This window comes from Tropicimonas sp. IMCC34011 (assembly GCF_003390865.1).
Lineage (GTDB): Bacteria > Pseudomonadota > Alphaproteobacteria > Rhodobacterales > Rhodobacteraceae > Tropicimonas_B.
Genome location: NZ_QMEJ01000001.1, coordinates 112,221 through 332,605, shown reverse-complemented (window position 1 = coordinate 332,605; position 220,385 = coordinate 112,221). Strand labels below are relative to the sequence as shown.

Below are 220,385 nucleotides of genomic sequence, written 5' to 3'. Positions count from 1 at the left end.
ACATGGAGCTGCGGCTTCAGAAGGCGCGGAACCTGCTCATGCAGACTGACATGAGCGTGATCAACGTGGCCCTCGTCTGCGGCTTTACCTCGCCGTCGCACTTTTCCAAGTGCTACCGCGCGCAATACCAGACGACGCCCTATCGCGAGCGCGGCGCCCGGTCGAGCCGAAGCGGGACCGAGTAGCCCTCAGAACTTCGACAGGATTGTGTCCGGTACGCTGTTGAGCGCAAAGCTGACGACGACGAGCCCGTCCTCCTTCCGGTGCAGCAGCGCGTAGAAGAAGGCGTAGCTCTCGTCGGTCCAGAAGGCCCGCGCCTCCTGGACGAACCCGCCTTCCATCTCTTCGGTCTTCAGGAGCGACATTCCCGTGAAGTCCTCCGGAAAGCTCGCCCGAAGCTGGGCAACCGCCTCCTCGAGCTGGCCCGGCGCGTAATCGTCTGCCCCGTCGAGCCGCCGCGTGAGGCCCTCGAAATCCCGCGTCGCGATGGCCGCCTCGACGAAGGCGGCATAGGCCGCGTGATCCGCGAAGACGCCGGGCTCCTCGGCGGCGGCCGCAAGCGGGACGGCACAGGCACCGGCGATCAGGAATGCTCGGGTCATGTCGGATTCCCCCGTAGGACACTCCCCCAAGACTGCCACGGAGCTCCTGCGCCTTGATAGACGATTCGCCGAAGGGCCCGGACGAGACGTCGAACGGTCTCCCGGTACTCTGCCCCAGCACGGGACTTCCCATCCTCGATCAATCGGTTAGGCTGTGGCGGAATAACGCAAGACCAGGGAGAGAAACCATCATGCGTCTTCTGATGACCACGGCCATCGCGAGCCTCGCCTTCGCCGGCGCCGCCGCCGCCCAGGACAACGAGGTCAAGCTCGGCATCCTCTTCGGCTTCACCGGGCCCATCGAATCGCTGACGCCGAACATGGCGGCCGGCGCCGAGCTTGCCATGTCGGAAGTGACCGAGGCCGGCACCTTCATGGACGGCGCCACCGTCACCCCCGTGCGCGCCGATTCCACCTGCATCGACAGTGCCGCCGCCACGGCCGCAGCCGAGCGCATGATCACCTCGGACGGCATCTCCGGCCTCGTCGGGGCGGACTGCTCCGGCGTCACTGGCGCTGTGCTCTCGAACGTCGCGGTGCCGAACGGCATGGTGATGATCTCCCCCTCGGCCACGTCGCCGGCCCTGTCCGACACCGAGGATGACGGCCTGTTCTTCCGGACCGCGCCCTCCGACGCGCGTCAGGGTCAGATCATGTCCGACATCCTAATGGAGAACGATATCTCCACCGTCGCGCTGACCTACACCAACAACGATTACGGCAAGGGTCTCGCCGACAGCTTCCAGGCCGCCTACGAGGCCGCCGGCGGCACCGTGAGCACCTCCGCCCCCCACGAGGACGGCAAGGGTGACTACTCCGCCGAGATCGGGACGCTGGCCGCCGCGGGCGGCGATGCGCTCGTCGTTGCGGGCTACGTTGACCAGGGCGGCGCCGGCATCGTCCGCGCCGCGCTCGACCAGGGCGCCTTCGACACGTTCCACTTCCCCGACGGGATGATCGGCGATTCGCTCACCGACCAGTTCGGCGACGAGATCGAAGGCTCCCGCGGCCAGCGCGCCGGCAATGACAGCCCCGGCGGTGAGCAGTTCGTGGAACTCGTGGGCGATGCATTCGACGGCACTTCGACCTATGCCGGCGAGAGCTACGACGCCGCCGCGCTGATCCTGCTCGCGATGCAGGCCGCCGGCTCCAGCGATCCCGCCGATTACAAGGGCGAGATCGAGAACATCGCGAACGCGCCGGGTGAAATGATCTACCCGGGCGATCTCGGCCGCGCGATGGAGCTTCTCGCCGCCGGCGAGGAGATCGACTACGTCGGCGCCACCGCGGTGGAGCTGATCGAGGGCGGCGAGAGCGCCGGCAACTTCGAGGAGCTGATCGTCGAAGGCGGCGAGCTCACCACGGTCGGCTACCGCTGATCTGCATCTGAAACGGACGGGGGCGGCCGCCACACGCCGCCCCCTTCCCACTGGACGGCACGCACGCGGCGGGGCAAGACACCGTCCGCAGACGCAAGCCGCAAGGGGCGCCCGAGAGATGTCATCCAAGACCGACCGGCCGATGATCGAGGTCAGGGACCTCCACCGCCATTTCGGAGGCTTTCACGCCGTCGACGGCGCCTCCCTGTCGATCCGCAAGGGCACGATCACCGGACTGATCGGCCCGAACGGCGCCGGCAAGTCGACCCTCTTCAACGTGATCGCCGGGGTACTGCCACCGACCTCCGGACAGGTCCTGATGGAGGGCGAGGAGATCACCGGCCTCAAGCCGCACGAGCTGTTCGACAGAGGCCTTCTGCGCACCTTCCAGATTGCCCATGAATTTCACTCGATGACCGTGCGCGAGAACCTGATGATGGTGCCTGCCGGTCAGACCGGTGAGACCCTCTGGAACACGTGGTTCTCCCGCAATCAGATCGCCGCCGAGGAGGCCGCGCTTCGCGACAAGGCGGACGAGGTGCTCGATTTCCTGACCATCTCCCACCTCGCGGACGAGCGGGCCGGCAACCTCTCCGGTGGCCAGAAGAAGCTTCTGGAACTGGGGCGGACGATGATGGTCGACGCGCGCGTGGTCTTTCTCGACGAGGTCGGCGCGGGGGTGAACCGGACGCTTCTGGGTACGATCGGGGACGCCATCGTGCGCCTCAACGAGGAGCGCGGCTACACCTTCTGCCTGATCGAGCACGACATGGATTTCATCGGCCGGCTGTGCGACCCCGTCATCGTCATGGCCGAGGGGCATGTCCTTGCCGAGGGAAGCGCCGAGGAGGTCATGGCCAACGAGCAGGTGATCGAGGCCTACCTCGGCACCGGTCTCAAGAACAAGGGTGCGGCATGAGCAGGACGGCAGAGGCACAGGTCGCGGAGGTGGCGCAGGATCCCGTTCTCATCGGGGAAGGCATGACCGGCGGCTATGGCCGCGGGGCCGATATCCTGCACGGCTGCACCATCGCCGTGGAGCGCGGAAAGATCGCCGTGATCGTCGGCCCAAACGGCGCCGGCAAGTCGACCGCGATGAAGGCCGTCTTCGGCATGCTGAACATCCGCGAAGGCTCCGTGCGTCTCGGCGGGACGGATATCACCGCCCTCTCCCCGCAGGCCCGCGTGGCACAGGGCATGGCCTTTGTTCCGCAGGTGCGGAACATCTTCCCCTCGCTGTCGGTCGAGGAGAACCTGGACATGGGCGCCTTCCTTCGCCGGGACGATATCTCGGAGACCAAGGCCCAGATCTTCGACCTCTTTCCCATCCTCAAGGACAAGCGCCGGCAGGCCGCCGGGGAACTGTCCGGCGGGCAGCGGCAGCAGGTGGCGGTCGGACGCGCGCTGATGACGCGTCCCGATGTCCTGATGCTCGACGAGCCCACGGCCGGCGTCTCCCCCATCGTGATGGACGAGCTCTTCGACCGGATCATCGAGGTCGCCCGCACCGGCATCTCGATCCTCATGGTCGAGCAGAACGCGCGGCAGGCTCTCGAGATCGCCGATGTGGGCTACGTTCTCGTTCAGGGCGCCAATGCCCATACCGGTACGGGCGCCGAACTGCTGTCCGATCCCGTGGTCAGGCGGAGTTTCCTCGGAGGGTAGTCATGGTTCGCGCCGCGTTCGTCTGTGTCCTGTTCGGTTTGGCCACCCCGTCCGGTCCGCTGCAGGCGCTCGATCTCGACTGTACCACCATCGGATCCTGCAACGACGACCTCACGTGCCGCGAATCGGCCGACCCGTTCAGCCTGCGGCAGACCGAAGACGGCCACGAGTTCTGGTTCGTCGACACCTCCCGCTTTCCGGCCACTGAAACCGTCAAGGAAGGCCTGCGCATCTTCACCTCGGATGCCCGGCCCGAAAGCCAGCAGCGCCTGACGATCGCCGAGAATCTCATGGCCAGTTACTCGGTCGTCTATTATGGATACGGTCGACTTTATTCGACGCAGACCGCCCTCAACTGCCGGAAGGTGGACCCGTGACCCGTCTTGTTGCAGCCCTGTTTCTGATGATGGCCGCCCTCCCCGTCGCCGCGGAGGATATCTCCTGCACGCTGAGCCGCGCCTGCGTGGCCGGCGAGGGATGCGGGCAGCCTGATGCGCGCGGGTTTACCGTTGCGGGGTGGGACGGCGCTTCTCCCGCGATCAACGTTGGCGGCGACACGCTGCCCGCCAGTGTCTCACGTCAGGGTGGCGCCATCGTGGCCAGTGCCGGCGGCGCCGAGGCTCGGGTGGAGGCGAACGGTATGCTCCTCTTTCGCCGCATCACGACCCGCGATGGAGCGCGCACCGTGACCGATTATACCGGTCGCTGCGACCGCTGATCGTCGCCCGCGCGAGGGTGGTGTCGTTCTCGATCTGTCGCCTGAGGCCCCGTTCGCGGCCGAAATTGCGCAAATGATGACCTGTTTCGCAATATCCCTGCGCGGCGGGAGGTGCGGCGCACGCTGTTAAGCACATCTTTGGACGTTGGCGGCAATACTCTCCCTATGACACCGGGCCGGATGAACCGGCGGTGCAGCAAGGGGTAGAACGGCCATGATCCTTTCGACTTTCCTCGCCTTTTTCCTGTCTCCCTTCACCATGAGCGACGGCCTCGAGGCCCGCTGCGTCTTTCCGGGCACCCATCCCGAGATGGCGCCCGTCATGGTGAGTGTGGAAGCCTCCACCGCCCGCTGGAGCCAGTCCCTGACGCCCACGCTCCACATCGCCCTGCCGGACGGCACGCGCGTCCGCGGCCGCGCACAGCAACTGGCCGCAACGAAGACCCCGGACATGGTGATCCGCGCGAAGGGGCCCCGCAACATGCGCCTGACGATGTCCCTCTCCGCGTCCGGCCGCGCACTGCTTCTGCGACGCTGGGGAGACGATGCGGCCGAAGAGACGCTGATCACCGACAATCGCCCGGGCCGGTGCACCGGCCATGCCCAGCTTCTCTCGGAGATCCTGCGCGGCTGACACCTGATGCATCGCTCCCACACCCGCGCGCCTTGACGTCGTGCGCGGGCCTGCGCAAGAACGCTGAAAGCCGTACACGAAGCGGCGGGACCGGCGGAGACGGCGCCGGGGGGACAAGGGAGCGACATGGATCTTGTGAACGCGCTGGTCGCGCTGACCAATTTCGTGCTCATACCGGGCGCGGCCTACGGAGCGCAGCTCGCGCTCGGGGCGCTCGGGGTGACGCTGATCTACGGCATCCTCCGCTTCTCCAACTTCGCCCACGGGGACACGATGGCGTTCGGCACCATGGTCACCATCGGGGTGACATGGTGGCTCCAGTCCGTTGGCGTTTCGCTCGGCCCCCTGCCGACGGCGCTTCTGGCCATGCCCGTCGGCATCGTCGCCACGGTCCTGCTTCTCCTGGCCACCGACCGCGTCGTCTACCGTTTCTACCGCAAGCAGCGCGCGGCGCCGGTGATCCTCGTCATCGTCTCGATCGGCGTGATGTTCATCCTCAACGGCGTCGTCCGGATCTTCATCGGCACGGACAATCAGGTCTTTGCCGACGGCGCCCGCTTCGTGATCTCCGCGCGGGACTTCCGAGACGCGACCGGCTTGGAGGAAGGCCTGGCGTTGAGGGTGAGCCAGGTCATCACCCTCGTCACCGCGATCGTCACCGTCGCCGCACTCTTCTGGTTCCTGACGAAGACGCGGACCGGCACCTCCATGCGGGCCTATTCGGATAACGAAGACCTCGCGCTCCTCTCCGGCATTTCGCCCGAGCGTGTCGTCATCATCGCATGGGCCCTTGCCGGCACTCTCGCGACCATCGCCGGCGTTCTCTACGGGCTCGACAAGTCCTTCATGCCATTCACCTATTTCCAGCTGCTCCTGCCGATCTTCGCCGCCGCCATCGTCGGTGGCCTCGGATCGCCCATAGGCGCCATCGCCGGGGGCTTCGTCATCGCGTTCTCTGAGGTCACGCTGACCTATGCCTGGCTCAAGGTGCAGGAGTATCTCCTGCCCTCCTGGCAGCCGGACGGTCTTCTCCAGCTGCTCGCGACCGAGTACAAGTTCGCGGTCAGCTTCGCGATCCTCGTCACTGTTCTGATCTTTCGGCCGACGGGCCTTTTCCGGGGGAAATCGGCATGAGGGCGGGTCTTCTCTTCGCGCTGGTCGCGCTGCTCTACATCGCCACCGGGGTTCTGCAGAGCTGGTCCCTGGCGCTCACGATCTTCAACATGGGCCTCGTCTCGGCGATCATGGCGCTCGGGGTGAACATCCAGTGGGGCTACGCCGGCCTCTTCAACGTCGGCGTGATGGGCTTCGTCGCGCTCGGCGGCCTTGGCGCGGTGCTCGTCGGCATGCCGCCCGTTCCGGACGCGTGGAGCGCGGGCGGCGTGCGCATCCTCGCCGCTTTGGCCGTCGGTGCGGCCGTCCTCGTCGCGGCGGTCCTGGCATGGACGCGGATGAGCCGCGGATGGGTCCGCACGCTGGTCACGTTGGCGATCCTCGTCGTGGGCTTCTACGTCTACCGCGCGATCTTCGACCCCGCGCGGGACGCGATCGAGGCGGTGAATCCCGCAGCCACCGGCTATCTCGGCGGCCTCGGTCTTCCAATTCTCCTGGCCTGGCCCGTGGGCGCGCTGATCGCCGCCGGTGCGGCCTGGCTCATCGGCAAGACGGCCCTTGGCCTGCGGTCGGACTACCTCGCCATCGCGACGCTCGGCATCGCCGAGATCATCATCGCGGTTCTGAAGAACGAGGACTGGCTCGCCCGCGGCGTGAAGAATGTCTCCGGCCTGCCCCGTCCGGTGCCCTTCGAGGTTGATCTGCAGCAGGATCCGGACTTCCTCGCCCGCATCGGCTCGCTCGATCCCGTCACGGCCTCGTCCATCGCGGTCAAGCTTGCCTATACCGCGCTCTTCCTCGTCGTTCTCGCGCTCGTGCTCTGGCTGTCGCAGGCCGCCCTCGCCTCCCCCTGGGGCCGCATGATGCGCGCGATCCGGGACAACGAGACCGCCGCCGAGGCGATGGGCAAGAACGTCGTGCGCCGTCATCTGCAGGTCTTCGTCATCGGCTCGGCGATCTGCGGTCTCGCCGGCGCCATGATGACGACGCTCGACGGCCAGCTTACCCCGGGCACCTACCAGCCACTGCGTTACACCTTCCTGATCTGGGTCATGGTGATCGTCGGCGGGTCCGGAAACAACTGGGGCGCTGTCCTCGGCGGGTTCCTCGTCTGGTGGCTCTGGACGCAGGTCGAGCCGATGGGCGCTTTCATGATGTCCGTGCTGACCTCCCCCCTGCCCGAAACCTCCCCGCTCCGGCTGCACCTGATGGACAGTGTGCAGTACACGCGGGTGCTGCTGATGGGGGTGGTTCTGCTGCTCGTCTTGCGGTTCAGCCCGCGCGGTCTCGTACCGGAGAAATAGCAATCGGGGCGCCCCTGGCGCCCCGTCGCGGTCAGACCCCGTAGAGCGCGCCGAACTTCTCTTCGAGATAGGCGAGGAGCGGCTCCTCGCTGACCAGTGCGCCCGTCGCGCGCTCGATCAGGTCCCGCGGCGCATAAAGCCCGCCATGGCGCCGCACCTTCTCGGCCAGCCACTCCGTCGCCGGAGCCGCGCTGCCCGCGGCGAGCGCCTCGTCGAGATCCGGCAGATCACGTCGCATCGCAGCGTGAAGGCATCCGGCATAGACGTTGCCGAGTGTGTAGGTCGGGAAATAGCCGAAGAGCCCGAGGGACCAGTGAACGTCCTGCAGGACGCCCTGCGCATCCGAGTGGACCTCCAGACCGAAATCGCGGGCGAAGCGGGAATTCCACGCCTCGGGCAGATCGGTGACGGCGAGCCGCCCCGCGATCAACTCCCGCTCCAGGTCGAAGCGCATCAGGATATGGAGGTTGTAGTGAACCTCGTCCGCCTCGGTGCGGATATGCCCCGGCGCCACGCGGTTCGCGGCGGCGTAGAACGCCCGGGCATCTGCAAGGCCGCCCGTGCCGGACAGGTCCTCCAGACGTCCGAATAGCCAGGACGTGAAGGCCGCCGAGCGACCGAGCTGGTTTTCGCAAAGACGGCTCTGGCTCTCGTGAACGCCCATGGAGGCACCGCCGCCGAGCGGGGTCAGGAGGTAGGCGGGATCGACCTGCTGTTCATAGGCGGCGTGGCCGACCTCGTGGATCGTCGAGTAGATCGACTCGAGCGGCGCATCCGGACTGATCCGGGTGGTGATCCGGACGTCGAGACCGGAGCCCGAACTGAACGGGTGCACGGACCGGTCAATCCGCCCGCGCGTCATGTCGTAGCCGAAGGCCGCCGCAGCCTCGGCGGTCAGCGTCATCTGGACGTCCTCGGGAACGCCGCACTCCATCACCGGCGCCCGCCTCTCCGATCCGATGATCCTGTCCCTCAGCGCGACGAGCCGCGGCCTGAGCGCGCCGAACATCTCGTCCAGCTGCCCTGCCGTGGCGCCCGGCTCGTAGAGATCGAGCAGCGCGTCGTAGGGATCGCCGCCATCTGCGAGCGCCTCGGCCTCCTCCCGGCGCAGGGCCACAACTTTCTCAAGAGTTGGCGCGAAGGCATTGAAATCGTTGGAATCCCGCGCTTCCGCCCAGATGCCCTGGGAGAGCGACGTGACACGCGCGAGCTCTGCGGAGAGGGCCGCGGGGACCTTCGTCGCTTGGTCCAAGTCGCGCCGGATCTGCCTGATCTGCGCCTCCTGTACGTCGTCCTCGGGGACCGCCTCTGCCAGCCAGTCCGCCAGCCGGGGATCGCTGCGACGGGCGTGGAGGACGGACTCCATCGCTGCCATTTCCTCCGCGCGCTGCGCCGCGGCGCCCCGCGGCATCATGGTTTCCTGATCCCACCCCAGTCGTCCCTGCACCTCGGAGAGTGCTCGGGTCTCCCGGACGAACGCCATCATCGCGTCATAGCTCATGCCGGCGCGCCCCGGAGCGAGGTTGCCGCCGGATAGCCCGCGAGGAACCGCAGCCGCAGGATCGAAACGAAGAAGGCGACAGCGCAAAGCTGGTGCAGGATCGCCAGCTGCCACGGCGCGCCGTAGATCACGGTGAGAATGCCGAGGAGCACCTGCAGCGCCATGACGCCGGCCATCAGCCCTCCGGCTCCGCGGGTCCTGGGGTGCGGAGATCGGCGGGCCCGGAGCCAGACCACCACGGCGAAGGCGGCGACGAGATAGCCGACCATGCGATGGATGAACTGCACGAGGCCGGGATTCTCGAGGAAATTCCGCCAGACCGGTTCGAGATCCAAGGGATATGGCGGGAAGAATCCGCCGGCCATCAGCGGCCAGTTGGTATAGGTCCGGCCCGCATCGATTCCCGCGACGAGGGCGCCGATCAGGATTTGTACGAAAGCGAGGTGCATCAGGCCGGTGGACATGCCCCAGAGCTTGCGCTCGCGTGCACGGCGCGCCTGCAACAGGTCCGTCCTCCGCCGCCCGAGCCGCAGGACGAACCAGGCGATCGTGCCGAGGATGCCGAAGGCGAGGCCGAGATGGACCGCCAGCCGGTAGGACGCAACGCTCAGCGCCTCTCCGCCAAGCCCGGAGGACACCATCCACCAGCCGATGGCGCCCTGCAGACCGCCGAGGGCGCCGATCCCGATGAGGCGTCCGGTCCAGCCCGGAGGGATGTTCCGCGTCAGAAGGAAACCGAAGAAGCCGAGCGCCCAGACGAGACCGATAAGCCGCCCGAGCTGCCGGTGACCCCACTCCCACCAGTAGATCGACTTGAACTCGGAGAGGGTCATTCCCTCGTTCATCAGCTCGTATTGCGGGATTTGTCGGTAGAGCTCGAACTCTGCCTCCCAATCCTCTGTATTCATGGGAGGAATCGCGCCCGTAACGGGCTTCCATTCGGTGATCGAGAGACCTGAATCGGTCAGTCTGGTCATCCCGCCGATGGTGATCATCAGCGTCACGAGCAGGAACAGGAGGAGCAGCCAGATCCGGATCCCGCGCGGCGCGCCGGGTCGGGCGCGGTCGATGAGCGAGCCGGGCGCGGTCGCCGCAACCTCGTCCTTCCGACCGACTTCTTCGAAGATGCTACGCTTTACAGCCATACCGGCCCCCCGCTTCTCATCCGCCCAGAGCTATTCCGCGCCGCCATCTTCATCAATGCCGCGCCGCCGGGCCAGTTGACGCAGCATCCCGTGGAACAGCTGAACGTCCCCTTTGGTCAATGCCAGGCGCGAGAGCATGTTTCGCAGGTTCATCTTCATATGCGGCGCCTTGGCCGGCGGAAAGAAGAAGCCGGCACCATCGAGCTTCTCCTCGAAATGATCCCCGAGCCGCTCGACATCGACCCCTTCGGCGCGGTCCGGAGTGTCGATCGCGGGCGTCTCGCCGGTTTGCCGTCGCCATTCGTAGGCCATGAGAAGCACGCATTGAGCAAGGTTCAGCGAGAAGAACTCGGGGTTCACCGGCACGGTCACGATATGGCTTGCGCGCGAGACATCCGCGTTCTCGAGGCCCGCTCGTTCAGGACCGAAGAGAAAGGCGACCCTGGCCCCCTCGCCCGTCAGGCGCCGCGCCTCGGTCATCGCGGCCTCGGGTGTCAGGACCGGTTTGGACAGGTCCCGTCCCCGCGCGGTCGTCGCGAAGACATGGGTCCGGTCCGCGATGGCGCCGGGAAGATCGTCGTAGAGGCCGGCCTCGTCGAGCAGGCGGCCAGCGCCCGAGGCGAGCGCCACGGCACGCGAGTTGGGCCAGCCGTCCCTTGGATCGACGAGGCGCATGCGGTCGAGCCCGAAGTTCCACATCGCCCGCGCGGCGCCGCCGATATTCTCGCCCATCTGCGGGCGGACGAGGACGAAGATGGGCTGTGACGGCGTGTCGGTCATGACGGAGCTCCGGCGGGCAAGGCGCGGGAGGGATAGGCTGCAGACGCCCGGCCGGCAAGCCCGTGCGCCGTCAGAGCAGGATCGTGAGCGAAGTGTCCGTCGCCTCCGTCTTCGCGGCGCGCCTCGTTTCGGCAAGCGCGGCCGCGGCCATCGGAAACTGCACCCGGTCCGCTCCGAGGTCCGGCGGCATCGGCGCGCCGTCCAGAAGGGACCAGCTCTCGCGCTCCATGGTGACCCGTTTTCCCGCTGCGGTCAGTCGATACCCGCTTCTGGTGGGCTCGACGGTTGCGGTTCCGCCGACGGGAAACGCGGTCTCGACGCACAGCAGCATGAGAAAGACGAGGCGCGCCATGGGCCGCAGCAGCGGATCGCGGATCTGCCAGCGGACGCAGAACCGCCCGCCGTTCCACATCCCGCCGAGGATCGCCGCCGCCTCCCCGGCCCCGAGCGCAGGCCCGCCGGCATGGGTTGGACCGAAGGCGATGCGGAAGAACCTGAGCCGTGCCTCCGCGCTGGCGACGGAGGCGGTGATCAGGTCGATCTCCGCGGTCGCCTCATTCTCCATGGTGAAAAGCTCCATGCCGTTGGCGATGGCCCCCACGGGAGAAATCAGATCGTGGCAGAGGCGGGAGCCGATCAGGCCAGCGAGCCGCGTCGCCTCTGGATTCGCGTCAGACATGCGCCATCTCCTCCGGCATGAGCAGCGATCTTCTCGACATCTTCGAACCCGGCATGTTCGTGACCAATCCAAGCGAGCCGGATTGGGGGCTCGGGCAGGTGCAATCCCGCATCGGCCACAGGATCACGGTAAATTTCGAGCAGATCGGGAAGGTTGTCATCGATGGCAGGCTCGTCTCCCTGGTGCCCGTCTGGGAGTAGGACGGGGCCCCCGGAGGATGATCGCCGACGAAAGTTAACCAAAGCTTAAGGCCGGCGCGACAATCCGCTTCACCGTTTCTGTTGCCAAGTGCGGCCCGCGCGGGGTACGCGACAGCACCATGACGCGGTCCTATCGATCCCTGGTTCCGGGCGAGATGCCCTTCACGACCCGCCTCGCGACAAGCGAATCGGATCTCCTCGGTGCGCAGCGGCTGCGCTACCGCGTCTTCGTCGAGGAACTTGGCGGCGACGGCGACCTCGTCGATCATGCCGGCCGGTTCGAGCGCGACGCTTTCGATCCCTATTACGATCACATGGTCTTAATCGACCCCCGGCGGGACGAAGCGACTCTCGATCACGTGATCGGCGTCTACCGGCTGCTGCCCGGCGATCGGCGGGCCCGGATGGGTCGCTTCTACTGCGAGAGCGAGTACGATCTGTCGCCGCTCGAGGCGTCCGGCCGCAAGCTGCTCGAACTCGGCCGCTCCTGCGTCGAGCCGGCCAATCGCGGCGGCGCGGCCCTGTTCCAACTCTGGCAGGGCCTTGGCGCGTATGTCACCGAGCGCCAGATCGAGGTGCTCTTCGGAGTGGCCAGCTTCCACGGCACCGATATCGACGCCCTTCGCGCCCCGTTGTCGCTGCTGCACCATCGCCACCTGGCGCCGGAAGAGCTTCGCGTTCGCGCCATCGGGGATGGCGCCGTCGCGCTCGACCTCATGCCGGAGGCGGAGATCGACCGGCCCGCGGCGATGCGGACCGTCCCGGCGCTGATCAAGTCCTACCTGCGGCTCGGCGGATGCATCGGCGAAGGGGCCTATGTCGACCGGGCGTTCAACACGACGGACATCTGCCTCGTGATGGATGTCTCGCATATCGGTGAGAAACAGCGCTCCGTCTATGCCGGCGCACCGGCCGGGCGGCCGGCTTGAGCGGACCGACCTGGGAGGGCGACGGACCTGGCGCGGTACCCACGGGGCCTCGCGGGATCGCCGGGTGGCTCCGGGTCCTCCTGCGGGGCAGTGCCCTCGGGCTCGTGACCTTCGGTGGCCTGGCCGTGCTGCTTCTCGTCCGTCTCGTCGAACGCCCGCTCTGCGGCCTGCGCCGGCCCGTGACGCCCCATATCACCCAAGCTGTCTGCCGCGCCGCCATTGTGATCCTCGGCCTGAGGCGAACGCAGTCGGGGCAGCCCATGCCGGGGCCCGGCGCGATCGTGGCCAACCACGCGAGCTGGCTGGACATCTTCGCGCTGAATGCGGGACAGCGCGTCTATTTCGTGTCCAAGTCCGAGGTCGCCGCATGGCCCGGGATCGGCTGGCTCGCGCGGGCGACGGGAACGCTCTTCATCAAGCGCGACAGGCGCGAGGCGAGAGCGCAGGCGGATCTTTTCGCGGAGCGACTGGCCGCCGGGCACCTCCTTCTGTTCTTTCCCGAGGGGACGAGCACGGACGGGCGCCGCGTCCTGCCCTTCAAGACGACCCTGTTCCAGGCCTTCCTGTCGGACGCGATCCCGGGCGACATGGCGATCCAGCCCGTCACGCTGAGTTATCACGCCCCGGTTGGAGAAGATGCCCGCTTCTACGGCTGGTGGGGGGACATGGAATTTGGAGCGCATCTTTTGCAGACGCTGGCCGCGCGCAGGCAGGGACGCATCCATGTCACCTACCATCCGCCCGTCCGCGCCGCCGATCATGCTAACCGCAAGGATCTCGCTCGGAGCTGCGAGACGGCCGTACGGGGGCCTGTCACCGCGCTCGTGAATGGCGCGTCCAACGCGGACCAAGGCTGAGGCAGGCTGCCGGATAGTCCGCGCTGAGGTGTCGGTTCTCCTAGAAGAGTTCGACACGGCCCTGGTCCCTCGGCCGGGGTGGCGGCGCCTTGATGGGGACCGGCTCGCTGATGCGCTTTTGCTGCAGCTTTCCCGTGACCGGCCAGAAGCGGAGACGCCGGCCGGACGTTCCGCCGGTACAGGAGGACCGGCAGATGATCCCCTCCCTTGCGAGAAATTCCGTGGCGAATGCGACGTTTCGCTCCCCAATGTCGCTCAGCCCGGCCACCATCCTGGCGCCGCCAAAGAGCTTTGCCTCGAGCCGGTGCTTCGCGGCGCCTTTTCGGAGAAGGGCATTGATCAGAACCTCCATCATGCAGGCCCCGATGCGCGCCCCGTCATCGCCCTGCTGCTCGGGCAGCAGGATGTGGTTCAGCCCTCCGACCCCGGCGAGCGGATCGTGCAGGCACGTGGCAACGCAGGATCCGAGGACCGTCGTGATGATCGCGCCCGGATCGGAGGACACGGCATGCCCGCCCTGCACCACCGTGATGAGCCGGCCCGGCGACACGGCGAGACTCATGTGAGGCTTCGGCGAGGCTGGGCGGGCCCGGACGCGGTGGCGTTGCCGGTCAGGTCCATGAGGCGCTTCGGGATGCGGTCGAGAGGCAGCTCTTCGGTGGCCGCACCGAGGGCCATGGCGGCGCCGGGCATGCCCGCCACGACGCAGGTGCTCGCGCTCTGCGCGATGGTGTGGGCGCCTGCCCGGCGCAGCCTGGCCATACCTTCGGCCCCGTCCCTGCCCATGCCGGTCAAGAGCGTTGCGACGACACTCGGAGCGTACGGCTCGGCGGAGTTGAAGAGAACGTCCACCGAGGGGCGGTGGCCTGACGTCTTCCCCCCCGCCCTGAGATCCAGCGTCAGCACGCCGCCGGCCTGCCCGGCAATGGCGAGATGATGTGCCCCGCCGGGTGCGATCCAGACATGGCCGCGGCGAAGCTCGGCCCCCGGATGGGCGAGAGCGACGCGCATGGCACTCATCGCGCTCAGCCGCTGAGCGAAATTCTCCAGGAAGGGCTTCGGCATATGCTGCACGATGGCGATCGGGGGGGCATCTGGCGGAAGCGGTGCGAGAAGCTGCTCGATCGCTCTGACGCCGCCCGTCGAGGCGCCGATCAGGATCGCACGACCATCCCATCCCCTGCCGCGCCCGAGCGAGGGCTGGTCCGCCAGCGGCAGGGCATGGAGCTGCGCTGACGCAGCGGCATGGATTCGCGAGGCCAGCCGCGTCCGGCCGATATCATGCGTGATCGACCTCTTGTCGATGCAATCGACGGCGCCAAGGGAAAGCGCTTCAACCGCCGCGCGACTTCCCGGCACCGTCAGACTGGATAGCATGACGACGGGCATTGGTCGCAGGGACATCAGCTTGCGGAGGAACGAGATCCCGTCCATCCGCGGCATCTCGACATCGAGGGTCAGGACGTCGGGAGAGGTGGCCCGGATGACCTCCCGCGCCTCGAAGGGATCGCCCGCCTCCCCCACGACATCGAAGCGGCCGTCGCGCTCGAGCTCAAGGCGCAGGATCTGTCGCATCGCGACCGAATCTTCCACGATCACGACGCGGACGCGCGGCTCTGCCGGAAGAGGGGATGGTCTTTCAATCATGCGCACCCGGATCGGATCTGGCGTTCGCCTACCGGTCTCGCAGAGGGCCATGAAGAAGTCGTAAACCGGCTCAAGCCAAGCTCATCTCCTCGTGAGGAAACTTTTCCCTAGGAGGAGATGTTGTAAGGGCAGCTTGGGGAAGCACACCCAGATTGAAGAGGCATTGATGCAGACCAGACGCCAGTTCGCCGCCATGATGGCCGCGATCCCCGCCGCAGCGCTTCTGCCGGCCGCCGCGCGCGCCGCGGAAGGCCAGCAGGTTGCGCCCGAATTCATGCCGCGCTCCGTGCGCGTCTCCGGCGACATCGCTCCGGGACAGATCGTCGTCGCGCCGCAACAGCACTATCTTTACCACGTTACCCAGCCCGGTCAGGCCACGCGGTACGGCGTCGGCGTCGGCCGTGCGGGACTTGCGTTCCATGGCGACGCGGTGGTTGGCCGGAAGGCGGAATGGCCGTCCTGGCGCCCCACGGACGAGATGATCGAGCGGGAACCGCAGCAATATGCGCAGTTTGCGGATGGCGTGCCCGGCGGGCCGGACAATCCACTCGGCGCGCGTGCGCTCTATCTCTATCAGGACGGCGTGGATACGTACTTCCGCATTCATGGCACCACCGATCCCGGCTCCATCGGGCGGTCCGTGTCGAATGGCTGCATCCGGATGCTGAACGATCACGTCAAGGCGCTCTACGAACAGGTCGCCGTCGGAACTCGAGTCACCGTTCTCTGAACCTGCGGCTTCACGACTGCTTCAGAAGCGCCGGCGGATCTGTCTCCGCCGGCGCTTTTGTTATATCGCCGGAAGCGATGCGGATCCTCATGAGCCTCACGCGTGTCATCGCCTCGACCGTCCTTCTCGCAGGGCTGGCCGGACCTGCGATTGCAGCAGAGACGGATGCGATCGAAGGCGATGGCGCCTCCATCCGGCTGATCACGGCGGAGGACGGTGTCGCGCCGGGAGCAACCACCCTCTCGGCCGGTCTCGATGTTGTCCTGAATGAGGGCTGGAAGACGTACTGGCGCTCTCCCGGCGAGGTCGGATTGCCGCCGGAGATCGACTGGTCCGCGTCCGAGAACGTCTCGGACGTCGAAATGCTGTGGCCCGCGCCGCATCGCTTCCGCGCCTTCGGGATCGAGAATTACGGCTACGACGAGCGGGTCGTCTTTCCCTTGCGCGTGACGCTCGAGGACCCCGGTGCGCCTGCGCGACTCGAGGGCCACGGAAGCCTTCTCGTCTGCTCGGACGTCTGCATCCCGCAGGACGTCTCCGTCGCGCTCGCCATCGATGAGGGCACCGGGATCGACGATGCATCCGCGGCCCTCATCGCCGATCATGCCGCCCGCGTACCGCTGGAGGGGGATGCATCCCCCTGGAGGATCGGCGCGGCCGCCTTGTCAGCGGATGGAACAGAATTCGTGATCACGGCGACCGGCCCAGGGGGCTTCGCGGCGCCGGAGGTCTTCCCGGAATGGGACGGCGCCTACCCCGCATCCTTCGGGGCACCGGATCTGCGGCTGACGGAGAACGGGCTGTGGGCCGCGTTTCCGGTCCTCTCCCCTGGCGATCCGGGCGGGCCGATCCGGGTCACGCTGACGGATGGAACGGCCGCGGCGGAATTCGCGCCGAGCTGGGATGCCGCGGCGCCGCCGGGCCCCGATGGCGCGGCCAGCGCCGGAACGGACTGGACCGAGCTGGCCGTCTTCGCTGGAATCGCGCTTCTGGGCGGGCTCTTGATGAACGTCATGCCCTGCGTCCTGCCGGTTCTGTCGATCAAGCTCGGTCACGCGATGAAGGCGCGGGGCCACGGTCCGGCGCGGGTAAGGCGGGGGTTCCTCGTCTCCGCGGCCGGTGTCATCTCCTTCTTCATCGCGCTTGCGGCCGTGACCCTTACGGCGCGGGGTGCGGGACTGTCCTTGGGCTGGGGCCTGCAGTTCCAGAGCCCGGCCTTCCTTGCGGTCCTGATCGTCTGCCTCGCGGCACTCGCGGCGAACCTCGCGGGGCTCTTCGAGATCGGCCTGCCGTCAGCCTGGCAGACGCGGCTGGCGCGGGCCGACGGTGCGCCCGGCTATGGCGGAGATTTCGCGACCGGCGCCTTGGCGGCGGTTCTTGCGACACCCTGCACAGCGCCCTTTCTTGGCACGGCAGTGGCCTTCGCGCTCGCGGGAAGCGCGGTGGATGTCATTGTCGTCTTCGTCGCGCTCGGCATCGGTCTGGCGTCCCCCTACCTTGCCCTTGCCGCAGCGCCCGGTCTTCTGACGCGGCTGCCGAGGCCGGGACGCTGGATGCTTCTCGTCAAGGTCGCCCTCGGTGCTGCACTGGCACTGACGGTGATCTGGCTTCTGGCCGTTCTTTCGGCGGTGGCCGGACCGGCAGCGGCAGCACTCGTTGCCGCCCTCGCAGCGCTCCTCGTCGTCCTGCTCTGGAGGGGATCACGGATCCTTCCGCCATCCGCGATCGCCCTTTGCCTTGCAGCGATTCTCGGAGCAGGCGTCGTCCTTCCCCCGCGGCTCGTAACGGCCGCTCAAGGGTCAGAGATCGCCTCCGGCATCTGGACCGAGTTCGACCGGGGGAAGATCGCGCGGCGGGTTTCGGAGGGAGACGTGGTCTTCGTGGACGTCACGGCCGACTGGTGCCTGACCTGCCAGGCGAACAAGCGACTTGTCCTGGACCGGGCGGAAATGGTCGAGGCGCTGACGGCGGAGGGCATCGTCGCGATGCGCGCCGACTGGACGCGGCCGGATCCCGCCATCTCGCAATATCTCGAGACGTTCGGCAGATACGGAATACCGTTCAATGCCGTCTATGGCCCCGGTGCGCCGGAGGGGATCGCCCTGCCGGAACTCCTGACGCGGGACGCCGTCCTGTCAGCGCTTGATGCAGCGTCGGGCGGGCGAACGCAGGCGTCGAACTAGAGCGCGGCGCGGATCAGCTCGGGCAGGTCGGCCTCCAGCCTGTCCCAGCCGCCGGGCCGCCAGCCGAGATCGCAGAGGCGGGAACAGTCGGCTTCCGAAACGCGGCTCCTGTCGGCCTCATCCGGAAGCGGCCCGTCGATCCCTGTCAGCTCCGACACCCGCCTCAGGAGGTATCGCCTGTCGAGGACGAGGTCCGAGACGTTGAGCGGACCGGTCGCGCGCAGGCTCAGACAGGTGAGAACGGCAGCGGCGAGATCCTCCCCATGAACTTCGCTTGCGACGCGCGGCGAGATATGCGCCCCGGCCGCGAAGTCCCTGAAAAGCCACGTCCACTTGTGATCGAGGCCCGGCCCGGCGGGACCGTAGACGCCCGTTGCGCGAAGGCTCGCCCCGCCCTGCCCCAGCGCCTCCTCGGCGGCGAGCTTCACCTTGCCGTAGAGCGTATCGGGCCGCGGCGGCAGGTCCTCGGTCAGGCGGGTGCCGGGGGCGTAATCGCCGTAGACGGCGCGGGTGGAGAGGAAGGCGACATGCGCCCCGGCGCGTTCAGCCGCCTCCCAGAGAAGGAGCGTGCCGTCCAGGTTGGCCCGCGAGAACCCCTCGGGATCGTCTCCCTCCCCGCCGCGATAGCGGCCCGGTTCGTGACGGAAGGCGGCATGGATCAGGGCGTCGGCGCCGGCAAGGTCGGGACGCTCGCCGAGCTGCCATGGCATGTGCCGCGCCTCGGGAAACAGGCTCCCGGGCGGCGTGCGACCGAGGAGCACCACGTCGTGCCCTGCTCGCGTCGCCGCACGCGTAATGAAACGTCCGACGAGGCCGGTTCCTCCCGTGATCGCGATCCGCATCAGCGAGCGGGGTTCGGCAGGGTCGCGATGTCCGGGATCTGGGTCCCGTCCGCGAAGCGTGCCCAAAGGTCGATCAGCGGGCGGAGCCGGTCCGCCTTGGCATGATCCTGCCACGGCTTTTCGTACTGGAAGTGCAGGATGCGGATCGCGCGCCAGTCCCAGAGCTCGGGCATTGCGAACCAGACATATTGCAACATGTTCCAGAAGACCGGCAGGCCGTGCCAGTCGGGAAAGTAGCTTTCGAGGAACGTCTGGTCCGTGCGCCGCCAGAATGCGCCCGGCGCATCGAGCGCGCTCAGCATCGCCTCGAAGGTCGCGGGGTTGGGCCTGGCCGTGAAGACGCCGCTGTTCATGCGATGGAAGTCGGCGATGCTTTCGTAGACATTGGGCGCGGCGCAGAACTCGGGGTAACCGAAGAGCTTGTCGCAGGGCGCCAGCATCAGCGTATCGGCATCGATGAAGACCGCGCGCTCGTAGTCGAGTTGCCAGAGCCGAAGCTTGGCGAAATTGTCGAGCGGTGTGTGGAAGGGCGGCTTCTCCCCCTTCGTGAACGGCGCGGCGCCGTGGAGCTTTGCCTTGGCGTGGGCCGCGTTGAAGGCGTCCGACGTGGGCAGCAGATCCGCCTGGACGAGCCGGGCGCCGAGGGACGTCAGCTCGGACAGATCTCCCGCCTGACCGGTATGAAGGACGACGAGATCGGCCTCCGTGCCGGCATGCCGGATGGAGCGCAGAAGCGCCTTCGCGCCAAGCGCGTAATCGGGATTCGTGACGAGGGTGACGAAGGCGCAGGATGCCCGCGCCTTCCCATCCGCAATCAGACCTTCGGGCAGGCTCACGAGACCGAGCGGATCCGGTTGCCCTCGGGGTCCTTCTCGGCCCGCGCGGCGAGGTCCTTCGTCCAGCCGGACACGGCCGGGATGCGCTTGCGGTCGATCCGGTGCTCGTAGCGCTTCGCGACCTCGACGACCTCCTCGAGGAGCCCCTCGGCCAGCGTGGTCGGCTCCAGACCGAGCGCCAGGAACTGCTTGTTGTCGACGATCAGGTCGTTCTCGGCGGCTTCCTTGCGGGGGTTCGGCAGGTAGGCGATCTCCGCGCCCGACAGCTTCGCCACCAGCTCGGCCAGATCGCGAACCCGGCGCGTCTCGGTCATCTGATTGAAGATGCGAACCCGGTCTCCCCGCTCCGGCGCGTCTCCGAGCGCCAGCTCGATGCAGCGCACGGTGTCCTGGATGTGGATGAAGGCGCGGGTCTGCCCGCCCGTGCCGTGGACGGTGAGCGGATAGCCGATCGCCGCCTGGATCAGGAAGCGGTTGAGAACGGTGCCGTAGTCGCCGTCGTAGTCGAAGCGATTGATGAGCTGTTCATGGCGCTTGGTCTGCTCGGTATGCGTGCCCCACACGATGCCCTGGTGCAGATCCGTGATCCGAAGCCCGTCATTCTGGGCGTAGAACTGGAAGAGGATCTGATCGAGGGACTTGGTCATATGATAGACCGAGCCGGGTTTCGTCGGGTACAGAATTTCCTGCCCCTTCTTCCCGGATGGCGTGTCGATCTCGACGTCGAGATAGCCTTCCGGAATCGGCGCGCCGACGGAGGAATAGCCGTAGACGCCCATCGTCCCGAGATGCACCAGATGCGCGTCGATCCCGGTTTCAGCCATGGCGGCCAGGAGGTTGTGCGTGCCGCTGACGTTGTTGTCGACCGTGTAGACCTTGTGGGAATCGGACTTCATCGAATAGGGCGCGGCGCGCTGCTCCGCGAAGTGGATGATCGCGTCCGGCGTCTCCTCGCTGAGCCAGAGCCGCAGGCGGTCGTACTGCTTGGCGAGGTCGATCTTGTGGAATGTGATGGTGCGGCCCGTGACCTTCTTCCAGATCCGGACCCGCTCCTGAATGCTGTCCATCGGCGTCAGGGATTGCACGCCAAGCTCGGCGTCGATCCAGCGGCGGGACAGGTTGTCTATGACATGCACATCATGCCCCTGATCGGACAAATGCAGGGCCGTCGGCCATCCGCAGAATCCGTCTCCGCCTAGAACAGCGATTTTCATGAGCGAAACTCCTCAACTCTCATCCGGCACCAGCCGGCAGGGTCACCGCCTATGACGACGCGGTGACGATCATGTGACAGCCGCCGAGCCGGCTCAGGAAACGCCCAGTTTCTTCAGACGGGCATCGCGCAGGCGGGCGAAATCGTCGCCGGCATGATAGGACGAGCGCGTCAGCGGCGTGGCGGAGACCATGAGGAACCCCTTGCCATAGGCCGACCGCTCGTAGGACGCGAATTCGTCCGGCGTGATGAAGCGGTCCACACCGTGGTGCTTGGGCGACGGCTGGAGATACTGGCCGATGGTCAGGAAATCGATATCCGCCGCGCGCATGTCGTCCATCACCTGCCGAACCTGCTCACCGGTCTCGCCGAGGCCGACCATGATGCCCGACTTGGTGAACATCGTCGGATCGAGCTCCTTCACCCGCTGCAGGAGGCGCAGCGAATGAAAGTAGCGCGCGCCGGGGCGCACCGACGGGTAGAGGCCCGGCACGGTCTCGAGATTGTGGTTGAAGACGTCGGGCTTCGCCGCAACGACGACCTCGAGCGCCTCGGGGGCGCATTTGAGGAAGTCCGGCGTCAGGATCTCGATCGTGGTTTCGGGGGAGCGCCGGCGGACGGCGCGGATCGTCTGGGCAAAATGCTCCGCCCCGCCATCCTCGACGTCGTCCCGATCCACAGAGGTGATGACGACGTGGGACAGACCGAGCTTCTGAACCGCATCGGCGACCCGGCCGGGTTCGAACACGTCGAGCGCGTCGGGACGGCCGGTGGCAACGTTGCAGAAAGTGCAGCCGCGGGTGCAGATCTCGCCCATGATCATCATGGTGGCGTGACCCTGGCTCCAGCATTCGCCGACATTCGGGCAGCCGGCCTCCTCGCACACGGTGGAGAGCCGATGCGTGCGCATGATGTCACGGGTCTTCCTGTAGCCCTCGCCCGTGGGGGCCTTGACCCGGATCCAGTCAGGCTTCTTGGGTTGCGCGTTGTCCGCGCGGTGCGCCTTTTCGGGATGGCGCTCTCCGGGGATCTTGAGATCGCGTGGCATCGGTGCCCTCTTCGGTTTCCCTCCACATAGGGGCTTTCGGACGGATTGTCCAAAGGCGTTCGCAGCTTACGGCGGGCGCCTGCCGTGCGCTGCGTGCATGGCCCGCGCGCGACGGTGCCGGATCGCATCGTTGCGATGAGCGCCCCGTCGCGCGCGCTTGAAGGCGAGGCGGAGGAGCCGCATAAGTCTCTCGGTATTTTCTGGACCGGACATCATGACCGAGACCGCCCCTCCCCTTCTCGACGCCGCCTTCTGGATCACGGCGTCCGCCATCCTGGTGCTGCTGATCTGCTCGGCCTTCTTCTCGGGATCCGAGACCGCGCTCACGGCCGCCTCCCGCGGCAAGCTGCGCTCGATGTCCGACAAGGGCTCCGCCGGCGCGGGCCGGGCCCTTGCGCTGAAGGAAGACGACGAGCGCCTGATCGGCGGCATCCTACTTGGCAACAACCTTGCCAACATCCTCGCGACCTCGCTCGCGACGGCACTCTTTACCCGCCTTCTCGGCGATGGCGGCGTGGCATTGGCAACGCTGGTTATGACGGCGCTCGTGCTGATCTTCGCCGAGGTGCTGCCCAAGACCTACGCGATCACCGACCCCGAATCCGCAGCGTCCAAGACCGCGCCGATGATCCGCATCGTCATTCTGGTCCTGTCTCCGGCTGTCTCCGCGGTGCGAGCGATCGTGCGCGGCGTGCTGCGAATCTTCGGCCTCAGGATCGACCCGGATCTCGCCTTGCTGTCTGTGCGGGAAGAAATCGTCGGTGCGCTTCAGATCGGGCATTCCGAGGGCGTCGTCGAAAAGGAGGACAGGGACCGGCTCCTCGGCGCGCTCGATCTGGGCGACCGAACGGTGGAGGAGATCATGCTCCACCGCTCCAAGATCGAGATGATCGACGCGGATGACGAGCCCTCTGCGATCCTCTCGCAGTCCCTCGCCTCGCCGCATACCCGCCTGCCCGTCTATCGCGGCGATCACGAGAACATCGTCGGCGTCGTCCATGCCAAGGACCTGCTGCGCGCCATGCACAAGCTGACCACGTCGGAAGCCGGCGCCGAGGCGCTTGCGAAGTTCCGCGTGCTCGACGTGGCGATGAAGCCCTACTTCGTGCCAGAGACCACCACGCTGGATGACCAGATGCGGGAATTCCTGCGCCGCCACACGCACTTCGCCCTCGTGGTGGACGAGTACGGTGCGCTGCAGGGGCTGATCACGCTGGAGGACATCCTCGAGGAAATCGTCGGCGAGATCACCGACGAGTTCGACGTGTCCGGCGAGCGCCCGATGAGGCGCACGGAGACGGGCGACTGGCTGGTGGACGGAGCGATGACGATCCGCGATCTCAACCGCGCGCGGGACTGGAACCTGCCCGACGAGGAAGCCAACACCGTCGCGGGCCTCGTCATCCACGAGGCGCAGACGATCCCAACGCAGGGCCAGGTGTTCTCGTTTCACGGCTTCCGCTTCGAAGTGCTGGCGCGGAAGGACAACCGCATCACGCGGCTGAAGATCAGGCAGCTCTAGCGTCGCAGGATCCGTGCGAGGCGCCTTGATTTTGGCGCCCGTTCGGATGCAGGCTTCCGGGGCGCCGTAACGTCAAGCGGCCGGTCGCCGGAAGAATGCGATGCCCGAAGGCTCCAGCAGCAGCCCCGCGAAGACGCCCACGGAAGCGCCGGAGGCGGTGAGACTCGTTCCGCTTCAGCGTCTGACCCATGGCGGGCGGTGGCGGTCCGAGGCGATGCGCTCTATTCGAGAGCCGCTGCTTCTCTGGGTCACGCGCGGGCAAGGTCGGATCACGGTCGCGGGCACGACGCGGGGCTACGGCGCACATAACGCGATCTACATCCCGGCCCGCACCATGCACGGCATCGAGGTCACCGCGCCGACCTTCGGCTCCGCCCTCCGGTTCGGGGCAGGTCTGGCGTCCCTGCCCGAGGCTCCGCATCATCTGAGGATCAGGGATGCCGGCGCGCAGGGCGAGATGACGAGCCTGATCGAGGCCCTGCAACGCGAGATCGACGCCGGCCGCCCGGCACGGGAGCGCGCCATCGGGCTCCATGGCAGTCTCGTCGCTCTCTGGCTGGAACGGCAGATCATGGCGGACCGCAGCGAGGCGCGAGACGGCACTCATGAGAAGGCCTCTGCCCTCGCCCGGGCCTTCACCGCCCTTGTCGAGGACAAGCTCTATACCGGCCAGACCATTGCCGATTACGCAACGAAGCTCGGCGTCAGCGCGGACGAGTTGACCCGAACCTGCCTCGAGACATGCGGACACACGGCGGAAGACATCCTGGCCGACCGCACCGCCTTCGAGGCCCGCCGGCTGCTTGTGCAGACCGCGCTGCCGCCCGATCACATCGCGCTCATGTTGGGCTTCGGGAGCCGGGATGACTTCGCCGACGCCTTTCGGGCCCGAGCCGGGATCGGACCGTCGGAATTCCGCGACAGCAGCCGGAACCGGCCCCTCTCGTCCGAGTGGTAAGCCCCACGCGTCATTCAAGGGAACGTGAACCGACCCGCGCGCATTGGTCCGCCAGATAATTTTGAACGACGGGCAGGACAGACGCTATGTCACACAGCGATTTTTCATGGGCCATTCCGGTCATGCGAGCCGGATACAGTGGCCGGGGGCTGATCTACACGGTCGTCGGCGGCTACTCGGCCTACGCCATCTGGCGCGGGGGCAACGCGCAGGGAACGAGCGAGGCGCTGGCCCAGCTCGAGACGACAACTTGGGGCGGCATTGTCCTCGCGCTGATCGCGATCGGCATGATCTGCTACGCCGCCTGGCGCGTGGTCGACTGCATCTGGGACCTCGAGGATTACGGCTCGGACGGCAAGGGAATGATCGCCCGCACCGGCATGATCGTGACCGGCGTCATTCACCTCGCCTTCGCCTTCGTCGCGATTTCGCTCCTGTTCACCGGCGGGACCGGAGGTGGCTCCGGCGGCGACAGCGGTAGCGGCTCAGGCAGCGGCGGCGGTTCCAGCATCGTCGAATGGGTCGGCAAGATCATGGAGGCGCCCGCGGGCCGCTGGATCGTCGGAATCGGCGGCGTGATCGTCATCGGCGCCGGGCTCTACTATCTCGTCAAGGCCTGGAAGGAGAAGTACCGCGAGCACCTGATGGCCAACAAGTTCACCACGAACTACAACTGGCTTCTGAAGGCCGGTGTCGCGGCGCAGGGCGTCGTCGTGACGGTGATCGGCGGGCTTCTTGTCAACGCCGCGATCTCCGCCAATCCGAGCGAGGCGGGCGGCATGGAAGCGGCCTTCGGCTGGCTGTCCCAGCAGGCCTATGGCCGTGTCCTGGTCACGGCGCTGGCCCTCGGCCTTCTGTGCTTCGCGTTCTTCTGCTTCGTGAACGCCGCCTACCGGATCGTGCCGAAAGCGGCCGGCCCGAACATCACCTCGCTTGCACGGCAGGCCGAGTTGAAGGCGAAGTCCTACACCTGAGCAGTCGGGTCCGGAACGAGATAGGGCGCGGGGAGCATATGCCTCCCGCGCCCTTTTATTCATGTCTGCCCCGAAGGATCAGGCCGCGTTGCTGCTCCGACCCCGGCGACGATTGCGCTTCGGCTTGGCCGCGGTGACGCCGGGCTTGCCCCTGGCACCCTGGCCATGGCCCTGACCGCGACCGCCGCCACCACCGGGCTTCCCACCGCCGCCGCCGCCGCGACGGCCACGCCCGCCGCCATCGGCCTTCTTGGGCGCGGGACCGGTCGGACGCTCACCGCCCGCAACCTCGATCGGCAGCTTCGTGGTCTTCTCGATATCCCTCAGCAGGTCGATCTCTTCGGGCGAGCAGAATGCCACGGCCCGTCCGGACGCTCCGGCGCGCGCCGTACGGCCGATGCGGTGGACATAGGCGTCTGGCACGTTCGGAAGATCATAGTTGTAGACGTGACGCACGTCCGGAATGTCGAGGCCGCGCGCGGCAACGTCGGTTGCGACCAGGACGCGGATATCCCCATCGCGGAACCCGTCGAGCGCCCGAAGGCGCTGACCCTGGCTCTTGTTGCCATGGATCGACGCGGCCGCGAAACCGGACTTGTCGAGACCCTTCATGAGCCGCTCCGCGCCGTGCTTGGTCCGGGCGAAGACGAGCGCGCGCTCATCGCGGTGCTCGTCCAGCAGATCGGCCAGCAGCGCCGGCTTCTCCGACTGGTCGAGGAAGTGGATGTACTGCGCGATCTTGTCCGCGGGACGACCCGGGGGAGACACCTCGACGCGTACGGGATTGCGCAGGTAGGTGTTGGCCAGCTCGTTCATCTGCTTCGGCATCGTGGCCGAGAAGAGCATGGTCTGCCGATCCTCGGGCAGGAGCCGGGCGATCTTGCGCAGGGCATGGATGAAGCCGAGATCCAGCATCTGGTCAGCTTCGTCCAGCACGAGGAACGGTGTGCCGGCGAGGTTGACGGCGCCCTGCTCCAGAAGGTCGATCAAACGGCCGGGCGTGGCGACGAGGACGTCGCAGCCCTTTTCCATCTTGCGGATCTGCGGCCCCGGCGAGACGCCGCCGGTGATCGTCTGGATCCGGATCTGGGTGCCTTGCGTCATGTGCGAGAGCGTGTCGGCGATCTGCCGTACGAGCTCGCGCGTCGGCGCGAGGATCAGCGATTTGGGCTGCTTCGGCGTGGGACGGCCACCATGGGTGGTCATCAGCGCGTGAACGAGCGGCAGGCCGAAGGCGGCGGTCTTGCCGGTTCCGGTCTGCGCGAGCCCGAGCACGTCGCGGCCGTTCATCGCGTGGGGAATGGCCTGAGCCTGGATCGGCGTCGGTTCGGAGATGTTGGTGCGCTTCAGCGCATCCAGAAGACGGGGGTCGAGCCCCAGCATGTCGAAATCCAAGAAAATGTCCTTTCGCGGCGCTCGGGGCCTCTTAGGCCCGGCGCGGCACCAGAGCGGCGAGGGCCGCCCCGGAATGGGGTTCTCCGACGCGAGTCGCGGCGCCGGACCGTCTGTCCGGAGCTGCCTGCGGCGGCGCGTGTCCCCAATGCGTGATGTCGGAAACTCAAATCGTCCGCCGGCCCGGCGTCCCATGAAGATGGGGAACGTCTCACGCGGCCATGCTTGGCGGACATCGCAGGACATGCCCCCTCGCCCGCCCGAAGTCAAGGCCGGGCGGACCGGGGCGCGGGCGCTGCGGCGTGACCCGCGGCGCCGTCAGCTGCCCATGATCTTGACGACGTACAGCTTCGTTTCGGTGTAGGGCGGAATGCCGCCGTGCTTGTCCACCGCGCCGGGGCCGGCGTTGTAGGCGGCAAGCGCGAGACGCCAGTCGCGATACCGGTCGTACATCATGCGCAGGTAACGCGCCCCGCCCTCGAGGTTCTGCTGCGGATCATGCGGATCGACACGCAGCGTCGCCGCCGTGCCCGGCATCAGCTGGGCAAGACCGATGGCGCCCTTGTGGCTGAGCGCGTTCGAGTTCCAGCCGCTTTCCTGCTGAACAAGGCGCAGGAAGAGGTCCTCCGGCACGTTGTACTTCCGGGCGGCGCCGCGGGCGACCTCGACGAACTGTCCCTGGTAACGCCCCGAATAGCTCGGCCCCTCACTGTACTTGGACGGAGCGACGATGGAGGGCGGAGCGATGCCGACGGAGGCGCGGTACTGGACCGAGGCCCTGTCATCGAGAAACCGCGTCTGCGCCGCGAACTGCTTGGAGCGCGACTTCGAGGAAACGATGGTGTCGGCAATCGCTCCGGTCGGCACGATGAAAGCGGCAGCGAGGGCCGCGGCAATGATCCGCTGCATTGTGGTTGTCCTGACTGTCCCTGTCGTTTGGGCGCGATGCTAGACGATCGGACAATGGCTCGCTACCCCGCGAAAAGGGGAGGCGGGTGTCCGCTCAAGGGTAACGGGGCGGGAGCGCCCTGCCCGTCCGGTTTTGACTTTCCATGGCGCGCCGCAGGTGGTGTAACCGGCGGCATTCAACAACACCCGAAATCGGAGGGTCGCATGGCCGGATCGGTGAACAAGGTCATCCTGATCGGAAATCTGGGTCGGGACCCGGAAGTCAGGACCTTCCAGAACGGCGGAAAGGTCTGCAACCTGCGGATCGCGACCTCCGACACCTGGAAGGACAAGAATACGGGCGAGCGCCGCGAGAAGACCGAATGGCACTCCGTGGCAATCTTCTCGGAGCCGCTGGCGCGCGTCGCCGAGCAGTATCTGCGCAAGGGGTCCAAGGTCTATATCGAGGGTCAGCTCGAGACGCGGAAATACCAGGACCAGTCCGGCGCCGATCGCTATTCGACCGAGGTAGTGCTGCGGCCCTACACCTCGACGCTCACCATGCTCGACGGCCGCGGTGAAGGCGGCGGCGGTGGCGGCGGCAATTATGGCGGCGGATCCGGCGGTGGAAACTACGGCGGCGGATCAGGCGGCGGCTACGGTGGTGGCGGCGGCGGTTACGACGATCGCGGCACCGGTGGTTCCTCCGGCCCCGGCGGCAGCGATTTCGACGACGAGATCCCGTTCTAAAGGGTGCTTTGGGCGCGGGGCCCGTTTGCGCGAATGCGCACGGGTCCTGCGCCGGGGCGCCAGTATCGGTGCAGGCAAACTTCGATGTACTTCGATCGCAACGAAACACTGCATCGGAGCAGATAGCCCATGTCGACCGCCCTGACCGCCCACGCCCCCAAGATGCTCAGCGTCCTGCGCATCGTGTCCGCCCTCATCTTCCTGGCGCACGGAACGCAGAAACTGCTGAACTTCCCCGCCAGCGACATGAACCCCCCGCTCCTGTCCATGTTCGGCATTGCCGGCCTGATCGAGCTGGTGGGCGGCATCCTGCTCCTGATCGGTCTGTTCACCCGTCCCGTCGCTTTCATCTGTTCCGGCCTGATGGCCGCGGCGTACTTCATCGCCCACGCACCGCAGAGCGCGTTCCCGTCGCTGAACGGTGGCGACGCGGCGATCCTCTACTGCTTCGTGTTCCTGTACTTCGTGTTCTCCGGCCCCGGTGTCTGGAGCGTGGACGCCGCGCGCAGCAAGTCCACCCTCGCCTAAGCGGCCAGCGCGTCCTCAAGGAGGGCGCGCACCGCATCCGGCGGCACGTCCGACGTGACGAAGGCGTCCCCTATCCCGCGGGCCAGGATGAAACGCAGCCGACCGTCCACGACTTTCTTGTCCTGAGCCATCAGGGCAAGAAGCCCCTCCGCATCCGGCAGATCGCCGGGAATGTCCGAGAGCCGCATCCGCATCCCCATCCGGTCCAGATGCGCGCGCACGCGGCTCGGCTCCTCCTGCGAACACAGGTTCAGGCGCGCCGAGAGATCGAAGGCCAGCGCGCAGCCGATCGCGACGCCCTCACCATGCAGCAACCGGTCCGAGTACCCCGTCGCGGCCTCGAGCGCATGGCCGAAGGTATGGCCGAGATTGAGGAGCGCGCGGTCCCCCTGCTCGGTTTCGTCCCGCACCACGATATCCGCCTTCATCTGGACGGAGCGCCGCACCGCCTCCGCGCGGGCAGCCCCGTCGCCGCGCGCCAGCGCCGGGCCGTTCTTTTCGAGCCAGCCGAAGAAGCCTTCGTCCCCCAGAAGCCCGTATTTCACCACTTCCCCGTAGCCCGCGATGAAATCCCGCTCCGGGAGCGTCTCCAGCGCATCCACGTCGGCAAGCACGAGGCTCGGCTGGTGGAAGGCGCCGATGAGGTTCTTCCCAAGGGGGGAATTGATGCCGGTCTTGCCGCCGACGGAGCTGTCCACCTGCGCCAGGAGACTCGTCGGGATCTGCACGAGGCGCACGCCCCTGCGCAGGATCGCCGCCGCGAATCCCACAAGATCGCCGATCACGCCGCCACCGAGCGCCAGCACGACGTCGCGGCGCTCGACGCGTTCGGCAACCAGCCATTCCGTGACACGCTCCAGCTGGGACCAGCACTTCGTGCCCTCGCCCGGTGGCAGGATGAGCTGCGCGTACTCGATCCCGGCCGCCTCCAGCCCATCGCGAAGCGGCCCCAGATGCAGCGCGGCCACATTCTCCTCGGTCACGACCGCCACCCGGCGCCGCGCCAGAAGAGGTGCGATTTCCTCGCCGGCGCGGGCGATCAGGCCCCGGTCTATCCGCACGTCGTACGCACGGGATCCGAGGGGGACGTGGACGTCAGGCATGGGTCCTCTCCAGAATATCGGTTCGCGTGGCGAGAACGCGCGTCACTTCCTCGGCCATGTCGGCGACCGAATAGGACGGGTCCGCCTCGGCGGTGAGATCTGCCAGGGCATAGACGGGCTCGCGCTCGGACGCGATGCGCTCCAGCGTGGCGCGCGGATCGGCCGTGCGCAGGAGCGGACGCGTGTCCTTGTGGCGCACGCGGGACCAGAGCGTCGCGATATCCACCTTCAGCCAGACGGCGACTCCGTTGCGGGAGATGATCTCGCGATTCTCCGAGGCCAAGTACGCGCCGCCGCCGGTGGAGAGTATGGCGGGCTCGCCGGTGATCAGCCGCCGGAGGACCTGGCGCTCCTTGAGCCGGAAGAAGGGCTCGCCGTCACGCTCGAAGATCTCGGCAATCGACATGTTCGCCGCCTTCACGATCTCCGAATCACTGTCCACGAACGGCACGCCGAGGCGGCGGGCCAGGGCCTGTCCGACCGCGGTCTTCCCCGCTCCCATCATGCCGACGAGGGCGACGGGTTTCTTCAGGCGCGCGCGCATGGTGCTTCCCTTTTCGCGGGCGCGATCCCGCGCAAATTGTCGTGTCGGCCCCTGAATGGCGTGAAACCGCCGGCGATGCCATATATAGTTTTCACGGGCCGTCCGGAGAGGCGGCAAGGGACAGGCAAGGACGAGCGGAAAATGTGGCGATTGATCAAGCTGTTGTTCTTCCTCGCGGTGATCGGCGCCATCGGGCTCGTGGGCTTTGCCTATTTCGGTGACCTGACGCCGGAGCAGCAGGACGTGACCGAGCCCGTGACCCTTAATGTGGACTAGAACCGCTCTTCTCTGCCTCCCGCTCCTGACCGGGCTTGCAGGTCCGGCAGCGGCTCAGGCGCCACTCTCGGGCGTTGACTGGCTGTCCGACGTTCTCGCCGAGCCGGTCGTTCCGGATGAGCCGCCGGTATCGTCCGGTGCGGCTTTCCCGGAGGTGACCGTTCGGCCGCTGGACATGCCGATGCCAGACGCAATCGGGCTCGTGCCGCGCTCCCAGACGGGACTGCCGGCGGATCTCTGGGGCAATTCCTCCACGGAGGCACTGGCCCGGCGCATGACCGGCTTTCCCGCCTCCGCCCTGCCCGCCGCCCGGGATCTGCACCAGCTTCTGCTGACGGCGGAGGTGGACCCGCCGAAGGATGCGACGCCTGACGGGCGTCTTCTTCTGGCGCGGGTGGATGCGCTGCTCGCGCTCGGCGATCTGTCCTCCGCGGGGCAGCTTCTGAAAAAGGCGGGCGCAGGCGTGCCCGCCTTCTTCCGCCGAGGCTTCGATGTCGCCCTCCTGACCGGGCACGAGGATCGCGCCTGCGCCGATCTGCGGCGCACGCCCGGAATCGCCCCCTCAATTCCCGCCCGTGTCTTCTGCCTCGCCCGGACGGGCGACTGGCCCGCGGCCGCCCTGACGCTGGAAACGGCCGAGGCTCTGGGACAGCTCACACCCGACGAGGACGAGCTCCTCGCCCGCTTCCTCGATGCCGCGATCGCAGATGGCGCCGAACCGATGCCTCCCATCGAGAACCCGACCCCGCTCGATCTGAAGATGCGGGAGGCCATCGGGGAGCCGCTCCACGGGCCCACCCTGCCCGTCGCCTTCGCGCATTCGGATCTGCACGGACCGAATTCTTGGCGAACCCGTGTCGAGGCGGGCGAGCGGCTGACGCGGGCCGGCGTCTATTCCCCCCAGGATCTCGCGATGCTCTATGCCGAGCGGGAGGCCGCAGCCTCCGGCGGGGTCTGGGACCGCGTGGCGGCGATGCAGGCGTTCGAGGCGGCGATGGGAGACGGGCGCCCCCGCCCCGTGGCCGAACTTCTGCCGGGTACATGGAGCACCATGCGGTCCGCTGGGCTGGACCACGCCTTCGCCTCGCTTTACGGGACGCGCCTCGCAAAAATGGATCTGCCGCCGAGCGCCGCGGATCTGGCGCTTCGGATCGGACTCTTGACCCCGTCCTACGAGCGCATCGCTGCCTCGGCCGAACCGAAGGGCGCCGAGGCGATCTTTCTCGTCGCTCTCGCGCGCGGCATGCCCGGTGCCGCCACGGCCACCTCTCCGCTTGCGACCGCCATCGCCGATGCGTTCGCCGAGGATCCAGCCCCCGACCTTCCCGCCGCACTCGAGAGCCTGCGGAGCGAGGGTAAGCTCGGCGAGGCGCTCCTCGTTGCGGCGAACCGTATCGCGCGGGGCCGTGGCACGGATTACGGCACGATCACCGGCACACTGGCTTTCCTGCGGGATGTCGGTCTCGAGGACCGGGCGCGACGTATCGGCCTCGAACTGATGCTGCTGGAGCGCGGGGCATGAGCCCGCCCGCCCGCGCGGCGGGCTGGATTTCCGCCTTTCTCGATGCGCAGGCCGCTGAGCTCGACGCTTCCCGCAACACGTGCCTCGCCTATGGCCGTGACCTGAACGATTTCGCAGCCTGGGCAGAGCACAAGGGCCATGCGCTCGCCGATCTGGGGCGGGATGAGATCGAGGATTACCTCGTCCATTGTGACGCCCAGGGTCTCGCCACCTCCACACGGGCGCGGCGCCTCTCCTCGATCCGGCAGCTTTACCGGTTCGCCTATGACGAGGGGTGGCGCGCGGACAATCCGGCGCTCCGCCTCAAGGGGCCGGGCCGCACGGTGCGCCTTCCAAAGACGCTGAGCCACGACGAGGTGGACGCGCTACTCGCTGCCGCCGCCGAACAGGGCCGCACGGAGGCCGACCGCGCGCGGAACGGCTGCCTCATGCAGCTTCTCTATGCGACCGGGATGCGCGTGTCCGAACTCGTCTCCCTTCCCGTGAGCGCGGCGCGGGGCGATCCGCGGATGCTGCTGGTGCGCGGCAAGGGGGAGAAGGAGCGGCTCGTCCCTCTTTCCCCTCCCGCACGGGAGGCGCTTCTCGCCTGGCTGCACCATCGCGACGCGGCCGAGGATCTGGCGAGGACAGAGCGCGGCGCGGCGGCGTCCCGCTATCTCTTCGCCTCCTCGGGCTCGGCCGGGCACCTGACGCGCCATCGCTTCTATGCCCTCATCAAGGAGATCGCCGTCTCCGCTGGAGTTTCCCCCGCAAAGGTCACGCCGCATACCATGCGCCACGCCTTCGCGACCCACCTCCTCGCCGGTGGCGCGGACCTTCGCGCGATCCAGACGCTCCTTGGCCATGCCGATATCTCCACGACCGAGATCTACACCCACGTTCTCGACGAGCGGCTCCGGGAGCTGGTGACGACGCATCACCCCCTTGCGAAGGGCGCATGAGCGCAGGTGTCCCGCTCCTGATTCTTGCGGCCGGGGCCTCCCGCCGCATGGCCGGGCGGGACAAGCTGATCGAACCGGTGGACGGTGTGCCACTCCTGCGCCGGACCGCATCCGAGGCATTGGCCGCGTCCCGGGCAACCGGGTCGGGCCCGGTCACGGTCCTGCTGCCCGGCCTCGATCATCCCCGCGCGGAGGTGCTGGACAGGCTGGACGTGGCACGCATGGAGGTCCCGGACCACGCGGAGGGGATGGGCGCGACGATCCGGACGGGCGCGGCCGCCTTCCCCGACGCGCCCCGCCTGCTCATCCTCTTGGGGGATATGCCGGAGATCGGGCGGGAGGATATCGCGTCGGTCCTCTCGGCCCCCGGCGAGGCGCCGGACGCCCTCGTCTGGCGCGGGTCCACGGAAGACGGCAGACAAGGTCATCCGATCCTCTTCGACGCGTCGCTGATCCCGCACCTCCTGCGGCTGTCCGGCGATGACGGCGGGCGCGCGGCGGTGACCGCCGCCGGCGAGCGCCTCCACCTCGTTCACTTGCCCGGCCGCCGCGCGCGACGTGATCTCGACACGCCGGAGGATTGGTCAGCGTGGCGCAGGGAGACCGGCCGGTAGGAGACGTCGCCGTGATCAGGCGCGACATCGAAAAAAGGGCGGCCCCGACTCCCCGGGACCGCCCTTATTCTCGTCCAAGATCGCGCTCGGCCGCGCGACCGCGGTCCCGTTACATGACGAGGAGGCTTGCTTCCCGCTTTTTCAGGATCTTGCGCGCCGCGGCATAGTCCATCCGTCCCGCCGGGGTCTTCAGATCCGGGAAGATCGCGAAGATCTCCGCCCGCTGGGCTTCGTCGATGCCCTTGAGCGTGTAGTCTCCCGGCTGGAAGCTTTCCGTCCACGTTCCGTCCGACAGCACGACTTCGTGTTGCTCGAACATGAAGTGAATGTAGCTCGTGCCGAGGCAGTCCGCCTTGGAGATGCCGGGCGCACCGACGAGGTGCTTCGCGGCGACGAGAACCTCGTGCTCCTCGAAGTAGAGCGAGGTCATCTCGTTGGCGATCAGCATCCGGTGGTTGGGGCTGACGAGCATGTCCCGCTCCGGCAGACCGTGACCGAGACTGCCGGCCCGGATCAACACCGGGCGAAGCGACGGATCGGCCTGGAAACCGGCGAGGTCCATGTCCTTGCGGCCGGCCCAGGCGATCTCTTGGATGCCGTTGTCCCGCGTGATGACCTTGTCGCCGACGCGAAGCTCCTCGACAGGGCGCTCGCCCTGTGGCGTCGCGATCAGCGTGCCGGGGGTGAAGCAGGGAATGACGTTCTCGATCTCCTCGAACTTCATCGTGGAGCCGTCCTTGAACGTGACGGTCCCGTCCTCCCGGTCGTCGGAGGTGTAGGTGATGAAGTCCACGTCGGAACCGGTCAGGTCCAGCGTGTCGAAATCGTCGCCGCCCTCGCCGCCATCGACGAAGTCACCGCCATTGCCGCCGAAGAAGGTATCCCGGTCGTCGCCGCCGGAGAGGCGATCCGCGCCGTCACCGCCGGTGATCGTGTCGTTGCCCTTGCCGCCGTCGATGACGTCATCGCCGTCTTCGCCGTAGAGCTCGTCGTCGCCGTTCTCGCCGTAGATCGTATCGTTGTCGGCGCCGCCGTAGACGATGTCGTCACTGGCGCCGGCGCGGATCGTATCGTCCCCGTCGCCACCATAGATCGTGTCTTCGTTGTTGGCGCCGTTGATCGTGTCGTTGCCGCCTTCGCCGTAGATGACGTCGTCGCCGCCTTGGCCGTCGATGACGTCGTCTCCGTCACCGCCATGGATCTCGTCCGCACCGGCGCCACCGAGCAGCGTGTCGTTGCCGGCCCCGCCGTCGATATAGTCGCCGTCGCGGCCGCCCTGGATCCAGTCGTCGCCGTCGCCACCCGAGAGACGATCGTTGCCGCCCTGGCCGTAGATCACGTCGTTGCCGGAGCCGCCCTCGATGGTGTCGTCGTCCTGGTTGCCCTCGATGTAATCGTCACCAGCGCCGCCATCGATGGTGTCGTTGCCCTCGTTGCCATGGATGGTGTCGTTGCCATCGCCGCCGAAGATCAAGTCGTCGCCGGCACCGCCTCGGATCGTATCGTCGCCCTGGCCGCCGAGGAGCGTGTCGTTGCCCTCGCCGCCGTCGATGAAGTCGTTGTCGATCCCGCCATCGATGTAATCGTCGCCGGCATCGCCGTAGAGCTTGTCGGCATCGTCCTCGCCGAAGATCCGGTCGTTGCCGTCGCCGCCGTGAATGACATCCTTGCCGTTGTCGGTGACCTTGTCGCCCTGATCGTCGCGGACGTTGAGCTGGTCGAAGGGCACGGACGGGCCGAGCCCGCCGTAGATCGTGTCGTCACCGGCACCGCCATAGACCTCGTCGGAGCCCTCGCCGGCGATGATGGTGTCGTTGCCCTCGCCGCCATCGACATAGTCGTCGTCGAGGCCGGCATTGATCGTGTCGTCACCGGTGCCGCCGAAGATCACGTCATCATCGTCGCCGGTGATGATCGTATCGTTCCCGGCACCGCCTTCGACGTAATCCTTGTCATTGTCGGGGTCGGGATCGGACGGGAAGAGGCCCGGATATCCCCGGTCCGGGAGGGGCCTCGAACTCAGGGGAGCGGACGTGTCGATGTAATCGTCGCCATCATCGCCGAAAACGGTGTCGCTGCCGTCGCCGCCGGTGATCTTGTCGCCCATGGCGCCGCCATGGATCGTGTCGTCGCCAGCCCCGCCATCGATGACGTCGACGTTGTTTCCGCCGGTGATCGTGTCGTTGCCGTCCTCGCCGTAGATCACGTCATTGCCGCCGCCGCCGATGATCTCGTCATCGCCGCTGCCGCCGTAGAGCGTGTCGTCGCCGGATTTCCCGTCGATCTTGTCGTTGCCGGCGCCGCCGCGGATGATGTCGTTGTCCCGGCCGCCGATGATCGTGTCGTCGCCGTCGCCGCCGTCGATCTCGTCGTCGCCGCCCTGACCGAGGATGGTGTCGTTGCCGGCACCGCCCTGGATCACGTCCGCATCTTCGCCGCCTTCGATGTAATCGTTGCCGTCGCCGCCGTCGATGAAGTCGCCGCCGTCGCCGCCGCTGATCCGGTCGTTCCCGGCGCCGCCCTCGATATGGTCGGAGCCGTCGCCGCCACGGATGATGTCGTCACCCTCTCCGCCGTAGAGCGTGTCGTCGCCTGTGCCGCCGTCGATCGTGTCGTTGCCGGCCTCGCCGTAGATGACGTCATCGCCCTCTCCGCCGAAGAGGCGGTCGTCGCCCGGCTCGCCGGGGCCAGCGGGCAGGAACTCCGCCCCCGCCGTGAAGGCCACATCCGAGATGAAGATGCCCGAGGTGCCCGAACCTACGTTGTTGTGAATCACCTCGATCCGGCTGACCGGCCCGGTGATATTCACGATGACGGAGGCGTCGGGGTCCGTCTGGGTGTCGTTGTCGGTGCTGTCCGCGGTGAAGGTGTTCCCGTCCCGGAGCAACTCGTCGCCGGGGGTGAAGTCGATATCGACCGGATTGCCGTCCGCATCAAAGGCATTGATCGTGACGCTGCCCTTGTTCACATCGATATCGGTGACCGTGAAGGACACGCCCGTGACCGCTTCGGAGAAGCCGAACTCGTACGTCGCGGACTCACCTCTCTCGGCCATCGACTGAAGGGCGGAGTTGGAGTTTGCGTCGCCGGTGACGAAGATGCCTTCATTATCGAACTGGCTCTCGGCGCGGCCCCAGCCGGCATGCGGAATCTTGGCCGTAACTTTGACGGCGCCCGTATCCTGCTCGAAGATGTAGCCGTCGATATGCTCCCCGTCGTCGACGGTTCCGTGGCCATATCGGTCGGTATCCGGCAGCTTGCTCCATTCGAAGGATTCCGCCGTGCCGCCCGTGGGGCCGCCTGCGGTGTCGGTGCCGGGAGCGACGCTGTCGCCGTAGATCTCGTCGTTGCCCTGACCGCCATAGACGGTGTCGTTTCCGCCGCCGGCATAGACGATATCGTCGTTCGGGCCCTCGCCGGGAAGGATGGCATCGCCGTTGTCGATGCGGTCGCCCTCGGGATCGCCGGTGTAGTTCTCGTTGATCAGGTCGTCTCCGGCGGTGCCCTCGACATAACCGTCGAGGCCATCTGCGGGACCGCCCGGCGTGTCGTCGAACTCGGTATCGCCGATGGTGTAGCAGATATCGTCGATGGCGCCGGAGCCGTTCAGGGTGATCTCCATGCGGGAGACGTCCTCGACACCGAAATTGACCTGGCAGATGCCGCCGTCGCCGGTATGCGGCAGCTGCGCCGTCTTGATGAGGCTGCCGTCCGCGGCGAAGAACTTCACCGTGCCGCCTTCTTCGGTGTCGATCACCCGGAAGCTGTTGACCTCGGAGGGAGACGCGAAGTCCAGCGCGATGGTGCCGCCGCCGGAATTGTCGTCCGGATCGGAGCTGTCGCCATCCTCGGAAAGGATGAGGGCCTTGCCCTGGTACCACGTTCCCAGATCGTAGTCGCCGCCGGTCGGATGCGACGTGTCGAAGATCATCGGAGGATGGTTCGGATCGGCCGAACTGATGCGAACCCCGTACTCCTCGTACTGGTTCGAGACGAGATCCCCCTTGTGGAGGCTTTCGAAGACGATCCTGTAGGTGGTGTCGCCGGATGAATAGGTCATGTCCGCCTCCTCAAACTCACGTGGGCTGGCACAGGGCGGCGCCCGGCACGGGTTATGTCACAGGGACCGGGTGGTCCGTCGGGACCGAACAGACTTCCAAAAAATGATGGCATCATGGCACGTTTCGGCCCCGGGCATGTCTCGAACCCTTTGGGGGGCGAAGCACCGCGCGACAGCGGCCGGCACACGGACCGACGAGGCGCGGCGCGGGGGGTGGGACGCCGGCAAATACACGCCTGGCGATTTGCAGGAACCTGCGGAAGAAGGCCGAGGCCCCCGTCATGCAAGGCGCTCGATACACGCGAGCAACACACTTCCCATACCCCCCGCGATGCGCCGCATCGCGGTTCGAGTGCGGCCGCCCCCGCAGCCAGCAGACTTCGCCCCCCAGTCGGGCAAGACCGATATACGCGCCAAGCTGCGGGAATCGAAAGTGAAAAATGGCGCAATCATGGCGCGAGCGGAGCGTAAATAGGACGACAAAAAGGCGATGTTCGGGACACTTTACCGTACCCATGCGGCGAAAGTTTCCTATACGTAAACGCTCATCTTCGTACCTATGATGCGAAAATCATCTAGCTAACATAGGGTTAGGCCTCGCCGTGGCCTCTCGGGCGGTCAGAGAGCGCCTTGGACGGAGGCGCTACGCCAAATCCTAAAAATGGTTAAAACAAGGCGTCTAAAAGGTGCCGAGACCTATCCAAAAAGACAGGTCACGCGCGAGATGCTCTCGGGCAGCGCTTGATCAATCTTCAGGCTGATGCCCGATTGTTCTCGATTTCTCGCCGGCCGCACGCTGCTCCGCGAATCGTCCCCGGCACGATTGCCAGACGAAAGGCGTACCGGCATACTCCTACCAAAGCGTGTGCATGACGTTTAACCGGATCGGTTTGCCATGGGTCTTTACGAACAGTGGAGCGATCTGACGGTCGCGGAGAAGGCCTTTCTGGCCATGAACCCTCACCTTGCCCCCACGATCTACCGAAGCAAGGACATCGCCTACAACGAAACCACGGCCCGGTTCGGCTACAACGGGCGCAATGACAGCTCCGACGCGTTCCGGCACTGCTTCTGGTCGGCGTACCTGGCTCGGGAGATGGGCTATCTCAGGGCGTGGCAGTACACCTCGTCCCATGAATACGGCAGCCCGCACCCCTCGGAGTCCCGGATGGACCTGCACAACAATTCCATCGGCCTGACCATCGGCGGCGGGGATCTGCGCAACATCCTGCCCGACTGGACCGGCTTTCCCGACAGCAATTCGCAGCTGTCGAACGCTTGTTATTCCGCCCTGAGCGCGGGCAAGCTCCAGACCGCTCCGTGAAGGCGATGGCGCTCGGTATCCTGATCGCGATGTTGTCCGATTGCGACGTCGGTACGCAGGCCGACTGGTCAGTCCTTGGCACGACATCCTTCTCGCCGGATCGCTGGGCGTCCGCGGGGCCGGAGACGCGCGGCGCGATGGTGCACGAGTTTCTCGCCGGTCACGACGTGGTCGGGATGACGCGGGAGGAGGTCGTCGCGCTCCTCGGAGAGCCGACGACGTATTACGACCGGGACGAGAACCTCGGCTGGCTCGTCGGGCCGGCAACGGTCTCCTCTCCTTATGGGAGGGGCTACCTCCTCGGCATGCGGGTGAAAAAAGGCCGGGTGACCTCGGTCACGGCGATCCCGCAGCTCCCCCGGCAGTAGCCTCCGCCGCACCGCATCGTCACTGAACCGGCTTCCAACCGGGCGCGCCCTGCCCTACGGTCCGCGCGCACTTCAGGAGGACCCATTCCATGACCGACAAACCCCTCGGTTTCGACACGCTCGCGGTTCACGCCGGCGCCGAGCCGGACCCGGCAACCGGCGCACGCCAGATCCCGATCTACCAGAGCACCTCCTACGTCTTCAAAGACGCCGATCACGCCGCGCGGCTGTTCAACCTCGAAGAGGTCGGCTTCATCTACTCGCGCCTGACGAACCCCACGGTCATGGCGCTGGCCAATCGCGTCGTCGCGCTTGAAGGCGGCGCCGGCGGCATCGCCTGCTCCTCCGGCCATGCGGCGCAGATCATGGCGCTCTTCCCGCTGATGGGACCGGGCTGCAACATCGTCTCCTCCTCGCGCCTCTACGGCGGGACGATCACCCAGTTCAGCCAGACGATCCGCCGCTTCGGCTGGTCCGCCAGCTTCGTCGACACCGACGATCTCGACGCCGTCGAAGCCGCGATCGACGAGAATACCCGCGCGATCTTCTGCGAGACCATCGCCAACCCCGGCGGCTACGTGACCGACATCGCCGCGCTGGCCGAGATCGCGGACCGCAACGGCCTGCCGCTCATCGTCGACAACACCACCGCGACGCCGTGGCTCTGCAAGCCGATCGAGCATGGCGCGACGCTCGTGGTGCATTCGGCCACGAAGTACCTCACGGGCAATGGCACCGTGACGGGCGGGATCGTGGTGGATTCGGGCAAGTTCGACTGGAGCCGGAACGACAAGTTCCCCTCCCTCTCTCAGCCCGAACCCGCCTATCACGGCCTGACCTTCGCCTCGCTCGGCGAGATGGCCTTCACCTTCCACTCCATCGCCATCGGCCTGCGCGATCTGGGCATGACAATGAACCCGCAGGGCGCCCATTACACGCTGATGGGGATCGAGACCCTCGGCCTCAGGATGGAACGGCATGTGAAAAACGCCAAGCAGGTCGCGGAGTGGCTGGAGAAGGATCCGCGGATCGAGCGGGTGACCTATGCCGGCCTTGAATCCTCGCCCTATTACGAACGCGCCAAGACCGTCGTGCCGAAGGGCGCCGGTGCGCTGTTCACCGTCGCGGTGAAGGGTGGCTACGACGCCTGCGTGAAGCTGGTCGACAGTCTCAAGCTGCTCAGCCACGTCGCCAATCTCGGGGATACGCGCAGCCTGATCATCCACCCCGCCTCCACCACGCACCGCCAGCTCGAGGCGGAGCAGCAGGTGAAGGCCGGCGCCGAGCCGAACGTCGTACGCCTCTCGATCGGCATCGAAGAGGCGGAGGACATCATCGCCGATCTGGACAAGGCGCTGACGGCCGCCACCTCCTGACCGATGGCCCCCCGCCCGCCCCTACGGGATCGCGGGCGGGGGAGCTTCACGACCGCGTCAGCCTTCTTTCGCCGGGGTTGAGGCCGCTGACCGAGCCGGCACAGTGTGGTCCCTGTGATGTTCCCCGGCCCGGACCCAACCCCTCGATGATGACCCGCAGATCGGCCTGCGCCTCTCTCGGCGCCGTGGCACTGGCGCACGGAGCTTGGCCCGCGCGCGCCGACGTCTCTGCGTGGCAGACATGGAAAGCCGCGTTCCTCGCGGCCTCGGGGCGGGTGACGGACGACCTTCAGAACGGGATCAGCCATTCCGAAGGCCAGGGCTATGCCCTCCTTCTGGCGCAGGCCCATGGCGATCACGAGGCGTTCGATCGGATCGAGACCTGGACGCGGACGCATCTTGCGGTGCGGAGCGATGCGCTGATGGCCTGGCGCTGGCGGCCGGAGGCGGGGACGGCCGATCCCCAGACCGCGACGGATGGAGACCTCTTCCGCGCCTGGGCGCTTCTGCGCGCGGCGCGGGATTCCGGGCGGGAGGCGTACCGGCCTGAGGCCCTCCGGATTGCCCGTGACATCGCCGCGCTCTGTCTCGTTCCCGATCCCCGCGCCCCCTCGGAGCGTCTGCTCGCGCCGTTCGCCAACCCCGAGGGGGACGGAAGCGCGGTGCTCGTGAACCCGTCCTACTACATGTCCCGCGCGCTCAGGGAACTGGGCGAGGCGGCCGGCCTCCCGGACCTCATTCGCGCCGCCGATCACGGCGAACGGCTCCTGTCGGAGATCGGACACATGGACTGGCTGCCGGACTGGCTTGCCGTCACCACCGATGGCGAGGTTCCGGCCAGGGGCTATTTCGGCGGGCTGGGCTACGACGCGCTTCGAATTGCACTCTATCTCGTCTGGTCTGGGCGCGCGGACCACGAGGCGGCGGAGGCAGCCCGCCGGATCCTGGCGCGCGCCCTGCCCGGCCTGCCGCAGAACCACGTTCCCACGAGGGTCACCCGGGACGGGATCGTCGAGGACACCAGCGACTACCCCGGATACCGAGCGCTCTGGCAGCTCGTCGCCGCTCCCGCCGGAGCCCCGCGGCCCGATCTCGAGCCGCCCCGGAGCCGCCCCCAGCCCTACTACCCCGCGACGCTCGGTCTTCTTGCCGGCATCGCCGCGCGCGAAGGCGGGCCGTTCGGCTGAAAGGCGTACTCCGCGGGACTGCGGCATCGACGCCACGCCCTCCAAGCGATCGGATCGATGCCATTTTCGTGCCATTGCGATCTGTAATCCGAGGGGCAGAACCTACCTTATCTTTACTCGGAAAGCTGACACCATGCGCATCCTCCGTCTCGGCATCGGACTTCTCCTGATCATCGCGGCGATCTGGGTGATCATCGGGGAACAGCTATCCGGCGCCAGCGCCAATGCCTTCGTCAACACGCGGCTCGTGACCCTGCGCAGCCCGATCGCCGGAACCGTCACTCTGGAGCAGGAAACGCTCGGCGCCCGCCTGGAAAGCGCCGAGATGGTCGCCTCGGTGCAGGATCCGCAGGTGGATGTGGTCCGCCGGGATGACATCGCGATGGAGGTCGGCATCGCCGGCGCTGAGATTGCCCGGCTCGAGAAGGAACTGGTCGAGATCGCCTCTCACCGGGCCGATGCCGAGGCGCGCCTTGCGACCTATAAGGACGCCCGCATCCGCGAACTGGAAACCGAGCTGGAGCATGCGACCGATCGCTTGGAGATCCTGCGCGAGCGGGGCTCCCTCGACCCAGGTGATCAGCAGATTGCCGAGATCCTCGACGAGGACACCTCGCGCACCCGCGCCGAACCCACCGCCTACGCCTTGGCGCTGAACTACGCCGAGGAGCGCGTCGAGAAAGCGCAGATCGCACTCGACGCCCTCCGTCGCGACGGCGTCTTCCTCGGCGACGGCTATAACGATGCGCCTTACTCCGGCCAGCGCCTCGATTCGTTGCAGCAGGAGGAGGCCAGCCTGCGCCTGAGGCTGCAGGAAGCCCGCGCCAGCCGCCGGGCGCGGACGATCCGCCTGACCGAAGCGCGCGCCGTGACCAACGGGGCCACGAGCACGGAGCTCACCTCTCCGGTGCAGGGCTTGCTCTGGGAACTTCACGTCGCCGACGGCGAGACGATCCAGCGGGGGGACGCGGTGGCGACGCTGGCCGATTGCAGTTCGGTCATCCTGTCCCTCTCCGTGACCGAGAACGTCTACAACACGCTCCGCCTCGGCCAGTCCGCGACCTTCCGCCCCTCCGGCGTCAATCAAGTGTTCGAGGGGACCGTCTCCCGCCTTGCCGGCAGCGGCGCGAACACGATCTACCGCAATCTCGCCGTTCAGCCGGGACCCCGCCATCTCGAGCGCTATGACGTGACGCTCCTCATCCCGCGCCTGGCGGCGGATCCGCAACTGGCCTGCGCGATTGGCCGGACCGGCCGGGTCTTCTTCGATGCGCGTCCGCTCGACTGGCTGCGCCGCGATGGCGGGCGCGGATGAGCCTCTATCTCACACCCACGCAATCCGCCTGCATCCCGATTCTGTTGATCCTCGGGCTGGGCCTCGTTCTCAAGGGGTCCGTGTCCCGCACCCGGACATGGCAGCGCGTGGCGCTCTACGGCGTGTCGATCTTTCTGGCCTTGCGCTATATCTGGTGGCGCGGGACGGAGACCCTGGCACCGCCGGGTCTGACCGTGGACTTCATCGCCAGTGGCGCGCTCTACCTCATAGAACTCCTCGCGCTCGTGGGCTCGATCAGCGCCTTTGTCCTGATGTCCCGCACACGCGAGCGCAGCGACGAGGTGAACGCCAATTTGGACTGGTGGAAGAGCCGGAAACGAGCCCCCCGGATCGCCGTGCTCATCGCCACCTACAACGAGGATCTGGAGGTTCTCGAGCGTACGATCACCGGGGCTCGCGCCCTCGCTTACGAGCGCAAGGACATCTACGTACTCGATGACGGGCGGCGGGACTGGCTTCGGGACTACTGCGCCTCACACGACGTGCGCTGTCTTCGCCGCCCGGACAACAAGGGCTCCAAGGCCGGCAACCTCAACCACGCGCTCGGCGTCTTGAACGCCGAGGCCGAGCCGCCCGAGTTCTTCGCCGTGCTCGATGCCGATTTCGTGCCCCATCGCGGATTTCTCAGCCGGACCCTCGCGCTCTTTCACGATCCCACCGTCGGACTGGTGCAGACCCCGCAGCATTTCTTCAACGCCGATCCGATCCAGCACAATCTCGGTCTCTCGCGCTCCTATCCCGACGAGCAGCGATATTTCTTCGATCACATGCAGCCTGCGCGGGACGCCTGGGGCACGGCGATCTGCTGCGGAACGTCCTCGATGTCCCGGATGAGCGCGGTCAACGCCATCGGCGGCTTCCCGACCTCCAGCGTGACCGAGGATTTCATGCTGACGATGTCCCTTCAGGAGAAGGGGTTCAAGACGGTCTACCTCAACGAGGCCCTGACCGAGGGGCTCGCGCCCGAGGGTCTGAAGGAATACGTCACCCAGCGCGCGCGCTGGTGCCTCGGCCTCATGCAGATCGCGCGATCGGACCTCGGACCGCTCAGCCGCCGCAGGATGCGCCTGCGGGATCGATGGAGCGTCCTCGACTCCGCCTTCTACTGGCTCTTCTCGTTCGTCTTTCGCATCGCCGCCTTCATCTTTCCGCTGCTCTACTGGTTCTTCAACATCACCGTCGTGAACGCGGCGGTGCCGGACGTGATTTCCTATTTCGGCACCTACTACGCCTGGGTTCTCCTGACCTCGACGCTCCTCTCCCCCGGCATGGTCGTTCCGATCTTCCATGACGTGAGCCAGCTCATCGGCGCCTTCCCGATCTCTCGCGCCGCCATCACTGGGCTGCTGAAGCCCCATGGGCACCCGTTCAGCGTGACGGCCAAGGGCGGCGACCGATCACGGATCGTCGTGCAATGGGCGATCATGCGACCCTTCGCGATCCTGCTGGGCCTGACGGTGCTTGGTCTCACGCTCGGGATCTTCTTCGATACCTTCGCCTATTACGACGCCGGCGACGGCAAGAGCGTCGTGCTGTTCTGGACGATCTACAATCTCATCGTGCTGGTGATGACGGTCCTCGCCTGCGTCGAGCTGCCCCGGAGGGAGGTCCACATCGCCGACGCGCCGGAGCTGACGCAGGTCTCCCTTCCGGGTGGCGGGCGGCACAGCGTCTGGCTCAGCGAGCTGACACGGGATTCGGCGCGGCTCCGCGGCCACGATCTTCCGGCGGGCAGCGTCCTGAAGCTTCAGATCCGTGATGTCGGCGTGGTGGACGGCGTTGTCCTGGTGTCCCGGCCGGGAAGTGTTCTCGTCCGGCTCGAGCCGGATGAGGCGTTGCGCGAGGCCCTGATCATTCGCCTTCATGCCGAAGACGAGGTCACACCGGGCGTGCTGCGCTCCAATTACGGCGACCTGATCGGCGACTTCACCAAGCGTCTCTCGAAGATCGGGCCCTCTCGATAACCGGATCGGAGCCCGCACAGAGGGGCATCCCCGATATCCGTCCGTCCAGCCCGCCACTGTCCGCGCATGTTACGGCCCCATTATGCCCGCTCGCCATGGTCCTCCGCCCGGGACGCTGACCGACGGGGAGCCGCCCGAGGCTTCGCGACCGCAAAAAAAGAGAAGCGCCCCCGCAGATCCCCGCGGAGGCGCCTTGCACAGTCTGAAAACCCGGAGGTTTCCCTATTCGGCAGGAGTGATCGACTTGTCGAAGAGCCGGCTCTGGATCCTCACCAGCGCGGACGAGAGCGCCGCGCTTTCGCGGGAGGACGTGCGCTCCGGCGGGTAGCTCGCATCCCCGTCGGCAATCTTGCCTGCGACGCGGGACAGCTCTTCGATGGGCCGCAGGAAGTGCACCGTGTAGAACACCGTGGCGCAGCCGAGGGCGACAAAGAGCGCGGCGATGGACCAGCTGATCTTGCGCATGAACGCGGCAAGGCTCGCCTGACCCTGCAGCGCGGGCACGCGGACGACGAGGTCCCAGCCGAATTGGGGCAGATCGCCTTTGAGCATGTTCGGGAACACACCGAGGACATGGGCCGGCTGACCGCCCTGTCCGGGGATGAAGCGGGTCAGGTCGTGGCCGATCTCGGACAGCGCCATGACATCGGGGTCGAGCGGGCCCTGGATCTGCTCGTCAAGTTCGAGGACCGTCCGGCCCTCCTCGTCCCGAACCGCGATATCGAGGCCGAGCTCGCGCGCCGCTTCGGACATGTAGTCCGTCAGCCAGTCGATCCGCAGGCTGTAGACGACGACGCCGATGCTCCGGCCCATCTGGTCGAGCACGGGGGCGGACATGTTGATGAGGCCATTGCTGTCTTCACCGAGCGATGCATGGCGATAGACCGAGCTGACGCTGCCGCCCGCGCGGCCTTCGCGAAACCACCGTTCCTGGCTGGCATCGGATCCCACCTCGGTGCCGCCGGTGCCGGCAAGGATGCGCCCGTCTGCTGCGACGACTCCGGTCCAGGCGATGGCCGAGCTCGCGCGCGGGACGGCATCTGCGAAGTTCTGCAGGCCTCTCTGGTTGTTCATGTCGACCTGCGCCGCGACGGCTTCGAGGCTGCCCCATTCGCGTTCCATGGTCTTGGAGACGGCCAGTTGCAGGGCCCGACCGGCGCGCGTCACGCCTTCGGACTGTACGTTCCGTTCGAAGGCATTCACATGCGACCGGATCGGAAGCGTGACCACGAGGATCGCCAGCAGGAACGCCGCGATCGCCGAGCCGATGAGGGTAGTGGAAAGCTTGGGAAACTGGCTGAAGTTCATGGCACTGCAAGTCCGCTACATGGGTCTATCAAGACGGGCGCGATCTGCGCCCCACCTTCACTAGACGTTAACCAAGATTGAGGCGGATTTGGGGCCGCGCCGGTCACAGTGAGGATCAATGGAACTTGATGACACTCAAAGGCCCGATGTGGCGCGAACGGGATCAGTCGATCGTTCCGCCCTCCTTCTGAACGGGCGGACAGCGGAGCGCCGAGCGCCGGCAGATGGCGATCGAGCCCATGACGGCGATCGTGGGAATCGGTCCCTGACATCAGGAAGTGTCCCAGACCCGATCATCGCGGGACACCGTACCGGAAAATCGATATTTTTCAGTGATTTATTTGCAGGCATGGTACCCGAGGTCGGACTCGAACCGACACGCCGCGAGGCGGGGGATTTTGAAACCCGCGAGTTTTATTACCTATCAGAGATTTATCTCATCTGAACTCACACACGTTTCGGCTTTTAGCAGCCTAGAGTGAGAGGCGGCCGTGGCTACATCGTTTGGCTCGGCCGCCTGTCGTGTGCGGATAAATGCCAGACTTGGAGGGTGGCGCAAGGTGTAACCGGAAAGTCACTGCGTTTCGCATCACTCCGTGCAGAGGGACACCTGCGACCGCGCAGCTCCGTGCCCGGGGTCCGCTATAGTAGGTAGCGGACCATCTTGCGATCCGCCCCGGCAATCCCACACGCCCGCCGTTTCAAGAGCCCGAACAGGGTCTTCAGATGTGCGACCGCCTCTCGCTTTACGGCAGGCGTTACCACCTTTTTGAAACCAGCTCCTTCATCGCAGCCAGATCCAGCATCTGTTCCGCCAGCAGCTTCTTCAGCTTCGCGTTCTTGTCCTCGAGCGTCTTCAGCCGCTTGGCCTCGGAGACCGTCATGCCTCTGAACTTGGCCTTCCAGTTGTAGAAGGTGCCTTCCGACATGCCGTGCTTGCGGCACAGGTCAGCGCACTTCGTGCTCGCCAAGGATGCCGATGATCTGCTCGTCCGTGGATCTCGTGCGCTTCATTGTCCGTCCTAAAGTTAGGGCGGACTCTAGTTGGCGGTGGAGGAAAAATCCCTTGGCAGGTCAGCGGCTTGAATAACGGTCGAAACATGGCCGCCATTCTGAAATGGGTTCCACGCCAGCTTTCCAGCGGTGACCGGGCAATCCTGATGGGGCGGCCTCCCAACCTACGAATACACCTGCAAGATCCGTATGTAAGAACCGGATCGATTGATCCTCGATCCGGTCCTTCAAATGCCGGGATTGAACACGTAGCCGTCAGAGAGGCTGCGGATCTCTGTCCATCGAATACCGCACGTACCTTACCCCTTGCGACGGCATAGTGGCCACGTCCATCGTCCTCTCCTCGGGGTCCATAACGATCGACGCGACGGTCGCGGTCTGACCGCCGCTGAGGGCCTCACGAACCGGACGGCATATGGAATAAGGCGTTGCCCAGTCGTCCGCGAGGATCCGCTTTGCATCGTCAACGCTGATTTTCTCGCCGCTTTGTTCTAGCAGGCTGCGCATCCGGCTCGAGCGATAGTAGGTGTCGACTGCGTTGCGAAGGCCCATCTCGCGTACCTTTCCGAGCGCCACCGGGCTTTCGAAATGGTTGGCGTGGGTCAGCAGGTCGTCGACGGGCATCAAAGGAAAGCTTTCGTCAGGCACACATTCGAAATCGATCGCCCACCCCTTCTGCGTGAGGATCATGTTGCTCGAGCAGGACTTCGGCGACGCGGCCACGACCTGCATCGCAACCGCGAGATGCTCCTGTTCAAGCGCCTTGCGGCGGATGCAGCTCAGCGGGACGCCCGCCTGACAGTAATCGCGATCGCTGCTCAGGTAATTGCCAGTGAGCGTGACGCCTGCAGAGTTGAGACCGTATCGTGCCAGCCCGCCAGCTTCCACGAAGGTGAGGTAGGTCAGACCGGCCTCGGTCGTCTCGCGCAGGATGACCGTCGTTTCGCTGGCATCCGGTGTCCAGTCCCAGTTGTGGGCGTGGATGAGTGTCCCTGTTGCACTGCGGTTCGGCAGGATGACGGCGGTCGTGCATTCGCCCTCGGCCGGATCGATGATCTCCTGCCGCGCCAGTTGCCGGGCCTTGGCGATGACCTCGGTGCGGGCGTTGATGAGCACGATGTCGTCGATTGAAACACCGGCGCCTTGGGCAATGCCCTCGATCGCCGCGACCTGATCGGGATCGAACCGTGCGATCTCTTCTGCAGCTTCATTGATGAGAGTACGCTGACGCGCGTCATCGGCGCCGATCTTCTCCAGTTCCGACCGGTAATGTGCAGCACTGCGGGCGATCCGCTCCGGCACAGCCTGACCGTATTTATGGCCACGCGTGCGTACGTCTCCTTCGACGGAGACGAATGGGAAAGGCTTGTTCATGGAGTTCTCCTATACGTTCGCGGAGGTCGCGACCGTCTACAGGTTGAAGGAAAAGGCGTCCCCGTCGGGCAGGAGCTCTGTTCCCAGGTCGGACGATGCGGCGATGAGCAAGCCGCACTCTTCCGAGATGTCCGAAGTCGTGACAGGCAGGGTCTGGTTAAGAGCGTTGCGCTGGACGAAGCCCAAGCGACCACCCGTGAGTCGTGCGTCGGCGCCCTGCCCCTGCAAGTCCAGCGCGGCATGCATGCCAGTCCAGCCGACATGTGCCCTGCCTTTGTGTTCCTGTTTGAACGAGAAGTTGCCCAGCCCGTAAAAGACCGGCTTTCCCTTGTAGGTCTCGATCGGCAAAATCATGTGCGGGCCGTGACCGAAGACGATGTCGGCGCCGGCATCGATGGCGACATGCGCGTAATCGCGCTGATATTGCAGCACCTCCCGCCGGTAGCCCCAGTGAACCGAGATCAGAGCGATGTCGCAGGATGCCTTCAGCGCGGCGACATCTTCTCGGAACCGCTCAAGTGCCGTGTGGTCGGCCCATGTCATCACCTCGGGGGGGACGCCGGGGCGCGTCTGGGCGGATTGTTCTTCGAGCCGTGGCCGATAGGACGTGTGGCCACGGATAACGGCGACACCAGCACGATCTGCTTTCGCTTCGCCGTCCGGCCAAAAGACCGCGGTGCGCTGTAGAACCCCGATCCGCAGGCCAGAAACCTGAACAACCCGCGGAGCATAGGCACTTGCCGCGTCCGGGCCCGCGCCCACATGGGCGATGCCAACGGCATCAAGTTCGGAGAGTGACGAGGCGATGGCTTCTGCGCCAATGGTGACATTGTTGGCGTTGCCGACCATGTCGAGGCCCAGATCGCGCATCGCGGCGGCGGCGCCCGATGCCGGGGTCACGTAGAAACCGCGGGTCTCAAGCGCATCTTCGGGCTGATCGTAGAAGCAACATTCGAGGTTTGCGAAAGTGAAATCGGCCCCCGCCAGCGTATCGCGGATGCCAGTGAACAGGTCACTGGCATCCGTTTCGCCGCTGAAGTTCATATCACCCAACAGGCGAATCTTCACGGTCATCACTCCGCCTTGCTAACTTCCCAAAGCTGCGGCCCACCGAAGCTCGAGGATTCGTACCCGGTGATCGTGTCCCGGTAGGCGCCGGTGCTGAGAATGTTGAAGAGCGGAATGATCGGGACGAACTCTACCATCCGTCGGTGCAGGTCCTCGATAAGCGCCTGGCGCTTCTCTTCGTCGGGCTCGTTCATCGCCTGGATCAGAATTTCCTGCGACTCGGGGTCATCCCAGACCTTGCGCGGCTGCTCGTCCTTCGGGCCCATTACGGCCTCGTAGCTGAACACCGGGTCCATGCGAGCAGAGTAGCTGAAGGACATCAGCTGATAGTTCCCCGCCTGCCATTGGGAGGACTGCACGCCCCATTCCACGACCTCAACCTCGACGTTGATGCCGGCGGCCTGCAACATCGCCTGCGCGATTACCGCAGCGTCAAAGTTCGGCATGTTGCGCTTGTTGGTGGTGAGGACCAGCGTCTCGCCGTTGTAGCCTGCTTCCTCCAGAAGAGTGGCCGTACGAGCGGGGTCGTAGGTAAAGCCCTGCCGCGTGACGTCGCTGTAGAACGGCGAAGAGATCGGAACGAGCGAGGTGTTGGGCTCGGCCAGACCATAAGTCACTCCGGCCACGAGCTGATCGTAATCGATGGCAGAGGCGATTGCCTGGCGCATCTTCACATTCGACAGAAGCGGATCGGTGGTCTGCAAAGGCAGTGTCGCCGGGGAGAGCTGCGGCGAGATCGTGATCCCGATATTGTCGTGCGCTTCCAGCGTTTCCACCTCGGCGTAGGGTACGCGGGTGATGATGTCGATTGACCCGCTCACCAAGGCCGCATTGGCGGTGGCCGGGTCCGAGATCACGACAAAGCGAAGCTCGTCGACCAGTGGGCGCTTGCTCCCGACGTAGGCATTGGGTTCTTCGCCGCGGTTGGCGTAGTCCTCGTTCTTCACAAGGCTAATGTACTCGCGGTGGCGCCATTCGTTCAGCTTGAAGGGGCCGGTCCCGATCGGCTTGTTCCACGTCCCGTCTTCGTTGAGGGAATCCCTGTGCGTGATCGCGGTCATACCGCAATCCTTCCGCGCGAGAGAGCTCAGGAAGAGTGGATTGGGCGCGGCAAGACGAAAACGCACGGTCATGTCGTCTATGGCAGACGCGTCCTCGACCTTCAGGTTGATGCGGCCGTCAAAGCTCGACAGGCACCGCCAGCCGGTCTCGGGATCCATGAAGCGATCCCAGCTGAAGATCACGTCCTCGGCGGTCAGCGGCTCGCCATTGTGAAACCGCACGTCGTCGCGCAGGTGAAACGTGTATTCCAGGCCGTCATCGGACACATCGATGCTTTCGGCCAGCAGCGGTTGCGGACGGCCTTCCTTGTCATAGCCTACAAGGCCCTCGACCACGTGCAGGATGACATCGTCGGTGTTGCCGTCGCGGTTGACGCCCGGATCGGTGCTCCGGATGTCTGCATCCTGGTGAACGCGGATGGTCTGCGCCATGGCCGGACCGGCCAACGCCGTGGTCACCATCGCCGCGCCAAGCGCCGTTGCTACAAAAGTCTTCATGCAAACTCTCCTCTTGGGTTTTTTCGGTTTCAGGCGCGCACCGGTCCTCGGCCGTTCGACCGGGGCGAAGCGCGAACCTCCTCAGATGGCTATGCCTGGTCGAAGCGCCATTTCAGGCTGACCCCGCCATAGGCGTTGGTCGCCAGCAGCGGGATGGCCGACAGCAACCTCCGGGTGTAGGGTTCCCGCGGCGCATCAAAAATCTCGTCCCGGGTCCCCTGTTCGACGATGCGGCCATGTTCCATGACCACGACACGGTCCGACACCTGTTCGACGACGCTGAGGTCGTGACTGATGAACAGGCAGGAAAACCCGTTCTTCCTCTGGAGATCGGCAAACAGCCTGAGCACCTGCGCACGCACGGTCACATCCAGAGCGGAGACCGGCTCGTCCGCGATCACGAATTCGGGTTTGCGCACCAGCGCACGGGCGATTGCCACCCTCTGACGCTGACCACCCGACAATTCGTGGGGAAACCGCTCCGCATAGCCTGTGCCCAGCCCGACCTCGTCGAGCAGTTCCTGGACACGGTCCCTTTTCTTGACGGGCGTCATGTCATCGACATGGCGAAGCCCTTCGCCGATCAGATCGCCGATGCTCATCCGTGGATCGAGCGAACTATAGGGGTCCTGAAAGACCATCTGGCAGTTGAGCCTGTAGTTGCGCCGGTCTGCCCCGGGAGTCGCGATCGGCTTGCCGCGGAACTCGACAGTTCCTTCCGAGGGTTTCAGCAATCCCGCGATGACCCGCCCGAGGGTGGTCTTTCCGGACCCCGATCCCCCGACCACCGAGACGACCTCGCCCGGGTAGACGTCAAGGTCGATGCCGCGCAGTGCGTGTTTCGGCTTGGCTTTTCCGAACAAGCGGGCCCGGCCGGGATAGAGGACCTCGATGTCGCGCACCGAAACGATGGGCGACGTTTTGGCGATCTGGCGGGCGGGTTCGCGCCGTGGCATCGCGGCAAGTAGATCGCGAGTATAGTCGTGCTTCGGACGATCGAGAATATCGGCCGTGTCGCCCTGCTCGACGACCAGTCCCTGCCGCATAACCACCAGTTTCTCGGTGTAGCGCGCGACCATCGCCAGGTCGTGGCTGATCAGAAGGACCGCCGTGTTGTTCTCGGCGGTAAGCTCCACCATCAGTTCCAGAACATCCCGCTGAACCACCGCGTCCAGAGCGGTCGTCGGTTCGTCGGCGACCAGTAGCGACGGCTTGAGCAGCATCACCGCCGCAAGCATCATGCGCTGACGCATCCCGCCCGAAAACTCGTGCGGCCAGGCGCCGACCGCTTCCTGCGGGTCGGCGATGCCCACCCGGTCCAGCATCGACAGGATCATCCGGTGTCGCGCGTCCCGGCTCAGGTCGCGCCGGTGCAGCGCCAAACCTTCGTGCAGCTGCTCCCCGATCTTCATGGAGGGGTTGAGCGAGGTCATCGGCTCCTGAAAGACCATGCCGATTTCGGCGCCGCGTAGCTTCCGGATGGCGGACGAGGACGGATCCGGCAACGGCGTGCCCCGAAAGCTGATCTCGCCACCGGTTTTCACTATGGGATGTGGTGTCAGGCCAAGCACGGCACGCGCAACCTGCGTCTTGCCGCTGCCGGATTCGCCGACCACGCCCACCATCTGTCCCGGCGCCACATCGAAGGAGACGTTCCGCACGATGTTTCGTCCATCCTGACCAAGCGACAGCGTAAGGTTGTCGAGGCTCAGAAGGGTCTCCCCAGTCATTTTGCTAGTCATGTCAGTGCGAGCCTCTCATTCCGCGCATGCGTGGGTCGAAACGATCCCGCACTGCATCCCCCAACAAGTTGATCCCAAGGAGCGCGATCGAGATGCAAATGCCGGGGAAGATGCTGAGGAACGCGGCCTGATCCATGAACGGCCGGGCCGAGGCGAGCATGTTCCCCCAAGTCGGAGCGGGTGGCGGCACCCCCAGTCCCAGGAAGGACAGCGCGCTTTCTGCGAGGATCACCCATCCGAACATCGAGGTCGCAAGGACCGAAATCGGCGCGATGCAGTTCGGCAGGACGTGACGGAACATCGTGTAGAGCTCGGAATTCCCGAGCACGCGGGAGGATTCGATGAATTCCCGTTCGCGCAGGGAGAGTACTGTTCCCCGGACGATCCGGGCCACCGAGGGTGAGTAGGCAACTCCAAGGGCCAGTACGATCCCGTATTGGTTTGCGCCCACCACTGCCAGCAGACCGAGCGCCAGAAGGAGCCCCGGAAACGCCAGCATCGCGTTGTTCACCGCCATCAGTACGCGGTCGGTCCAGCCCCGCAAGAAGCCCGCGACGACGCCGATTGTGGTGCCGACGAGGACCGCGAACGTCACGGTCAGAATACTGATCCAGACGCTGGTCGAGGCGCCCGTCATCAGCCGGCTGAGGACGTCGCGTCCGAATTCGTCCGCGCCCAGCCAGTGCTCGGCGCCCGGCGACTGGAACCTCGACGTGAAATCCAGCTTGAGCGGATCGTAGGGCGTCCAAACGGCGCCGATCAGCGCGACAAGCACGATCGTTCCGACGATGAAGCCTCCGATCAGCGCATTCGTTGGGGGCAGCTGGGGCCGCGGACGGGCCTGCGACGCGGGGGACAGGTCAGCCTGTGTCATTCTGCGGTCACCTTCGGGTCGAAGAGGGGGTAAAGGAGATCGACCGCCAGGTTCACCAGAACGTAGGTCACTGCCACGAACAGCAGACATCCCTGGATCACCGGGTAATCGCGCTGATAAATCGAATCCACGAGAAGCCGGCCCAAGCCCGGGATGGTGAAGACGGTTTCGACAACCGCGATCCCACCCAGCAGGTTGCCCAGCACAAGGCCGATCAGCGTCCAGGTCGGGCCAAAGGAATTCCGAAACACGTGGCGCGTCAGCACGGCCCTTTCGCTCAAACCTTTGGCGCGGGCATGGGTCACGTAATCCAGACGAAGCACCTCGAGCGTGCTGGCCCGCGACATCCGGATCAGGATACCGATCTCGTGCAGGAAAAGCGTCGCGATCGGCATGAGCAGGTACAGCACCGCACCCATGGCATCCTGCGAGAACGGCACATATCCGACTACCGGCAGCCACGACAGCTTGACCCCGAAGAGAAGAAGCATCAGCAGGCCGAGCCAGAACGTGGGGATCGACACGAGAAGTGTGGCCGTCCCGATCAGAAACAGATCTGTCACACCGTTCTGCCGCCATGCCGCGATTATCCCCGCAGGCACCGCCACCAGCGCGGCGAAGAGAACCGCGGCGAGCACCACCTGAGCGCTGATCAGGAAGCGGCTGGACACGAGGGCTGTGACGTCCTGCCCGGTCGTGATCGAACTTCCTAGATCGCCAGTCAGAAGGTTTCCGAACCAGATGACGAACTGCTGGAAGACCGACTTGTCCAGCCCCATTCTCTGACGCATGTCCGCAAGGCTGTCCGGGTCGGCAAGATCACCCAGGAGCAACTGCGCCGGATCCCCCGGAATCATGCGCACCAGCACGAAAACTGCGATGGATACGAGCAGGAGGGTCGGGACGGCCATTCCGACCCTTGCAAAAACAAACCGCAACATCGTGGCGGGGCCTCCCATCTGGCTTTGCGCGGGCTGGCCTGTCGAAGCCGCCGCGCTTTGTGAAGGGAAGCTAAAGGCGCAGTAACAGGAAAGTAAAACTATAAAAATTTGACGTAGTTTTAAGTAATCTTTAACGATCGGGCATGAGCTCCCTTCGTGTTCTCAAGACCTTCCTGTGTGTGGCTCGTAGCGGCTCCATGTCCGCCGCGGCGGATGAGGTGGCCTTGACGCCCGCCGCGGTCAGCCTCCAGATCCGCTCCCTGGAAGATGACCTCGGCCAAGTCCTCTTCGATCGGGTCGGCCGGACGATCATCCTGACGGCAACTGGCCATCGGCTGCGCAGCCAGTGCGAACAGATCCTCGGCATTTACGAGCAAATGAAGGAAAGCAACGGCAGCGAAGTCCGCGGCGAGCTTTCGATCGGCGCAGTGGCCTCGACCGTCGGCCTGCTCGCCGTCGCAACGCTGGATCTGCGCAATCGCTACCCCGAACTGAAGATCACGCCCGACCTCAACTACTCCGGCGACCTCTCGATGCAGGTGATGGAGGGCGAGCTGGACGCGGCGCTCTCGATCAAGAGCCCCCGCCCCCTGCCCTCGGGGCTTCTCTGGACTCCGCTCTACACCGAGCCCCTCGCGTTCATCGCCAATCGCGCGTCCGCCAGCGACATCAGCAGGGACGAACTGATCGCAACACGCCTGCTACTCAGGCCCTCACGCAAGACCCACACCGGCACTCTTGTCGAACGCTACATTCGCGACCAGAAGACCCCGGTGAACGATTTCATTGAACTGAACTCGTTGCGGACGATCGTGGAGCTGGTGGAGGATGACGTCGGGATCAGCTTTCTGCCGCTGCAACGCCGAGCTTCATGGACCCGCAGCCCATCGCTGCGGATAGAAGTCATCGATGACTGTACCGCCATGCGGCAGGTCGGCTTCTACGAACTGGAATCGCGAAGCCGCTTGACGAGCATCGTCCGGGAGGCACTGAAGACCCTCGTCGCCACAGATCGTTCCGAAAGCTGATCCCAACTGCGCGAAACTCTGTCTTCGGATCGTCTGCACGCGTGCCATCCACTTATCCAATAGCGGCTTGGCGCAATTCCGGGAGATGTTTCTGCTGAGAGACTATGCACCGCCGCTGCAGCAACGTTGCGGAGCGCTCTTCAAAGCTGCCAGCCGACTATGCGCAGTTCCGTTCAGAGTTGGCTCGATCCGGTCATCCGCTGCGCCTCGCCTGAATGGCCGAAGCGCGGGGCTTTGCTGCCACCCAGATCTTATCATCCGCCCTTGGGCCTATAGATCCAGTATTGATTATGAGGGTGCCATACACTGCGGACGACTAAGACGCTTGAACGTGGCCCCATCCGCAGACCGAAACCGGTGAAGTGAAATGTCGCCCCAGCCGGTACGAATTTTCACTTCGGCCTAGAAAACTGGCCATTGTCGAGCTCGCTGAAGCCGGATGGTCCGATGCCGAGATCCAGGCCGCGACACATCAGAGCCCGGACACGGTGGCCTACTACCGACGCAAGGCGAACCGGCTGACACTGACGCGGTCCGCTCACGAAAGACGGAGGTGATTCACCACTCTATGGACCGGAACATGAACGGAACGGGAGAGTGGGCTCGGGGTGTGGGATGCATTGCGATCACCACACCCCGAGATCCGGCTAAGCCTTTGGTACCCGAGGTCGGATTCGAACCGACACGCCGCGAGGCGGGGGATTTTGAATCATGCCGATACCGCGCAGGGGCAAGCACTTAGCGCCACGCCAATCCCACGGACATGCCAAGAACGTACAGTGAAAGTGGGATATGCCCTTCCCGGCATGACCCCGATAAACAGGCGTGCATCCGCGCACCGTCAAGCCCTCATGACGTATCAGGAGTAACGAATATGCTACCGAAAAACGAAGTCCAAGTAGCCCCGGAGGATACTATACGTGAGAAGGAAGAGATCTGGCTGGTGCGCGAGGTATCGACAAGTGTTCAGCGCGTTGTCACCGGCTTAGCTGGCGCGCCTGTACACGCCTCCCTTCAGATTGATCCATCGACGAGGTCGTCCGACGCGTTTTGCGACATGGCTTGGGGGCATGCAGAAGTGCTTGAGCGTGAGGCGAGGAACATACGCGCCGCCATAGCAAAGTTTCAAGGCATGGACCGAGCCGCCGACTGACCTCCACCCCCTACCCCACCCGCCCCAGAGGCGACCGTTCGTGAGATATCAGGAGTAAGGAGGATGATGCGATGATACCAATGAGAGGAGCGAGGCGGGACAAACAAATAGCCGAAGGGCAGTCCCATAAAAACGCGCCGGACCTTCGAGAAAAAACGCACGACAATCATCCAAGGTGCCAAGCCATCATTTCCTATGGGCCGGCATGGGTGGCAGGCCGCAAGCAATGCTTGAACGCAGCGCGTAAAGGCGAAGCGTTTTGCGGAACACACCTGAGTAGATTCCAGCGGCACGGCGACTTGCTGACCCCCACCACCCCTAGGGGCACCCGTTCGTGAGATGAGGAGAGAGACGATGACCGTTCGATGGTCGACCCTAGGCAACCGGGATATGGTTGGGTATGGACGTTTTCGTCACAGGATTTGGCACGCGGCGGTCACGTCAGGATTCTACGCAAAATCTGGTCTAGACGTTCACGGCCCATATGAGACCTCGATAGAGGCTGCGTCTGAGTGTGAACGTTTAGACCAGATCCACCCCACCAGCGCAGCAGGCGCGTAGAAGGAGAGGCCGGATGCCTGACACTTCACGACCGATGAACGAAGCTCCTAGAGACGGGACGCCAATTCTTGCATTCATTGAATGGGAGGGAGAGTGCGACCACCGCGACCACTGGAGAGTGATGTTTTGGCACAAGGGTTTCTGGAAGTACCCAGGAGGCGGCGGACGTGTCGGGAAAAACATTTATCCGTTACGTTGGTGGCCTCTTTATTATCCTGACCCCGAGAACAGGCCTGATTGAGCCTAGCCCCCTTCCCAGCACATAGGAGAGACGAGGCCGATTCTCGTTGCTCAAGGTAGCGGAATCATAGAGCCGTCTGTGGCTCCATATTCAAGTGACTGCTTATTATAGGCGGCCATGGGGGATTCCACCGCGGCGGGGAATGCGGTAAGGTGGAGGCTCGGCAGGGCCGCGACTGCCCATCAACGCGGAACCGCTTTCTGGTGGCGCCTCCCCGCTACGCTGCATCGTAGCGCCATGCAGGGATAACGGGCCTCGGCTCGGAATGGGAGGGGCTTCCAGAGCGCGGATTGTCAGTCGGCGGGAGACTCGCCGCAGTAGTGGACTGGGCTACCCCGGTCGCCCGCGCTCGCCCTCCTGAGGCACCCCATGACCACCCTCGCCGCAATCCCCCACCATCACCTCGCTCTCGACTGCGCCTGCGGTCACTGGGCGCTTGTGCCGGTCCCCGCCCTTGCGGAGCGCTACGGTCCCGAGACAGACGTGGACGAGGTGCAGCGCCGCGCGCGGTGCGGAGAGTGCGGGAGGATCGGCGCAGAGGCTGTGCAGATCATCTGGAAGGGTGCGGACGATGCTATGGACGGAGCGGGCGTCAAGCCGACCGAGCCGCCCACCTGACCAGACGCCCCGGAGACCACGCCCAGGGGGCGGTCAGCCGCATTGCGTCCGCGATGACCTCCGAGCAGAACCACGCGCCAGGGGTGCCGAGATCATGGTCCCGGCGGAGAGGCGACAGGAGCGCGCCCCGGAGATCGTAGGGCCGGCCGGACCGCGCTGCGATCCGGGCGAAGGCATCCCCCGGCACGTCCACCGGGATCAGCCGCCATTTGTCGCCCAGCAGGATCTTCTTGGACCGGACGCCCCCGTCACGCGGCGAGGAGGACCAGCAGACGGCAACCTCTCCCGGATGCGCCTCGCCCTCCGCAAGCTCGACATGGCTGTAGGGGGACAGCGTGGCGAGCCTGATGGCGGTGTCCGTGGGCCAGCCGTGCCGCGCCCAACCGTGATAGGCGGCAAGGGTCGCGCGCATATCAGGGCCAGTGCCTATCTGCAGTATAGTCCTGTGGGATCGGTTCCATCCGCTTGAGCGCATCCCCCGCGAAAACGTGATCGCTTTCCCATGCGGCTGCAGCCTGACCAACCGCAAGCATGGTGGGCGCGTCCAGCTCTACTTGCGAGTTATCGGCGGTGATCCAGCGGAACGGGTCAGGATCGGGCTTTGCAGCCGTGCGGTGCCATTGGTAATCCCCCGCCTGCGCGCCAGCAATGAGGGCAAACCCGGCGAGTGTCGCTGCCCCGGCGATGCGGTCGCGGCTACGGTCATCGCACTGGAACGTATAGCCCACGCCGCCGACCTCGAACGGGAAGCCCATGGCAATGCGCCGCTGGTTCTCGATGTTGACGTCCAAGCTCTCGACCGCAGGAGGCAGAACTTCCCCCGCCCCGTCGTCAATATCCCCCGTTCGCACTCGCACGAGACCTTCGCGGGCCATAAGGCCAGACAGGCGATCGCTCACCCCATCCGGACCGAAGCGCGGGCCGTTGTCGATGGTGAGTGCAGCGTTTACGGCAGCGATCGTGTCAGGGTCCGCATCGGCCAGTGCCTCGGGCGGGGCGTCGCCGGACAGGATGCCCAACACCTCTGCCTCGAAGGCAGGCACCCAGACGGTCGAGAGATAGGCGTGGGTCGGCGTTTCGGAGTCCGGGCCAGCCTCGCCGGTGAAGCTCTGTGGTCCCTGCCCGAGCGCGTCCAGAAGAGTGTTGGCGGCCTCTCTCATTTCCAGTGTGACTAAGGCGGCGATGGATCTGGTATAAGCAGTCATCACAAACCTCCCATGTAACTGGACCACGCGGCGACCTGCTCGGTCATCAAAGCTTCTTGGCAGATAAGCATCTGGCGGATAGGCCCGTTCCAATGATCCCCCCGCGCGCCGGTAGCCTGATTGCGAAGGGCGCCGATGGCAGGAGTCATACCTTCTTGCACCGCACCGACTTGGCCTTTGTTAAGCAGTTCGGTTCCATTCCACCCGCCGCGGATGTTGGAGCCGTCCATGGTAAGCCAAATCACACCGGTCTGGCCCGTTGCATCGAAACCGGAAGTCAGGTCCGAGGTGTTTTCATTGCCGACCCCCCAGACCACCTCTCCGTTAGCGGTCCCAAGGTAGAACCGGTCAGACGAGCCCTGATTCACACCGAGCGCAAATTGCGTACTTCCGCTGCCCACAGTCACCATGACAAGGGCTGTCATCGCTGTCGATGTGGTTATTCCCGAAAGCAGGTACTGCACCGAACCATTGAAATCCAGCCCCGCGGCGCTGCGGATCGGTCGGGCGGCGGCGGTGGGCTGGGTGGCGTTATTGCCTCCTCGATTATCTACTGCGAGGCCGACCGGATCAGACACCCCGGCAAGAGTCTGACCGTTTGTGGTCAGGAACAGAGGGTCGCGCTGGAAGTCGTGATACTCGAAAGTTTGGGTGAGGCCCGAGATCAGGAATCCTAGCGGATCCGCCAATGACCCCAATATTGCGCTGTCGATCATCGCTTGGATATCTTCGGCGCGGGGCGTGTGGCGCGTTGCATCTCCGGCAGAGTTGGTGACGTAGACCTCAACGTAATCCGGGCTGCCCGCGGGCGCGACGAGGTAGATCGAGTTCCCCTGCAACGTGACCGGCAGGGCGGTTGTCTTGTGGACACGGTAGACGTCGGGCATGAGGGGGCTCCTTACCAGTCCGCCGTTGAAAGCGGGGGAAGGCCTACGTAGAGGCCGTTTCCGTCGTTGGTGATCTGGTTATCGGGCGCGGGGCTGATGCCGATCGAGTCCGCCGCAGTTTCAGCAGCGTTCTTTGCCGCAACAGCGTCATCGCGAGCAGTCTCCGCATCAGTGACAGCTTGCGCTGCATCGTCCGCCGCGCCTTGGGCGGCAATCTTTGCGGCAAGCGCGGCAGACGCCTCGCCATTGTCGGAAACGGTCAGGACAGTGGTCCCAACGCCAGACGGAAGGACATTGGTGAGACCCCGTATCTCCTGCACAATCCTAGTCGTCATGGGTCACGTCCTTTTCGACCTGTACGACGAAGGTTTCCGTGCTGTTGACAACGCCGCCCTCTTCGTACTCGATGTCACAGTTCCAAGGGCCAACGCGCCACTCTTCGGTGTCGACCGCGGGCGCCGTGATCAGGTAGGTGCCGGCGGCGGCATCCACGACCTGCACCGTGAGGTCGTAGCGCGTGCCGTCTGATGCGTGCCGCACCTGAGAGCGGATCGTGACATCTGCCAGTGGGCGCGGCGTCTCCTCCGCGTCATCCAGATAGGCGGTGCAGGCGAGCGTAAAGGTGTCGCCGCGGCGATGCTTGATGATGTTGCTCATTCTTGGCACCCCGCCGTCATCTTGCTCAGGAGGTTCGCCCCCGTCGTCCGGCTCTTCGGGCCACCATCGAAAACCAGCGCGCGGGCGTGGTCGGTGCGATCACTCCGCGTCCCGTCGCAGACAGCTGGCGGCGAGATCGGCTTCGAGGCACAGGCGCTCATCAGCAGCATCGAGGTCGTCAGGATCAATGCTCGCATCGTCCATCTCCTTTAGGGTGTCACGGTAGGCGGTGGCGGCAGTCTTGATGGCGTCCATCTCCGCCGCTTGATGCCCCTGCCAGCGACCGAGGCCGTAGCCGGCGGCGAGGCAGACTAGCGCTATGGCGGCAGGAGCGAGGATGCGGGAGATCACGACGCCCACCACGTCAGGCGGAAGTTGGGCGCCCGGCGCTCAAACCACGCCCAGGCAGCGAGGGCATACGGCAGGACCATCACGATGACTTCGGCCACTTCGGCCTGCGTCAGATCGCGCGCGACGAGCCACGCATCGAGATCCACGCCGAACACCTGGAGGAGCACCGCCAGCGCGGCGAGGGCGTTAAGCCACGTGGACCGGGCTTTCCACCAAGCGAGAGGCGGGAGGTTCTGATTGCTGCTCATGGGGTCGGCCCCTTTCCAATATCAGCGGTGATTGCGGCGATGCGGTCGTAGGCGGCGGCTTTCCGGGCGATGTCGTCCGGGATGGTGGCGTCAGGCTCAGGAGCGGGCGCAGGAGCGGCGGGAGGGACTTCACCCCACCCTGCGACTTCCAGCGCGGTCGCGAACGCCATGTGATAGGACTGCACGAGATCGTCCGACCCATCGATGCCGTTGACGATCCGGCGCGGGTCCGTCTTCGGCGGGTTGTCGAGGTCGGCCGGGAAGTCGAAATCGGCCAGCTTCTTGCCGGTGAAATGACCCTCGACCATGCCTTCAACCGCGATCCGCGCTGAGACATCCAGCTTGAGCGCATCGGCGTAGTTGGTGATCCCGAACTTGCGATAGTTGTGGTCGTGCGTGATCATGAGTTGGCCACGGCCGAAGGCGCCATTGCGCCAGTACGGTGTCCGGACCCACGTGAGCTGCCCCTTGGCAAAGGCACGATCGAGGCGCGAGATCACTGTCGCATCGCTGGGATTCTTGTCCTTGTGGTGCGGGAATACCGTCTCCTTGACCGGGTACATCCCGCCCCCGGTTTCCCGGTAGACGTTGGCGTTGATGTTCGCCATCCAGTGCAGCGGTAGCCCTTTGCCGGCGTCCAGCAGGGCCTCGGTGCCCTCGACTTGGCGCTGCGTGAGGGACGTGCCGAAGATGCCGTTGTCGCGCTCTCTCAGCGCAGCGAAGAACGCAGACCTGTCCATTGGCAGTGCCTTTCGGTCGGAGATGTCAAATGTGGGTGACGCAGTAGGTCAGGGCCGCGCAGAGGAGCGCGACCCACAGGATCCAGAACGGGTGCATGGGGTCAGCGGCGCCCGAGGATGCCCTTGATCTCGCCGAGCGTCTCGTGAAGCCATGGGTCGAGGCGGTCCAGCTTGTCGGCTGTGTCCGCCTGATGCGCGGTCAGCTTGCCGACCTCACGCTCGAGGCGGCGCATGTCATTCGAAAGGGTGACCATGCCCTTCGCGAGCTCGCTGATCCGCTTCTCGGTGGACGTGGCCTCGGCGTCATTGCCGCCGGCAAGCTCTCCGGTCGGGTGGCCTTTGCGCATCCCCTGGACGCCCCTGTAGACGGCCGCGATGATGGTGCCGAGAACAGTTCCGAGGATCACGGCATCTTCCGGACTCATATTCCCTAGCATTTATCCCGCCCATTGCAGCGACCGGCACACCCGGATGTCGGCACCGCTGCGATATGCGGCTTGTAGATCCGCCCATGCGAGCAGGGCGTAGACGGGAACTCCGGTGGACATCGGGAGCCCGAAAGACACTGTAAGTGGGTCTGTCGTAATCGAGATCGCCGCTATCCAGGGCCAGGCGAAACCGGCGGCGAGCCCCGCAAAAATCGCGGCGCCAACGATCGCCCCGATGAACCTCAGTATCGGAGAACGCCGCCAATGCCCGTTGCGCCAAAGGCCAAACAGCCGCTCTGCTGCAACGATCAAAAGCAGCACGATAAAGATCGTTTCGGTAAACCCCGCGGCAATAAAGCCAGAGTAGGACACCGACATCGAGAGCGTGTCGCCGGGCGTGGCAAGAGCCGCGGCAAGGCCCAGAAGGATCAGGCTGGTCAGCCACTCCAGCCCCCGGCCGTTGGCGACAACCGCGTGGCGCATGGTGCTCATGCGAACCGCCCCATGCCCCAGATACACACGCGACCGGAGGCGATGCTGCCGTTGTCGAAAAACAGACGGACGGCATTTACCGGCGTGGCGCTTTTCCTTCGCCCAGACATTCCGGCTTGGGAAAATTGGCCGCCCGGAAGGCCATAACCGCACTGTCCCGTCACCGTCATGTAGCCGCTCTCGGCCGAGAATATGTCTACGGTCCCAGAGAGGCCCGCACCCGCCGCGCTTCCGATTGTGTACGCGTGCAGCCAAATCTCATCGCTGTTCGCCAGTTTGAACTCGTCACCGCCCGTGTCACTACGTTGCGATCTCCCGGCAAAACTGTAATCCTCCGCACCTTCGTCGAACGAAACGCCTCCGTCAGAACTGGTCCGCAAGTATAGTTTTGCCCCGTCAACTGCCGGAGATGCATTGACAATCTCGACGCGAAAGGTTCGGTACGTCGCGATATCGAGGGCGATGTCTACCTGCGCTAGCCCGGCGGCCGATATGTCCTGCAACAGCGTCGGCGTGTTTGCGAAGTTGGCATCCACATTCCCGCGCGTCGGAAGGTTGCCTTGGTCCACCGACAGGTCATCGTCATCGGTGATCGGGGGGAGATCTTCTTTCGCCGCCCACGCGGTCCACGATGCGCCGGTATCCGACGACGTGCGGGAATAGACGATATCCCGGTCCTCGTTGATGGCGGTCTGCCAAATCCGTGTTCCCGACGATGTGACCTGACCTGTCAGGAGGCCAGCCACCGGGGCGTTCGCGGCGTCCCCATCGTCAAAGACGTAACCTGATCGCGTAGCGGCGTTCCAGTCGGCAATCGGCTCGGAACGCAGGATGTGGTTGTGAAGAGTCCCGACCAGCAGCTTGTAGGCATTGCCCGCCGCGCTCGCTGCGAACAGATCAACATCATCCGCAATCGACGGGATGTCCGCGAAGTCGAGCGGGAAATTGCGATCAGCCATGTCAGCCCCCGAACGCGCCGGACAGGCGCATGGAGGTCATGAAGTCTTCAACCTGGGTGAAATTGCAGCCGTAGCGATCCACCGGGTAGTCCGTCAGCTGCGTGCCGCCGTAGCCGCCGAGCGCGAAGATCAGCCGGTCCTGATCGTTGACGTCGCCATCGTTGTTCTTGGTGATCATCGTGATGGACCGTGAGCGGGGCGTGCGTGCCCAGTTGATCGGCAGACGCACGTCGCCGCGCGCGAAGTTCTTTCCGGAGTTCTGCACGTTCGTCGCATTCGCCGTCACGGTGTCCAGCAGGTTCGCCGCATTCCGCAGGTCCGTGATCGTCGGGATGTTCGACGCGTTCGTAGTGACCCGCGCGAACAGCAGGTCATCATAGGTGCCGTCAAACGCCGTGGCTGTCTCCGACAGGGCTCCGGGATTGTAGCTCGGGTCCGCAAGGCTCTTGAGAACGAACCCACCTGCCGCAGTCCACCGAAGGTGATAGGTCGAGTTGGCGGACGTGCCGAGGTCCGTCTGTGCCGTCGAGACGCGCACGATCCCGCGATGCACGAAGTCCACCCCACCGGGGACGCGCACGATCCCGGAGCCGGGGGACTGCACCCCAAGCTTGTTGTCTGCGGTCTCGACTTCAGCGTGGAACGGCAGGCGCGATTTGGCGATTGCCTCGGTCAAATAGCTGGACGGGTCGCCACCGCCGGTTGCCGCCTCGATCAGCGCGACGATGGAATCCCGCAGGAGGTTGTAATCGGCATCGCTGCCGGTCACGCCCGCCTCGGTCGCAACGGACTTGATCTCAGCTTGATACGTATGGATGAGGCCGTTGAACAACTCCCGATCAGACGGGCCGCAGGGGAACCCGAGCGACTGCTCTTCTGCGTTGGGACGACGGCGTTCGGGAGTGTTCGCCGCGAACGGCGTTGAGAAGTTCGACATGCGGGAAGCCCCTTAGCAGGTGGAGGTATCGACCGGGCAGAGCCAGTCGGAAACGCCGTCAATCGGACGGATGCGCAGGAGGACGTAATCGTCCCCCTCGTGAGTGATCAGATCGCCATCTTCATCGGCGAGACGGTCGGCGCCGGCACAGTCGGCGATATTGCCCCATCCCTCGCCGAAGCCCCAGACAGGCCGCGTCCCGAAATGGAACAAGAGCCGCACACCGAGCGCGACGGGGAGAATGCGCGGCCAGATCTGCAATAGCGGGTCGGTCACGTCGATCTCGTCATCCATCGGGGCTAGGACGATGCGTCCGCCGCCAGACGACAGCACCTCGGCATCCGGCCACACGATGCGCGCGGCCTCAAGCAGGCTGGTGATCTCGAACTGACCAAGGATCTGATAGATGCGGACGCGCAGCATTTGCCGGTAGATCTCGTCATCATCCACGACGAGAAGCCCGAAGCCGGACACGTTGCAGTCGGCCCATGAACTGAGCGGCTCGCAGAACCCGACAATGCCCGGATCGCCGGCCTCGGTGCAGTCAAACCCGAAGACGGGCGTCTCCGAGCAGATGCAGTGCGCTCTTGGCCACCCCAGACGGCGACCGATAAACGTCAGCTGCTCGCCTGTCGCCGTGTCGATATTGAAGGCGGTAAGGATGCCCTCGATCTGTTCCTTCGCGTCCAGCGCCTGCCCCAGCACCGCCTCAGCGACGGAGAGCAAGTTGGGGCTCTCCCTGTACTGCGTCAGCACCCGGTCAATGCGGCTTTGCACGAAGCCCGACATCAGGCGTCTCGCACGTCGATGTTGGCGAGGGCGAGGCTCGCGATCTCGGTAAAGGCGATCCGCGCCGGTTGGTTGACCCCGAGCGGCTCGACATCCGGGCGCTCGCCTTCAACAGTGACCACCTCGACGCTGGGATAAAGCGCCTCCACGATAGACCGGATGGTGTAGAAGGACACGTCCCGGCCGTTCTGGCGGCTGACGGCCCACCCCTCTGCAATCGCTTGCTGGATCGCGGCAAGCGACGGCGCGGGGCAGTCGGCCCGGTCTCGACGCGCATTGACCGTGACCACGATGGATACCGGCACGTCCACGGGGCGCACGACGGGGTAGCTCTGGCAATATCCGCCGGTCAGGGAGTTGATGTAGGTGTTGCCGAAGATGGACACGCCGGGGGCGATGTAGAGCCGCATGGCGTCCGCGATCTCCTCGTCATCCCCGCCGATCACAGCAACGGCGATGCGCCCGGCCGGGAGACCGTTGTCGTCCTCTTGGTCGCCGTAGTTCACAAAGACGCGGCTGTAGGTCACGCCCGTGATCCGGGCGACGGCAGCGTTGATGTCCTGCACATCGACGGACCCGCGCCCCTCGTTCGTGATGGCGGCGCGAAGGGCTTCGTCGGGGCGCCCGTTGCGGTACAGGTTGCGCAGGCGGGCCAGCGTGTCGAGCGCAGCGCCTTCCGCCTGATCGGGGTCGTGCGCCTGATAGACGGCCTCGGAAACCTCGTCCACCTCGGTGACCGCATCGGCGAACAGCCCAATCAACTGCCCGGCAGGGGATTGCGGCGACAGGATGATGTCCGCCCCGAACACCTGCCGGAACGACCGCTCCAGTTCAGCCTTGCGGACGGCAAGCGGCTTCCGGGCATAGCCTTCCGGGGTGACGCCATATTCAGCCATTCGGCACCTCGTCGTAAATAGTGGACACGGCGAAGTCATGCAGTGACATGCCCCGCGTCGTGCGGTCGAAGGTCACGGACATGGCCTCGATCTCGGTCACGCCATCGGTGTCGGCGATCTCTGCCTTGACCAATGCCTCCGCTAGCTCGGCGTCGAACTGGCGCCCCAGGAGCCGAGCGAACCACGGCAGGCCGGCGGTCGTGTCAAGAAACCATTCCCCTTCATGCGTGAGGAGCCGCTGGCGGACGTGCTGCCCGACGGCCTCGGCATCCCGAGCCATCGCAAGGTTGCCAGTCGCATCGAGCGCGAGGTCGTTGGTCGCCGGGTCGATGTAAAATCCCAGGTGCATTAGAGGGCCATCCCATCCAATAGGTCAGCGATCCCGAGCACGGTCGCCTTCTGATCGTGGCTCCAAGCGCCGGAAGATGACCCGCTGCCTACGATGGTCTGCGCATTGGCGAGGCTTCGGAGGGCCGCGGCGATCAAGGTGTAGACGTTGCCCTGCGCCCCCTCGATGGCGATCTTGCCGTCCGCGCTTCCCCGGATGCCGTAATCTCCGGTCGGCCCGAAGCGCAGGTGCAGGTTCTTGGTGTCCACATTTGCCAGCGGCTCGGTGAGCGGATCGCCCCCGGAGATGGAGGCCCGGACGTCGCTGAGGTTGAAGCTGCGCGGGTCATCAATCTCGTCGTCCGTGTCGAAGCTCTCCGTCGAGCGCATCGCCGGGGTCAGCGTCACCCGATCCCCCGCCGTGATCGGGAACGTCATGGCTCCCGCCGCACCGCGGGGCATGTCCACCGGCACGTCCATCAGGTCCGGGATCGGCAGGCGGGTGCCGTCATATCGCCGCTTCGATATCAGCGGACGCACGTCCACTGTCCCGCGCTCGGGGTGCCACGCCGTAACCTCGGCGGGAAACGGTCCCCATTGGTCTTCTCGCTCCCCCTGCGCATAGGCGCCTACGCTGTCCCGGAAGGTGTTCGTGTATCTTCCAAGATAACCCATGTCACACCTCTTACCTAAGGTGAGCCCATGTCACCCCATTCTTAATGTCTTTAATTGCCCCGTGGCTAACGTTCAGGTGCCGAGCAATTGCTCGACCGGACATGCTGCCGAACATTGACCGCGCCCATTTCACTTGATCTTCGGTCAACTTAGATTGGCCGCTGCTTTCTCCGTGCGGCATGGTCCCATGCCCCCACCGGTCCAGCGAGTTTTCTGTCGGAGTGGCCCATCTCAAATGGTTTGGGTTCACACAGCCCTCTCTGCCACGCCCGCAGTTGTGTGCCGCCTGATGCGACGGACTCGGTGGCTCGCCATTGGACAATCGGCAAACTACTCGCGCGGCGTACTGCATCCTACCTTCATAGTGGACCTTGGCCCTGCCATCTCGGATACGAATGAAAGGCCAGATGATGCACGCTTCGTCGGTAGAGCCGATCAGTGACTTAAGATACTCCTGTGCTTCACCGCGGGGTCTAAGCGTTCTAGAACCCCCTAACGGGTCGCCGTGCGCTCTCCACATTTGATAGTGTGCGCTGCACCACCCGCGGGCCAGTGCCGGCTTGCTGCACTCTTCGATTGAGCATAAGGGCTTCTCAGCCATGCGTTCCTCCGATCAGAAACGTTTGGTTAGGGCGTGGAGGCGTGTCACCGTCTCCATGCCCGATATTAACACTCTGATTCGACGGAGTGAATCTCTACCTTTCTCCCTCGTCCACCTTGCCGCCTGAAACGGCCTCGCCTTCGATCCGAGCGATGAAGTTGCCGTCCCGGTTGTCCCCCGCGAAGGTGACGGCCGAGACGCGCACGATGTTGTCCTCGCCGGGCACCTCGCAGTGCTCCGACACGATCTGCACCCGGCGGCCGGGCCGGATCTCCGGGTTCAAGAGCACTTCCGCGCTCACGCCGTTGTCCGTAATCGTCGGCACCCCGATTAGCCCCGTCGCCGCGTCGAAGCGCAGGATCGTCCCGATGTAGCCGTCACCGGGGATCATCTCGAAGGTGCCGTTTTGCAGTGACCAGTAGGACCGCGTTGCGCGCCCGAGCCGGTCCATCTCCCGCCGGGCCGGGCCGGCCATGCTGTAGGGCCGGGCGAAGGCCCCACGCGCCTTGTCTGACAGCACCACCTCGCCCGTGGTCACGCCATACTCCTCGAATCGCCCGCGCACGTAGTCGATCACGTCCTGGACTGGAGTGCCGGCCGGGAAGGTCTTCGAGACGTCTGCGCGCCGCAAAGCCCGGTCCCCGTCGCCGCAATCGAGCGTGGTTATGATGTCGCCGTCCTGCTTTTCGTGACGGACTTCCCGGATCTGGCCTGCGAAGATGACGCCCGTCTGATCATCCCCGTCCGGCGGCAGATACCCCGCTTCGAGCCGCACGTCTTCCAGTTCCCGACCCATTGCGTTCCGGTGCCCCTCGCTGAGGTTCCAGATCTGGATCGAGGCGTCATTCGCGGAGGAGGATAGGGATCGCGACACGCTAAACCCGATCTTGAGGTCTTCGCCGCCCCCTTGCCCCGCGTTGATGACCAGCCCGGACGAACCCACCGCCGTGAGCCGAACCTTGCGCAGGTATTGCAGGCTCATGCCTGATAAAGCTCCACGTCACCGGCCGGCAGGGCCGTGCGGTCTGGCTCTGACAGAGGCCCGGTGCGCGCCGCGAAGATCATGCCGATGCCAAATCCGAAAGGCTTGAGCAGATCAACACCGGTCACGATGCGCCGCCCGCGCAAGACCCACCCGTCATCGATCGCGAGGTCGAAGGACCACCGGTCAATCGTCGGGTTGTGCCGCAGCCGCATGGTGATCCGTCGTCCCGCGATGATCATGCTGAATTGCTGGTCCGGATGATCAGAAACGGTGATGCGCTTCATTGCAGGATCCCCGCCAGGATGGACCGATGCCGCTTGGCCTCCGGCGACGGGCCTTCCGTCACCGCATCTTGAAGCGGCGTGTCGCCCCTATGGACCGTGGATGCCGTGCGCGACTGCGTGGGCGTGTCGCTGGCGGCCTTCTCGGCGCTTGGGGTGGATGCCCCGCCAGCCGTCGAAGGCGCCGCTCCTGTGCCCCCCTGAACGGCAAACCGGGATGTCTCGACAAGCAGCGCCTCCTGCAACTGGATCGAGGCGGCGAGGATCAGCGCCGAGCCGGGGTCGCGTGTGACGGACACGTCCTTGATCAGCATCGAGCGATAGACGTCCAGCCCGGTCACGAGCGTGAAGGGCCGGCGGTCCTGCTGGATGCGCTTGATCACCTGCCATGTCGCTTGAGGGAGCGGCAGTGCGCTGTCCAGCGTGATCTTGCGCGGCTTGCGGTAAGCGTGGTCCACCATTGAGGCGCCGGTCTCGACTGGGTTCTCCGTCATCTCCAGCGTGGAGACGTGCTGCTCCGAAACCGTCACCGGGATCGGCAGCACGGCGACGGGGGAGACGATGATTGCGCTCAATTCGCTCCCTCCGATTGGATGCGAGCGGCGGTGCCAACGGCTGACCCGACGGCCTGACCTGTTGCCTCCGCCGCAGCGCGCGGCGCATCTGTCGCCTGGTTGATGGTCTGCTGGATCGTGATCGGCGCCGAGACGTTGTTATTCGTGACTCGGTGATCGTTCATGGTCGACTGGACAGAGCCTGCCCCGAGTTGGTGATTGATCTCTCCGACGCGCTCTTCAAACGCATTGGGCTCCGTGATCTCGATACTGGTGGGGCCTCCACCCTTGCCGCCGCCGTATTTCTTCTTGGACCACTCTACCACCATTAGGTCGAGCTTCTTGCGCATGGCCTCGACATCAAACTCGGGTTGCTGCGGCTTGCTGAGAAGGCCGATGTTGGGGAGAAGATCGAGCGACCTGAAGCGATCTTCCCACCCCTTCGTTGAGTCAAAGAACCCAGTGAGAGACTTCAGCTTCTCACCGAGGCCGTCGGCCGCGGCGTTGATGCCCTCAAGAGCGGCGCGCATGGCCTCTAGAACTTTGTTGGCATTCGCGCCATCCGTTTCGACCAGTCCAGTCCAGCGTTTGAACCAGTCCAAGAATCTACCGAGGACGCTGTCATCGCCGTTCATGTAGGACAGGAAATCCTCAATTGCGGCGAGCACAAAGCTGAGGACTGCCATGGATCGGATGAACGGCGAGAACCAGATAGCTAGGGCCGCGAATGCGCCGGCAAAAGCCTGAAGGCGTGGCCCCCACTCATCATCCGCGAACAAGTCGCGCAGCGTCCCCATGTGCCGCGCCAGCCGCTCGACTGTATCCCGGCCGATATTCACGACTGTGGTGAAGGCGTCCGAGAACCCTTGCGCCCACCGGTCCAGATTGCCCTGCTCGTCCATGCGCTGGATCCAGCCCAGCAGGCTATCGAGTTGCCCCGTGACCACATCGAAGAACCCGGCGTCTGCGATCCGACGCTGAAAGTCCGTCCACGAATCCTGAATGTTGGACACCATGCCGGAGAACGTTCGGCTTTGCTTGTCCATCGCGCCGGAGAAGCGTTCGCCAAAGTTGTCCAGCAGGAAGCGCCGAACGTCCTCACCGTTCTTCTTCACGACCTCCTGGAGTTGCTCGCCGTTCCGCGTATAACTGAACGTCACCTCGTCGCCGGCTTGTTGTGCCGTGATGCCGAACTCTCTCAGGCGCTCGAACTGGAAGGTCGACGCATCCGTAAACGCCTCCACCGCCTGCATGAGCGGCTTGTTCATGGCCGACGCCGTGTCGCCAAGGGTCCGCATGGCGTCGTCAGCAACAGGGTCGATGCCTTGCGACTTGAGGCGCACGAACGCATCAGTCAGGCCCGCGATCTCGTATGGCGTCGTGCGGGCAAACTCCGAGATCCAGTCCATCGACTGTTCTGCCTTCGCCGCGGACCCCTCGATAGTCTCCAGCTGGACGGCAAACCCTTCGAATTGCGCTGCCGTGTTGACCACGGAGCGGCCCATGAAGCCTAGACCGGTCGCTACCGCAGCACCGGCCACAGCCACAGCCCGTCCCGCGACAGTGGCAAAAGTGTTCATCTTTCGGTTAAGGTTGTCCAAACTGGCTTCAAACCGCCGCCGATCTGCTTCGCCGCGCATGTCGTAACCAATAATGGCGATCAGCTCGTCAACGATCATAAGGAGACACCCATGGCTTTAATGAGAACAGCGACCATTGCCGCTTTTTCCTCGTGCATCTTCGGCGCCGCTGCCGCGCAAAACGTTGAAGACTGGCGCACTGAAGCAACCCGTCTTTTCCTCGAAGACAACACGACCTCGGTCGTTGAAGCGATGTTCACGGCAGACCGCAGTTTCTGGATCTCGATGCGGGACAACGGCAGCCGCCGAGATGGCTTTGCAGAGTATGCCTGCATAGCTCTGCACGACTTCGGAATGCCCTACGGGGAAACGGTCATCATCAGCGTGTGGGACGCTTATGCGATGGCTCAGGGCGACTTAGTGAAGATCGGTGAGAACCATTGTGAGTTGCGGCAGCCCGGCTAGCGCTTCCCCCGATCCCGCTTCGCCTTGATCGCCATCGCGTCCCGGACGTCCAGCAACTCGTGGGCGTCCAACACGTTCTCCACCGTGATGAACTCATGCAGGTCGCGCATGGTGTAAATCGGAGGGTCTGCCTGAACCGGACGGTACAGGAACCAGTCGATATTCGGCGCGATCCGCTCGACCTCCGCCGGGCTTAGTGCGCTTTCGCCCCCATGAGGCGGCCGGCCGCGCCTGCGGGAAAAAAAGCCCCGAGGGCCTCCTTCAGGACGAAGCCGATCAGCGGGTAGAGGTCCGCCGGGCGCTCCGTCATGTCGCCCTCGAAGTCGGTTGTGGTCCAGTCGCCGGAGGGCGCTTTCCACTCGGACTTGGCAACGATCTCGCCAGCCAGCTGCACCACTGCGTCGGGATCGCACCGCTCGAACGCCATGCCAACCGCCGACATGACCGCAGCGTTCGCCTTCGCCTTGACGTCCATATCGTCCGAGACGCCAGCCGCGACGGCGAGAACCATGTCCTCCAGGCCCGGCCCCAGCATCTTGCCGATGCGAACCTTCATCCGCAGAGCCTCAGGCGCCGTCACCCGACCTACGCGGTACGTCGTGTTGTTGATCCGCTTTTCGGCCATTAGCGGGCCTCATTCGGGATGCTGGGGGCATAGTCGCCGGCCACGATGACCCACTCGCGCACGGTGGCGTTCTGGCCCTTCTGGACGGTAGGCGCCTGCTCGATCCAGCACCCCGTCGCGGAGCCGCCCTCGCCCGAGCCGATGTCCTTGAACGACAGCGGGAACGCCCGGCGCACCCCCGCGCTGGACTGCACGTCCTTCTCCATCAGCTGCCGGTGCGTCGGCGACGTGTGCATCAGCCTCAGGGTGAAGCGCGCGGCTTTGTTCGTGGACCCGGAAAAGATGCTGTCCCCGCTGGCACCCACGCGCATCTCGCCGCGGTTCGCCATCGGCGCGACCTCGAAGGCGTTGTCTCCCTCGTCCATGCCTCGCACGGTGCGACCATCGAGGGTGATCGACACTTGGTCGAACGAATAGGCTGTGTGAAGTCCGGCCATGTCCTAGCCCTCCTTAATATGAGATCGAAAATTCAACGCTGGCGAAGTGCACAGCGCCGGCATACCGGAAGCCCACTTCGATGGTCGGGAACACGCGGGCCTGCCGCTGCGCTGCGTCGATGTCGGCGATCTCGGGCGCGGTGATCGTGTACGGCGCCAGGAACTCCCCGTTTTCGTCGTCGTAGACGCGGGCGATGTGGCCGCTCTGCTGAGCCTGGAGCATCACTTCGCGGATGGCGCTCGTCAGCATGGCGATGCCGAGGTCGTCATAGGGCACGACGTCGTTGTTCGCGAAGACGGACAGGATCTTCTCCCGCCCGCGCGCCGCCAGCCAGTACCGGAAGTGCACCTCATCGATGAAGGTGTTCGGCGTCAGGGTCATGCCGGTTTGCAGCTGAGGCAGCTCGCCGATCTCGACATAGACGTTCGCGCAATGCCCGTTGGCATCGTCTGCGCCCACGCCGGCGGTCAGACCGGTGATCGCGTTGAAGTCGCTGACGGGGATGTTCTCGGGTGTGATGAGACGCAGGCGCTTGAAGGCCGCGGTATAGTGGCTGTCCGCCTGATCGAGGCTCCGCGCCGCCAGCGTGGCCGCGAGCGCCATGTCGGGATACTCGGCGGCGGTGGACGAGTAGACGACGGCGGTGTTGATCACCTGATCCTTGTTCACCGCTGCGATGTTCGTGGCGTCGGCGCTGTCCTTCAGGTTCGGATCGTTGGACGCGATGACAGCGATGCGCTCCTCGGTCTCCGTCCAGTCGATCAGACCTTGCAGCGCAGCGGTATCGCGCAGCGTGGCCTCGGGGACGGCCCAGAACCAGTTTGCGTCGTAGTCGCGGATCGCATCCAGTTCGTCGGAGAGGCCGGCGGCGTCGATATCCGTGGGGTCGTAGTAGGCCACTTTGATCTGCGACGGGCGCGGGTTCTGGGAGAACGCGAACTGAGCGGCCTTGTAGAAGGCGTCAGCGGCGTCCCAGTCGTTCGCGACCTCAGGCATGGAACCATAGGCGCGCGTCCGGATGTCGGACGTCAGTTTTCCGGCCTTGGTGACCGACGTGAGAAACAGCGGAATGCCGAAGCCGCGGCGCGGCGGAAAGCGGTCATTGGCCCTGACGGTGACGTTCACCACCAGGCTTGCGGGAAGGGTCATGGGCTTGCCTCGAAGTTGATGGCGGGAACGGTTGCCTCGGCTACTTCGCCGGGACGGCTCTCACGGTGGATGCCGTGACAGATCACGCGGACAGAGGCGCGGGGCTCCCATCCGGTCTGGATTTTCTCGGGCACGAACTGAGCGCGCCCGACCTCATGCAGGCGGTAGGGCGCGAGGCTCTCCGTCGCGCGGGGCAGGTGCTTTACGCCAGAGAGCGGCGCGAGGAGTGCCATCGGGTCCGGGCCGTAAGCCTGCACTGTCACACGCCACTCGACGTCATGGACGGCCTCGACAATCGGCGCCCCGTCCGCCTCGCCGTAGATGACGTCACGCGGGGTCTGGGACAGGATCAGGCGATCCGTGATGTTGCTGGTCAGGTACGGTAGGTCAGGCCGATGCCCCGACTGGTACGCCTTGATGACGGTCACCCCAAGCAAAGGCCCAAGCCACCGATTGAATGTGTCGTGAAAGCTCACTTCGCGAGCCCCAAGAGTGCCTTGCGATGCGTCCGCCACGGCGCGACGGACAGCACCCGGAAGGGTTTCCCCTTGAACTCCGCGGCCCCGGTGACCGTGTCGTCCTCTGTGATGTCCTCACGGGTCCACAGGCTGAACTCTGCCTCTTCGCGTACGCCCTCCGGCGCGTCTCGAAGATCCTTGTCGCTGGCCGGCTGGACGGCCGCCAGAATGGTCTCGGAGGCTGCGGTTCCGGGGAGGTAATCGCCCGCATCGTTGTACGTGCCGCGCACCTGTCGGGAGCGCGTGACAGGCTGGGCGAAATGCTCGATTGCTGCGCTCATCGGTCAACCTTGAATGTGACGGAGTTGCGCATCCGCCCGCTATCAACGAGGGGGTTTTCAGACCCCTTTTGCCGGATGGTCGAAGGTGCGTTAGCCGGGGTGCTAAGCTCTTCTATCTCGTTGCTGATGTCGGCGGCCGCGCGGTTCCCCAGCAACTGCATCACGGTCGACATGCTGGTCTCGCCGCGGAGGATCTTGCGAGCGCTGCGCCTCATGGCGTCCCGGTACTTGTCCCGGTTGTCGCGCATGGCGTTGTCGAGGAACGGACGTTCGGGGATGGTGCGCGTGCCGAAGTGGTTCCAGATCGCGATATCCATGATGTCGCCGGGCGCCGTGCCCGCCGGGAACCCCACCTTCACCCGCGACGGGCCAGTGGGCGCCTTGGGGATGCGCCGGTGGCGGGTCCGTTTCACCTGTACCTTGAACATCGCTCAGACCGCGAAGACCGAGCCGGCGAAGAGGCGGCGCTTGATCTGCATGTAGCGACGCCCGTAGGGAGTGGCCGTGAAGTCCCGCCCGACCTGATAGGCGACCACACCGCCGCCGGATGGACCCCAAGTCGTGGTCTCATTCCCAACGGTGACCGACGTCACCTTTCCCTTGCCCTTTGCCGTGTCTTCCCGTTCCTTACCGCCTTCCTCCGCGAGGATGTGCGCGGCGAGGTAGAGGGTCGCCGTCTTGCGATACTCCCCCCATGCCTCACCCACCTCCAGCACGGCCTCATTGACCACAGCGGTGAGAAGGCTCGCGCAAATCCCCTCGAACTCAGGGAACCGGTCGATCAGGTCGCCGGCAGTCGGCATCACGTAGGCCATGGCTTACCTCGTCCTGACGTTGCCAGAATAGAAGCCCGAAAACGATCCGGTGACCGTGCCGGCCGTGACCTCCAGCCGCATGACCAGATCTCCAACCTGCGGCGTCACCTGCCCATAAGGCGACGGCAGTGTCGTGCCCGTGTTCAGCGCCGTGGTGGTGACCTCTACGGACGTGCCTACGCGGGTCAGGTTGCCGCCCTCCTGCCCCAGCTTGATCGGCACGGGGTAGGTCCGATCCCGCGCTACGCGGCGCTCGTCTGTGTTGTCGAACGTGACACCTTGGAAGAAGGCGACGTCTGCGTCCGTTCCATCGACCCGTGTCACGACCCCGATCAGCAGGCTTCCGGCCCCCGTCGAATTACGGCTGACTTCGAAAGACGAGCTGTAGAGGTCCACGCGCCCGACATCGGAATGCGGGAAGGTGGCACGGTCGGACAGGTCAACGATGACAGCCCATTGCGTCGTCGTGGCCCCCGCTGCTTGGTACGCCACGAGAACCGGCTCGTCTCGATCAGACTTTTCGAACGGGTAGAGACCCGCCCCCGTGGCCGTCAGCAGTTGGAAGGAGCCCTGCGCGGTGTCGCCGTTCACATAGCGAACGCGATGCGCACGTCCCGGCAACTTCACGTAGGAGTGGAACCGAGACTCGCCGTTCCAAACCGAGTGCGGGATGGACGTGATCACCGTTGACCCGTCGTCCAGCGAGAACTCAACATAAAGCGTGCCGGGCTGGTCAGCCTGGGCGCTGAAAGCAATGTGCGGATCGTTGTTCGTGACCCAGGAGCCCACGTACTCTTCGCCAGCGCCCAAGGGGGTTAGCGTCGAGTTTAGCTGATCCTGCGAGCCACTAGCACCGAATACGGCAGGGGTGCCATCGGTCCCGAACACAGTGACCGGGGCGGCCTCCCGGACAAATCCGTTATCGCCCTCAATGGAGGGGAGCACGTCCTGTGCGTAGGACGGGATTGCGAGGGCCACGCATATCGCTGCCAGTCGGAAGATCTTGGCGATCATGGTGTAGCCTCCTGCCTAGGGAATTGGGTGGCGGCCCCGGAGGGCCACCGCCGGGTCACTCGGGCTTGTTCGCCGCGACAAACGCCGCCTTGTCAGCTTCGGACATGCCGTCGAACTCCGGCACGTCATCGGCACGCATGGACTTGGTGACCTCTTGGTCGCCGTCCATGACGACGAACCACCCGCGCCCCTTGTCCACGACGCGGAGGCCGGTTCCTTGGGGCTCATCAGCCGCCTCGCCCTCACTGATCACCAGCCCGGATGCGGAGAGCTTCCTGCGGTACTCTTCGGACCACCCTGAGCCATCGACATCAGCGGCGGCGCCCGGCTTGATGACCGTCAGCCCGCCGGCCTCACGCACCGCCTTGGAGCGATGCGTGGGGTTCTCGACGTTCATCCGGGTCATGTGCGGGTCGCCTTTCGAAGAACACGAGGCTGGCTGCATACGTGCAAGGGGTAGCTGTAGATCTCGCCCTTCGTCCACATGTTGCGCTCACGGTCGGGAACGTTCATCGCGTAGACGCGCTGTCCGGGGGTGCCGACGAAATCGAGGGTTTCGAGGGGCGCATAGGCCACCTTGAACACGTCGCGCGCGCCCACCGGGAAGAACTTCGCCTCGTCGGTCGGCACCGCCACCGTCGAGTTGTCGTCCGTGCCCTGGTAGTTGTGGAACGTGATGCCCCCCACCCGGAAGCTCTCGAAGATGGCGCCCTGAGCCGCTTGCAGGTCGCGCGCCGCGGCTTGGTTCAGGTAGAACTTCTCGACGCTCGGGTGCGAGACGAGCTGATCATAGAACGCATCACCGCAGATAGCATGGATCGACGCGCCGGCGAGATTGCCCTTTGCGGAGCGGGCCATGCCGCGGGCGATCTCCTTGCACTTGGCGTGCACGTCGGTGGTCGCCTGATCCAGCTCGAACGAAATCGCGGCGGGGATCGCCTCGTTGAACTCGGTCGAATAGTCGTAGATGACCGTGGACCCGTCCGCATCGAGGAGAACGCCCTGGAGAGCGCCGAGCCGGTGGAACTCGTGGGTCAGCTCCATATCGGCGTTGATGCGGTCCATGCGGCGCATGTACTCGCGCTGCACCTGCATCAGCTCGGTTTCCGAGCCGAACGCGCGGATCCCATCCAGCTCGTGCGCGTAGAGCGTGAACCGCTTGGCGAGGCGCGTGGTCCGCAGCGACACCGCGTCCCGGTCTTCACGATCCAGGATGTCGGGCGGGGCGCCATCGGCAGACGTCGGGATGAGCGTCAGTCCGCCTTCGATGCGATCCACAAAGATGTTGCGGGTGCGCACGGGCTCGGGCGTGAACAGCCCGAGGGAACCGAGAAGCTGCGGCACGTAGGGGCGCCGCTCGATTGCTCCGGACAGCGAGGTCGTGCTGAACGCGGAGTTGCCAAAGATGTCCATGGTGGCCATGTCTGAGCCCTCCTATCAGCGGACGATGATGCCGAGCGCGGCGAGTGCGGCGTTCGACGTGGTGATCTGGCCGGCGTCGGCGCCGTCCTCGTAGGTCAGGTCATCCCCGTTCACCTCCGCATCCCGCGCCGTGATGGTGCGGGTCACGTCGATGGCGGATCCCGTGGTGTTGACCGCCGGGAACATGAGGATGCCGGATTCGTCCTCGGCGCCCGTGGTGAGCGCGGCGTTGTGGCGGACGAACTTGCCCGAGGCGGTCAGCTTGCCGAGGATGGTCCCGGGAACGAGCGTGGTGTTCGCGGGCACGGTCACGACGACCTCATCGCGGGAGCGCCAGTCGTTCGCCTCGGACACGAGGTAGTCGGCCGCGCGGCGACCTTCGGTGAGAATGGCCATGCTCAGGCCTCCTTCTTCTCGTCCAGGAAGCCCCAGGCGTCCGTGGTGTTGATCTTCACGCCGCCCGCAGCGGCATCACGCAGGGTGTCAGGACCCTTGCCAGCGGCCTCAGCGGCGAAGTCGAACGCCGCGGCGATGTAGGCCTCGGACTTGTCCTTCATGCTGTCAGCGCCGCGCACGGCTTCGACGGCGGCCTTGCGGATCTCGGCATCGGAGAGACCGGAAACCTCGACCTTCGGCGCGATCTTGCGGGCGGTGTCGATCAGGGCGGCGCGATCCTGAACACGCTTGTCGAGGTCAGCGTCGGAAAGCACCTGCTTCTTCAGGTCGGCGATCTCGCCGTCCTTTTTCGCAAGCTCGGCGTCCTTTGTGGCGAGGGCGGCGTCATGCGCTGCCTGTGCGTCGGTCAGGGCCTTGTCCTTGTCCGCGATGGTGCCTTGCAGCTTTTCGAGCGCCTGCGCGCCTGCGTCGGTCGTCACGACGGAAAGGCCGTCGATCAGGACCGTGCGATTGGCTTCAGCCATATCGTCGTCCTTTCGGTCGTTTGTGATGATGGGATCGAGGCCCCAGTTGCGCGCAGCGTCTCCTATGCGCGTGTTGCCCGCCCGAGGGTTGTTGTCGGGCAGATACGCGACGTGATTGAACCGAAGCGGCCCAGTCTGCCGGTATTGATAAGCCTCGCCTCCAGGGGCGAGGCCTTCGTCCTTTGTGATGCCGACCGTGTAGCCTGCGGACAGCGCGCGTGCGCCGCGCTCCACTTCCACGGCAGCGGCCTCATCCATGATGGCCATGCTGGCGACGACGTGCTCGCCGTCTCGCACCACCCTGCCGCCGACCGCGCCGACAGCAAGATCCTTCCACGTCTTCGCCGACACGCCCTCCGGGGGGTGCCCCCGTGTCACTGGGCGGCCCGCAAGGGACGACATGCTCGCCTCATCGAACACCACGTCCGGATCGCGATAAACTCCGAACACCCTGCCAGCGTCATCGCCGGTCAGGCCGATCTCTGCGCCGTAGTATTGCTGAACGTTCCCGGCGCGAGACACTCGGGCCTCCGCCACAAGGTAGCCATCCCGCGAACGCGAAAGGCCCGACGCATCAAGCGTCAGGCTGTCTTTGATTTGCATGTAAGAACTCCGCTCTTAACCGAGCTTTATCGCCTCTTCGGCGCTCATCCCTTTGCGCAGACGATAGTTCAGCCGCTGCCGTGGGACATCGTATTTCTCAGCAATCTGCGCGGCGGTAAGGTCTTCACCAAAAACGCGGTGCTTAGGCCTGCGGTCTTCGACGGGGCGCGTCGTAGCGTCTTTCATGCTCCACCCCGCCTTCAGGCGAACAGCGAGTGTAGCGGGGGACATTCGCGCCTTGTGAGCGATCTCGGCTATCACTTTGTTGCCGATCTTAGTGGTATTGCGCCGATTCCACGCCTGGGCTTTTGCGGTTGCCCATCTCACGTTGCCGGGCTCATAGTTTCCGTCGTTGTCAATCCGGTCCAGAGAGTGCTCTGCGGTTGGCTTGGCGCCAATATCGTCAAGAAACGCCTCAAAGCTGTCGAACCAGCGGTCACAGACATCTATCCCCCGGCCACCATAAGCTTCGTAGTTGTGAGCCCTAGGGTTTCTGCACCTCTGCTTCATTGAGCGCCACGCCTTGTACTCGGGCGATGAGCTTTGCCCGTGGCGCAGATTTGTGACCCTATTCTTGCTCAGCGCTGCACACCCTTTGCAGCACGTTGACCGCCCAGTACGCAGCTTAGCCGCGCTGACGTCTTTTACGACACCACAGTCGCACAAGCACTTGACCATCCTGTCTTTCGGGTCTTTGGCCCCATCACCTAGAACGGTGTAGTTGCCAAACCTCTTTCGGCCGCACAAAAGATCATCTAAGGGCTTTTTAGCCATCGGGCGCTCCTATCGCTCGCTATGGTCAGAGCCGTCGCGGTGTTACCAGCACCCCGGCGGCTCGGTTATTCTACCCTATTCGATTCCCGTGTGCTACCTGTGCCGGATGACCGACGATCAGTTCCGCCAGCTACGGCAGTTGCTCCTCGACCTGCGCGCGGAACAGGCGGCGCTGCGGCTCAAGGTGGACAAGCTGTCCGAGGACTGCCTGCGGTTTCATCAATTCCAGATGAATGCGCTGTCCAACGGCCCGGTCCCGGTCGATATGCCGGATGAACTTAAGGACATCTTTGGGGCCTAGCCCCTTTTATGCGCGGCGGCGAAAGCTTCCCGAGCGGTCTTCTCTCGATACTCTCGCTCCAAGACCTCTTCACACGCCATTTCACCGGCAATAAGCCCTGCGAAGGCGTCCGCCGGCACCCCCGTGTGCCGACATGCGAGGGCGGCAAGGCGAGCCAAAGCTCGAACCGCATCCACGCCATGCGCCCCTGAATCCTTCAGTACGCGCCCCAAGTCTTGGTAAAGCTGCTCTTCCATAGTCAAAACTCCACAATCGGATCGGCTCTGCACCGGCACCTGACTGGCTGGCCCGGAGGCAACCCCTGCTCCGCGCCGGTCGGCTGACCCCAGCGGTATTCCTTGCCGCGCAAGCTTTGGTGGAGAGACCGAACGCGCTCGTCTGCGCTGGTCTTCCAGATGTACTTCGTGATCCCGGCCTGCTGTTGACGCAGCCGGTTCAGGTCGCTGTTGAACTTGCTTATCTGATCCTGCGCGATCAGCTCGGCCCGGCTGTTGGTGACCGAGAACGCGTTCTGAAGCTGCGCCCGAACCTCTTTCAAAGATGTACCGTTCGTACCGGCGGTGTAGACGATCTGCTCCACCCGGTTCACCGCGTCCTCTCCGAGCGACGTGATCAGCGCCACGTTGCGCGACAGGGCCGTCTCGATGGCCTCAACCAGGTCTTCTTCTCGGACCACCGCGGCAAGATCGATCCCCAGCGTGCGGCGCGCGTCCTCGCGAAAGCGCTCCGTGTGCCGCTTGGCGTCGAGCCGCAGGATGTTCTCCACCATCCGGGCTGCCTCTGACGAAAGCTGCCGCTGCACCGTCCTCAGTCGGCGGAACCAACTATCGCCCGGCGCATCCGTCGTCAGCCCCCTGTCACGGCGTAGCTCAGCGATGACGCTGTCGCGCGTCTCCTTGGCCATGCCCTGCAAAATCGCCGTCAGCGCCTTCCTGTAGGCCACCACGGACCCGGCACGCTCCTCGATCCCAGTCAGCACCGCCCGCGTGCCCTTGGGGCGCTGTGCGAGGCTGGAGAGGCTGTAGGGGGTCACGGATCAGCGCGTGACGTGCTTGACGGCCCACATGACCGCCTGCTCTGCGTTGGCCCTCGCCAGAGACATTTCACGGCTCTGGCCTACTTCGTCGCACTTGGCGAGAAATGCGGCGCCGAGGTCTTTGATTTCGACCATCTGCCGTTTCTCTGCGTCGGACAGCACACGATACTGATGCCGGACGGCATTGTTGGCTGTGCGGTCGTCGTCGGCGCTGTTAACGTGATTTTCCATCTTAAACCTCTTTCAATTTCCCTGACCAATTCTCACTGATCGGCTCGAAAATTTCAGGCCCAAGCAGGATGCGCCCCCGATAAGGCTCAACGTCGGCAATGTCCGGAGCCTCCGGGTCATAGCTGATCGTGATGTGAGGTTGATACTCCGGATGGTCCCACGTCGCTCCGGCGTCCTTCATATCCTCGTGCCGCCACGACAGGCGCGAAGATGCGAACGTCAGCACCTTGGCCTCCCCGTTAGCGCCGAACGCCTCCATGATGCGAGGCCCGCCGGGGGGTATCTCAAACTCGGCACCGCCGTACTCCTCACCCATCTTCATCCAGTCCACAGGCGCGCGGCTGTAAGTGATGGTCACGTGCATGTCGTCGGCGGCCAGCGTGGTCTTGAATCCCTGGCTCTTCGCCCAGGCGATGATCTCACTCGCGTTCAAGACGTCGCGGCGGACGTAGAGCGGCCGCGGCGCAGCATCGGTAGCAACCTGCTCCCCATCGCCACCCTCGCCAGCGCCGAACCCGAAGTCTACGTCCCCGGTCTCTTCCATCGCCGCCTCAAGGCCCGGCGCAACGCCTGCCTCGATCAGCGCGTTGGACATCGCCAGCCGGCCTTCCATCTGCGTGAGGTAGCCCATGCGGCTGATCCGCTCCCACGCCGACGTGAGCTTGTCGGCGATCTCCGCCTTCTCCTTGTCCGTGACCTGACGCAGGGGCGGCCAGAGGTAGTGAAGACCTTCCGGCCATGCGCCGAGGGCGGAGCGGACCAGCGCGGTATCGAGCCGGGAGGATGCCTCCTGCACCTCGTCGCGTATCGCATCGAGACGGTCGAAGTAGACCCGCTCATCGCCGTCGCCTGTGCTGTTCATCCCCGCGGGGGACCGGCCCAGAAGTCGCGTTGCCGGGATCTGCGTTGCGCCGCTGGCAACCTGTAGGGCCTCGCGAAGGAGGTCGGGGACAGACCCGAAGCTAATGGCCTTCCGCTCGTAAGTCTCGTCCTTGTCGTGGACCAGCATCTTGGCCGTGGACTTGCCCTGGCGCATGAGCGTGAGGCGCTTGAGGACGATATCCTCTTGACCGCTCGCGACGGCGTTCATCAGGCCATCGACGCCAATGGCGTCCACGTTGGCCTCGTGCAGCATCTCAGCGACGTTCGCGATGGCGCTGTCCGCGTCCCGGATGGCCGACAGACGGCACTCCAGAACGCTATCCCCCCAGACGGCCTGCGTCCCGAGCGCGTCCTCATCAAGCACCGGGTCGCCCTCGAAGAACACGAGCCGCGACGGGTGGACGTTCAGAAGCCGCCGCGACGACGCGATGCGCCACATGCGCGGGCGCCCGTAGCCGTCCACGAGCACGTCGTCCTCGATCTGGTCCCATGACAGTTCACGCCGCCCGAACACGATCAGCTTGCGGATCCGGCCCCGCCCGATGGTGTCCACGTCGAGCGGCTCTTCCGTGTCCTCGCCTGTGTCGATGAAGATGGCAGACCCGCCGTCTAGCCGGGCCTTCTTCTGAGCCCGGACGATGGCGCCCTTCCACCCCAAGCGCTTCTCTTCCGCCTCGATGGTGTTAATCTGGTCGGCATCCCCTTGCCAACTCCGGCCCGGCCCGAGCGCATCATTCACCGGCATATCCACGCAGGCCCGCGCCAGCCAGGACGACCGATAGGCCGCTGCGACAACAGTCAGGTCCGTGGGCTGGAACTGGTATGAGCCAGCTGCCGACTTCGTGCCGATCAGCCCGAGGCCAGTCGCGAAGTTGACCAGCCCGTCCGTGATAAAGCTCACTTGCCGCCCCGAATGCGCTTCAGGAGCGCCTTGAGAGCTTCCCGTCGCTGCTCACACGCCTTGCACATCACATCACCCACTTTCGTATGTCTGCGCCGCCGGCCTGGATCAGCGGGTTCACGGCATATCGGATCGCGTCGACGTAGTGGTTGTGCGCGTCCACGACCTGAGGGAGCACATCGCCGGTCAGCTTGTCCGTCTTGTAGCTGTAGAGCCGCAGCTCCTGCGCCGTTGCCCGGCATTCCGGGTGGACGACGATCTCTTTGTAGGACTTCAGATGAGCGATGCCGTCCTCAACACTGCCCTGCCATTTCTTCACGCCCTCGATGCGGCCCAGGCCATGCCGCTTGAGGTAGCTAATGCTCTCCGGCCGGGCGCTGTCTGCGCGCGACACGTGCCGCTCGATTCCGGGCATCGCGTCGATGAGGGTCGGCGCGGTGTGGTCCAACTCCAGACCCACCTTCCCGACCTCGCGCCGCACCCAGAGCCGACTATCCGCCACCCAGACCTCAACCGCCGTGGTCGGGTCTTGCGCGAAGCCGAAGTCCACTCCGTAGTATGGGCCGTTCCAGTCTGCCCCCGGCTCGAATGACCTGACCTGCCACTTGCCGCTGAACACCTGAGAAGCGCTGTTGCGAAGATAGTCGCCTTCCCACACATGGGCGTAGGTCGCGGGGTCTAGGCGCTCCTGCTCCCGCTTGCGCAGCGCATCCATCAGCGGCGGGAAGAACGGGTTGTCCGACCAGTTGACGTGACGCCCGATGCCGTTCTGCGGCGGGTTGCGAATGAACCGCTGATCGACCGGGCTGTTCTCCATCCGGCCGTTCCAGATCGACCACAGCTCCGACTTGGGCTTTCGGAACACCGTGGCCTCGAGAGCGAGCCACGAGACCTCCGGGACGTCCTCCGCCTCTTCCACGATGGTCAGGTCGATGCCGGCGAGCGACTTGATCGACTGCGCATTCCGGCGGAGACCCCGGAAGATGAACTGCGTACCGTTCCGGCCCCTCAGGTAATCGACGCCGACGTCATACGCCGCCTCTAGCCACGGCTCTGATGCAATCGCCGCCTTCAGTTCCGCGTGGAAGCTCTCCGGGATGCTGGCCTGGAACTCCCTCGCGCAGAGGATGCGCAAAGGCTCGACCATCCCCCAGATCGCCGCCACCTTGGCAGCCCCGAACGACTTCCCCGAGCCACGCCCGCCTGTCAGCCACCGATACTGGTAAGAGCCTCGGGGCTTGGCAAAGACCGTTGCGACCTTCTTCGGAAGCTCAACCCTCGCTGTCGTCGCCATCGACGCCAATGAACTGAATCGTCGTAGGCGGTGGGGTTATGCTCCCGTCGCTCGACTTGTGATCGACACTCGCCAGCTTGGCATGAACGTAAGGCGCCGCCTTGTGGGCCGCGTCCACTCGCTCTGCCCGCTCTGCCGTCTCGTCTCGCATCACCTGCAAGAGGTAATCCAGCGGCGTCAGGCCGCTTTCCTTCACGGCCTTGCGCTGCGCCTGGGTCGCCTTGTTGGCTACACCCTTTGGCCGTCCAGCGCCCGTGCGCTTTCCGCCTCGGGGCATATTGATTTCCTCTGATTTTATTTCAGTCCGCGCCCTCTCCTCATTCCCCGCATTCAACCGCCCCGGATGGGGCGCCGCTGGACGGAGTTGGCGCAGACGCGCATGAGGAGCGTCCCGGCGGCGCGGGAGGCCGGGGGTAGGAACCAGCGGGATGAAACTCGGTGTCTCGGGGTAGCGGCGGGGCCGGCACGGTCTCGACCAAGGCGCGCGCTAGGTCCCGGAGGATGCGGCGCTTGATGCGGTGCAGGCCGTGAAAGGTCATGGGGTCACCTTGGACCGGAAGCCGAGGCGGCCTTGGGGGGTGCTCCAACACCTTACCAAGGCCGCCTCGGTTCGGAGCGCAACCCAGGTAGAGGCCACGTCGCTCCGTAGATGCGAGGAGGCAATTTCCCTCACCTCGCGCGCGATGATACCCATCTACCCGATTTAGCATGTCGGGTCAACCCCTTGTGTCAAGCGGGGGCAAAAACACCAGAGCGCCCCCGTTTTGTTCTTCCGAAGCCTAGCCTGAGATGCACGAAAGCCCGCTCACTGAACGAGCGGGCTCCGGCATCGGGGCAACTTACGCTGCGACCAAAGATGATTCATAGTACGCTAAACGGGCACAAAGGCCCACCCAAGCAATCCAGCTTGTCTCCTCCATCTTATCGGTGGATTGGCGCGATATTGGGCCTCCACTACTCGCCGGTCAAGGGCTCGCCGTTTTGTTTTCAAGACAACTCCAGCGCGTCCGCCAGCCCATCCAGCCCGGCGCCTAACCGCTCCATGTAGACATTGCGCCGGTAGCCCGGCATTGCCGACAGGGCGCGGTCGTCGCAGGCAACGTGGAGCACGAAGGCCCGGTACTTGGCCGGGACGAGGCGGACCACGCGATGATAGGCGCTGACACGGTCGATCTGTATGGCGATATGCGCGTCCGGCTTGGGGCTGGTGTCCACCTGCACAGCCTTGATGGCGGGGGCGGTGCGAAGATTGCGCTCCCATGCGTTGAGAAGCACCTGTGCGGCCTTGCCTTGCCTCTCGGTAAGCCACCCCTGCCGAACGTAGTGCTCTGCCATGCTGCACCGCCTCGCGCGCTTCACGCCGTTCGGGCTGGTGACCTTCTTCCCGGTGCGCTCGTCAAAGTGCTCCACCGGCTCCACGACCTTGAGGTGGCGCTGTGCCGCGGTGTTCGGCCCCATGTCCCAGGGGGTCGCCGGCGCTGAGGGCTGGCGCTTGGCCTTGCGCTTGGTCTTAGCCATGGGTGGGGGCCTCTCTGTTCTGAAGGTCCATCATTGTGCCATCACCAACCTGACGGCCCATGCGGCGACGAACATCGAGGCGATGAACATGGCCGCTGATCTGTTCATAAGACGATGCGCTTGCCTCAGCCGCTCCAGCGACGTGCGGTCCTGCTCGGCGCTCTGCTCGATGTGCTTGAGCAGTCGCAGCCAACCTCGGCGGCTTTCTGCGGATGCCGGTGAAAGCGCGACCCGCAGCCGCATTTCATCGAGGTCTTTCTTCAGGTCTGTATCGACCATGCTAGCCGCCCTCCTGTGGGGAGAGGATGGCGTACGTCTCTCGCGTCATCACGGCGGACAGGAAGTCCAACGCCCGGCGAAGCGCTTCCTCGTCATAATCGGAGAATGACGTATCAAGGCCATGTTCTGCTGCCATCGACACCGAAGCCGCGGTCTCCCAGAGCTTCAGTGCATCTGTCCGGAGGCGCGCGTTCTCCGCCTCTAGGGCTTCGATGTGGTCGGCAGCTTTCTCCATCGCTTGGAAGCGGTCGAGGAACCGCCTCCGCTCCTCAGTATTGTTCCTCGAATAGTCATCGTTCATCATGGTCGCCATCGCGTGGCGCAGGCGCTTCGCCAGATCACTCATCGCCCTGCCCTCCCGTGTGGGAGCGGATGGCGGCGGCAATAGTTGCTTTAGGCGCGAGCGTTCCCGACACATCGGTGTTCTCGGCCATCCGCGCGCACCGCTCCCGCTCCGCCTCCACCGCCTCCGCTATGCGGCGGTCCACGAGGTCGGCGCGGACGTAGCCCTGTGACGACATTCCAGGGCCAGCGGCTCCCTTATCGCAATGCCACCACCCCTCGAAAGGATGCGCAGGGTCAGCCGCCGCCCAATGGTGCGCCCAAATCCGCTCCGGTGCTGTGGCGTCGGTACGAGAGAGCTCACCCGGGAAAACTGCACACCCGGGGTTTTGCATTGCCAATTCTATATCGCGGGGATTTTGGGTCTTGCTCCACCACCCTCGAATTTCATGCTTTGTCACTCCGGCCGCCTTGACGACCTGGTCTTGGGTTCCGGCGACGACGCACCGAACTTGCTTGCCGCCTTTGAATACGAGGCCACGCCATACATTAGGCTTGCGCGTCATCCCCTGCCCTCCTGTCTCCGCGCCCGCTTCCGGGCCGCTGCCTTGAACTTCGCCTGCCGGCCCGCGATCACGCCGTGCCTCACGCCGACGGCGCGGTCCTTCCAGTGCCCCAGATCGAAGGGTAGGCCGCTCTGCCCTCTCGGGATGCGCTGGACGGCGTCCTCGGGATATGCGGCGATGGCGGTGCGCTCTTCGTGGGTGAGGCTCATCGCTTGGCCCTCGCGTAGACGGTGATGAACACGTTCTTGCTGTACTCACGCTCCGAGGAGACGGCGCGGCCATCGCTGACCAGCCGCACCAAAACCGTCCTCGCCGTGCCTCGGTTGCGACCGATGATGCGGGCCACCTCCCTGACGGACAGGGGCTCGGAGGCAGCCTCCAGCGCCTGCAAGGCCCGGCGGATGGACTTGGACTCGCTGGCTCGGCGGACGGTGCTGGGCCACCCCCGGAAGCGAAACTCGCTCGGGATGCCGGCCATCCATTTCTTGCGTAGGTCGTCCTCGTCTTTGGCGGTGATTATCATTGGTGAACCCCCTACTTCACAAACTTGTCGAGCATGTCGGATGCTTTAACCCGGGCATTTGCTGCACGACGCCGGAGTTTTTCGGCTGCGCTCTCCATCTGGCCCGCCTGCGCATCCATCTCGGCGGCGCTGGACATCATCTCGGCGTAGGCGTCGTAGGCTGCTAACTCCTGATCTTCGGTCATGATCAGAGCCTCCGGTCACAGGCGAACGGGATCTCGTCATCGAAGTCCTGCCCGCCGCCGGGCGCCCCGCCGCTGCCGTAGCCTCCCCCGCCGTAGCCGCCGGACTGCTGGCCGCCGCGGTCGTCGGAGCGGTCGCCATCGCCTGATCCGCCGCCACTCGGGCCGTCCAGCATGGTCAGCGTGCTCGCGAAGGGCCGCAGCACTACCTCCGTCGAATAGCGGTCGGCGCCGGACTGATCCTGCCACTTCCGCGTCTCGAGCTGGCCCTCGATATAGACCTTGGACCCCTTGCGCAGGTACTGCTCGGCGATGCGCGCGAGCGGCTCCGAGAAGATCGCCACGGAATGCCATTCGGTCCGCTCACGGCGCTCGCCTGTGTTCTTGTCCTTCCAGGTCTCAGACGTGGCGATCCGCAGGTTGCAGACCTTGCCACCGTTCTGAAACGTGCGGACCTCGGGGTCACGGCCCAGATTTCCAATCAGAATTACCTTGTTCACGGATCCGGCCATCAGTTGGCTCCTTTTTTCGGCTTAAACGCCGCGTTGCTTTCGTATTTCCGGTAGCTCATCAGTTCCGGCATGAAGGTCAGTCGGGTGCTGGATTTGGCGAAGCCGTAGAGCTGCGTGTTCCGCACCTTCCATGCGGTGATCCGCACGTATTGGTCGCCGCACTCGTCCTCTTCTTGGTGGACGGAGAAGCCGAGGCTGGGCTTGTTCGCGAAAGCGGCACTGTCGGCGATGTCGTACCCGGTCGGGGACTGCGGCTTGCCGACCGTCTGCATCTTGCGCGGGTGCGCGATGACGCAGATGTGGGTGTCGAACTTTTCCGCCCACGTCCTGATCTGCTGAAGCGCGAAGTTGATATAGTTGGTCAGGCTCTCGCCGGGCGCCGGCATGTGCTCCAGCTCGTTCCACGGATCCACGATGATCAGCTTGCATCCGTCGCGGACGGCCAGCGTGTAGATCATGTCCTTGAGCCAGCCGAGATTGTGCCCGTGAGGGTTCTCGTCGTCCTCATAGGTCCGGTGAACAACCTTGAAGAACTCATCCAACTCGGCAGCCGTCTGCCTCTTGTGATGAACCGTCATCTGGTCCCACGGGGTTCCGGCGTGGAGGCGGGCGAGTTGGTCTCGCACCTGAAAGGGATGCGTCTCGAAAGCCATGATACCGACCTTGATGTTCTCATGCCGGGCGACGTGGTAGGCGATGAAGTTGGTGAAGGTGGACTTCCCCGCGCCCGGCGTGCCGGTGCCGACCGACATCGCCCCGACCTCGAAAGCGATCACGAAGTCGTAGGGGGACATGCCAGTGCGCAGGACACGCCGCTCGGGCAGCGGAGGCATATCCGAGATGCCGGTGACAAAGCCGCCGGGGGGGTCAACGCGCACCGCCTCCGTCAGGCACCGAGCGACCTCGCCCTCACCGAACTTGACGAGTACGTCGTTCGCATCCTTGCAGCCCTCCGGCCATTGGACACGGCGCACATCGTGTCCCGCCAGGATGTTCGCGATCGTCTTAGGCAGGCCGTGCCCCGCCTCATCGTCATCCCCAGCGACGATCACATACGGGCTGTCCCGTAGAAGCTTCTCGGCCTCGATGATGGCTTCGCGCTTGCCGTCGTCTTTCGTCCATCCGTCAGGCAATGAAACGGCGCGGTCGAAACCAGATTGCACCACGCTCAGGCAATCGATCTCGCCCTCCGTGATGACGATAGGGCTTTTGCCGCTGCGCAGGGCATCCTCGTTGTAGAGGCCCCGCGACACGCCCTGGCTGGACCTCCAGTCCTTACCTTCGACGGAACGGAACTTAGCGGCGTAGGGCTTCCCGTGACGGCGATACGGGAAAGCGACCGCCTCGCCCTGGATGCCGGGATGATCCTTGCGGCCGACCCCCATTGCCTCGATCAAGACAGGGTCGAGACGCCGAACCTCGGTCAGCCACGTCTGAACGTCCTTGGTCAAAGAACTGCCCCCCGCTCATTCCGCAGTGCCAGCAGTTCCAAACCACCCCGTCCGGCTTGAATGTCACGCTCAGGCAGTCGTCCCGCTTCTTCTTGCGAAAGGGGCTGCACTCCGGGCACGTGGCACGCTGCGTTCCTTGCTGCCGTTTGACGCTGATCCCGTGACGATGGAGAATTTCGCTTGCGGTAAGCATTGATCACCTCGTGGCGCTGGTATCCCTGAGCGCGGGCGGCTTCGGTCTCTGCCGAGAAGCGACTTAGCCCACCGTCGAATTCCATGATGGCCGATCGTTCGGCCCAACGGTCGAGGTCCATCATCCGACCTCCGGGATCATGCCGAAGGCGCCAGCGTTAACGTAGCCTTGCCGGCCTACAGGCTGATGGCGGTCCGTCTTCGCTTGCCGATCATCCAGCGCCTTGCGGATCCAGTTTCGCCACGTTGCTAGCCAATCCAGCTTGGCCCCGTTCTTTCCAGAAACGCCGATCCAGTAGTCGCGGAAGCGGTCTGCCTCGCGCCGGACGGAGAACTCGTCCATGCCTTGCTCGACAGCCCACCGCCCCCAGTCCAGCGGAAGACGCCAATCTTCGGTGAGCCTGGAACCCCGCTTTTTGGAAGAACCGATAGGTTCTTCTTTTTCTGTCTGATCTCTGACTTCTGAAGAATGCTTTGGCAAACCAGTAGCATTTGCTTCGGCCTGTTCGTTATTTTTCAGCGCCTTAGCGCGACCTCCCTTTGCCCCCGCTTCTGCTCTTGAAGCGGACTTAAGGCGCGCTTTTTCCATCTCCTTGGCGAGCCTTCTGTTCGTAACCACGTCCCCTGAGACGACGAAGAAATGCTCAATCCCTGCCCAGACTCGCTTCCATTTTGGGGGGTGAACGCGTGCGATCCGAGCCAGCTTCCGGTGATCGTTGGGCAGCTTGCCGTTGTGGCGCCACATCGTCATCAGAAGAAGCAGGTATGCGCCGTGCTCCTCGGTGGTCAGGTCGAGCGTATCGGCGAGGTAGTCGCCGACATAGAGCTGCATGAATGGCTGTTCGCTCATGCTTCCACCTCATCTGTTTCGGATTGGGCGGCGCACTCACTGGCGCCTCGCTCAGAATGTTGCTCGGGGGGCGCTGCGTCCGCGGGGCGCAGGGACCGCTCGACAAGTTCGGCGGCGATCTCACCAATGCTGCGCCAGTTGTCTGTTTCTCGCGTCATTCCGTGCCCTCCTTGCCGAGGCTCCAGCCGAGCCCCTGCCCCTCTGCGAACAGCCCCTTCAGGATCTCCCGCCATTGCTGCTCGTCGCGGATCTCCAGGACCGCGCGACCGTCGCGGCCACTCAGTTTGATGCACCTACCGCCGTGAGTGCCCTTGTGAGAGGCGATGCCGATGGCGTGCTTGCCTGTGGATGTGCGGGCGTGGATCATGGCTCGCGCCTCGCCTCTGTGGCGGCGCCGATGCCGAGGATTGCGAACGCCTCGTCCTCGTCCTTCGCGACATCGACTTGCCCTCTCCAGGCGCCGTGCCATTCGACCTGATCGGGCGTCAGCTTGCGCGCTGAGGGCGGCTTGTCACCGTCCTTCACCTCGATCACTCGGTTCAAGCCTCGGAAGCCGACGAGAAGGTCAGGGCATCCCCCGCCTACTGCATGGAGCGGCTGCACAGATGCGCCGATCTTGCGGAGGGCAGCGACGATGCGGCTCTGGTTCGAATCCACTTTTGCGGCGCGTCTCATGCCGCCACCCCTCTGCGCGAGGCGAGGATGGCGCGGCCGATCAGCTCCGGGATCTGGGGGACGACGGCGTTTCCGAGCCCTGCAAGTCGGTCCACCCGCTGGGGAACCCCATCAGCCACTCGACCCACGTCGGGTTCAGTGCGCCAGATGTCTCCGAGACCACCATGGATAGGCTTAATTGTTTCCCGATCCTCGCCCTTCGCTTGACTGAAGGCATGCCGAGATGCCCGCGGTCGCGAGTGTCTGAGGCCGTCGGCGTCGGCCAAAGCCCCCGCGCTTCGGCTTGAACGTGCTCCGCAAGATTCCACCCAAAGCCAGAGCTCCCGCGCCGTATCAAACACGCATCCGACGTCCCCGCCCCTGCTGATCTCCCGTCGATCTTGCGAGGCGTAGGCAACAATCCAGACCCTTTCGCGACGATGCTGAGCGCCCAAGGCCGCCGCAGGAATGTTCTCCCATTCCGCATCGTACCCGCATTCGGCCAAGTCTCCGAGAACACGGCCAAACCATCCCCCTCGCTGCTCGCTAGGGCCACTAAGCAGGTTTGCGACGTTCTCCACGATGACGTAGGATGGTGATAACTCGCGAATGAGGCGGACGATTTCCGACCAGAGGCCGGACCGTTCGCCGTTGAGGCCAGCGCGCCGTCCTGCGACGGAAAGGTCTTGGCAGGGGAAGCCTCCGGTGATGACATCGACGCCAATTCCGTCTCGGTCCAGAGCGTCGGCTGTGAGGGTTCGGACATCTTCATAGCACGGGACTCCAGGCCAGTGTTTTGCCAGGACGCGACGGGGGAACGGCTCAATCTCGCAGAACGCAACGGTCTCAAAACCGCCGGTGCGCTCCAGCCCGAGAGAGAACCCGCCGATGCCACTGAAAAGATCGAGGACGCGCAGCTTCGACATATCGGTCATGCCCACCACCTCGTGAGCTTGCGCAGGACGCGGCGGACGGGACCGGCAGGACCCCTTGCCAGGATCTCGTGCGTTGCGACGTAGGCGGCCTTGCGGGCGGCGCTCTGGCCTCGGGTGTCCCGGCGGGCCTTGGCGCTCTGGTAGGCGGCGATAGCGGCGGCGCGGTTCATGTCCGCACCTCCCGCACCTTGGTGCAGGCCAGCACGAACGGGCGCACCCGCTCCGGCAGGGCATCGACGCAGGAGGCGTCAGACCATGGGGCAGAGGCGGTGAAGGTGACGGACTGGACGCAGTCACCCTGCCAGGTGAAGACAACGCAGATGGTGGCGAGGATGCTCATGACGACACCCGCTGGATCTGGGGTGAGAGCGCGGTGGACAGGCGCGCTTGGCCGTCTTGCAGGGCCGTGCTTTCATTCGGCCTATACGGGCCGACGTAGGTAATCCCGTCATCGTCACGCACGACCGCACGCATCCATCCATTACGAATGCCGCCGCGCTTCACTTCGATGGTGATGGCTGCGCACTCCATCACGCGGCCCCCTTCTTCAGCGGGACGGGGGCGCAGGCGGCCATTGCGTCGAGACTGGCGAGTGCCTTGTCGATCTCCTCGCGGGCCTCCAGCAACTCCGCCCGCGTCTTGGACACGGACCCCGTGCCGCTTTCCAGCGCCATCATTTCAGCGACGGCCTCGCCGCTCTCGCGAAGAAGGTTGGTCGCCTGTTGCAGTGTGGGGAGCACGCGCTCAGGGTTGGAGGGCGAGTCGGCAAGGAAGGCGTCGGTGATCCGCGTGGATCCGGACAGCTCCTGCAACGCCATGACGTCGAGGAACGACCAGTCGCGCGAGCCGTGGAATTTGCGCGAGAACGCGCCCTTGTCGGCAGCCTCCAGCGAGACCTCGGTCCCGGAGGCCCACGACTCCATCTCGGCAGCGGCGAGGCCGTGTTTGCGCTCAAAGGAGCGCTCAACCATGCCGCGCATCAGCGCTTCGAGCTTCGACCTGCGATTAGACATGGAGAACACCTTTGTTTTGATGCTTGACGAGTGCCGATCCATATCCAGAGCATGGAAAGAACGAGCACATGGCAGCGGATCGGAGATGTACTGAGGGGGTCATGCGGCGCGACTCATCGCAGTCATCCAGCCGGTAATGACGCCGGCGATTGCGGCCGCCCCGAGGTTCCAGTCCGGGCCGGGATGCGGAGCATACCATTCGGCGAACAGGTCAACCGACAGCCCAAGGCCAAGCAGGAAGAGGAAGCGCATCATGCTGCGCCCCTGATCTTCTCCGGGTTCTCTTGCATGAACTTGAGAAGATCACGGTGAGCTTCTGCGTCCTTCTCCGCGCGCGCTCGAAGACGAGCGACGTAGCGGCTGTTGTTAAGGGCGCGAAGGCCAAGGGTCGCTTCGCTCATGCCGGTCTGGCTGAGGTAGGCGTCGATGCGGCTCAGGAGGTCATGAGTGTTCATGTCCCGTAATCTGGCCTATTGGCCACCTGACGTCAAGGACAATTGGCCATTGGACTGTGGACCAGATTCTCGGGTTATTGGGCACATGACCAAGACCCTGCGAGATCAAGTCCTTGAATACCTGTCGGAGACAGGCATGACTGTAGCCGAGCTTTCTCGCAGGTCAGGCGTGTCTTACGACACCCTCAACAAGCTCAAGCGCCGTGAAGGATCCTCAACATCCGCAGAGAACGCAGAGCTTCTCAGGGCCGCATTGAGCCCGAGCACGCCGCCGCGTGCCGATACACCTGCTCTTCAGCGCGTTGAGCCAGGAGACCAACCACCGGCTGATACCGCTCTCGTGCCGGTGTACGACGTAGAGGCCAGCGCGGGCGACGGAGCGATTGTGGATGAGGAGTACGAGTCGCACAGCCTCGCGTTCCCGCCCGCTTACTTGGGAAAGATCACCAAAGGGCCGACAGACAAGCTCTCGATCATCTCGGTGAAGGGGGAGAGTATGGAGCCCACGCTGCTGGATGACGATATCGTCCTGCTAGACGGCCATAAGACGGACATCAGCTATGACGGCCTGTTCGTCCTAAGGTTCAACACGGCCCTCCACGTCAAGCGCATTGGACGGTCAGCGAAGCCCGACCATATCATGGTCATATCGGACAATCGCGACCTTTACCCGCCGCTAGACATGAGGATCAGCGACGTCACGGCGGTGGGCAAGGTGCTTTGGTACGGACGGAAGGTATGAGCCCCGCCCGCGTCCGGTTCAACCTGCCGCCCGAGGCGGTGAGGAAGGTGGCGGGGTGAGTTGATTTTTACGATACCGCGCACAATTATCGTGTTACTATGAGGCCCACGGGAAGCAGAGAGGGGGGATCATGACCGTCAGATCAATCGATGCCGCTCGGCACCTCTGTGAGCGCAGCGGCTGGCTCATTAGCAACCTAAAATTGCAAAAAATTCTGTACCTCGCAGACCTCAACTTCGTCGGCCAAGGCTTCGGTCGTCTTGTCGATGAGGACTTTGAGGCATGGGACTACGGCCCGGTCCTTCCATCAATTTACCGGCGCTGCAAAGCTTTCGGGGCAAAGCCCATTCCCAACATCTTCTGGGGCACTACGGGCATCGGCGGCACGGATGAAGCGGAGATGCTTGACTTGGCGTGGGGCAACCTGCGGCACCTCACGGCCGGTCAGCTCGTGTCTAAGACGCACTCCACGAACGGAGCTTGGGCGCGACGGTACGCGCCGGGGCTGCGGCACAACCCCATTCCTACGGACGACATGATTGATGAGTACCGAGCCGCCCGAGGGACCGCAGCCTAAGACCGCATCTCCCGAGTTTTCTACAGGCGGCGCGCTTGAGACGCTCAATGCCACGCCGCTGATGGAGAATATCGCGAAGCTGGAAACCGATCTTGACGCCGAGAAAGAGGAGCGTCGAGAGGAGCGGTTCTACTGGATCTGTGGCGTGGCGATATCGTTCGACGTGATCGCCATTCAGGCAGTCAGCGGCTCTTGGCTGTTCGCCCCAGTCTTTATGCTGCAACTCATTTTATTAGTTGGGATAGCGCAGCGGCTTGGGGTTGATTGGGCCGTCCAGATGATCGGCGCGCTGTTCCACTGGATGACGAGCCGAGGTAAGCCCGGGGGTTGACGCCGGGCGGGGCCTTAGCCCCGACGCCATAGATGTCAGGCTCCCGAGCGCATCTCAAAAGTAGCTCTAACGCCGTCCGATTTCAATGCCTGATGTCGCCCGTCGAAGCCCAGCCCGCCCTAACCCGGCGGGCTTTTTCCGTTTTCCGGCACGGGCGTAGATCGCCCGCAGGCCATAAATTGGCCACTTGTCCATCTTAGCGCTTGACGACTGGCCAACTGGCCAATACCTTCTCCCCATCGGCACACGCCACAGGGAGAACGACAATGACAGACGCAGATCGCGATTGGCTCGAAGCCTGCCGCGCCGAAGAGCGCGCCGCTGTTGCCGCCGCCCGTGAGTCTTACCGCCGCGAGTGCATGGCGTCTTGGGAAGGCCGGGACACCACTAACGTCTACGTCACCCCGGACTTTCCGCCCGCGCTTGGTGGGGCGTCCCGATGACCCGCGCCCGCCGCCTCTCGCACCTCCTGAGCCAGCCCGTCGTCCCCTCGCACGTCTGCCTAGAGGCGAGCCACGCGCTGGACGCTCTGGAGCGCCGCAACGCCGAGCTTGAGGCGCAGGTCTCCGCGCTCACCGATTTCTCCAACACCGTCGTCCGCCTCCACGGAGAGGCCAGCATCAAAGGAGCAAGGCAATGACCACCGTCTCCGGCAAGATCGTCCTTGAGGCAGAGGCCCGGTTCCTCGCCATCGCGGATCGTCCGTTCACCTCGACATGGGGCCACCAGCCCGGCGAGGAAATCCAGGACAGCAGCGCCACGCTCAACACCGTGACCATCGCTGGCGTGACGCTCCAGCCGGCCGACCTGCACCCGGACCTGCACGCCGCCCTCCTCCGCATGTCCGGTGAGGTGGACTACGACGAGGAGGCCGCGTGATGGAAGGCACCTTCGAATACCTTGGCCACGACGGCCAGTATCACCGCCTCCGCAACTGCGATGACCCTTCGTGGGTCGCGTACTTCGGGAGCATGGCCGGCCTCGAATGGTGGGCGTGGCATAACGACTACTGCGTCATCTGGCCTGAGGACGCCGCCGCCGCGGTTGCTGCGCCTCACGCCCTGACGGCGCCCGCGCAGGAACTGGAGTGCGCGCGATGACCGATTTTGTTTCGATCAGAGGGCAGTATTTTGCCAGCCAGAAGGAGTGGGTCGTCCACGCCACTCGCGCACTGACATCGCACCCCGAATACTTCGACGCCGAACACGCTGACCGCACTGGTTGGCGCGGACACCACTTCAAAGCTTTGTGCTTCGATCAAAAGGGCCGCCGGTGCCGCAGTGGCGGTGACTTCCAGCGCGCCGAAGATGACGGTGCCTATCCCATCTGGTGGATTTGGCCGGACCAGATAGCGCCCGCGCTTCTGGCTGCGGAAGGGATGCTTTCAGCGTTGGAACATCTGCAATCTGGCTACGACTGCGCGGACGTTGCCGAGCCCGCCCTCGCCGCCTACCGCGAGGCCACGCGATGATCGCCTCCTATGTCGCCGGGTGGGTCTTCCTCGCGCTCACCGTCGCAGCCGCAGTCCTGTGCTTCAAGGACGGGGCTGTATTCTTGGCCGTCGTCAACTCGGTGTCCGCCCTCGTCCTGGTGGGGGCTCAGATATGGCTTCCCCGATGAGCGCGGCCTTCACCAACCCCTGCCGAGACTGCGGCGGGACGGGCTGGCTCCGCTTCAAATGCGGCTCCCTTTGGCGCTGCACCTGCAATCCCTACACCCGCAGCGCCGCCCTCCCCGGCCAAGCGGGACACGCGGCGACCCCCGCCGCACCCCGTCGTGCCAGCGTACCCACCGCCCACGACGGGGCCACCGATACCGACCTCGCACACCGCCACGGGACAGACCCGGCAGGGACGATGCGAGAGATCGAGAAAGCGAAAGGAGCCTGACTATGCACCTCACTGCCCACATCAACTCCAAGCACAAGGCTAAGGCTTGGAAGTGTGAACATAGCGGCCAAGCTTTCGTCAGCATCAACACGCCCGACGCGGATGGCGGCGTCTACGCGCACGATACCGGCCTCATGCTGGCGGTCCCGGACATGTGCATGGCCCGCGCCATCGCCGCCGCGATCAACGAGCCGCACGTCGCGGGGTATGCCGCCGCGCTTGATGCGGAAACCGCCCGTCTCTCCGGCCTCGAACCGATCGGCGCCTCCGACCAAGGGGAGGCAGCGTGATGTACGCGATCATCTGCAATGCCCGGAAGGGCGCTAGCATGGGCATATCTACCCTCGCACTTGTGGACCGGGCGAAGTCCAAGAGCCTTTGGTGGACAGACCATAATTCGGAGCTGGCGATGAAATACCGGAAGCGATCTGCCGCGGAGTTCGCCGCCAGCCGACTCAAGCAGAACAACGCCCGTGTCGTCTCAAGCGCTTTCGCTCATGCCATTCTCTCCCGTCAGTTTAGAGCAATCGTAACCGCAGAACGCGAAGCTGACGATGCCAAGTGCATGGATGCCGCTGAGGCCGGTTGGGATGCACACAAGACGTGGGTCTGACACGCCCCGAGACACCGGCGCCGATCCTCCTCCCTAAGCGCCGGTCCCCTCCCCGCTCCGTGCCTCTCCCTCATGGAGCGGGGAGACCAGACACACAGCACCCGACATTCACCGCAATCCCATTGAGGAGGCGAACATGGCACTGAACATCACCAAGTCGAACCAGCCGATCGAGGTCAAGAACCTCTGCGTCACGATCTACTCGCAGCCGGGGCTCGGCAAGACCAGCCTCGCCTATACAGCCAACAGCCCTCTGCTCTTGGACTTCGACAAGGGCGCCTATCGTGCCGTTGACCGGAAAGACGTGGTGCAGGTCGAGAACTGGGCGGACGTGGCGAGCATGACCGCCGCCGACCTCGCGGATTACGACACCATCATCATCGACACCGTGGGCAAGGCGCTGGACAGCCTCGGGGCCGACATCGTTCGCAGCAACTCGAAGCTATCCTATGGCGGCGCCCTGAACCAGCAGGGATGGGGCCAGCTCGGCGTTCGCTTCAGCGCTTTTCTCAAGTTGCTGAAGTCGTTCGGCAAGGACGTGATCCTCCTGTCCCACATGGACGAGAAGCACGACGGCGACGAGATCAAGGAACGCCTCAAGATCCAGGGCGGCTCGAAGGATCTGGTCCTGACCGACAGCGACGTGATCGCTCGCATCTCGATCCACAATCGCGAGCGGCAACTGATCTTCTCGCCCACCGAGACCGCGTTCGGGAAAGATCCGGCCGGCATCGGCGCCATGCCCCTGCCCGACGCACAGTCCGCCCCGGAGACGTTCGCGACCTGCCTTGCCGATATCATCACGCGGATCAAGGCCGACCTCAACGCCCTCTCGGAGGAGCAGGTCGAGCGGAAGTCCGAGGTGGAGTGGTTCAAGGCCACGCTGCCGACGATGACCAAGGCGAGCCAGATCAACGCCGTTCTGGGCCGGGCGAAGAAAGCCGGCCGCGATGTGGCGAAGTTGGTCGTCACCCGCGCGAACGATCTGGGCCTCGACTTCGACCCCGACGCCCGTCGCTACTCGGACCCCGAACACGAAGCGGGCGCGCAGGCTGATGACGATACGCGCGACGAAGAGGACGACATCCTCGGGATGCGCGACCTGCCCTATGACCCCGACCAGGAGGCTGCATGATGGACGGAGCAATGAACGAACGCGCGGTTGTCGGCCACAACAACCCGCCCGACCCCATTGACGAGGCCCTCGCCCCCTACGGCGACACCATCTCGGAAGCTGAGAACTGGCTGGACGGCGAGCGGGTCGAGAACGAGGCCCAGATGAAGGCCGTGGACGCCCTGCGCAAGGCCATGCGCGAGTGCCGCCTGTCCCTTGAGAAGGGGCAGAAGGCCGCGACCGCCCCGCTCCACGCCGTCTACAAAGCGGAGCTTGATCGGTGGAAGCCCTCGATCGAGGACACCAAGCGCATCGAGGCCGGCCTTGTCTCCGTGGTGGATACCTTCAAGCGCGAGCTGGACGAACGAAAGCGGGCTGAGGAACGGGCCGCGTGGGAAGCCGCGAACAAGGCCCGCCGGGAAGCCGAGGCCAAGGCAGCCGCCGCAGATACCGCAAACATCGAGCAGCAACGCGAGGCCGAAGAAGCCAAGCGCGCAGCGATGGAGGCTGAGAAGGCAGCGCAGGCTGCGAAGCGCGATCAAGTGAAGGGCCTGCGTACCGTCACGCACTACGAGGTGACCGACCACAAGAAGCTCCTGCACTGGATTGCCGCCAATCATCGAGACGACCTGACAGCCTTTGTCGATCAGTGGGCGCAGAAGAACCACAAGACGAACGCTCACGCTGACGGCCTCCGCGTGTGGGAATGTCAGGAGGCGTACTGATCATGACAACGCGCGTGGTCCACAGCGACGAGGATGCGGCGAAGCTGTGCAGGTTCATCGCCGGCCGCGGCGCCTATCCTCAGACCGTCACCATCACGAAGGGGCAGCTGCGGCGCAACCGCCAGAACCGGCTGTCCCAGCGATGGTATGCTGACATCGCCCGTCAGCGTGGCGATAGCAGCCACGCCGAGGTGCGCGCCGAGTGCAAGCGCCAGTTCGGAGTCCCGATCCTCCTCGCCGAGAACGAGGCGTTCGCCGTCTCCTGGCACGGGGTCATGGACCGCCTGACTTATGAGCAGCAGGTGGCGTCCATCCGCGCCTTCGACCTTCCGGTGACGCGCCTGATGACGGTCAAGCAGATGACCAGCTTCATGGAAGAGATGCAGCGGCATTGGTGCGGGATCGGCTTTCACCTGACGGATCCGGACGCGCTCCGCTACGAGGAGGAGTTCTCGTGAAGCGCTCCCCGCTCGCCCGCAGAACGCCGCTCACCAGCACATCGCAGATGGAGCGCACCGGCAAGATCCGCCCCGTTTCCAAGCGCCGCCAGAAGGCACGACAGAGCGCCGAGGGGAAGGCGGGGCAGGAACACATGGCCCGCGTTGCCGCGCTGCCGTGCGTCATCTGCGTCGAGTGGGGGATGGTGCAGCAGAGCCGGACCACCGTGCATCACTGCATCCACGGCCGGTACAGCCGCAGGCGCGCCCCCGACACCATGACCCTGCCCCTATGCGAGGGGCATCACACCGGCGACCTCGACACCTCCAAGCTGGCCCTGCACCGCGAGCCGGCCGCGTGGAAGTCGCTCTACGGCAGCGACACCGACTGGCTGTCGTGGGTCGAGCAGAGACTAGGGATCGACCGATGATCCGCCCCAGCCAAACACAGGAGACAGACATGACCGACGAAAAAGACGCCCTCATCGCCGATCTGGAAGCCGAGAACGCGCGGCTAAGGGGCCTCCGAGTGAAACCGCTGGAGTGGTTTCTGGCGCAGATCAACTACCATCGAGCAGATCCTATGAACTGTGCCTTCCGCTACACCGTGCGCGAGGATGTTAATGCACAGGGGTCGTTCTACTGGTATATAAACGGCTCCAAGAACGACTCCCCGTTCCTCAGCCTAGAAGCCGCCAAAGCCGGCGCGCAAGCTGACTACGAGCGACGCGTCCTCTCTGCGCTTGCCCCCGCCTCAGAGCCTGCCGACGACGTGCGGGAGCCGATCACGATGCGCTACACAAACTGGCGCGGCGAGACGGCGATGCGGACGATCCGGCCTCTCCGGCTGCGCTACGACGCGACCGAATGGCACCCCGAGCCGGGCTGGCTCCTGACCGCATGGGATACGGAGAAGGACGCCGAGCGGGATTTCGCGCTCTCCGATTGCGACTTCACCGCCGCCCTTGCCGCCATGCCCCCGCGCGAGGTGAGCGTGGCAGAGGCGGCGCGGGTGCTGCTCGATGCGACCCCAAACCCGATCTTCGGCAACCTCAAACCCGTGCTGATGGATGAGTTTTCTGAGACTCACCCGTTTATCAACGATGACGGCGACGAAGATACGCTCGATGTGACTATCAGTTGGTGGGCGACCAAGGACATCATCGAAGCCGCCCTCCGCGCCCTCGCTGCGAAAGGGGGCGAGGCATGACCGGCCTTATCGAGCAGACCCGGGAGCGCGCTGATGTTCGCCGTAAGGGTACGGCGCCCCGTGAAAACGAGATGCTGTTCGTGGTGGCCCGCGAGAGCCGCGACGATGCGGCCCTGATGGATAGGCTAGCCGCCGCGCTTCTGGCTGCGGAGGAACTGGCGGAAGCCGTTGCCGATGAAGAAGAGACCGGCGGCACGAATGCTTACCGCAGGAAAATGACCGCCCTCGCCGCCTACCGGGAGGCCACGCGATGACCCTCCCCGACCCCATCGAGACGCAGGCCCGCCGCGCCGCGGACGACTTCTGCGGCCTGCTCCTCGCCTCAGCGATCTGCGCGGCAGCCGCCTGCCTGTTGCCGACGCTGATTGACGACACCCCAGGCGAGGCCCCGCCCGCCGCTGGACAGGAGGACTGAGCCATGAGTGACGAGACGAAAGCGCCGATGATCTGGACCCGTCAGCTAGTCCAGCGCCCGGGTAAACGGCAGCAGGGAGCATGGCGCAACTTCCCGTCAGGCGGACCGTACAAGACTGCCTACATCCGCCACGACCGCGCCGCCCTCCTCGCCTCCCCCATCGTGCAGGAGATCATGAGGAACACCTTTCGGGCTGGGTTCGTGATGTCGCGGGAGGCTTGGAACGGCGACAACCCGTATAATGGCAAAGATCCGGAGGATGATCCGCTGTGGGTCGAAGAACGAGACGAGGCTTTCGCCTATCTCTGTGCCGCCATCCGCACCCCCGACACGCTCGGCGCGGAGGACTGACATGGGAGCCCCGCAGCCCCTAGCAGTTCGCGACACGACCGCGGCGAAGATGTTGGATATGCCAGCCTTCGAGTTCCGCCGGCTTGTCGACGCCGGGGCGCTGCCGAAGCCATGCAGGATCGGCCAGCACGATCGTTGGCGCGTGCAGGACATAAAGGCCATCGTGGACGGCAAAGCCGCATGGCCTGACGATGAGGACATCGAAGCGTGAGACGCCCGCCGAAGCCCCGCATCGTGAAGCCGCGCCTCGCATGGAAGTGGTTCGGCAAGTGGGTGCCAGTTTACCGCCAGACGAAAACGGTGAACGGCAAGCGCAAGGAACGCACGATCTTCCTTGATTGGCAGGGCGACCCCGAGCGCCTCGACGCCCTCTATTGGGAGTGCCGAACCGGGAAGCATGACCGGCAACAGGCACCGGCGCAGTACACGTGGCATGATCTGGTCGTCGCTTGGCGATCCGACCCGGTTGTCCAGAAGCGCCTCGCGGATGGCACGCGCCGGAGCTACCGCCGGGAAATGGACGCGCTGCTTGAGAAGAACGCCGACAAGGATGTGCGTAAGACGACGAGGCCGGGCCTGCGGAAAGTCCACGCTGCGCTGGCTGACACACCGCGCAAGGCCGACTGGCGGATCCAGATCGTGTCTCTGCTTTGGAACTACGGCAAGCTCAAGGCCGACTGGCCGCTAGGTGACAACCCAGCAACCGGGATCGACAAATACGGTGTGCAAAACCCTTTCGAACCGTGGCCCGAGTGGATGGTCGGAAAGCTTGCCGACGCCCCCGAGAACGTCCGCACGACGGCCGAGCTTATCCTTGGCAGCGGGCAACGACCGAGCGCAGCCATCGAGATGGCATGGTCGGACTTCAGCGGTGATCGCATGACGGTCGTGGACGAGAAGCAGGACGAGCGTTTTCAAGTCCACTGCCCGAGCCAGTTGCGCGCCTACCTCGACGGTCTGCCGAAACGGGGCGCTTATGTGCTGGCCAAGAACCTCAGCCAGCCGCTCGGTTATGACGCCGTCGAGCGCGCCTTCCGAAAGTGGCGCAAGGGCCTCGGAGCGGAGGCCAAGGCGTTCTCGCTACACGGCCTAAGGAAGCTGGCGATCATCCGGCTCGCTGAGGCGGGATGGTCTGACGCCGAGATCCAGGCCGCGACCAACCAGAGCCCGGAGACGGTGGCCTACTATCGGCGCCGGGCGAGCCGGCTCACCCTTACGCGCTCCGCGCACAAAAGGCGGTAGGAGAACGAACCGATGACGAATCGTGAAAGTGGGATAGAGGTGTGGGATACGGCGCTGGAGCCAAGGTCGGAGGAGTATCGAGATCGAGCGCCTTTCCTTTCAAAACCAACGTGGTACCCGAGGTCGGACTCGAACCGACACGCCGCGAGGCGGGGGATTTTGAATCCCCTGCGTCTACCATTCCGCCACTCGGGCCAGCAGGTCCGTACCTAACCGAGCCGCGCGGGCTACGCCAGCCTCAACCCGCAAGCCAACGCGGCAACCACAGGGAGATGGCCGGAAGCGCGCCCAGAATCGCGATGCGCAGGATATCGGACAGGATGAAGGGCAGCACGCCCGCCCAGATCCGACGCACGTCGATCCCGGGCGCCGCCGCCGACAGGATGAAGAGGTTCAACCCGACCGGCGGCGTGATCAGTCCCACCTCCACCGCCATCAGCGCGAGGATGCCGAACCAGATCGCGGCCTCACCGGCCTGGAGCCCGAAGTCGAGCCCCTCGATCACCGGCAGGAAGACCGGCACCGTGAGGAGGATCATCGACAGGCTATCCATGACGCATCCGAAGATGAGGTAGGCCAGCAGCATCGCCGCGAGGACCACGAAGGGCACTATTCCGGCCGCTTCCACCCACGCTGCCAGCGCCTGCGGGGCCTGCGTCAGGGCGAGGAACCCCTTGAAGAGTTCGGCCCCGAGGAGGATCGCGAAGATCATCGCCGTGGTCCGGGCCGTTTCGAGGATAGCCTCGACGAGACCGGCCAGGGTCAGCCGTCCGGTCACGGCGCCATGAAGGAGGGTCGCCACCACACCGAAAGCGGCCGCCTCGTTTGGCGTGAAAAGAGCCTGGAGACCGGCACTCTGCCAGTCGAGATCCACGAGCATGCCGCCCATGGTCAGCCCGAAGATCGCGAGGACCGGCCATGCCTGCGACAGCCCTGCGAGCCGCGCCTTGAGCGGCGCGCGCGCCCCGGCCGGCCCTGCGCCTGGCGCGATGCGGACGTAGAGCACGATGACGAGGGCATATCCGGCCGTCGCTAGAAGCCCGGGCAGAAGGGCGGCCGCGAACAGGGTCACGATGTTGGCCTCGGCCATGATGGCGTAGATCACCAGGATCACGGAGGGCGGAATGAGAATGCCCAATGTCCCGCCCGCCGCCACGGTCCCGGCCGCCAGCGCGTCCGAATAGCCCCGCGCGCGCATCTCGGGCAGCGCGACCTGCGCCATGGTCGAGGCGGTGGCGAGCGACGAGCCGCAGATCGCCCCGAAACCGGCCGATGCGCCGATCCCGGCCAGCGCCATTCCGCCCCGGCGATGCCCGGCCCAGTCCCCGGCGACGCCGAAGAGAGCCGCGGAGAGGCCCGTCTGCGTGGCCACCTGCCCCATCAGCAGGAACAGCGGGACGATGACGAGCGAGGGGGTCGAGAAGATATCGAACGGCAGCGTCTTCAACTGGCTCATCGGCCCCGCCGCACTGCCGAGGATCGCCCACGTTCCCGCGATCCCGGCACCGCCGATGGCGACGGCCACGGGGATACGCGCCAGGATCGCGGCGATCACGCCGGCAAAGACGAGGGCGGCGAGCGCGGGTCCGGTCATGACATCGCCTCGGCAAACGACACCCAGGCCGCCCGCAAAGCCGCGACGACGGTCATGACCGCGCCCGCCAGGGCCGCCGCGAGCAGCGCCCAGACCGGCAGGCCCAGATCGAAGGTTGTCTCGGTGTAATACGGCCGGGCGCCGAGCCCGAGCGCGGACCGCAGCACCTCTGAGCCGTAGGGGAGCTTTTCGCCGAAGCCGAGCCAGAGCTGGCGGAGAATGACGAAGGCCGCGAGGGCCAGTAAAAGATCGCCGAGCAAGCCCAGACCGTCCCGGAGGCGCGCCGGGAGCCGGGAGGCCGCGATATCCACCCTCACATGGGCGCGGGAGAGCGTGGCCCAGGGGAGGACCCAGAAGACAGCGATGCCGCAGCCATTCGCCATCAGCTCGTAATCCCCGCGTACCGGCCCCAGCCCCAGTCCCGTCAGGGCACGGCCGATCACGGAGACGCAGACCATGACGGACAGGCCGAGAAGTCCGATCCCCGCAAGGACGGCCATGCCGCGCGCGGCCCGCTCGATCAGGACGCCGATCCCCCTCAACGCGCACTCTCCCGTGGCGGGTCTGAAGTGCTGCGCCCTCTAGCCGTTCGGCGCCGCGGGGACAATGCCGGGACATCGCTGCGGGACCGCCTCATGCCGCCCCGCGTCCGAGCCTCAGCCTTGACCGCGGCTGCGGCGCGGGTCATGTCCACCGGACACCCCGCCTCGAGGAACGTCGCCCGTGCTCGCTCGCCTCTACAACTGGACGATGGCCCTCTCCGCCGGGCCTCGGGCGCTCTGGGCGCTGGCCGCCGTGGCCTTCGCCGAAAGCTCCGTCTTTCCGATTCCGCCCGACATCCTGATGATCCCGATGATCCTGGCACAGCGCCGCAGGGCCTTCCTGATCGCGACCGTCGCGACGATCGCGTCGGTTCTCGGCGGCCTCGCGGGCTACGTCATCGGCGCCTTCTTCTACGATCAGGTCGGGCAACCCGTGCTTGAAGCGCTCGGCAAGGCGCACAGCATGGAAGAGTTCAACACGCGCTTCAACGGCCTCGGCTTCTGGGCGGTCCTTGTGGCCGGACTGACGCCCTTTCCCTTCAAGGTCATCACGATCATGTCCGGCTGGACGGGGATGCCGCTCGGCACCTTCCTCGTCACCTCCATCGTGGCGCGGGGCCTGCGGTTCTACATCGTCTCGGCGCTCCTCTGGCGCTTCGGGGAGCCGATCCGGCACTTCATCGAGCGCCGCCTCGCCCTCGTCTTCACGCTCTTCGTCGCCGCCCTGATCGGTGGATTTCTCGCAGTGAGGTTCCTGTGACCCGCACCACGCTCGTTCTTCTCGCCACGCTCGGCTCCGCCGCGCTTCTCCTCGGCGCCTTCGCCTTTCAGCACATCGGCGGCTATGCCCCGTGCAAGATGTGCCTCTGGCAGCGCTGGCCGCACGCGGCGGCCATCGCGATCGGCGTCGCTGCGCTGGCGCTCGGGACCCGGAGCCTGGCTTGGTTCGGTGCGCTCGCTGCCGCCATCACCGCCGGGATCGGCATCTACCATTCGGGCGTCGAATGGGGGATCTGGCCGGGGCCGACGGCCTGTACGGGCGGTGGCGCCGGACTCTCCGGCCTCGGCGGCGCGGATCTTCTGTCCACCGACGCGCCGACGGGCGTCGTGATGTGCGATCAGGTTGTCTGGTCGCTTCTGGGCCTGTCCATGGCCGGCTGGAACGCGCTTCTCTCCCTCGTCCTGGTGGTGCTCTGGGTCGCGGCGGCGCTCAAGCGGGAAGGCTGACGCTCTTAGCTCCCCGAGCGTCCTCGCGGTCTTCAGATGCCTTTCGGCGAGGCGGCAGTCCCACGAGATGCCTCGCAGCGCCAAGCGGCGTCCCGTCGTGCGGCGCCGTTTACTCGCGTCGCGTCTTCCCTCTAAAGTTCAGCTCAAATGCAGGCGGTCCCCCCACCGCCCACCACATTCGATCAGGGAGCCATTTTTATGACGGATCGTGTTGAGAAGACCGGATTGCAGGTCGCCACCGAGCTTGCAACCTTCATCGAGGAGCAGGCGCTTCCGGGCACCGGCGTCGAGCCGGATCAGTTCTGGGCGGGCCTGTCCGGTCTCGTGAAGGCGTTCGGCCCGACGACACGAGCCCTCCTCGACCGGCGGGACGAGCTGCAGGAAACCATCGACGCCTGGCATGTCGAGCGCCGGGGCCAGCCGCACGATGCCGCCGACTACCGCGCCTTTCTCGAAGAGATCGGCTACCTTCTGCCGGAACCGGACGGGGTCGAGGTCGCAACCAGCCGCGTCGATCCCGAGATCGCCTCCGTCGCCGGGCCGCAGCTTGTCGTTCCGGCCACCAATGCACGATACGCTCTCAACGCCGCGAATGCCCGGTGGGGCTCGCTCTACGATGCGCTCTACGGCACCGACGCCCTCGGCTCGGAGGCTCCGAAGGGGGAGTACGACCCGGAGCGCGGCCGCCAAGTCGTGGCCTGGGCGAAAGCGCATCTCGATGCCGTGGCTCCCCTCGCGAAAGGAAGCTGGGCGGACGTTCAGGCGCTGGCGCCCTCCGGCGGGAAACTCATGATCATCGGCTCGATGGGCTCAACGACGCTCAAGGACGAGCGCCAGTTCGCGGGCTTCAATCGCGGGCCGGACAACAATGTCTCCGACGTGTTCCTGCGGGCGAACGGGCTGCACATCGTCCTCTTCCTCGACCGCACGCATCCCATCGGCAAGACCGATCCCGCCGGCCTCGCCGATATCGTCCTCGAAGCCGCGGTGAGCACGATCGTCGACCTGGAGGATTCGGTTGCCTGCGTCGATGCCCCGGACAAGGTCCTGGCCTATGGCAACTGGCTCGGCCTGATGAAAGGCGATCTCACGGCCGAGATTACCAAGGGCGGCGAGACATTCACCCGCGATCTGAACGACGATATCGGCTTCATCGGGCCGGACGGGCAGCCGCGCCTCCTCAAGGGCCGCTCGCTCATGCTCGTGCGCAATGTCGGCCACCTGATGACCACACCGGCGGTCCTCGACGAGGATGGTGCCGAGATCTCCGAGGGTCTTCTCGACGCCCTCGTCTCCACCCTCTGCGCGATCCATGACTTCAAGCGCGAGGGCGGTCCCTACAACTCCCCCGCGGGCTCCATCTACGTGGTGAAGCCGAAGATGCACGGGCCGGAGGAGGTCGCGCTGACCTGCCGGATCTTCGATGCGGTGGAGCGTACGCTCGGGCTCCCGGCCAAGATGGTGAAGATCGGGATCATGGACGAGGAACGCCGGACCTCCGCCAACCTCGCCGCCTGCATCGAGGCCGCGTCTGACCGGATCGCCTTCGTCAACACAGGCTTCCTCGACCGCACCGGGGACGAGATCCATACCGCGATGGAAGCCGGGCCGATGAAGCGCAAGGCGGAGATGAAATCGGCGGAGTGGCTATCGGCCTACGAAAGCCGCAACGTGGACATCGCCATCGCCTGCGGTCTGAAGGGGCGGGCGCAGATCGGCAAGGGCATGTGGGCGATGCCCAACAGGATGCACGCCATGCTGGAGGCCAAGATCGCCCATCCGCAGGCCGGGGCGACCTGCGCCTGGGTCCCCTCGCCCACCGCGGCCATCCTTCATGCCACGCATTACCACAAGGTCGACGTCTTCAAGCGGCTCTACGAGATCGCCGAGGAAACCGGCGGCGGGACCCGGGACGGGCTGGACGCCCTCCTGACGATCCCGCTTCTGGAGACCGAACTTTCGGCGGAGGAGATCGCCTCCGAGACCGACCTGAATGCACAGGGGATCCTCGGCTACGTGGTGCGATGGGTCGATCAGGGGATCGGCTGCTCCACCGTGCCGGACCTCGAGGGCGTGGGGCTGATGGAGGACAGGGCGACCTGCCGGATCTCATCGCAGGCGCTGGCGAACTGGATCCACCATGACCTGACCGATGCGCAGACCGTCATGGGAGCGCTTCGCCGCATGGCGGCGATGGTGGACGAGCAGAATGCCGGCGATCCGGATTACTCTCCGATGTCACCGGAGTTCGACGGCCTCGCCTTCCAGGCCGCCTGCGACCTTGTCTTCAAGGGGCGCATCGCACCGTCTGGGTACACCGAGCCCGCGCTCCATGAGCGGCGGCTCCAGGTGAAGGCGAAAGGCGCCGCTTAAGGGGCGAACGCGCGGGGGGCGGCCGGAGCAGCCCCCCGCCCGAGCGCCCTACTCCGCCGCTTCCTGCCCGGCCGTCTCGACATGGGCGACGCGGCCGCCTGCCTTGCTGGAGGTCACCACCCCGAGCGACTTGAGCTTGCGGTGCAGCGCGCTGCGCTCCATGCCGACGAAGGTCGCGGTGCGGGAGATGTTGCCGCCGAACCGGTTGATCTGCGTCAGCAGGTATTCCCGCTCGAAGAGTTCGCGCGCCTCGCGCAACGGCAGCGTCGCCAGCGCGCCGGACAGCACCACGCGGTCCTCCTCGCTGCCGCCGGTATCGCCGCCTTCGAGCTCCCGCGGGCCGATCGCCTCACCGGTCTCGCCGAGGATCAGCGCCCGCTCGATCAGGTTCTTCAGCTGGCGCACGTTGCCCGGCAGGTGCATCGTCTGGAGAAGCGCGACGGCCTCGTCCGACAGCTCCCGCAGCGGCAGGCTCTGGGTCTGATTCAGCTGCTGGATGAAGTAATTGGCCAGCTCGGGAATATCCTCCCGTCGCTCGTCGAGGCCCGGCACACGGATCGGGACCACGTTCAGCCGATGATAGAGTTCCTGCCGGAACCGGCCGGCCGAGATCTCGTTCGCAAGATCCCGGTTGGTCGAAGAGATCACCCGCATGTCCACGCGAACGTTGTCCGTGCCGCCGACGCGCTGGAATTGCTGATCGACGAGAACGCGGAGGATCTTGGACTGGGTGCCCGGAGGCATGTCCGCCACCTCGTCGAAGTAGAGGATGCCGCCATGGGCCCGCTCCAGAAGGCCCGGTTCGATCCCCCGCTCGGGGCTCTCGCGGCCGAAAAGGACCTCCTCCATCCGCTCGGGCTCAACCGAAGCGGAGGGGACGGTGACGAACGGGCCGTCGGCGCGCGCCGAATTCTGATGGATGAAGCGCGCGGCGATCTCTTTGCCGGAGCCGGCCGGCCCCGTCAGCATCACCCGACCGTTCGAGCGCGTCACCTTTTCGAGCTGGGATTTCAGCGTCTTGAAGGCATAGCTTGCGCCGATCATTTCCGCGGCGACCACTTCCCGGCGGCGCAGCTGGGTATTCTCCCGGCGCAGGCGCGAGGTTTCCATCGCCCGGCGGATCACGACCATGAGCTGATCGATATGGAACGGCTTCTCGATGAAGTCGTAGGCGCCCTGCTTGATGGCGGCGACGGCAATCTCGATGTTCCCGTGACCCGAGATGATCACGACGGGGATGTCCGGGTTGTCCCGCTTCACGGTCTTGAGGATGTCGATCCCGTCCATCCGGCTGTCCTTCAGCCAGATATCGAGGATCATCAGCGCGGGCGGCTCGGCGTTGATCGAGGACATGCACTCGTCCGCATTCGCCGCGAGCCGGACCGAAAAGCCCTCGTCCTTCAGGATGTCGCCGACAAGCTCGCGGATGTCGCGCTCGTCGTCGGTGATCAGAATGTCGCCCATGATCCCTTGCTCCCTCTCATTTTTCTTTATTCTGCTGCCTGCTCGAACTGCACCGCGCGGGGCAGGACGATGACTGCCATCGCCCCGGCGCGGTCCGTTCCACCGAACGGCGGGGCGTCTTCGAGATCGAAGCTCCCGCCATGTTCCTCGATGATCTTCTTCACGATGGGCAGGCCGAGGCCGGTGCCCGTCTCGCGGGTCGTCACGTAGGGTTCGAAAAGCCGCGTGCGGTCTTCCGGGAGCCCTATGCCGTTATCCATGATGCGGATCGTCGCCGTCCGCTCCCCGGTCTCGCAGGAGACGCGGATCTCGGGGGAAAAGTCCTCGGGCGCCCCCGCCTCGCGCAGGCTCTCGATGGCCTCGCCGGCATTCTTGATGAGGTTCGTCAGCGCCTGCCCGATCATCGTCTCGTCGACGTCCACCGGGATCGGTTCCGAAGGAATGTCGGCGGAAAGGGCTTCGTCGAGCTGCTGGGACTGAAGCGTCACGGCGTCGCGCAGGAGCACGACGAGGTCCGCGCGCCGGCGATCCGGCTCGGGCATCCGGGCGAATTTCGAGAACTCGTCCACGATGCGGCGCAGATCGCCGGTCTGGCGGATGATGACGCCCGTCAGCTGCTCCAGGCTTTCGGCCTCCTCGGGGTCGAGCCGGGACGAGAACTTGCGCCGGACGCGCTCCGCGGACAGCTGGATCGGCGTCAGGGGGTTCTTGATCTCGTGGGCGATGCGGCGTGCGACGTCCCCCCAGGCGGCCATGCGCTGCGCCGAGACGAGCTCGGTCACGTCGTCGAAGGCCACGACGTAGCCCTCGAGGTCACCGTCCCCGGAGCGCCGCTCTGCCATCCGGACGAGCAGGTTCTCCAGCTTGCCGTTCCGCGACAGCCGGATCTCCTCCTGGGCGACGCCGCGCTCCCCCGACCTCAGACGCGTCAGCAGACCGGCGAATTCGGGCACGGTCTGGCCGATCGCGTCGTGATGGTCTTGGCCCTCCTCGATCTCCAGAAGCCTGAGCGCGGAGCGATTCATGAAGTCCACCCGGCCCTCCGCATCGAGGCCGATCACCCCCGCCGTGACGGAGGACAGAACGCTGTCGAAGAGCCGGCGGCGCCGTTCGATCTGGGCGTTGGTGGACAGCAGCGCATCGCGCTGTCCCTTCAGTTGCCGGGTCATCTGGTTGAACACGCGGCCCAGCATGGCGATCTCGTCCTCGCCGTCCGCCTCCACCACGCGCACGTTCAGATCCCCGTCGCCCACGCGCTGCGCGGCGCCCGCAAGACGGCCCACCGGCTTCGACAGGCGCTCGGCGAAGATCAGGCCGAGCCAGATCGCCGCGAGGATCAGGATCAGGGCGAAGCCGAGATAGAGCAGGCCGAACTCGAAGAGGAGCCGCCCCCGCTCGCTTTCCAGCTGGTTGTAGAGCCGCACGGATTCCTGCGTGTCGTCCAGCAGGGCGAGGATCTCTCCATCCACCTCGCGGCTGACATAGAGAAACCGGTCGGCGAAGGCCGTCAGCTGGATCAGGGCGCGGAACTCGTTGGCGTCCCAGTCCTCGATGATCGCGGGATCGCCGCCCGCGGCCTGCGCGATCGCCTCCTCGCTCGGGCGTTCGTAATCAAAGAGATAGGATCGCTCGCCCCGCGCCCGGATCTCGCCGTCCGAGTCGATGACGTAGGCTTCCCGAAGGCCGCGCTGCACCTGCGCCTGCCCCTGTGTCAGAAGCTGGCGGATCTCGCCGTCCGAGAGGGCAAAGCGCGCCGAGCGGGCGACGTTGAGATACCCGGCGAGCACCGCGGCATCCTGCGTCAGGTCGCGCCGGTGCTCGTCCTCGTAGGCCTCCGCAGCGGACAGCGATGCGCCGACGACGTTGCGCACCCGGTCCGAGAACCAGCCTTCGAGACCGACATTGATCGTCAGGACAGCGAAAACGGCGACGAGAACCGTGGGAATGAGCGCGATCAGGGCGAAGACGCCGGTCAGTCGCAGGTGTAGCCGGGATCCGGCCGACTTTGCCCTGCGCTCCGCGACCATGCGCGCGACCCGGCCGAGGACCAGCGTGGCAACGGCGAGGATGTAGACGAGGTCGACCAGCATGACGACCCGGAGCCATGGCGACGTCGCGCCCTGCCGCAATGGCCCGAGAACCCAGAATGTGCCGATGACGAGGACGGGACCGAGCACGACCAGGCCGAGGGCAGACCCAGTGCGGATTGCGCGCGCCCGTCGCAGGCGCGAGACTCTTTCCCAGCTCAGACGCTGTTTGTGGCTTGCCAAGAGACAGCCTCGCTCTTCCTCGTGCCGAGCGGGCCGCCCCTTCTGAACGGGAGCGTGGCCGTCGCGCGACGTTCCGCCAAATTCCGTGATCGTTAGGGGGCGCAGGCCCCGATGTCACGGCTCTGTTGCAGCTTTACATCAACTTGCGGCGGCGTGTCACGCGAATATCGAGGTCCGTGATCTTCTTTCTCAAGGTATTGCGGTTGATGCCGAGAAGGTCGGCGCATTTGGCCTGATTCCCGCCAGTTGCATCGAGCGCGATCTCGATGAGCGGCACTTCGACCTCCTTCAGGATGCGCTGGTAGAGGCCCGGAGGCGGCAGAACGCCGCCGTGGAGGTCGAAATAGCGCCGAAGATGCTTGGCGACGGAAGCTGAGAGCTTCTCCCCCGACCCGCCCCCCATGAGAGGCTCGATCTCGGGCTGGTTTCCGAGGACCTGCTCCACCTCCGCCCGGCCGATCTCCTCCTCGGGGGAGGTCACCACGAGACGGCGGATGATGTTCTCGAGCTGGCGCACGTTGCCGGGCCAGGAATAGGCGCGGATCAGCTCCATGACCGGTTCGGCGAAGCGCCGCGTCGGTGCTCCGTCCCGTTCCGCGCGGGCAAGGAAATGCTCGGCCAGGAGCGGAATGTCGTCCACCCGCTCGCGCAGGGCGGGCACGGCGATGGTGACGCCGCCAAGGCGATAGAAGAGGTCCTGCCGGAACGCCCCCCGCTCCATGCGCTCGGTCAGATCCGACTGGCTCGTCGCCATGATCCGGGGCGCGGAATCGCCGAGGGCATCGAGCAGCCGCACGAGGCGCCCCTGGGTGTCCATGTCGAGATCGGCCACCTCGTCGAACAGGATCGACCCCGCCCGCGCCTTGGCGACGATGGCCGAGGGCCCGTCGACGCCGGCGAGGTCCGATGCGCTGGCCACGACGAACGGCATCGATCGGCGGTCCGAGAAATCGTGGATCGCCCGCGCGATGAGCGATTTTCCGGTGCCGCTTTCGCCGGTGATCAGGGTCGCGAGATCCGTGTTCATCACCCGTGCGACGAGCCTGTAGAGCGCCTGCATGGCCGGCGTCCGGCCCACCAGCGGCAGGTCCGTCGCCGCGGCTTCCGGCCGCTCGACGTTGCCTCGCACGGTACGGGACTGGCCGGCGTGGCGCTTCACCTCGAGCGCCTTCGCCGCGCGCTTCATCAGGTCCGGCAGGTCGAAGGGCTTCGGCAGGTAGTCGTAGGCTTCCGCCTCCGCCGCCTGGATCGCCGTCATGATGGTGTTCTGCGCGGAGATCACGATCACCGGAAGGCCCGGCCGCTCGGAGCCGATCCGGGGCAGCATCTCCAGCCCGTTCCCGTCCGGCATGACGACATCCGAGATCACGAGATCGCCTTTGCCCTCCTCGACCCAGCGCATCAGCGTCACGAGGCTGGACGTGGCATGGACCTTGCAGCCGGCGCGGGTCAGCGCCTGGGTAAGCACGGTCCTGATCGTGCGGTCGTCATCGGCGACGAGGATCGTTCCGTCCATTCGGTCAGGTCTCCTGGTTGGCGTCCGGGGCCCCGCCCTCCGGGGCGACGGGCAGCGAGATGCGGAAGGCGGTACGGCCGGGAGCGCTCTCGACGCTGATCCAGCCGCGATGTTCGATGACGATCTTGGAGACGAGCGCGAGGCCGAGGCCGGTCCCGTTCTCCCGCCCCGAGATGAATGGCTCGAAGATCTCGTCGGCGATCTCGGGCGGCAGACCCGGCCCGTCATCGACGATTTCGACCTGCAGGGGCACCGCGAGGGCGACGCCGTCCGCGCCGCGCACCCTGAGGCTCGGCTCGTAGAACGTCCGCAGGCGGATCGTCCCGGTCCCCTGCCCGCTGCGCTGGACCGCCTCAGCGGCGTTCTTCAGAAGGTTGAGGAAGACCTGCAGCAGCTGGTCGCCATCGGCGAGCGTCGGCGGCAGCGAGGGGTCGTAATCGTCATGGATCTGCATGTGCGCGGCGAATCCGACGCTGGCCGAGCGGCGGGCACGGTCCAGGAGGTCATGCAGGTTCACCGGCTTGGTGAGCGGCGGACGCAGGTTTCCGAACTGTTCCACCTGCTCGAGGAGCTGCACCACGCGGCGGGTCTCCGCGACGATGAGATCGGTCAGCTCCAGATCCTCGCCCTCGAGGGACATCGACAGAAGTTGCGCGGCCCCCGAGATGCCGGCGAGCGGGTTCTTGATCTCGTGCGCCAGCATCTCGGCCATGCCGATGGCCGAGCGTGCGGCGGCGCCCGGCGCGCGGCCGAGGCGGCCTGCGATCTGGCGCGGCGCGATGACGACGAGCAGGATCTCGGGGTGGTCCGTGAGCGGCGCGATCTGAAGATTGCAGGCCACGCTCGCGCGCTCGTGCGTTCCCACGTCCGAATCGTTGATGAAGACCGGCGACCGGTTGAGCCGGACCCGCGTCAGCGCGCCTTCGATGGGCGCATCGACGATGAGGCAATCGTGGACGGACCGCCCCTTGAGCGACCGCAGGGAGGCATTCAGGAAGGCCTCCGCCTCGGGATTGAGCGCGTCGATCCGGTCCTCGGCGTCCAGAAGGAGCGCCGGCACGGGCAGCGAAGCCCAGATCTCGCCGGTGAGCCGATGCCCCTCGTCGCTCATGCGGCGGTCCTTCGGGCCGGGGTGAAGGCGCGGGATATCAGCGACAGGACGGCAGCGGGATCGGTCTCGGTCATGAGCGTGCGGCGGAGGCCGGCTGGATCGCCGGCCGCCTCGAGGTACCACCCCAGGTGCTTTCGCGCGACGCGCACGGCGAGCCCCGGCCCGTAGAACGACAGCATCTGCTCGTAGTGCTCGCGGACAAGGGCGGCGAGGTCGTCTGCTTCGGGCGCCGCACGCGGAACCCGGCCGCCGAGCGCATCGGCGATCTGTCCCGGAAGCCAGGGCCTGCCCTGAGCGCCCCGTCCGATCATGACGCCGTCCGCACCCGACTGCGCGAGGGCGTTGCGGGCATCGTTCAGCGAACAGATGTCTCCGTTCGCGATGAGCGGCACGTCCTTCGGCAGCGCATCGCGCACCGGCCTGATCGCGGCCCAGTCGGCCCGGCCCTTGTAGAACTGGCAGCGCGTCCGGCCGTGGACGGTGATGCGGGAGACGCCGAGCGCGGCGGCCCCGGCCGCGAGCTCCGGCGCCGTCAGGCTCTCCTCGTTCCAGCCGAGCCGCATCTTGAGCGTCACGGGGACGGCGACCGCGCCGATCACGGCCTCGACCAGCCGCAGGGCATTCGGCACGTCGCGCATGAGCGCCGACCCCGAGGCACCATCGCCGGCCGTGGCCGTGACCTTCTTCGCCGGACAGCCCATGTTGATGTCGATCACGCGGGCGCCCATGTCCTCGGCGATCCGGGCCGCCTCGGCCATCCAGTGCGCCTCGGCTCCCGCGATCTGCACCGCCGTTCCCGGCATGTCAGCGCCGAGCGCCTTGTCCCGCGTGCCGCGCCGCGCCGTCACCATCTCCCGGCTCGCCACCATTTCCGACACGACGAGATCTGCGCCGAAGCGCATGGCAAGCCGGCGGAAGGGCCGGTCCGTGATCCCGGCCATCGGCGCGAGGGCGACGAGCGGGCGCTCCGCCCCGCCTCCGGTGATTTGTGCTTGGCGATGCGTCAAACGCTCAATCCTTGTGCGTGCGGTCTCTTATCCCGCGGTCCGGCGCGGACGGAAGCCTGACGCATGGCCATCAGCCTCCCGGTTTCTCATATGCCCGCTTTTTAAGCGCGTTGGGAGGGTAAAGGCTTCCGCGTTGCCCTGCTTCGAGCTCACGGCTAATGAGGATCTCCATGATGACCCGTCCCGCGACACCCTCAGACCGCCCCCGGATCCGCCCGTGACCGATGCCGCAGGACCCGTGACGGACGCGATCCTCGTTGCCGGCGGCAAGGGGACCCGCATGGGCGGCCAGAACAAGGTGTACCGCCTCCTGGCCGGCCAGCCTGTGATCAGCCGCTCTGCCGCCGCGTTCCTGTGCCATCCCGGCATCCGGCGCGTCGTCGCCGTCGTTGCCGCCGATGATGCGGAGGCCGCGCGGGCGATCCTGCCCTCGGAGGTGACGATCGCGACGGGCGGTGCAAGCCGTGCGGCCTCCGTCCGGGCCGGGCTCGCCGCGTTGTCGGACGCGCCGCCGGACCGCGTCCTGATCCACGATGCCGCCCGCCCGCTGATCGACCGGGAGACCATCGCCCGCGTGAGCGAGGCCCTGGACACCCACGACGGGGCGGCGCCTGCGGTCGCGGTGACCGACGCCCTCTGGCGGAGCGAGACGGACCGCATCGAGGGCGCAGTGCCGCGGGACGGCCTTTACCGGGCGCAGACCCCGCAGGGGTTTCGGTACGAGGCCATTGCGGCGGCCCATGCCGGGTGGGACGCGCCCGGCGATCCGGCCGACGATGTCACCGTGGCTCTTGCGGCGGGACTGGACGTCGTCATGGTTCCGGGCGAGGAGCGGAACCTGAAACTGACCCTCGCCGCCGACATGAGGCGCGCGGAGGACCTGCTCGGGAAAGGCACGCCGATGGATATCCGCATGGGCAACGGCTACGACGTCCACCGTTTCGGGCCGGGGGACGCCGTGATCCTCTGCGGCATCCGCATCCCCCATGGCCGCGGCCTGTCCGGCCACTCGGACGCCGATGTCGGGATGCACGCGCTCACCGATGCGATTCTCGGCGCCCTCGCCGAGGGCGATATCGGGCGCCACTTCCCCCCGTCGGATCCGCAGTGGAAAGGCGCCGACAGCGAGATCTTCCTCACACGTGCCGCCGACATCGCCTCCGGTCGCGGCTTCCGTCTTTCGAACGCTGATGTCACACTGATCTGCGAGGAGCCCAAGATCGGCCCTCACGCCGCCGCCATGTCGGCGCGTCTGGCAGCGATCCTCGGCACGACGCCGGACCGGATCTCGGTCAAGGCGACGACGTCGGAGCGGCTCGGTTTCACCGGTCGCGGCGAGGGAATCGCGGCCATCGCCACGGCAACCCTCGTCTCGGAGACGCCATGACCCGCTTCATTGCCTCCTTCGCCTACTCGGGGCTGATCTCCCCGGCGAACGGAACCTGGGGCAGCGCCGCGGCGCTCCTCGTGGGATACCTGCTGCACGGTCTCGGTGGCTTCCCCCTGCTTCTTATCGCCGCCATCGTGCTCTTCCCGATCGGGCTCTGGGCCGCGCGGGCGGAGACACGGGTTGGCGATCACGACCCGTCCTGGATCGTCGTGGACGAAGCGGTTGGCATGTGGATCGCGCTGCTGCCCCTGTCCGGCGGTCTCTGGTTCGCCGGGGCGGATCCCTGGCTCTTCCCCTGGCCGGGCTGGGTCGGCGCCTTCGCAATGTTCCGCCTGTTCGACATCTGGAAGCCATGGCTCGTCGGGCGCGCGGACCGGATGGGAACCCCGGAGGGGCTGATGCTCGATGACGTCGCGGCGGGGGTCATGGCGGCCATTGTCGTCGCGCTGGCCGCGGCCATCTCCCACGGCGTGCTGATGTCATGAGCCCGGCGGAGCAACTCCTCGAGGCGGCCCGCGCGCAAAGCGCCCGGATCGCCGTCGCCGAAAGCTGCACGGGCGGTCTTCTCGGCGGGGCGATCACGGCTCCGGCCGGGGCCTCGAACATCCTCGATCGCGGCTACATCACCTACTCCAACGTCTCGAAGGTCACGATGCTGGGCGTTTCGGAGCAGACTCTGCTCGCGCACGGGGCCGTGTCGGAGGAGGTCGCGCGGGAGATGGCGACCGGAACGCTCCGCCGGTCCGAAGCGGACATCGCCATTTCGGTGACCGGGATCGCCGGGCCCGGCGGCTCGCAGCACAAGCCGGAGGGCCGGGTCTGCTTCGGCCTCGCCCGGATCGGGGAAACCACGCTCGGCGAGACGGTCGAGTTCGGCGCGCTCGGCCGAGAGGCGGTGCGCCTGGCGGCCGTGGATCACGCCCTTTCCATGCTCATCCGCGCTCTGACGGACTGAGCTTCAGACGGTCCCCTTCGGACCGTAGAGCTCGGCCGCCCGACGCTCGAAGGCGCGCACGATCCGCTGCATCGCATCGTTGAAGAACATCCCCGCTGCGCCTTGCAAGAGCCTGTTCTTGAACTCGAAATCAACGTAGAACTGCACCTCGCAGCCCCCTTCGACATCCACGAACCCCCACTTGGAAATCATGTGGTGGAAGGGACCGTCGAGATACTCGGTGTTGATGCGCCCGTCCTCCTGCCAGAGGGTGACGCGGGAGCCGAACTTCTCGCGGAAGACCTTGAAGGAGATCACCAGATCCGCCTCCATGATCTCCGCCGTACCCTCGTGGCGGCGGGAGCGGATGCGCGCCGCGGCCGTCCAGGGCAGGAATTCGGGGTACCGCTCGACATCCGCCACAAGGTCGAACATCTGCTGAGCGGTATAGGGAACGGTGCGGGTCTCGGAATGCGTGGTCATGGCGCCGGTGCGTTGGTGGACTGTACCGGTTGATGTCGTATGGTGCGGGCGCAGATCAAGGACAAAAGCCGTGACAGACCGCCCATACGTCATCGATACGATGATCAGTGCCAAGACAGTGGCCGCCCGCATCGAGCACCTCGCCCGTGAAATCGAGACCGCATTCAGGGGGACGGACCAGCTCGTCGTCGTCGGTCTGCTGCGCGGCAGCTTCGTCTTCATCGCCGACCTCGTGCGTGAACTCCACGACATGCCGGTGGAGGTCGATTTCCTCGAAGCCTCTTCCTACGGTTCCGGGATGACCTCGAGCCGCGAGGTGCGGATCCTGAAGGATCTTCGCGGAGAGATCGGCGGACGGGACGTTCTCGTGGTCGAGGACATCGTCGATACGGGGCACACCCTGACCCACGTGACCTCGCTCCTCAAGAGCCGCTCCCCCCGGCGGCTCGAGACCATCGCGCTTCTCGACAAGCCCTCCCGCCGCGAAGTGCCGTTCAAGGCGTCCTGGACGGGCTTCGAGATCCCGGACGAATTCGTCGTCGGTTACGGGATCGATTTCGCGCAGCGCAACCGCAACCTGCCCTTCATCGGCTCGGTGCGTTTCACGGACGAGACCTGATGCTGAACCCGCGGCACCTCCTCCGGGCAAAGCGGCTGGTGCAGAATCCGCCGTCCTGGGGCAAATTCCTACTGATCCTCGGGATCATCGCGGCCTGTCTCGCCCTCTTCGGGCTGGAGCATTTCGGTCTCCTGCCGGACTGGATGCAGGCCGACCGTGTCGGACGGGGCGGCGGCGTGCGGGTGCAGTGAGGATCGTGCGAGTCCGCGGGCCGGGTGCTGGCCCAAGGGCCCGGAGCTGCCGAACCTCGCCGTCAAGGTGTGCGCCGTCCGTCCCTCAGAAGTCCCGCTCCTTGTAGGCCTTGAGCGCCGCCTCGCGGCCCTCCTGGGCGCCGACGATGGGCTCCTCGGGATACTGATCAGCCGGGGACATGCTCCAGCGCCGGGGAATCGCCTCGAAGTAGTCGAGCGCAGTCTCGGGCGGATCCTCCTGTCCCTCGGCGATGAAGGCGCGGCGATAGGCGCCGTCCCGGTCGAACTTCTCGATCTGGGTTTCGGGATTGAAGACCCGGAAATAAGGTGTCGCGTCCGGTCCCGATCCGGCCGCCCATTGCCAGCCCATCGAGTTGTTGGCGATATCCCAGTCGATCAGGCAGTCCTCGAACCACTTCATCCCGATCTTCCAGTGGCACATCAGGTGTTTCGTCAGGTAGCTCGCGACGATCATCCGCCCGCGATTGTGCATCGTTCCGGTGACGAACATCTCCCGCATCGCGGCATCGACGAAGGGCATTCCAGTCCGCCCCTGTTTCCACGCCTTCACCTCGGCGCGCCGTTCGTCCTCGTTCCAGGGAAAGGCGTCCCACTCCTCGCGCCAGTTGCCGGAGACGAGACGGGGCGTGTGGTAGAGCAGGTGATAGGCGAAGTCGCGCCAGACGAGTTCGCCGAGGAACGTTTCGGCGCCATCCTTGCCGTCCTCCCGCGCCCTCTGCGCGGCCTCCCAGCAGGCACGGATGCCGATCTCCCCATAGGTGAGATTTTCGCTGAGGCGGGACGTGCCGTCCTCACCCGGCAGATCGCGGGATGTGTCGTAGCCCTCTACGATATTCGAGATGAAGGTACCGAGGCGCTGCTGCGCCTTCTGCTCGCCCACGCGGGCATGTTTCGCGACCACGGCGGCGCCGCGGTCCATCGCGGCGCCCATGTCCCAGTCACCCAGCCGGTCGCTGTCAGGCCAGTCCTTCGGCGCTGCGAGCTCGCTCGGGGCGGAGGGCGCCGACCCCGGATCGCGATCCTTCACCGCGCGCCAGAACGGTGTGTAGACCTTGTAGTACCCGCCCTGCTTGGTTTCGACGGTCCATGGTTCGAAGAGGAGATGTCCGGCATGGCTCACCGCCTCGATGCCGTCGGCGTTGAGATCCGACTTCACCGCCTCATCGCGCTCGCGGGCTTCGGGGTCGTAGAGGCGGGACCAGTGCACGGCCCCTGCCCCCGTCTCTTCCGCGAGCCCGCGCAGGATCGGAAGGGCGTTCCCGCGGCGGAGGATCAGGCGGCTGCCCTTTTCCTCGAGCGTCTCCGAAAAGACGCGCAGCGCTTCCCCGAGCCGCCATTTCGGCGCGGCGCCAAGACCGTCGACGCTCGGATCGCAGATGAAGACCGGTATGACGGGGCGGCCCGTCGACGCCACTTCGGACAGGCCGGGGTGATCGGACAAGCGCAGGTCCCGGCGGAACCAGAAGAGGATCGGGCTGCTCGTATCGCCGTCACTCATTCCGACAGGTCGACCACGACGCGGCCATGGGTCTTGTTCTGAAGCATGTCGCGCCCGATCTGCGGCACCTCGTCGAGGGTCGCCATGCGGATCGTCTGCTCCAGGAGCTCGGATGGCATGTCGCGGGCAAGCCGGTCCCAGGCCGTCACGCGCTTCGCGTAAGGCGCGGTCACGCTGTCGATGCCGAGGAGGTTCACGCCGCGCAGCAGGAAGGGAACCACCGTCGTTTCCAGCTTCGAGCCGCCGGCAAGCCCAACCGCGGCGACCGAGCCGCCATGCTTCATCTGCGACAGGACGCGGGCAAGCATCGTGCCGCCGACCGCGTCGACGCATCCCGCCCAGCGTTCGCTCTCGAGCGGCTTGCCGCCCTCGGAGAGCTCCGACCGCGGAACGATGCTGCGGGCGCCGAGGGATCGCAGGTATTCCTCCTGCTCGGGCCGGCCGGTCACGGCCGCGACATGGTAGCCGAGGCGGGACAAGATCGCCGTCGCGACGGAGCCGACGCCGCCCGACGCGCCGGTCACGAGGACCTCACCCCGATCCGGCGTGAGCCCATGCTCCTCGAGGGCAATGATCGACAGCATGGCCGTGAAGCCGGCCGTTCCAAGCGCCATCGCCGTACGCGCGTCCAGTCCGTCCGGCGCCGGGACGAGCCAATCCGCCTTGACCCGCGCCTTCTCGGCATAGCCGCCCCAATGGATCTCGCCAACGCGCCATCCGGTGAGGATCACGCGGTCTCCCGGAGCATAGCGTTCATCGGACGAGGTCTCGACGGTGCCGGCGAAGTCGATGCCGGGAACATGCGGATACGTCTTCACGAGCCCGCCCTGTCCCGCGAGCACGAGGGCGTCCTTGTAGTTCAGGGTGGAATACTCGACCGCCACCGTCACGTCGCCGTCCGGCAGGCTGTCCTCGGCCGTCTCGCGGATTTCGGAGACGACGTCTTCGCCATCCGGCCTGTCGAGAATGAGGGCTTTCATGGGATCTCCCTGTTCGTATCACCTTGCGCGGCGCGGGGCCGCTTTCCGCATGGAGGATAGGTCGGCCGCGCCCCGTGTCGCCCCCCCCCGCGGCGATCGTGACCGCCTTGGGGGAGCGAAGATGAGCGCAGCACCCCGGGAGGCGCGGCACGGTCCGTTTCGCGGCCGGTGCCCGGCCCGGCCGTGCTACTTCAGCGCCCGCAGCCGAGCGACCAGCATGCGGGTCGATTCATCCTTGTCCGTACCGGCGTCCTTGCCGGTCAGGACCGGCTCCAGCGATTTCGCGAGTTCCTTGCCGAGTTCGACGCCCCACTGGTCGAAGCTGTTGATCCCGAGGATCACCCCCTCGACGAACACGCGATGCTCGTAGAGCGCGACGATCTGACCGAGGATCTCGGGGGTGAGCTGGGGATAGACCAGCATGGTGGAGGGACGGTTTCCCGGGAAGACACGGTGGGCGGCTTGACGCTCCAGCTCGTCCCCCTCGAGGCCCTTTTTGCGCATGATCTCGCGCGCCTCGTCCATGGAGCGTCCGCGCATCAGTGCTTCGGCCTGAGCGAGGCAATTGGCGACGAGGAGCGTGTGCTGGTGCTCCAGCTCCTCCTCGAACCCGCGGGCCCCCACCATGAACTCGCACGGCACGATGCCGGTGCCCTGGTGGATGAGCTGGTAGAAGGCGTGCTGCCCATTCGTGCCGGGCTCTCCCCAGACGACGGGCCCGGACACGGTGTCCAGCGCGCTGCCGTCCATGCGGACGCGCTTGCCGTTGCTCTCCATTTCCAGCTGCTGCAGATAGGCCGGCAGCCGCGCGAGGCGCTGCTCGTAGGGCAGGACCGCGCGCGTGGGATAGCCGCAGACCTGATGGTTCCAGATGCCGACGAGGGCGAGGAGAACCGGCATGTTCTCCTTCATCTCGGCAGAGCGGAAATGCAGGTCCATCGCCTGTCCGCCGCGCAGGAAGGCCCGGAACGCGTCCGGCCCGATGGCGATCATCAGCGACAGGCCGATCGGCCCCCACATCGAATAGCGCCCGCCGACCCAGTCCTCGAACCCGAAGACGCGGGAGGGATCGATGCCGAACTCCGCCGTCTTGTCCTTGGCAGAAGAGAGCGCGGCGAATTGCGATGCGGGATCGGCGACCGCCTCGCCCATCCAGTCGCGCGCGGTTTCGGCGTTCGTCATGGTCTCGGCAGTGGTGAAGGTCTTGGAGGCGACGATGACGAGGGTCGTCCGCGGGTCGAGCCCCTGAAGCGCAGTTGCGATGTCCGCGCCATCCACGTTGGAGACGAAGTGGCACCGCGGGCCGTCATGGTAGGGCGCAAGCGCCAGCGTCGCCATGGCGGGACCGAGGTCGGAGCCGCCGATGCCGATATTGACCACGTCCGTGATCCGGCCGCCCTGCCCCTTGAACCGTCCCTCGCGGACCTCCTCGGCAAAGCTCGACATGCGGGAAAGCGTCTCCAGAACGCCCGGCATCACGGCCTTGCCGTCCACCACGACCGCGTCGCCGTCCAGGTTGCGCAGCGCCGTGTGCAGGACGGCGCGCCCCTCGGTCTCGTTGATCGCCTTGCCTTCGAACATCTCGTCCCTGCGCCGGGCGACGCCGGCGGCTTCGGCCAGCTGCAGCAGGAGCCACTGGGCCTGGGTGTCGATGCTCGTCTTGGAATAGTCGAACAGCAGATCCCCTGTTTCGACCGAGAAGCGATGCGCGCGGTCCGGCGTCTCGAACAGGCTTGCGATTGTGCGGCCTTCGGTTTTGGCGCGGTGCGCCTTCAGTTTGTCCAGCATGGTTTCGGATCGGCTCCCTCAGGTCGTGGCGCCTGCAAGAAGGGTCCCTTGCCGCGGGCAGCGCCTTGAAAATTCACGTACGGCCAGCAGGGCGGTCCTACGCCGCCCAATGCACCGTGGCGGCGCCGAGGAAGCCGCGGATCGGCGCCTCCAGCTCGGGCTTCTTCGCGGCGGCCTCCAGAACCTCGCGCTTCTCCGCGCCGGTGATCAGCACGTGCGTGCTCATCGCGGTGCGCAAGGCGCGCGCGGACAGGGTGATCCGGGGCTCGTCCGCCCCTTCGGCGCGCATGGCCATGAGTGCCGGCGCATCCGGGGCGAAGGCGGCCTCGAGCTGGTCGGCGCCCGGGAAGAGCGACGCTGTGTGCCCGTCCGTTCCCATTCCGAGGAGCAGGACCGTGATCGGCAGGTGGGCCTCGACCTCGTCGGACAGCGCGCCCAGCCCCTCCTCCGGGGTCGGAACATCGGTATGGAGCGGCACCATCTGCGCGGCCGCGGCATGCTCCGTCAGGAGCCGCTCCCGCACGAGGCGCGTGTTCGAGCGCGGGCTGTCCTCCGGCACCCAGCGTTCGTCGTTCAGCATCACCGAGATACGGTCCCAGGGAAGCCGAACGCCGGACAGGATGTCGAAGGCCGGCCCCGGTGTGGAGCCGCCGGGAATGCAGAGCGTCGCCCGGTCATTGGTCAGCAGATGACCCTTGAGTTCGCTCGAGATCCGGTCGGCCAGATCCATCATCATGATCTCGCGGTCGGGATATTCCTGAAAGTTCATGCCTTGATCTCCCGCCATTTGCGTCCGTCGCGGTGCATGAGCATCAACGCATCCTCCGGCCCGCTGGATCCGGGCTCGTAGGGTTTCGGCACATCGTTGCGCGCCTCCCATCCCGCGATCAGGGGATCGGTCCACGCCCAGGCCGCCTCGACCTCGTCACCGCGCATGAAGAGCGTCTGGTTGCCGCGGATCACGTCCATGATGAGCCGCTCGTAGGCCTCCGGGATGTCGGAGCCGTCCGGACCGAGGGCATCGGCGAAGGTCATGTCGAGCGGGACATCCACGAGACGCATGCCCCCCGGGCCCGGCTCCTTGATTGTCACGCACAGTTCCATGCCCTCGTTGGGCTGGAGCCGGATCGTCAGGATGTTGCGGTGGCTCTTGCCGGTTTCGTCGAAGATCGAGTGCGGCGCGTCCTTGAAGACCACGGCGATCTCGGAGGTCCGCGCCTTCAGCTTCTTGCCGGTGCGCAGGTAGAACGGAGTGCCCGCCCACCGCCAGTTGGAGATGGCAACGCGCAGGGCGATGAAGCTCTCGGTGCGCGAACGCGGATCGCCGGCATCCTCCCGGAAGTCGGGCTCGCCCCCCTTCGCCTCATACTGGCCGCGGATGATGTGATGGGGCTGGACCGGCTCCAGCGCCCGGATCACCTTGAGCTTCTCGTCCCGGACTTCGTCCGAGCCGAACCGGGAGGGCGGCTCCATCGCGATCAGGCAGAGGAGCTGCATGAGGTGGTTCTGCACCATGTCCCGCATGGCGCCGGAGCGGTCGTAATACTCGCCCCTGCCACCGACGCCGACGGTCTCGGCCACGGTGATCTGGATGTGATCGACGTACTGCGCGTTCCAGAGCGGCTCGAAAAGCACGTTGCCGAAGCGCACGGCCATCAGGTTCTGGACCGTCTCCTTCCCGAGGTAATGGTCGATGCGGTAGATCTGCTCCTCGGAGAAGTGCTTCTCCAGCGTGGCGTTCAGCTCCTTCGCACTTGCAAGGTCGTGTCCGAAGGGCTTTTCGACGACGATGCGGCACCCGTCGCCCGCCATGCCGTGGGTATGCAGCCGCTCCGCCAGATCGCCGAAGAGCGACGGCGCGACGGAGAAGTAGAAGGCGTGGACGACGCCCTCGCGGATATGTCCCTTCAGCTCCGTCCAGCCGGCTTCGCCGCGCGCATCGACGGCCTCGTAGGAGAGGCAGGCGAGGAAGGCCTCCAGCGTGTCGGGGTCGATGTCCTTCTTCGGCACGAACTCGGTCAGCGCGTCCCGCACGATGCCGCGGAATTCCTCGTCGTCGTGCTCCGAGCGCGCGGCGCCCACGATGCGGGCCTCCGCGGGCATCTGCCCCGCCTTCATGCGCTGATAGAGACCGGGATAGATCTTCCGCCGGGCGAGATCACCCGTTCCGCCGAAGATCACGAGGTCGAACGGGTCGACCGGAATGATACGCGCTACCATCTGCGTCTAGCTCCTTGGCAAAGGGCTCCGTCCACCGGGCTGCCGGCGTCACGAGATGGAGCCGTTAGCGCAATCGGGGCGCCCGGAAAAGCCTCGGAACGCGACAGAAGGGGCAGAGCCGCCGTCGCCGGCGACTTTCTGGAGAAGCGCCGGAAGATGCAAGGAATGAGCGGCTCCCGCCTGCCCTTTTCGAACGTGAAAGCGCCCGCCGGAAACCCGGCGGGCGCTTTGGTCGTCCATATTTTCGATCTGCGTTACTTGCGACCGAGAAGTTTCCAGGCAGCAGGCACCAGAAGCGCGGCGAGAGCCAGCTTCATCGCGTCCCCGACGAGGAACGGCAGCGCACCCCAGGCCAGCGCCTGGTTGAAGACCGAGCCGTAGACCTCCGGCTGGTGCATCCCGCCCGCGATCAGGAAAGCGAGCCATGCGAGGCCGGGCAGGTAGATCACGGCGTTCCCGATCAGCATCGCGCCGACCATCTTCAGGGGCGAGCGGTCCCAGCCGCGACGGGCCAGAAGCCCCATCGCGCCGACCGCGAGCACGTAGCCCACGAGATAACCGCCGGTCGTGCCCATCATGTAGCTCAGGCCGTTCATCTCGGCGGTCGAGCTCTGGAAGATGTCGAAGCCGAGCGCACCGATCGCCATGTAAAGCAGGATGGTGGTCAGGCCGAGGCGCGGCCCGTAGGCGGCGCCGATGGTCAGAACGGCAAACGTTCCAAGGTTCACCGCCACCGGGGAGGGCGGCACCGGCAGCTTGATCTGCGCCGCGACCGTCAGAAGGACGATCCCTGCCGCGACAAGGAGCACGTTCTTCGTCTGCGCCTCGCGGCCTTCAAGCGGCCCAATCGATTCGGCCAGTGTCATCCGGCCGGTCATCGCCAATGCCATGCTCATTCTCCCAGGCAATCCTCTCGGTGGTCCAGCTTTGTCGCAAAGCGGCGCTTCGTTCAAGGCGAAGCGGCAGGTGCGGCTGCGGATCTCCATCGATCACATCGCGTAAGGGGCGAATATTGCGCCGCTCAGCGCATGTACCGACTGGTCATCGTGTAATCCTTCGCAGGTCCCGAAACGGTCCAGGTCGCGGTCCAGCGGGGCCAGCCGGAAAAATCGTACGCGACCTCGTACCTGTCGGAACCGCAAAGATGTACGTCCTCCGGCGAGGTGTCTGAGAACCGGTGAAACGGCCGACCGTCCTCGAAGGCCACCGCGATCCCTCCGCCCGCCTCCCGCCAGACATACCGCCGCTCCGCCCGCATTGCAGGCCCCTGCCCCAGCTTCAACAAACCGGCTTCGCGATAGATCAAACCGTCCGGCGCCGCACCGAACACGGCGTCGCCCTCGAACTGGCCCGTCTGGCCCGCTCGCCGGTCCTCGATGGACCGGTCCAGGGACCAGCGCCCCTCAAACTTCGCCAGCTCCGGCATCGTCCCCCGCACCTTGCCGCCACGAGGAGCCGAGGCTAAGGACGAGCCGCCCCGTGCGAAAGCCCAAAAGCCAGCCTCAGAAAGGCGCCGACGATGATCCCCCGCTACTCCCGCCCCGAGATGACAGCCATCTGGTCGCCCGAAACCAAGTTCCGCATCTGGTTCGAGATCGAGGCCCATGCCTGCGACGCACAGGCCGCTCTCGGCGTCATTCCGAAAGAGAGCGCCGAGGCTGTCTGGACCGCCGAAGGCACCGAGTTCGACGTCGCCCGGATCGACGAGATCGAACGCGTCACCAAGCACGACGTCATCGCCTTCCTCACGCACCTGTCCGAGATCGTCGGAGAGGATCAGGCCCGGTTCGTGCACCAGGGCATGACCTCGTCCGACGTGCTCGACACGACGCTGAACGTCCAGCTCGTCCGCGCTGCCGACATTCTCATCGCCGACATGGACGGGCTTCTGGAAGCGCTGAAGAAACGTGCGATGGAGCACAAGGATACGGTCCGTATCGGCCGCTCCCACGGTATCCATGCCGAGCCCACCACGATGGGCCTCACCTTCGCCCGCTTCTATGCCGAGATGGCGCGAGGCAGGGAGCGCCTCCTGCGCGCCCGCGAGGAGGTCGCAACCGGCGCGATCTCCGGCGCCGTCGGGACCTTCGCCAATATCGATCCATCCGTCGAAGAGCATGTCTGCGCCAAGCTGGGGCTCGTTCCCGAACCGATCAGCACTCAGGTCATCCCGCGCGACCGCCACGCCATGTTCTTCGCGACCCTCGGCGTCATCGCCTCCTCGATCGAGAATGTGTCGACCGAGATCCGTCACATGCAGCGCACGGAAGTCCTTGAAGCGGAAGAGTTCTTCTCGAAGGGCCAGAAGGGCTCCTCGGCTATGCCGCACAAGCGCAACCCTGTCCTGACGGAAAACCTGACCGGTCTCGCACGCCTCGTCCGGTCCGCCGTGACACCAGCGCTCGAGAACGTAACGCTATGGCACGAAAGAGATATTTCTCATTCCTCCGTTGAGCGTGGCATCGGTCCGGATGCGACGATCCACCTCGATTTCGCGCTCGCGCGGCTTACCGGCGTGATCGAGAACCTCGTGGTCTATCCCGACAACATGATGGCGAATCTCAACAAGTTTCGCGGCCTCGTCCATTCCCAACGTGTGCTCCTCGCCCTGACGCAGGCGGGCGTCACCCGCGAGGGCGCCTATTCCATGGTGCAGCGAAATGCCATGAAGGTCTGGGAACAGGGTGCTGACTTCAAAGAGGAATTGCTCGCCGACGCTGAAGTGACGGACGCCCTCGGCGCGGACGGCATCGAGGCGGTCTTCGACCTCGGCCACCATACCAAGCATGTCGATACGATCTTCCGCCGTGTTTTCGGGGAAAGCTGAATTTATCGTTTTGCGATATGGAGTTGAGGTCCTGCCTCTGAGCTTACGACCTTTCCTCCGCTGGCCGTAACCGCGCATTAAGGCGCCGTCGCTAAGTCAGGCTCTCGTTTGAGATCTGACCCGGAGCGACGGCGCGTGCCGAACGACCTGCAACCTTTGGCGATCCCCATGGCCATGCCCCTGGCCATGCCCCTTGGCGACATCTCTCCGGGCGTGGACGCGCCGCTCCCGGCCCGTACCGGTGCGGGCGATCACCTGACCCGGAAACAGAAAGCCGCCATCGTCGTGCGGCTCATGATCGAAGGTGACGCGGCCCTCTCCCTCGAAGATCTCGCGGAGGGTCTGCAGGTCTCCCTCGCTCAGCAGATCGCATCGATGGGGCTGGTCGAAAAGGACGTGGTGGAGGACGTGGCCGCAGAGTTCTGCGAGGTTCTGAGCCGCGTCGGCCTCACCTTCCCCGAGGGACTCGCCGATGCCCTCGATCTCCTCGACGGACATATAAGCCCGGCAACGATCTCCCGACTGCGCCGCGAATCCGGCGTCGCGGCCAAGGGCGACCCCTGGCTACGGATCGCCGGGCTCGACAACGAACGCCTCCTGCACGTCCTCGAGGACGAGGGTGTCGAGGTCGGAGCTGTCCTTCTGTCCAAGCTGGATGTCGCTCGCGCCGCGATCCTCCTCGGCGAATTGCCCGGAGAACGGGCCCGGCGGCTGTCCTACGCGATATCGCGCACGGGACGTGTCGCCCCCGAAACCGTTCGGCGTATCGGTCTCTCCCTCGCCCAGCAGCTCGATGCGGAGCCCGCCACCGCTTTCGACACCCGCCCCGTCGAACGCGTGGGCGCGATCCTCAACTCCTCCCGCGCAGCGACGCGGGACGAGGTTCTGGAGTGGCTGGACGAAACCGATTCAGAGTTCGCCGCGGAAGTCCGAAAGGCGATCTTCACCTTCTCCAACATCCCCGCGCGGATCGATCCGCGGGATGTTCCGAAAGTGGTGCGCGTCATAGAGCCCGCCGTTCTTCTGAAGGCCCTCGCCTATGCCGTCGGCCCGCTGGAGCCGTCGCGTGATTTCCTTCTCAACAACATGTCCAAACGGATGGCGGACAGTCTGAGGGAGGAGATCGAGGAGCAGGGGCCCATTAGCGTTGACGACGGCGAGGAAGCGATCACGGCCGTCATCTCGTCCATTCGCGAGTTGATTGACGCCAGCGAGATCCTCCTTCTGGCAGAAGAATGATCATGGCCTGCCCCGTGCCAGGCTTAGCGGTGCCGCGACGGTCAATCCGCGAGCCGGCGCAGCACCGCCTCGGCCGCGCGGTCCCCGGGTGGCGGCCCGTTCGCCCCGAGCCGTTCCATGGTCAGCGCCATGACATCCAGTTGCGCTTCGCGGGCCTTGGCATCATCGAGCAGGTGCGCCAGCGCCCCCGCGATTCCGGCTGGCCGGCAATTCTTACCGATGAACTCTGGAACGACGCGGCTTTCGGACACCAGATTGACCAGCGTCACCGTATCCACCTGCAGCATCCGCGATATGATCCAGCGACTGAGCGGTGCCATGTCATACGCGATGACAATCGGCAGCCCTGCCCGGGCGAGTTCGAGCGACACCGTTCCAGACGCTGCGAGGGCCACGTCGGATGCCACGAGCGCAGCCCGCCGATCCTCGACCTCGTTCGGCGGAAGAAGAATCGGGTTGCCCGGCCAGTCGCTTGTCGCCCGGGCGACCTCGGCGTCCTTGCCCGGGGCCACCGGGACAACCACGCGGAGCCCCCTACGCCCGAGCGCCTTCAACGCTTCCCCAAACGGTTCTGCGAGCCGCGTGATCTCGGACGTCCGGCTGCCGGGAAGGACCGTCAAAAGGGGGCCATCGATGTCATGCCGCGCCCTGAATGCCTCCGCGGCTTCTTTCGAGGCCACCGGCGCGCGTGCGGCAGGATGACCGACGACGTCGCACTCCATTCCGGCCGCTTCCATGTAGGGCGGCTCGAACGGCAAAAGCGCGAGAACCTGGTCGACATCGCGGGCCATCTTTCGCGCCCGCCCCGGGCGCCATGCCCATACGGACGGAGCGACATAATGTACGATCCGCTGCTCCGGACGCGCCGCGCGTATTCCGCGATAGGCGCGCAGGCAGAAATCCGGACTGTCGATCCCGATCACTACATCGGGTGCGGCCTCTATCCCGGCCGCAATCGTCTGGTTCAGGCGCCGTCTCAGAAGCGGATATCGCGCGAGCACCTCGGCCAGCCCCATGACGGACAGATCGTCCATGTCGAAGAGCGACGTCAGGCCCTCGGCCGCCATCTTCGGCCCACCGACGCCCGAAACGACGAGGGAGGGATCGCGAGCCCGCAACCCGGCAATGAGGCCTGCGCCGAGCGTATCCCCGGACGCTTCGCCGGCAATGACGAAGACATGCGTCATGGGGCGACCCAGAAGAAGAGACCGGCAGCGTCGGCGCGGGCGATGACTTCGGGCAGATCGAGCACCAGGACGCCGCCGCTCTGGACCGCGATCCCGGCGAGACCGGCCGCCGACGCGCGCGTTACAGTCTCGGGACCGATTGCCGGCATGTCCGCGCGCAAATCCTGGCCCGGCTTCGGCGCCTTCCAGAGAAGCCCTCGCGCTCCGTCCGGTCGCCCCGGAACCTCGCCGGCGAGGGTGTCCAGCATCCAATCCGTGCCGGGAGCGGCCTCGACTGCAAGTACCTGCCCTCCGGCAACCACGCAGGATTGTCCGAGATCAGAGGCACCGAGCGCTCTGACGATTCCCGCGGCTCGGACGCGGTCGGCCTCGATGTCCGGGCCCGGCGTGGCGCGTGTCGGGCAACCGGCCGGAGGCAGGAGATCCGGTGCAATCTCATGCGCCGCGATCGGGGTCAGGCCCGCCGCCTCGAACGCGGACAGAACGGCCCGGAGGGCGGCATCGTCACCCTTCCCCAATTCCGGCAGAAGGCGCTCCAAGATCGGGCGACTGACCTCGTCGATAGCGCTTCGATCGATGGCCGGTCGGCGCATGGCGCCGGCGAGACAGACCCGGGTTGCCCCGCGCGCCCCCATCTCGGCCATGGCGGAGCCCATCGTCTCGAGGCGGAAGACCATGTCGGGCGCGCGGTCCAATCCGGCGGCAACGCCCTCGACCGAGCAGAGCAGGGCCTCCGGTCCCAGCCGCGCCTGAAGGATCGCCGGGAGGCGCCCCGACCCGGCGACCAGCGCGACCGTCATTCGGGCTTGAGGTAAGACCGGTCCGACGCGCCGGTGACGAACTCGACGATCTGGCGGACGTAGTCGCTGTCCGTCTCATCGCCGAGGCGGCGGGCCCGCTCCTGGAATGCGCCCTCGCCCTGCGCCAGCATTTGGTAGGCGGCACGAAGGGCAGTGATGTCCTCCCGCGGAACGCCGCGCCGCTTCAGGCCGACGAGGTTCAGGCCATCGAGCCGTCCGCGGGGCGCCTGCACGAGGCCGAAGGGGATGACGTCATGCGTGACCATGGAGACCGCGCCGATGATCGCACCGCGGCCGAGACGCACGAACTGGTGGATGCCGGAGAGACCGCCGATGATGACCTCGTCCTCCACCACGCAATGCCCGGCGAGGGCGGAATTGTTCGCCATGATGATGTTGTTGCCGACCAGGCAATCATGAGCGACATGGCTGCCGGCCATGAAGAGGCCGTCATCGCCGACCGAGGTCAGACCGCCGCCGCCGGCCGTGCCTGTGTTCATCGTGACATGCTCGCGGATGCGGCAGCGCGCACCGATGCGCAGCTCCGTATCCTCGCCGGCGAACTTCAGATCCTGCGGGATCTCCCCCAGAACGGCGAAGGAAAAGACGACCGTGCCATCGCCGATGCTGGTGCGCCCGGTGACGATGGCATGGCTGCGGATCTCGACATTCGCGCCGAGGGTGACCTTCCCGCCGATCACGGCGAAGGGGCCGACCGTGGCGCCCGGGCCGATTTCGGCCCCGTCCTCGACGGCGGCCAGCGGGTGGATGCGGGCGGTCGGGTCAATCGCCAAGGATCAGGCCTCCGCGTCGGCGGCGTCCGCCTTGGGCATGTCCATCATCGCGGTGAACTCGGCTTCGGCTGCCATTTCGCCCTCGACCGTCGCGCGGCCCTCGAACTTCCAGACCTTGCCGCCGCCGCGCTTTACGGTGACCGCAAGCTCCAGCACGTCGCCGGGGACGACCTTGCGGCGGAACTTCGCCTTGTCGATCGCCATGAAGTAGACAAGCATGTTCTTGTCCGCGAGATCCAGGGAAACGCCGACCATGATTGCGGCGGTCTGCGCGAGCGCCTCGATGATCGTGACGCCGGGCATGATCGGGGCGCCGGGGAAGTGTCCCTGAAAGTGCGGCTCGTTGAAGGTCACGTTCTTGATGCCGACGGCCGTTTCGTTCGGAACGATGTCCCGCACCTTGTCCACCAGCAGGAAGGGATAGCGGTGCGGAATGATCCGCTGGATGAGAGCGAGATCGGCCTCGCGCGTCGTTTGGGGGTCCATCACTCGCTCCTTGGGATCGGCCGCGCCTTGACTAGCACCCGGACCGCGGGCGCGGCAAGTCGCGGTCAGTCCGCGGATGGTGCGGGCAGCCCGATGCCGGAGGGCTCCTCCGCTTGCGGCGGGGGATCGAGGCTGTCGCCGCTCTGCGGACCATTGCCTGTCACGGGCGGCAGGTCCGAGCCGTCGCCGAGATCGCTGTCGATGCGTCGGCGTGCTGCGTCCGTGACGTCGATGCTTTCCGAGGAGAGGAAAACGGCGCGGCTGTCGAGGATGGCGACGGCGCCGCTTTCGCGCACGAGCTCGGACAGGACCGGCAGGATGCGCTGCAGGAACGCCTGCCGCTCCTGATCGCGCCGCGCCTGCAGCGTTCTGGTCTTGGTGTCCTGCTGGCGCCGCAGGTCGACGACCTTCGCGTCAAAGGCATCGGCAAGGCGCCGGAACTCGTCCGCTTCAAGCTCGCTTCGCAGCTCGGTCAGGCGCTGCTCCTCGGCGGTCAGCTCCTCCTCGATCTCGCGATTTTCCTCGGCCAGGGCCGCGGAGGCGTCTTCGATCTCCGCCTCGATGCGTTGGCCGTAGAGGGACTCGTCGAAGAGCTGGTCCTGATCGAGGGTCAGGAAGGGCGCGATGACGACGGTCGGATCCTGCACCGGTCCCTGCTGCGGGCGGGGAATGGCGGCCTCCCCCTCCTGCGCGGCGGCAGCGAGGGGAAGGCTCGCGGCGACCACGAGGGCCGCCCCCGCTGTCAGGCGCCGAGCCATCAGAACCGGGTCGAGACGGTCAGCTCGAAGTTCTGCTCCTCGTCGTAATCCTCCATCTGGATCGGCCGGGAGAAGTTGAACCGAAGCGGACCGATGGGCGTGTCCCAGAAGAGCGCGACACCGGCCGCGGAGCGCAGCGAGAAGCCGTCGTCGATCTCCTGGTCGCCGTTGGGACCGCCGCCGGTATTGTCGAGGCTCCAGACGGAGCCGACATCGGCGAAGACGCCGCCTGCGATGCCGTATTCCTCCGGCAATCCGAGCGGGAAGTCGGCCTCGAAGCGGGCGACGGCGTAAATGTTGCCGCCGAGCGCATCCTCGTTGGACACGTTCAGATCGCGCGGGCCGACGCCGTTCGGCTCGAAGCCACGCATCTTTCCGTTCAGCGTGAAGCGATCGATGATCCGGCTGTCGCCACCCTCGTAGGCCAGAACGCCGGCCTCGAACTCGGCGAGGAGGTTGACGTCAGGATTCGGGAACGCCTTGCGCGCGCGGGCCAGCATTTCCGTCTTGATGAAGGTCGCCTCGTCGCGCACGCCGAAATCCTGGCTGAAGCGCAGCTGGTAGAGCATGTTGGGATCGAGGCTGACGCGCTGATTGCTGTAGGCCACCGTGTAGCCGAGCGAGAAGGCGTATTGCTCTCCGAGGTCCTCTTCCGCCCGCAGGACGGCGGAGGAGCCGGTGTCGTTCGGATCGTCGCTATCCTCGGGGAACCCCTGATCGACGCCGAAGACCTCGCCGTAATCCACACCGAAGCGGACGCCGAGGCGGGTGCTCAGCGACACCGGGAAGCTCAGCGAGGGCGAGAACGAGGCCCGGCGCGTGTTGTACCGGGCGTTGTCGTTGTCGCTCTCGCGGTAGAAGGCGGAGACGCCCGCGGCGACGTCACGGCCGAGAAAGGCCGGTTCGCTGAAGTCGAAGCCGAAGGCGCGGGTGGCGCCGGTGGTGTTCAGATCGACCGAAAGCGACTGCCCGCGTCCGAGGAAGTTGCGCTCGGCGAAGGAGATGTTGAACCCGACGCCGCTGTTGGTGGAGTAGCTCGCACCGAAGCCCAGCGAGCCGGTGGGCTGTTCCTCGACGTCGACATCCACGATTACCTGGTCGGCCGACGTGCCCTCGCGGGCCTCGACATTGGCGTTGGCGAAGAAGCCGAGGGCGCGGATCCGTTCGGCGGCCTCGCGGATCTCGCGCGGATTGAACGGATCGCCTTCGACGGTGTCGAACTGCCGCCGGATGACCCGGTCGAGGGTCGTGGTGTTGCCCTCGATATCGATCCGCTCGACGAAGATGCGCTCGCCGCGGGTGATCGCGTACTCGACGTTGAGCGTCAGGTCGCGGTCGTTGCGGGTGATGCGCGGGTCGACGCGGATGAAGTTTAGACCCTGCCGGGAGGCGAGCGTCTCGAGCCGGGCGATGTCGTTCTCGATCTGCGCCGGGGAATAGACCACGCCGGATTTGAGCCGGACAGCCTCGCGGAAGCCGGACGTGTCCAGGCCCTCGATCTCGGACGACACGGACACGCCGCCGACGCGGAATTGCTGGCCTTCCTGGATGTTGTAGGTCGTGAGAACCGCGCCGCGATCCCGTGTCACCTCGTTGTTGAGGGACAGGATGCGGAAGTCGACATAGCCGCGGGAGAGGTAGAAATCGCGCAGGACCTGCTGGTCGAACGCGAGGCGCTCCTCGACGAGCGTGTCGCGCTGCACGAGGCGGCGGAAGAGCCCCGCCTGCTTGGTGCCGAGAACGCGGCGAAGGCGACGGTCGGAAAAGTCATCGTTGCCGACGAAGGAGATCCGCTCGATCTCGGAGACGCGGCCCTCGGTGATCTCGAAGACGAGGTCGACGCGGTTGTTCTCCCGGCGGATGACGCGCGGCTCGACGGATGCCGCGAGGCGGCCGGACTGGCGGTAGCCCTCCGCAATGGCGGCTGCGTCCCGCTCGGCCTGGGCGGGGCTGAAGACACGGCGGGTCTGGGACTCGACGATCGCGCCAAGCTGCTCGTCGTCGATCCGGCGGTTACCCTCGAAGGAGATGACGTTGATCGTGGGCCATTCCTGAACCCGAATCACGAGGGTCGATCCCTGCGGGACGAGATCGACGCTCTCGAAGAGGCCGCTTTGCAGGAGCGCCTGGTAGGCATCGTTGAGCGCGCCGCCGCTGACCGTCTGGCCCCGGCCGATGCCGGTATAGGAGGCGACGGTCGCGTCATCCACACGCTCGTTGCCCTGAACGTCGATGGTGCTGAACTGGTAGCTCTGCGCGCCGGCCGGTGTCACGGCGAGCGACACCGTCAGGCAAGCGACCGCGCAGGTCGATGAGAGACGGGACCAGTGCTTGCGCATCATGGAGAAGGGGGCCACGCGCCCCGTATCCGTCCGAGCCGGATCAATCATAGCCACTGCCCCCCGAAGGCATCGTCATTATTTGCGCTCTAGCTACCGGCAAGCGCTGGCCTTGTCAAAACTGGAAAGCCCTCGATGGGACGGCAGCGGAGGATCGCCGGCCCGGGCATGGCGGGCCCTGCACTGAGCGCGATGTCGGGGGGAGGCTGGCGCGGCGCAGTTCGTCCATCGGCATCGACGGGGAAAGGGGCGCCCGACGGCGGACGCCCCTCCAGCGGGAGGCAGAGCGAGGCGAAGGCGGGAGACGGTCTCGTCCCGCCCTGCCCTCCCGCTCAACCGACGGACGAGGGAGACGCGCCGGTGTCTAAGATCAGCAGCTGAAGGCCCGCTGCGGCGCCGATCGCTGCCGCGACGACGACCAGATAGACCGCGAGGTCCCAATCGAGCTCGACGAGGGTCATTGCCGAGCGAGACCGGATGGATCGGGACAACATCGCGTTTACCTGAAGGACGGTAACTGCCTTCACAGGCTGGATCTCGTTTGCGGCTCAAATGTGGCAGGAGGATGACGCGCGGGGGATGGAGGGCGCCCTGCCCTTCGGGATCAGTCGAGCTCGGCGATACCGACGACGGCGCCGTGGCCGGCCACCTGAACGATCACCGCCGCATGCGCCCCCTCCGGCGCCGCCACATCGAGAGACAGCGGCGCGTCGCCCTGCCATTGCTCCAGCGTGGTCCAGGAGGTCACGATATTGGTGTAGGTGATGCTCATCCCGCTATTCTCGCCGCGGGCGATATCGACCGTTTCCTGCGGCGTCCACGTGACGAGGTGAATATCGTAGGGCCCCGGCACGACGCCACTTTCCGGCACCGGAGCCGCGATCCGCAGATCGGAGCCGCTGCGGGTCGCGCCGATATCGAGATCCTGTGCGGCGCGGCGGCGTTCGATCGCGCCGGCGACCTCCATCGGACGGGAGCCGACGATATGCTCGGCTCCGTCCACGATCATCTGGGGCGTGTAGATACTGCGCGAGCTGGCGGCGCGGGCATAGTCCTTCTGCCGCGCCGTGAAGGCCGGGCTCGCGAAGCTGTCCTTCCAGCCGATATAGTCCCAGTAATCGACGTGAAGGGACAGGGCGAGAACGTCCTCCTGACCCGCCAGCCGGTGCAGAAGCTCGTCCGCCGGCGGGCAGGACGCGCAGCCCTGGGACGTGTAGAGTTCGACCAGAACACGCGACTCGTCCGCGGGCGACAGGGATGGCAGAACCGTCATCGCTGCGGCGAGCGCCGATGCGATCAGGCGTCGTCTGGGAAGTGCCATGTTGGTATGCGTCCCGCGGCTTCGGTATCAGGCCCTCTTCCTAGTCCTGACGGGCCGGAGCCGGCCAATCAAGGTTCTGCGATGGTTTGCGAGCTGTTGCGCGAGTCACGCAGCCGGCCGGGCAAAATCATGCATACCACGGTATACACTTCGAGGTATCCCGCGTATAGGACCCTTGAACAGCGCTGCCGCGTGTTACATTGACGGCGGCGAGCAACCCCTTGGCAGAGGAAGGCAGCCCCCCATGACAATTAATGTCGGCAAGGATAACGCGAAGACCCGCAAGACGCTGGACGCCGCTGGTACATCCTACGATTACTACTCCATCCCCGCGGCCGAAGAAGCGGGGCTCGGCAAGTTCAAGCGCCTTCCCTCCGCCCTGAAGGTCGTGCTGGAGAACATCCTGCGCTTCGAGGATGGCGGCCGCACCGCCTCCGAGGACGATATCAGGGCCTTCTCCGAATGGGCCGATAACGGCGGCAAATCGAGCCGTGAGATCAATTATCGCCCCGCCCGCGTGCTGATGCAGGACTTCACCGGCGTTCCGGCCGTGGTCGACCTCGCCGCCATGCGTGACGGTATCGTGGGCCTCGGCGGCGACGCCGAGCAGATCAACCCGCTCAGCCCGGTCGACCTCGTGATCGACCACTCGGTGATGATCGACGAGTTCGGCAACCCGCGCGCCTTCCAGATGAACGTCGACCGCGAGTACGAGCGGAACATCGAGCGCTACACCTTCCTCAAGTGGGGTCAGAAGGCGTTCGACAACTTCCGGGTCGTTCCGCCGGGCACCGGCATCTGCCACCAGGTGAACCTCGAATATCTCGCCAAGACCGTCTGGTCGGACAAGGATCAGGACGGCAAGCTCGTCGCCTACCCCGACACCCTCGTCGGAACCGACAGCCACACCACCATGGTCAACGGCGCGGCCGTTCTTGGCTGGGGCGTCGGCGGCATCGAGGCCGAGGCGGCCATGCTCGGCCAGCCGATCTCCATGCTCATCCCCGAGGTCATCGGCTTCAAGCTGACCGGCAAGATGCGCGAAGGCACCACCGCGACGGACCTCGTTCTGCGCGTGGTGAAGATGCTGCGCGAGAAGGGCGTGGTCGGCAAGTTCGTCGAATTCTACGGCGACGGCCTCGACACCGTTCCGCTGGCGGACCGCGCCACCATCGGCAACATGGCCCCCGAATACGGCGCCACCTGCGGCTTCTTCCCGATTGACCAGGTCACGCTGCGCTACCTCGAGCAGACCGGCCGCGACAAGGACACCATCGCGCTCGTCGAAGCCTACGCCAAGGCGCAGGGCATGTGGCGGGAGCCGGGTTACGAGCCGGTCTATACCGACACGCTCGAGCTCGACATGGACACCGTCGTGCCGGCCATTTCCGGTCCCAAGCGTCCGCAGGATCACATCGCGCTCGACGGTGCCGCGACGGCGTTCCACGAGTACATCCGCGGTCAGCGCGAGGGCAAGGACACCTCCGAGCGCTCCGAGGTCCGCTGGGAAGGCGAAGGCGGCTCCCCCGAACCGCAGGACATCCCGGGCGACGAAGGTCATCACAAGCGCGGTTTCGTGCAGACCGAAGACGGGCACTATCAGCTCCACGACGGCTCGATCGTGATCGCCTCGATCACCTCCTGCACCAACACCTCGAACCCGTACGTCATGATCGGCGCGGGCCTCGTGGCGCGCAAGGCGCGGGAAATGGGCCTGAACCGCAAGCCCTGGGTTAAGACGTCCCTCGCCCCCGGCTCGCAGGTCGTCTCCGCCTATCTGGAGGCCGCCGGTCTGCAGGAGGATCTCGATGCGCTCGGCTTCAACCTCGTCGGCTACGGCTGCACGACCTGCATCGGCAATTCCGGTCCGCTGGAGCCCGAGATCAGCAAGTCGATCAACGACAACGACCTGATCGCGGTCTCCGTCCTGTCCGGCAACCGCAACTTCGAGGGCCGGATCAGCCCCGACGTGCGGGCGAACTACCTCGCCTCCCCGCCGCTCGTGGTGCTCTACGCGCTCATCGGTGACATGAACATCGACATCACGCGGGAGCCCATCGGTCAGGATCAGAACGGCAAGGACGTCTTCCTGAAGGACCTCTGGCCGAGCCAGCAGGAGATCGCGGACCTCGTCGAGAAGACGGTGACGCGGGAAAGCTTCCAGGAGAAGTATGCCGACGTCTTCAAGGGCGACGAGAAGTGGCGCTCGGTCGAGACCACGGACAACCTGACCTATGACTGGCCGTCCACGTCGACCTACGTCCAGAACCCGCCCTACTTCCAGGACATGAGCCCGGAAGCCGGCACCATCGATGACGTCAAGGGCGCCCGCGTCATGGCGATCCTCGGCGACATGGTCACCACGGACCACATCTCCCCGGCGGGCTCCTTCAAGGAAAACACCCCGGCGGGCAAATACCTTACCGATCGCCAGGTCGCCCCGCGGGAGTTCAACTCCTTCGGCTCGCGGCGCGGCAACCACGAGGTGATGATGCGGGGCACCTTCGCCAACATCCGTATCCGCAACGAGATGCTGGACGGCGTCGAAGGCGGCTTCACCAAGGGGCCGGACGGCGAGCAGATGCCGATCTACGATGCGGCGATGGCCTATCAGGAGCAGGGCATCCCGCTCGTGATCGTCGCCGGCGAGCAGTACGGCGCCGGCTCCTCCCGTGACTGGGCGGCCAAGGGCACCGCGCTTCTGGGCGTGAAGGCGGTCATCGCCGAGAGCTTCGAGCGTATCCACCGCTCCAATCTCGTCGGCATGGGCGTCGTCCCGTTCGAGTTCACCGGAGGCGACACTCGCTCGTCGCTGAACCTGACCGGCGACGAGACCTTCGATATCGAGGGCCTCTCCGATCCCGATCTGAAGCCGGCAGCGATGCTGAAGGCCCGGATCACCTATCCCGACGGGACGGAGAAGGAGATCGACGTGAAGTGCCGGATCGATACGGAAGTCGAGATCGACTACGTCAAGAACGGCGGCGTCCTTCACTATGTCCTGCGCAGCCTCGCCGCGAACGCGTCTGCCGCCTGAGCCGGACGACGTCGAGAAACGATGAAAAGGGTGCGGTTCAGGCCGCACCCTTTTTGTTTCCAACATCGAAACGGAGAGCAGAATTGGATGTCAGGATCAGGCCGCTTGCACCCGCAGACTACGCCGATGCCGGGCGGATCTTCTTCTGCGCGATCCACGAAGGAACGCGTGCGCATTACACGTCTGAACAGCGAAGAGCCTGGGCGGGAGACACCATCGACCTGGATCACTGGAAGGCGCGCCTTGCCACTCAGACGGGCTTCGTCGCCGTGGAGGGCGGGGAAACCGTCGGCCTGATGACGATCGACGGAGACGGTCTCGTCGATCTGGCCTTCGTCATGCCCTCCTGCGCCGGAAAGGGCGTCGGCCGAACCTTGCTGAAAGCCTGCGAGGCCTGGGCGGCGGAACATGGCGTCTCGCCACTCCGGACCTTCGCAAGCAAGGCCGCCCGCCCCTTCTTCGAGGCGAACGGCTGGCGCGTGGTCGCCGAGGAAACGGTGGAGCGCCGGGGCGTGGAGCTGACGCGCTTCCGCATGGAAGAGCTCCTGGCGGAGGGCGGCTGAACGGCTCCCTCCTTGCCCCCGGTCACCCGATCAGTGCACCGCCCTTGCCGTAGGTGTCCTCGTAATGCCGGGCGAGGCGCATCAGGGCGATCCGAAGCACGATCTTGCCGGACCGGGCCGACCAGTTCATGCGCTTCTCCGTCGCCTCCAGCCCCTCCAGAAAGCAGCAGCAGCGCAGCGCCATGTCCCCGAGGCCCGGCCCCAGATCCCTCAGCGCCAGCGCCACGCGCTCCCGCGCGCCCTGCGGACCGTTCGCCTGCTCTGCATGACCCGGGCCGCCGCGGACGCCGGCGGTCAGGAACCGCTCCCAGTTCTGCGTCACGCGCGGCCCCATCTGCGCCAGCTCGAAATCCTCGCGAAGGCGCTCCGCGGCGGCCACGAGTTCCGGCGCAAGAAACGGGGTGCCGTCCTTGTCCCGCCGCCGGGACAGCGCAACGACGGGGCTCTCGGCCATGTTGTAGCGCACCCGGCGGCGCTTGCCCGGGCTGTCCTCTTCCTCGATGTCGGTTTCGGACCAGTCCCCGTGCTGCGCGGCGAACGGGGTCTGCGCCTCTGCCAGTCCCGGCCGGGCGCGCTCGGCACCGGCCAGCATCCTCTTGAGCGCGGAGCGTCCGGCATGGGTGACGCGGTAGGTCGTGACCTTCCCGTCCTGCACCATCGAGATCCAGTCCTTGAGCGCGAAGGCCTGCGCAACGGAGCGGTCCAGCGTTGCGATCCGCGTCGTCTGCCCGTCGCTTCCCTGGCGCAGCACCGCGGCCCTCTCCATGCCATCCGCGACGACGAGGACGGCCCCGGTCTCCGTCAGGCGTCGCAGGATACGGCAGCCCTCCTTCTGCAAGGTCACCTCGTCGCAGAGTTTCGCCTCGGGCTTGAACAGGATGGTCATGTTACGTCTCCCCACAGGTTCGTCAGTCTCGGTCCCGGTGTCAGCCCGGGACACCGCCGTTGCGGGAGCGCAGCAGAGCGCCCCCAGATACGTGAGCGCTTCGTCCACCAGCGGATCGTCCCGGCGCAGCTCGTAGCGCCGGATCCGCCGCATCACCGTGGACGGATGGCAGCCGAGCTGCCGCGCCAGGGCGCGGATCGGCAGGCCCGTCTCGGTATGCGCAAGATATTCGCACGCCGCCGGCGGCACCCAGGCGGGGCTTGGCTGATGGGACCGGATCTCGTCAGTGCAGCTCATGCCGGCTCCTTTCTCCCCGCTGGCGCGCCCTGACCCCAGTGATTCAACTTCAGGGTGACTGTTTCCATTATAGGAACTTTAGCGCCTTGAGGAGAAATTTGTTCGCATTTTGCAAACTTTTCATTGTGCGTCCGTGCGGTTCCCCCGCCGGGCGCGCAACGTCGCCAAAAATCGGAACAGCCTATGCGTGTGTCTGTCCCTGGGGAGAACGACCATGACCACGCTGCCCGACGCCATCGCCACGCTCCGCCGCCCGACCCTTCTCGTGAGGGCCGCGCGGATCGGCGCGGAGGACTATGATCGCCGCCGCGACCTGCCGCGCCTGTTTGGCGAGGAAGACGTGCCCGGCTCCGAAGCCGCGCTCGGTCGGCTTCTTGCCGAGGAAGCTGTGCTTGAAGAGGTGCGCTGCCGCCGAGACGCGGCCTACTCGCCCCTGCGCCATGTCGACGTGATGATCGCGCTCACCGCGGAGGCCCGGCTCATGGGCCGGACCCCGCCGCATTCCACTGCAAGCCCGCAGGAGCGAGCCGGCGCGATCTGATAGTGAGGCGGCCGGGCAGTTCGCGCTCGGCCGGACCTTTTCAGCTCTCGGCGAGCTCTCCGCGGCGCCGGGCGACGAAGCTCTCGAGTTCCTCGGCCAGCGCCGCATCGAGTGGCGGCGCCACGTAATCGCCCATCATCTTCTCGAGGCGCGCGGTGGCGAGGGCCATCGTGTCCCGTCCGCCTTCCTCGTCCCAGGTCTCGAACGGTTTGTAGTCCAGAACCTCGGTGCGCCAGAAGGCGTCGCGGTAGTTGGCCTGGGTATGGGCGCAGCCGAGGTAATGGCCTCCCGGCCCCACCTCGCGCAGCGCGTCCATCGCCTGCGCCCCCTCGTCGTGCGGCGCGCCGGCTGCGAGCTTGTGGAGCGTCCCGAGCTGGTCGGCGTCCATGATGAATTTCTCCGGACTCGCAACGAGCCCGCCTTCCAGCCATCCGCAGGCGTGGAGCATGAAGTTCACACCCGACAGCAGACCCATGTTCAGCGAGTTGGCACTCTCGTAGCCGGCCTGCGCGTCCGGCAGCTTGGAGCCGGTGAAGCCTCCGGCCGAGCGGAACGGCAGGCCAAGGCGCCGGGCGAGCTGCCCCGCCCCATAGGTCACCTGCGCGGCCTCGGGGGTGCCGAAGGTGGGCGCGCCCGAGTTCATGTCGATCGACGTCACGAAGGCGCCGAAGATCACCGGCGCGCCGGGCTTCACGAGCTGCGAATAGGCGACCCCGGCCATCACCTCGGCGAGGACCTGCGTCAGCGTGCCGATGGTGGAGACGGGCGCCATCGCGCCGCCGACGATGAACGGGGAGACGATGCAGGCCTGCATCGCCTCGGCATAGGTTTCGAGCGCGCCCATCATCGTGGCGTCGAAGGTCAGCGGGGAGTTGATGTTGACGAGGGACGTCATCGCCGTCCGCCCGTTCAGCCCGCCGAAGAGGATGTCCGCCATGGCCACCGAATCCGCCGCGCGCGACGGGTCCGTGACCGATCCCATGAAGGGTTTGTCCGACAGCGTGATATGCGCCATCAGCATGTCCAGATGCCGCTCGGCCACCGGGATGTCGGTCGGCTCGCAGACCGTCCCGCCCGAATGATGCAGCCACTTGGACATGTAGCCAAGCTTCACGAAGGTGCGGAAATCCTCCATCGTCGCGTAGCGCCGGCCGCCATGGCCGTCCCGCACGAAGGGCGGTCCGTAGACCGGCGCCAGAACGAGATTTCGACCGCCGATCCGCACGTTCCGATCCGGATTGCGCGCGATCTGCTCGAATTCCCCCGGCGCCGTCTCGCACAGCTTGCGCGCCAGGCCCTTCGGGATGCGCACCCGCTCGCCCTGCACGTCCGCACCTGCGTCGCGCCAGCGCTCGAGGGCCTTCGGGTTCTCGGAGAAGACGACGCCGATCTCCTGGAGGACCGTGTCGGCATTCGCCTCGATGACCGCGAGCGCCTCTTCGGGGTGGTAGTCCAGATCCGGGACCTTGCGCGTGATGTAGCCTGCGCAGTCGAAACGCACGGCCGTGCGCTCGGCGCGGCGTGCCGCGCCTCCGCCGCCCCTGCGGCGCGTTGCGGTCTCGGACATGGGCTGCGCCTCCTTGGCCTCGGTCGACTTCGTTCCTAACCTAGGCGGCAGGCTGCATTTGGAGCGTTTGCGCCGCCGCCGCGCGGAAAAGCGACATCTGCGGGGCCGGGGGAGCGTGACTTCCGTGCGCCGGACTGCAAGAAGCGCATGGCCCCGACGGCCGGCGCGAGCAACGAAGGCGGACCATGACGATAGACCATCAGGACGATCTCGACGCGATGCGGATCATCGGCCGGATCGTCGCCGACACGATGCAGGCCATGGCCGCCGCGATGGAGCCGGGCATGACCACGCGGGAACTCGACGGGATCGGGTCCGCGATGCTCGAGCGCGAAGGTGCCCTCTCCGCCCCCCGGACGGCCTACGATTTTCCCGGCGCGACCTGCATCAGCGTGGGCGAGGAAGTTGCCCACGGCATTCCCGGAGACCGCGTGATCGCGAAAGGCGATCTGGTGAATATCGACGTCTCCGCATCGAAGGACGGCTATTACGCCGACACGGGTGCGACCTTCGGGATGGGAAAGCTCGCCCCCTCCCTCAATCGGCTCTGCCGGGATGGCAGGCGCGCGACGCAGATCGGAATGGGCCAGGTCCGCGCCGGTCGCCCCCTAGCCAATATCGGAGAGGCGATCGGTACGTTCGCCTCCCAACGTGGCTACACCCTGATCCGGAACCTCGCGAGCCACGGCATCGGAAGAGCGCTCCACGAATACCCCGAGGAAATCGCGACCTGGCCGACCCGCTCCGAGCGGAGGCGCATCACCAAGGGCCTCGTCCTCACGGTCGAGCCCTTCCTGTCCCGCGGCGCGCTCTGGGCGACGAGCGGTGACGATGGCTGGACGCTTTACGGCGAACCCGCCGCGCCAGCGGTCCAGTACGAGCATACCGTCGTCGCCACGGACCGCGGCCCGATCACGCTGACCCTGCCCGGTTGAGCGCCCCCGGGAGGGTCATCTTTCGATAGCATCCCCTCGCCGAAGGCGCACCAGGGTCAGACCGGGGCCGGCTTACTCCCTGTTGCGGTCCCGTCACCGCCGGGCCCTCTTGCGCGCCGCGCCGCGGCGCCCTAATCGGGCGGACATGACCCAGCTTGAGAATTCCGCTGCGCCCGAGAGGGCCGAGGACGCCGCCACCCGTCACCAGAACATGCTGATCGTCGATTTCGGCAGCCAGGTGACGCAGCTCATCGCCCGCCGACTGCGCGAACTCGGCGTCTACTGCGAGATTCATCCGTTCAACGCGGTGACGCCGGACTTCCTCGCCCACTTCGCTCCGCAGGCAGTGATCCTGTCGGGCGGCCCGGCCTCGGTTCCGGACGCCGGCAGCCCGCGACCGCCGCAGGAGATATTCGAGCTCGGCGTGCCGATCCTCGGTATCTGCTACGGCCAGCAGGTCATGACCCAGATGCTCGGCGGACGTGTCGAGCGCGGCGACCATTCGGCCGAGTTCGGCCGCGCCCGCGTCACCGCCTCGGACCTCCGCGATCCGCTCCTCGACGGCTGGTTCGAGGGAGGAGACGAACAGGTCTGGATGTCCCACGGAGATCACGTGGCCGAGCTTGCCAGCGGGTTCGAGGTGCTTGCCACCTCCCCCGGCGCGCCCTTCGCCATCGTCGCCGACCGCACACGGCACTTCTACGGTGTCCAGTTCCACCCCGAGGTGCATCATACCCCCCGCGGCAAGGCCCTCCTCTCCGCCTTCGTCCGCCTCGCAGGGTTCACCGGTGACTGGACGATGGCGGCCTATCGCGACGAGGCCATCGCCAAGATCCGCGAGCAGGTCGGCGAGGGACGGGTCATCTGCGGCCTGTCGGGCGGCGTGGACAGCTCCGTCGCCGCGGTTCTGCTGCACGAGGCGATCGGCGACCGTCTCACCTGCGTCTTCGTCGACCACGGCCTTCTGCGGAAGGGCGAGGCCGAGGAAGTGGTCACCATGTTCCGCGATCACTACAACATCCCGCTGATCGTCGCGGAGGAATCGGATCGCTTCCTGACTGCGCTTGACGGCGTGTCCGATCCCGAGATCAAGCGCAAGACCATCGGCCGGCTGTTCATCGACGTCTTCCAGGACAAGGTGGCCGAGGCCGGCGACGCGGAGTTCCTGGCCCAGGGCACGCTCTATCCCGACGTGATCGAGAGCGTTTCGTTTTCCGGCGGCCCCTCCGTCACGATCAAGTCGCACCACAATGTCGGCGGACTGCCGGAGAAGATGGGCCTGAAGCTGGTCGAGCCCCTGCGCGAGCTCTTCAAGGACGAGGTCCGCGCCCTTGGCAGCGAGCTCGGCCTGCCGCCGAGCTTCATCGGCCGACACCCCTTCCCCGGCCCCGGCCTCGCGATCCGCTGCCCCGGAGAGATCACCCGCGAAAAGCTCGCGATCCTGCGGGAAGCCGATGCCGTCTTCATCGACCAGATCCGCAAGCACGGCCTCTACGACGAGATCTGGCAGGCCTTCGTGGCCATCCTGCCCGTTCGCACCGTGGGCGTGATGGGCGACGGTCGCACCTACGACTTCGCCTGCGCGCTCCGTGCGGTCACGAGCGTCGACGGGATGACGGCGGATTACTATCCCTTCACGCACGACTTCCTCGGCGAGACCGCGACCCGGCTGATCAACGAGGTCCGCGGCATCAACCGCGTGACGTATGACGTCACCTCGAAGCCCCCGGGAACCATCGAATGGGAATGAGGCGGCATGGGACAGGAATCGTCCGCGACTGACCCTGCACGAACCGGGCGCCCGCTTGAGACGGCCGGTATCCTCACCGCAGGCTTGCCCAGATCGGATGTGAGGTTCCCCGCATGACCCGGGGCGCTCCCCACCTCGTCTATTTCTTCGATCCCGCGTTCGAAGGGTGCACGCTCGTGTCCCTCCTCACGGCGCTCGAGCGGACGCCCGGTCCGGTCCGGGTGTCGCTTCATCCCACCGGGCCGTCGGATCGGCTCGAGACCGATGCGAGGACGCTTGCCGAGGCGTTCGGGGCCGAGATCGAGGTCCGGCCGGTGGACCTCTCGGCCTTTGCGCACCTTCCACGGGGGCGCCTGCCCCTCGCCGCACGGGCGCGCCTCCTGCTCCCCGCCCTCCATGACGGTCCGGTGCTCTACCTCGATGGCGACACTATTGTCCGCAAGGATCTGACGCCGCTGTGGCAGACGGATCTTGAGGGCGCCTGTCTCGCGGCCTGTCTCGCACCGGGCGTCACCGCGACCCTCGCGGCCCCGGCGCGGGGGCGCGCTGCCAGGGAAGCGGCGGCGAAGATCGAGCGGCGATCGGACCGGATGGGCGGTCTGGACATGAGCACCTACGTCAATTCCGGGGTCATGCTGCTCGATCTGCCGCGCATCCGGGCGGAGGGCCTCGACGCGCTCATGGGCGATATCGAGGCGACGGCTCGGGTCACGTCCCGCGATCAGGACTGGATCAACATGGTCTTCGCCGGCCGCATCCACCTGCTCGACCCGACATGGAACAGCGGCTGGGGCAATCCGCGGACGGACCGGCGCGCCCTCCCCCCCGAGCTGCGCGACATGTTCAGGGAAAGCCGGACCGATCCCGCGATCTGTCACTTCACCGGCTTCGAGAAGCCTTGGCACTCTCCCACGGCGCCGGTTCGCCTGCATCTGCTGACGAAGCCCCGCGAGCGGCGCATGCGCGCGACGTTCTGGCAGGAGTTCCAGGCGGCGCGGGACCGAACCGAAGCGCGTCTCGGCCACCCGCTCGACTTCCCCCCGGCCACGGTCTCGGGGGGCGAGTGATGTCCCTGATGAGCCACGACGATCTGAGCATGGTCTCCGGTGCGGCCCTTGAGAGCGCGCCCGGCTTCACCGTCATCACTGTGATGCGCAACGAGATGTACTTCCTGCCCGCCTTTCTCGATCACTTCCGAAAGATCGGCGCAGAACGTTTCATCGTACTCGACGACCGCTCGGATGACGGCTCGGCCGAATATCTGGCTAAGCAGGGTGACGTGATGCTCCTGCGCGCACGGGGCCGCTTCGGCGATCCGGTGGACGGCCTCGCCATCGACCCGCGTCTCAAGGCCGGGCACCTGCGACGGGTGCATCTGTGGCGGTCCATCCTGATGCGGCGGTTCTGCGTCGGCCGTTGGTCGCTTTTGGCCGATCTCGACGAGTTCATCGCCCTGCCGGAGGGGACGACCCTCCCCGAGGTCGCGTCGCGGCTCGAGGCGGAGGGCGTACGGGGCGCCTGGGGCGTCATGCTCGATGTCTATCCCGAGCGCCTCGAGGAACTGGGCCCCGATGCTCCCGCCGCGACGGGCGTCCGGGAAGGGCGCTGGCTCTTCGATGCGCGGCGGCACCTGCATCTTCAAGCGGACGGATCGGCGCCGAAGGTCGCCTACGAGGGTGCACGGATGCGTCTCTACACCCGCCACGGCCTCGCACCCCGCCCGCCGCTGCGGCGGCGGCTTGATGCGCGGATCAGGGGAGTGCGGACGCTGACCGACCTGACCCTCTACAAACCGACGCTGGCGAAGTTTGGGCCGGAGGACCTCTTCCTGCATTCCCACAAGGCCACCGTGCCGATGTCGGGCCGGATGCTGCTGCCGATCCTTCATTATCGCTTCACGCCGGCACTCTGGTCGCGCGTCTCCTACGCGCTCGAGAGCGGGGCCTACGCGAAGGGCTCGTCGGAATACCACCAGCTCTCCGCCCTCCTGGCCGCACTCAGCGAGACCGGAGAGGGCTTCGCGTGCTGGATCTCGAAAGATGCAGGTGACATCGCGGCGCTCCGCAAGAGCGGCAACCTCCTCGGCCTGCCCTGATCCATCGCGGACGTGGCGGGCGGCCTGTGGCAAAAGCGTCGCAACTTACCCGGCGTGCAGATTGTGACCCAGCGTCCGATTTGACCGAAATTCGCCCGCAGAGCAGGTTTGGCCATCGTAGACCGAGCGGTTCCGACCGGGCCCGCCGGCGTCTCTTGGGAGGGAGAGCACCATGACCAGGTACCTAGCGACGGCGTCCATCATTGCACTCGCATCGACCGCGGCCCATGCCGGCGGACTCGACCGCACCGGCCAGCCCATCGGCCTGCTGTTCAGCGAAGGCAACTACGCCGAGCTCTCCTTCTCCCGCACGAATCCCGACCTCAACGGCGAGGGCCTCGGCACGGACGCTACGGGCCTCGCTCCCGCAAGCCCCGCCACCCAGGGCTTCGCGGTGGTGCAGAACGCAATCGGCGGCGGGACCGAGTACGACGACGTGGGCGAGAGCTTCAACACCGTCGGCGCCGGCATCAAGTGGCAGTTCAACAGCACCGTCTCCGGCGCGCTCCTCTTTGACGAGGCCTTCGGGGCGGACATCGCCTATTCGGGCGACAATTCGACGACGGAACTCGGCGGGACGCGGGCCAAGGCCGAGTCCTCCTCCCTCACCGCGCTCCTGCGCTATGCCTTCGACGAGAACTGGTCCGCGCATGGCGGTGTCCGCGTCCAGCGCGCGTCCGGCGACATCTCCCTGCGCGGCACGTCCTACGGTCCCGTGAACGGCTACAACGTCGAACTCGAGGACGACACATCGGTCGGCTACGTCATCGGCGGCGCCTATGAGATCCCGGCGATCGCACTGCGCGTCGCCCTGACCTACAGCACTGAGATCGAGCACGATTTCGACACGACCGAGAGCTACAGCCTCGCTCCGCTTTCCGGCGTGGGGACGACCCTCGTCGGTGGGCAGGGTTCGCTTCCGGGCGGAGCCGCGGGCGCTGGCGTCGCTGCCAATGTGGCCCCCCTCCTCAGCGGCTCCTCGTCAACCGAGGTCAAGACGCCGCAATCGGTCAACATCGACTTCCAGACCGGCGTCGCGGAGGACACTCTCGTCTTCGGCTCGATCCGCTGGGCGGAATGGTCCGAGTTCCAGATCAATCCCGAGAACTTCGAGGACCTGACCGGCGGCGGGCTCGTGGATCTGGATGATACCTGGACGTACACGATCGGCGTCGGCCGCCGCTTCACCGACAAGTTCGCCGCGCAGGCCTCCTTCACCTACGAGCCCGAGACCGGGGACGACGAGCTTGTCTCCCCGCTCGCGCCCACGCGCGGCCAGAAGGCCATCGCCCTCGGCGGCTCCTACGATCTCGACGGCGGCGTGACGCTGGCGGGCGGGGTGCGCTACGCCTGGCTCGGCGATGCAACCGCCGAGACCGGCACGCCCGACGTGGCCCGCGCAGAGTTCCGCGACAGCACCGCGCTGTCCGTCGGCATGCGGATCGGCTTCGCCTTCTGAGAAGGGCCTGGCCCTAAACGCGCCGCCATCGCGTATGGCGCGCCGGGATAATAGAGAAAAGATGAAGGGGCGCCGGACCTGAAAGTTCGGCGCCCCGTCACGTTGCCCTTTGCGTCCCGGCGCGCGTCGTCCTAGATGCGGGGCATGACACAGACCCTTCATATCATCGGCGGCGGCATGGCCGGCTCCGAAGCCGCCTGGCAGGCCGCGGGCGCCGGCATCTCCGTCGTCCTGCACGAAATGCGGCCCCAGACGGGCACCTTCGCCCATCGCACCGGCAACCTTGCCGAGATGGTCTGCTCCAACTCTTTCCGCTCGGACGACGACGAGAGCAACGCCGTCGGCCTGCTTCATTGGGAGATGCGGCAGGCGGGCGGGCTCCTGATGGAGATGGCCGACCGGCACAGTCTTCCCGCTGGCGGCGCCCTCGCGGTTGACCGCGATGCCTTCTCCGCCGGCGTGACGGAGCGGTTGAAGGCGCACCCCCTGATCGAGATCCGGGCGGGTGAGATCACCGCGCTTCCCTCGGACGGGCCCGTCATCGTCGCCACCGGCCCACTGACCTCGGGCGCGCTTGCCGAGGACATCGCACGCCATACCGGTCAGGAGGCGCTGGCCTTCTTCGACGCCATCGCCCCCATCGTCTATGCCGACAGCATCGACATGGATGTCGCCTGGCGCCAGTCCCGCTACGACAAGGGCGAGACCGAGGAGGAGCGCCGCGCCTATATCAACTGCCCGATGACGAAGGATGAGTACGAGGCCTTCATCGACGCGCTCCTCGCCGCCGACGTCACCGAGTTCCACGAGGGCGAGACGGCGGGCTATTTCGACGGCTGCCTGCCCATCGAGGTGATGGCCGCGCGCGGACGGGGGACGCTGCGCTTCGGACCGATGAAGCCCATCGGCCTCACGAACACGCACAAGCCGGACGAAAAGGCCTATGCCGTCGTCCAGCTCCGGCGGGACAACGCGCTCGGCACGCTCTACAACATCGTCGGATTCCAGACGAAGATGCGCTACGGCGCCCAGAACGAAGTGCTGCGCATGATCCCCGGGCTCGGGGAAGCGCGCTTCGCCCGGCTCGGCGGCATCCATCGCAACACATTCCTCAACTCGCCGACGCTGCTCGATTCGCAGATGCGGATGAAATCGGCGCCTCACTTGCGCTTCGCGGGGCAGATCACCGGCGTTGAGGGCTACGTCGAAAGCGCCGCGATGGGGCTTCTGGCGGGGCGTCTCGCCGCAGCGGAACTCGCGGGGCGCACCCTGCCGGAGGTGCCGCACGTCACCGCGATGGGCGCCCTTCTGAGCCATATCACCGGGGGCGCCGAGGCGAAGACGTTCCAGCCGATGAACGTCAATTTCGGGCTCTTCCCGCCGATCGACGCAAAGGGCGGCCGCAAGGGGCGCCGCGAGCGCTACAAAGCCTATACCGATCGTGCGAAGGCCGCGTGGGCGGACTGGCTGGAGACGACGGCACCGGTGACGGCCCCGGCATGAGCCTGCCCGAGGGGGCGGCGTTCGTCACCCGCTTCGCGCCCTCGCCCACGGGGCCGCTTCATCTTGGACATGCCTTTTCGGCGGGGTTTGCCTTCGAGATGGCAAAGGAGCGCGGCGGCAGGTTCCTGCTCCGGCTCGAGGATCTCGACAGGGAGCGCTCGAAGCCCGCCTACGAGGCGCTCATCGCGGAGGATCTCTCCTGGCTCGGTCTGTCATGGCCGGAGCCGGTGATGCGCCAGTCGGAGCGCGGGGCGGCCTACCGGGACGCCCTCCAGCAGCTCTGGGATGCGGGCCTTCTTTATCCCTGCACCTGTCGCCGGAAGGACATCCGCGCCGCTGCGCGCGCGCCGCAGGAAGGGGGCGATCCGCTGATCGGGCCGGACGGGATCGTCTATCCCGGCACCTGTCGCGGGGCGCCCCGGACCGGGCCCGTGCCCTGGCACGAGGCATTGCGGCTCGACATGAGGCTGGCAATGGAGCGTGCCGGGACGGTCTCCTTCGAGGAGCATGGCGAGGCGCCGGGGCACCGGATCGCGACGTGCCGGCAGATGACGGAGGAGGTCGGGGACGTCGTGCTTTCTCGGCGCGGATGGGACGCGTCCTATCACCTTGCCGTCGTGGTGGACGATGCGGCCCAGGGCGTGAGCGCTGTCGTGCGGGGCCAGGACCTCGCGGAGGCGACGCCGATCCACGTCCTCTTGCAGATCCTGCTCGGCCTGCCGCGCCCCGCCTATCTCCATCACCGGCTGATCCGGGACGAGAGCGGCAAGCGGCTCGCCAAGCGGGACGATGCCCGCGCGATCTCCGCCTACCGGGAGGCCGGGATGAGCGCCGGAGAGATGCGCGCGCTCATCGGGCTCTGAGCCGTCAGACTTCCGGCTTCATCAGCTCCAGTTCCTCGCCGGCATTGATGCCGGTGTAGAAACAGCTGCGGCGCCCGGTATGACATGCCGGACCGGTCTGGCGCACGACGGCGAGGAGACAGTCCCGGTCGCAATCGATCCGCAGCTCGACCAGCTCCTGCGTGTGGCCAGATGTCTCGCCCTTGACCCAGAAATCCTCACGCGACCGGGACCAGTAGGTCACGCGTCCGGTCTCGAGCGTCCGGCGCACGGCCTCGGCGTTCATCCAGGCGAGCATCAGGACTTCGCCGGTGGTGGCTTCCTGGGCGATGACGGGAAGAAGACCGGCGGCATCGTAGCGCAGCGTTTCGGCATCGAAGGACATCAAGGCTCCTTTGAATTCCTCGCGCGCATGGCTATCTGTCGGACCAGCGCAGGAAGGCTCCGAATGACCACCGACACCGATCTCGTCAAGCTCTATTCCGGGCGTATCCTCGCCCTCGCCGCGGACATCCCGAATGTCGGCAGGCTCGAGGCGCCGGAGGCAAGCGTCAAGAAACGCTCGCCCCTCTGCGGCTCTACCGTGACGGTGGACGTGGTCTCCGAGGCGGGCCGGGTGACGGAGCTGGGCTTGGACGTGAAGGCCTGCGCGCTCGGACAGGCGTCCTCGGCGGTGTTCGGCAAATCCGCCATCGGAACCACACGGGAGCAGATCGAGCGCGGGCGAGACCAGCTTCGCGCCATGCTGAAGGAGGATGGCCCTGTGCCGGATGCCCCCTTCGATGGGCTGGAAGCGCTGTCTCCGGCGCGGGACTTCAAGAACCGGCACGCCTCGATCCTGCTGGTCTTCGAGGCGGCGGCGGAGGCGATGGCGACGGTCGAGAGCGCCGCCTGAGACCCTGAGAGACAGCGAGAACGAACCGCGATTTTCCGGGCGCGATCCGGAGTAAAACGCCGCGCAAGATGGCCCGTGTCGCGGGACAGACTGCCCCGGCGGCGGGGGCTGTCATTCCGGTTCGAATCTTTTATGCTGAGGTCGACGCCGATTTCTGCGGCGCCGCAATTTCCGGGATACCAGATGTCGCGCACCATTGAATATGGGCACCTGATGCACGAGGCGATGCGCAGCCTCATCCGACAGGTCCTCCGGGACGTGGCCTCGGGCGGCCTGCCCGGTGAGCATCATTTCTTCATCACCTTCGACACCGGCCATCCCGACACCGAGGTCGCCGACTGGCTGCGCCAGAGATACCCTGCCGACATGACCGTGGTCATTCAGCACTGGTTCTCCGGCCTCGAAGTGACCGAGGACGGGTTCTACATCACGCTCAATTTCGGCGACAGCCCGGAGCCGCTCTACATCCCGTTCGAGGCGATCCGCACCTTCGTGGACCCCTCCGTCGAATTCGGCCTGCGGTTCGAGACGCAGGATGCCGCGAACGACGACGACGAGGAGGACGAGTTCGTGGATGAGGCCGCCTTCACCGACAGCTCGGTCGAGGATGAGGCGCCGAAGGGCGACGCCGAGGTGGTCCGGCTCGACAGCTTCCGGAAGACCTGACCCGGCGCGGGCGTTTTGTGCGCCCGCATGGTGCTGTTAGCGCCCGCATGGTGGCGGGGTGCGTTGCCCTGCCACGCTCCTGCGGGTAAACCGCTGGCGACCCATTCGGAGGACGCCATGGCAGAGACCCGCACCGAGACCGACAGCTTCGGCCCACTCGAAGTTCCCGGCGACAAGTACTGGGGCGCTCAGACGCAGCGCTCGCTCAAGAACTTCCCCATCGGCTGGGAGACGCAGCCCGTCGCCATCGTGCGGGCCCTGGGCGTGATCAAGCGGGCCTGCGCCGAAGCGAACACGGCAAGCGGCAAGCTCCCGAAGGACATCGGCGAGGCGATCCAGAACGCCGCGCAGGAAGTCATCGACGGCAAGCTCGACGACAACTTTCCCCTCGTCGTCTGGCAGACCGGCTCCGGCACCCAGTCGAACATGAACGCCAACGAGGTGATCGCCAACCGTGCGATCGAGATGCTGGGCGGCACGATCGGCTCGAAGGATCCGGTCCACCCCAACGACCACTGCAACATGGGCCAGTCGTCCAACGACACCTTCCCCACCGCCATGCATATCGGCACGGCGATGATGGCGCGGGACGTGACGTTGCCGGGCCTCGAGAAGCTGGCGACCGCCCTCGAGGCCAAGGTCTCCGCCTTCGACGGCATCATCAAGATCGGCCGAACACATACGCAGGACGCGACGCCGCTGACGCTGGCGCAGGAGTTCTCCGGCTATGCCCATCAGGTCCGCATGGGGATTGCCCGCGTCGAGAGCGCGCTCGGACGGATCTATGAGCTGGCGCAGGGCGGCACCGCGGTCGGCACCGGTCTGAACACCGTCGAGGGCTGGGCCGAGGAGGTGGCCGAACGCATGGGCCGGATCACCGGCCTGCCCTTCGTCACTGCGCCCAACAAGTTCGAGGCGCTGGCCGCGCATGACGCGATGGTCGAGATGTCCGGCGCCCTCAAGACGGTCGCCGCTTCGCTCTTCAAGATCGCGAACGACATCCGCTTTCTCGGCTCCGGTCCCCGCTGCGGCCTCGGCGAGCTGATCCTGCCCGAGAACGAACCGGGCTCCTCGATCATGCCCGGCAAGGTGAATCCCACGCAGTGCGAGGCGCTGACGCAAGTTTGCGCCCACGTCATGGGCAATGACGCCGCCGTCGGGTTTGCCGGCTCCCAGGGGCATTTCGAGCTGAACGTCTACAAGCCGATGATGGCCTACAACGTGATGCAGTCGATGCAGCTTCTGGGCGATGCGGCCGTCGCCTTCACCGACAATCTCGTGGAGGGGCTCCGGGCCGACGAGGGCCGGATCGACAAGCTGATGCGCGAGAGCCTCATGCTCGTCACAGCCCTTGCGCCGCAGATCGGGTATGACAACGCCACCAAGGTCGCCAAGACGGCTCACAAGAACGGCACGACGCTCCGCGAAGAGGCCGTCGCGCTCGGCTTCGTGGACGAGGCGACGTTCGACGCGGTGGTGCGGCCCGAGGACATGGTCGGCCCGAAGAAGGCCTGAGCCGATGGCCGATGTGCCGGTGAACCTCAACCGGGTCCGCAAGGCGCGGGCCCGGGCAGAGAAGAAGGAGGCGGCGGATCGCAACGCCGCCTTCCACGGCCTGCCGAAGGCCCGGAAAGACGCCGCGCGCGCGGAGAACGAACGCGCGCAACGTGCTCACGACGCCGGGAAACGGGACGATGACCTCGAGTGAAGTCGCGGCGCCCCTGCATCATCCATGTGCATGGTGGCCACAGGTCTGTCCGCCCTCGGCGCCGTCCGCTCCCATCCGAAACGATTCGCGCTCATACTTCCGTTTGTCCCGGAGACGGATGACGGCATGAGCTCCCTGCCCTCGCAGGCTTTCCACATCGCGCGACCCGTCCGGAGCACTCCAGGGCGCCGGCGCCCTCTTGTCCTCAGCGAAGGCTCCGCGGAGGCGGCTCGCTCGTCCGGCGCCTGCCTCGCCTCCGCCGTCGCCGCCGAGGCGCGCGTTATGACGCCGGAGGGCCCTCGCGCGGCAGGGAAACTCCGCGCCGGCCAGAGCGTCCTAACCGAGAGCGGCCCGGTTCGCATCCTCTGGACCCGGCGGCACCCCCTGCCTGCCGAGCGTATTGCCGAGCGGCCGGACCTTTCGCCCATCCTCGTCGCCGCCCATGCCTTCGGCGGCGGCGCCCCGCGCCGGCCCCTCCGCCTTTCGCCCCGTGCCGGCATGGTGCGATGGGTGGACGGGCGCCGTCAGATCGTTCCCGCCGCCGCCTGCCTGGATTTGGAGGGCGTCGGCATCGCTCCGGCCACGGCCGTGACCTATGTGCAGATCCTGCTCGAGCGTCATGCCGTGATCTTCGCGGGCGGCGTGCCGCTCGAGAGCCTTCACCCCGGCGCATTGTCCGGCCGCCAGGACAGGGCGCTTCGCAGGCAGCTTCTTGCAGACCTTGCCGGCGACGGGCGCGCGCTGAAGGATTACGGACCCGAGATCCTGCCCCGCGCGATGCCACGATGAGCCGCCCACGCAAACGCAGCCTGACGCTGGCCGGGCACCGCACGTCCGTCACGCTGGAGGATGCGTTTTGGCAGGCCTTCCGCGAATGCGCGCAGCGGGAGGACCTGCCGATCAACACGCTTGCCGCGCGCATCGATGCCGAGCGCGATCCGGAGATCGGTCTGGCCACGGCTATCCGCCTCCACGTTCTCCTCGATCTTCAATCCCGCCTCAGCGGGGCGTGAGCTTCAGCCAGATCCCGTCCCTCGCCCGCACCGTCAGATGCGCGACCGGCACGGGACGCTTCCCCTCAACGATCTCCAGCCGGTAGCGTCCCACGATGGAGGCGAGCAAAAGCACGCCCTCGATCATCGCGAACCCCGCGCCGGGGCAGACGCGCGGACCGGCCGAGAAGGGAATGTAGGCCTCCCGCTGGCAGGCCTTGCCGTTCTCGGTTCCCCATCGCGCCGGGTCGAAGGCATCGGGCTCCGTCCAGAGGCGGGACTGGCGGTGAAGGTGCCAGGGAGAGATGATGATCTGCGATCCCGCCGGCACGTCCCGGTCCCTGAACCGCTCCGGGCACCGCGCCTCGCGGACCATCATTGGCACGGGCGGGTAGAGGCGCAGCGCCTCCCGGAACACGTCCCGCGTCACCTTGAGACTGGAGATCGCACTGAACGGCGCTTCTCCGAGATCGCCGAGCCGGCGCCCGTCCGCCGCGACCTTCTCCTGCCAGTCGGGCGATGCGGCGAGAAGCCAGAGCGCCCAGCCGAGAGCGGAGGCGCTGGTCTCGTGCCCGGCGAGAAAGAAGATGGCAACCTGGTCCACCATCTCCGCCTCGTCGAAGCGCGCCCCCGTCTTTGGATCCTGCGTCGTCATGATCTTCGTCGCGAGATCGTCCGGCGCGTCTCCCGCCTCGATCAGCGCGGCGCGCTCCCTGACAAGGCGCGCGATCAGCTCACGGATGGGCCGGGCGGAAGCGCGCGCGCGGCGCGAGTGAAAGCGCGGCACCCAGCGGGGCACGGGCAGGAAGGCGGCGACGTTCAGAAGCGGCTGTTCCCGCTGATAGGCGCGGAACGCGGCGAAGACCTCGGCGGCGATTTCATGCTCGATGGGGATGGAGAAGAGCGTGCGGAAGATCACATCCGCCGCGGCATGGCTCGCCTCCGCCTCAATCTCGACCTCTGAGCCATCCGCTCGCGCGTCCAGCCGCGCAAGGGTCGCCACGGCCGCATCTCGCATCGCGGGAAATGTCTGGCGAAGCCGCCCGCCCTCGAAGGCCGGATCGATGATCCGCCGCTGCCGCGTCCACTCCTCGCCATTGGTGACGAAGACGGAGTTCCCCAGAAGCGGAGCCAGCCCTTCCCGTACCCGATCGGATTTCGGAAAATCCCCCGGCCGCTCCTTCAGGACGAGATCGACTAGCGAAGGCTGTCCGATCATGTAGGAGCGGAAGAACGGCGTGCGGAACTCCGCCATCCAGGCGCGGTAGAGCTTCTCCGGCTGGGCGGAGAGGATGTCCGACCGGAACAGCCTGAGATATCGCAGAAGGGAGACGCGCCCCTCGCGCGCGGCTGGCTTCGGCGGGATCATGCGGTTTGCGGGTCCCTGCGGCGGATATGGGGGGAGACGGGTATCTCGATCCGGCTGGCCGACGGGGCGCGATGGGCGAAGCGGGCGGCCAGCGTGCGCGGACCTGCGGTGATGCGGAAATAATCGTAATCGCCCGGGCGGTCGAAAGCGCAGAGATACTGGAAATGCAGTCGGAAGAATCGCCAGCGCAGGGCAGACCATCGCTCCGGCGACAGCGTCTGCGTGAAGGCCGCCGAGAGGACCAGCGGCCAGCGTTTCCCGGACCCTGCCATACCGCTGACCGCGACCGGATCGCAGAGCGCGAAGGCGCAGCCATCTCCCGGCGCCGTGACGTCGATCCACGTCATTTCGCCCTGCTGCGACAGGACGCGGAGATCCTCGCGGAGACGCTCGGCGTCCGGCAGGAAGGACACCATCGGAATCACCTGACCAAGCGAGAGGAACGAGAGCGTCGGCCCCTCCGGAGGCACGCCGCCGCCCCGAATGAGATCGGCAAGGACCGAGACGCCGATATGCGCGCCCGACGAGTGGCCAACCACCAGAACCTCGTCCGCATCACCGCGCAGGGCGTCCTCGATCGACTCCCTGAACTGCGCCATCCTGGCCTCGAGAGCGGGCGGATTGGCCCCGCGATACTGCGCCGTAAATGCGTAATCGTGCATCAGGTAATAGGCGAAGATGCGGTTATCGTGCTTGCGGAACCACATCAGGACAGGCGGAATCGCGAGGACGCCGAGCCATGCGAGGGGCGCCGCGACCAGCGACAGGAGCGCGCCGATCCCCACGGCCACAGTGCAGGCGATCAGAAGCTGGCCGAGGAGGACGGCGACCGGATAGAGCGCCGCGATCACAGGGCCCTTGCGCAGCCGCATCAAGCGCCCGAGCGCGCCCGAGGCGATATAGGTCCAGGCCGTACGGCACAGATCGAGATAGGTGCGCGCGATGCCCGTTCCCATGGACGCCTTGACGATGTCGGCCCAGACGAGGACGCGGATCTCTGCCTCGGTCCGTTCGCCCTCGATGTCCGCCTGAACCGCCCAGCCGACGCCTCCGGATCCCGGCAGCGGCGCCTGCGTCAGTTCGTAGCCCGAGATCGCCGCCTGCGCCGCGCCCTCCTTTCGATAGAGTTCGCGGTACCGGCGAGGGTGGAATGGATCGAAGCCCGGGATATAGAAAACCGTACGCCGCCTGACCGCACGATCGCTACGCGTCGTCTCGAGGGTGGCGGGGGCATCGCTCATGGCGCTATCCTTCCTGCAAGGCCCCGGATGGCAAGCAAAATCTGAAGGAATGGTGACGAGATGGGGACAGGCAGCAACGATATCGCCGAGGAGGTCGACGCACTCGGCCTGCTGTGTCCCCTGCCCGTTCTGCGCGCGCGCAAGCGCCTGATGGCGCTGCCGGAGGGTGCCCTGCTCCGCATCCTGACGGACGACCCGGCGGCCCTGATCGACATGCCGCATTTCTGCGCCGAGAGCGGTCATGCACTGCTTGGCGCGGAGGATATTCCCGGAGGGACGGCCTTCACCATCCGTAAGGGATCCGCCTGATCAGGGGCCGGTCAGGAACGGGATCACCGGAGCGGCGCGGCCCGTCCGCGCACGCCGGTGCATGGCGCACATACCTCGCGCCTCGGCAATAAATCGATCCGCGAGGCAACGACCAGGCAAGACGCGGATAAAAAAGGGGCCGCCGCGCCAGATGGCGACGGCGGCCCTTGAGTTTGCGGTCCGGGACCGGGAGCGGTCAGGGCCGAGGCGGGCCCTGGGGATACCGACCGGGGGGACTGGACAGACGAGGGGGAGGCAACCACCCCCGCTGACCCGGACCGCGGGCAGGCGGAGCGGCGGTCAGACCGCTCCGGGCAAGTCGGGTGGGGCGATCAGGCCGCGCCGGGCAAGTGAAGCGCAGCGATCAGCATCACGGCGAGGGACAGGGCGCCGAGCGCATCGACGAGAAGCGTGTTGCCGGAGCGGGCGATCAGCACTTTCAGGTCCGACATCATCATCAGGTCTTCTCCTCATTACGTTAACCGTTGCTCATTTGTTCTCATAGGGGGTCACCCAAATCAAGAACTTTATGAGAACATCGCGAGAAAAAGGAGAACACAGGCAGAACGGCCCGTTTAGCCGATATCGATCAGGCGGATCGCGCGATCCTGCTCCATCAACCACAGAAGGGTCTTGATCGCCCTGCCCCGCGGTCCCTCGAGCCTAGGATCGATCTCTAGGAAGGCGCGGGCGTCGCGCTGCGCCGTGGCCATGAGGCCGGACTGCCGTTCGGGTTCGGCGATACGGAACCGCGGCATGCCGGATTGCGCCGTCCCGATCAGATCGCCTGCGCCGCGAATCGCGAGGTCCTCCTCGGCGATGCGGAAGCCGTCCTCGCTCTGCCTCAGGATATCGAGGCGGCGACGCGCGGTCTCCCCCAGCGGGGCCCGGTAGAGGAGCAGGCAGGTGGAGGCGACGGCACCGCGGCCGACGCGGCCCCGAAGCTGGTGGAGCTGCGCGAGGCCGAAGCTCTCGGCCTGCTCGATCACCATGATGGACGCGTTGGGGACGTTGACGCCGACCTCGATCACCGTGGTCGCCACCAGAACGGCGGTCTGCCCGGAAGCGAAGCGCGCCATGGCGGCGTCCTTCTCCGCCGGTGTGAGGCGCCCGTGGACGAGGCCGACCTGGTCGTCCCCGAAGGCCGCCCGGAGCCGCTTGAACCGCTCTTCCGCGGCGGTGAGGTCCGCTGTCTCGCTCTCCTCGACCAGCGGGCAGACCCAATAGGCCTGCCGGCCCTCGGCAATGGCGCCCCGCAGCCGTTCCACCACGTCCGGCAGGCGCGCCATGGGAACGGAGGAGGTGACGATCGGCGTACGTCCCGGCGGCTTTTCGTCGAGGACGGAGACGTCCATGTCGCCGTATTGTGCAAGCGACAGGGAGCGCGGGATGGGCGTCGCCGTCATCACAAGGATGTCCATCCGCTCGCCCTTGGCGCCGAGTTCCATGCGTTGGGCCACGCCGAACCGATGCTGCTCATCGATCACGGCGAGGCGCAGGTCGCAGAAGACGACATCCTTCTGAAAGACGGCATGGGTTCCCACGAGGATCCGGATGCGGCCCTCCGCGAGGTCCTCGAGAAGGCGCGCGCGATCCGCGCCCCTGTCCCGTCCGGTCAGCACCGCGAGGCGGATACCGGCCGCCTCCGCAAGCGGGGCGAGGCTCTCCATGTGCTGGCGGGCGAGGATCTCCGTGGGCGCCATCAGGACGCCCTGCCCTCCGGCTTCCACCGCGGTCAGAAGCGCGGCGAAGGCGACGAGGGTCTTGCCGGAGCCGACATCGCCCTGCAGGAGCCGGTTCATCCGCCGGGGCGCCGCCATGTCCGCCGCGATCTCCTCCATGGCACGAGCCTGCGCGGAGGTGGGATCGTAGGGCAGCGCGCCCAGTACCCGGGCGCGGAGCGCACCGTCCCCCGCCGTCGCCCGCCCCGGTTTCTCCCGCCGCCGCGCCCGGGCAAGGGCCAGCGTCACCTGGTGCGCCAGCATCTCGTCATAGGCCAGACGGCGACGGGCCGGCGCCTCGGCTGCCAGGTCCGCCATGCTGCGCGGCGCATGCGCCATTCGGAGCGCGTCGGCGAAGCCGGGCCAGCCCTCTCGCGCCAGAACGCCGGGATCAATCCATTCGCCCCCCTGCGGCACACGATGGAGCGCCGCGGCCGCGGCCTTCGACATGGCCTTCTGCGTCACGCCCGCGGTCAGCGGATACACGGGCTCGAACGTCGGTATGTTGCCCGCGTCCTCTAGCCTGACGATGTGCTCGGGGTGGACGATCTGCGCGACCCGGTCGAACAGCTCAAGCTTGCCCGACACGATGCGCCGCTCGCCGGTGGGCAGCTGGTCCTCGAGCCACGGTCCGCCGCCGCGAAAGAACACGAGGTCGAACGCGTTGCCGGCGCCGTCCTCGACCATGACCCTGTGTGGCCCGCCCCGCCTTTGCGACGGGCGATGACGGCCGATTGTCACGGCGATGGTGACGACCGCCGGGGGCACCACATCGCGGATGGTGCCCACGCTGCGGCGATCGATGCCCGAGTGGGGAAGGGTCAGGACGAGATCCCTCGGACGGGATATGGCGGCGCCCTCCAGCGCCTTGGCCATCTTCGGACCGATGCCGGGGAGCGTGTCGATGCCGGCAAAAAGCGGGAACAGCTCGGGCGGGCGGCCCGTCACGCCCCCTCGATCAGGCTCAGCCATCCGTCCTCGTCCAGCGTTTCGATCCCGAGCTCGGCCGCCTTCTTCGCCTTCGATCCGGCCCCCGGTCCGGCCACCAGGATATCCGTCTTCGCGGAAACGGAGCCCGACACCTTGGCGCCGAGGCTCTCGGCGCGGGCCTTGGCCTCGGCGCGCGTCATCTTCTCGAGCGTACCGGTGAAGACCACGGTCTTGCCCGCAACGGGGCTGCCAGCGGTGTCCGGCGCCTCTTCCGGCAGAATGTCGAGCTGGCTGGCGAGCCGGTCGATGGAGGCGCGCTCGGCCTCCTGGTCGAACGCGGTGACGATGGCATCCGCAAGCACCGCACCCACGCCCTCGATCCCGACGAGATCGTCCCAGGCCGCCTTCGCGCCCTCCGGCAGATCGGCCCGCGACCACGCGGCATCGCGGATCCGGGAGACCTGCGCCCGCCGGCCTTCCGTCCCCGCCGCTGCCCGCTCCGCCGACACCTCCTCCTCGGCCTCGCGATAGGCGCGCGCGGCCGGCGCGGCGGCATCGAGGGCGGCGACGAGGACGGACCAATCGCCGTAATGACGCGCAAGATCCGTGGCGGCGACCTCGCCGACATGGCGGATGCCGAGGGCGAAGATCATGCGCGGCAGCTCGATCCTGCGCCGCGCTTCGATGGAGGCTTCGAGGTTGGCGGCGCTTTTCTCGCCCCAGCCCTCGAGCGTGCGGAGGTTCTCCCCGTGGCGCCCCGCGAGGTCGAAGATATCCGCGGGCTCGGCAATCCAGCCCTTCGCATGGAAGGCCTCGACCTGTTTGGCTCCGAGCCCCTCGATGTCGAACGCAGCCCGGGAGACGAAGTGGCGGAGGCGCTCCACCGCCTGCGCCGGACAGGCCATGCCACCCGTGCAGCGGCGGACGGAATCGCCGGGCTCCCGGATCGCCGCCTGTCCGCAGGCCGGGCAAGTCTCGGGAAAGGCGTAAGGCTCCGACGTCGCCGGACGGGCCGACATGTCCACATCGGCAATCTTCGGGATGACATCGCCGGCGCGATAGACCTGGACCCGGTCGCCCTCGCGGATGTCCCGCCCCTCGCGGATCGGAGCGCCCGTATTGTCCCGCCCGGCGATGTAATCCTCGTTGTGAAGCGTGGCGTTCGAGACGACGACACCCCCCACCGTCACCGGCTGCAGACGCCCAACGGGGCTGAGCGCCCCCGTCCGGCCGACCTGAATGTCGATCCCTTCGAGACGCGTCCAGGCCAGCTCGGCGGGGAACTTGTGCGCCAGCGCCCAGCGGGGGGTTGTGGAGCGGAAGCCGAGGCGCTCCTGCAGGCCAAGGTCGTTCACCTTGTAGACGACGCCGTCGATATCGTAGTCGAGATCCGCCCTTCGCGCCGCGATGGCATCGTAATGCGCGATCATGTCCTCAGCGGTCTCGCACAGCCGGGTGAGATCGTTCACCGCGAAACCGAGCGCTTCGAGCCGCTCGATTGCGCCCATCTGCGTGTCCGCGAGCGGCGCGGACAGATCCCCCCAGGCATACGCGAAGAAGCGCAAGGGGCGGGTTTTGGTGATCGCCGGATCGAGCTGGCGGAGGGAGCCGGCGGCGGCGTTCCTCGGGTTCGCGAACAGGCGCTGCCCCGCCGCCTCCTGACGCGCGTTGAGCGCCGCGAAGTCGGAGCGGGACATGTAGACCTCGCCCCTCACCTCGAGAAGATCCGGAGCGCCCTCGATCCGGTCCGGGATATCGCCCACCGTCAGCGCGTTGCGCGTGACGTTTTCGCCGGTGGCGCCGTCCCCCCGCGTCGCGGCCTGGACGAGGCGGCCGCCCTCGTAGCGCAGCGACAGGGACAGCCCGTCGATCTTCGGCTCGGCGGTGAAGGCCAGCGGGGCATCTGCCGCCAATCCGAGGTACCGGCGGATGGAGGCGGCGAAATCGGTGACCTCGCCCGCGTCGAACGCATTTCCGAGCGACAGCATTCGTTTCGAATGCTGCACCTTCTCGAAGCCCTCCGCAGGCGCCGCGCCGACCACGTCCGTCGCGCTGTCCGGCCGCTTCAGCTCGGGAAACCGGGCCTCGATCGCCGCGTTCCGGCGCTTCAGAGCATCGTAGTCGGCATCCGCCAGGATCGGATCGTCGGCCTGATGATAGGCGTCGTTAGCACGGGCCAGAAGGCCGGCGAGCCGGGCCAGCTCCTCCTCTCCTTGGGTGGCGGAGAGCTCGTCGACGGGGATGTCTTCGGTCTGTGCGGGCATGAGGCGGGGGCGCGCTTCTTCAGGGGTCGGTCGGGCGGTGACGGTCTGGGATTTCGAGATAGCGCCCGTGGCGGCCAAGTGCCAGCACCGGGGCGCGTCTCAGGCCGCGAGGAAGGACAGGAGCGCTTCTTCCCCGGCGCGGTACTCCCCCGTGGACGGCACGTCATGCCGCGCCAGAAGCGCGGCCCGCGCCTCCCCGTCCATTTCAGCCAGGGCGATGACTTCGGGATGGATATAGCTGTTGCGCGCGATGGTCGGCGTATTGTGCAGCGCCTCCGATGCCGCCTTGGCCATGCCCGAGATCGTGAGCCTCTCCGCCCCGCAGGACAGCGCGTGGCGCCACGCCGCGAGGGTGCCGTTCCACGTGCGGAAGGTCTTGCAGGTCGCTCCGGGTCCGCAGGTTTCGGCAAGACGGTCGCTCAGCTGCTCGGACCGGACGGCATGCCATTCGCCGTGCCTGTCCGTCCATCCGATCAGCTCGGCGCCGGGCAGATCGTCGATCCGGTGGAGCGCGCGGGCAAGCGCGGGACCGTGGATCTGCGTCTCGACCTCCTGCCCGCCCTTGGCGGTATAGTTCAGCGCAATCTTGCCGCCGTCGAACTCGACATGCCTGCGGCGGAGCGTCGTGGCGCCGTAGCTCTTGTTCTGGCTGGTGTAATCGGGGTGGCCGACGCGGATCGACGTCCGGTCGATCAGGGCGAGCGTCGCTCCGATGGCCAGCTCCGGATCGCCCGCGTCGGCTTTCAGGGCATTGGAGATCCAACGGCGCAGAGACGGCAGATGCTCCCCGAACGCGGCGAGGTTTGAGAACTTGCGCTGGGCGCGGAACTCGGTCCAGTCGGGATGGTAGCGGTACTGCTTGCGGGACCGCGCATCCGTTCCCGTCGCCTGCAAATGGCCGTTCGGAAGCGGACAGATCCACACGTCCACATAAGCCGGCGGCACGGCCAAGGACGCAATTTCCTTGCGCTTCTTCGCGTCGCGGATGCGCGTCCCGTCCGGTGCGATATAAGAGAACCCCGTGCCGCGCTTCTCCCGCCGTATGCCGGGGCGGCTGTCAGGATAATAGACGAGACCCTGCTGCGGCATGACGGATCACGACGGAATGTAATGATCGGCGACATAGGCGCCGCGCTCGCCGCGCGGTCGGGGCCGGCCGATCGTACTGTCCCGCCTCGTGCGGAGCTCGAGCGCGGCATTCAGGGACGCCCCGAGGAGGACCGCGAAGGCGCTGATGAAGAGCCACATCAGAAGAGCGATCACCGCGCCGATGGAGCCATAGACCTGATTGTAGTTTCCGAAATTCGTCAGGTACATCGAGAACGCGACGGACGCGCCGGCCCAGAGAAGCAGCGCGAGAAACGCCCCCGGCGTGATCCAGGCCGCTCGCGCGCCGCGCCGGTTGGGTCCGAAGCGATAGACGAGGGCAAGCGCGATGAGCATCACGACCCCCGCGATCAGCCACCGCATGAGCTGGGCGACGACCCCCGCGATGGGTCCCAGGGGGAAGACAGCGAGAACGATGGGAGTGACGATGACGGTGCCGAGCGTCACGACACCGAGCGCCACGAGGGACAGCGTCAGCGCCACCGCCGCCAGGATATGCCGCAGGCCGCCGCGGTTGCTTTCGCGGTAGACGGCGTTCACCCCCCGCATCAGCGCGTCGACCCCGAGGCGGGCGGACCAGAGCGCAAACAGAAGCGACAGGACCGACGCCCAGGTCATCGTATCGGTCGAAGAGGAGGTAACGGCGCGGACCTGATCGCCGATCAGCTTGTAGGCTTCGGCCGGCACGAAATTGGCCAGAAGGACCAGCTGCGCCTCGACGACGGAGGGGTCCGAGACCAGCGACCAGATCGCGATGAGGGCAGCGAGACCCGGGAAGAGCGACAGCATGGAGAAGAACGCGACGCCGGCGGCCATGAGAAAGAGGTTTTTCTCATCCATAGTTCGCAGGACATCGCCGCCGGCCTTCGTCCAGACGGCAACGCGCATGAACGCGCTTTTGCGGCGGCTGCGGCGCGGCGCCGGACCATCGTCTTCCGTTGCGTTCATGCTTTCTTCACTTCGGACTCCGACTTCAGGACCTCGGTGCCATCCTCCTGCTTCAGCAGATAGGCCGGCTCGTCTTCGCTCGCGTCGCGCGTGACCTCGTTGCCCTTTATCTTCTTGGTAATCTTCTGGGTGTAAACCTTGGAGACGGTGCCGGTTCCGGTTCCGTTGCCCCAATTCCACTGAAGCTTGTCACCTTCCTTGTAGAACATGACGATTCCTTTTCTCGAAAATGGTGTGAGGGTGAACACGTTTCAGCGATCGTCCGTTCCCCTTAGGACCATGGCGCTATGGCGCCTCAGTGATTGCGCAGGGCCTCGATCAGCGCGTCCTTGTCCATGTCCGACCGGCCCTCGATGCCGATCTCCTGGGCCCGTTCGTAGAGGTCGTCCTTCGTCCAGTCTTCGTAGGGCGGGCTCTCGCCGCCCTTCTTCGAGGGCGATTGAGAATCATTGGCCTGCGCATTGGCGATGCGGGCCGCCTTCTCCTTTGACGCGCCCTCATCGCGCAGCGCCTCGTAGGTCTCGTTGTCCTTCACTTGCGGTCCGGGATCCTTCTTCGCCATCTCGTCCTCCTGTCGATCAGCTTCGGATCGGCAACGCCTCAGGCCGGCACTTGTGTTCCGCAGGGTCCTGCCATTGCGAACGCGCCTGCGCCGTGCGCCGGCCTGGATGCTGGCAAAAGCCGTTGCCCCCTCTGCCGAGCGAGGCGATGACCGCCGGAGGGCCTTGCCGGTCCCCTTGACCCACGGCTCTGCCTTGCCTAGCGTGCACCTTCGGCAAAGCTACAACATATGGGGGCAGGACATGCCGCGCGACCTCGTCACGCAGGCGTTTCTCGGCGTCGATTCCTCGCTGACGGGACGGCTCTGGGCCGGTCCGTCCGTCGAGGAGGACCGCAAGGCCGAGGCGCTGGTCCAGGAAACCGGCCTGCCGGATGCCCTCTGCCGCATCCTCGCCCTGCGCGGCGTCGCCGGCCCGGATTGTGCCGCCCATCTCGAGCCGAAGTTGCGGGACCTGATGCCGGATCCGCGCAGTCTCAAGGACATGGAGATCGCGTCGGCCCGTCTTCTCAAGGCCGCGACGGGTCGGGAGCGCGTGGCGATCTTCGCCGATTACGATGTGGACGGAGCAACATCCGCGGCGGTGCTGCACGACTGGTTCGCGGCGCATGGGCTCACGCCCACGATCTACGTGCCCGACCGGATCGCGGAAGGCTACGGGCCGAATGCGCCGGCAATGGAGAAGCTGGCGGCAGGCCATGATCTCATCGTCTGCGTCGATTGCGGCACCCTTGCCCACGAGGCGCTGGAGGCCGCGGCGATGACCGATGTCGTCGTCCTCGACCACCACCTCGGCGGCGAGACGCTGCCCCGCGCCGTCGCGGTGGTGAACCCCAACCGCCAGGACGAAAGCGGCGCGCTTGCCCATCTCTGTGCCGCCGCCGTCTGTTTCCTCGCCGTCGTCGAGGCGAACCGGCAGGCGCGCGGTGCCGGCCATCCCGCGCCGGACCCCGTCCCGCTTCTGGATCTGGTGGCCCTGGCAACGGTGGCGGACGTCGCGCCGCTGATCGGTGTCAATCGCGCCTTCGTCCGGGCTGGTCTCGCCGTCATGCACCGCCGCGCGAGGCCCGGCCTTGCAGCACTGGCCGACGAGGCAGGTCTGTCGGAGGCGCCGGCGGCCTATCACCTGGGCTACATGCTCGGCCCCAGGATCAATGCAGGTGGGCGAATTGGCCGCGCGGATCTCGGCGCCCGTCTTCTGACCACGCGCGACGGCCCCGAAGCGCAATCCCTCGCCGAGAAGCTGAACGCGCTGAACGGCGAGCGCCGGGACATCGAGGCCCGCGTGACCGAGGAAGCGACGGAGCAGGCCATCGCGCGCGGCGCCGATGCGCCGCTGGTCTGGGCCTCGGGCGACGGCTGGCATCCCGGCGTCGTCGGGATCGTGGCTTCCCGCCTCAAGGAAGCCTTCGGCCGCCCTGCCGTCGTCATCGGCACCGATGGAGGGATCGGAAAGGGATCCGGTCGCTCCGTGTCGGGCATCGACCTCGGCGCCGCGGTCCATCGCCTGTCGCGCGAGGGGCTTCTCATCGCGGGGGGCGGCCACAAGATGGCGGCCGGCCTCACTGCCGACGCCGACAGAATCGAAGCCGCGATGGAGCGCCTGAGCGAACTTCTGGAGGCGCAGGGCTCGGGGTCGGGTGCCGCGCGGCAGCTCCGGCTCGACGGCCTCATGATGCCGGGTGCCGCGACGGTGGAGATGATCGAGGCGCTCGAGAGCGCCGGTCCCTTCGGCGCCTCGGCCCCTGCCCCGCGCTTCGCGATCCCGGGCGCCGCGATCCATGCGGCACGCCGCGTCGGCGACGGTCACCTGAAGCTCACGGTGTCGGACGGCCTCGGCCCGCGCCTCGATGCCATCGCCTTCGGCGTCTTCCGCTCCGATCTCGGCCCGGCGCTCGAGGCTCACGGCGGGGCGCGCTTCCATCTTGCGGGACGGTTCGAGATCAACAGCTGGAACGGCCGGAGGAGCGCTCAGCTCAGGCTGGAAGACGCCGCGAAAGCCTGACTTTTCAGCCTCCCCCAAGGTCATGACAAGTTTCGCGAAAAATCTTCTTGCACCCACCCGCCGCATTTCTTAGACACCGCCTCACCAAACGGCACGGCCCGTTCGTCTATCGGTTAGGACGCCAGGTTTTCAACCTGGAAAGAGGGGTTCGATTCCCCTACGGGCTACCACTTCCTTTAGAAGTATCAGCAGCTTACCCCGTGCCGCGGGTGCCCCTCGGGGCGCGCCGTCCGGTGGCTGCGATCCTCTTTCCGCTTACATTGTCGAAAGCTGGACCCCGCACGTTTCGCGGGATCCTTTATCGCGTTGCAGATGCCGCCGGCTCAGCCCCGCAGGGCCATCGCCGCGCCGACGTGATCGGCCAGGGCAGCCTTCAGATCGGCAATCCTCGGCCCCGCCGCCAGAACCGCGCGGGAGGAGGTCGGGATCACGCGGGGGAGCGCCTCGCCGAAAATGCCTTCGAGATCGCCGAAGCCCGCGCCTTGTGCGCCGATCCCCGGAACGAGGAAGAGCGAGGCCGGCAAATGTGCGACCGTGCCGGAGGCCGCTTCGCCGAGCGTCGCGCCGATGACCGCGCCGGCGGGACCGACGGACTCTCCTGAGGCAAGGGCCGCGTTCTGTTCGGTCAGCGCGTCGGCCAGTGCGTCGGCCACCGCGACGTCCCCTTGCCGCGCATCCTGAAGGGCTGCGCCCTCGGGGTTGGATGACCGCACGACCGTGAAGACACCCGCTCCGCAGGACGCGGCACGGGACAGGAGCGGCGTGAGGGTTCCCGCCCCGAGATAGGCGTTTGCCGTCACGGCATCGGCGCCGAAGCCGCCCTCGCCGATCCAGGCGCGGGCATAGGCTTCCATCGAGGATCCAATGTCGCCACGCTTGGCATCGGCGATCACGAGGATGCCGCTGGCCTGCATGCCCCTGATGAGACGCGCGAGTTCCGCGATGCCGGCGGGTCCGAAGGCCTCGAAGAAGGCAACCTGCGGCTTGACGATCCCCACGGACCCTTCGGCTGCCTCCAGCACGATGTCGACAAACTGCGTCAGTCCGGCGGGGCTCGCCTCGAGGCCCCAGGCGTCCAGCGTCGCAGGGCTCGGATCACATCCCATGCAGAAGGGGGAGCGTCGGGCAGAAATCGTGGCGAATCGTGACGCAAACGAAGGAGGTGCAGAAATCACGCGAGTGGTCCTTTGCGGAGGCGGGGTGGAAAGATGCCCCTGGGGCACCTACGTCGATAGCAGTTGCGACAGTCAGTAACGGCCCGTCATTAAGGGGTATTGCAACTTGACGCTATCTTGAATGCTCATACGATAAGCTAAAGTAATTGCCAGATTTCTAGTGCATATTAAACCAAACAGTTCAGAACCGGACCATGATCGACGCATGCTCATCAGCTGACAGGGACTGGCCGCGTTGCACGGGCCGCCCCCCCCTACGTTCGGCGGAGGGTCCACGGTGAAACTGCCGAATCTCGTCACGGGGCTGCTTCCGGGTGCCGCCGAAGATGCCGGCGACGCGCCAGCCGACCCGGCATCGCTTCCGTCCCTGCCATCCTCTCCGAGTGCTCTCTTGAGCGTCGACCAATGCGGGATCGTCCGCAGCTCCAACGGCGTGGCCGAGGGTCTGCTGGAGTTGGACAGCGACGAGATCGTGGGGCGTGGCCTGTCGGATCTCCTGGGTGTCGAGGACGCCGCCGTGCTCCTCGGGCACAGTCGCGCCGGTTCGGGGCCGATCCAGATCAGGACAGAGGCGCGTCTGGGCACCCGGGTTACGCTCGACGCCCAGTCAGACGACCTCGGCGTCGCTGGCACGGCGCTCTCTTTGCGTATTTCGGACGTGACCCCCGACCGGCGCTCTGCCCGAGAGCTCAGGCTGGCCGGGGCGCTCGAGGCCGGAGGGGTCGGTGTCTTCGAGGTCGATATCGCGTCCGACAAGTCCGTCGTGACGCCGAGGTGGCTTGAGCTGCTCGGGTTCGACATCGCGCACGGCGCCGCGTTGGATGCGCAGGCCGAATGGCTGGCGCGTGTTCATCCCGATGATTCTGCCCGCGTCGCCGCCTCCGATGCCGCATGCTACGCGGGCGAGACCGATCTCACGGACACCACGTACCGGTTTCTCCGCCCTGACGGCCGCTGGATGTGGACGCGTTCGATTTCAGTGGTCAGCGAGCGCGATCGCAGGGGCAATCCGCAGCGTCTGACCGGCCTGCAGTTCGATATGGACGAGCACTTTCGCCTGCAAGACCAGCTGTCCGCGAGCCAGCGCAGGTTCCGCGAAAGCCTCGGCAATTCCCCGTTCCCGACCGCGCTGTGCAGCGTAAACGGTGACATCATCGACGCCAATATCGCCTTTTGCGATCTCGTCGGCTTCCCCCACTCCGAAATCATCGGCGTGACCTTGTTGTCTCTGTCCTTTCCGGACAACGCCGAGGCCGCGCGGATTCGCATGGACTCTCTGAAACGCGGCACGGTTCGCCGCTACGAGACGGAAAAGCGCATCCGCAGGAAGGACGGTTCGGGCTGTTGGGCGCGTCTCAGCGTGAGCTATGATCCGGGGACCGAAGGGATGGACGGCATCATCGTCGCCCAGGCGCGGGACATCTCGCGCGACAAGGAACTCGACGAGGCGAAGGCACAATTTCTCGCCACCGTGAGCCACGAGCTGAGAACGCCGCTCACCTCGGTCCATGGCGCGATCCGACTGTTGTCGCAGCTCTGTGTTGGAGAAAACCAGGCCGACGGGGTGATGCGGCTGCTGTCGATTGCGGAGACCAACTCGAAGCGCCTGATCGACATGGTCAACGACATCCTCGATGTCGAACGTCTCACCGCCCCCGATACCGTCTTCGATTTCGAGCCGTCCCGGATCGCGGACATTGCCCGCGAGGCCGTGGAGAGCGTCACTGCGGCCGCCATCAGCAAGAACATCCGGGTGACGATCACCGAAGAGGCCGAGGGGAAGGCGATGGTCGACGCAATGCGCCTCGGCAAGGCCATGGAAGCGATCCTGTCGAACGCGATCAAGTTTTCCGACCCCGATAGCGACGTCATCCTCAGGGTCAGCTCGGACGAATACCACGTCACGGTCTGGGTCGAGGACACCGGCTGCGGCATTCCAGTTTCCTTCCGGGACAAGGTATTCGACCGCTTCACCCAGGCCGACAGCTCCTCCACCCGGGAACAGGGCGGGTCCGGGATCGGGCTCTACGTGTCCAATCTCGCGGTCATCCGCATGGGCGGGCGGATCGGCTTCGAAAGCGAGGAAGGGGTGGGCTCCAAATTCTGGATCCGCCTGCCGCGGATCGACAACGCCGGGACCAAGACCTCTCCCCAGGTCAAGAGCTCACTGCCTTCGATCCTGCATGTCGAGCCCGAGAGCGGCTTCGGCGACATCTTCCGCAGCGCCCTGAAGGGAAAGGCCGATTACATCCGCGCGGGAAGCTTCGCCGCCGCGGTCCGGCTGCTCGACTCGTACTCCTTCGATGTCATTATCGTGGATTGGGACCTGCCTGACGGGAACGGCCGCGACATACTCGACTTCGTCGGCGAGCCACCGCCGGTCATCCTCGGCTTCTCCAATTCCGAAACGGCGTGGAGCGACCCGCGCGTGACGAGGAATCTTGTGAAGACGCGGGCGAGTATCGACGATATCCTGTCGCTTGCACTGAAGTCGGCATAGGACCATCAGTAACGAACGGAGCTCCGGGTCGGCCGGGCGCGTCACCTACAACGCCAATGATTGAACACATTTTCGACCGACTATGACCGGCATGCCAGTCGATGACTGCGCCGTACCAAGGGCAACGCCCGCTAAAATGTCGAGTTGAGTGTGTCGAACGTAACCGTGGGCAGATGAGCATGCGAAGATTGATGTCCTTCCCCACGGCCTCCGCGTTTCTCGTCGGTGGGGCAATGACCTCATTGGTCTACTTCCTCACTCCGCTCATCTGGGAACGCGCGGACAGCGCGATTCCCCCGGCCCTCACACGCGAGACGATGCTGTTCGGCATTCTCGCCTGTACCGGCTTTCTCCTTGCGTTCCTTCGCGGCATCCAGGCGATCCGCCTGCAGAACAAGCTTCTGCTGCGCAAGGACGAAGAACTCGTGATCCACAATCAGGCGATCAGCGAGCATGCCATCGTCGACTACTGCGATCCCACCGGCACGATCTTCGACATCAACGAGAATTTCGCTCAGGTCTTCGGATATTCGCGCGAGGAGATCATCGGCAAGTCCACTTCGGTCCTCTATCCCGAGGAGAAAAGCGCCCTGTTCGAGGAGATCCTCGCGCACCTTGCCTCTGGGAAGACCTGGGCCGGCGAGCAGACGCTCGTCACCAAGTCCGGCGAGAGCCGTTCGATGCAGTGTTCCATCGTTCCGCTGAACGATTCCCGCGGCAATCACATCCGCAGCATTGCCATCCGTACGGACGTCACCGCGTCTCGCCGGGCTGAAGCCTACCAGCAGCAGACTACCCTTCTGGACGAGCTGTCGGACGAGGTCTTCATCATCTGCAGCGTTACGTTCACCCTGATCTACGCGAACGCCAAGGCGCGCCATCACCTCGCCGAGGTGAACGGCTGGAGCCAGGACGAGTGGAAGAACAAGTCGGTCGAGGAGGCGTTCACCCATTTCGACCGGACGAAATTCCGTGAGCGCGTCGCGTCCCTTCACGACCGGACCAAGACATCGCTGGTCTACGAGACCGATCACATGGAACAGCCCGCGGAAGTGAACGTCCAGATCATCAACGAGCCGTTCGACAAGCCCGCCTACGTCGCCGTGGTGCGGGACATCTCTGAGCGCAAGGAGGTCGAAGCCGCCAAGCGCGCCTTCGTATCCACCGTCAGCCACGAGCTTCGCACGCCGCTGACGGCCATCAAGGGGGCCCTCGGGCTGGCCCGTGCCGGCGTCACCGGGCAGTTGCCGGAGCGCGCCCAGCCCGTGATCGACATCGCTTACCGCAACAGCGAACGACTGCTGCTCGTCGTGAACGACATGCTGGACCTCGAAAAGATCGAAGCCGGCAAGATGGACTTCGTCTGCCGCACCATGGACCTTGCCGGCTTCCTCAAGGAAGCGATGGAGATCAACGGCGGGTACGGGGATGAGTTCGGCGTCAGCTTCGAAGGTGAAGGGCTCAATGACGGCCCGCGCGAAGTCATCGCCAATGCCGATCGCCTGATGCAGGTCGTCTCGAACCTTCTGTCGAACGCCTGCAAATACTCCTCCCCCGGAAGTGCGGTGAAGATCGCGCTGTCCGACGCCGGGATCGACTGGAGGATCTCGGTCACCGATACGGGCCCCGGCATTTCCGAGGATCAACGCGATCAGGTATTCGAGAAATTCAGCCAGGTCCGGCCCACCGACGGCAAGCCCCGCGTCGGCACCGGTCTCGGCCTCTCCATCGTCAAGGCGATCGTCGAACGCCATGACGGGCGAATCGATTTCGAGAGCGACGTCGGATGCGGCACGACCTTCTTCGTTGACCTGCCCAAAGCGGAAATCGGTTCAGAGCGAAAAGTCGCCGCAGAATAACCCGATTTTGACGCGACGGTTCACGTAGTGAGTCGGATCAGGAGAAAAGGGAGTGACGCATGCAAGCATTACGTAAGATCCTTCACGTCGATGATGACGTCGATATCCAGTTCATCGCCCGGATGTCCCTGGAAAGCGTCGGCGGCTTCGAAGTCGCTCAAGCGTCGAGCGGTGCCGATGCCCTCGACCTCGTGACGAGCTTTTCGCCCGACCTCATCCTGCTCGACGTGATGATGCCTTGCATGGACGGAGAGGAGACTCTGAGCCGGCTGCGTGAGATCCCCGGCCAGATGGATACCCCCGTGGTTTTCGTGACCGCCAAGGCCCATTCCGAGAACGTCTCGCGGCTGCTCGGTCAGGGCGCCATCGACGTGATCACAAAGCCGTTCGACCCGATGACCCTGCCCCAGGTGGTGCAGAGGGCGTGGGATCAACAATCGGTGGCGGCGGCCTGAGACAGTACCGTCCGTCCACGCAAGTCGCGGGCGGGCAGGACGTCATGAAGGCCGCATAGCGCGGCCGGCCTGCCGCGCCTTCTAATCAAATCGCTCTACGGGGCTGTCCGCCATGCACGCGCGGACCGTCCCGGTCGCACTGGCCCTGTTCCCCGCCTCCGCCCTGGTCTATTCGCTGTCTGGCGCAGCGGTGATGGGTGGCGTCATCGCCTTCAACACCGGCGCGCTCGATACATCGCGGATTGAGGACTTCGATGCCCCTGCCCTATCTCTACCTCGTGATCGCCATCGCGACCGAGACCATCGGCACGACGGCGCTCCAGGCCAGCCAGCAATTCACCAGGCTCACCCCGTCGATCGTCGTCTTCGTCGCCTATGGCGCATCGTTCTGGTTCATGGCCCTGGCCCTGAAGACGATGCCGATGGGGATCGTCTACGCGATCTGGTCAGGCCTCGGCATGGTCTTCATCGCGCTGATCGGCTTCGTCGTCTTCAGCCAGAAGCTGGATTTCTGGGCTCTGGTCGGCATCGGCCTGATCATGGCCGGCGTCCTTGTCATGCACCTGCTGTCGGACAGCGCGACGCATTGACGATCCGGCCTCAGGCCTCCAGTTCGGCATCCCAGTAGAGAAAATCGAGCCAGCTTTCGTGCAGGTGGCCGGGCGGGAAGCGGCGGCCCATGTTGCGCAGCTCCTCCGACCCCGGTTGCCTCGGGGTCTTGCGGAGCGCCATGCCGGCCTGCCGGAGGGATTTCGAGCCCTTGCGCAGGTTGCAGCGGGAGCAGGCCGCGACGACGTTCTCCCAGCTTGTGATCCCGCCACGGGCCCGTGGCACGACGTGGTCGAAGGTCAGGTCCCCCCGGCTGCCGCAGTACTGACAGCAGAATTCGTCCCTCAAGAATAAATTAAAGCGCGTGAAAGCCACGCGCTTCTGGGGTTTGACGAAATCTCTGAGGACGACGACCGAAGGTATTCGGATCCTGGTCGAAGGCGAATGCACGTACTCGTCGTACTCCGCCACGATCTGGACCCGGTCGAGCCAGGCCGCCTTGACCGCCTCCTGCCAGGGCCAGAGCGACAGCGGGTAGTAGGAGAGCGGTCTGTAATCCGCGTTGAGTACGAGGGCGGGATGATGCTTGAGCCCGCCGGGCTCTCTCACGAATTGCGTTCTGAAATCACCGTCCATACGTCATTCGTCCCCGCATCCCACGCCCTGAAGCGTCCGTCGCGGAAGCCGGGCCGCGCCGGAATTCAGATCGACTATATATGGCGCTTTTGGTCCCGCAAGCCTCTTCATGAGGGGGGCGGCGCCCCATGGGGACGTGATGCACTTGGGAGGTGACAGGGATATGACGCCGGGGGACTGCGCCCGGCTTTATCGTCAATCGATCCCGAAGACGTCCTTCAGGAAGGCGAGCGCCTGCCCCAGCCCGTCCGGTGCGATACCGTGGGGCGTGCCCTCCATCGTGTAGGTCGCGACGGAAAAGCCTGCCGCGGTGAGGTCCCGCTCCGCCTCGTCCATCGACGGATAGGGGACGACGTCGTCCCGATCGCCGTGGAGAAGGAGGATCGGCGGAAAGGACAGCGCCTCGGTCGGCAGCCGCTCGGGCGCCACGAGACGACCCGAAAAGCCTGCGATCCCGGCGATCTGGTCCTCGCGCCGCGGCGCGACATGAAGGGACATCATGGTGCCCTGCGAGAACCCGACGAGGGCGAGGCGATCCGCCTCCAGCCCCTCGTCGTTCAGGACCCGGGTAATGAACGCATCGAGATCCTCGGCCGACGCGACGAGGCCTTCCGCGGCCTCCTCCTCGCTCGAGCCGTCGATCCAGGGGATCGGAAACCACTGGAAACCGGCGGGATTTGCGGAGGACGGATCGGGCGCGTCCGGGGCGTAGAAGGCCGTATCCGGCAGATGCGGCGCAAGCGGCCCGGCGAGGCCCAGAAGGTCCGCGCCGTCCGCTCCGTAGCCATGCACGAAGATCACGATCTGTTTCGCGGTGCCCTTCGGCGCTCCCGCGCGCTTCGCATTCAGCTCTCGCATCATCTGATCCCCTCGCGTTGCTTGGCGATGTGGAAGTAGGCCCAGAGGAGCCGTGCTGCAACCGCACGCCAGGGAGACCACGCCTCCGCCATCTCCCTCAGCGCTTTTTCCCGCGGGCGGTCCTCCAGATCGAAGAGGATCCGGGCCGATTCCTGCAAGGCCAGATCGCCGGGCGCGAAGATGTCCGCCCGGCCGAGGGAGAACATCGCGTAGATCTCCGCCGTCCAGCGGCCGATGCCGGGCACGGCGGTCAGGGTCTCGACGACCTCCGCCTCAGGCGCGACACGCAGCGCGGCATAGTCGATCTTCGCCGCCGCAAGGGCGCGGCCGTAGCGGATCTTCTGGCGCGAGAGCCCGCAGGCCCTCAGCTCCTCGTCCGTGGCGCCGAGGACCTTGCGAGGGCCGGTCAGCTTCGCCGCCTTCAGCTTGTTCCAGATCGAATCCGCCGCCGCGACGGAGACCTGCTGCGACACGATCGCGGCCAGAAGCGCCTCGAACCCGTCCTTGCGCCGACGAAGCGGCAGCGGGCCGGTCGCCTCCAGCGCTTCGGCGAAGCGCGGATCCGCATTCGCGAGCCAGGCGGCGCCTTCGGCCACGCAAGCCTTATCCACGATGATGCGCCCCGCGACCGGGTGATGCCGCGCGCCCTCGATGTCGTTCAGCTCGTCCCTGCCCACGGGCGATCTCCTTGCTCCGGTGCGTGGCGCCCGGCATATCGCGCAGGCGGGCATTCGCCAACCGCCGCCCTGTGGAAGCTCAAATCACGCGGCGTTGCAGCATAAGGACTCGCAATGAAGCCTCATTCCGTGTAGGGGCCGCGCGACCCCTCCCGAAAAGGCGCCCCCATGGACCTTCGCAATATCGCGATCATCGCTCACGTTGACCACGGCAAGACCACTCTGGTGGACCAGCTCCTGCGCCAGTCCGGCGCCTTCCGGGAGAACCAGGCCGTTGCCGAGCGGGCCATGGACAGCAACGATCTCGAGCGCGAGCGCGGCATCACCATCCTCGCCAAGGCGACCTCGGTCGAGTGGAAGAATACCCGCATCAACATCGTGGACACGCCGGGTCACGCCGACTTCGGCGGCGAGGTCGAGCGCATCCTGTCGATGGTGGACGGCGTCGTTCTGCTGGTCGATGCCGCCGAAGGCCCGATGCCGCAGACAAAGTTCGTCACCTCCAAGGCACTGGCGCTGGGGCTGCGCCCGATCGTGGTGCTGAACAAGGTCGACAAGCCGGATGCCGATGCCGACCGGGCGCTCGACGAGGTGTTCGACCTGTTCGCCGGGCTCGATGCGGACGAGAACCAGCTCGACTTCCCGACGCTCTACGCCTCCGGCCGCGCCGGCTGGGCGGACGAGGAACTGGACGGACCGCGCGAGAACCTCGACGCGCTCTTCGATCTCGTCACCCGCCACGTGCCCGCGCCGAAGCAGCAGGGCCGTTCGGACGAGCCCTTCGCGATGCTCGCGACGACGCTCGGCGCCGACCCCTTCATCGGTCGCCTCCTGACCGGGCGGATCGAGAGCGGCCGCGTGAAGGCGGGTGATACGGTCAAGGCGCTGTCCCGCAAGGGCGACCGGATTGAACAGTTCCGGATCTCCAAGGTCATGGCCTTCCGCGGCCTGCAGCAGCAGCCCATCGACGAAGGCGTCGCCGGGGACATCGTCTCCCTCGCCGGCATGGGCAAGGCCACCGTCGCCGACACGATCTGCGCCACCGATGTCGACACCCCGATCCCCGCGCAGCCGATCGACCCGCCGACCATCTCCGTGACCTTCGGCATCAATGACAGCCCCCTTGCCGGCCGCGACGGCAAGAAGGTCCAGTCCCGCGTCATCCGCGAGCGCCTGATGACCGAGGCCGAGCAGAACGTCGCCATCCGCGTCACGGACACGCCGGGCGGCGAGGCCTTTGAGGTCGCCGGCCGCGGCGAACTCCAGATGGGCGTCCTGATCGAGAACATGCGGCGGGAGGGCTTCGAACTCTCGATTTCCCGTCCCCGCGTGATCATGCGCGACGAGGGCGGCCAGCAGATGGAGCCGATCGAGGAAGTCACCATCGACGTGGACGACGAGTTTTCCGGCGCCGTCATCGAGAAGCTGACCGGCGCCCGCCGCGGCGATCTCGTCGAGATGAAGCAGCAGACCGGCAAGACCCGCATCGTCGCGCATGTCCCCTCCCGCGGCCTCATCGGCTATCACGGAGAGTTCCTGACCGACACGCGCGGCACGGGCGTCCTGAACCGCGTCTTCCACAGCTGGGAGCCCTACAAGGGCACGATCCCCGGTCGCCGCGCCGGCGTGTTGATCTCCATGGAGAACGGCACCTCCGTCGCCTACGCGCTCTTCAACCTCGAGGACCGCGGCAAGATGTTCATCGGCGCGCAGGAAGCGATCTACGAGGGCATGATCATCGGCGAACACAGCCGTGAGAACGACCTCGACGTGAACCCGCTGAAGGGCAAGAAGCTGACCAACGTCCGCGCCTCCGGCACCGACGATGCCGTTCGCCTCACCACGCCGGTTCGCATGTCGCTCGAGGAGGCCATCGCCTATATCGACGATGACGAGCTGGTCGAAGTGACGCCGAACGCGATCCGCCTTCGCAAGCGCTTCCTCGACCCGCACGAACGCAAGCGTCAGTCCCGCGCCGCGGGCTGACCGAGCATCGCCCGGCCGCGGTGACCCGTGGCCGGGCGGTTCTTCTCTACCCGGGCGTCAGTCTTCGGCAATTACCACGACGGCATCGCCAGCGCCCACCCGGCCCGGCGCGACGATCTCGGCACACCAGCCCCCGTGGCCGCGCATCGCGTTGTAACCCCCCGGCCCCAGCTCCGCTTCCATCCTCGAGCACGGGGCGCAGGGCACCGTCAGCCTGAGCCGTGCGCCGCCGACATCGATCTCGCGCCCGCGCAGCGCCGACAGGTTGATCCCGGCCACGACGAGATTGCGTCGCAAGACCTCCGCCGCGACCTCCGTCCGCCCCGCCAGCGACGCGATCACCGGCAGATGCTCCCACTGGATCAACGTCACGGCTCTCTTGCCCGGCCGCGCATGATCTCCCTCGAGACCCGCCTCCTGAACCTGGACCTCCGGTACTCGAACAGGGTCCGACAGACGAACGGGCCGGAGGAGGATTGCCTCCACCCGGCCCGCTCTTGGAAACCGCGAAATCAGATCGGCCAGCGTGTCCACCGCCGGGTCAGATCGCTTCGAGATGCTTCTTCGCTGCAGCGATCGCGTCATCGGCGCGGGAGGCATCGGGACCGCCGCCCTGCGCCATGTCCGGCCGGCCGCCGCCGCCCTTGCCGCCGAGCTCGGCGACCGCCGCGCGCACCAGATCCACCGCGGAGACCTTTTCCGTCAGATCCGCCGTGACGCCGGCCGCGACCGCCGCCTTGCCGCCGGCATCCGCCACCAGCAGGATCGCGGCCGAGCCGAGACGCGCCTTCATCTCGTCGATGAGCCCGGGCAGGTCCTTACCGGTCACGCCCTGAAGCGACTGCGCCGCAAAGGGAATGCCGTTGACGGGTGCCGCCGACGCTTCGCCGCCGCCGGACGATGTGCCCATGGCAACCTGCCTGCGCAGGTCGGCGACTTCGGCCTGCAGCTTGCGCCGCTCGTCGACGAGCATGCGAACCCGGTCCACGACCTCGGCCTGAGACGCCTTCACGACGCCGGCGATCTCGGCCACCTTGCGGTCCTGATCCGCAAGGTAACGCCGTGCGGCCTCACCGGTCAGGGCCTCGATCCGGCGGACACCGGCAGATGAGGCGCTGTCCGCCAGAAGGACGAAGAGTCCGATATCGCCGGTTTGCCGGACATGGGTGCCGCCGCAAAGCTCGATCGAATAGGTCTGCCTGTCCCAGCCCTTGCCGGTTTCGCCCTGCCCCATGGACACGACGCGAACTTCGTCGCCGTACTTCTCGCCGAAGAGCGCCTGAGCGCCGAGGGCACGCGCCTCGTCCGGCGTCATCACGCGGGTCTCAACGGGTGAATTCTGGCGGATGAGCCGGTTCACCTCGGCCTCCAGCTCGGACTTGTCGTCGTCGGACAACGCCGCACCGTGGCTGAAATCGAACCGCAGACGATCGGGCGCATTCAGCGACCCGCGCTGCGCGACGTGATCGCCGAGCCGCTCCCTCAGCGCCTCGTTCAAAAGGTGCGTCGCGGAATGGTTCGCCCGGATACCGTCCCGACGTGCCGAATCCACCATGAGTTCGGCCCCGGTGTGGAGCGCGAACTTGCCCGAGGTGATCTCCGCCTGATGGAGCCAGAGCCCCGCCGCACGCTTGGTATCGACAATGCTCGCGGTGCCCTCGATCCCGGCGACCGTTCCGGTATCGCCGATCTGGCCGCCGGACTCGCCGTAGAACGGAGTCTGGTTGAAGATCAGCACGACGCTGTCGCCTTCCTCCGCCCGCTCGACCTCGGCGCCGTCCTTGACGATGGCGACGAGCTGCCCTTCGGCGCTGTCGCTGTCGTAGCCGAGGAACTCGGTGCCGCCGACGCGATCCGCGATCTCGAACCAGACGCGCGCATCGGTCGCCTCTCCGGAGCCGGACCAGGCCGCCCGCGCCTTCGCCTTCTGCTCCTCCATCGCCGCATCGAACCCGGCGGTCTCCACCTGCCGGCCGCGCTCCCTGAGCGCATCCTGTGTCAGGTCGAGAGGAAAGCCATAGGTGTCATAGAGCTTGAAGGCGGTCTCGCCGGGCAGCGTCGCATCGGGCGCAAGCTTGTCGAGCTCGTCGTCCAGAAGCCGCAGGCCCCGGTCCAGCGTCTGGCGGAAGCGCGTTTCCTCCGCCTCCAGCGTCTGGCGGATTAGGGACTGAGCCTGCCCGAGCTCGGCATAATGCCCGCCCATCTGGCGGACGAGTTCCGGCACGAGGCGATGCAGGAGCGGATCGGCCGCTCCCAGAAGGTGCGCATGGCGCATGGCGCGGCGCATGATCCGGCGCAGGACATAACCGCGCCCCTCGTTCGACGGCATCACCCCATCCGCAATGAGGAAGGACGCGGAGCGAAGGTGATCGGCGATGACGCGATGATGGGTGCGCCCGGGCCCGTCCGGATCGGAGGACGTCGCATGGGCGGATGCCTCGATCAGCGCGCGCATCAGATCGGTCGCGTAATTGTCGTTCGTGCCCTGAAGCAGCGCGGCGACCCGCTCGATCCCCATTCCGGTGTCGATGGACTGGTTCGGCAGATCGCGCCGCGTGCCGTCCTCGAACTGCTCGTACTGCATGAAGACGAGGTTCCAGATCTCGATGAACCGGTCGCCATCCTCCTCCGGACTTCCCGGCGGTCCGCCCCAGAAGTCCTCGCCGTGGTCGTAGAAGATCTCGGAACACGGGCCGCACGGGCCAGTGGGCCCCATGGTCCAGAAATTGTCATCGGTCGAAATGCGCAGGATCCGCTCATCCGGCAGACCGGCCACCTTCTTCCAGAGCTCGGCCGCTTCCTCGTCGGTGTGGTAGACCGTCACCAAGAGCTTGCTCTTGTCGATGCCGAGCTCGCGGGTCACCATCTCCCAGGCGAACGGGATCGCATCCGACTTGAAGTAATCCCCGAAGCTGAAATTTCCCAGCATTTCGAAGAAGGTATGATGCCGGTTTGTGTAGCCGACATTGTCCAGATCGTTGTGCTTGCCGCCAGCGCGGACGCATTTCTGGCTCGTAGTTGCGCGAGTGTAATCCCGCGTCTCGGCCCCGGTGAAAAGGTTCTTGAACTGCACCATGCCGCTGTTGGCGAACATGAGCGTCGGATCGTTCCGCGGAACGAGCGGCGAGGACGGAACCACGCGGTGGCCCTGCCGCTCGAAAAAATCAAGAAAAGTCGTCCTGATATCGTTCAGGCTGGGCATCGTGGCTCCCTCCGCGTTTGCGCCGCAGAGCAATAACGGGGGCGCTCGGGGGTGTCCACATCGTGCTTACCGGCTTGGCTTCGGCGCGGCGAGCATTGCTGCATCAGCCGGCGTGCCGGCGACCGGGACCGACCCGGTCGGAGACTTCGGCAATGGGAGCGCCGCGCCGGATCGGACGGCGCTCCCGATGCGTCAGCCTTCGACGAGATCGTCGCTGCCGCCCTCGTCGGACATGTGGAAATCGAGCCCATGCGCGGCGCGGATCTTTTCCTCAATCTCCTGCGCCGTCGCCTTATTCTCCTTCAAAAAGGTTTTTGCGTTCTCGCGACCCTGCCCGATCCGTTCGTCTCCGTAGGAGAACCACGAGCCCGACTTGTCCACCACGCCGGCTTTCACGCCGAGATCAAGAAGCTCGCCGGTCTTGGAGATGCCCTCGCCGTACATGATATCGAACTCGACCTGCTTGAACGGCGGCGCAACCTTGTTCTTGACCACCTTCACCCGAGTCGAGTTGCCGACCACTTCGTCCCGATCCTTGATGGAGCCGATCCGGCGGATATCGAGGCGTACGGAGGAGTAGAATTTCAGTGCGTTGCCACCGGTCGTGGTCTCGGGGCTGCCGAACATCACGCCGATCTTCATCCGGATCTGGTTGATGAAGATCACGGTGCACTTCGAGCGGGAGATGGATCCGGTGAGCTTGCGCATCGCCTGGCTCATGAGGCGCGCGTGCACGCCCACGGAGCTGTCGCCCATGTCGCCCTCGAGCTCGGATTTCGGCGTCAAAGCCGCGACCGAATCGACCACGACCATGCTCACCGCGCCCGAGCGCACCAGCGTATCCGTGATCTCGAGCGCCTGCTCGCCGGTATCCGGCTGCGAGATCAGGAGTTCATCGAGATCGACGCCGAGCTTCTTGGCGTATTGCGGATCGAGGGCATGCTCGGCATCGACGAAGGCGCAGACGCCGCCTTTCTTCTGCTCCTCGGCAACGCAGTGAAGGGTCAGCGTCGTCTTGCCGGAGCTTTCGGGGCCGTAGATCTCCACGATCCGGCCTTTCGGGATCCCGCCGATCCCGAGAGCGATATCGAGACCGAGGGAACCGGTAGACGTCGACTCGATCTCCATCAGGGCGTTCTCGCCGCCCAGTTTCATGATCGAGCCCTTGCCGAACTGGCGTTCGATCTGCGCCAGGGCGCTGTCGAGGGCCTTCTGCTTTTCGTTCGCGCGCTTGTCCGTCATATCGAAAATATTCGCCGTGGCCATTTCTGTCGCGTCCTTATCCCATGTGCCGCGCGGGGCGGCAATGACTGCCCGTGTTCACCACTTGTTCCACCCCTAGATGCCATCGCCCACGGTCTTATTCAAGATCTTTGTCACCCTCCATTTTCGCCTGATACACGTTAAGATAGAGTGAATCCGCGTTCCGAACCGAGGACAGCGCCATGATGATTTTCTGGGAGGCGGGGCTGGTGCTCCTGGCGGTGCCCAAAACCGGGACGCAGGCGCTCGAGGAAGCGTTCTCGCAGCGCGCCGACATCGTCTTCCGCCACCCGCCGCTGACCAAACACATGCCGTTGGGATGGTTTAGGCGGAAGATCCTTCCGCTCTTCGCCCCCGAGGATCAGGCCCGGCTGAAGAGCGTGGCGGTGATCCGGGAGCCGGTGGACTGGCTTGGAAGCTGGTACCGCTACAGGACCCGCGGGGACATTCTCGGCACACAGAACAGTACGGCCGGGATGGACTTTGCAACCTTCGCAGAGGGGTATCTGTCCGATGCGCAGCCATCCTACGCCACCGTGGGATCGCAGGGGAGGTTCCTGCAGGACAACAGGGGCCGGATCGCCGTGGATCACCTTTTTGCCTACGAGCGAATGGACGAACTTCTGGACTTCCTCGAAGACAAGGTCGGCCTTGCCGGGGTGACCCCGCCTATCCGCAACGCCTCTCCCGAACGCCCGCTCGATTTGCCCGACGAACTCCGGAACCGACTTCGGGAGAGCCTCGCGTTCGACATCGAGCTGCACGCCACGGCAATGAGGCGATAGGTGCCATCAATGCAGCTGTCGGCGCACTGTCTCGGTAAGGTCGTTCAAAGAGAACGGCTTGGACAGGAACGTCGAGTTCGGAATGCGGCTACGTTCCTCTGCGAAGTGCTCGTCCGCATAGCCGGAAACGAAGATGACACCGGTGCCCGGACGGCTTGCGAGCGCGCGTCGCACCCAGGTCGGACCGTCGAGTCCCGGCATCACGACATCGGTGACGAACAGATCGATCTCGAGGGCCGGGTCCTCGAGACGTAACAGGGCCTCTTCCGCGTTGCGCGCCTCGACGACCTCGTATCCTCGCATTCGAAGGGCGCGTGACGCGAACGCCCGAACGGGAGCCTCGTCCTCGACGAGAAGGATTTTGCCCAGATCGGTTCCCGGCATGGGGCGGGACGTCCCGTCTCGCATCATGCCGGAAGACATCGATGATTCCGTCAACTTTTCATGGATGTGACGAGGCGGATCGATGCCTGCCGTCTGGCTGCCAGTGGCATCGGTCGCGGGAGAGATGATCTCGATCGCCCCTTCGACCGCCTCAACCACACGCGCTTCCATCATCTGCTCCTCGAGGGAACTCGAAACCTCGCTCTGGGTCAGTTCTAGCGGAGGAGGCGCTGTCGCCTCCCCCGGGGGGCATGCGGGGAACAGAAGGAGGAACGTCGTCCCTGTCCCGAGAGCCGAGTCGACGAAGACATAGCCGCCGGACTGCTTCACGATCCCGTAAACCGTTGCCAGGCCGAGGCCAGTTCCCTCACCGGCGCGCTTGGTCGTGAAGAAGGGCTCAAAGATCTGGTCCAGCTTGTCGGGGGGAATGCCGACACCGTGGTCCGTCACGCGAACCGTGCAGTATCGTCCTGCCGGAACCGTCGCACGGTTCCTGCTCATGGGCGTCGTCAGGGTCAACGTCTCGGTCTCGATGCAGATCTCGCCCCCCTCCGGCATCGCGTCGCGCGCGTTCACCACGAGGTTCATGATCACCTGTTCGAGCTGCCGCTTGTCCGCTCGTATAGAAGCAAGTTCTTCAGCCTGCGCGAAGGTCAGCGACACCCGCTCCCCGACGATGCGATTGAGCAGATGAACGAGGTCGGAGAGCACATCCCGCAGGTCGATCCGCTCGGGCTGCATGGTCTGCTTGCGGGAAAACGCGAGGAGCTGGCTGACGAGACTGCTCGCGCGGTTCACGTTCTGTTCAATTTGGACCAGATCTGCGTATTCCGGGTCCCCCGCATCGTGACGCATCAATAGGAGTTCGCAATGCCCGAGGATTGCCGTGAGCAGGTTGTTGAAATCATGTGCAATTCCCCCGGCGAGTTGGCCGATGGCCTGCATCTTCTGGCTTTGCGTGAATTTGGCTTCGAGGGATTTGAGTTCGGTCGCATCCATAACGACGGCGGTAAGGCCAGCCGTTCCGGGTGAGGTGCTGAGGGTCACCTGGACGAACTTCTTTTCGCCGCGGCGGGATTGCAGGATCTCGGGTGACCCGAGTGTCAGGCCGCTGGCGGCATCCCGCAGCCATTCGTTGACCGGGCGACCGAGACCTTCGACAAGGTCGGCAAAATTCGCGCCCGGAGAGGCTTCAGGTCCAATCAGACCGCGAGCGAGATCGTTGGCACCGAGCACGTGCCCCTCCTGCGACAGCCGCAGGACCGCAACGGGCAGCATCTCGAGCGATGCGGCCTCCTCCGGGCTCAGCGGATCGTCCTGTGCAGGAAGGAGGTACACCTCCCGGCGCCCGTTCGGCGTGCCGATTTCGACGGTGCGAGCTCGGACGCTGCCATTGGGCGTGCGCACATTGTGCAGCGCGCCGCTCTGCAACGGCAGATCCTCGAAGATCGCATCCACGGTGCGGGCCGACGCGCCGACGAGGCGACGCATCGCGGCGTTCCGGAACAGGATCGCGCCCGAATCGCCCAGCGTCATCATGGGAAGGCCGATGCCGTCAGCAGACCGCCGGCCAATCTTTTCCGACAGTTCTTCGATGCGCCAGAGGGTCATACCGCCCCCGATCTCATGGGCCGCCATGCGAAGGTGCCCGCGCGTGCCGACAATGTCCTCCCGGCCCGCGCCGGACGCCGCAATCGACAGCGAGAGGCGGGACAGGAGTGCGGAGGGGTCTGCGACAGTTCCTCTCAGAGTGCGGGCAAGCGTCTCGCCCTTGCCCCCGAAACGATGTTCCGCTGCGGGATTTCGCAGCGCGATGGTTCCATCCGAGCGCGTTACGAAGACTGAAGCGGCATCGCTGCCTATGAGACGCGAGAGAGACGCCGTATCAGGAACGTCACGCCGCGCGAGAGCGAGGATGACGGCGCGCAGGAGCATGAGCGCGGCCATGACGCCCGCCGCGCTCAACGCACAGAGCGCTGCAAACCCCGGCGGAAGGAGATACGCCGCAACGCCGGCGGCAAGTGCCGCACCACCAAGGGCGGGAAACCTTGGAAAGCGATCCGCAAGACCGGCAGGAGCGGCGTGGACAACAGTCAAGGGACTTCCCCCGAAGCTACGTGGTCCCTGCCGTTATGACGCGCGAAGTGTTAACGGAGTCTTAAGCCGCGCTCTCTCTGACCAGAATCGCGGCGTAAAAGCCGTCTCCGCCCTCGAGGGGACTGAACCGGCGTTCCTCCCGGACGGTCCAGCCGGGCGTCTCACTGACAAACTTCGCGACCTGATCTTCGTTCTCGGCACGCAGCAAGGAGCAGGTGAGATAGGCGATCGCATGTGAGGAAAGCGCCGCGGCGCGGCGCAGAAGGCCGGCCTGGACATCTCTCAGCTCATCGAGCCGCTCCGGGGTCAGGGACCATTTCGCCTCCGGCTGACGACGCCAGGCGCCGCTGCCGGAACACGGCACGTCCAAGACCACGACAGGATACCTTGCGTCGTCTTTAATTTGTTTCGCGACAGCAACTTGCGACGCGACTTTTGCGCGGCCTGCACGCTCCGGGATGTCACGCATGCGGATCGGATCCGCATCATGGGCGACGACGGTGGCTCCGCGTGCGGCCAGCGCGAGCGCCTTGCCACCACCTCCCGCGCAATAATCGAGGATGTCGCCGTGCTCCGGAACGGGGATCAGGGCGGCGGCCGCTTGCGACGCGGCATCCTGAAGCTCGACAAGCCCATCCAGAAAGGCGTTCGAATTCCGTATCTTGCGAGCCCCTTCTGTCACGCGGAGCGCTGTTGTGCATAGTGGATGGAGCTCGGCTTCGATCCCCTCTTTCGCAAGCCTCGCCTGAACGTCCGCCGGGTCCATTCGGGCGATGTTGGCCCGCAAGGTTACCGGAGCTCTTGCACGCAATTCATTAAGAACGAGGGAATAATCGTTTCCAACAGACTGGCGCAGATCGGCCAGGAGCCAATCCGGGACATCGAGCGTTTCGGCCTCCGTGACGGGACCCGTCGCGGCCAGCTCCTCGTCAGTGGCGGGCGCCAAGGCGTATGTCCCGCCGGTGAACCAGCCGGACGGCGCCTCGCCCCGTTCGCGCAGGAGGCCGAGGACGATCCCGCGGCCGGTTTCGCCGCCGCCCCGGGCCGCAGCCGAACGTCGCCTGCGCAGACCGTCGAAGACCATGTCACGGATCGCTGCGCGGTCCTTCGAGCCTGCGAAGCGGCTGCGGCGCGCCCAGTTGGTCAGTTCCTTCTCGGCGGGGCCTCCTGCGAGGATGCGGTCCAGGATCTCGGCGGCGGCAGCGGCGCGCGCCGGCGGGGTCACGACCTCCCCCCGGTGTCTCGGCAGAGCAGTCTTTCATTTGACAGACGCGGCCCCGACCGGCCAGTGAACGAAGCGAAGATGAAAAGCGAGTGGTACATGAAGACGATCTTCCTTCTGAACGGGCCCAACCTCAACCTGCTCGGTCAGAGGCAGCCGGAGATCTACGGCGCCGAAACGCTCGAAGACGTGGAACGGATCGCGCGGGACGCGCTGGCCGACGGTTTCACGCTGGAGGCGATGCAGTCGAACCACGAAGGCGCCCTGATCGACAGTATCCAGGAGGCGCGAACGAAAGCGGCCGGGATCGTCATCAATCCCGGCGCCTATTCGCACACCTCGATCGCCATTCTCGACGCGCTGAACGCCTTCGAGGGGCCGGTGATGGAAGTGCATATCTCCAACATCCACCGGCGCGAAAGCTTCCGCCACACGTCCTATGTCAGTCTCCGCGCGGACGGGGTGATCGCCGGACTGGGACCAGAAGGCTACGCCGCCGCCGTGCGGCGGATCTGCGCCCTGGTCCCGGCCGGTCCTCAGCCGATCCGGTAGTTCGGGCTCTCCCGCGTGATGGTCACGTCGTGGACGTGGCTTTCCTTCAGGCCCGCCCCTGTGATCTTCACGAACGTACAGTTGCGGCGCATCTCCTCGACGGTCGCCGCGCCGGTATACCCCATCGCCGCGCGAAGGCCGCCGACGAGCTGGTGCACCACCGCCTGGGCGGAGCCCTTGTAGGGAACCTGTCCCTCGATCCCCTCGGGGACGAGCTTGTCCGTTGCGGCGTCTTTCTGGAAATACCGGTCGGCGGAGCCGCGGGCCATGGCGCCGAGGGACCCCATGCCGCGATAGGTCTTGTAGGACCGGCCCTGGTACAGGATGACCTCGCCCGGGCTCTCGTCCGTGCCGGCGATCATCGATCCGACCATGGCGCAGGAGGCACCTGCGGCGATGGCCTTGGCGAAATCTCCGGACAGCTTGATCCCGCCATCGGCGATGACGGGCGTATCCCCCGCCGCCGCGGCACAATCCATGATCGCCGTGAGCTGCGGTACGCCGACACCGGCGACCATCCGTGTCGTGCAGATGGATCCCGGCCCGATGCCGACCTTGATCGCGTCCGCCCCGGCGCCGATTAGCGCTCGGGTGGCCTCGGCGGTGGCAACGTTGCCGGCGGCGACCTGAACGTCATTCGACAGCCGCTTGATTCGTTCGACGGCCTTGGCGACGCCTTCGGAATGGCCGTGCGCGGTGTCCACCACGATCATGTCGCAGCCGGCATCGATCAGCGCCTCTGAGCGCTCGAAGCCCGAATCCCCGACCGTCGTCGCGGCGGCGACGCGCAGGCGCCCGAGGCGGTCCTTGCAGGCATTGGGATTGAGGACGGCCTTTTCCAGGTCCTTCAGCGTCAGAAGCCCGGTGAGCTTGCCGGAGGCGTCCACCACGAGAAGCTTCTCGATCCGGCGGGCCTGCATCATCGACCGCGCCTCCTCGAGATCAGCGGGTTCGGTCAGGATCGCGAGCCGATCCGAGGTCATCATGGTGGAGACGGGCGTCTTGTCATCCGAAGCAAAGCGCATGTCCCGGTTGGTGACGATGCCGACGACACGGTTCGAGGCGTCCACCACCGGGAAGCCGGTGACGCTGTAGCGGGCCTGGAGCGCCTTCGCATCCGCCAGGGTCTGGTCGGGCGTCAGCGTGACGGGATTGTAGACGGTTCCGCTCTCGAAGCGCTTGACGCGGCGTACCTCCTCCTCCTGCTGTTCCAGCGTGAGGTTGCGGTGGATGACCCCCATGCCGCCCGATTGCGCCATGGCGATCGCCATGCGTCCCTCGGTCACGGTGTCCATCGCGGAACTCAGGACCGGAATGTTCAGGCGGATGGAGCGGGTGACGTATGTCCCGACATCGGCGGTGGAGGGCAGCACGCGGCTTTCCGCGGGCACCAGCAGCACATCATCGAAGGTCAGGGCCTCTCGAATCTCCATCTCACGCTCCTCGGGACGGTATCAATTGGCGCGTCCCTATTGCACGATGCCCGGCCGGGTGAAAGGCCCTCCGCTTCGGTCAATCCGCCGCGGCCCGTCCCGACCAGGCGCGGCGCGCGCCGCCGAGAGCGGAAACCGGTAGCCATCCGCCCTGCCCGTCCGGCCAGAGGGCGAGTGTCCCGGTGCGACCCAGCGTTTCGGAATCCAGCATCAGGCATGGCCCGTCGCGGGGCGGGTCCGTGGCGGTGGTCACGACGATATGGGCCGTATCGCAGGCGGCCCCGGCACGGGCGGCGTTCCCCCGGCCGGTGACGACGGCGAGCGTCTGACCGCCGGGCAGGTCCGCACGAAACTCCCCCGGGCGACCGGTGAAGCCGGGGCGACGGGCGGCGGCGTCCTGAAGCGCGGTATCGCCGTCATTCTCCAGCCAGATCGAGGCGACGAACCCGTCCCCGACGGGTTTCGACAGCGCGCGCCCCTCCTCCCCCATGATCCCGACGAGCCCCCCGGACGCCGCGATCAGAACGGGCGGACGCTCCGTCCCCCACCAGAGCGCCAGCGCGGCGGCCAGCACCGGCAGGCCGGCAAGACGCGCCAGTCCCTGCCAGAGAATCAGCCAGAGCGCCCCGAGTGTGAGAAGCGGGAGAACAGCCAGGCCGGGCGCATGGACCGCGGTCACCGCGCCCGGCCAGGAGGACACGGTCTCGGCGACGCGGAGGATCCAGACGAGGCCCAGTTTCATCACGCCGAGCCCGATCCCCGAGAGGCCGAGAGGCCAGAGGCAGGCGGTCAGGACGGCGGCCGGCATGACGAGAAGACCCATCACCGGCACACTGAGGAGGTTCGCGATCAGCCCGTAATCGGACAGGCGCCCGAAATGCGCGGCGGCGTAGGGGGCCGTCGCGGCGCCGGCGATGGCGGAGGACAGGAAGGTCGCGAGGATCGGGGTCGCGATCCGCGGCATCCGCGGGCCGATATCCTGCAGGCCTCTCAAGCTTCCGAAGATGGCGACGAGGGCCGTCGTCGCGGCGAAGGACATCTGGAAACCGGGCGACAACAGCTCTTCAGGCCTCCGCGCAAGGACGATCAGCGCGGCGATGGCGACGGCCCTGAGAGAAATCGCCCGACGTTCCAGAAGGACCGCGCCGAGCATCACGGAGACCATCACGAAGGCCCGCTCGGTCGAGACCGACCCGCCCGAGAGCGCAAGATACCCCGCCGCCGCTACCAGCGCGCCGGACGCGGCGATCTTCCGGCAGGGCCAGCGCAGCGCGGCGTAGGGCACGAGCGCGAGCCCCAGCCGGATCGCGCCCAGAACGACGCCTGTCAGAAGGCCCATGTGCAGCCCGGAGATCGCGAGAAGATGCGCGAGGTTGGACGCGCGCAGATGCTCCAGCCGCTCCAGATCGAGCCCGGAGCGGTCCCCCGTCAGGATGGCCGCGGCAAAGGCGCCGGCCGGCCCGTCCATCTGGGCGCGGACTCCGGCGCTGATCGACATGCGGAGGCGGAAGATCCAGGCGGACGGCCCCGTGTCGCGGCTGTCGTCCATCGTGAGGACCGGCGTGCGGGTGTATCCGACGGCGCCGAGCCGGTCGAACCAGGCATGGCGCCTGAAATCGAAGCCCCCGGGCTCAGCCGGGCCGTTCGGCGGGGAGAGATTGGCGGTCAGCATGATCGCGCGGCCCGGTTCCGGCACGAAATAGTCCTGCGGCCCGTAGAGGGAGACGCGGACGCGCTCCGGCGTGGGGGCGGGCGGCAGGTCCCCGAGATGGACCTCATCCAGCGTGAGGCGGACCGCGTCCGAGGCGGAGCGGTCGATCCCGACGATCCGTCCCTCGACCGGGCCGTAGTAACGAAAGCCGAGAACGGGAGCGCCGACGCTGCGGGCGCGCAGGTCCGCCGCGATGCCGCCGGCGAGAATGAAGGCGAGCGCCAGGATCAGTGGCGCTCCCGGCCCCGCCCGCCCCGCGACGAGACCGAGCGTCACGCAGGCGAGGCTCGCCGCGACGAGCGCCACTGGCGCCGGATCCGACGGCAGCGCGAACCAGATCGCGATGCCGATCCCGAAGGCCACCGGCGCCCAGTGCAGCAGATGACCCCTCTGGCGCTGAACCGCTCGCACCACGAGACCGGATGGCCCGGCCCGGCGCGCGCCCTCGTCCGGAGCCTCCCTTGTTCCCGTCACGTCGCTTGCATACACGTCGCCCGAGTACCGGCGGACCGGTTAGCGCAAGGTTAACGCCGGCGCGGCCACCGCCCTTGCAGATGACCCAGGAAAGAGCGGAGAGCGGCGCCATGACGGACGAGACGAGAGCGACGGGCGGGACCGGGCAGACGGAGGTCGTCACCCGCTTCGCCCCCTCGCCCACCGGCGCACTGCATATCGGCGGCGCGCGGACGGCGCTCTTCAACTGGCTCTTCGCCCGCGGCCATGGCGGAACGTTCCTCCTGCGGATCGAGGATACCGACCGGGCCCGCTCCACCCCCGAAGCCGAGCGCGCGATCTTCGACGGGCTGACCTGGCTCGGCCTCGACTGGGACGGCGACGCCGTCAGCCAGGCCGCGCAGGCGGAGCGGCACCGCGAGGTCGCGGAGGCGATGCTCGAGGGCGGCACGGCCTACAAGTGCTTCTCGACCCCCGAGGAGGTCCAGCAAGCCCGGGAGGACGCCCGCGCGGAGGGACGCTCCACCAATTTCGTCAGCCCCTGGCGGGATGTGCCCGAGAGCGAGCACCCGGGTGATCGGCCCTTCGTCGTGCGCATCAAGGCTCCCCGCGAGGGCCAGACGGTGATCGAGGATGCCGTTCAGGGCAGCGTCACCTGGGCCAGCCGCGACCTCGATGACATGGTCCTTCTGCGGTCCGACGGCACGCCCACCTACATGCTTGCCGTGGTCGTCGACGATCACGACATGGGCGTCACCCACGTCATCCGCGGGGACGATCACCTCGCCAATGCCGCGCGGCAGAAACTGATCTACGACGCGATGGGCTGGACCGTCCCGGTCTTTGCACACATCCCGCTGATCCTCGGACCCGACGGCAAGAAGCTGTCCAAGCGTCACGGCGCGACGGGCGCCGCCGAGTACCGCGCCATGGGGTATCCCGCGGCGGCGATGCGCAACTACCTGGCGCGCCTTGGCTGGTCCCACGGCGATGACGAGTTCTTCACCGACGAGCAGGCCAAAGAGTGGTTCGACCTGGCCGGAATCACCAAGAGCGCCGCCCGTCTCGACTTCAAAAAGCTGGAGCATATCAGTGGCTTGCATATCGCTTCTGCACCGGACGCCGCCCTCGTCGAGGAAGCGGACGGCTATCTTGCGGCAACCGGAGCGCCGCCCCTTTCGGACGATCAGCGTGCGGCCTTTCTCGCCGCGATGCCGCATCTGAAGGAACGGGCCAAGACCTTCGGCGATCTGCTGGAGAAAGCGCATTTCGCACTCGGAACCCGCCCCTTCACCCCCGACGAAAAGGCAGCCAAGGCGCTCGACGCCGACGCCCGTGCGCTTCTCGGCGATTTGACGCCGCACCTGCGAAAGGCTACTTGGGAGCGCACCGCACTCGAAACGGCATGCGGCGATTTCGCCGCCGAACGGGGACTAAAGTTCGGCAAGATTGCCGGCCCCATCCGCGCCGCTTTGTCGGGGCGGACAGTTACCCCGAGTGTCTTTGACATGATGCTCGTGATCGGCCGGGACGAGACCATCGACCGGCTCAAGGACGCGGCGAAGGGCTGAACCAAGAGCCCCCCGTATGCAGCACCGATACCGCCCCGGCGGATTCGAAAGAGGACGATCCATGCCCGACGACAAACAGGACGCGAAAACGGCCACACTGACCTTCGACAACAAGTCGCTGGAGCTGCCCATGCTCTCGCCGACCTGCGGTCCGGACGTGATCGATATCCGCAAGCTCTACGCCCAGGGTGACATCTTCACCTACGATCCGGGCTTCACGTCCACTGCCGCCTGCGAAAGCAACATCACCTTCATCGACGGCGAGGAAGGCGTGCTCCTGCACCGGGGCTACCCGATCGAGCAGCTCGCGCAGCAGTCCCACTTCCTCGAGGTCTGCTACCTGCTGCTCTACGGCGAGCTTCCCTCCGCCGAGAAGCTCGAGGATTTCGAGAATCGTGTGACCAAGCACACGATGATCCACGAGCAGATGAAGAACTTCTTCTCCGGCTTCCGTCGCGACGCGCATCCGATGGCGATCATGACTGGCGTCGTCGGTGCGATGTCCGCCTTCTACCACGACAGCACGGACATCCACGATCCGTGGCAGCGCGAGGTCGCCTCGATCCGGCTCATCGCCAAGATGCCGACGATCGCCGCGATGGCGTTCAAGTATTCGATGGGTCAACCCTTCGTCTATCCGCTGAACGAGCTCGACTATGCGTCGAACTTCCTGCGGATGTGCTTCTCCGTGCCTGCCGAGGAGTATCACGTCGACCCGATCCTCGCCCGCGCGATGGACCGGATCTTCACCCTCCATGCGGACCACGAGCAGAACGCGTCGACCTCCACGGTCCGGCTCGCCTCCTCGTCGGGGGCTAACCCGTTTGCCTGCATCGCGGCCGGCATCGCCTGCCTCTGGGGCCCGGCACATGGCGGCGCCAACCAGGCCTGTCTCGAGATGCTGCGGGAGATCGGCACCGTCGACCGGATCCCCGAGTTCATCGCCCGCGCCAAGGACAAGAACGACCCGTTCCGGCTGATGGGCTTCGGCCACCGCGTCTACAAGAACCACGACCCGCGGGCCACGGTGATGAAGGAAAGCGCCGACGAGGTGCTGGAGCTGATGGGGATCGAGAACAACCCGACGCTCCAGGTCGCCAAGGAACTGGAAAAGCAGGCGCTCGAAGATCCCTACTTCACCGAGAAGAAGCTCTTCCCGAACGTCGATTTCTATTCCGGCATCATCCTCGACGCGATGGGCTTCCCGACCTCCATGTTCACCCCGATCTTCGCGCTGTCGCGCACGGTCGGCTGGGTCGCCCAGTGGAAAGAGATGCTGACGGACGACCACATGAAGATCGGCCGTCCGCGCCAGCTCTATACCGGCGCCGGTCCCCGCGATTACGTCGAGGTGGAGAACCGCTGAGGGCGGTTTCCCGTCGATTTGCCGTTGAAAAGGCCCCGCCTGTTGGCGGGGCCTTTTTCATTTCAGGGTTTTGAGACGATGTACTGCCTCGTCGGAGCGTCGCTTTCGCCGGGGTCGCTGCCGGCAGGATCAACTATTAGCGGCCCTCGAACGCGGCGGGACGCTTCTCCAGGAAGGCCATGACGCCTTCGCGGAAATCTCGGGTTCGGCCGCATTCGCCCTGAAGGCGCGCTTCGACGGCAAGCTGAGCCGGCAGGTCATTGGCGAGGCCGTCCCGGAACGCGGTCTTGATCGTCCGGTAGGCGGCCGTCGGGCCTGTTGCGAGCTGCCGGGCCCGGGACCACCAGCACTCGGCGAAGCTCTCCTCCGGAACCGCCTCCCAGATCATGCCCCACTCGGCCGCGAGGGCGGCAGGGACAGGCTCGGCCAAAAGCGCGGCGCCCATGGCCCGCGCAAACCCGATCTGGCGCGGCAGCCAGTAGGTGCCGCCGGCATCGGGCATGAGACCGATCCGCGAGAAGGCCTGCGTGAAGCTCGCCGTCTCCGAGGCGATGACGATGTCCGCCGCGAGCGCCAGGTTGGCCCCTGCCCCGGCCGCAGCGCCATTGACTGCGGCGATGGTCGGGATCGAACAATTCGCGAGGCCGAGGATCATCGGCTCGTACTCGTCCCTCAGAACGCTCTCGAGATCGCTCGTGTCCAGCTTGGCGCCCTGCACGAGGTCCTGCCCGGAGCAGAAGGCCCGGCCGCGCCCCGTCAGGACGAGCGCCCGCGCCTCGTCCGGCGCGCGCGTCGCCGCATGGGTGATTTCCGTCCGCATCCGGCTGTCGAGCGCGTTCATGACGTCCGGCCGGTCGAGGGTGACGATGGCGACGTCCTCGCGCAGCTCCCAAGTGATCGTCTCGTACTGCATCGCGGCCTCCCCGGCATGACTTCTGCGCCGGAGAGGATGTCCGAGGGCAGCTTCGAGGGGAAGGGAGCGCGAGCCGTGACACTGCGTCAGTGCCGGCCCTGCTCGCCCTCCGTCAGCTCGTCGAGACGGCGGCGCTCGGCTGCACTGAAATGGGTGGCACCGGCCCCGTCGTAGCTGCGCTGGCGGCGGATGTAGAACACCGAGACGCCGAGCCCTGCGAGGAGCGCCAGCGGTCCAGCGGCCCAGAGAAGGAGATTCGCCCCCGAGGTGTCCGGGCGCAGAAGCACGTATTCGCCGTACCGGGACACGAGATAGGCCTCGATCTCCTCGTCGGTGTCGCCTGCGAGGATGCGCTCGCGGACGAGGACGCGCAGGTCGCGGGCGAGATCCGCATTGCTCTCGTCAATGCTCTCGGAGCGGCAGACGAGGCAGCGGATCCCGGTCGAGAGGTCGCGCGCGCGGGCCTCGAGGGCGGGATCCTCCAGCATCTCGTCCGGCGTGACGGCGAGGGCGGGAAGCGCTGCGAGCGCGATCAGGAGAGCGGCGAAGATGTGTCTCATTCCGCGGGCACTCCGGAGGCTGGCGCGGCCTTGCGCCGGATCGCCGCGAGGCGCAGGCGGCGGTCCCCGAGCGACATCGCGCCGCCGATCGACATGATGATGGCGCCCGCCCAGATCCAGCTGGCGAACGGCTTGATGTAGGTGCGGACGGCCCAGTCGCCGCTGTCCTGCTGTGCGCCGATCACGAGGTAGAGGTCCCGCAGGACGCCACTCCGGATGGCGGCTTCCGTGGTCGGCATTCCGGCGACGGGATAGACGCGGCGCTCCGGGTGCAGGCGGGCGATCACGCGGCCCCCCTTGTCGACGCGCATATCCGCCATCGTGGTCGTGTAGTTGGGGCCGCGGCCTTGGGTGACATCGGCGAGGGTCACGCCGTAGCCCGCGACCTCGAATCGCTCGCCAACCGCCGCGACGCGGATGTCCTCCACCTGCCAGCCCAGGAGCGCGGAGATGCCGAGGATGGTGACGCCGAAGCCGGCATGGGCGACGCTGCGCCCCCAATCCGCGCCGGGCAGGCGACGGAGGCGGCCGGCGCGCTCGGCGAATGACCCGCGACCGGTCCGCTGCGCCAGATCGACCGCGGCGCCGGCGATCACCCAGACCGCGAGGCCGACGCCGAGCGGCGCGAGGATCGGCTTGCCGGTCCCGAGGGTCCAGGCCAGCGCGGCGGCGAGGAATGCGGCGGCGGCTGCGATGCGCAGGGGCCGGACGGACTTTCCCGTGGCGCGCTTCCAGGGGAGCACGGCGCCCACCGGCAGGATGAGCGCAAGGACGATCATGAACGGGGTGAAGGCGGCGTCGAAGAACGGCGCGCCAACGGAGAGCGTGCGGCCGAAGAACATCTCGGCGGCCAGCGGCCAGAGCGTCCCGACGAACACGACAAAGGCGCCGACGGCGAGCAGCACGTTGTTCGCCACGAGCGCGCTTTCCCGGGACAGCGTCGCGAAGGCGCTGCGGGCGGTCATCTCGCGGGCACGGATGGCATAGAGGAGCAGCGCCCCGCCGACGAAGAAGGTGAAGATCCCGAGGATCACGTTGCCCCGGAGCGGATCCGTCGCAAAGGCGTGGACCGAGGTCAGAACGCCCGAGCGAACGATGAACGTGCCGAGAAGCGAGAAGCCAAAGGCGAGGATGGCCAGAAGGACGGTCCAGCTCTTGAGCGTCTCGCGCTTTTCGGTGACGGCGGCGGAATGCAGAAGCGCGCCGGCGATGAGCCACGGCATGAAGGATGCGTTCTCCACCGGGTCCCAGAACCAGAAACCGCCCCAGCCGAGCTCGTAATAGGCCCACCAGGATCCCAGGGCGATGCCCGCGGTGAGGAAGAGCCAGGCGGCTAGCGTCCAGGGGCGCACCCAGCGGCCCCATGCGGCGTCCACCCGCCCTTCGATCAGCGCAGCGACGGCGAAGGAGAAGGACATCGAGAGCCCGACATAGCCGAGGTAGAGAAAGGGCGGATGGAACGCGAGACCGGGATCCTGCAGGAGCGGGTTCAGATCCTGACCGTTCATCGGCGGCACGGCGAGCCGCTCGAACGGGTTGGAGGTCAGCAGGATCAGCCCGTAGAACGCGACGCCCACGGAGGCCTGAACGGCGAGGACCCGGGCCCGAAGCGAGGTCCGCAAACCCTGTCCAAACCAGGCGACGGTGGCCCCGAAGAGCGCGAGGATCAGCACCCAGAGAAGCAGGGAGCCCTCGTGGTTCCCCCAGACGCCACTGATCTTGTAGAGCATCGGCTTGTCGGTATGGCTGTTGGCGACGACCACCGCGAGCGAGAAATCCGACACGACGAAGGCCCGCATCAGGGCGGCAAAGGCAAAGCCCGTCAGCAGGACCTGCGCCGATGCCGCCGGCCGGGCCGCCTCCATCCACCCCGCCCAGCCCTTGGCGGCGCCGATCATCGGAACGATCATCTGAATGATTGCCGCGATGGCAGCGAGGATCAGGGCGAAATGGGCGAGCTCTGTGATCATGGGGCGCAGCCTACAGGCCGCGCGCGCCATGCGGAAGCCGCCCGAGCGCGTGCTGCGCGCACGTGACGCGGCGGGCGAGCGGGGCCCAGGCCAGATGGCGCTGGGGATCCTACGGAGGCCGGATCGTCCTTCCCAGTGGCCGGCGCGTGGGGGGAGCGTGTGGCCGCGCGGCGGAGGGACGAGGGAGCGTCCGCCGCGGGCTGACCGCGGGCCGCACCGCACCTGCCCCCTCTTGACGCCCGCGCCGTCCACGGCTCTTCCTGCGCCATGATCGATCCCGACACCCTCCCCGCCGAGCCCCTTCCGCGTCTCCTCGCCGTGATGGCTGCGCTCCGCGATCCTGCGGACGGCTGTCCGTGGGACCTGGAGCAGACCTGGTCGACCATCGCGCCCTACACGATCGAAGAGGCCTACGAGGTGGCCGATGCGATTGCGCGGTCGGCGTGGAACGAGGTGCCGGGGGAACTGGGGGACCTTCTCCTGCAGGTCGTCTACTTCGCCCAGATGGGGCGCGAGGAAGAGCGGTTCGACTTCGGCGATATCGCCCGGATCGCGGCCGAGAAGATGATCCTGCGGCACCCGCATGTCTTCGGCACCGAACAGATCGCGGACGAAGCGGCCCAGAACGCGGCCTGGGAGGTTCAGAAGGCGAATGAGCGCAGGGCGCGGGGCGAGACGCGGGTCCTCGACGGCGTTGCCATCGCCCTGCCGGCGCTCAGCCGTGCCCTCAAGTTGCAGAACCGTGCCGCCCGCGTGGGCTTCGACTGGCCGGACGAGGCCGGTGTTCTGGACAAGATCGTCGAGGAGGCCGGAGAGCTGGCCGAGGTCGCCCGCGACGGCGATGCGGACAGGATCGAGGACGAAGCCGGGGACCTGCTTTTCGCCGTGGTGAACCTCGTCCGGAAGCTCGGCGTCGATCCCGAAGCCGCGCTGAGGCGCACGAATACCAAGTTCCAGCGCCGCTTCGCGGCGGTGGAGGACGAACTCGGTGCGCGCGGCCGTGCCCCGGCGCAGTCGGACCTGTTGGAGATGGACGCCATCTGGGCTGAGGTGAAGGCGCGCGAAAAGTCCGATTAAAATTATCGGAAATACTTGCCCCGGGCCGCTCGCTTTGCCATCCATTGCCCGGACCAGGACAAGGAGCTCCCCATGACCGACATTCGCATTTCCATCGCCGCGATCCTCATCGGCAGTGCCGCGCTGCCGGCGATGGCCGAGGAGGTGAACGTCTACTCGAACCGTCAGCCAGAGCTGATCGACCCGATCTTCGAGACCTTCACCGAGGAGACGGGGATCGAGGTCAACTCGGTCTACATCGACACCGGAATCGAGGAACGCCTGCGCGCCGAAGGGGCGCGCTCCCCCGCCGATCTCGCCTTTACCGTCGATATCGGGCGACTGGACGCGCTGAAGCAGGCGGGCGTCCTGCAGCCGGTTGAGTCGGATGTTCTCGACGAGGCGATCCCGGCCGCCTACCGCGATCCGGACCGGGACTGGTTCGCCCTGACCACCCGCGCACGGGCCGTCTATGCCAGCCGCGAGCGTGTGGCGGACGGCGAGATCACGACCTACGAGGCGCTGGCGGATCCCGAGTGGGAGGGGCGCATCTGCACCCGCTCCGGCCTTCACCCCTACAACATCGCCCTGACGGCAGGAATGATCGAGCAGCACGGGGCCGAGTTCACCGAAGACTGGCTGCGCGGTCTGAAGGCGAACCTCGCGCGCCGTCCGCAGGGCAATGACCGGGCGCAGGTCAAGGCGATCAGCGAGGGCGAATGCGATATCTCCCTCGGGAACACCTACTACATGGCGCTGATGCAGTCGGATCCCGAGCAGCAGGCCTGGGCCGACGCGGTCCGCCTCGTCTTTCCGACCTTCGAGGAGGGCGGCACCCACGTGAACATCTCCGGTGTTGCGATGACAAAGGCCGCTCCGAACCGGGAAAACGCCTTGCAGCTGATGGAGTACCTCGCCACGGCGCACGGCCAGGAGCTCTACGCCGAGATCAACAACGAATACCCCGTGAACGAGAACGTCTCCCAGTCCGAGACCGTGAAGAGCTGGGGAAGCTTCGAAGCAGACGATGCGAACCTCCAGGACCTCGCCGACCTGCGCGCGGAGGCGGTGCGCCTGATGGAGATCGTCGACTTCGACGGCTGACGGCTCCCAGCCCGGTGGCGCCCACGGACGCCCCGGGCCTCGGCCGTCAGGTGGAGAAACAGGTCGCGCCCGCCGCCGCTACAGGCCGTGGGCGCGATAGAGGTCGGGGATCCGGTCCGGTATGTCCTCTGCGATGAGGCCCGGACCGAAGCTGCGGGCAGCTTCGGCGTGGATCCAGGTGGCGCACTCGGCCGCGCCGTGAAGCTGTCCCTCCGGCGCATGGGCCGCGAGGCCTGCGAGAATGCCGCAGAGCGTATCCCCTGCGCCGGCGGTGGCGAGCCAGCGCGTGTCCCGCTCGTAAAGGCCGGGATGCAGCGACGCGGCGCCGCCCGGTGAGGCGATGATCGTGGCCGCCCCCTTCAGCAGGATAACGCAGCCCGCCCGGTCCGCCGCGCGTCGTGCGGCGTCGATCTTGGACATGTCGCGGGACTTCAGGCCAAGATCGGGAAAGAGCCGGGAAAATTCGCCCTCGTGCGGGGTTAGAATCGCGTCTTCGTGGAGGAGGTCGAACAGCTCCTCGGGATGATCCGCGAACGAGGTCAGCGCATCCGCGTCGAGGATCGTGGCACGCTTGGCCTCGAGGCTTACGCGGACCATGGCCCGCGTGCGCTCCCCGATGCCCAGCCCGGGACCGAGGACGAGGGCGGAGAGCCGGTGGTCCTTCAGCATGCCGCCAAGGTCATCCGCGGTCTCGATCACCGAGAGCATGATCGCGTCGAGGCGGGCGGCGTTCTCGGTGATCGCATCCGCCGGCACCCCGAGCGTGACAAGGCCGGCGCCGGTGCGCAGCGCCGCTCTCGCCGCCATGCGGGCCGCCCCGCCCTTGCCCGGACCGCCGCCGAGAACGAGGGCGTGGCCGCGGGAGAACTTGTGGCCACCGGGCTCCGGGCGGGCCCACCCGGCCAGCCAGTCCGCGGCCTCCGCCGCATCCGGCGCGATGAGACGCACGATGTCGCCCTTGTGTGGTTCGGTCAGGGGCGGTGTGCGATCGTCCTGCGCAAGGCCGATCGGGGCGATCTCGAGCGCGCCGCAGACCGCCGGGCCCTGCCCGAGGAAATGGCCGGGCTTGGCGGCGTGAAAGGCGATCGTGAGGTCCGCGGCGAGGACTTCCGCGGCGGCTTCGGGCGCCAGAAGCGCGCCCGTATAGGACTGGATGCCGGAGGGGATGTCGGCGGCGACGATCGTGAGGGGCGCCTCCCCGGGTGCGGACCTGATCGCGGCGAAGGCCTTCGGAAGCACATCCGGAACCGGGCGGGAGAGGCCCGTGCCGAAGACGGCGTCGATCACCAGAACGGGGCGCGGCCCCTGCCCCAGCGCCTCGGGATCGAGCGGAGCGATCGCCTCGCCCCATTCTTCGGCAAAAAGGGCCGCGTCCCCACCCAGCTTGCGCGGATCGCCGAGCGCACAGACCTGCACGTCGAGCCCCGCCTCGCGGAGGGCAATGGCCGCGACATAGCCGTCCCCGCCGTTGTTTCCGGGCCCGCAGAGCACCAGGGCGCGGTCCCCCGGCTCCGCGCCGGACGCCTCAAACGCGGCCCTGGCCAAGGCGCGACCGGCGCACCGCATCATTTCCGCTCCCGTGGTGACGCCATCTTTCACGGCGCTCGTTTCGATGGCGCCCATCTGGGCGGATGTCGGACAATCGCGCATCTGGTAAATTCCCAAACTGCTCATTTATCGTGCGCCCTGATTATATCTTGGGCATGAGGCATCATTCGCCCAAATCGCGGCCGCACGCCGTTGCCTCTTGAATTGCCCCTTACCGGCGTTGATGGTCTCTCGCGAACCGGGACAGGAAAGGGAGTCGGCCACAATCATGAAAAAGATCGAGGCCATCATCAAACCCTTCAAGCTCGACGATGTGAAGGACGCGCTCCAGGAGATGGGCGTACAGGGTCTTAGCGTCATCGAGGTGAAGGGGTTCGGCCGCCAGAAGGGTCATACCGAGCTCTATCGCGGCGCCGAATATGTCGTCGACTTCCTGCCGAAGGTGAAGATCGAGATCGTCCTTGCCGCAGCTCAGGTGGAGCAGGCGATCGAGACGATCTGCACCGCAGCGAAGACCGACAAGATCGGGGACGGCAAGATCTTCGTCAGCCCCGTCGAGCAGGCGATCCGCATCCGGACCGGCGAGCACGGCGAAGACGCAATCTGAGCCGCGGCCCGACCGCCCGCGCCGCGCGGGCAGGTAGAGAAGCGCATGCTCCGGCGGCCCCCACCACACGCGATCACGATCAAGGAAGGAAACACGGTCCATGACCAACGAAGTTCTCAAGCGAATCAAGGATGAGGACGTCGAGTACGTCGATATCCGCTTCACCGACCCGCGCGGCAAGCTGCAGCACGTCACGGTGATGTCCGACCAGGTCGACGAAGACTTCCTCGAGGAAGGTTTCATGTTCGACGGCTCCTCGATCGCCGGCTGGAAGTCGATCGACCAGTCCGACATGAAGCTGATGCCCAGCCTCGACAGCGGCTACATCGACCCGTTCTACGCCGAGAAGACCCTGTGCCTGCACTGCACCGTGGTCGAGCCCGACACCGGCGAAGTCTACGACCGCGACCCGCGCGGCACCGCGGAGCGCGCCGAGGCGTACCTGCGCGAGAGCGGCATCGGCGACCAGGCGTTCTTCGGCCCCGAGGCCGAGTTCTTCCTGTTCGACAATGTCCGGTTCCAGGTCGGCATGAACAAGGTGTCCTACGAGGTCGACGCGGCCGACGGCTCCTGGAACACGGATACCGAGTTCGAGATGGGCAACATGGGCCATCGGCCCGGCATCAAGGGCGGCTACTTCCCGGTGAACCCGGTGGATGACGCGGTGGACCTCCGCTCCGAGATGCTGTCCACGATGAAGCGCATCGGCATGAAGGTCGACAAGCACCACCACGAGGTGGCGTCCTGTCAGCACGAGCTGGGCCTCATCTTCGGCACGCTGACCAAGCAGGCCGACGAGATCCAGAAGTACAAGTACATCATCCACAACGTCGCCCATGCCTACGGCAAGTCCGCGACGTTCATGCCGAAGCCGATCTCCGGCGACAACGGCACCGGGATGCACGTCAACATGTCGATCTGGAAGGACGGCGCGCCGCTCTTCGCCGGCGACAAGTATGCCGACCTGTCCGACGAGGCCCTGTGGTACATCGGCGGCATCCTGAAGCACGCCAAGGCCCTGAACGCTTTCACCAACCCGACCACGAACTCCTACAAGCGCCTGATCCCGGGCTTCGAGGCGCCGGTCCTGCGCGCCTACTCCGCCCGGAACCGGTCCGGCTGCGTGCGGATCCCGTGGGCGGAAAGCCCGAAGGCCAAGCGCGTCGAAGCCCGCTTCCCCGACCCGGCTGCGAACCCCTACCTCTGCTTCTCGGCCCTGCTTCTGGCCGGCCTCGACGGGATCAAGAACAAGATCCACCCGGGCGAAGCGATGGACAAGGACCTCTACGACCTGCCCGCCGAAGAACTCGCCGGCATCCCGACGGTCTGCGCGTCGCTGCGCGAAGCGCTCGAGGAACTGGAGGCCGACATGGGCTTCCTCACCCAGGGCGACGTCTTCACCGAAGACCAGATCGCCGGCTACATGGCGCTCAAGTGGGAAGAGATCTACCAGTTCGAGCACACGCCGCACCCGGTCGAATTCAAGATGTACTACAGCTGCTGATCGCGGCATGGCGCCCCGCTCCGGCGGGGACCACCCAAAAGGCAGGAACGGGGCGCTTCGGCGCCCCGTTTTCGTAATGGCGTCCGGGGTTTGCGAAATGTTCAGCGCGATGCCCTAAAATAGTCGCGATTGCGCGCGAGGTAGGACGGGCGCACCTCCTTACGGTGAAATGTCATGGATGATCCGTCCTATTCCGCGAGTATCTACGCAGCGCTTCTGGCAAGGCATGTCGCCGCGCTCGACGCGCGTGCCCTCGCGGTTGCGATGAACCAGACATTCGCCGCCTCGGAGCTGATCTTCTCTCGTGTGGAGGCCCCCGACGGGGTGGTCCTCGACGCGGGCGAACTGCATGTCATCCTTTCCTCGGAGGCGGGCCCTCTGCCCTCCTGCCGCACCGCCGCCGCCCTGACCTCCCGCCTGCCGCACGTGATCGGCGAGCCCTGGGCGGACTGGGCCGCAGCCGAAGGCGTGGCGTTGACGATCCGCGTGGTCGGCGGCCCCTACGGCGCCCTTCCGCACCTGCCCTCGGCCGACGCCTTCGACACCATGCTCAGCGTGCTTCACGTCTGCACCGGCTGGCTGCTGGCCTCCTCGACAGAGGCGGAGGCGGTCTTCTGGTCCCAGTCGAACCAGTTCTTCTCGGCGAGTCGGTTCCTCTGCGCCGTGGACATGCTCTATCCGCTGCCGGTCTACCTGCATCCCCGGCCGCTGGCACCAGAGGCGGAGGGCCCGCCGGACCAGGTCGGGTTCGACCTCGAGGGCGCGGCGCAGATCTGCGGCCACGCGATCCGGTTCGAGCCGAGCCCGGCGCCACTTGCCTGGATGGCGGAGCGGGCCTACGCGCTCGTGACACACCTTCGCTGCGGCAACGACGCGCCCCCCGTCTTCGGCGTTTCGAACGGCGAGCGCATCGAAGTCGCACGACAGGCGAACGGGACGCTGAACCTGTCCCTCACTCTGCGGGACGGCGGCCCCGTCGTTCCTCCCTCGGGGATCATTCCCTTACCCAGTGGAAAGGCGGCGTAACATGCAGGCCGGCAATTCCGATTCCATCGACATGTACTTCTCCAGCTCCTCCCCCGACGCGCTCGCCTTTACTGGCCGGGAGGAGGCGCCGCCCGCACCGGCACCCGTGAGCTACGGCGAGCGGGCGCGCGCGCGCAGGGCTCAGGCGCTTCTGGTCACGCGCCAGGTGAAGCGGCGCAATCCGGCGATCGGGGCGTGGCTCCTGAAGCGCATCCGGAGAGAGGACAGCGAGACCAACCTGCCGCTGGCGCTGGTTCTGGTCTTCCTCCTCGCGCTGGTGCCGGCCCTCGCCATCGGCTCCCTTCTGTTCACCGCGACGCTTCTCGCCTTCGGCCTGATTTGAGGCGTCAGTAGCGCACCACGAGTCCCTTGTGGTCCGAGCCGAACAGGCCCCTGAGCTCGCTCGCCCCGTGCTCCCCTTTCGGGATCAGCACGTTGTCGATCGCGATCGGCACGGTATCCACGAGCCTGAAGCTCCCCCGCGCGCGGCCCGCCGGCGCCGTCCGGCTCGCACGTGCCAGGCGCCGGACCGCGGACGACCACCGGACCATGTTGAAATCTCCGGCCATCACCACCGGCCCGTCGAGCATCCTCAGGCGATCTTCCAGGATCCGGACCTGCGCCGCCTGCGCCCTTGGCCATGGCCAGCTGAGATGAACGGAGACGATCCAGAGCGGTCCGTCAGGGCTTCGCACCCGCATCGCCGCGACCCCGCTGGCGCAAACCTCCGTGCCCTCGATCTTCGGCCAGCGCGACAGCACAGCCACGCCGCCCACCGACGGGCCCGGGCAGAAGGTCTGCGAAGGCAGCATGTCAGACAGGGCGCCGAGGATCGGCTGGTTCGCGTCCGACACCTCCTGCAGCATGACGATGTCCGCCCCCACAGATCGGATGTCCGCCTCGATCGGGCCGAGATCCTTCGGCCGGAACAGCATGTTCTTCTGGTAGATCGTCCGCTCGCCGCCGCCCTCCGGCGCGCTGTAGGCCCAGAGCACGGGCAGGATCGCCACGGCCGGCAGGATCAGCCAGGTCCATCTGCACAGGCCAAGGCTCGTGCCGAGCAGGAGCCACAACGCGAGCGCGCCGGCGATCCAGAGGCGGAAGACGGCCAGCGAATCCCCGGCCGGGTGCAGCGCGCCGAGGAAGCTGCCCGCCAGCGCAAGCCCGCCCAGGCCGGCAACGAATGTCCAGATCAGTGCCATATGCCCTCCGGGATCTTTCGGTCAGAGCGACCCTGACGGGACTGGAGCCGGTCCGAAAGCCCCCGCCATCTGGACAAGCTGAGCGCCGCCGGTCATGTCTCGGTCATGACGCGCAAAATCATCATAGACACCGATCCCGGGCAGGACGACGCCGTCGCCATCCTGCTCGCCCTCGGCAGCCCCGAACTCGACCTGCTCGCCGTGACGGCGGTTGCGGGCAACGTCCCCCTGCCGCTGACGGCGGTGAACGCGCGCAAGGTCTGCGAGCTTGCCGGTCGGCGCGATATCGCGGTCCATGCCGGCTGCGACGCGCCGCTGTCCCAGCCGCTGGTGACGGCGGAGCACGTCCACGGCAAGACCGGCCTCGACGGCACCGACCTGCCCGACCCGACGATGCCGCTGGCCGAGGAACATGGCGTCAACGCGATCATCCGGCTGGTGCGGGAGAGCGCGCCCGGCGAGATCACCATCTGCGCCCTTGGCCCGCTGACGAATGTCGCGACGGCCCTGACCCGCGCGCCGGACATCGCCGAACGGATTGGCGGCATCGTCCTGATGGGCGGCGCCTATTTCGAGGTGGGCAACATCACCCCCACGGCGGAATTCAACATCTACGTGGATCCCGAAGCCGCCGAGATCGTCTTTGCGTCCGGCGTCCCGATCACCGTCCTGCCGCTCGACGTGACCCACAAGGCGCTGATCGACCGCACCCGGCTGGACGCAATCCGGGCCCTCGGCACGCCTGTGGCGGAGGCGGCCTGCGGATGGCTCGACTTCTACGAGCGCTTCGACGTCCAGAAATACGGCGGCGACGGCGGCCCGCTGCACGACCCTTGCGTGATCGCCTACCTGCTGAAGCCCGACCTCTTCACCGGCCGAAAGATCAACGTCGAGATCGAGACGGAGGGCCGCTTCACGCGCGGAATGACGGTGGCGGACTGGTGGGGCGTTACGGACCGGAAGGCCAACGCGACCTTCATCGGCGGGCTCGATGCGGACGGCTTCTTCTCCCTCCTCACCGAGCGTATCGGGCGACTCTGAGCGACATGACAACCCGTCTTCACCTGTGCGGCCCAGACGATCTGGCGCGCCTGCTCCCCATGGTCGCGGCTCATCACGAGGAGCTGGGCGTCAAGGGCGACGAGGAGAGCCGGACGGGCTCCCTCTTCCCGCTCCTGAACGGCTCCCCCCATGGTGCGGTCTATCTCGTCGGCCCGAAGAACGCGCCGGTAGGCTATGCGTCGCTGTCCTTCGGCTGGTCCCTGCGCTGGGGTGGTATCTCTGGCCGCTTCGACGAGCTCTACATCCGCAAGGCCGTTCGCGGACGGGGGATGGACACGGAGGCGCTGGCGGCTCTGATACCGGCACTGAAGGAGGCCGGCCTCGTGTCACTGGCCATCACCGCGATCGAGGGATCGCGAGAGGCGCTGGACTGGAATCGCCTCGGCTTCCGGTCCGAAGAGGGCGCTCTGAGGCTGGTGCGGCGGCTCTAGACCCCGCGACGGCGCGCTGGCATCCCGGCCTCTTGCGGGGCGGTCCGGCGCTCGTTTGTCGATGCGCATGCGCTCCCGCACCGTCACCCCCCTGTGCAACGCCTCGGTTCCGCCCTACCTGCGTCCCATGACACTGAACATTCCCCTTGAGAGCACGTATGCCGACCTGCCCGAGCGGTTCTACACCCGGCAGGAGCCGTCGGCCGTCGCCGAGCCGCGCCTGATGCTCCTGAACGAGACGCTCGCCGGCGAGCTGGGACTGGACGCCGAGGCGCTGGCATCCGACGACGGTGTCGCGCTCCTTGCCGGGAACATCGTCCCCGAGGGCGCCCGTCCGCTCGCACAGGTCTATGCCGGGCATCAGTTCGGCGGCTTCAACCCGCAGCTCGGCGATGGCCGCGCGCTGCTCCTCGGCGAGATCGTCGATCGCGCGGGACAGCGGCGGGACATCCAACTCAAGGGATCCGGCCCGACTCCCTATTCGCGGATGGGCGACGGTCGGGCCTGGGTCGGACCGGTGATCCGGGAGTATATCGTCAGCGAAGCCATGGCCGCCCTCGGCATTCCGACGACCCGCGCTCTCGCGGCGGTTTCCACGGGCCAGAACGTCATGCGGGAGACGGTCCTGCCGGGCGCCGTCCTCACCCGCGTCGCCTCCTCCCATATCCGCGTCGGCACGTTCCAGTTCTTCGCCGCGCGACAGGATACCGAGGCCCTGCGCGCGCTCGCAGATCATGCCCGCGCGCGGCACTACCCCGAGGCCGAGGGAGCGCTCGGGCTGCTTAACGGCGTCGTCCGGGCGCAGGCGCGGCTCGTCGCGGACTGGATGGGGGTCGGGTTCGTCCACGGCGTGATGAACACCGACAACACCTCCGTTTCGGGCGAAACGATCGACTTCGGTCCCTGCGCCTTTCTCGACACCTACGTGCCGAACAAGGTCTTTTCCTCGATCGATCAGCACGGCCGCTACGCCTACAACAAGCAGCCGGAGATCCTCGCCTGGAACCTCGCGCAGCTTGCGACCTGCCTTTTGCCACTGATCGAGGAAGAGGGCGGCTCCCTGGAGGATGCGCAGGCCGCGATGGACGCCTATCCGCCCGCCTTCCAGTCCGAATGGGCTCGGGTCTTCCGCCGCAAGCTCGGCCTTCTGGGCGAGGAGGACGCGGATGTGGACCTCGCCGGGCGGCTGCTGACCCTGATGGCGAAGGGCGGCTCGGACATGACGCTGACCTTCCGCGCCCTCGGCGAAGGGGGCGCGGCGGACCACGTGACCGACCGTGACGCGTTTGATGCGTGGGAGACGGCGTGGCGCGAACGGCTTGCGCGTCACGGCGGCGCTGAGGGGGCGCAGGCCCGGCTTCTTGCCGCGAACCCCGCGCTGATCCCGCGCAACCACCGCATCGAGGAGGCCATACAGGCCGCCGTCGCCGGCAATCTTGCGCCCGCCCGGCGCCTCGCCGCCGCTCTCAGGCACCCGTTTGACCCGCCTCAGGGGACCGAGGATCTCCGCCGGCCACCGCAGGAGAGCGAGGTTGTGACGACGACGTTCTGTGGCACTTGATCCGCGCCGCAAAACAAGGCTATTCCGTCACGATAGTCGCCTTTGCGCACAGGTCGGCATATCCGAACGAATGAACCTAGGCGGGGCTGATGCCGCTTAACTCCAAGACATGGAAGACGGAGCACAGCGAGCGGCAATCCGAGCTGCGCGCCCTGCCGATGTCGTCCTCCTCCAACGAGCATTTCGAGCGCATCGCATGGCTCGCCGCGCGCATCTGCGAGGTGCCCATCGGGCTGGTCACGATCCTCGAAACCGACCGGCAGGACTTCAAGGCTTCCTATGGCACCGATCTGGACGGAACGTCGCTCGAACAGGCGATCTGCGTCCATACCATCGCCAAGGGGGGCCTGCTGGAGATCCACGACACGCTCGAGGACGACCGGACAAAGAACAACGCGATCTGCACCGGCGCGCCGTTCGTGCGCTTCTATGCTGGCACGCCCATCCATTCCCCCGCCGGTGTCGCGCTCGGCTCGCTCTGCGTGCTCGGGCATGAACCACATACGCTGACGGAAATGCAGCGCGAGGCCCTCGTGGCCCTCGGCCGCGAGGTGGACGCGCAGATCCAGCTCCTCTCCGCGATGGACGCGCAGCGCATCCTGACAAGCGAAATCGACCACCGGGTGAAGAATTCCCTGCAGATGGTCGGTGCATTCCTGCGGATGCAGGCGCGCCGGGTGAAAGGACAGGAAGCGAAGGCGGCGCTGGAGCAGGCCGAGCGGCGGGTGGGATCCATCTCCCTCCTGCACGACCAGCTTCACCTTTCCGCCTCCTACAACCGCGTTGATCTCAAGGCTTTCATCCACCGCGTCGCGCGCCTGACCGAGGGGCAGCTGCCCTACCGCGTCTCGCTGAGCGTCGAGCTGGACTCGTTCGAACTCTTTGCCGGCCGCGCCTCTGGCGTCGCCATGCTGGTGAACGAGTTCGTCACCAACTCGGTGAAGCACGCGTTTCCGGACGGCAAGGGCGGAACGATCCGGCTTCACGGCAGGTACGAAGGGTCCGACTACGTGCTCGACCTCGGTGACGACGGCGTGGGGATCCCGGATGGCGCGGCGAAATCAAGCGGCCTCGGGATCTCTATCATGGAAGCCTCGGCCGGTCAGGCCGGCGGCGTCCTCACCCGCATTCCCTCCGAACACGGCGTCCAGTTTCGCTTGACGCTGCCCGCCCGAGAGGACGGAGACGGGGCTTGAGCGCCCCCCGGCCATCTCGGACGTCGTAGTCGACCGCCTCCAGATACCCGATGGCAGGCCGAGTGACACCCTCGCGCGTCACAGGATTGCAGGCGCTGCGGCGCCGATCAGAGCGGCGCCGGCCGCCGGGCGGGGCGATTGATGAGAATGAGGCCGGCGCAGACCAGGACGAGCGCCGCGCCGAGAGAGGGGCCGAGCTCTTCGCCGAGGAGCGCCCAGCCGAGGCCCGCCCCGAAGATCGGTGACAGGAACGAGAAAGCCGCAACCTGGGCGGCACGATATCGCGTCAGGATCCAGAGCCAGAAGAGATAGGCGCCGAAGGCGATGAAGCTCGCCTGCACGCCGAGGCCCGCCCAGTGCAGGGGGGTCGGGTCACGCAGTACGGGTCCGAAGAGCGGCGAGATTGCCAGCAGGATGGGCGCGGAAATGCTGAGCTGGTAGAGAAGCTGGGTATGGGGCGGCACCCGCACGAGCGCGGTTCCGCGGGCGCAAAGTGCAATCCCGGACCAGCCGAGGGCCCCGAGGAGAGCGCAGAGATCGCCGAGGAGGGACGCCTCCCCGCCCCCGTTCCCGTCCCCGCGTGACGTCAGCGCCACCACGACACCGCAAAAGGCAAGGCCGATCCCGGCCCATTGCGGCGCGCCGAGCCGCTGCCCCGGCAGGAACAGGTGGGAGAAGACCGCGAGCCAGAGCGGCATGGAGTAGAAGATCACCGAGGTTCGCGTGACGGTTGTCAGATCGAGAGCCAAGTAAAGCCCGACGAACTCGACGGTGAAGCACATCGCGATCAGGAATCCGGCGACTCTCGTGCCCTTCGGCAGATGCACGGGTCCGTGCTTGAGCCGCATCCACAGGACCAGAAGAAGGCCCGCACCGACGGAGCGCAGGCCGGCGGCGAAGATCGGCTGGATGCCCTCGTTCACAACCGCGATGAGCACCTGATTGAACCCGAGAAGCACGGAGAAGGCGACGAGCATCCCCGCTCCGGACAGGTCCATGTCGGACGGACCGGAACCCGCCGCACCCCGCGGCGCCGCGGCAATTTTCGAAGAGGCTGTCATGCGCCGTGGCATTTCCCGCGCGGCGAGCGGTGTCAAGACGGCGCGCATGGGTGCGGAACCGTCGCGCGTCGGCCACGCCTCACACAATGTTCATCGTGCGCGAAAAGGCCACGGTTCCTCTGAGGCACAGGGACCGCTAGCGTAACCACAGCCACGCACCTTGCCTGCGAGTCGTTCTAAGATGTCCCACACGCCCGCCATCGAGATCCGCCCGGCCCGGCCGGACGACACCGCGGCATGCCGCGCAGACCGGCGGGCTTTGGGCGAGATTCACGGCAGGGGCGTATCCACAGGCACTTCGGGCTTTCTCCGCTCCGACCCGGCGGCCACCGCGTGAGCCGCCGTCTGATCTCCCTCCTCCGCCGTCCTCTCGTCGCCGCGACCGCCGCCCTTACGCTCATCTCCTGTGCGCCGCAGGCGAGCGGTGTGGCCGAGCGGCGGGTCGTTCCGACCATGCAACTGCCGGCGATGAAGACCTTCGGACACACCCGGACAGAAGGCAGCGTCCGGCCGAATGCCCAGATCGCGGCCGATTTCCTGGAGCTGTCCTTCAAGATGGAGAGCGGGCGTGCGCTGCCCCGCCTGACCCGCTTCGAGGGGCCGGTCACGATCGGCGTTCGCGGCGCGGCGCCTGCGAGCCTTACGGGCGATCTGACCCGCCTCGTCTCCCGCTTCCGCAACGAGGCGGGGCTCGACATCCGCTTCGCGAGCGCGGGCGAAACGCCGAACATCGTGGTGCAGGTCCTCTCCCGCAAGGAACTTCAGCGCTACGTTCCGCAAGCGGCCTGCTTCGTCGTCCCGCGGGTGTCGAGCTGGGCGGAGTTCAAGGCCGACAGGCGCGGCCAGATCGTCGACTGGACGACGCTGGAGCGGCGGGAGCGTGCGGCCGTCTTCCTGCCCGGCGATGTCAGCCCCCAGGAAACCCGCGACTGCCTGCACGAGGAGATCGCGCAGGCGCTCGGCCCCCTCAACGATCTCTACCGCCTGCCTGAATCGGTCTTCAACGACGACAACTTCCATACCGTCCTGACCGGCTTCGACATGCTGATCCTCAAGGCGTACTACGATCCGGCCCTCGCGAACGGGATGAGCCGGGAGCAGGTCGCCGCGCGCCTCCCCGCAATCCTCGCCCGCCTGAACCCCGCCGGGAACCGCCCCGTGGGGCGGCTGGAGAGCGAGACGCCGCGGGAATGGACCGAACAGATTGAACGCGCGGTCGGGCCGCGGACGAGCCCCCGCGCCCGCTCCGCCGCCGCCAAACGCGCCGTCGCCATCGCCGATGCCAATCGCTGGACGGACTCGCGGCGGGCCTACTCGCTCTACGCCCTCGGCCGCCTGTCGCTGAACTCCGAGCCGGAGCTTGCGCTGGCCGCCTTCCTCGAAAGCTCCGCGATCTACCGCTCGCGTCCTGAAACCGCGATCCAGGCGGCGCATGTCGCGATGCAGCTCGCCGCCTATTCGCTTTCCGCCGGCCGGCCGGACACGGCCATCGAAATGGTGGACGAGAGCCTGCCCGCCGTCGCCGCGGCGGAGAACGCGGCCCTTCTCTCCACGCTCATGCTGATCAAGGCGGAGGCGCTCGATGCCAAGGGCCAGGCGGCCCGCGCGGCGGCGCTCCGCAGCGATGCGCTTGGCTGGGCGCGCTACGGCTTCGGGCCGGACGGCGAGGTCCGCGCGCGGCTTCTGGAGATTTCGACACTCAATCCGGGCGAGCCGCTGACGGTTCGTGGCCCGCAGGGATAAAGACCAAGCATGATTACACTACTGGCCGGCGTCATCGGCGCCGTATGGGGCGGCGTTCTGGCGAAGAAGCGCGGCGGCAAGGGGCTTGATATCGCGCAATACGCAGCCGGCTTCGGCATCGCCTTCAGCATCGCCGCGCTCCTCACCCTGACGATCCTGCGCCTTATCCTGAGTTGAACGAAGCCGGGCGCGGGCGGGCACGATGTTCGTCCCTCGTCTTCGTCTTGCACCCTCCGCCGGGGGGGATTATCGACGCCCTCGCGCGGCGTCGGCCGCTTCTGCCTGCCTGACACGCCGTGTGATCCGTCCATCCGGACCAGCCAGCCGAAAGCACCCGAATGTCATTCTCCATCGCCCGTCTCGCCCTTCTCGCCGCGCTTCTGCCCGCCGCCGCTGGGGCACAGACGCTCTACTTCTCCGCAATCCCCGACGAGGACGACACCGCCCTGTCGGAGCGCTTTTCGAAGGTCGCGGAGTATCTCGAGGGCGAGCTCGGCGCCGATGTCGAGTTCGTCCCGGTGAAGAGCTATCCGGCCGCCGTGACGGCCTTCCGCAACGACCAGGTCCAGCTCGCGTGGTTCGGCGGGCTCTCGGGCGTTCAGGCGCGGCGCATGACCGAAGGCTCGAAGGCGATCGCGCAGGGCGTCGAGGATGAGGCGTTCGTCACCTACTTCATCGCCAATTCGGAAACCGGCATCGAGCCGTCCGAGGAGTTCCCGGCCGACGCGCTCGAGGGACTGACCTTCACGTTCGGCGCCAAGACCTCGACCTCCGGGCGGCTGATGCCGGAATACTGGATCCGCCAGGAAACGGGCGAGGCGCCGGACGAATTCTTCTCCCGCGTCGGCTATTCGGGCGACCACTCACAGACGCTCCGCCTCGTCGCCTCGGGCGCATGGCAGGTCGGCGCGCTGAACTTCTCGGTCTACGACAAGGCAGTGACGGACGAGGCCCCGGAGGTCGAGGACGCCCGCATCATCTGGCAGACGCCGCCCTACCCCGACTACAACTGGACGATCCGCGGCGATGTGGATGCCCGCTTCGGCGAGGGCTTCACGGACCGCGTGCAGGAAGCGCTTCTGTCGATGGACGACCCGGACCTCCTGGCGTCCTTCCCGCGCTCGGGCTTCATCCCGGCGACGAACGACGACTACGCTCCGATCGAGGAGACCGGCGACGCGCTCGGCCTTCTGAGATGACGGCGCCGCTGCTGGACCGGGAGAGCGTCGGCTACGGTTCGGCAGCGGTTCTCTCGGGCGTGAGCTTCTCGCTCGCGCCGGGGGAGCGCGTTGTGCTCCTCGGCCGCAGCGGATCCGGCAAGACCACGCTTCTGGGTGCAATCCGGGAGCGTCTTGAGCGCGCGGGCTCCCGCGTCGCCCTCGTGCCGCAGGAGGCCGGGCTGGTGCCGACGCTTTCGGTTCTGCGCAATGCGCTGATGGGCCGGCTCGACGATCACGGCACGCTCTACAACCTCACCAACCTCGTCCGTCCCCGCGCCCGCGACCGCGCCGCCGTGGCAGACATCCTGGAGCCGCTCGGCCTTGCCCCCGAGATCGACAGGGCGGTGGAGCGGCTCTCAGGCGGGCAGAAGCAGCGCACCGCGCTTGCCCGCGCCTTCTTCCGCGGCGGTTCGTACCTCATCGGGGACGAACCCGTTTCAGCGCTCGACGAGCGCCAGGGCGCCGAGGTGCTGGACGAGATCGGCCGGCGGTTCGAGACCTCCGTCCTCGCGCTCCACGATGTGGCGCTGGCACGCAGCTTCGCGACCCGGATCGTCGGGCTGAAGAGTGGACAGGTGATCATCGATGGCCCCCCTGAGAGCCTGTCCGACGCCGAGATCGGGGCGCTCTATGCGCTCTGAAGGCTGGCCGCGGGGGCGGGTCGTCACCGGCTTTGCCGCGCTGGCCCTCCTTCTTCTGCCCTTCGCGGATCTGACGCTGGCCGGCCACGATCCATGGGAGGCGCTTGCGCGAATGGGCTCGGGCTTCCTCCGTCCAGACTTCGCCGCCATCGAGGAGATAGGCCGTGCCATCGCGCTCACCATCGCCTTCGCGGTCGCCGGTGTCGCCGCGGGCGCGGGCGCGGGTCTCCTCATGGCGCCGTTCTACGAGCGGGGGCCGGTTCGGGGGATCTGCGTGGCGGTCCGCTCGGTGCACGAGTTGTTCTGGGCGCTCCTCCTCATGCAGGTTCTGGGCCTGTCGCCGATGACCGGAGTTCTCGCCATCGCCCTTCCCTATGCCGGGATCTTCGCGAAGGTCTTCTCGGATTACCTCGGCGACGTGGATCCGCGCCCCGCCCGCGCCCTCGGGCCCGGGACCGGCGCCGCCTCCCGGTTCCTCTACGCCACCGCCCCCCTCGCCCTGCCCCAGATGTGGACCTACACGCTCTACCGCTTCGAATGCGGCATGCGCTCGAGCGCGGTCCTCGGCTTCATCGGACTGCCGACCTTGGGCTTTCAACTCGACAGCTTCTTCAGGCTCGGCGAGTACGGGGCGGCGAGCGCGATC

The 220,385-nt window shown here is 66.2% G+C and carries 239 protein-coding genes, 2 tRNA genes and 1 pseudogene (2 of these 242 cut by a window edge); 107 read left to right on the top strand and 135 right to left on the bottom strand.

What is annotated here, in order from left to right:
• On the top strand, positions 1–185 hold the 3' end of the coding sequence (locus DQG15_RS01680) for a GlxA family transcriptional regulator (protein ID WP_198665084.1). It extends 808 nt beyond the left edge of the window; only the last 185 of its 993 coding nucleotides appear in the window; its start codon lies off the left edge, out of view; the stop codon is at positions 183–185.
• A 3-nt stretch (positions 186–188) separates the two neighbouring features.
• Here the strand turns inward: DQG15_RS01680 and DQG15_RS01675 are convergent, their stop codons facing one another.
• The gene (locus tag DQG15_RS01675; RefSeq protein ID WP_116082222.1) at positions 189–602 is read right to left on the bottom strand and encodes a hypothetical protein; all 414 of its coding nucleotides are present in this window, start codon (positions 600–602) and stop codon (positions 189–191) included.
• Positions 603–793: 191 nt separating this feature from the next.
• Here DQG15_RS01675 and DQG15_RS01670 point away from each other — a divergent pair, with 191 nt between their 5' ends.
• From DQG15_RS01670 to DQG15_RS01635, 8 genes are all read left to right on the top strand, one after another.
• Complete coding sequence (locus DQG15_RS01670; RefSeq protein WP_116082221.1) at positions 794–1,981, top strand: ABC transporter substrate-binding protein; 1,188 nt, start codon at positions 794–796, stop codon at positions 1,979–1,981.
• Positions 1,982–2,123: 142 nt separating this feature from the next.
• Complete coding sequence (locus DQG15_RS01665) at positions 2,124–2,900, top strand: ABC transporter ATP-binding protein (protein WP_116083670.1); 777 nt, start codon at positions 2,124–2,126, stop codon at positions 2,898–2,900.
• Positions 2,897–3,646, top strand: a complete 750-nt coding sequence (locus DQG15_RS01660; RefSeq protein WP_116082219.1) for an ABC transporter ATP-binding protein — start codon at positions 2,897–2,899, stop codon at positions 3,644–3,646. The genes DQG15_RS01665 and DQG15_RS01660 overlap by 4 nt, the downstream gene beginning before the upstream one ends.
• Before the next feature lie 2 nt (positions 3,647–3,648).
• The gene (locus tag DQG15_RS01655) at positions 3,649–4,023 is read left to right on the top strand and encodes a hypothetical protein (RefSeq protein ID WP_116082218.1); all 375 of its coding nucleotides are present in this window, start codon (positions 3,649–3,651) and stop codon (positions 4,021–4,023) included.
• Positions 4,020–4,364 carry a hypothetical protein gene (locus DQG15_RS01650; RefSeq protein WP_116082216.1) on the top strand — a complete coding sequence of 115 codons (345 nt, stop codon included), beginning with the start codon at positions 4,020–4,022 and terminating at the stop codon, positions 4,362–4,364. The genes DQG15_RS01655 and DQG15_RS01650 overlap by 4 nt, the downstream gene beginning before the upstream one ends.
• Before the next feature lie 214 nt (positions 4,365–4,578).
• Positions 4,579–4,998, top strand: coding sequence for a hypothetical protein (locus DQG15_RS01645; RefSeq protein WP_116082214.1), 420 nt, complete (start codon positions 4,579–4,581; stop codon positions 4,996–4,998).
• A 126-nt stretch (positions 4,999–5,124) separates the two neighbouring features.
• Positions 5,125–6,132 (top strand): branched-chain amino acid ABC transporter permease, encoded by a 1,008-nt coding sequence (locus DQG15_RS01640; RefSeq protein WP_116082213.1) that lies wholly within the window; start codon positions 5,125–5,127, stop codon positions 6,130–6,132.
• The gene (locus tag DQG15_RS01635) at positions 6,129–7,415 is read left to right on the top strand and encodes a branched-chain amino acid ABC transporter permease (protein ID WP_116082211.1); all 1,287 of its coding nucleotides are present in this window, start codon (positions 6,129–6,131) and stop codon (positions 7,413–7,415) included. The genes DQG15_RS01640 and DQG15_RS01635 overlap by 4 nt, the downstream gene beginning before the upstream one ends.
• 31 nt (positions 7,416–7,446) lie before the next feature.
• On the opposite strand, the gene DQG15_RS01630 is transcribed toward DQG15_RS01635, so the two are convergent.
• The 4 genes from DQG15_RS01630 to DQG15_RS01615 all read right to left on the bottom strand — a co-directional run bounded on the left by DQG15_RS01630 (position 7,447) and on the right by DQG15_RS01615 (position 11,520).
• Positions 7,447–8,916 carry a carboxypeptidase M32 gene (locus DQG15_RS01630; RefSeq protein WP_116082209.1) on the bottom strand — a complete coding sequence of 490 codons (1,470 nt, stop codon included), beginning with the start codon at positions 8,914–8,916 and terminating at the stop codon, positions 7,447–7,449.
• Entirely contained in the window at positions 8,913–10,061 is a 1,149-nt protein-coding gene (gene ctaA / locus DQG15_RS01625) for a heme A synthase (RefSeq protein WP_116082208.1), read from the bottom strand. Before ctaA ends, DQG15_RS01630 begins: the two co-directional genes overlap by 4 nt.
• A gap of 30 nt (positions 10,062–10,091) precedes the next feature.
• A complete protein-coding gene (locus tag DQG15_RS01620; RefSeq protein WP_116082206.1) occupies positions 10,092–10,841 on the bottom strand; it encodes an RNA methyltransferase in 750 nt (249 codons plus the stop codon).
• 70 nt (positions 10,842–10,911) lie between these two features.
• Positions 10,912–11,520 carry a histidine phosphotransferase family protein gene (locus tag DQG15_RS01615; protein WP_116082204.1) on the bottom strand — a complete coding sequence of 203 codons (609 nt, stop codon included), beginning with the start codon at positions 11,518–11,520 and terminating at the stop codon, positions 10,912–10,914.
• Between the two features lie 17 nt (positions 11,521–11,537).
• Between DQG15_RS01615 and DQG15_RS01610 the strand changes: the two genes are divergently transcribed.
• The 3 genes from DQG15_RS01610 (at position 11,538) to DQG15_RS01600 (ending at position 13,506) form a co-directional block, all read left to right on the top strand.
• Positions 11,538–11,720: a DUF3553 domain-containing protein gene (locus DQG15_RS01610; RefSeq protein WP_116082202.1), complete on the top strand. Its 183-nt coding sequence runs from the start codon at positions 11,538–11,540 to the stop codon at positions 11,718–11,720.
• 140 nt (positions 11,721–11,860) lie between these two features.
• Positions 11,861–12,649, top strand: coding sequence for a GNAT family N-acetyltransferase (locus tag DQG15_RS01605; RefSeq protein WP_370454162.1), 789 nt, complete (start codon positions 11,861–11,863; stop codon positions 12,647–12,649).
• Positions 12,646–13,506: a 1-acyl-sn-glycerol-3-phosphate acyltransferase gene (locus tag DQG15_RS01600; protein ID WP_116082200.1), complete on the top strand. Its 861-nt coding sequence runs from the start codon at positions 12,646–12,648 to the stop codon at positions 13,504–13,506. Before DQG15_RS01605 ends, DQG15_RS01600 begins: the two co-directional genes overlap by 4 nt.
• A 40-nt stretch (positions 13,507–13,546) precedes the next feature.
• Here the strand turns inward: DQG15_RS01600 and DQG15_RS01595 are convergent, their stop codons facing one another.
• A complete protein-coding gene (locus tag DQG15_RS01595; RefSeq protein ID WP_116082198.1) occupies positions 13,547–14,068 on the bottom strand; it encodes a chemotaxis protein CheD in 522 nt (173 codons plus the stop codon).
• The gene (gene cheB, locus DQG15_RS01590) at positions 14,065–15,153 is read right to left on the bottom strand and encodes a chemotaxis-specific protein-glutamate methyltransferase CheB (RefSeq protein ID WP_116083667.1); all 1,089 of its coding nucleotides are present in this window, start codon (positions 15,151–15,153) and stop codon (positions 14,065–14,067) included. Before cheB ends, DQG15_RS01595 begins: the two co-directional genes overlap by 4 nt.
• Before the next feature lie 166 nt (positions 15,154–15,319).
• On the opposite strand from cheB, the gene DQG15_RS01585 reads away from it, so the two are divergent.
• Positions 15,320–15,883 (top strand): L,D-transpeptidase, encoded by a 564-nt coding sequence (locus DQG15_RS01585; RefSeq protein WP_116082197.1) that lies wholly within the window; start codon positions 15,320–15,322, stop codon positions 15,881–15,883.
• An 89-nt stretch (positions 15,884–15,972) separates the two neighbouring features.
• Positions 15,973–18,066 (top strand): protein-disulfide reductase DsbD, encoded by a 2,094-nt coding sequence (locus DQG15_RS01580; RefSeq protein ID WP_232830665.1) that lies wholly within the window; start codon positions 15,973–15,975, stop codon positions 18,064–18,066.
• Here the strand turns inward: DQG15_RS01580 and DQG15_RS01575 are convergent.
• The 4 genes from DQG15_RS01575 to lipA form a co-directional block, all read right to left on the bottom strand.
• A complete protein-coding gene (locus tag DQG15_RS01575; RefSeq protein ID WP_116082193.1) occupies positions 18,063–18,908 on the bottom strand; it encodes an NAD(P)-dependent oxidoreductase in 846 nt (281 codons plus the stop codon). The genes DQG15_RS01580 and DQG15_RS01575 overlap by 4 nt on opposite strands.
• A complete protein-coding gene (locus tag DQG15_RS01570; protein WP_116083665.1) occupies positions 18,908–19,738 on the bottom strand; it encodes a glycosyl transferase in 831 nt (276 codons plus the stop codon). Before DQG15_RS01570 ends, DQG15_RS01575 begins: the two co-directional genes overlap by 1 nt.
• 2 nt (positions 19,739–19,740) lie before the next feature.
• Positions 19,741–20,958: an NAD-dependent epimerase/dehydratase family protein gene (locus tag DQG15_RS01565; protein ID WP_116082191.1), complete on the bottom strand. Its 1,218-nt coding sequence runs from the start codon at positions 20,956–20,958 to the stop codon at positions 19,741–19,743.
• Positions 20,959–21,051: 93 nt separating this feature from the next.
• Positions 21,052–22,005 (bottom strand): lipoyl synthase, encoded by a 954-nt coding sequence (lipA, locus tag DQG15_RS01560; protein WP_116082189.1) that lies wholly within the window; start codon positions 22,003–22,005, stop codon positions 21,052–21,054.
• A gap of 214 nt (positions 22,006–22,219) precedes the next feature.
• Between lipA and DQG15_RS01555 the strand changes: the two genes are divergently transcribed.
• The 3 genes from DQG15_RS01555 (at position 22,220) to DQG15_RS01545 (ending at position 25,459) form a co-directional block, all read left to right on the top strand.
• Positions 22,220–23,527: an HlyC/CorC family transporter gene (locus tag DQG15_RS01555; RefSeq protein ID WP_116082188.1), complete on the top strand. Its 1,308-nt coding sequence runs from the start codon at positions 22,220–22,222 to the stop codon at positions 23,525–23,527.
• 100 nt (positions 23,528–23,627) lie between these two features.
• On the top strand, positions 23,628–24,485 hold the full coding sequence (locus DQG15_RS01550; RefSeq protein ID WP_116082186.1) for an AraC family transcriptional regulator: 858 nt from the start codon (positions 23,628–23,630) through the stop codon (positions 24,483–24,485).
• Positions 24,486–24,571: 86 nt separating this feature from the next.
• Positions 24,572–25,459, top strand: coding sequence for a DUF1206 domain-containing protein (locus tag DQG15_RS01545; protein ID WP_116082184.1), 888 nt, complete (start codon positions 24,572–24,574; stop codon positions 25,457–25,459).
• A gap of 78 nt (positions 25,460–25,537) precedes the next feature.
• Here DQG15_RS01545 and DQG15_RS01540 read toward each other — a convergent pair whose 3' ends face one another.
• Both DQG15_RS01540 and DQG15_RS01535 read right to left on the bottom strand, forming a co-directional pair.
• On the bottom strand, positions 25,538–26,854 hold the full coding sequence (locus DQG15_RS01540) for a DEAD/DEAH box helicase (RefSeq protein ID WP_232830664.1): 1,317 nt from the start codon (positions 26,852–26,854) through the stop codon (positions 25,538–25,540).
• Between the two features lie 315 nt (positions 26,855–27,169).
• A complete protein-coding gene (locus tag DQG15_RS01535; RefSeq protein WP_116082182.1) occupies positions 27,170–27,760 on the bottom strand; it encodes a lytic transglycosylase domain-containing protein in 591 nt (196 codons plus the stop codon).
• A 204-nt stretch (positions 27,761–27,964) separates the two neighbouring features.
• Between DQG15_RS01535 and ssb (DQG15_RS01530) the strand changes: the two genes are divergently transcribed.
• Positions 27,965–28,489, top strand: a complete 525-nt coding sequence (gene ssb, locus DQG15_RS01530) for a single-stranded DNA-binding protein (protein WP_116082181.1) — start codon at positions 27,965–27,967, stop codon at positions 28,487–28,489.
• Positions 28,490–28,618: 129 nt separating this feature from the next.
• A complete protein-coding gene (locus tag DQG15_RS01525) occupies positions 28,619–29,017 on the top strand; it encodes a DoxX family protein (RefSeq protein ID WP_116082179.1) in 399 nt (132 codons plus the stop codon).
• Here DQG15_RS01525 and aroB read toward each other — a convergent pair.
• Both aroB and DQG15_RS01515 read right to left on the bottom strand, forming a co-directional pair.
• Positions 29,014–30,120 carry a 3-dehydroquinate synthase gene (gene aroB, locus DQG15_RS01520; RefSeq protein WP_116082177.1) on the bottom strand — a complete coding sequence of 369 codons (1,107 nt, stop codon included), beginning with the start codon at positions 30,118–30,120 and terminating at the stop codon, positions 29,014–29,016. The two genes, DQG15_RS01525 and aroB, sit on opposite strands and share 4 nt — an antisense overlap.
• Positions 30,113–30,721 (bottom strand): shikimate kinase, encoded by a 609-nt coding sequence (locus DQG15_RS01515; RefSeq protein ID WP_255415102.1) that lies wholly within the window; start codon positions 30,719–30,721, stop codon positions 30,113–30,115. Before DQG15_RS01515 ends, aroB begins: the two co-directional genes overlap by 8 nt.
• An 84-nt stretch (positions 30,722–30,805) precedes the next feature.
• Between DQG15_RS01515 and DQG15_RS18710 the strand changes: the two genes are divergently transcribed.
• Genes DQG15_RS18710 through DQG15_RS01500 form a run of 4 tightly spaced genes read left to right on the top strand, consistent with a single transcriptional unit; the run spans position 30,806 to position 34,017 of the window.
• Entirely contained in the window at positions 30,806–30,940 is a 135-nt protein-coding gene (locus DQG15_RS18710; RefSeq protein WP_255415077.1) for a hypothetical protein, read from the top strand.
• Positions 30,930–32,462, top strand: coding sequence for a hypothetical protein (locus DQG15_RS01510; RefSeq protein ID WP_116082174.1), 1,533 nt, complete (start codon positions 30,930–30,932; stop codon positions 32,460–32,462). The genes DQG15_RS18710 and DQG15_RS01510 overlap by 11 nt, the downstream gene beginning before the upstream one ends.
• Entirely contained in the window at positions 32,459–33,403 is a 945-nt protein-coding gene (locus DQG15_RS01505) for a site-specific tyrosine recombinase XerD (protein WP_116082172.1), read from the top strand. Before DQG15_RS01510 ends, DQG15_RS01505 begins: the two co-directional genes overlap by 4 nt.
• Complete coding sequence (locus tag DQG15_RS01500; RefSeq protein ID WP_116082170.1) at positions 33,400–34,017, top strand: NTP transferase domain-containing protein; 618 nt, start codon at positions 33,400–33,402, stop codon at positions 34,015–34,017. The genes DQG15_RS01505 and DQG15_RS01500 overlap by 4 nt, the downstream gene beginning before the upstream one ends.
• A 109-nt stretch (positions 34,018–34,126) precedes the next feature.
• Here DQG15_RS01500 and DQG15_RS18770 read toward each other — a convergent pair whose 3' ends face one another.
• A complete protein-coding gene (locus DQG15_RS18770; RefSeq protein WP_157968867.1) occupies positions 34,127–38,077 on the bottom strand; it encodes a Hint domain-containing protein in 3,951 nt (1,316 codons plus the stop codon).
• 895 nt (positions 38,078–38,972) lie between these two features.
• Between DQG15_RS18770 and DQG15_RS01480 the strand changes: the two genes are divergently transcribed.
• The 6 genes from DQG15_RS01480 (at position 38,973) to DQG15_RS01455 (ending at position 45,632) form a co-directional block, all read left to right on the top strand.
• The gene (locus DQG15_RS01480) at positions 38,973–39,401 is read left to right on the top strand and encodes a hypothetical protein (RefSeq protein ID WP_116082168.1); all 429 of its coding nucleotides are present in this window, start codon (positions 38,973–38,975) and stop codon (positions 39,399–39,401) included.
• 5 nt (positions 39,402–39,406) lie between these two features.
• Positions 39,407–39,769: a hypothetical protein gene (locus tag DQG15_RS01475; RefSeq protein WP_157968866.1), complete on the top strand. Its 363-nt coding sequence runs from the start codon at positions 39,407–39,409 to the stop codon at positions 39,767–39,769.
• Positions 39,770–39,858: 89 nt separating this feature from the next.
• A complete protein-coding gene (locus tag DQG15_RS01470; RefSeq protein ID WP_116082165.1) occupies positions 39,859–41,145 on the top strand; it encodes an O-acetylhomoserine aminocarboxypropyltransferase/cysteine synthase family protein in 1,287 nt (428 codons plus the stop codon).
• Between the two features lie 146 nt (positions 41,146–41,291).
• Positions 41,292–42,332 (top strand): glycosyl hydrolase family 8, encoded by a 1,041-nt coding sequence (locus DQG15_RS01465; protein ID WP_232830663.1) that lies wholly within the window; start codon positions 41,292–41,294, stop codon positions 42,330–42,332.
• A gap of 133 nt (positions 42,333–42,465) precedes the next feature.
• Positions 42,466–43,647: an HlyD family efflux transporter periplasmic adaptor subunit gene (locus DQG15_RS01460; protein ID WP_232830662.1), complete on the top strand. Its 1,182-nt coding sequence runs from the start codon at positions 42,466–42,468 to the stop codon at positions 43,645–43,647.
• Positions 43,644–45,632: a glycosyltransferase gene (locus DQG15_RS01455; protein ID WP_116082163.1), complete on the top strand. Its 1,989-nt coding sequence runs from the start codon at positions 43,644–43,646 to the stop codon at positions 45,630–45,632. Before DQG15_RS01460 ends, DQG15_RS01455 begins: the two co-directional genes overlap by 4 nt.
• 222 nt (positions 45,633–45,854) lie before the next feature.
• Here DQG15_RS01455 and DQG15_RS01450 read toward each other — a convergent pair whose 3' ends face one another.
• The 8 genes and pseudogenes from DQG15_RS01450 to DQG15_RS01415 all read right to left on the bottom strand — a co-directional run bounded on the left by DQG15_RS01450 (position 45,855) and on the right by DQG15_RS01415 (position 55,512).
• The gene (locus tag DQG15_RS01450) at positions 45,855–46,940 is read right to left on the bottom strand and encodes a cache domain-containing protein (protein ID WP_116082162.1); all 1,086 of its coding nucleotides are present in this window, start codon (positions 46,938–46,940) and stop codon (positions 45,855–45,857) included.
• 651 nt (positions 46,941–47,591) lie between these two features.
• Positions 47,592–47,954 (bottom strand): annotated as a pseudogene (locus DQG15_RS18470) (transposase); the annotation flags it as partial.
• Between the two features lie 255 nt (positions 47,955–48,209).
• Positions 48,210–49,328, bottom strand: coding sequence for a C45 family peptidase (locus tag DQG15_RS01440; RefSeq protein WP_116082160.1), 1,119 nt, complete (start codon positions 49,326–49,328; stop codon positions 48,210–48,212).
• Positions 49,329–49,364: 36 nt separating this feature from the next.
• A complete protein-coding gene (locus DQG15_RS01435) occupies positions 49,365–50,402 on the bottom strand; it encodes a CapA family protein (RefSeq protein ID WP_116082158.1) in 1,038 nt (345 codons plus the stop codon).
• Complete coding sequence (locus tag DQG15_RS01430) at positions 50,402–51,955, bottom strand: ABC transporter substrate-binding protein (protein WP_116082156.1); 1,554 nt, start codon at positions 51,953–51,955, stop codon at positions 50,402–50,404. Before DQG15_RS01430 ends, DQG15_RS01435 begins: the two co-directional genes overlap by 1 nt.
• A gap of 89 nt (positions 51,956–52,044) precedes the next feature.
• Entirely contained in the window at positions 52,045–53,685 is a 1,641-nt protein-coding gene (locus DQG15_RS01425; RefSeq protein ID WP_116082155.1) for an ABC transporter ATP-binding protein, read from the bottom strand.
• A gap of 13 nt (positions 53,686–53,698) precedes the next feature.
• On the bottom strand, positions 53,699–54,571 hold the full coding sequence (locus DQG15_RS01420) for an ABC transporter permease (protein WP_116082153.1): 873 nt from the start codon (positions 54,569–54,571) through the stop codon (positions 53,699–53,701).
• Positions 54,568–55,512: an ABC transporter permease gene (locus DQG15_RS01415; RefSeq protein WP_116082152.1), complete on the bottom strand. Its 945-nt coding sequence runs from the start codon at positions 55,510–55,512 to the stop codon at positions 54,568–54,570. The genes DQG15_RS01420 and DQG15_RS01415 overlap by 4 nt, the downstream gene beginning before the upstream one ends.
• Positions 55,513–55,655: 143 nt before the next feature.
• Here DQG15_RS01415 and DQG15_RS01410 point away from each other — a divergent pair, with 143 nt between their 5' ends.
• Positions 55,656–56,540, top strand: a complete 885-nt coding sequence (locus tag DQG15_RS01410; protein ID WP_116082150.1) for a LysR family transcriptional regulator — start codon at positions 55,656–55,658, stop codon at positions 56,538–56,540.
• Positions 56,541–58,864: 2,324 nt separating this feature from the next.
• The gene (locus DQG15_RS01400; RefSeq protein ID WP_116082147.1) at positions 58,865–59,113 is read left to right on the top strand and encodes a hypothetical protein; all 249 of its coding nucleotides are present in this window, start codon (positions 58,865–58,867) and stop codon (positions 59,111–59,113) included.
• Here DQG15_RS01400 and DQG15_RS01395 read toward each other — a convergent pair.
• The 20 genes from DQG15_RS01395 to DQG15_RS01300 all read right to left on the bottom strand — a co-directional run bounded on the left by DQG15_RS01395 (position 59,088) and on the right by DQG15_RS01300 (position 72,804).
• On the bottom strand, positions 59,088–59,525 hold the full coding sequence (locus DQG15_RS01395) for a hypothetical protein (RefSeq protein WP_116082145.1): 438 nt from the start codon (positions 59,523–59,525) through the stop codon (positions 59,088–59,090). The two genes, DQG15_RS01400 and DQG15_RS01395, sit on opposite strands and share 26 nt — an antisense overlap.
• Position 59,526: 1 nt before the next feature.
• Positions 59,527–60,318 (bottom strand): DUF4376 domain-containing protein, encoded by a 792-nt coding sequence (locus DQG15_RS01390; RefSeq protein WP_116082144.1) that lies wholly within the window; start codon positions 60,316–60,318, stop codon positions 59,527–59,529.
• Complete coding sequence (locus DQG15_RS01385; protein WP_116082142.1) at positions 60,318–61,205, bottom strand: hypothetical protein; 888 nt, start codon at positions 61,203–61,205, stop codon at positions 60,318–60,320. Before DQG15_RS01385 ends, DQG15_RS01390 begins: the two co-directional genes overlap by 1 nt.
• 11 nt (positions 61,206–61,216) lie before the next feature.
• On the bottom strand, positions 61,217–61,540 hold the full coding sequence (locus tag DQG15_RS01380) for a hypothetical protein (protein ID WP_116082141.1): 324 nt from the start codon (positions 61,538–61,540) through the stop codon (positions 61,217–61,219).
• Entirely contained in the window at positions 61,530–61,862 is a 333-nt protein-coding gene (locus DQG15_RS01375) for a hypothetical protein (protein ID WP_116082140.1), read from the bottom strand. The genes DQG15_RS01380 and DQG15_RS01375 overlap by 11 nt, the downstream gene beginning before the upstream one ends.
• 99 nt (positions 61,863–61,961) lie before the next feature.
• Positions 61,962–62,222 (bottom strand): hypothetical protein, encoded by a 261-nt coding sequence (locus DQG15_RS01370; RefSeq protein WP_116082138.1) that lies wholly within the window; start codon positions 62,220–62,222, stop codon positions 61,962–61,964.
• Positions 62,210–62,461 carry a hypothetical protein gene (locus DQG15_RS01365; RefSeq protein ID WP_116082137.1) on the bottom strand — a complete coding sequence of 84 codons (252 nt, stop codon included), beginning with the start codon at positions 62,459–62,461 and terminating at the stop codon, positions 62,210–62,212. The genes DQG15_RS01370 and DQG15_RS01365 overlap by 13 nt, the downstream gene beginning before the upstream one ends.
• Positions 62,458–63,201: a hypothetical protein gene (locus tag DQG15_RS01360; protein WP_116082135.1), complete on the bottom strand. Its 744-nt coding sequence runs from the start codon at positions 63,199–63,201 to the stop codon at positions 62,458–62,460. Before DQG15_RS01360 ends, DQG15_RS01365 begins: the two co-directional genes overlap by 4 nt.
• Before the next feature lie 101 nt (positions 63,202–63,302).
• Positions 63,303–63,626, bottom strand: a complete 324-nt coding sequence (locus DQG15_RS01355) for a hypothetical protein (protein ID WP_116082134.1) — start codon at positions 63,624–63,626, stop codon at positions 63,303–63,305.
• A gap of 12 nt (positions 63,627–63,638) precedes the next feature.
• Positions 63,639–64,121, bottom strand: a complete 483-nt coding sequence (locus DQG15_RS01350) for a hypothetical protein (RefSeq protein WP_116082132.1) — start codon at positions 64,119–64,121, stop codon at positions 63,639–63,641.
• Positions 64,118–65,080 carry a pyocin knob domain-containing protein gene (locus DQG15_RS01345; protein ID WP_116082131.1) on the bottom strand — a complete coding sequence of 321 codons (963 nt, stop codon included), beginning with the start codon at positions 65,078–65,080 and terminating at the stop codon, positions 64,118–64,120. The genes DQG15_RS01350 and DQG15_RS01345 overlap by 4 nt, the downstream gene beginning before the upstream one ends.
• Before the next feature lies 1 nt (position 65,081).
• Complete coding sequence (locus DQG15_RS01340) at positions 65,082–66,017, bottom strand: hypothetical protein (protein WP_116082129.1); 936 nt, start codon at positions 66,015–66,017, stop codon at positions 65,082–65,084.
• 12 nt (positions 66,018–66,029) lie between these two features.
• Positions 66,030–66,794, bottom strand: coding sequence for a DUF2612 domain-containing protein (locus DQG15_RS01335; protein ID WP_232830659.1), 765 nt, complete (start codon positions 66,792–66,794; stop codon positions 66,030–66,032).
• An 11-nt stretch (positions 66,795–66,805) separates the two neighbouring features.
• Positions 66,806–67,702 carry a hypothetical protein gene (locus DQG15_RS01330; RefSeq protein WP_116082126.1) on the bottom strand — a complete coding sequence of 299 codons (897 nt, stop codon included), beginning with the start codon at positions 67,700–67,702 and terminating at the stop codon, positions 66,806–66,808.
• Complete coding sequence (locus DQG15_RS01325; protein WP_116082125.1) at positions 67,695–68,051, bottom strand: hypothetical protein; 357 nt, start codon at positions 68,049–68,051, stop codon at positions 67,695–67,697. Before DQG15_RS01325 ends, DQG15_RS01330 begins: the two co-directional genes overlap by 8 nt.
• On the bottom strand, positions 68,051–68,704 hold the full coding sequence (locus DQG15_RS01320) for a Gp138 family membrane-puncturing spike protein (protein WP_157968864.1): 654 nt from the start codon (positions 68,702–68,704) through the stop codon (positions 68,051–68,053). Before DQG15_RS01320 ends, DQG15_RS01325 begins: the two co-directional genes overlap by 1 nt.
• 695 nt (positions 68,705–69,399) lie before the next feature.
• Positions 69,400–70,287 (bottom strand): hypothetical protein, encoded by an 888-nt coding sequence (locus tag DQG15_RS01315; protein WP_116082121.1) that lies wholly within the window; start codon positions 70,285–70,287, stop codon positions 69,400–69,402.
• Positions 70,284–70,574, bottom strand: coding sequence for a hypothetical protein (locus tag DQG15_RS01310; RefSeq protein ID WP_116082120.1), 291 nt, complete (start codon positions 70,572–70,574; stop codon positions 70,284–70,286). The genes DQG15_RS01315 and DQG15_RS01310 overlap by 4 nt, the downstream gene beginning before the upstream one ends.
• The gene (locus DQG15_RS01305) at positions 70,571–71,146 is read right to left on the bottom strand and encodes a phage baseplate protein (protein ID WP_116082118.1); all 576 of its coding nucleotides are present in this window, start codon (positions 71,144–71,146) and stop codon (positions 70,571–70,573) included. The genes DQG15_RS01310 and DQG15_RS01305 overlap by 4 nt, the downstream gene beginning before the upstream one ends.
• Entirely contained in the window at positions 71,143–72,804 is a 1,662-nt protein-coding gene (locus DQG15_RS01300; protein WP_116082117.1) for a tape measure protein, read from the bottom strand. Before DQG15_RS01300 ends, DQG15_RS01305 begins: the two co-directional genes overlap by 4 nt.
• A 12-nt stretch (positions 72,805–72,816) precedes the next feature.
• Here DQG15_RS01300 and DQG15_RS01295 point away from each other — a divergent pair, with 12 nt between their 5' ends.
• Positions 72,817–73,170 carry a hypothetical protein gene (locus DQG15_RS01295; RefSeq protein WP_116082115.1) on the top strand — a complete coding sequence of 118 codons (354 nt, stop codon included), beginning with the start codon at positions 72,817–72,819 and terminating at the stop codon, positions 73,168–73,170.
• A 193-nt stretch (positions 73,171–73,363) separates the two neighbouring features.
• On the opposite strand, the gene DQG15_RS18335 is transcribed toward DQG15_RS01295, so the two are convergent.
• The 13 genes from DQG15_RS18335 to DQG15_RS01230 are packed head-to-tail and all read right to left on the bottom strand — an operon-like array spanning position 73,364 to position 81,729.
• Entirely contained in the window at positions 73,364–73,795 is a 432-nt protein-coding gene (locus tag DQG15_RS18335) for a phage tail assembly chaperone (protein ID WP_198665047.1), read from the bottom strand.
• Complete coding sequence (locus DQG15_RS01285) at positions 73,795–74,232, bottom strand: phage protein (protein ID WP_116082112.1); 438 nt, start codon at positions 74,230–74,232, stop codon at positions 73,795–73,797. Before DQG15_RS01285 ends, DQG15_RS18335 begins: the two co-directional genes overlap by 1 nt.
• A gap of 13 nt (positions 74,233–74,245) precedes the next feature.
• Positions 74,246–75,382, bottom strand: coding sequence for a DUF3383 family protein (locus tag DQG15_RS01280; RefSeq protein WP_116082111.1), 1,137 nt, complete (start codon positions 75,380–75,382; stop codon positions 74,246–74,248).
• Complete coding sequence (locus tag DQG15_RS01275) at positions 75,379–75,810, bottom strand: hypothetical protein (RefSeq protein ID WP_157968863.1); 432 nt, start codon at positions 75,808–75,810, stop codon at positions 75,379–75,381. The genes DQG15_RS01280 and DQG15_RS01275 overlap by 4 nt, the downstream gene beginning before the upstream one ends.
• Before the next feature lie 44 nt (positions 75,811–75,854).
• Positions 75,855–76,181 carry a hypothetical protein gene (locus DQG15_RS01270; protein WP_116082107.1) on the bottom strand — a complete coding sequence of 109 codons (327 nt, stop codon included), beginning with the start codon at positions 76,179–76,181 and terminating at the stop codon, positions 75,855–75,857.
• On the bottom strand, positions 76,178–76,609 hold the full coding sequence (locus DQG15_RS01265) for a hypothetical protein (protein ID WP_116082106.1): 432 nt from the start codon (positions 76,607–76,609) through the stop codon (positions 76,178–76,180). The genes DQG15_RS01270 and DQG15_RS01265 overlap by 4 nt, the downstream gene beginning before the upstream one ends.
• A 3-nt stretch (positions 76,610–76,612) precedes the next feature.
• Positions 76,613–76,996 (bottom strand): DUF4054 domain-containing protein, encoded by a 384-nt coding sequence (locus tag DQG15_RS01260; RefSeq protein ID WP_116082104.1) that lies wholly within the window; start codon positions 76,994–76,996, stop codon positions 76,613–76,615.
• 3 nt (positions 76,997–76,999) lie between these two features.
• Positions 77,000–78,010: a hypothetical protein gene (locus DQG15_RS01255; protein ID WP_116082102.1), complete on the bottom strand. Its 1,011-nt coding sequence runs from the start codon at positions 78,008–78,010 to the stop codon at positions 77,000–77,002.
• 55 nt (positions 78,011–78,065) lie between these two features.
• Entirely contained in the window at positions 78,066–78,416 is a 351-nt protein-coding gene (locus DQG15_RS01250; protein ID WP_116082101.1) for a hypothetical protein, read from the bottom strand.
• A complete protein-coding gene (locus tag DQG15_RS01245; protein ID WP_116082099.1) occupies positions 78,413–79,432 on the bottom strand; it encodes a major capsid protein in 1,020 nt (339 codons plus the stop codon). Before DQG15_RS01245 ends, DQG15_RS01250 begins: the two co-directional genes overlap by 4 nt.
• Before the next feature lie 15 nt (positions 79,433–79,447).
• Entirely contained in the window at positions 79,448–79,828 is a 381-nt protein-coding gene (locus DQG15_RS01240) for a head decoration protein (protein ID WP_116082098.1), read from the bottom strand.
• 2 nt (positions 79,829–79,830) lie between these two features.
• The gene (locus DQG15_RS01235) at positions 79,831–80,955 is read right to left on the bottom strand and encodes a DUF2213 domain-containing protein (RefSeq protein ID WP_116082096.1); all 1,125 of its coding nucleotides are present in this window, start codon (positions 80,953–80,955) and stop codon (positions 79,831–79,833) included.
• 15 nt (positions 80,956–80,970) lie between these two features.
• Positions 80,971–81,729 carry a hypothetical protein gene (locus DQG15_RS01230; protein WP_157968862.1) on the bottom strand — a complete coding sequence of 253 codons (759 nt, stop codon included), beginning with the start codon at positions 81,727–81,729 and terminating at the stop codon, positions 80,971–80,973.
• Between the two features lie 106 nt (positions 81,730–81,835).
• Between DQG15_RS01230 and DQG15_RS18050 the strand changes: the two genes are divergently transcribed.
• Positions 81,836–82,030, top strand: coding sequence for a hypothetical protein (locus DQG15_RS18050; RefSeq protein ID WP_157968861.1), 195 nt, complete (start codon positions 81,836–81,838; stop codon positions 82,028–82,030).
• A gap of 238 nt (positions 82,031–82,268) precedes the next feature.
• Here the strand turns inward: DQG15_RS18050 and DQG15_RS01220 are convergent, their stop codons facing one another.
• The 25 genes from DQG15_RS01220 to DQG15_RS01125 all read right to left on the bottom strand — a co-directional run bounded on the left by DQG15_RS01220 (position 82,269) and on the right by DQG15_RS01125 (position 95,786).
• The gene (locus DQG15_RS01220; protein WP_116082091.1) at positions 82,269–83,063 is read right to left on the bottom strand and encodes a phage minor head protein; all 795 of its coding nucleotides are present in this window, start codon (positions 83,061–83,063) and stop codon (positions 82,269–82,271) included.
• 3 nt (positions 83,064–83,066) lie between these two features.
• Positions 83,067–83,297 (bottom strand): hypothetical protein, encoded by a 231-nt coding sequence (locus DQG15_RS01215; RefSeq protein ID WP_116082089.1) that lies wholly within the window; start codon positions 83,295–83,297, stop codon positions 83,067–83,069.
• Between the two features lies 1 nt (position 83,298).
• On the bottom strand, positions 83,299–85,080 hold the full coding sequence (locus tag DQG15_RS01210; RefSeq protein ID WP_116082087.1) for an anti-CBASS protein Acb1 family protein: 1,782 nt from the start codon (positions 85,078–85,080) through the stop codon (positions 83,299–83,301).
• Between the two features lie 67 nt (positions 85,081–85,147).
• The gene (locus tag DQG15_RS01205) at positions 85,148–86,374 is read right to left on the bottom strand and encodes a PBSX family phage terminase large subunit (protein ID WP_116082086.1); all 1,227 of its coding nucleotides are present in this window, start codon (positions 86,372–86,374) and stop codon (positions 85,148–85,150) included.
• Complete coding sequence (locus tag DQG15_RS01200; RefSeq protein WP_198665046.1) at positions 86,352–86,651, bottom strand: hypothetical protein; 300 nt, start codon at positions 86,649–86,651, stop codon at positions 86,352–86,354. Before DQG15_RS01200 ends, DQG15_RS01205 begins: the two co-directional genes overlap by 23 nt.
• A gap of 710 nt (positions 86,652–87,361) precedes the next feature.
• Positions 87,362–87,892 carry a hypothetical protein gene (locus tag DQG15_RS01195; RefSeq protein WP_116082084.1) on the bottom strand — a complete coding sequence of 177 codons (531 nt, stop codon included), beginning with the start codon at positions 87,890–87,892 and terminating at the stop codon, positions 87,362–87,364.
• A gap of 30 nt (positions 87,893–87,922) precedes the next feature.
• A complete protein-coding gene (locus DQG15_RS01190; protein WP_116082082.1) occupies positions 87,923–88,171 on the bottom strand; it encodes a hypothetical protein in 249 nt (82 codons plus the stop codon).
• Position 88,172: 1 nt separating this feature from the next.
• On the bottom strand, positions 88,173–88,517 hold the full coding sequence (locus DQG15_RS01185) for a hypothetical protein (protein ID WP_116082080.1): 345 nt from the start codon (positions 88,515–88,517) through the stop codon (positions 88,173–88,175).
• Positions 88,510–88,692 (bottom strand): hypothetical protein, encoded by a 183-nt coding sequence (locus DQG15_RS01180; protein WP_116082078.1) that lies wholly within the window; start codon positions 88,690–88,692, stop codon positions 88,510–88,512. Before DQG15_RS01180 ends, DQG15_RS01185 begins: the two co-directional genes overlap by 8 nt.
• A gap of 323 nt (positions 88,693–89,015) precedes the next feature.
• The gene (locus DQG15_RS01175; protein ID WP_116082076.1) at positions 89,016–89,228 is read right to left on the bottom strand and encodes a hypothetical protein; all 213 of its coding nucleotides are present in this window, start codon (positions 89,226–89,228) and stop codon (positions 89,016–89,018) included.
• The gene (locus tag DQG15_RS01170) at positions 89,225–89,542 is read right to left on the bottom strand and encodes a helix-turn-helix domain-containing protein (RefSeq protein WP_116082075.1); all 318 of its coding nucleotides are present in this window, start codon (positions 89,540–89,542) and stop codon (positions 89,225–89,227) included. The genes DQG15_RS01175 and DQG15_RS01170 overlap by 4 nt, the downstream gene beginning before the upstream one ends.
• A gap of 11 nt (positions 89,543–89,553) precedes the next feature.
• Entirely contained in the window at positions 89,554–89,727 is a 174-nt protein-coding gene (locus DQG15_RS18045; RefSeq protein ID WP_157968860.1) for a hypothetical protein, read from the bottom strand.
• A gap of 2 nt (positions 89,728–89,729) precedes the next feature.
• The gene (gene ssb / locus DQG15_RS01165) at positions 89,730–90,236 is read right to left on the bottom strand and encodes a single-stranded DNA-binding protein (RefSeq protein WP_116082073.1); all 507 of its coding nucleotides are present in this window, start codon (positions 90,234–90,236) and stop codon (positions 89,730–89,732) included.
• A complete protein-coding gene (locus tag DQG15_RS01160) occupies positions 90,236–91,687 on the bottom strand; it encodes a bifunctional DNA primase/helicase (protein WP_116082072.1) in 1,452 nt (483 codons plus the stop codon). Before DQG15_RS01160 ends, ssb (DQG15_RS01165) begins: the two co-directional genes overlap by 1 nt.
• A complete protein-coding gene (locus DQG15_RS18040; protein WP_157968859.1) occupies positions 91,684–92,004 on the bottom strand; it encodes a hypothetical protein in 321 nt (106 codons plus the stop codon). Before DQG15_RS18040 ends, DQG15_RS01160 begins: the two co-directional genes overlap by 4 nt.
• Positions 92,001–92,729 (bottom strand): DUF1376 domain-containing protein, encoded by a 729-nt coding sequence (locus tag DQG15_RS01155; protein ID WP_116082070.1) that lies wholly within the window; start codon positions 92,727–92,729, stop codon positions 92,001–92,003. The genes DQG15_RS18040 and DQG15_RS01155 overlap by 4 nt, the downstream gene beginning before the upstream one ends.
• A gap of 154 nt (positions 92,730–92,883) precedes the next feature.
• Positions 92,884–93,096: a hypothetical protein gene (locus DQG15_RS01150; protein ID WP_116082069.1), complete on the bottom strand. Its 213-nt coding sequence runs from the start codon at positions 93,094–93,096 to the stop codon at positions 92,884–92,886.
• Entirely contained in the window at positions 93,093–93,404 is a 312-nt protein-coding gene (locus DQG15_RS01145; protein WP_116082067.1) for a hypothetical protein, read from the bottom strand. The genes DQG15_RS01150 and DQG15_RS01145 overlap by 4 nt, the downstream gene beginning before the upstream one ends.
• Complete coding sequence (locus DQG15_RS01140) at positions 93,401–94,318, bottom strand: DNA cytosine methyltransferase (RefSeq protein WP_198665045.1); 918 nt, start codon at positions 94,316–94,318, stop codon at positions 93,401–93,403. Before DQG15_RS01140 ends, DQG15_RS01145 begins: the two co-directional genes overlap by 4 nt.
• Positions 94,315–94,488 carry a hypothetical protein gene (locus tag DQG15_RS18035; protein ID WP_157968858.1) on the bottom strand — a complete coding sequence of 58 codons (174 nt, stop codon included), beginning with the start codon at positions 94,486–94,488 and terminating at the stop codon, positions 94,315–94,317. Before DQG15_RS18035 ends, DQG15_RS01140 begins: the two co-directional genes overlap by 4 nt.
• Complete coding sequence (locus DQG15_RS18030; protein ID WP_157968857.1) at positions 94,485–94,658, bottom strand: hypothetical protein; 174 nt, start codon at positions 94,656–94,658, stop codon at positions 94,485–94,487. Before DQG15_RS18030 ends, DQG15_RS18035 begins: the two co-directional genes overlap by 4 nt.
• On the bottom strand, positions 94,655–94,849 hold the full coding sequence (locus DQG15_RS01135) for a hypothetical protein (RefSeq protein WP_116082066.1): 195 nt from the start codon (positions 94,847–94,849) through the stop codon (positions 94,655–94,657). Before DQG15_RS01135 ends, DQG15_RS18030 begins: the two co-directional genes overlap by 4 nt.
• On the bottom strand, positions 94,849–95,331 hold the full coding sequence (locus DQG15_RS01130) for a hypothetical protein (RefSeq protein WP_157968855.1): 483 nt from the start codon (positions 95,329–95,331) through the stop codon (positions 94,849–94,851). Before DQG15_RS01130 ends, DQG15_RS01135 begins: the two co-directional genes overlap by 1 nt.
• Before the next feature lie 99 nt (positions 95,332–95,430).
• Positions 95,431–95,586, bottom strand: a complete 156-nt coding sequence (locus DQG15_RS18025) for a hypothetical protein (protein WP_157968854.1) — start codon at positions 95,584–95,586, stop codon at positions 95,431–95,433.
• The gene (locus DQG15_RS01125) at positions 95,583–95,786 is read right to left on the bottom strand and encodes a hypothetical protein (RefSeq protein WP_116082063.1); all 204 of its coding nucleotides are present in this window, start codon (positions 95,784–95,786) and stop codon (positions 95,583–95,585) included. Before DQG15_RS01125 ends, DQG15_RS18025 begins: the two co-directional genes overlap by 4 nt.
• Positions 95,787–95,871: 85 nt before the next feature.
• Here DQG15_RS01125 and DQG15_RS01120 point away from each other — a divergent pair, with 85 nt between their 5' ends.
• The 21 genes from DQG15_RS01120 to DQG15_RS01035 all read left to right on the top strand — a co-directional run bounded on the left by DQG15_RS01120 (position 95,872) and on the right by DQG15_RS01035 (position 105,432).
• Entirely contained in the window at positions 95,872–96,528 is a 657-nt protein-coding gene (locus DQG15_RS01120; RefSeq protein WP_157968853.1) for a S24 family peptidase, read from the top strand.
• A gap of 130 nt (positions 96,529–96,658) precedes the next feature.
• The gene (locus tag DQG15_RS01115; protein ID WP_116082059.1) at positions 96,659–97,105 is read left to right on the top strand and encodes a Panacea domain-containing protein; all 447 of its coding nucleotides are present in this window, start codon (positions 96,659–96,661) and stop codon (positions 97,103–97,105) included.
• Positions 97,071–97,436 carry a hypothetical protein gene (locus tag DQG15_RS01110; protein ID WP_116082058.1) on the top strand — a complete coding sequence of 122 codons (366 nt, stop codon included), beginning with the start codon at positions 97,071–97,073 and terminating at the stop codon, positions 97,434–97,436. Before DQG15_RS01115 ends, DQG15_RS01110 begins: the two co-directional genes overlap by 35 nt.
• Before the next feature lie 266 nt (positions 97,437–97,702).
• Positions 97,703–97,879 (top strand): hypothetical protein, encoded by a 177-nt coding sequence (locus DQG15_RS18020; RefSeq protein ID WP_157968852.1) that lies wholly within the window; start codon positions 97,703–97,705, stop codon positions 97,877–97,879.
• Entirely contained in the window at positions 97,876–98,076 is a 201-nt protein-coding gene (locus DQG15_RS01105; RefSeq protein WP_116082056.1) for a hypothetical protein, read from the top strand. The genes DQG15_RS18020 and DQG15_RS01105 overlap by 4 nt, the downstream gene beginning before the upstream one ends.
• Complete coding sequence (locus tag DQG15_RS01100) at positions 98,073–98,315, top strand: hypothetical protein (protein WP_116082055.1); 243 nt, start codon at positions 98,073–98,075, stop codon at positions 98,313–98,315. Before DQG15_RS01105 ends, DQG15_RS01100 begins: the two co-directional genes overlap by 4 nt.
• Complete coding sequence (locus DQG15_RS01095; protein ID WP_116082053.1) at positions 98,315–98,536, top strand: hypothetical protein; 222 nt, start codon at positions 98,315–98,317, stop codon at positions 98,534–98,536. The genes DQG15_RS01100 and DQG15_RS01095 overlap by 1 nt, the downstream gene beginning before the upstream one ends.
• Positions 98,533–98,907, top strand: a complete 375-nt coding sequence (locus DQG15_RS01090; protein WP_198665044.1) for a hypothetical protein — start codon at positions 98,533–98,535, stop codon at positions 98,905–98,907. Before DQG15_RS01095 ends, DQG15_RS01090 begins: the two co-directional genes overlap by 4 nt.
• Positions 98,904–99,056: a hypothetical protein gene (locus DQG15_RS18015; RefSeq protein ID WP_157968851.1), complete on the top strand. Its 153-nt coding sequence runs from the start codon at positions 98,904–98,906 to the stop codon at positions 99,054–99,056. The genes DQG15_RS01090 and DQG15_RS18015 overlap by 4 nt, the downstream gene beginning before the upstream one ends.
• Positions 99,057–99,327: 271 nt before the next feature.
• Positions 99,328–99,615 (top strand): hypothetical protein, encoded by a 288-nt coding sequence (locus tag DQG15_RS01085; protein ID WP_116082052.1) that lies wholly within the window; start codon positions 99,328–99,330, stop codon positions 99,613–99,615.
• Positions 99,615–99,938, top strand: coding sequence for a hypothetical protein (locus tag DQG15_RS01080; RefSeq protein WP_116082050.1), 324 nt, complete (start codon positions 99,615–99,617; stop codon positions 99,936–99,938). The genes DQG15_RS01085 and DQG15_RS01080 overlap by 1 nt, the downstream gene beginning before the upstream one ends.
• Positions 99,939–100,074: 136 nt before the next feature.
• A complete protein-coding gene (locus DQG15_RS01075; protein ID WP_116082049.1) occupies positions 100,075–101,073 on the top strand; it encodes an ATP-binding protein in 999 nt (332 codons plus the stop codon).
• The gene (locus tag DQG15_RS01070; protein ID WP_232830657.1) at positions 101,070–101,777 is read left to right on the top strand and encodes a hypothetical protein; all 708 of its coding nucleotides are present in this window, start codon (positions 101,070–101,072) and stop codon (positions 101,775–101,777) included. Before DQG15_RS01075 ends, DQG15_RS01070 begins: the two co-directional genes overlap by 4 nt.
• Positions 101,778–101,779: 2 nt before the next feature.
• Entirely contained in the window at positions 101,780–102,235 is a 456-nt protein-coding gene (locus DQG15_RS01065) for a hypothetical protein (RefSeq protein ID WP_116082047.1), read from the top strand.
• On the top strand, positions 102,232–102,645 hold the full coding sequence (locus DQG15_RS01060; protein WP_116082045.1) for a Ref family recombination enhancement nuclease: 414 nt from the start codon (positions 102,232–102,234) through the stop codon (positions 102,643–102,645). Before DQG15_RS01065 ends, DQG15_RS01060 begins: the two co-directional genes overlap by 4 nt.
• Complete coding sequence (locus DQG15_RS01055) at positions 102,642–103,424, top strand: hypothetical protein (RefSeq protein WP_157968850.1); 783 nt, start codon at positions 102,642–102,644, stop codon at positions 103,422–103,424. The genes DQG15_RS01060 and DQG15_RS01055 overlap by 4 nt, the downstream gene beginning before the upstream one ends.
• Positions 103,421–103,678 carry a hypothetical protein gene (locus DQG15_RS01050; protein ID WP_116082042.1) on the top strand — a complete coding sequence of 86 codons (258 nt, stop codon included), beginning with the start codon at positions 103,421–103,423 and terminating at the stop codon, positions 103,676–103,678. The genes DQG15_RS01055 and DQG15_RS01050 overlap by 4 nt, the downstream gene beginning before the upstream one ends.
• A complete protein-coding gene (locus DQG15_RS18010) occupies positions 103,675–103,839 on the top strand; it encodes a hypothetical protein (protein WP_157968849.1) in 165 nt (54 codons plus the stop codon). Before DQG15_RS01050 ends, DQG15_RS18010 begins: the two co-directional genes overlap by 4 nt.
• A 3-nt stretch (positions 103,840–103,842) precedes the next feature.
• A complete protein-coding gene (locus DQG15_RS01045; protein ID WP_116082040.1) occupies positions 103,843–104,190 on the top strand; it encodes a hypothetical protein in 348 nt (115 codons plus the stop codon).
• Position 104,191: 1 nt separating this feature from the next.
• Positions 104,192–104,401: a hypothetical protein gene (locus tag DQG15_RS01040; RefSeq protein ID WP_116082039.1), complete on the top strand. Its 210-nt coding sequence runs from the start codon at positions 104,192–104,194 to the stop codon at positions 104,399–104,401.
• Positions 104,402–104,424: 23 nt separating this feature from the next.
• Positions 104,425–105,432, top strand: coding sequence for a tyrosine-type recombinase/integrase (locus tag DQG15_RS01035; RefSeq protein WP_157968848.1), 1,008 nt, complete (start codon positions 104,425–104,427; stop codon positions 105,430–105,432).
• Positions 105,433–105,543: 111 nt separating this feature from the next.
• On the opposite strand, the gene DQG15_RS01030 is transcribed toward DQG15_RS01035, so the two are convergent.
• The 3 genes from DQG15_RS01030 to DQG15_RS01020 all read right to left on the bottom strand — a co-directional run bounded on the left by DQG15_RS01030 (position 105,544) and on the right by DQG15_RS01020 (position 107,568).
• Positions 105,544–105,627, bottom strand: a tRNA-Leu gene (locus DQG15_RS01030).
• Positions 105,628–105,670: 43 nt separating this feature from the next.
• Positions 105,671–107,026, bottom strand: coding sequence for a TRAP transporter large permease (locus tag DQG15_RS01025; RefSeq protein WP_116082036.1), 1,356 nt, complete (start codon positions 107,024–107,026; stop codon positions 105,671–105,673).
• The gene (locus DQG15_RS01020) at positions 107,023–107,568 is read right to left on the bottom strand and encodes a TRAP transporter small permease (RefSeq protein WP_116082034.1); all 546 of its coding nucleotides are present in this window, start codon (positions 107,566–107,568) and stop codon (positions 107,023–107,025) included. Before DQG15_RS01020 ends, DQG15_RS01025 begins: the two co-directional genes overlap by 4 nt.
• Positions 107,569–107,749: 181 nt before the next feature.
• Here DQG15_RS01020 and DQG15_RS01015 point away from each other — a divergent pair, with 181 nt between their 5' ends.
• The 3 genes from DQG15_RS01015 (at position 107,750) to DQG15_RS01005 (ending at position 111,168) form a co-directional block, all read left to right on the top strand.
• Entirely contained in the window at positions 107,750–108,328 is a 579-nt protein-coding gene (locus DQG15_RS01015; RefSeq protein WP_116082033.1) for a YqaA family protein, read from the top strand.
• Positions 108,325–108,795 carry a disulfide bond formation protein B gene (locus DQG15_RS01010; protein ID WP_116082031.1) on the top strand — a complete coding sequence of 157 codons (471 nt, stop codon included), beginning with the start codon at positions 108,325–108,327 and terminating at the stop codon, positions 108,793–108,795. Before DQG15_RS01015 ends, DQG15_RS01010 begins: the two co-directional genes overlap by 4 nt.
• Positions 108,796–108,993: 198 nt before the next feature.
• The gene (locus DQG15_RS01005; protein ID WP_116082029.1) at positions 108,994–111,168 is read left to right on the top strand and encodes a malate synthase G; all 2,175 of its coding nucleotides are present in this window, start codon (positions 108,994–108,996) and stop codon (positions 111,166–111,168) included.
• Positions 111,169–111,216: 48 nt separating this feature from the next.
• Here the strand turns inward: DQG15_RS01005 and DQG15_RS01000 are convergent, their stop codons facing one another.
• From DQG15_RS01000 to dusB, 5 genes are all read right to left on the bottom strand, one after another.
• The gene (locus DQG15_RS01000; protein WP_116082027.1) at positions 111,217–112,632 is read right to left on the bottom strand and encodes a sigma-54 dependent transcriptional regulator; all 1,416 of its coding nucleotides are present in this window, start codon (positions 112,630–112,632) and stop codon (positions 111,217–111,219) included.
• 26 nt (positions 112,633–112,658) lie between these two features.
• A complete protein-coding gene (locus DQG15_RS00995; RefSeq protein ID WP_116082026.1) occupies positions 112,659–114,902 on the bottom strand; it encodes a PAS domain-containing sensor histidine kinase in 2,244 nt (747 codons plus the stop codon).
• Between the two features lie 133 nt (positions 114,903–115,035).
• Positions 115,036–116,418, bottom strand: coding sequence for a response regulator (locus tag DQG15_RS00990; protein ID WP_116082024.1), 1,383 nt, complete (start codon positions 116,416–116,418; stop codon positions 115,036–115,038).
• 4 nt (positions 116,419–116,422) lie between these two features.
• Positions 116,423–117,529, bottom strand: coding sequence for a nitrogen regulation protein NR(II) (locus DQG15_RS00985; RefSeq protein WP_116082022.1), 1,107 nt, complete (start codon positions 117,527–117,529; stop codon positions 116,423–116,425).
• Entirely contained in the window at positions 117,526–118,470 is a 945-nt protein-coding gene (dusB, locus tag DQG15_RS00980) for a tRNA dihydrouridine synthase DusB (protein ID WP_116083654.1), read from the bottom strand. The genes DQG15_RS00985 and dusB overlap by 4 nt, the downstream gene beginning before the upstream one ends.
• 283 nt (positions 118,471–118,753) lie before the next feature.
• On the opposite strand from dusB, the gene DQG15_RS00975 reads away from it, so the two are divergent.
• The 3 genes from DQG15_RS00975 to DQG15_RS00965 are packed head-to-tail and all read left to right on the top strand — an operon-like array spanning position 118,754 to position 120,881.
• On the top strand, positions 118,754–119,923 hold the full coding sequence (locus tag DQG15_RS00975; protein ID WP_255415075.1) for a bifunctional 2-C-methyl-D-erythritol 4-phosphate cytidylyltransferase/2-C-methyl-D-erythritol 2,4-cyclodiphosphate synthase: 1,170 nt from the start codon (positions 118,754–118,756) through the stop codon (positions 119,921–119,923).
• Complete coding sequence (locus tag DQG15_RS00970; protein ID WP_116082021.1) at positions 119,920–120,411, top strand: phosphatidylglycerophosphatase A; 492 nt, start codon at positions 119,920–119,922, stop codon at positions 120,409–120,411. The genes DQG15_RS00975 and DQG15_RS00970 overlap by 4 nt, the downstream gene beginning before the upstream one ends.
• Complete coding sequence (locus DQG15_RS00965) at positions 120,408–120,881, top strand: CinA family protein (RefSeq protein ID WP_116082019.1); 474 nt, start codon at positions 120,408–120,410, stop codon at positions 120,879–120,881. The genes DQG15_RS00970 and DQG15_RS00965 overlap by 4 nt, the downstream gene beginning before the upstream one ends.
• A 3-nt stretch (positions 120,882–120,884) precedes the next feature.
• Here DQG15_RS00965 and DQG15_RS00960 read toward each other — a convergent pair whose 3' ends face one another.
• Positions 120,885–121,343 (bottom strand): type II toxin-antitoxin system RatA family toxin, encoded by a 459-nt coding sequence (locus DQG15_RS00960; RefSeq protein WP_116082018.1) that lies wholly within the window; start codon positions 121,341–121,343, stop codon positions 120,885–120,887.
• A gap of 70 nt (positions 121,344–121,413) precedes the next feature.
• Here DQG15_RS00960 and hpt point away from each other — a divergent pair, with 70 nt between their 5' ends.
• Entirely contained in the window at positions 121,414–121,962 is a 549-nt protein-coding gene (gene hpt, locus DQG15_RS00955; protein ID WP_116082016.1) for a hypoxanthine phosphoribosyltransferase, read from the top strand.
• On the top strand, positions 121,962–122,153 hold the full coding sequence (locus tag DQG15_RS00950; RefSeq protein ID WP_116082015.1) for a hypothetical protein: 192 nt from the start codon (positions 121,962–121,964) through the stop codon (positions 122,151–122,153). Before hpt ends, DQG15_RS00950 begins: the two co-directional genes overlap by 1 nt.
• Positions 122,154–122,238: 85 nt before the next feature.
• Here the strand turns inward: DQG15_RS00950 and DQG15_RS00945 are convergent, their stop codons facing one another.
• From DQG15_RS00945 to DQG15_RS00915, 7 genes are all read right to left on the bottom strand, one after another.
• The gene (locus DQG15_RS00945) at positions 122,239–123,672 is read right to left on the bottom strand and encodes a deoxyribodipyrimidine photo-lyase (RefSeq protein ID WP_116082013.1); all 1,434 of its coding nucleotides are present in this window, start codon (positions 123,670–123,672) and stop codon (positions 122,239–122,241) included.
• The gene (locus tag DQG15_RS00940) at positions 123,669–124,652 is read right to left on the bottom strand and encodes an MDR family oxidoreductase (RefSeq protein ID WP_116082012.1); all 984 of its coding nucleotides are present in this window, start codon (positions 124,650–124,652) and stop codon (positions 123,669–123,671) included. The genes DQG15_RS00945 and DQG15_RS00940 overlap by 4 nt, the downstream gene beginning before the upstream one ends.
• A 186-nt stretch (positions 124,653–124,838) precedes the next feature.
• Positions 124,839–126,440, bottom strand: coding sequence for a glucose-6-phosphate isomerase (gene pgi, locus DQG15_RS00935; protein ID WP_116082010.1), 1,602 nt, complete (start codon positions 126,438–126,440; stop codon positions 124,839–124,841).
• Positions 126,441–126,537: 97 nt separating this feature from the next.
• Entirely contained in the window at positions 126,538–127,209 is a 672-nt protein-coding gene (gene pgl, locus DQG15_RS00930) for a 6-phosphogluconolactonase (RefSeq protein WP_116082009.1), read from the bottom strand.
• Positions 127,206–128,660: a glucose-6-phosphate dehydrogenase gene (gene zwf, locus DQG15_RS00925; RefSeq protein ID WP_116082007.1), complete on the bottom strand. Its 1,455-nt coding sequence runs from the start codon at positions 128,658–128,660 to the stop codon at positions 127,206–127,208. Before zwf ends, pgl begins: the two co-directional genes overlap by 4 nt.
• Positions 128,661–128,914: 254 nt before the next feature.
• A complete protein-coding gene (locus tag DQG15_RS00920; protein ID WP_116083650.1) occupies positions 128,915–129,550 on the bottom strand; it encodes a biotin transporter BioY in 636 nt (211 codons plus the stop codon).
• A gap of 131 nt (positions 129,551–129,681) precedes the next feature.
• Positions 129,682–130,086, bottom strand: a complete 405-nt coding sequence (locus tag DQG15_RS00915) for a DUF6314 family protein (RefSeq protein ID WP_116082005.1) — start codon at positions 130,084–130,086, stop codon at positions 129,682–129,684.
• Between the two features lie 93 nt (positions 130,087–130,179).
• On the opposite strand from DQG15_RS00915, the gene purB reads away from it, so the two are divergent.
• Both purB and DQG15_RS00905 read left to right on the top strand, forming a co-directional pair.
• The gene (gene purB, locus DQG15_RS00910) at positions 130,180–131,487 is read left to right on the top strand and encodes an adenylosuccinate lyase (protein WP_116082003.1); all 1,308 of its coding nucleotides are present in this window, start codon (positions 130,180–130,182) and stop codon (positions 131,485–131,487) included.
• Positions 131,488–131,655: 168 nt separating this feature from the next.
• Positions 131,656–132,726: a flagellar motor switch protein FliG gene (locus tag DQG15_RS00905; protein WP_232830656.1), complete on the top strand. Its 1,071-nt coding sequence runs from the start codon at positions 131,656–131,658 to the stop codon at positions 132,724–132,726.
• A gap of 41 nt (positions 132,727–132,767) precedes the next feature.
• Here the strand turns inward: DQG15_RS00905 and lpxB are convergent, their stop codons facing one another.
• The 8 genes from lpxB to DQG15_RS00870 form a co-directional block, all read right to left on the bottom strand.
• Positions 132,768–133,913: a lipid-A-disaccharide synthase gene (lpxB, locus tag DQG15_RS00900; protein ID WP_116082002.1), complete on the bottom strand. Its 1,146-nt coding sequence runs from the start codon at positions 133,911–133,913 to the stop codon at positions 132,768–132,770.
• The gene (locus DQG15_RS00895) at positions 133,910–134,713 is read right to left on the bottom strand and encodes an LpxI family protein (protein WP_116082000.1); all 804 of its coding nucleotides are present in this window, start codon (positions 134,711–134,713) and stop codon (positions 133,910–133,912) included. The genes lpxB and DQG15_RS00895 overlap by 4 nt, the downstream gene beginning before the upstream one ends.
• Positions 134,710–135,507, bottom strand: coding sequence for an acyl-ACP--UDP-N-acetylglucosamine O-acyltransferase (gene lpxA, locus DQG15_RS00890; protein WP_116081998.1), 798 nt, complete (start codon positions 135,505–135,507; stop codon positions 134,710–134,712). The genes DQG15_RS00895 and lpxA overlap by 4 nt, the downstream gene beginning before the upstream one ends.
• A gap of 3 nt (positions 135,508–135,510) precedes the next feature.
• Positions 135,511–135,993 carry a 3-hydroxyacyl-ACP dehydratase FabZ gene (gene fabZ, locus DQG15_RS00885; protein ID WP_116081996.1) on the bottom strand — a complete coding sequence of 161 codons (483 nt, stop codon included), beginning with the start codon at positions 135,991–135,993 and terminating at the stop codon, positions 135,511–135,513.
• 65 nt (positions 135,994–136,058) lie between these two features.
• Entirely contained in the window at positions 136,059–136,751 is a 693-nt protein-coding gene (locus DQG15_RS00880) for an OmpH family outer membrane protein (protein WP_116081995.1), read from the bottom strand.
• A complete protein-coding gene (gene bamA, locus DQG15_RS00875; RefSeq protein WP_232830655.1) occupies positions 136,751–139,141 on the bottom strand; it encodes an outer membrane protein assembly factor BamA in 2,391 nt (796 codons plus the stop codon). The genes DQG15_RS00880 and bamA overlap by 1 nt, the downstream gene beginning before the upstream one ends.
• A gap of 281 nt (positions 139,142–139,422) precedes the next feature.
• Positions 139,423–139,551, bottom strand: coding sequence for a hypothetical protein (locus tag DQG15_RS18700; protein WP_255415074.1), 129 nt, complete (start codon positions 139,549–139,551; stop codon positions 139,423–139,425).
• A 143-nt stretch (positions 139,552–139,694) separates the two neighbouring features.
• Entirely contained in the window at positions 139,695–140,411 is a 717-nt protein-coding gene (locus DQG15_RS00870; RefSeq protein WP_232830654.1) for a thioredoxin family protein, read from the bottom strand.
• A 244-nt stretch (positions 140,412–140,655) separates the two neighbouring features.
• On the opposite strand from DQG15_RS00870, the gene acnA reads away from it, so the two are divergent.
• On the top strand, positions 140,656–143,448 hold the full coding sequence (gene acnA / locus DQG15_RS00865; protein WP_116081993.1) for an aconitate hydratase AcnA: 2,793 nt from the start codon (positions 140,656–140,658) through the stop codon (positions 143,446–143,448).
• A gap of 83 nt (positions 143,449–143,531) precedes the next feature.
• Positions 143,532–144,011, top strand: a complete 480-nt coding sequence (locus DQG15_RS00860; protein ID WP_157968846.1) for a GNAT family N-acetyltransferase — start codon at positions 143,532–143,534, stop codon at positions 144,009–144,011.
• Positions 144,012–144,033: 22 nt separating this feature from the next.
• Here the strand turns inward: DQG15_RS00860 and DQG15_RS00855 are convergent, their stop codons facing one another.
• Positions 144,034–145,194, bottom strand: a complete 1,161-nt coding sequence (locus DQG15_RS00855; RefSeq protein ID WP_116081990.1) for a DUF6456 domain-containing protein — start codon at positions 145,192–145,194, stop codon at positions 144,034–144,036.
• Between the two features lie 214 nt (positions 145,195–145,408).
• On the opposite strand from DQG15_RS00855, the gene DQG15_RS00850 reads away from it, so the two are divergent.
• Entirely contained in the window at positions 145,409–145,735 is a 327-nt protein-coding gene (locus DQG15_RS00850; protein ID WP_116081989.1) for a DUF6477 family protein, read from the top strand.
• A gap of 40 nt (positions 145,736–145,775) precedes the next feature.
• On the opposite strand, the gene DQG15_RS00845 is transcribed toward DQG15_RS00850, so the two are convergent.
• The gene (locus tag DQG15_RS00845; RefSeq protein WP_116081987.1) at positions 145,776–147,302 is read right to left on the bottom strand and encodes a trimethylamine methyltransferase family protein; all 1,527 of its coding nucleotides are present in this window, start codon (positions 147,300–147,302) and stop codon (positions 145,776–145,778) included.
• Positions 147,303–147,487: 185 nt separating this feature from the next.
• Between DQG15_RS00845 and map the strand changes: the two genes are divergently transcribed.
• From map to gluQRS, 7 genes are all read left to right on the top strand, one after another.
• The gene (gene map / locus DQG15_RS00840) at positions 147,488–148,237 is read left to right on the top strand and encodes a type I methionyl aminopeptidase (protein WP_116081986.1); all 750 of its coding nucleotides are present in this window, start codon (positions 147,488–147,490) and stop codon (positions 148,235–148,237) included.
• A gap of 145 nt (positions 148,238–148,382) precedes the next feature.
• Positions 148,383–149,987: a glutamine-hydrolyzing GMP synthase gene (gene guaA / locus DQG15_RS00835; RefSeq protein ID WP_116081984.1), complete on the top strand. Its 1,605-nt coding sequence runs from the start codon at positions 148,383–148,385 to the stop codon at positions 149,985–149,987.
• Positions 149,988–150,100: 113 nt separating this feature from the next.
• A complete protein-coding gene (locus DQG15_RS00830; protein WP_116081982.1) occupies positions 150,101–151,054 on the top strand; it encodes a glycosyltransferase in 954 nt (317 codons plus the stop codon).
• Positions 151,054–152,082, top strand: a complete 1,029-nt coding sequence (locus DQG15_RS00825; protein ID WP_116081981.1) for a glycosyltransferase family 2 protein — start codon at positions 151,054–151,056, stop codon at positions 152,080–152,082. The genes DQG15_RS00830 and DQG15_RS00825 overlap by 1 nt, the downstream gene beginning before the upstream one ends.
• 172 nt (positions 152,083–152,254) lie before the next feature.
• Positions 152,255–153,541, top strand: coding sequence for an OmpP1/FadL family transporter (locus DQG15_RS00820; protein WP_116081979.1), 1,287 nt, complete (start codon positions 152,255–152,257; stop codon positions 153,539–153,541).
• Positions 153,542–153,685: 144 nt separating this feature from the next.
• Positions 153,686–155,044, top strand: coding sequence for a methylenetetrahydrofolate--tRNA-(uracil(54)-C(5))-methyltransferase (FADH(2)-oxidizing) TrmFO (gene trmFO, locus DQG15_RS00815; protein WP_116081977.1), 1,359 nt, complete (start codon positions 153,686–153,688; stop codon positions 155,042–155,044).
• A complete protein-coding gene (gluQRS, locus tag DQG15_RS00810) occupies positions 155,041–155,907 on the top strand; it encodes a tRNA glutamyl-Q(34) synthetase GluQRS (RefSeq protein WP_116081975.1) in 867 nt (288 codons plus the stop codon). Before trmFO ends, gluQRS begins: the two co-directional genes overlap by 4 nt.
• Before the next feature lie 4 nt (positions 155,908–155,911).
• On the opposite strand, the gene hisI is transcribed toward gluQRS, so the two are convergent.
• Complete coding sequence (gene hisI, locus DQG15_RS00805) at positions 155,912–156,271, bottom strand: phosphoribosyl-AMP cyclohydrolase (protein ID WP_116081973.1); 360 nt, start codon at positions 156,269–156,271, stop codon at positions 155,912–155,914.
• A gap of 63 nt (positions 156,272–156,334) precedes the next feature.
• On the opposite strand from hisI, the gene DQG15_RS00800 reads away from it, so the two are divergent.
• The 6 genes from DQG15_RS00800 to DQG15_RS00775 all read left to right on the top strand — a co-directional run bounded on the left by DQG15_RS00800 (position 156,335) and on the right by DQG15_RS00775 (position 160,168).
• Complete coding sequence (locus tag DQG15_RS00800) at positions 156,335–156,781, top strand: iron-sulfur cluster assembly scaffold protein (protein ID WP_116081972.1); 447 nt, start codon at positions 156,335–156,337, stop codon at positions 156,779–156,781.
• Positions 156,782–156,964: 183 nt separating this feature from the next.
• Positions 156,965–157,447: an SspB family protein gene (locus DQG15_RS00795; RefSeq protein WP_116081970.1), complete on the top strand. Its 483-nt coding sequence runs from the start codon at positions 156,965–156,967 to the stop codon at positions 157,445–157,447.
• 117 nt (positions 157,448–157,564) lie between these two features.
• Positions 157,565–158,962: a class II fumarate hydratase gene (fumC, locus tag DQG15_RS00790; protein WP_116081968.1), complete on the top strand. Its 1,398-nt coding sequence runs from the start codon at positions 157,565–157,567 to the stop codon at positions 158,960–158,962.
• A gap of 4 nt (positions 158,963–158,966) precedes the next feature.
• A complete protein-coding gene (locus tag DQG15_RS00785; protein ID WP_116081967.1) occupies positions 158,967–159,155 on the top strand; it encodes a DUF4169 family protein in 189 nt (62 codons plus the stop codon).
• Between the two features lie 126 nt (positions 159,156–159,281).
• Positions 159,282–159,944, top strand: coding sequence for a Hint domain-containing protein (locus DQG15_RS00780; RefSeq protein ID WP_157968844.1), 663 nt, complete (start codon positions 159,282–159,284; stop codon positions 159,942–159,944).
• Positions 159,941–160,168, top strand: a complete 228-nt coding sequence (locus tag DQG15_RS00775; RefSeq protein WP_116081963.1) for a ribbon-helix-helix domain-containing protein — start codon at positions 159,941–159,943, stop codon at positions 160,166–160,168. Before DQG15_RS00780 ends, DQG15_RS00775 begins: the two co-directional genes overlap by 4 nt.
• Here the strand turns inward: DQG15_RS00775 and DQG15_RS00770 are convergent.
• Positions 160,155–161,516, bottom strand: a complete 1,362-nt coding sequence (locus DQG15_RS00770; RefSeq protein WP_116081961.1) for a cytochrome P450 — start codon at positions 161,514–161,516, stop codon at positions 160,155–160,157. The two genes, DQG15_RS00775 and DQG15_RS00770, sit on opposite strands and share 14 nt — an antisense overlap.
• Positions 161,513–162,757, bottom strand: a complete 1,245-nt coding sequence (locus tag DQG15_RS00765; protein WP_116081959.1) for a hypothetical protein — start codon at positions 162,755–162,757, stop codon at positions 161,513–161,515. The genes DQG15_RS00770 and DQG15_RS00765 overlap by 4 nt, the downstream gene beginning before the upstream one ends.
• Before the next feature lie 60 nt (positions 162,758–162,817).
• On the opposite strand from DQG15_RS00765, the gene DQG15_RS00760 reads away from it, so the two are divergent.
• Complete coding sequence (locus DQG15_RS00760; RefSeq protein ID WP_116081957.1) at positions 162,818–163,066, top strand: sulfurtransferase TusA family protein; 249 nt, start codon at positions 162,818–162,820, stop codon at positions 163,064–163,066.
• A gap of 332 nt (positions 163,067–163,398) precedes the next feature.
• Here the strand turns inward: DQG15_RS00760 and DQG15_RS18695 are convergent, their stop codons facing one another.
• From DQG15_RS18695 to DQG15_RS00730, 7 genes are all read right to left on the bottom strand, one after another.
• Complete coding sequence (locus DQG15_RS18695) at positions 163,399–163,524, bottom strand: hypothetical protein (protein ID WP_255415073.1); 126 nt, start codon at positions 163,522–163,524, stop codon at positions 163,399–163,401.
• 117 nt (positions 163,525–163,641) lie between these two features.
• The gene (gene recG, locus DQG15_RS00755) at positions 163,642–165,759 is read right to left on the bottom strand and encodes an ATP-dependent DNA helicase RecG (RefSeq protein WP_198665043.1); all 2,118 of its coding nucleotides are present in this window, start codon (positions 165,757–165,759) and stop codon (positions 163,642–163,644) included.
• Positions 165,732–167,981: an NAD-dependent DNA ligase LigA gene (gene ligA / locus DQG15_RS00750; protein ID WP_116081954.1), complete on the bottom strand. Its 2,250-nt coding sequence runs from the start codon at positions 167,979–167,981 to the stop codon at positions 165,732–165,734. The genes recG and ligA overlap by 28 nt, the downstream gene beginning before the upstream one ends.
• Positions 167,982–168,080: 99 nt before the next feature.
• The gene (locus DQG15_RS00745) at positions 168,081–169,070 is read right to left on the bottom strand and encodes a DNA topoisomerase IB (protein WP_116081952.1); all 990 of its coding nucleotides are present in this window, start codon (positions 169,068–169,070) and stop codon (positions 168,081–168,083) included.
• 6 nt (positions 169,071–169,076) lie between these two features.
• Positions 169,077–170,036: a YihY/virulence factor BrkB family protein gene (locus DQG15_RS00740; RefSeq protein ID WP_232830653.1), complete on the bottom strand. Its 960-nt coding sequence runs from the start codon at positions 170,034–170,036 to the stop codon at positions 169,077–169,079.
• Positions 170,033–170,245 (bottom strand): DUF2945 domain-containing protein, encoded by a 213-nt coding sequence (locus DQG15_RS00735; RefSeq protein ID WP_116081951.1) that lies wholly within the window; start codon positions 170,243–170,245, stop codon positions 170,033–170,035. Before DQG15_RS00735 ends, DQG15_RS00740 begins: the two co-directional genes overlap by 4 nt.
• A gap of 86 nt (positions 170,246–170,331) precedes the next feature.
• The gene (locus DQG15_RS00730; RefSeq protein WP_116081949.1) at positions 170,332–170,598 is read right to left on the bottom strand and encodes a Rho termination factor; all 267 of its coding nucleotides are present in this window, start codon (positions 170,596–170,598) and stop codon (positions 170,332–170,334) included.
• A 241-nt stretch (positions 170,599–170,839) separates the two neighbouring features.
• Between DQG15_RS00730 and recJ the strand changes: the two genes are divergently transcribed.
• Both recJ and DQG15_RS00720 read left to right on the top strand, forming a co-directional pair.
• Positions 170,840–172,600, top strand: a complete 1,761-nt coding sequence (recJ, locus tag DQG15_RS00725) for a single-stranded-DNA-specific exonuclease RecJ (RefSeq protein WP_116081948.1) — start codon at positions 170,840–170,842, stop codon at positions 172,598–172,600.
• Positions 172,601–172,695: 95 nt separating this feature from the next.
• Positions 172,696–172,770, top strand: a tRNA-Glu gene (locus tag DQG15_RS00720).
• 153 nt (positions 172,771–172,923) lie between these two features.
• On the opposite strand, the gene pyrF is transcribed toward DQG15_RS00720, so the two are convergent.
• Positions 172,924–173,775: an orotidine-5'-phosphate decarboxylase gene (pyrF, locus tag DQG15_RS00715; protein WP_198665042.1), complete on the bottom strand. Its 852-nt coding sequence runs from the start codon at positions 173,773–173,775 to the stop codon at positions 172,924–172,926.
• A gap of 277 nt (positions 173,776–174,052) precedes the next feature.
• Between pyrF and DQG15_RS00710 the strand changes: the two genes are divergently transcribed.
• The 4 genes from DQG15_RS00710 (at position 174,053) to DQG15_RS00695 (ending at position 179,179) form a co-directional block, all read left to right on the top strand.
• The gene (locus tag DQG15_RS00710; protein ID WP_157968843.1) at positions 174,053–176,275 is read left to right on the top strand and encodes an ATP-binding protein; all 2,223 of its coding nucleotides are present in this window, start codon (positions 174,053–174,055) and stop codon (positions 176,273–176,275) included.
• A 173-nt stretch (positions 176,276–176,448) separates the two neighbouring features.
• Positions 176,449–178,134 (top strand): ATP-binding protein, encoded by a 1,686-nt coding sequence (locus DQG15_RS00705; protein ID WP_232830651.1) that lies wholly within the window; start codon positions 176,449–176,451, stop codon positions 178,132–178,134.
• A 59-nt stretch (positions 178,135–178,193) separates the two neighbouring features.
• Complete coding sequence (locus tag DQG15_RS00700) at positions 178,194–178,589, top strand: response regulator (protein ID WP_116081943.1); 396 nt, start codon at positions 178,194–178,196, stop codon at positions 178,587–178,589.
• Between the two features lie 254 nt (positions 178,590–178,843).
• The gene (locus DQG15_RS00695; RefSeq protein WP_116081942.1) at positions 178,844–179,179 is read left to right on the top strand and encodes a multidrug efflux SMR transporter; all 336 of its coding nucleotides are present in this window, start codon (positions 178,844–178,846) and stop codon (positions 179,177–179,179) included.
• A gap of 10 nt (positions 179,180–179,189) precedes the next feature.
• Here DQG15_RS00695 and DQG15_RS00690 read toward each other — a convergent pair whose 3' ends face one another.
• From DQG15_RS00690 to DQG15_RS00680, 3 genes are all read right to left on the bottom strand, one after another.
• A complete protein-coding gene (locus DQG15_RS00690; RefSeq protein ID WP_116081940.1) occupies positions 179,190–179,774 on the bottom strand; it encodes an HNH endonuclease in 585 nt (194 codons plus the stop codon).
• A 195-nt stretch (positions 179,775–179,969) separates the two neighbouring features.
• Positions 179,970–180,635, bottom strand: a complete 666-nt coding sequence (locus tag DQG15_RS00685) for an alpha/beta hydrolase (RefSeq protein ID WP_116081938.1) — start codon at positions 180,633–180,635, stop codon at positions 179,970–179,972.
• Entirely contained in the window at positions 180,632–181,309 is a 678-nt protein-coding gene (locus DQG15_RS00680) for a DNA-3-methyladenine glycosylase (RefSeq protein ID WP_232830650.1), read from the bottom strand. The genes DQG15_RS00685 and DQG15_RS00680 overlap by 4 nt, the downstream gene beginning before the upstream one ends.
• A gap of 168 nt (positions 181,310–181,477) precedes the next feature.
• Here DQG15_RS00680 and typA point away from each other — a divergent pair, with 168 nt between their 5' ends.
• Positions 181,478–183,295 (top strand): translational GTPase TypA, encoded by a 1,818-nt coding sequence (gene typA, locus DQG15_RS00675; protein WP_116081935.1) that lies wholly within the window; start codon positions 181,478–181,480, stop codon positions 183,293–183,295.
• A 57-nt stretch (positions 183,296–183,352) separates the two neighbouring features.
• On the opposite strand, the gene DQG15_RS00670 is transcribed toward typA, so the two are convergent.
• The 3 genes from DQG15_RS00670 to recA all read right to left on the bottom strand — a co-directional run bounded on the left by DQG15_RS00670 (position 183,353) and on the right by recA (position 187,763).
• Positions 183,353–183,829, bottom strand: a complete 477-nt coding sequence (locus DQG15_RS00670; protein ID WP_232830649.1) for an MOSC domain-containing protein — start codon at positions 183,827–183,829, stop codon at positions 183,353–183,355.
• Positions 183,830–183,836: 7 nt separating this feature from the next.
• Positions 183,837–186,497 (bottom strand): alanine--tRNA ligase, encoded by a 2,661-nt coding sequence (gene alaS / locus DQG15_RS00665; RefSeq protein ID WP_116081933.1) that lies wholly within the window; start codon positions 186,495–186,497, stop codon positions 183,837–183,839.
• Between the two features lie 192 nt (positions 186,498–186,689).
• Positions 186,690–187,763: a recombinase RecA gene (gene recA, locus DQG15_RS00660; protein ID WP_116081932.1), complete on the bottom strand. Its 1,074-nt coding sequence runs from the start codon at positions 187,761–187,763 to the stop codon at positions 186,690–186,692.
• Between the two features lie 179 nt (positions 187,764–187,942).
• Between recA and DQG15_RS00655 the strand changes: the two genes are divergently transcribed.
• Positions 187,943–188,545: a gamma-glutamyl kinase gene (locus DQG15_RS00655; RefSeq protein ID WP_116081930.1), complete on the top strand. Its 603-nt coding sequence runs from the start codon at positions 187,943–187,945 to the stop codon at positions 188,543–188,545.
• Positions 188,546–188,551: 6 nt separating this feature from the next.
• On the opposite strand, the gene DQG15_RS00650 is transcribed toward DQG15_RS00655, so the two are convergent.
• The gene (locus DQG15_RS00650; RefSeq protein WP_116081928.1) at positions 188,552–190,876 is read right to left on the bottom strand and encodes an ATP-binding protein; all 2,325 of its coding nucleotides are present in this window, start codon (positions 190,874–190,876) and stop codon (positions 188,552–188,554) included.
• Between the two features lie 211 nt (positions 190,877–191,087).
• Positions 191,088–192,251 carry an RsmB/NOP family class I SAM-dependent RNA methyltransferase gene (locus DQG15_RS00645; RefSeq protein ID WP_116081926.1) on the bottom strand — a complete coding sequence of 388 codons (1,164 nt, stop codon included), beginning with the start codon at positions 192,249–192,251 and terminating at the stop codon, positions 191,088–191,090.
• Between the two features lie 96 nt (positions 192,252–192,347).
• On the opposite strand from DQG15_RS00645, the gene aroQ reads away from it, so the two are divergent.
• Positions 192,348–192,800 carry a type II 3-dehydroquinate dehydratase gene (gene aroQ, locus DQG15_RS00640; protein WP_116083638.1) on the top strand — a complete coding sequence of 151 codons (453 nt, stop codon included), beginning with the start codon at positions 192,348–192,350 and terminating at the stop codon, positions 192,798–192,800.
• Here aroQ and guaB read toward each other — a convergent pair.
• Positions 192,785–194,233, bottom strand: a complete 1,449-nt coding sequence (gene guaB / locus DQG15_RS00635; RefSeq protein ID WP_116081925.1) for an IMP dehydrogenase — start codon at positions 194,231–194,233, stop codon at positions 192,785–192,787. The two genes, aroQ and guaB, sit on opposite strands and share 16 nt — an antisense overlap.
• A 79-nt stretch (positions 194,234–194,312) precedes the next feature.
• The gene (locus tag DQG15_RS00630; protein ID WP_116083636.1) at positions 194,313–196,418 is read right to left on the bottom strand and encodes a ComEC/Rec2 family competence protein; all 2,106 of its coding nucleotides are present in this window, start codon (positions 196,416–196,418) and stop codon (positions 194,313–194,315) included.
• Between the two features lie 110 nt (positions 196,419–196,528).
• Here DQG15_RS00630 and gltX point away from each other — a divergent pair, with 110 nt between their 5' ends.
• Both gltX and DQG15_RS00620 read left to right on the top strand, forming a co-directional pair.
• Positions 196,529–197,968 (top strand): glutamate--tRNA ligase, encoded by a 1,440-nt coding sequence (gene gltX, locus DQG15_RS00625; RefSeq protein ID WP_116081923.1) that lies wholly within the window; start codon positions 196,529–196,531, stop codon positions 197,966–197,968.
• Positions 197,969–198,029: 61 nt separating this feature from the next.
• Positions 198,030–199,334 (top strand): citrate synthase, encoded by a 1,305-nt coding sequence (locus DQG15_RS00620; RefSeq protein WP_116081921.1) that lies wholly within the window; start codon positions 198,030–198,032, stop codon positions 199,332–199,334.
• A 136-nt stretch (positions 199,335–199,470) separates the two neighbouring features.
• Here DQG15_RS00620 and DQG15_RS00615 read toward each other — a convergent pair whose 3' ends face one another.
• From DQG15_RS00615 to DQG15_RS00605, 3 genes are all read right to left on the bottom strand, one after another.
• A complete protein-coding gene (locus tag DQG15_RS00615; protein WP_116081920.1) occupies positions 199,471–200,247 on the bottom strand; it encodes an enoyl-CoA hydratase-related protein in 777 nt (258 codons plus the stop codon).
• Positions 200,248–200,333: 86 nt separating this feature from the next.
• Positions 200,334–200,807, bottom strand: a complete 474-nt coding sequence (locus tag DQG15_RS00610) for a cytochrome c-type biogenesis protein (protein ID WP_116081918.1) — start codon at positions 200,805–200,807, stop codon at positions 200,334–200,336.
• On the bottom strand, positions 200,804–202,777 hold the full coding sequence (locus DQG15_RS00605; protein WP_116081916.1) for a heme lyase CcmF/NrfE family subunit: 1,974 nt from the start codon (positions 202,775–202,777) through the stop codon (positions 200,804–200,806). Before DQG15_RS00605 ends, DQG15_RS00610 begins: the two co-directional genes overlap by 4 nt.
• Before the next feature lie 267 nt (positions 202,778–203,044).
• On the opposite strand from DQG15_RS00605, the gene mazG reads away from it, so the two are divergent.
• Positions 203,045–203,854: a nucleoside triphosphate pyrophosphohydrolase gene (mazG, locus tag DQG15_RS00600; RefSeq protein ID WP_116081915.1), complete on the top strand. Its 810-nt coding sequence runs from the start codon at positions 203,045–203,047 to the stop codon at positions 203,852–203,854.
• 72 nt (positions 203,855–203,926) lie between these two features.
• Positions 203,927–204,937: a Fe(3+) ABC transporter substrate-binding protein gene (locus DQG15_RS00595; RefSeq protein WP_198665040.1), complete on the top strand. Its 1,011-nt coding sequence runs from the start codon at positions 203,927–203,929 to the stop codon at positions 204,935–204,937.
• A 78-nt stretch (positions 204,938–205,015) separates the two neighbouring features.
• Here DQG15_RS00595 and DQG15_RS00590 read toward each other — a convergent pair whose 3' ends face one another.
• Entirely contained in the window at positions 205,016–206,611 is a 1,596-nt protein-coding gene (locus tag DQG15_RS00590) for an NAD(P)H-hydrate dehydratase (protein WP_232830648.1), read from the bottom strand.
• A 142-nt stretch (positions 206,612–206,753) separates the two neighbouring features.
• On the opposite strand from DQG15_RS00590, the gene DQG15_RS00585 reads away from it, so the two are divergent.
• The 4 genes from DQG15_RS00585 (at position 206,754) to DQG15_RS00570 (ending at position 209,965) form a co-directional block, all read left to right on the top strand.
• Entirely contained in the window at positions 206,754–207,092 is a 339-nt protein-coding gene (locus DQG15_RS00585) for a P-II family nitrogen regulator (RefSeq protein ID WP_116081911.1), read from the top strand.
• A 100-nt stretch (positions 207,093–207,192) separates the two neighbouring features.
• Entirely contained in the window at positions 207,193–208,596 is a 1,404-nt protein-coding gene (glnA, locus tag DQG15_RS00580; RefSeq protein WP_116081909.1) for a type I glutamate--ammonia ligase, read from the top strand.
• 174 nt (positions 208,597–208,770) lie between these two features.
• Positions 208,771–209,622: a hypothetical protein gene (locus DQG15_RS00575; RefSeq protein WP_116081907.1), complete on the top strand. Its 852-nt coding sequence runs from the start codon at positions 208,771–208,773 to the stop codon at positions 209,620–209,622.
• A 1-nt stretch (position 209,623) separates the two neighbouring features.
• Entirely contained in the window at positions 209,624–209,965 is a 342-nt protein-coding gene (locus DQG15_RS00570; RefSeq protein WP_116081905.1) for a hypothetical protein, read from the top strand.
• 4 nt (positions 209,966–209,969) lie between these two features.
• On the opposite strand, the gene DQG15_RS00565 is transcribed toward DQG15_RS00570, so the two are convergent.
• Entirely contained in the window at positions 209,970–210,824 is an 855-nt protein-coding gene (locus DQG15_RS00565) for an endonuclease/exonuclease/phosphatase family protein (RefSeq protein ID WP_116081903.1), read from the bottom strand.
• Between the two features lie 105 nt (positions 210,825–210,929).
• Here DQG15_RS00565 and DQG15_RS00560 point away from each other — a divergent pair, with 105 nt between their 5' ends.
• The 4 genes from DQG15_RS00560 (at position 210,930) to DQG15_RS00545 (ending at position 215,074) form a co-directional block, all read left to right on the top strand.
• Positions 210,930–211,865: a nucleoside hydrolase gene (locus DQG15_RS00560; RefSeq protein ID WP_116081902.1), complete on the top strand. Its 936-nt coding sequence runs from the start codon at positions 210,930–210,932 to the stop codon at positions 211,863–211,865.
• Between the two features lie 5 nt (positions 211,866–211,870).
• Positions 211,871–212,317, top strand: a complete 447-nt coding sequence (locus DQG15_RS00555; protein WP_116081900.1) for a GNAT family N-acetyltransferase — start codon at positions 211,871–211,873, stop codon at positions 212,315–212,317.
• Positions 212,318–212,444: 127 nt separating this feature from the next.
• On the top strand, positions 212,445–213,878 hold the full coding sequence (locus DQG15_RS00550; RefSeq protein WP_116083632.1) for a YdiU family protein: 1,434 nt from the start codon (positions 212,445–212,447) through the stop codon (positions 213,876–213,878).
• 89 nt (positions 213,879–213,967) lie between these two features.
• The gene (locus DQG15_RS00545; protein ID WP_116081898.1) at positions 213,968–215,074 is read left to right on the top strand and encodes a histidine kinase dimerization/phosphoacceptor domain -containing protein; all 1,107 of its coding nucleotides are present in this window, start codon (positions 213,968–213,970) and stop codon (positions 215,072–215,074) included.
• 107 nt (positions 215,075–215,181) lie between these two features.
• Here the strand turns inward: DQG15_RS00545 and DQG15_RS00540 are convergent, their stop codons facing one another.
• The gene (locus DQG15_RS00540) at positions 215,182–216,135 is read right to left on the bottom strand and encodes a DMT family transporter (RefSeq protein WP_232830647.1); all 954 of its coding nucleotides are present in this window, start codon (positions 216,133–216,135) and stop codon (positions 215,182–215,184) included.
• Between the two features lie 333 nt (positions 216,136–216,468).
• Here DQG15_RS00540 and DQG15_RS00535 point away from each other — a divergent pair, with 333 nt between their 5' ends.
• The 5 genes from DQG15_RS00535 to DQG15_RS00520 form a co-directional block, all read left to right on the top strand.
• The gene (locus DQG15_RS00535) at positions 216,469–217,878 is read left to right on the top strand and encodes a DUF2927 domain-containing protein (RefSeq protein ID WP_232830646.1); all 1,410 of its coding nucleotides are present in this window, start codon (positions 216,469–216,471) and stop codon (positions 217,876–217,878) included.
• 9 nt (positions 217,879–217,887) lie between these two features.
• Entirely contained in the window at positions 217,888–218,055 is a 168-nt protein-coding gene (locus tag DQG15_RS18330) for a hypothetical protein (RefSeq protein WP_198665039.1), read from the top strand.
• Positions 218,056–218,216: 161 nt separating this feature from the next.
• Positions 218,217–219,077 (top strand): putative selenate ABC transporter substrate-binding protein, encoded by an 861-nt coding sequence (locus tag DQG15_RS00530; protein WP_116081895.1) that lies wholly within the window; start codon positions 218,217–218,219, stop codon positions 219,075–219,077.
• Positions 219,074–219,739 (top strand): ATP-binding cassette domain-containing protein, encoded by a 666-nt coding sequence (locus DQG15_RS00525; RefSeq protein ID WP_116081893.1) that lies wholly within the window; start codon positions 219,074–219,076, stop codon positions 219,737–219,739. The genes DQG15_RS00530 and DQG15_RS00525 overlap by 4 nt, the downstream gene beginning before the upstream one ends.
• Positions 219,729–220,385: the start of an ABC transporter permease gene (locus DQG15_RS00520; protein WP_232830645.1), read on the top strand. 849 nt of this gene lie beyond the right edge of the window; 657 of the gene's 1,506 nt are visible here — the first part of the coding sequence; it begins with the start codon at positions 219,729–219,731; its stop codon lies off the right edge, out of view. Before DQG15_RS00525 ends, DQG15_RS00520 begins: the two co-directional genes overlap by 11 nt.

Excerpts from the sequence above, each read along its gene's own strand:
- DQG15_RS01500 (WP_116082170.1), top strand. The coding sequence starts at position 33,400 with ATGAGCGCAGGTGTCCCGCTCCTGATTCTTGCGGCCGGGGCCTCCCGC.
- DQG15_RS01230 (WP_157968862.1), bottom strand. The coding sequence starts at position 81,729 with ATGGCTAAAAAGCCCTTAGATGATCTTTTGTGCGGCCGAAAGAGGTTT.
- DQG15_RS01130 (WP_157968855.1), bottom strand. The coding sequence starts at position 95,331 with ATGTCTAATCGCAGGTCGAAGCTCGAAGCGCTGATGCGCGGCATGGTT.
- DQG15_RS00850 (WP_116081989.1), top strand. The coding sequence starts at position 145,409 with ATGACCACGCTGCCCGACGCCATCGCCACGCTCCGCCGCCCGACCCTT.
- DQG15_RS01550 (WP_116082186.1), top strand. The coding sequence starts at position 23,628 with ATGCCCGAAGGCTCCAGCAGCAGCCCCGCGAAGACGCCCACGGAAGCG.
- DQG15_RS00990 (WP_116082024.1), bottom strand. The coding sequence starts at position 116,418 with ATGGACGGAACGATCCTCGTCGCCGATGACGACCGCACGATCAGGACC.
- DQG15_RS00735 (WP_116081951.1), bottom strand. The coding sequence starts at position 170,245 with ATGTTCTACAAGGAAGGTGACAAGCTTCAGTGGAATTGGGGCAACGGA.
- DQG15_RS00940 (WP_116082012.1), bottom strand. The coding sequence starts at position 124,652 with ATGAAAGCCCTCATTCTCGACAGGCCGGATGGCGAAGACGTCGTCTCC.
- DQG15_RS00915 (WP_116082005.1), bottom strand. The coding sequence starts at position 130,086 with ATGCCGGAGCTGGCGAAGTTTGAGGGGCGCTGGTCCCTGGACCGGTCC.
- DQG15_RS00585 (WP_116081911.1), top strand. The coding sequence starts at position 206,754 with ATGAAAAAGATCGAGGCCATCATCAAACCCTTCAAGCTCGACGATGTG.
- DQG15_RS00820 (WP_116081979.1), top strand. The coding sequence starts at position 152,255 with ATGACCAGGTACCTAGCGACGGCGTCCATCATTGCACTCGCATCGACC.
- DQG15_RS01640 (WP_116082213.1), top strand. The coding sequence starts at position 5,125 with ATGGATCTTGTGAACGCGCTGGTCGCGCTGACCAATTTCGTGCTCATA.
- DQG15_RS01555 (WP_116082188.1), top strand. The coding sequence starts at position 22,220 with ATGACCGAGACCGCCCCTCCCCTTCTCGACGCCGCCTTCTGGATCACG.
- DQG15_RS01525 (WP_116082179.1), top strand. The coding sequence starts at position 28,619 with ATGTCGACCGCCCTGACCGCCCACGCCCCCAAGATGCTCAGCGTCCTG.
- DQG15_RS18335 (WP_198665047.1), bottom strand. The coding sequence starts at position 73,795 with ATGGCCGAAAAGCGGATCAACAACACGACGTACCGCGTAGGTCGGGTG.
- DQG15_RS01575 (WP_116082193.1), bottom strand. The coding sequence starts at position 18,908 with ATGCGGATCGCGATCACGGGAGGAACCGGCCTCGTCGGACGTTTCATT.
- DQG15_RS01535 (WP_116082182.1), bottom strand. The coding sequence starts at position 27,760 with ATGCAGCGGATCATTGCCGCGGCCCTCGCTGCCGCTTTCATCGTGCCG.
- lipA (WP_116082189.1), bottom strand. The coding sequence starts at position 22,005 with ATGCCACGCGATCTCAAGATCCCCGGAGAGCGCCATCCCGAAAAGGCG.
- DQG15_RS01205 (WP_116082086.1), bottom strand. The coding sequence starts at position 86,374 with ATGGCGACGACAGCGAGGGTTGAGCTTCCGAAGAAGGTCGCAACGGTC.
- DQG15_RS01295 (WP_116082115.1), top strand. The coding sequence starts at position 72,817 with ATGGCTTTAATGAGAACAGCGACCATTGCCGCTTTTTCCTCGTGCATC.
- DQG15_RS00895 (WP_116082000.1), bottom strand. The coding sequence starts at position 134,713 with ATGACGGTCGCGCTGGTCGCCGGGTCGGGGCGCCTCCCGGCGATCCTT.
- DQG15_RS01665 (WP_116083670.1), top strand. The coding sequence starts at position 2,124 with ATGATCGAGGTCAGGGACCTCCACCGCCATTTCGGAGGCTTTCACGCC.
- ligA (WP_116081954.1), bottom strand. The coding sequence starts at position 167,981 with ATGCCCGCACAGACCGAAGACATCCCCGTCGACGAGCTCTCCGCCACC.
- DQG15_RS01045 (WP_116082040.1), top strand. The coding sequence starts at position 103,843 with ATGAGTGACGAGACGAAAGCGCCGATGATCTGGACCCGTCAGCTAGTC.
- DQG15_RS00530 (WP_116081895.1), top strand. The coding sequence starts at position 218,217 with ATGTCATTCTCCATCGCCCGTCTCGCCCTTCTCGCCGCGCTTCTGCCC.
- hisI (WP_116081973.1), bottom strand. The coding sequence starts at position 156,271 with ATGTCCTTCGATGCCGAAACGCTGCGCTACGATGCCGCCGGTCTTCTT.
- DQG15_RS01355 (WP_116082134.1), bottom strand. The coding sequence starts at position 63,626 with ATGAGTCCGGAAGATGCCGTGATCCTCGGAACTGTTCTCGGCACCATC.
- DQG15_RS01670 (WP_116082221.1), top strand. The coding sequence starts at position 794 with ATGCGTCTTCTGATGACCACGGCCATCGCGAGCCTCGCCTTCGCCGGC.
- DQG15_RS01085 (WP_116082052.1), top strand. The coding sequence starts at position 99,328 with ATGCACCTCACTGCCCACATCAACTCCAAGCACAAGGCTAAGGCTTGG.
- DQG15_RS00760 (WP_116081957.1), top strand. The coding sequence starts at position 162,818 with ATGGGGACAGGCAGCAACGATATCGCCGAGGAGGTCGACGCACTCGGC.
- lpxB (WP_116082002.1), bottom strand. The coding sequence starts at position 133,913 with ATGACGCATGTCTTCGTCATTGCCGGCGAAGCGTCCGGGGATACGCTC.
- DQG15_RS01475 (WP_157968866.1), top strand. The coding sequence starts at position 39,407 with ATGGCGCTCGGTATCCTGATCGCGATGTTGTCCGATTGCGACGTCGGT.
- DQG15_RS01300 (WP_116082117.1), bottom strand. The coding sequence starts at position 72,804 with ATGATCGTTGACGAGCTGATCGCCATTATTGGTTACGACATGCGCGGC.
- DQG15_RS18770 (WP_157968867.1), bottom strand. The coding sequence starts at position 38,077 with ATGACCTATTCATCCGGCGACACCACCTACAGGATCGTCTTCGAAAGC.
- DQG15_RS01385 (WP_116082142.1), bottom strand. The coding sequence starts at position 61,205 with ATGCCCGACGTCTACCGTGTCCACAAGACAACCGCCCTGCCGGTCACG.
- DQG15_RS01470 (WP_116082165.1), top strand. The coding sequence starts at position 39,859 with ATGACCGACAAACCCCTCGGTTTCGACACGCTCGCGGTTCACGCCGGC.
- DQG15_RS01200 (WP_198665046.1), bottom strand. The coding sequence starts at position 86,651 with ATGCCCCGAGGCGGAAAGCGCACGGGCGCTGGACGGCCAAAGGGTGTA.
- DQG15_RS00685 (WP_116081938.1), bottom strand. The coding sequence starts at position 180,635 with ATGATGCGAGAGCTGAATGCGAAGCGCGCGGGAGCGCCGAAGGGCACC.
- DQG15_RS01620 (WP_116082206.1), bottom strand. The coding sequence starts at position 10,841 with ATGACCGACACGCCGTCACAGCCCATCTTCGTCCTCGTCCGCCCGCAG.
- DQG15_RS00765 (WP_116081959.1), bottom strand. The coding sequence starts at position 162,757 with ATGAGCGATGCCCCCGCCACCCTCGAGACGACGCGTAGCGATCGTGCG.
- DQG15_RS00545 (WP_116081898.1), top strand. The coding sequence starts at position 213,968 with ATGCCGCTTAACTCCAAGACATGGAAGACGGAGCACAGCGAGCGGCAA.
- DQG15_RS01430 (WP_116082156.1), bottom strand. The coding sequence starts at position 51,955 with ATGAAGACTTTTGTAGCAACGGCGCTTGGCGCGGCGATGGTGACCACG.
- DQG15_RS01040 (WP_116082039.1), top strand. The coding sequence starts at position 104,192 with ATGGGAGCCCCGCAGCCCCTAGCAGTTCGCGACACGACCGCGGCGAAG.
- DQG15_RS01215 (WP_116082089.1), bottom strand. The coding sequence starts at position 83,297 with ATGGAAAATCACGTTAACAGCGCCGACGACGACCGCACAGCCAACAAT.
- DQG15_RS18010 (WP_157968849.1), top strand. The coding sequence starts at position 103,675 with ATGACCCTCCCCGACCCCATCGAGACGCAGGCCCGCCGCGCCGCGGAC.
- DQG15_RS00830 (WP_116081982.1), top strand. The coding sequence starts at position 150,101 with ATGACCCGGGGCGCTCCCCACCTCGTCTATTTCTTCGATCCCGCGTTC.
- DQG15_RS01070 (WP_232830657.1), top strand. The coding sequence starts at position 101,070 with ATGATGGACGGAGCAATGAACGAACGCGCGGTTGTCGGCCACAACAAC.
- DQG15_RS00870 (WP_232830654.1), bottom strand. The coding sequence starts at position 140,411 with ATGGCACTTCCCAGACGACGCCTGATCGCATCGGCGCTCGCCGCAGCG.
- DQG15_RS01630 (WP_116082209.1), bottom strand. The coding sequence starts at position 8,916 with ATGAGCTATGACGCGATGATGGCGTTCGTCCGGGAGACCCGAGCACTC.
- DQG15_RS01285 (WP_116082112.1), bottom strand. The coding sequence starts at position 74,232 with ATGGCCGGACTTCACACAGCCTATTCGTTCGACCAAGTGTCGATCACC.
- DQG15_RS01270 (WP_116082107.1), bottom strand. The coding sequence starts at position 76,181 with ATGAGCGCAGCAATCGAGCATTTCGCCCAGCCTGTCACGCGCTCCCGA.
- aroQ (WP_116083638.1), top strand. The coding sequence starts at position 192,348 with ATGAAGACGATCTTCCTTCTGAACGGGCCCAACCTCAACCTGCTCGGT.
- DQG15_RS00785 (WP_116081967.1), top strand. The coding sequence starts at position 158,967 with ATGGCCGATGTGCCGGTGAACCTCAACCGGGTCCGCAAGGCGCGGGCC.
- DQG15_RS01235 (WP_116082096.1), bottom strand. The coding sequence starts at position 80,955 with ATGCAAATCAAAGACAGCCTGACGCTTGATGCGTCGGGCCTTTCGCGT.
- DQG15_RS01595 (WP_116082198.1), bottom strand. The coding sequence starts at position 14,068 with ATGAGTCTCGCCGTGTCGCCGGGCCGGCTCATCACGGTGGTGCAGGGC.
- DQG15_RS01280 (WP_116082111.1), bottom strand. The coding sequence starts at position 75,382 with ATGACCCTTCCCGCAAGCCTGGTGGTGAACGTCACCGTCAGGGCCAAT.
- typA (WP_116081935.1), top strand. The coding sequence starts at position 181,478 with ATGGACCTTCGCAATATCGCGATCATCGCTCACGTTGACCACGGCAAG.
- DQG15_RS18035 (WP_157968858.1), bottom strand. The coding sequence starts at position 94,488 with ATGAACCGCGCCGCCGCTATCGCCGCCTACCAGAGCGCCAAGGCCCGC.
- DQG15_RS01660 (WP_116082219.1), top strand. The coding sequence starts at position 2,897 with ATGAGCAGGACGGCAGAGGCACAGGTCGCGGAGGTGGCGCAGGATCCC.
- DQG15_RS01410 (WP_116082150.1), top strand. The coding sequence starts at position 55,656 with ATGAGCTCCCTTCGTGTTCTCAAGACCTTCCTGTGTGTGGCTCGTAGC.
- DQG15_RS00565 (WP_116081903.1), bottom strand. The coding sequence starts at position 210,824 with ATGGCACTGATCTGGACATTCGTTGCCGGCCTGGGCGGGCTTGCGCTG.
- DQG15_RS01420 (WP_116082153.1), bottom strand. The coding sequence starts at position 54,571 with ATGACACAGGCTGACCTGTCCCCCGCGTCGCAGGCCCGTCCGCGGCCC.
- DQG15_RS01065 (WP_116082047.1), top strand. The coding sequence starts at position 101,780 with ATGACAACGCGCGTGGTCCACAGCGACGAGGATGCGGCGAAGCTGTGC.
- DQG15_RS01565 (WP_116082191.1), bottom strand. The coding sequence starts at position 20,958 with ATGAAAATCGCTGTTCTAGGCGGAGACGGATTCTGCGGATGGCCGACG.
- DQG15_RS01090 (WP_198665044.1), top strand. The coding sequence starts at position 98,533 with ATGACCGATTTTGTTTCGATCAGAGGGCAGTATTTTGCCAGCCAGAAG.
- DQG15_RS01150 (WP_116082069.1), bottom strand. The coding sequence starts at position 93,096 with ATGATCCACGCCCGCACATCCACAGGCAAGCACGCCATCGGCATCGCC.
- DQG15_RS01180 (WP_116082078.1), bottom strand. The coding sequence starts at position 88,692 with ATGTCGTCACAGGGCTACGTCCGCGCCGACCTCGTGGACCGCCGCATA.
- mazG (WP_116081915.1), top strand. The coding sequence starts at position 203,045 with ATGATCGATCCCGACACCCTCCCCGCCGAGCCCCTTCCGCGTCTCCTC.
- DQG15_RS18015 (WP_157968851.1), top strand. The coding sequence starts at position 98,904 with ATGATCGCCTCCTATGTCGCCGGGTGGGTCTTCCTCGCGCTCACCGTC.
- DQG15_RS18700 (WP_255415074.1), bottom strand. The coding sequence starts at position 139,551 with ATGACCCTCGTCGAGCTCGATTGGGACCTCGCGGTCTATCTGGTCGTC.
- DQG15_RS01415 (WP_116082152.1), bottom strand. The coding sequence starts at position 55,512 with ATGTTGCGGTTTGTTTTTGCAAGGGTCGGAATGGCCGTCCCGACCCTC.
- DQG15_RS00525 (WP_116081893.1), top strand. The coding sequence starts at position 219,074 with ATGACGGCGCCGCTGCTGGACCGGGAGAGCGTCGGCTACGGTTCGGCA.
- DQG15_RS01155 (WP_116082070.1), bottom strand. The coding sequence starts at position 92,729 with ATGAGCGAACAGCCATTCATGCAGCTCTATGTCGGCGACTACCTCGCC.
- DQG15_RS01115 (WP_116082059.1), top strand. The coding sequence starts at position 96,659 with ATGACCGTCAGATCAATCGATGCCGCTCGGCACCTCTGTGAGCGCAGC.
- DQG15_RS01025 (WP_116082036.1), bottom strand. The coding sequence starts at position 107,026 with ATGACCGGACCCGCGCTCGCCGCCCTCGTCTTTGCCGGCGTGATCGCC.
- DQG15_RS01340 (WP_116082129.1), bottom strand. The coding sequence starts at position 66,017 with ATGTCGAACTTCTCAACGCCGTTCGCGGCGAACACTCCCGAACGCCGT.
- acnA (WP_116081993.1), top strand. The coding sequence starts at position 140,656 with ATGACAATTAATGTCGGCAAGGATAACGCGAAGACCCGCAAGACGCTG.
- DQG15_RS01425 (WP_116082155.1), bottom strand. The coding sequence starts at position 53,685 with ATGACTGGGGAGACCCTTCTGAGCCTCGACAACCTTACGCTGTCGCTT.
- gltX (WP_116081923.1), top strand. The coding sequence starts at position 196,529 with ATGACGGACGAGACGAGAGCGACGGGCGGGACCGGGCAGACGGAGGTC.
- DQG15_RS00690 (WP_116081940.1), bottom strand. The coding sequence starts at position 179,774 with ATGGACGGTGATTTCAGAACGCAATTCGTGAGAGAGCCCGGCGGGCTC.
- DQG15_RS01240 (WP_116082098.1), bottom strand. The coding sequence starts at position 79,828 with ATGGCCATTCTCACCGAAGGTCGCCGCGCGGCCGACTACCTCGTGTCC.
- DQG15_RS01675 (WP_116082222.1), bottom strand. The coding sequence starts at position 602 with ATGACCCGAGCATTCCTGATCGCCGGTGCCTGTGCCGTCCCGCTTGCG.
- DQG15_RS18020 (WP_157968852.1), top strand. The coding sequence starts at position 97,703 with ATGACAGACGCAGATCGCGATTGGCTCGAAGCCTGCCGCGCCGAAGAG.
- DQG15_RS00795 (WP_116081970.1), top strand. The coding sequence starts at position 156,965 with ATGTCGCGCACCATTGAATATGGGCACCTGATGCACGAGGCGATGCGC.
- DQG15_RS00745 (WP_116081952.1), bottom strand. The coding sequence starts at position 169,070 with ATGCCGCAGCAGGGTCTCGTCTATTATCCTGACAGCCGCCCCGGCATA.
- DQG15_RS01610 (WP_116082202.1), top strand. The coding sequence starts at position 11,538 with ATGAGCAGCGATCTTCTCGACATCTTCGAACCCGGCATGTTCGTGACC.
- DQG15_RS00770 (WP_116081961.1), bottom strand. The coding sequence starts at position 161,516 with ATGATCCCGCCGAAGCCAGCCGCGCGCGAGGGGCGCGTCTCCCTTCTG.
- DQG15_RS01325 (WP_116082125.1), bottom strand. The coding sequence starts at position 68,051 with ATGCACCTGGGATTTTACATCGACCCGGCGACCAACGACCTCGCGCTC.
- DQG15_RS00960 (WP_116082018.1), bottom strand. The coding sequence starts at position 121,343 with ATGACCACGCATTCCGAGACCCGCACCGTTCCCTATACCGCTCAGCAG.
- DQG15_RS00555 (WP_116081900.1), top strand. The coding sequence starts at position 211,871 with ATGACAACCCGTCTTCACCTGTGCGGCCCAGACGATCTGGCGCGCCTG.
- DQG15_RS01375 (WP_116082140.1), bottom strand. The coding sequence starts at position 61,862 with ATGAGCAACATCATCAAGCATCGCCGCGGCGACACCTTTACGCTCGCC.
- DQG15_RS01360 (WP_116082135.1), bottom strand. The coding sequence starts at position 63,201 with ATGGACAGGTCTGCGTTCTTCGCTGCGCTGAGAGAGCGCGACAACGGC.
- DQG15_RS01140 (WP_198665045.1), bottom strand. The coding sequence starts at position 94,318 with ATGACCGATATGTCGAAGCTGCGCGTCCTCGATCTTTTCAGTGGCATC.
- recJ (WP_116081948.1), top strand. The coding sequence starts at position 170,840 with ATGCCGCGCGACCTCGTCACGCAGGCGTTTCTCGGCGTCGATTCCTCG.
- DQG15_RS01190 (WP_116082082.1), bottom strand. The coding sequence starts at position 88,171 with ATGGTCGATACAGACCTGAAGAAAGACCTCGATGAAATGCGGCTGCGG.
- fabZ (WP_116081996.1), bottom strand. The coding sequence starts at position 135,993 with ATGGACCCCCAAACGACGCGCGAGGCCGATCTCGCTCTCATCCAGCGG.
- DQG15_RS01195 (WP_116082084.1), bottom strand. The coding sequence starts at position 87,892 with ATGGCTAAGACCAAGCGCAAGGCCAAGCGCCAGCCCTCAGCGCCGGCG.
- ctaA (WP_116082208.1), bottom strand. The coding sequence starts at position 10,061 with ATGGCTGTAAAGCGTAGCATCTTCGAAGAAGTCGGTCGGAAGGACGAG.
- DQG15_RS01580 (WP_232830665.1), top strand. The coding sequence starts at position 15,973 with ATGAGCCTCACGCGTGTCATCGCCTCGACCGTCCTTCTCGCAGGGCTG.
- guaB (WP_116081925.1), bottom strand. The coding sequence starts at position 194,233 with ATGGAGATTCGAGAGGCCCTGACCTTCGATGATGTGCTGCTGGTGCCC.
- DQG15_RS01185 (WP_116082080.1), bottom strand. The coding sequence starts at position 88,517 with ATGAGTGATCTGGCGAAGCGCCTGCGCCACGCGATGGCGACCATGATG.
- DQG15_RS18050 (WP_157968861.1), top strand. The coding sequence starts at position 81,836 with ATGACCGACGATCAGTTCCGCCAGCTACGGCAGTTGCTCCTCGACCTG.
- DQG15_RS01345 (WP_116082131.1), bottom strand. The coding sequence starts at position 65,080 with ATGGCTGATCGCAATTTCCCGCTCGACTTCGCGGACATCCCGTCGATT.
- DQG15_RS01350 (WP_116082132.1), bottom strand. The coding sequence starts at position 64,121 with ATGAGCACCATGCGCCACGCGGTTGTCGCCAACGGCCGGGGGCTGGAG.
- DQG15_RS18695 (WP_255415073.1), bottom strand. The coding sequence starts at position 163,524 with ATGATGATGTCGGACCTGAAAGTGCTGATCGCCCGCTCCGGCAACACG.
- fumC (WP_116081968.1), top strand. The coding sequence starts at position 157,565 with ATGGCAGAGACCCGCACCGAGACCGACAGCTTCGGCCCACTCGAAGTT.
- DQG15_RS00985 (WP_116082022.1), bottom strand. The coding sequence starts at position 117,529 with ATGAGCGACGAGGGGCATCGGCTCACCGGCGAGATCTGGGCTTCGCTG.
- DQG15_RS01170 (WP_116082075.1), bottom strand. The coding sequence starts at position 89,542 with ATGATAATCACCGCCAAAGACGAGGACGACCTACGCAAGAAATGGATG.
- DQG15_RS01380 (WP_116082141.1), bottom strand. The coding sequence starts at position 61,540 with ATGACGACTAGGATTGTGCAGGAGATACGGGGTCTCACCAATGTCCTT.
- DQG15_RS01505 (WP_116082172.1), top strand. The coding sequence starts at position 32,459 with ATGAGCCCGCCCGCCCGCGCGGCGGGCTGGATTTCCGCCTTTCTCGAT.
- trmFO (WP_116081977.1), top strand. The coding sequence starts at position 153,686 with ATGACACAGACCCTTCATATCATCGGCGGCGGCATGGCCGGCTCCGAA.
- pgl (WP_116082009.1), bottom strand. The coding sequence starts at position 127,209 with ATGAACTTTCAGGAATATCCCGACCGCGAGATCATGATGATGGATCTG.
- DQG15_RS01145 (WP_116082067.1), bottom strand. The coding sequence starts at position 93,404 with ATGAGACGCGCCGCAAAAGTGGATTCGAACCAGAGCCGCATCGTCGCT.
- DQG15_RS01125 (WP_116082063.1), bottom strand. The coding sequence starts at position 95,786 with ATGAACACTCATGACCTCCTGAGCCGCATCGACGCCTACCTCAGCCAG.
- DQG15_RS00620 (WP_116081921.1), top strand. The coding sequence starts at position 198,030 with ATGCCCGACGACAAACAGGACGCGAAAACGGCCACACTGACCTTCGAC.
- DQG15_RS01585 (WP_116082197.1), top strand. The coding sequence starts at position 15,320 with ATGCAGACCAGACGCCAGTTCGCCGCCATGATGGCCGCGATCCCCGCC.
- zwf (WP_116082007.1), bottom strand. The coding sequence starts at position 128,660 with ATGGTAGCGCGTATCATTCCGGTCGACCCGTTCGACCTCGTGATCTTC.
- DQG15_RS00950 (WP_116082015.1), top strand. The coding sequence starts at position 121,962 with ATGCTGAACCCGCGGCACCTCCTCCGGGCAAAGCGGCTGGTGCAGAAT.
- purB (WP_116082003.1), top strand. The coding sequence starts at position 130,180 with ATGATCCCCCGCTACTCCCGCCCCGAGATGACAGCCATCTGGTCGCCC.
- DQG15_RS00550 (WP_116083632.1), top strand. The coding sequence starts at position 212,445 with ATGACACTGAACATTCCCCTTGAGAGCACGTATGCCGACCTGCCCGAG.
- DQG15_RS00700 (WP_116081943.1), top strand. The coding sequence starts at position 178,194 with ATGCAAGCATTACGTAAGATCCTTCACGTCGATGATGACGTCGATATC.
- DQG15_RS00775 (WP_116081963.1), top strand. The coding sequence starts at position 159,941 with ATGAGCCGCCCACGCAAACGCAGCCTGACGCTGGCCGGGCACCGCACG.
- DQG15_RS01460 (WP_232830662.1), top strand. The coding sequence starts at position 42,466 with ATGCGCATCCTCCGTCTCGGCATCGGACTTCTCCTGATCATCGCGGCG.
- DQG15_RS00740 (WP_232830653.1), bottom strand. The coding sequence starts at position 170,036 with ATGAACGCAACGGAAGACGATGGTCCGGCGCCGCGCCGCAGCCGCCGC.
- DQG15_RS01250 (WP_116082101.1), bottom strand. The coding sequence starts at position 78,416 with ATGACCCGGATGAACGTCGAGAACCCCACGCATCGCTCCAAGGCGGTG.
- DQG15_RS00570 (WP_116081905.1), top strand. The coding sequence starts at position 209,624 with ATGCAGGCCGGCAATTCCGATTCCATCGACATGTACTTCTCCAGCTCC.
- cheB (WP_116083667.1), bottom strand. The coding sequence starts at position 15,153 with ATGATTGAAAGACCATCCCCTCTTCCGGCAGAGCCGCGCGTCCGCGTC.
- DQG15_RS01135 (WP_116082066.1), bottom strand. The coding sequence starts at position 94,849 with ATGGAGTGCGCAGCCATCACCATCGAAGTGAAGCGCGGCGGCATTCGT.
- DQG15_RS00655 (WP_116081930.1), top strand. The coding sequence starts at position 187,943 with ATGATGATTTTCTGGGAGGCGGGGCTGGTGCTCCTGGCGGTGCCCAAA.
- DQG15_RS01075 (WP_116082049.1), top strand. The coding sequence starts at position 100,075 with ATGGCACTGAACATCACCAAGTCGAACCAGCCGATCGAGGTCAAGAAC.
- DQG15_RS18025 (WP_157968854.1), bottom strand. The coding sequence starts at position 95,586 with ATGATGCGCTTCCTCTTCCTGCTTGGCCTTGGGCTGTCGGTTGACCTG.
- DQG15_RS01395 (WP_116082145.1), bottom strand. The coding sequence starts at position 59,525 with ATGCGCGCGACCCTTGCCGCCTATCACGGTTGGGCGCGGCACGGCTGG.
- ssb (WP_116082181.1), top strand. The coding sequence starts at position 27,965 with ATGGCCGGATCGGTGAACAAGGTCATCCTGATCGGAAATCTGGGTCGG.
- DQG15_RS00855 (WP_116081990.1), bottom strand. The coding sequence starts at position 145,194 with ATGAGCTGCACTGACGAGATCCGGTCCCATCAGCCAAGCCCCGCCTGG.
- DQG15_RS00825 (WP_116081981.1), top strand. The coding sequence starts at position 151,054 with ATGTCCCTGATGAGCCACGACGATCTGAGCATGGTCTCCGGTGCGGCC.
- DQG15_RS00605 (WP_116081916.1), bottom strand. The coding sequence starts at position 202,777 with ATGATCACAGAGCTCGCCCATTTCGCCCTGATCCTCGCTGCCATCGCG.
- DQG15_RS00845 (WP_116081987.1), bottom strand. The coding sequence starts at position 147,302 with ATGTCCGAGACCGCAACGCGCCGCAGGGGCGGCGGAGGCGCGGCACGC.
- DQG15_RS01080 (WP_116082050.1), top strand. The coding sequence starts at position 99,615 with ATGTACGCGATCATCTGCAATGCCCGGAAGGGCGCTAGCATGGGCATA.
- bamA (WP_232830655.1), bottom strand. The coding sequence starts at position 139,141 with ATGATTGATCCGGCTCGGACGGATACGGGGCGCGTGGCCCCCTTCTCC.
- dusB (WP_116083654.1), bottom strand. The coding sequence starts at position 118,470 with ATGGCCGGGATCACGGACCGGCCCTTCCGCCGGCTTGCCATGCGCTTC.
- DQG15_RS00800 (WP_116081972.1), top strand. The coding sequence starts at position 156,335 with ATGACCACCGACACCGATCTCGTCAAGCTCTATTCCGGGCGTATCCTC.
- DQG15_RS01245 (WP_116082099.1), bottom strand. The coding sequence starts at position 79,432 with ATGGCCACCATGGACATCTTTGGCAACTCCGCGTTCAGCACGACCTCG.
- DQG15_RS18040 (WP_157968859.1), bottom strand. The coding sequence starts at position 92,004 with ATGATGGACCTCGACCGTTGGGCCGAACGATCGGCCATCATGGAATTC.
- DQG15_RS00920 (WP_116083650.1), bottom strand. The coding sequence starts at position 129,550 with ATGGCATTGGCGATGACCGGCCGGATGACACTGGCCGAATCGATTGGG.
- DQG15_RS01645 (WP_116082214.1), top strand. The coding sequence starts at position 4,579 with ATGATCCTTTCGACTTTCCTCGCCTTTTTCCTGTCTCCCTTCACCATG.
- DQG15_RS00905 (WP_232830656.1), top strand. The coding sequence starts at position 131,656 with ATGGCCATGCCCCTGGCCATGCCCCTTGGCGACATCTCTCCGGGCGTG.
- recG (WP_198665043.1), bottom strand. The coding sequence starts at position 165,759 with ATGGCTGAGCCTGATCGAGGGGGCGTGACGGGCCGCCCGCCCGAGCTG.
- DQG15_RS18030 (WP_157968857.1), bottom strand. The coding sequence starts at position 94,658 with ATGAGCATCCTCGCCACCATCTGCGTTGTCTTCACCTGGCAGGGTGAC.
- DQG15_RS01545 (WP_116082184.1), top strand. The coding sequence starts at position 24,572 with ATGTCACACAGCGATTTTTCATGGGCCATTCCGGTCATGCGAGCCGGA.
- DQG15_RS18330 (WP_198665039.1), top strand. The coding sequence starts at position 217,888 with ATGATTACACTACTGGCCGGCGTCATCGGCGCCGTATGGGGCGGCGTT.
- DQG15_RS01465 (WP_232830663.1), top strand. The coding sequence starts at position 41,292 with ATGATGACCCGCAGATCGGCCTGCGCCTCTCTCGGCGCCGTGGCACTG.
- DQG15_RS01095 (WP_116082053.1), top strand. The coding sequence starts at position 98,315 with ATGGAAGGCACCTTCGAATACCTTGGCCACGACGGCCAGTATCACCGC.
- DQG15_RS00590 (WP_232830648.1), bottom strand. The coding sequence starts at position 206,611 with ATGAGCAGTTTGGGAATTTACCAGATGCGCGATTGTCCGACATCCGCC.
- DQG15_RS00945 (WP_116082013.1), bottom strand. The coding sequence starts at position 123,672 with ATGAGTGACGGCGATACGAGCAGCCCGATCCTCTTCTGGTTCCGCCGG.
- DQG15_RS00560 (WP_116081902.1), top strand. The coding sequence starts at position 210,930 with ATGACGCGCAAAATCATCATAGACACCGATCCCGGGCAGGACGACGCC.
- DQG15_RS01265 (WP_116082106.1), bottom strand. The coding sequence starts at position 76,609 with ATGTTCAAGGTACAGGTGAAACGGACCCGCCACCGGCGCATCCCCAAG.
- DQG15_RS18710 (WP_255415077.1), top strand. The coding sequence starts at position 30,806 with ATGTGGCGATTGATCAAGCTGTTGTTCTTCCTCGCGGTGATCGGCGCC.
- DQG15_RS00780 (WP_157968844.1), top strand. The coding sequence starts at position 159,282 with ATGAGCTCCCTGCCCTCGCAGGCTTTCCACATCGCGCGACCCGTCCGG.
- DQG15_RS01400 (WP_116082147.1), top strand. The coding sequence starts at position 58,865 with ATGACCACCCTCGCCGCAATCCCCCACCATCACCTCGCTCTCGACTGC.
- DQG15_RS01435 (WP_116082158.1), bottom strand. The coding sequence starts at position 50,402 with ATGACCGTGAAGATTCGCCTGTTGGGTGATATGAACTTCAGCGGCGAA.
- DQG15_RS01635 (WP_116082211.1), top strand. The coding sequence starts at position 6,129 with ATGAGGGCGGGTCTTCTCTTCGCGCTGGTCGCGCTGCTCTACATCGCC.
- DQG15_RS00540 (WP_232830647.1), bottom strand. The coding sequence starts at position 216,135 with ATGACAGCCTCTTCGAAAATTGCCGCGGCGCCGCGGGGTGCGGCGGGT.
- DQG15_RS00575 (WP_116081907.1), top strand. The coding sequence starts at position 208,771 with ATGGATGATCCGTCCTATTCCGCGAGTATCTACGCAGCGCTTCTGGCA.
- ssb (WP_116082073.1), bottom strand. The coding sequence starts at position 90,236 with ATGGCCGGATCCGTGAACAAGGTAATTCTGATTGGAAATCTGGGCCGT.
- DQG15_RS01390 (WP_116082144.1), bottom strand. The coding sequence starts at position 60,318 with ATGACTGCTTATACCAGATCCATCGCCGCCTTAGTCACACTGGAAATG.
- DQG15_RS01365 (WP_116082137.1), bottom strand. The coding sequence starts at position 62,461 with ATGAGCAGCAATCAGAACCTCCCGCCTCTCGCTTGGTGGAAAGCCCGG.
- DQG15_RS00705 (WP_232830651.1), top strand. The coding sequence starts at position 176,449 with ATGAGCATGCGAAGATTGATGTCCTTCCCCACGGCCTCCGCGTTTCTC.
- DQG15_RS01440 (WP_116082160.1), bottom strand. The coding sequence starts at position 49,328 with ATGAACAAGCCTTTCCCATTCGTCTCCGTCGAAGGAGACGTACGCACG.
- DQG15_RS01120 (WP_157968853.1), top strand. The coding sequence starts at position 95,872 with ATGACCAAGACCCTGCGAGATCAAGTCCTTGAATACCTGTCGGAGACA.
- guaA (WP_116081984.1), top strand. The coding sequence starts at position 148,383 with ATGACCCAGCTTGAGAATTCCGCTGCGCCCGAGAGGGCCGAGGACGCC.
- DQG15_RS01455 (WP_116082163.1), top strand. The coding sequence starts at position 43,644 with ATGAGCCTCTATCTCACACCCACGCAATCCGCCTGCATCCCGATTCTG.
- DQG15_RS01315 (WP_116082121.1), bottom strand. The coding sequence starts at position 70,287 with ATGAGCCTGCAATACCTGCGCAAGGTTCGGCTCACGGCGGTGGGTTCG.
- DQG15_RS01330 (WP_116082126.1), bottom strand. The coding sequence starts at position 67,702 with ATGGCTGAATATGGCGTCACCCCGGAAGGCTATGCCCGGAAGCCGCTT.
- DQG15_RS00880 (WP_116081995.1), bottom strand. The coding sequence starts at position 136,751 with ATGGCTCGGCGCCTGACAGCGGGGGCGGCCCTCGTGGTCGCCGCGAGC.
- pgi (WP_116082010.1), bottom strand. The coding sequence starts at position 126,440 with ATGCTGGACAAACTGAAGGCGCACCGCGCCAAAACCGAAGGCCGCACA.
- DQG15_RS01255 (WP_116082102.1), bottom strand. The coding sequence starts at position 78,010 with ATGATCGCCAAGATCTTCCGACTGGCAGCGATATGCGTGGCCCTCGCA.
- DQG15_RS00970 (WP_116082021.1), top strand. The coding sequence starts at position 119,920 with ATGACCCGCTTCATTGCCTCCTTCGCCTACTCGGGGCTGATCTCCCCG.
- DQG15_RS00650 (WP_116081928.1), bottom strand. The coding sequence starts at position 190,876 with ATGGCCGCGCTCATGCTCCTGCGCGCCGTCATCCTCGCTCTCGCGCGG.
- DQG15_RS01260 (WP_116082104.1), bottom strand. The coding sequence starts at position 76,996 with ATGGCCTACGTGATGCCGACTGCCGGCGACCTGATCGACCGGTTCCCT.
- DQG15_RS01000 (WP_116082027.1), bottom strand. The coding sequence starts at position 112,632 with ATGGGCGACATTCTGATCACCGACGACGAGCGCGACATCCGCGAGCTT.
- DQG15_RS01320 (WP_157968864.1), bottom strand. The coding sequence starts at position 68,704 with ATGGGTTATCTTGGAAGATACACGAACACCTTCCGGGACAGCGTAGGC.
- recA (WP_116081932.1), bottom strand. The coding sequence starts at position 187,763 with ATGGCCACGGCGAATATTTTCGATATGACGGACAAGCGCGCGAACGAA.
- DQG15_RS01055 (WP_157968850.1), top strand. The coding sequence starts at position 102,642 with ATGATCCGCCCCAGCCAAACACAGGAGACAGACATGACCGACGAAAAA.
- map (WP_116081986.1), top strand. The coding sequence starts at position 147,488 with ATGACGATAGACCATCAGGACGATCTCGACGCGATGCGGATCATCGGC.
- DQG15_RS01175 (WP_116082076.1), bottom strand. The coding sequence starts at position 89,228 with ATGAGCCTCACCCACGAAGAGCGCACCGCCATCGCCGCATATCCCGAG.
- DQG15_RS01005 (WP_116082029.1), top strand. The coding sequence starts at position 108,994 with ATGACGGATCGTGTTGAGAAGACCGGATTGCAGGTCGCCACCGAGCTT.
- alaS (WP_116081933.1), bottom strand. The coding sequence starts at position 186,497 with ATGCCCAGCCTGAACGATATCAGGACGACTTTTCTTGATTTTTTCGAG.
- DQG15_RS01480 (WP_116082168.1), top strand. The coding sequence starts at position 38,973 with ATGGGTCTTTACGAACAGTGGAGCGATCTGACGGTCGCGGAGAAGGCC.
- DQG15_RS01510 (WP_116082174.1), top strand. The coding sequence starts at position 30,930 with ATGTGGACTAGAACCGCTCTTCTCTGCCTCCCGCTCCTGACCGGGCTT.
- DQG15_RS01105 (WP_116082056.1), top strand. The coding sequence starts at position 97,876 with ATGACCCGCGCCCGCCGCCTCTCGCACCTCCTGAGCCAGCCCGTCGTC.
- DQG15_RS01050 (WP_116082042.1), top strand. The coding sequence starts at position 103,421 with ATGACCGGCCTTATCGAGCAGACCCGGGAGCGCGCTGATGTTCGCCGT.
- DQG15_RS00965 (WP_116082019.1), top strand. The coding sequence starts at position 120,408 with ATGAGCCCGGCGGAGCAACTCCTCGAGGCGGCCCGCGCGCAAAGCGCC.
- DQG15_RS00615 (WP_116081920.1), bottom strand. The coding sequence starts at position 200,247 with ATGCAGTACGAGACGATCACTTGGGAGCTGCGCGAGGACGTCGCCATC.
- DQG15_RS01450 (WP_116082162.1), bottom strand. The coding sequence starts at position 46,940 with ATGAACTTCAGCCAGTTTCCCAAGCTTTCCACTACCCTCATCGGCTCG.
- glnA (WP_116081909.1), top strand. The coding sequence starts at position 207,193 with ATGACCAACGAAGTTCTCAAGCGAATCAAGGATGAGGACGTCGAGTAC.
- DQG15_RS00595 (WP_198665040.1), top strand. The coding sequence starts at position 203,927 with ATGACCGACATTCGCATTTCCATCGCCGCGATCCTCATCGGCAGTGCC.
- DQG15_RS01310 (WP_116082120.1), bottom strand. The coding sequence starts at position 70,574 with ATGAAGCGCATCACCGTTTCTGATCATCCGGACCAGCAATTCAGCATG.
- gluQRS (WP_116081975.1), top strand. The coding sequence starts at position 155,041 with ATGAGCCTGCCCGAGGGGGCGGCGTTCGTCACCCGCTTCGCGCCCTCG.
- DQG15_RS01655 (WP_116082218.1), top strand. The coding sequence starts at position 3,649 with ATGGTTCGCGCCGCGTTCGTCTGTGTCCTGTTCGGTTTGGCCACCCCG.
- DQG15_RS01615 (WP_116082204.1), bottom strand. The coding sequence starts at position 11,520 with ATGTCTGACGCGAATCCAGAGGCGACGCGGCTCGCTGGCCTGATCGGC.
- aroB (WP_116082177.1), bottom strand. The coding sequence starts at position 30,120 with ATGCCTGACGTCCACGTCCCCCTCGGATCCCGTGCGTACGACGTGCGG.
- DQG15_RS01100 (WP_116082055.1), top strand. The coding sequence starts at position 98,073 with ATGACCACCGTCTCCGGCAAGATCGTCCTTGAGGCAGAGGCCCGGTTC.
- DQG15_RS01110 (WP_116082058.1), top strand. The coding sequence starts at position 97,071 with ATGAGTACCGAGCCGCCCGAGGGACCGCAGCCTAAGACCGCATCTCCC.
- DQG15_RS00610 (WP_116081918.1), bottom strand. The coding sequence starts at position 200,807 with ATGAGACACATCTTCGCCGCTCTCCTGATCGCGCTCGCAGCGCTTCCC.
- DQG15_RS18045 (WP_157968860.1), bottom strand. The coding sequence starts at position 89,727 with ATGACCGAAGATCAGGAGTTAGCAGCCTACGACGCCTACGCCGAGATG.
- DQG15_RS00695 (WP_116081942.1), top strand. The coding sequence starts at position 178,844 with ATGCCCCTGCCCTATCTCTACCTCGTGATCGCCATCGCGACCGAGACC.
- DQG15_RS00730 (WP_116081949.1), bottom strand. The coding sequence starts at position 170,598 with ATGGCGAAGAAGGATCCCGGACCGCAAGTGAAGGACAACGAGACCTAC.